Source organism: Paenibacillus sp. FSL R7-277 (assembly GCF_000517965.1).
Taxonomy (GTDB): domain Bacteria; phylum Bacillota; class Bacilli; order Paenibacillales; family Paenibacillaceae; genus Paenibacillus_AQ; species Paenibacillus_AQ silagei.
In genome coordinates this window covers 1-230686 of sequence record NZ_ASPX01000069.1, presented here as the reverse complement: position 1 = coordinate 230686, position 230686 = coordinate 1, and the positions used below count along the sequence as shown (strand labels likewise).

General features: G+C 53.9%; 207 protein-coding genes, 4 tRNA genes and 2 pseudogenes (1 of these 213 cut by a window edge). 53 read left to right on the top strand and 160 right to left on the bottom strand.

Going from position 1 to position 230686, the window contains the following annotated elements; genetic code table 11:
* Positions 1-1345 carry the 5' portion of a glycoside hydrolase family 66 protein gene (locus C173_RS20245; protein WP_051478197.1) on the bottom strand. The gene continues 3764 nt to the left of window position 1, outside the view, so only the first 1345 of its 5109 coding nucleotides appear in the window; the start codon lies at positions 1343-1345; the stop codon falls past the left edge of the window.
* Positions 1346-1756: 411 nt separating this feature from the next.
* Between C173_RS20245 and C173_RS20240 the strand changes: the two genes are divergently transcribed.
* Positions 1757-2761, top strand: a complete 1005-nt coding sequence (locus tag C173_RS20240; RefSeq protein ID WP_036727744.1) for a LacI family DNA-binding transcriptional regulator — start codon at positions 1757-1759, stop codon at positions 2759-2761.
* Between the two features lie 231 nt (positions 2762-2992).
* Complete coding sequence (locus tag C173_RS34285) at positions 2993-3535, top strand: hypothetical protein (RefSeq protein WP_155991588.1); 543 nt, start codon at positions 2993-2995, stop codon at positions 3533-3535.
* Positions 3536-3599: 64 nt separating this feature from the next.
* Here the strand turns inward: C173_RS34285 and C173_RS20235 are convergent, their stop codons facing one another.
* The 11 genes from C173_RS20235 to C173_RS20185 all read right to left on the bottom strand — a co-directional run bounded on the left by C173_RS20235 (position 3600) and on the right by C173_RS20185 (position 14512).
* Positions 3600-4592, bottom strand: coding sequence for a patatin-like phospholipase family protein (locus C173_RS20235; RefSeq protein WP_051478238.1), 993 nt, complete (start codon positions 4590-4592; stop codon positions 3600-3602).
* A gap of 83 nt (positions 4593-4675) precedes the next feature.
* Complete coding sequence (locus tag C173_RS20230) at positions 4676-6016, bottom strand: LLM class flavin-dependent oxidoreductase (RefSeq protein ID WP_036727742.1); 1341 nt, start codon at positions 6014-6016, stop codon at positions 4676-4678.
* Positions 6017-6071: 55 nt separating this feature from the next.
* Positions 6072-6596 (bottom strand): DinB family protein, encoded by a 525-nt coding sequence (locus tag C173_RS20225; protein WP_051478195.1) that lies wholly within the window; start codon positions 6594-6596, stop codon positions 6072-6074.
* A 377-nt stretch (positions 6597-6973) separates the two neighbouring features.
* The gene (solA, locus tag C173_RS20220; protein ID WP_268748460.1) at positions 6974-8107 is read right to left on the bottom strand and encodes an N-methyl-L-tryptophan oxidase; all 1134 of its coding nucleotides are present in this window, start codon (positions 8105-8107) and stop codon (positions 6974-6976) included.
* Between the two features lie 16 nt (positions 8108-8123).
* Positions 8124-9323, bottom strand: a complete 1200-nt coding sequence (locus tag C173_RS20215) for an amidohydrolase (protein ID WP_036727741.1) — start codon at positions 9321-9323, stop codon at positions 8124-8126.
* Positions 9320-10342 carry an LLM class flavin-dependent oxidoreductase gene (locus tag C173_RS20210; RefSeq protein WP_036727739.1) on the bottom strand — a complete coding sequence of 341 codons (1023 nt, stop codon included), beginning with the start codon at positions 10340-10342 and terminating at the stop codon, positions 9320-9322. Before C173_RS20210 ends, C173_RS20215 begins: the two co-directional genes overlap by 4 nt.
* Positions 10343-10353: 11 nt before the next feature.
* Positions 10354-11106 (bottom strand): amino acid ABC transporter ATP-binding protein, encoded by a 753-nt coding sequence (locus tag C173_RS20205; protein ID WP_036727738.1) that lies wholly within the window; start codon positions 11104-11106, stop codon positions 10354-10356.
* A complete protein-coding gene (locus tag C173_RS20200) occupies positions 11103-11813 on the bottom strand; it encodes an amino acid ABC transporter permease (RefSeq protein WP_036727736.1) in 711 nt (236 codons plus the stop codon). Before C173_RS20200 ends, C173_RS20205 begins: the two co-directional genes overlap by 4 nt.
* Complete coding sequence (locus tag C173_RS20195) at positions 11813-12595, bottom strand: amino acid ABC transporter permease (RefSeq protein ID WP_036727734.1); 783 nt, start codon at positions 12593-12595, stop codon at positions 11813-11815. Before C173_RS20195 ends, C173_RS20200 begins: the two co-directional genes overlap by 1 nt.
* Before the next feature lie 34 nt (positions 12596-12629).
* Positions 12630-13502, bottom strand: coding sequence for a transporter substrate-binding domain-containing protein (locus C173_RS20190; protein ID WP_036727732.1), 873 nt, complete (start codon positions 13500-13502; stop codon positions 12630-12632).
* A 122-nt stretch (positions 13503-13624) separates the two neighbouring features.
* Positions 13625-14512: a LysR family transcriptional regulator gene (locus C173_RS20185; RefSeq protein WP_036727730.1), complete on the bottom strand. Its 888-nt coding sequence runs from the start codon at positions 14510-14512 to the stop codon at positions 13625-13627.
* Between the two features lie 275 nt (positions 14513-14787).
* Between C173_RS20185 and C173_RS20180 the strand changes: the two genes are divergently transcribed.
* Complete coding sequence (locus C173_RS20180) at positions 14788-15342, top strand: GNAT family N-acetyltransferase (RefSeq protein ID WP_036727729.1); 555 nt, start codon at positions 14788-14790, stop codon at positions 15340-15342.
* Between the two features lie 539 nt (positions 15343-15881).
* On the opposite strand, the gene C173_RS35045 is transcribed toward C173_RS20180, so the two are convergent.
* On the bottom strand, positions 15882-16547 hold the full coding sequence (locus C173_RS35045; protein WP_036727950.1) for a vWA domain-containing protein: 666 nt from the start codon (positions 16545-16547) through the stop codon (positions 15882-15884).
* 234 nt (positions 16548-16781) lie between these two features.
* A pseudogene (locus C173_RS35040) lies at positions 16782-17255 on the bottom strand (TerD family protein); the annotation flags it as partial.
* Between the two features lie 144 nt (positions 17256-17399).
* Between C173_RS35040 and C173_RS33760 the strand changes: the two are divergent.
* Positions 17400-18773 carry a TerD family protein gene (locus C173_RS33760; RefSeq protein ID WP_081751255.1) on the top strand — a complete coding sequence of 458 codons (1374 nt, stop codon included), beginning with the start codon at positions 17400-17402 and terminating at the stop codon, positions 18771-18773.
* Between the two features lie 83 nt (positions 18774-18856).
* Here C173_RS33760 and C173_RS20165 read toward each other — a convergent pair whose 3' ends face one another.
* Positions 18857-19813, bottom strand: a complete 957-nt coding sequence (locus C173_RS20165; protein WP_036727727.1) for a 3'-5' exoribonuclease YhaM family protein — start codon at positions 19811-19813, stop codon at positions 18857-18859.
* Between the two features lie 192 nt (positions 19814-20005).
* Positions 20006-22327 carry an FMN-binding protein gene (locus tag C173_RS20160; RefSeq protein WP_036727725.1) on the bottom strand — a complete coding sequence of 774 codons (2322 nt, stop codon included), beginning with the start codon at positions 22325-22327 and terminating at the stop codon, positions 20006-20008.
* 485 nt (positions 22328-22812) lie between these two features.
* On the opposite strand from C173_RS20160, the gene hemH reads away from it, so the two are divergent.
* Positions 22813-23838, top strand: a complete 1026-nt coding sequence (gene hemH, locus C173_RS20155) for a ferrochelatase (RefSeq protein WP_036727724.1) — start codon at positions 22813-22815, stop codon at positions 23836-23838.
* A 72-nt stretch (positions 23839-23910) separates the two neighbouring features.
* Here hemH and C173_RS20150 read toward each other — a convergent pair whose 3' ends face one another.
* From C173_RS20150 to C173_RS20070, 16 genes and pseudogenes are all read right to left on the bottom strand, one after another.
* Entirely contained in the window at positions 23911-24366 is a 456-nt protein-coding gene (locus C173_RS20150; protein WP_036727946.1) for an IDEAL domain-containing protein, read from the bottom strand.
* 1015 nt (positions 24367-25381) lie between these two features.
* Positions 25382-27190, bottom strand: coding sequence for an adenine deaminase (locus tag C173_RS20145; RefSeq protein ID WP_036727944.1), 1809 nt, complete (start codon positions 27188-27190; stop codon positions 25382-25384).
* Between the two features lie 95 nt (positions 27191-27285).
* The gene (locus C173_RS20140; protein ID WP_036727722.1) at positions 27286-28518 is read right to left on the bottom strand and encodes a pyridoxal-phosphate-dependent aminotransferase family protein; all 1233 of its coding nucleotides are present in this window, start codon (positions 28516-28518) and stop codon (positions 27286-27288) included.
* Between the two features lie 102 nt (positions 28519-28620).
* Positions 28621-30015, bottom strand: a complete 1395-nt coding sequence (locus tag C173_RS20135) for a Zn-dependent hydrolase (protein ID WP_235191963.1) — start codon at positions 30013-30015, stop codon at positions 28621-28623.
* A complete protein-coding gene (gene allB, locus C173_RS20130) occupies positions 29979-31376 on the bottom strand; it encodes an allantoinase AllB (RefSeq protein ID WP_036727720.1) in 1398 nt (465 codons plus the stop codon). Before allB ends, C173_RS20135 begins: the two co-directional genes overlap by 37 nt.
* A gap of 62 nt (positions 31377-31438) precedes the next feature.
* Positions 31439-31837 (bottom strand): hydroxyisourate hydrolase, encoded by a 399-nt coding sequence (uraH, locus tag C173_RS20125; protein WP_036727718.1) that lies wholly within the window; start codon positions 31835-31837, stop codon positions 31439-31441.
* Positions 31838-31875: 38 nt separating this feature from the next.
* Complete coding sequence (gene uraD, locus C173_RS20120; protein ID WP_036727716.1) at positions 31876-32394, bottom strand: 2-oxo-4-hydroxy-4-carboxy-5-ureidoimidazoline decarboxylase; 519 nt, start codon at positions 32392-32394, stop codon at positions 31876-31878.
* Between the two features lie 52 nt (positions 32395-32446).
* Positions 32447-33376, bottom strand: coding sequence for an ABC transporter permease (locus tag C173_RS20115; protein WP_036727714.1), 930 nt, complete (start codon positions 33374-33376; stop codon positions 32447-32449).
* 30 nt (positions 33377-33406) lie between these two features.
* On the bottom strand, positions 33407-34480 hold the full coding sequence (locus C173_RS20110; RefSeq protein ID WP_051478234.1) for an ABC transporter permease: 1074 nt from the start codon (positions 34478-34480) through the stop codon (positions 33407-33409).
* Positions 34481-34518: 38 nt separating this feature from the next.
* Positions 34519-36051 (bottom strand): ABC transporter ATP-binding protein, encoded by a 1533-nt coding sequence (locus tag C173_RS20105; RefSeq protein WP_036727711.1) that lies wholly within the window; start codon positions 36049-36051, stop codon positions 34519-34521.
* Positions 36052-36161: 110 nt separating this feature from the next.
* Positions 36162-37337 carry a BMP family ABC transporter substrate-binding protein gene (locus C173_RS20100; protein ID WP_036727709.1) on the bottom strand — a complete coding sequence of 392 codons (1176 nt, stop codon included), beginning with the start codon at positions 37335-37337 and terminating at the stop codon, positions 36162-36164.
* Between the two features lie 213 nt (positions 37338-37550).
* The gene (locus C173_RS32955) at positions 37551-38180 is read right to left on the bottom strand and encodes an NTP transferase domain-containing protein (RefSeq protein ID WP_051478194.1); all 630 of its coding nucleotides are present in this window, start codon (positions 38178-38180) and stop codon (positions 37551-37553) included.
* 44 nt (positions 38181-38224) lie between these two features.
* Positions 38225-39799, bottom strand: a complete 1575-nt coding sequence (locus tag C173_RS20090) for a PucR family transcriptional regulator (protein ID WP_036727707.1) — start codon at positions 39797-39799, stop codon at positions 38225-38227.
* A gap of 1758 nt (positions 39800-41557) precedes the next feature.
* Positions 41558-42124: pseudogene (locus C173_RS20080) on the bottom strand (amidase family protein); the annotation flags it as partial.
* Positions 42125-42413: 289 nt separating this feature from the next.
* Positions 42414-43991: a gamma-glutamyltransferase gene (gene ggt, locus C173_RS20075; RefSeq protein ID WP_036727705.1), complete on the bottom strand. Its 1578-nt coding sequence runs from the start codon at positions 43989-43991 to the stop codon at positions 42414-42416.
* Positions 43992-44218: 227 nt separating this feature from the next.
* A complete protein-coding gene (locus tag C173_RS20070; RefSeq protein WP_036696174.1) occupies positions 44219-44596 on the bottom strand; it encodes a PH domain-containing protein in 378 nt (125 codons plus the stop codon).
* 461 nt (positions 44597-45057) lie between these two features.
* On the opposite strand from C173_RS20070, the gene abc-f reads away from it, so the two are divergent.
* Entirely contained in the window at positions 45058-47082 is a 2025-nt protein-coding gene (gene abc-f, locus C173_RS20065; protein ID WP_036727703.1) for a ribosomal protection-like ABC-F family protein, read from the top strand.
* A 45-nt stretch (positions 47083-47127) separates the two neighbouring features.
* A complete protein-coding gene (locus tag C173_RS20060; protein ID WP_036727702.1) occupies positions 47128-47601 on the top strand; it encodes an ASCH domain-containing protein in 474 nt (157 codons plus the stop codon).
* Between the two features lie 100 nt (positions 47602-47701).
* Here the strand turns inward: C173_RS20060 and C173_RS34280 are convergent, their stop codons facing one another.
* From C173_RS34280 to C173_RS20050, 3 genes are all read right to left on the bottom strand, one after another.
* Positions 47702-47857, bottom strand: a complete 156-nt coding sequence (locus C173_RS34280) for a hypothetical protein (RefSeq protein ID WP_155991586.1) — start codon at positions 47855-47857, stop codon at positions 47702-47704.
* 202 nt (positions 47858-48059) lie between these two features.
* Positions 48060-48677, bottom strand: coding sequence for an NUDIX hydrolase (locus tag C173_RS20055; protein ID WP_036727700.1), 618 nt, complete (start codon positions 48675-48677; stop codon positions 48060-48062).
* Between the two features lie 50 nt (positions 48678-48727).
* Positions 48728-49690, bottom strand: coding sequence for a TRM11 family SAM-dependent methyltransferase (locus C173_RS20050; protein ID WP_442792658.1), 963 nt, complete (start codon positions 49688-49690; stop codon positions 48728-48730).
* A 304-nt stretch (positions 49691-49994) separates the two neighbouring features.
* Here C173_RS20050 and C173_RS20045 point away from each other — a divergent pair, with 304 nt between their 5' ends.
* Positions 49995-51350: a dipeptidase gene (locus C173_RS20045; protein ID WP_036727698.1), complete on the top strand. Its 1356-nt coding sequence runs from the start codon at positions 49995-49997 to the stop codon at positions 51348-51350.
* Between the two features lie 165 nt (positions 51351-51515).
* On the opposite strand, the gene C173_RS20040 is transcribed toward C173_RS20045, so the two are convergent.
* The 3 genes from C173_RS20040 to C173_RS20030 all read right to left on the bottom strand — a co-directional run bounded on the left by C173_RS20040 (position 51516) and on the right by C173_RS20030 (position 54946).
* Positions 51516-51589: transfer RNA gene (locus C173_RS20040), tRNA-Gly, on the bottom strand.
* 85 nt (positions 51590-51674) lie between these two features.
* Positions 51675-53798 (bottom strand): putative bifunctional diguanylate cyclase/phosphodiesterase, encoded by a 2124-nt coding sequence (locus C173_RS20035; RefSeq protein ID WP_036727697.1) that lies wholly within the window; start codon positions 53796-53798, stop codon positions 51675-51677.
* A 188-nt stretch (positions 53799-53986) separates the two neighbouring features.
* Positions 53987-54946 carry an aldolase catalytic domain-containing protein gene (locus tag C173_RS20030; RefSeq protein WP_200869575.1) on the bottom strand — a complete coding sequence of 320 codons (960 nt, stop codon included), beginning with the start codon at positions 54944-54946 and terminating at the stop codon, positions 53987-53989.
* Positions 54947-55164: 218 nt separating this feature from the next.
* Between C173_RS20030 and C173_RS20025 the strand changes: the two genes are divergently transcribed.
* The 4 genes from C173_RS20025 (at position 55165) to C173_RS35390 (ending at position 57888) form a co-directional block, all read left to right on the top strand.
* Positions 55165-55407 carry a FeoA family protein gene (locus tag C173_RS20025; protein ID WP_036696155.1) on the top strand — a complete coding sequence of 81 codons (243 nt, stop codon included), beginning with the start codon at positions 55165-55167 and terminating at the stop codon, positions 55405-55407.
* Entirely contained in the window at positions 55404-57416 is a 2013-nt protein-coding gene (gene feoB, locus C173_RS20020; protein WP_036727693.1) for a ferrous iron transport protein B, read from the top strand. Before C173_RS20025 ends, feoB begins: the two co-directional genes overlap by 4 nt.
* 36 nt (positions 57417-57452) lie before the next feature.
* Entirely contained in the window at positions 57453-57644 is a 192-nt protein-coding gene (locus C173_RS20015; RefSeq protein WP_327196469.1) for a FeoB-associated Cys-rich membrane protein, read from the top strand.
* A gap of 112 nt (positions 57645-57756) precedes the next feature.
* Entirely contained in the window at positions 57757-57888 is a 132-nt protein-coding gene (locus C173_RS35390; RefSeq protein WP_256707444.1) for a hypothetical protein, read from the top strand.
* Between the two features lie 108 nt (positions 57889-57996).
* Here C173_RS35390 and C173_RS20010 read toward each other — a convergent pair whose 3' ends face one another.
* The 5 genes from C173_RS20010 to leuB all read right to left on the bottom strand — a co-directional run bounded on the left by C173_RS20010 (position 57997) and on the right by leuB (position 63685).
* Positions 57997-59529, bottom strand: a complete 1533-nt coding sequence (locus C173_RS20010; protein ID WP_036727691.1) for a leucyl aminopeptidase — start codon at positions 59527-59529, stop codon at positions 57997-57999.
* A 129-nt stretch (positions 59530-59658) separates the two neighbouring features.
* A complete protein-coding gene (locus tag C173_RS20005; RefSeq protein WP_036727689.1) occupies positions 59659-60762 on the bottom strand; it encodes an ATP-binding protein in 1104 nt (367 codons plus the stop codon).
* 334 nt (positions 60763-61096) lie between these two features.
* Positions 61097-61504, bottom strand: coding sequence for a hypothetical protein (locus C173_RS20000; protein WP_036727687.1), 408 nt, complete (start codon positions 61502-61504; stop codon positions 61097-61099).
* A 321-nt stretch (positions 61505-61825) separates the two neighbouring features.
* Positions 61826-62365 carry a peroxiredoxin gene (locus C173_RS19995; protein WP_036727686.1) on the bottom strand — a complete coding sequence of 180 codons (540 nt, stop codon included), beginning with the start codon at positions 62363-62365 and terminating at the stop codon, positions 61826-61828.
* Between the two features lie 237 nt (positions 62366-62602).
* Positions 62603-63685, bottom strand: a complete 1083-nt coding sequence (gene leuB / locus C173_RS19990; protein ID WP_036727684.1) for a 3-isopropylmalate dehydrogenase — start codon at positions 63683-63685, stop codon at positions 62603-62605.
* Positions 63686-63912: 227 nt separating this feature from the next.
* Between leuB and C173_RS19985 the strand changes: the two genes are divergently transcribed.
* Positions 63913-64893 carry an aldo/keto reductase gene (locus C173_RS19985; protein ID WP_036696143.1) on the top strand — a complete coding sequence of 327 codons (981 nt, stop codon included), beginning with the start codon at positions 63913-63915 and terminating at the stop codon, positions 64891-64893.
* 117 nt (positions 64894-65010) lie between these two features.
* On the opposite strand, the gene C173_RS19980 is transcribed toward C173_RS19985, so the two are convergent.
* From C173_RS19980 to C173_RS19965, 4 genes are all read right to left on the bottom strand, one after another.
* A complete protein-coding gene (locus C173_RS19980; protein ID WP_081751254.1) occupies positions 65011-66102 on the bottom strand; it encodes a LiaF transmembrane domain-containing protein in 1092 nt (363 codons plus the stop codon).
* A 19-nt stretch (positions 66103-66121) separates the two neighbouring features.
* Positions 66122-66619 (bottom strand): hypothetical protein, encoded by a 498-nt coding sequence (locus tag C173_RS19975; RefSeq protein ID WP_036727680.1) that lies wholly within the window; start codon positions 66617-66619, stop codon positions 66122-66124.
* A 61-nt stretch (positions 66620-66680) separates the two neighbouring features.
* Positions 66681-67151, bottom strand: a complete 471-nt coding sequence (locus C173_RS19970) for a zf-HC2 domain-containing protein (protein ID WP_036727679.1) — start codon at positions 67149-67151, stop codon at positions 66681-66683.
* Complete coding sequence (locus C173_RS19965; protein WP_036727677.1) at positions 67148-67690, bottom strand: RNA polymerase sigma factor; 543 nt, start codon at positions 67688-67690, stop codon at positions 67148-67150. The genes C173_RS19970 and C173_RS19965 overlap by 4 nt, the downstream gene beginning before the upstream one ends.
* A 211-nt stretch (positions 67691-67901) precedes the next feature.
* On the opposite strand from C173_RS19965, the gene C173_RS19960 reads away from it, so the two are divergent.
* Entirely contained in the window at positions 67902-69050 is a 1149-nt protein-coding gene (locus tag C173_RS19960) for a response regulator (RefSeq protein WP_051478193.1), read from the top strand.
* 156 nt (positions 69051-69206) lie between these two features.
* Here C173_RS19960 and C173_RS34275 read toward each other — a convergent pair whose 3' ends face one another.
* The 5 genes from C173_RS34275 to ilvB form a co-directional block, all read right to left on the bottom strand.
* Positions 69207-73214 (bottom strand): collagen binding domain-containing protein, encoded by a 4008-nt coding sequence (locus tag C173_RS34275; RefSeq protein ID WP_036727675.1) that lies wholly within the window; start codon positions 73212-73214, stop codon positions 69207-69209.
* 471 nt (positions 73215-73685) lie between these two features.
* Positions 73686-75227, bottom strand: a complete 1542-nt coding sequence (locus C173_RS19950) for a 2-isopropylmalate synthase (protein WP_036727673.1) — start codon at positions 75225-75227, stop codon at positions 73686-73688.
* Between the two features lie 108 nt (positions 75228-75335).
* Positions 75336-76328, bottom strand: a complete 993-nt coding sequence (gene ilvC / locus C173_RS19945) for a ketol-acid reductoisomerase (protein ID WP_036727672.1) — start codon at positions 76326-76328, stop codon at positions 75336-75338.
* Positions 76329-76533: 205 nt separating this feature from the next.
* Positions 76534-77013 (bottom strand): acetolactate synthase small subunit, encoded by a 480-nt coding sequence (ilvN, locus tag C173_RS19940; protein WP_036727931.1) that lies wholly within the window; start codon positions 77011-77013, stop codon positions 76534-76536.
* A 5-nt stretch (positions 77014-77018) separates the two neighbouring features.
* The gene (gene ilvB, locus C173_RS19935; protein WP_036727670.1) at positions 77019-78770 is read right to left on the bottom strand and encodes a biosynthetic-type acetolactate synthase large subunit; all 1752 of its coding nucleotides are present in this window, start codon (positions 78768-78770) and stop codon (positions 77019-77021) included.
* A 621-nt stretch (positions 78771-79391) separates the two neighbouring features.
* On the opposite strand from ilvB, the gene C173_RS19930 reads away from it, so the two are divergent.
* Complete coding sequence (locus tag C173_RS19930; protein WP_036727669.1) at positions 79392-79838, top strand: GNAT family N-acetyltransferase; 447 nt, start codon at positions 79392-79394, stop codon at positions 79836-79838.
* A 21-nt stretch (positions 79839-79859) separates the two neighbouring features.
* Here the strand turns inward: C173_RS19930 and C173_RS19925 are convergent, their stop codons facing one another.
* The 5 genes from C173_RS19925 to C173_RS19905 all read right to left on the bottom strand — a co-directional run bounded on the left by C173_RS19925 (position 79860) and on the right by C173_RS19905 (position 85309).
* Positions 79860-80210: a hypothetical protein gene (locus C173_RS19925; RefSeq protein WP_036727667.1), complete on the bottom strand. Its 351-nt coding sequence runs from the start codon at positions 80208-80210 to the stop codon at positions 79860-79862.
* A 273-nt stretch (positions 80211-80483) separates the two neighbouring features.
* Positions 80484-81440, bottom strand: a complete 957-nt coding sequence (locus C173_RS19920; RefSeq protein ID WP_036727665.1) for an ABC transporter permease — start codon at positions 81438-81440, stop codon at positions 80484-80486.
* A complete protein-coding gene (locus C173_RS19915) occupies positions 81441-82517 on the bottom strand; it encodes an ABC transporter permease (protein WP_036727664.1) in 1077 nt (358 codons plus the stop codon).
* Positions 82510-84048 carry an ABC transporter ATP-binding protein gene (locus C173_RS19910; RefSeq protein WP_036727662.1) on the bottom strand — a complete coding sequence of 513 codons (1539 nt, stop codon included), beginning with the start codon at positions 84046-84048 and terminating at the stop codon, positions 82510-82512. The genes C173_RS19915 and C173_RS19910 overlap by 8 nt, the downstream gene beginning before the upstream one ends.
* 178 nt (positions 84049-84226) lie before the next feature.
* The gene (locus C173_RS19905; RefSeq protein WP_036727661.1) at positions 84227-85309 is read right to left on the bottom strand and encodes a BMP family lipoprotein; all 1083 of its coding nucleotides are present in this window, start codon (positions 85307-85309) and stop codon (positions 84227-84229) included.
* A 308-nt stretch (positions 85310-85617) separates the two neighbouring features.
* Between C173_RS19905 and C173_RS19900 the strand changes: the two genes are divergently transcribed.
* Positions 85618-86160, top strand: a complete 543-nt coding sequence (locus C173_RS19900) for an acyl-CoA thioesterase (protein WP_036696107.1) — start codon at positions 85618-85620, stop codon at positions 86158-86160.
* A gap of 85 nt (positions 86161-86245) precedes the next feature.
* On the opposite strand, the gene rplT is transcribed toward C173_RS19900, so the two are convergent.
* The 4 genes from rplT to C173_RS19880 form a co-directional block, all read right to left on the bottom strand.
* Positions 86246-86605: a 50S ribosomal protein L20 gene (gene rplT / locus C173_RS19895; RefSeq protein WP_036649386.1), complete on the bottom strand. Its 360-nt coding sequence runs from the start codon at positions 86603-86605 to the stop codon at positions 86246-86248.
* Positions 86606-86636: 31 nt separating this feature from the next.
* Positions 86637-86837 carry a 50S ribosomal protein L35 gene (gene rpmI / locus C173_RS19890; protein WP_036696104.1) on the bottom strand — a complete coding sequence of 67 codons (201 nt, stop codon included), beginning with the start codon at positions 86835-86837 and terminating at the stop codon, positions 86637-86639.
* Between the two features lie 57 nt (positions 86838-86894).
* A complete protein-coding gene (gene infC / locus C173_RS19885; RefSeq protein ID WP_036696103.1) occupies positions 86895-87392 on the bottom strand; it encodes a translation initiation factor IF-3 in 498 nt (165 codons plus the stop codon).
* 284 nt (positions 87393-87676) lie between these two features.
* Positions 87677-88918, bottom strand: a complete 1242-nt coding sequence (locus C173_RS19880) for a glycosyltransferase family 2 protein (RefSeq protein WP_036727659.1) — start codon at positions 88916-88918, stop codon at positions 87677-87679.
* 417 nt (positions 88919-89335) lie between these two features.
* Between C173_RS19880 and C173_RS19875 the strand changes: the two genes are divergently transcribed.
* Positions 89336-89863 carry a phosphatase PAP2 family protein gene (locus C173_RS19875; protein ID WP_036727657.1) on the top strand — a complete coding sequence of 176 codons (528 nt, stop codon included), beginning with the start codon at positions 89336-89338 and terminating at the stop codon, positions 89861-89863.
* 52 nt (positions 89864-89915) lie between these two features.
* Positions 89916-91055, top strand: a complete 1140-nt coding sequence (locus C173_RS19870; protein WP_036727656.1) for a UDP-N-acetylglucosamine--LPS N-acetylglucosamine transferase — start codon at positions 89916-89918, stop codon at positions 91053-91055.
* Positions 91056-91134: 79 nt separating this feature from the next.
* Here the strand turns inward: C173_RS19870 and trmB are convergent, their stop codons facing one another.
* On the bottom strand, positions 91135-91851 hold the full coding sequence (trmB, locus tag C173_RS19865) for a tRNA (guanosine(46)-N7)-methyltransferase TrmB (protein WP_036727654.1): 717 nt from the start codon (positions 91849-91851) through the stop codon (positions 91135-91137).
* Positions 91852-92052: 201 nt separating this feature from the next.
* Positions 92053-92226, bottom strand: a complete 174-nt coding sequence (locus tag C173_RS34710) for a hypothetical protein (protein ID WP_179090500.1) — start codon at positions 92224-92226, stop codon at positions 92053-92055.
* A gap of 245 nt (positions 92227-92471) precedes the next feature.
* Here C173_RS34710 and C173_RS19860 point away from each other — a divergent pair, with 245 nt between their 5' ends.
* From C173_RS19860 to C173_RS19845, 4 genes are all read left to right on the top strand, one after another.
* Positions 92472-93428 carry a TIGR01212 family radical SAM protein gene (locus C173_RS19860; RefSeq protein ID WP_036727652.1) on the top strand — a complete coding sequence of 319 codons (957 nt, stop codon included), beginning with the start codon at positions 92472-92474 and terminating at the stop codon, positions 93426-93428.
* Complete coding sequence (locus C173_RS19855; protein ID WP_036727651.1) at positions 93428-94024, top strand: tRNA (mnm(5)s(2)U34)-methyltransferase; 597 nt, start codon at positions 93428-93430, stop codon at positions 94022-94024. The genes C173_RS19860 and C173_RS19855 overlap by 1 nt, the downstream gene beginning before the upstream one ends.
* A 120-nt stretch (positions 94025-94144) precedes the next feature.
* A complete protein-coding gene (locus C173_RS19850) occupies positions 94145-95113 on the top strand; it encodes a type I phosphomannose isomerase catalytic subunit (RefSeq protein ID WP_036727649.1) in 969 nt (322 codons plus the stop codon).
* Positions 95114-95202: 89 nt separating this feature from the next.
* The gene (locus C173_RS19845; protein WP_036727648.1) at positions 95203-96153 is read left to right on the top strand and encodes an alpha/beta fold hydrolase; all 951 of its coding nucleotides are present in this window, start codon (positions 95203-95205) and stop codon (positions 96151-96153) included.
* 78 nt (positions 96154-96231) lie between these two features.
* On the opposite strand, the gene C173_RS19840 is transcribed toward C173_RS19845, so the two are convergent.
* The 8 genes from C173_RS19840 to recQ form a co-directional block, all read right to left on the bottom strand.
* On the bottom strand, positions 96232-97635 hold the full coding sequence (locus C173_RS19840) for an aldehyde dehydrogenase family protein (protein ID WP_036727929.1): 1404 nt from the start codon (positions 97633-97635) through the stop codon (positions 96232-96234).
* A gap of 36 nt (positions 97636-97671) precedes the next feature.
* A complete protein-coding gene (locus C173_RS19835; protein WP_036727646.1) occupies positions 97672-97920 on the bottom strand; it encodes a hypothetical protein in 249 nt (82 codons plus the stop codon).
* Positions 97921-97998: 78 nt separating this feature from the next.
* Positions 97999-98853 carry a hypothetical protein gene (locus C173_RS19830; RefSeq protein ID WP_036727645.1) on the bottom strand — a complete coding sequence of 285 codons (855 nt, stop codon included), beginning with the start codon at positions 98851-98853 and terminating at the stop codon, positions 97999-98001.
* Positions 98854-98908: 55 nt separating this feature from the next.
* Positions 98909-99271, bottom strand: coding sequence for a histidine phosphatase family protein (locus C173_RS19825; RefSeq protein WP_081751252.1), 363 nt, complete (start codon positions 99269-99271; stop codon positions 98909-98911).
* Between the two features lies 1 nt (position 99272).
* On the bottom strand, positions 99273-99854 hold the full coding sequence (locus C173_RS19820; protein ID WP_036727642.1) for a nucleotidyltransferase family protein: 582 nt from the start codon (positions 99852-99854) through the stop codon (positions 99273-99275).
* Complete coding sequence (locus C173_RS19815) at positions 99847-100356, bottom strand: GNAT family N-acetyltransferase (protein WP_235191962.1); 510 nt, start codon at positions 100354-100356, stop codon at positions 99847-99849. Before C173_RS19815 ends, C173_RS19820 begins: the two co-directional genes overlap by 8 nt.
* Before the next feature lie 203 nt (positions 100357-100559).
* The gene (locus tag C173_RS19810; protein WP_036727640.1) at positions 100560-102497 is read right to left on the bottom strand and encodes a B12-binding domain-containing radical SAM protein; all 1938 of its coding nucleotides are present in this window, start codon (positions 102495-102497) and stop codon (positions 100560-100562) included.
* Between the two features lie 15 nt (positions 102498-102512).
* Positions 102513-104339 (bottom strand): DNA helicase RecQ, encoded by a 1827-nt coding sequence (gene recQ, locus C173_RS19805; RefSeq protein WP_036727639.1) that lies wholly within the window; start codon positions 104337-104339, stop codon positions 102513-102515.
* Between the two features lie 187 nt (positions 104340-104526).
* Between recQ and C173_RS19800 the strand changes: the two genes are divergently transcribed.
* From C173_RS19800 to C173_RS19760, 9 genes are all read left to right on the top strand, one after another.
* On the top strand, positions 104527-106137 hold the full coding sequence (locus C173_RS19800; RefSeq protein ID WP_235191961.1) for a spore germination protein: 1611 nt from the start codon (positions 104527-104529) through the stop codon (positions 106135-106137).
* On the top strand, positions 106130-107227 hold the full coding sequence (locus C173_RS19795) for a GerAB/ArcD/ProY family transporter (protein ID WP_036727638.1): 1098 nt from the start codon (positions 106130-106132) through the stop codon (positions 107225-107227). Before C173_RS19800 ends, C173_RS19795 begins: the two co-directional genes overlap by 8 nt.
* Positions 107224-108447 carry a Ger(x)C family spore germination protein gene (locus C173_RS19790; protein ID WP_036727636.1) on the top strand — a complete coding sequence of 408 codons (1224 nt, stop codon included), beginning with the start codon at positions 107224-107226 and terminating at the stop codon, positions 108445-108447. The genes C173_RS19795 and C173_RS19790 overlap by 4 nt, the downstream gene beginning before the upstream one ends.
* 42 nt (positions 108448-108489) lie before the next feature.
* Positions 108490-108675, top strand: a complete 186-nt coding sequence (locus C173_RS19785; RefSeq protein ID WP_036727634.1) for a CLC_0170 family protein — start codon at positions 108490-108492, stop codon at positions 108673-108675.
* Positions 108676-108756: 81 nt separating this feature from the next.
* Entirely contained in the window at positions 108757-109728 is a 972-nt protein-coding gene (locus C173_RS19780) for an RluA family pseudouridine synthase (RefSeq protein WP_036727632.1), read from the top strand.
* A 67-nt stretch (positions 109729-109795) separates the two neighbouring features.
* A complete protein-coding gene (locus C173_RS19775; protein ID WP_036727630.1) occupies positions 109796-110311 on the top strand; it encodes a hypothetical protein in 516 nt (171 codons plus the stop codon).
* Between the two features lie 24 nt (positions 110312-110335).
* The gene (locus C173_RS19770; protein WP_036727629.1) at positions 110336-110731 is read left to right on the top strand and encodes a hypothetical protein; all 396 of its coding nucleotides are present in this window, start codon (positions 110336-110338) and stop codon (positions 110729-110731) included.
* A gap of 25 nt (positions 110732-110756) precedes the next feature.
* Positions 110757-111326: a TetR/AcrR family transcriptional regulator gene (locus C173_RS19765; protein ID WP_036727627.1), complete on the top strand. Its 570-nt coding sequence runs from the start codon at positions 110757-110759 to the stop codon at positions 111324-111326.
* 162 nt (positions 111327-111488) lie between these two features.
* Positions 111489-113069, top strand: a complete 1581-nt coding sequence (locus C173_RS19760) for an oleate hydratase (protein ID WP_036727626.1) — start codon at positions 111489-111491, stop codon at positions 113067-113069.
* Positions 113070-113415: 346 nt separating this feature from the next.
* Here the strand turns inward: C173_RS19760 and C173_RS19755 are convergent, their stop codons facing one another.
* On the bottom strand, positions 113416-114141 hold the full coding sequence (locus C173_RS19755) for a DsbA family oxidoreductase (protein WP_036727624.1): 726 nt from the start codon (positions 114139-114141) through the stop codon (positions 113416-113418).
* Between the two features lie 259 nt (positions 114142-114400).
* Between C173_RS19755 and C173_RS19750 the strand changes: the two genes are divergently transcribed.
* A complete protein-coding gene (locus C173_RS19750; RefSeq protein ID WP_036727623.1) occupies positions 114401-115333 on the top strand; it encodes a glycosyltransferase family 2 protein in 933 nt (310 codons plus the stop codon).
* 171 nt (positions 115334-115504) lie between these two features.
* Here the strand turns inward: C173_RS19750 and C173_RS19745 are convergent, their stop codons facing one another.
* Together C173_RS19745 and C173_RS19740 are read right to left on the bottom strand one after the other, a co-directional pair.
* Positions 115505-117259: an SGNH/GDSL hydrolase family protein gene (locus tag C173_RS19745; protein WP_051478231.1), complete on the bottom strand. Its 1755-nt coding sequence runs from the start codon at positions 117257-117259 to the stop codon at positions 115505-115507.
* A 201-nt stretch (positions 117260-117460) separates the two neighbouring features.
* On the bottom strand, positions 117461-118033 hold the full coding sequence (locus C173_RS19740) for a TetR/AcrR family transcriptional regulator (protein ID WP_036727621.1): 573 nt from the start codon (positions 118031-118033) through the stop codon (positions 117461-117463).
* A gap of 240 nt (positions 118034-118273) precedes the next feature.
* On the opposite strand from C173_RS19740, the gene C173_RS19735 reads away from it, so the two are divergent.
* Positions 118274-119407: an FAD:protein FMN transferase gene (locus C173_RS19735; RefSeq protein WP_036727620.1), complete on the top strand. Its 1134-nt coding sequence runs from the start codon at positions 118274-118276 to the stop codon at positions 119405-119407.
* Positions 119408-119679: 272 nt separating this feature from the next.
* On the opposite strand, the gene C173_RS34270 is transcribed toward C173_RS19735, so the two are convergent.
* The 9 genes from C173_RS34270 to C173_RS19695 all read right to left on the bottom strand — a co-directional run bounded on the left by C173_RS34270 (position 119680) and on the right by C173_RS19695 (position 127606).
* The gene (locus C173_RS34270) at positions 119680-119817 is read right to left on the bottom strand and encodes a hypothetical protein (RefSeq protein WP_155991583.1); all 138 of its coding nucleotides are present in this window, start codon (positions 119815-119817) and stop codon (positions 119680-119682) included.
* 117 nt (positions 119818-119934) lie between these two features.
* Complete coding sequence (locus tag C173_RS19730; protein WP_235191959.1) at positions 119935-120645, bottom strand: HAD family hydrolase; 711 nt, start codon at positions 120643-120645, stop codon at positions 119935-119937.
* A gap of 25 nt (positions 120646-120670) precedes the next feature.
* Positions 120671-121132, bottom strand: coding sequence for a GNAT family N-acetyltransferase (locus tag C173_RS19725; RefSeq protein ID WP_051478190.1), 462 nt, complete (start codon positions 121130-121132; stop codon positions 120671-120673).
* A 12-nt stretch (positions 121133-121144) separates the two neighbouring features.
* Entirely contained in the window at positions 121145-121651 is a 507-nt protein-coding gene (locus C173_RS19720) for a metallophosphoesterase family protein (protein WP_036727618.1), read from the bottom strand.
* A gap of 307 nt (positions 121652-121958) precedes the next feature.
* Complete coding sequence (locus C173_RS19715) at positions 121959-123170, bottom strand: anti-sigma factor (protein ID WP_036727617.1); 1212 nt, start codon at positions 123168-123170, stop codon at positions 121959-121961.
* Positions 123163-123666: a sigma-70 family RNA polymerase sigma factor gene (locus C173_RS19710; RefSeq protein ID WP_036727615.1), complete on the bottom strand. Its 504-nt coding sequence runs from the start codon at positions 123664-123666 to the stop codon at positions 123163-123165. The genes C173_RS19715 and C173_RS19710 overlap by 8 nt, the downstream gene beginning before the upstream one ends.
* A gap of 588 nt (positions 123667-124254) precedes the next feature.
* Positions 124255-125541 carry an ATP-binding protein gene (locus C173_RS19705; RefSeq protein ID WP_036727614.1) on the bottom strand — a complete coding sequence of 429 codons (1287 nt, stop codon included), beginning with the start codon at positions 125539-125541 and terminating at the stop codon, positions 124255-124257.
* A gap of 2 nt (positions 125542-125543) precedes the next feature.
* Positions 125544-126983 carry an RtcB family protein gene (locus C173_RS19700; RefSeq protein ID WP_036727919.1) on the bottom strand — a complete coding sequence of 480 codons (1440 nt, stop codon included), beginning with the start codon at positions 126981-126983 and terminating at the stop codon, positions 125544-125546.
* A 362-nt stretch (positions 126984-127345) separates the two neighbouring features.
* Positions 127346-127606, bottom strand: a complete 261-nt coding sequence (locus tag C173_RS19695; RefSeq protein ID WP_036727612.1) for a YqkE family protein — start codon at positions 127604-127606, stop codon at positions 127346-127348.
* Between the two features lie 90 nt (positions 127607-127696).
* Between C173_RS19695 and C173_RS19690 the strand changes: the two genes are divergently transcribed.
* A complete protein-coding gene (locus C173_RS19690; RefSeq protein ID WP_036727611.1) occupies positions 127697-128050 on the top strand; it encodes a winged helix-turn-helix transcriptional regulator in 354 nt (117 codons plus the stop codon).
* A gap of 19 nt (positions 128051-128069) precedes the next feature.
* Here the strand turns inward: C173_RS19690 and C173_RS19685 are convergent, their stop codons facing one another.
* From C173_RS19685 to C173_RS19675, 3 genes are all read right to left on the bottom strand, one after another.
* On the bottom strand, positions 128070-128573 hold the full coding sequence (locus C173_RS19685; RefSeq protein WP_036727609.1) for a GNAT family N-acetyltransferase: 504 nt from the start codon (positions 128571-128573) through the stop codon (positions 128070-128072).
* A 119-nt stretch (positions 128574-128692) separates the two neighbouring features.
* The gene (locus tag C173_RS19680; RefSeq protein ID WP_036727917.1) at positions 128693-129535 is read right to left on the bottom strand and encodes an SDR family oxidoreductase; all 843 of its coding nucleotides are present in this window, start codon (positions 129533-129535) and stop codon (positions 128693-128695) included.
* Positions 129536-129670: 135 nt separating this feature from the next.
* The gene (locus C173_RS19675) at positions 129671-130876 is read right to left on the bottom strand and encodes a PQQ-dependent sugar dehydrogenase (protein WP_081751247.1); all 1206 of its coding nucleotides are present in this window, start codon (positions 130874-130876) and stop codon (positions 129671-129673) included.
* A gap of 174 nt (positions 130877-131050) precedes the next feature.
* Between C173_RS19675 and C173_RS19670 the strand changes: the two genes are divergently transcribed.
* A complete protein-coding gene (locus C173_RS19670; RefSeq protein ID WP_036727914.1) occupies positions 131051-132145 on the top strand; it encodes a M24 family metallopeptidase in 1095 nt (364 codons plus the stop codon).
* A 114-nt stretch (positions 132146-132259) separates the two neighbouring features.
* Here C173_RS19670 and C173_RS19665 read toward each other — a convergent pair whose 3' ends face one another.
* The gene (locus tag C173_RS19665; RefSeq protein ID WP_036727608.1) at positions 132260-132967 is read right to left on the bottom strand and encodes a queuosine precursor transporter; all 708 of its coding nucleotides are present in this window, start codon (positions 132965-132967) and stop codon (positions 132260-132262) included.
* Between the two features lie 379 nt (positions 132968-133346).
* On the opposite strand from C173_RS19665, the gene C173_RS19660 reads away from it, so the two are divergent.
* Positions 133347-134957: a methyl-accepting chemotaxis protein gene (locus C173_RS19660; RefSeq protein ID WP_235191958.1), complete on the top strand. Its 1611-nt coding sequence runs from the start codon at positions 133347-133349 to the stop codon at positions 134955-134957.
* A 468-nt stretch (positions 134958-135425) separates the two neighbouring features.
* On the opposite strand, the gene C173_RS19655 is transcribed toward C173_RS19660, so the two are convergent.
* The 5 genes from C173_RS19655 to cobT all read right to left on the bottom strand — a co-directional run bounded on the left by C173_RS19655 (position 135426) and on the right by cobT (position 140572).
* Positions 135426-135752 (bottom strand): YnfA family protein, encoded by a 327-nt coding sequence (locus C173_RS19655; RefSeq protein WP_036727604.1) that lies wholly within the window; start codon positions 135750-135752, stop codon positions 135426-135428.
* 2 nt (positions 135753-135754) lie between these two features.
* Positions 135755-137311, bottom strand: coding sequence for a cobyric acid synthase (locus C173_RS19650; RefSeq protein ID WP_036727912.1), 1557 nt, complete (start codon positions 137309-137311; stop codon positions 135755-135757).
* Positions 137312-138141: 830 nt separating this feature from the next.
* Positions 138142-138954, bottom strand: a complete 813-nt coding sequence (gene cobS, locus C173_RS19645; RefSeq protein WP_036727603.1) for an adenosylcobinamide-GDP ribazoletransferase — start codon at positions 138952-138954, stop codon at positions 138142-138144.
* Positions 138951-139514 (bottom strand): bifunctional adenosylcobinamide kinase/adenosylcobinamide-phosphate guanylyltransferase, encoded by a 564-nt coding sequence (gene cobU / locus C173_RS19640; protein WP_036727601.1) that lies wholly within the window; start codon positions 139512-139514, stop codon positions 138951-138953. The genes cobS and cobU overlap by 4 nt, the downstream gene beginning before the upstream one ends.
* A complete protein-coding gene (gene cobT / locus C173_RS19635) occupies positions 139511-140572 on the bottom strand; it encodes a nicotinate-nucleotide--dimethylbenzimidazole phosphoribosyltransferase (protein ID WP_036727600.1) in 1062 nt (353 codons plus the stop codon). The genes cobU and cobT overlap by 4 nt, the downstream gene beginning before the upstream one ends.
* A gap of 236 nt (positions 140573-140808) precedes the next feature.
* On the opposite strand from cobT, the gene C173_RS35385 reads away from it, so the two are divergent.
* The gene (locus C173_RS35385) at positions 140809-140934 is read left to right on the top strand and encodes a hypothetical protein (RefSeq protein WP_268748459.1); all 126 of its coding nucleotides are present in this window, start codon (positions 140809-140811) and stop codon (positions 140932-140934) included.
* A gap of 493 nt (positions 140935-141427) precedes the next feature.
* Here C173_RS35385 and C173_RS19625 read toward each other — a convergent pair whose 3' ends face one another.
* From C173_RS19625 to cobD, 7 genes are all read right to left on the bottom strand, one after another.
* Complete coding sequence (locus C173_RS19625; protein ID WP_327196468.1) at positions 141428-142645, bottom strand: pyridoxal phosphate-dependent aminotransferase; 1218 nt, start codon at positions 142643-142645, stop codon at positions 141428-141430.
* Positions 142642-143727 (bottom strand): D-alanine--D-alanine ligase, encoded by a 1086-nt coding sequence (locus C173_RS19620; RefSeq protein WP_081751245.1) that lies wholly within the window; start codon positions 143725-143727, stop codon positions 142642-142644. Before C173_RS19620 ends, C173_RS19625 begins: the two co-directional genes overlap by 4 nt.
* A gap of 9 nt (positions 143728-143736) precedes the next feature.
* Positions 143737-145197: an aminotransferase-like domain-containing protein gene (locus C173_RS19615; protein WP_036727596.1), complete on the bottom strand. Its 1461-nt coding sequence runs from the start codon at positions 145195-145197 to the stop codon at positions 143737-143739.
* 683 nt (positions 145198-145880) lie between these two features.
* The gene (locus tag C173_RS19610; RefSeq protein WP_051478188.1) at positions 145881-146654 is read right to left on the bottom strand and encodes a histidine phosphatase family protein; all 774 of its coding nucleotides are present in this window, start codon (positions 146652-146654) and stop codon (positions 145881-145883) included.
* 6 nt (positions 146655-146660) lie between these two features.
* Positions 146661-147626, bottom strand: a complete 966-nt coding sequence (gene cbiB / locus C173_RS19605; protein WP_036727595.1) for an adenosylcobinamide-phosphate synthase CbiB — start codon at positions 147624-147626, stop codon at positions 146661-146663.
* 40 nt (positions 147627-147666) lie between these two features.
* The gene (locus tag C173_RS19600; protein WP_235191957.1) at positions 147667-148788 is read right to left on the bottom strand and encodes an adenosylcobinamide amidohydrolase; all 1122 of its coding nucleotides are present in this window, start codon (positions 148786-148788) and stop codon (positions 147667-147669) included.
* Complete coding sequence (cobD, locus tag C173_RS19595) at positions 148785-149876, bottom strand: threonine-phosphate decarboxylase CobD (RefSeq protein WP_036727593.1); 1092 nt, start codon at positions 149874-149876, stop codon at positions 148785-148787. The genes C173_RS19600 and cobD overlap by 4 nt, the downstream gene beginning before the upstream one ends.
* Positions 149877-150628: 752 nt before the next feature.
* On the opposite strand from cobD, the gene C173_RS19590 reads away from it, so the two are divergent.
* Positions 150629-151633, top strand: a complete 1005-nt coding sequence (locus C173_RS19590) for a lipoate--protein ligase (RefSeq protein ID WP_036727591.1) — start codon at positions 150629-150631, stop codon at positions 151631-151633.
* Positions 151634-151748: 115 nt separating this feature from the next.
* Here C173_RS19590 and C173_RS19585 read toward each other — a convergent pair whose 3' ends face one another.
* Positions 151749-152459, bottom strand: a complete 711-nt coding sequence (locus C173_RS19585; RefSeq protein WP_036727589.1) for a metal-dependent hydrolase — start codon at positions 152457-152459, stop codon at positions 151749-151751.
* 231 nt (positions 152460-152690) lie between these two features.
* Between C173_RS19585 and C173_RS19580 the strand changes: the two genes are divergently transcribed.
* Positions 152691-153602 (top strand): DMT family transporter, encoded by a 912-nt coding sequence (locus C173_RS19580; protein ID WP_036727588.1) that lies wholly within the window; start codon positions 152691-152693, stop codon positions 153600-153602.
* Between the two features lie 141 nt (positions 153603-153743).
* Positions 153744-154550, top strand: coding sequence for a Cof-type HAD-IIB family hydrolase (locus C173_RS19575; RefSeq protein ID WP_036727586.1), 807 nt, complete (start codon positions 153744-153746; stop codon positions 154548-154550).
* 173 nt (positions 154551-154723) lie between these two features.
* Here the strand turns inward: C173_RS19575 and hydF (C173_RS19570) are convergent, their stop codons facing one another.
* The 11 genes from hydF (C173_RS19570) to C173_RS19520 form a co-directional block, all read right to left on the bottom strand.
* The gene (gene hydF / locus C173_RS19570) at positions 154724-155992 is read right to left on the bottom strand and encodes a [FeFe] hydrogenase H-cluster maturation GTPase HydF (protein WP_036727585.1); all 1269 of its coding nucleotides are present in this window, start codon (positions 155990-155992) and stop codon (positions 154724-154726) included.
* Positions 155993-156029: 37 nt separating this feature from the next.
* Positions 156030-157442, bottom strand: coding sequence for an aspartate ammonia-lyase (locus C173_RS19565; protein WP_036727903.1), 1413 nt, complete (start codon positions 157440-157442; stop codon positions 156030-156032).
* 14 nt (positions 157443-157456) lie between these two features.
* Positions 157457-158647 carry a [FeFe] hydrogenase H-cluster maturation GTPase HydF gene (gene hydF / locus C173_RS19560; RefSeq protein WP_036727583.1) on the bottom strand — a complete coding sequence of 397 codons (1191 nt, stop codon included), beginning with the start codon at positions 158645-158647 and terminating at the stop codon, positions 157457-157459.
* Positions 158648-158674: 27 nt separating this feature from the next.
* Complete coding sequence (hydG, locus tag C173_RS19555) at positions 158675-160099, bottom strand: [FeFe] hydrogenase H-cluster radical SAM maturase HydG (protein ID WP_036727581.1); 1425 nt, start codon at positions 160097-160099, stop codon at positions 158675-158677.
* Positions 160100-160146: 47 nt separating this feature from the next.
* Positions 160147-161883, bottom strand: a complete 1737-nt coding sequence (locus C173_RS19550; protein ID WP_036727580.1) for an NADH-dependent [FeFe] hydrogenase, group A6 — start codon at positions 161881-161883, stop codon at positions 160147-160149.
* A 17-nt stretch (positions 161884-161900) separates the two neighbouring features.
* Positions 161901-163778 carry an NADH-quinone oxidoreductase subunit NuoF gene (gene nuoF, locus C173_RS19545; protein ID WP_200869574.1) on the bottom strand — a complete coding sequence of 626 codons (1878 nt, stop codon included), beginning with the start codon at positions 163776-163778 and terminating at the stop codon, positions 161901-161903.
* Between the two features lie 38 nt (positions 163779-163816).
* Complete coding sequence (nuoE, locus tag C173_RS19540) at positions 163817-164314, bottom strand: NADH-quinone oxidoreductase subunit NuoE (RefSeq protein ID WP_036727578.1); 498 nt, start codon at positions 164312-164314, stop codon at positions 163817-163819.
* A 159-nt stretch (positions 164315-164473) separates the two neighbouring features.
* On the bottom strand, positions 164474-166762 hold the full coding sequence (locus C173_RS19535; protein WP_036727577.1) for a thiamine pyrophosphate-dependent enzyme: 2289 nt from the start codon (positions 166760-166762) through the stop codon (positions 164474-164476).
* A gap of 21 nt (positions 166763-166783) precedes the next feature.
* A complete protein-coding gene (locus C173_RS19530) occupies positions 166784-167776 on the bottom strand; it encodes a 2-oxoacid:acceptor oxidoreductase family protein (protein WP_036727575.1) in 993 nt (330 codons plus the stop codon).
* A gap of 103 nt (positions 167777-167879) precedes the next feature.
* Positions 167880-168947: a [FeFe] hydrogenase H-cluster radical SAM maturase HydE gene (hydE, locus tag C173_RS19525; RefSeq protein WP_036727574.1), complete on the bottom strand. Its 1068-nt coding sequence runs from the start codon at positions 168945-168947 to the stop codon at positions 167880-167882.
* Between the two features lie 330 nt (positions 168948-169277).
* A complete protein-coding gene (locus C173_RS19520; protein WP_051478187.1) occupies positions 169278-171065 on the bottom strand; it encodes an ABC transporter ATP-binding protein in 1788 nt (595 codons plus the stop codon).
* Positions 171066-171542: 477 nt separating this feature from the next.
* On the opposite strand from C173_RS19520, the gene C173_RS19515 reads away from it, so the two are divergent.
* Both C173_RS19515 and C173_RS19510 read left to right on the top strand, forming a co-directional pair.
* Positions 171543-172481: an AraC family transcriptional regulator gene (locus C173_RS19515; RefSeq protein ID WP_235191956.1), complete on the top strand. Its 939-nt coding sequence runs from the start codon at positions 171543-171545 to the stop codon at positions 172479-172481.
* 210 nt (positions 172482-172691) lie between these two features.
* Entirely contained in the window at positions 172692-173669 is a 978-nt protein-coding gene (locus C173_RS19510; protein WP_036727572.1) for an SDR family oxidoreductase, read from the top strand.
* A 185-nt stretch (positions 173670-173854) separates the two neighbouring features.
* Here C173_RS19510 and C173_RS19505 read toward each other — a convergent pair whose 3' ends face one another.
* The 5 genes from C173_RS19505 to cysT all read right to left on the bottom strand — a co-directional run bounded on the left by C173_RS19505 (position 173855) and on the right by cysT (position 178617).
* A complete protein-coding gene (locus tag C173_RS19505; RefSeq protein ID WP_036727571.1) occupies positions 173855-174637 on the bottom strand; it encodes an MBL fold metallo-hydrolase in 783 nt (260 codons plus the stop codon).
* 199 nt (positions 174638-174836) lie between these two features.
* A complete protein-coding gene (locus tag C173_RS19500) occupies positions 174837-175910 on the bottom strand; it encodes a sulfate ABC transporter substrate-binding protein (RefSeq protein ID WP_036727569.1) in 1074 nt (357 codons plus the stop codon).
* A 30-nt stretch (positions 175911-175940) separates the two neighbouring features.
* Positions 175941-177005: a sulfate/molybdate ABC transporter ATP-binding protein gene (locus C173_RS19495; protein ID WP_036727567.1), complete on the bottom strand. Its 1065-nt coding sequence runs from the start codon at positions 177003-177005 to the stop codon at positions 175941-175943.
* Positions 177006-177007: 2 nt separating this feature from the next.
* Positions 177008-177805, bottom strand: a complete 798-nt coding sequence (locus C173_RS19490) for a sulfate ABC transporter permease subunit (protein ID WP_036727565.1) — start codon at positions 177803-177805, stop codon at positions 177008-177010.
* Entirely contained in the window at positions 177802-178617 is an 816-nt protein-coding gene (gene cysT / locus C173_RS19485) for a sulfate ABC transporter permease subunit CysT (RefSeq protein WP_036727564.1), read from the bottom strand. Before cysT ends, C173_RS19490 begins: the two co-directional genes overlap by 4 nt.
* A gap of 194 nt (positions 178618-178811) precedes the next feature.
* Here cysT and C173_RS19480 point away from each other — a divergent pair, with 194 nt between their 5' ends.
* Positions 178812-179213, top strand: coding sequence for a secondary thiamine-phosphate synthase enzyme YjbQ (locus C173_RS19480; protein ID WP_036727896.1), 402 nt, complete (start codon positions 178812-178814; stop codon positions 179211-179213).
* 144 nt (positions 179214-179357) lie between these two features.
* On the opposite strand, the gene C173_RS19475 is transcribed toward C173_RS19480, so the two are convergent.
* From C173_RS19475 to C173_RS19465, 3 genes are all read right to left on the bottom strand, one after another.
* Positions 179358-179939: a TetR/AcrR family transcriptional regulator gene (locus tag C173_RS19475; protein ID WP_036727562.1), complete on the bottom strand. Its 582-nt coding sequence runs from the start codon at positions 179937-179939 to the stop codon at positions 179358-179360.
* A 3-nt stretch (positions 179940-179942) separates the two neighbouring features.
* Entirely contained in the window at positions 179943-180575 is a 633-nt protein-coding gene (locus C173_RS19470; protein WP_036727560.1) for a YigZ family protein, read from the bottom strand.
* 126 nt (positions 180576-180701) lie between these two features.
* The gene (locus tag C173_RS19465) at positions 180702-182057 is read right to left on the bottom strand and encodes a glucose-6-phosphate isomerase (RefSeq protein ID WP_036700477.1); all 1356 of its coding nucleotides are present in this window, start codon (positions 182055-182057) and stop codon (positions 180702-180704) included.
* A 260-nt stretch (positions 182058-182317) separates the two neighbouring features.
* On the opposite strand from C173_RS19465, the gene C173_RS19460 reads away from it, so the two are divergent.
* The 5 genes from C173_RS19460 to C173_RS19440 all read left to right on the top strand — a co-directional run bounded on the left by C173_RS19460 (position 182318) and on the right by C173_RS19440 (position 186748).
* Positions 182318-183217, top strand: a complete 900-nt coding sequence (locus tag C173_RS19460; protein WP_327196471.1) for an NAD(P)-dependent oxidoreductase — start codon at positions 182318-182320, stop codon at positions 183215-183217.
* A 74-nt stretch (positions 183218-183291) separates the two neighbouring features.
* Positions 183292-183783 carry a GNAT family N-acetyltransferase gene (locus tag C173_RS19455; RefSeq protein ID WP_036727557.1) on the top strand — a complete coding sequence of 164 codons (492 nt, stop codon included), beginning with the start codon at positions 183292-183294 and terminating at the stop codon, positions 183781-183783.
* A 490-nt stretch (positions 183784-184273) separates the two neighbouring features.
* Complete coding sequence (locus tag C173_RS19450; RefSeq protein ID WP_235191955.1) at positions 184274-185089, top strand: ABC transporter ATP-binding protein; 816 nt, start codon at positions 184274-184276, stop codon at positions 185087-185089.
* Positions 185090-185116: 27 nt separating this feature from the next.
* Positions 185117-185947: an ABC transporter permease gene (locus C173_RS19445; RefSeq protein WP_036727555.1), complete on the top strand. Its 831-nt coding sequence runs from the start codon at positions 185117-185119 to the stop codon at positions 185945-185947.
* Positions 185948-185956: 9 nt separating this feature from the next.
* Positions 185957-186748 carry an ABC transporter permease gene (locus tag C173_RS19440; protein ID WP_036727554.1) on the top strand — a complete coding sequence of 264 codons (792 nt, stop codon included), beginning with the start codon at positions 185957-185959 and terminating at the stop codon, positions 186746-186748.
* Positions 186749-186829: 81 nt separating this feature from the next.
* On the opposite strand, the gene ppnP is transcribed toward C173_RS19440, so the two are convergent.
* Positions 186830-187147: a pyrimidine/purine nucleoside phosphorylase gene (ppnP, locus tag C173_RS19435; RefSeq protein ID WP_036727552.1), complete on the bottom strand. Its 318-nt coding sequence runs from the start codon at positions 187145-187147 to the stop codon at positions 186830-186832.
* A gap of 35 nt (positions 187148-187182) precedes the next feature.
* The gene (gene tkt, locus C173_RS19430; protein WP_036727551.1) at positions 187183-189231 is read right to left on the bottom strand and encodes a transketolase; all 2049 of its coding nucleotides are present in this window, start codon (positions 189229-189231) and stop codon (positions 187183-187185) included.
* 318 nt (positions 189232-189549) lie between these two features.
* Here tkt and C173_RS19425 point away from each other — a divergent pair, with 318 nt between their 5' ends.
* On the top strand, positions 189550-190194 hold the full coding sequence (locus C173_RS19425) for a hypothetical protein (protein WP_200869573.1): 645 nt from the start codon (positions 189550-189552) through the stop codon (positions 190192-190194).
* A 78-nt stretch (positions 190195-190272) separates the two neighbouring features.
* Here C173_RS19425 and C173_RS19420 read toward each other — a convergent pair whose 3' ends face one another.
* The 14 genes from C173_RS19420 to C173_RS19360 form a co-directional block, all read right to left on the bottom strand.
* Positions 190273-194148: a hypothetical protein gene (locus tag C173_RS19420; protein WP_036727549.1), complete on the bottom strand. Its 3876-nt coding sequence runs from the start codon at positions 194146-194148 to the stop codon at positions 190273-190275.
* Positions 194149-194164: 16 nt separating this feature from the next.
* Positions 194165-196447: a hypothetical protein gene (locus tag C173_RS19415; RefSeq protein ID WP_036727547.1), complete on the bottom strand. Its 2283-nt coding sequence runs from the start codon at positions 196445-196447 to the stop codon at positions 194165-194167.
* Positions 196448-196459: 12 nt separating this feature from the next.
* Positions 196460-197071: a hypothetical protein gene (locus C173_RS19410; RefSeq protein WP_036727546.1), complete on the bottom strand. Its 612-nt coding sequence runs from the start codon at positions 197069-197071 to the stop codon at positions 196460-196462.
* 71 nt (positions 197072-197142) lie between these two features.
* Entirely contained in the window at positions 197143-197640 is a 498-nt protein-coding gene (locus C173_RS19405) for a hypothetical protein (RefSeq protein WP_036727544.1), read from the bottom strand.
* 20 nt (positions 197641-197660) lie between these two features.
* Positions 197661-198041 carry a hypothetical protein gene (locus C173_RS19400; RefSeq protein ID WP_036727543.1) on the bottom strand — a complete coding sequence of 127 codons (381 nt, stop codon included), beginning with the start codon at positions 198039-198041 and terminating at the stop codon, positions 197661-197663.
* 15 nt (positions 198042-198056) lie between these two features.
* Positions 198057-198200, bottom strand: coding sequence for a hypothetical protein (locus tag C173_RS34265; protein WP_155991580.1), 144 nt, complete (start codon positions 198198-198200; stop codon positions 198057-198059).
* A gap of 5 nt (positions 198201-198205) precedes the next feature.
* Positions 198206-198415 carry a hypothetical protein gene (locus C173_RS19395; RefSeq protein ID WP_036727541.1) on the bottom strand — a complete coding sequence of 70 codons (210 nt, stop codon included), beginning with the start codon at positions 198413-198415 and terminating at the stop codon, positions 198206-198208.
* Between the two features lie 100 nt (positions 198416-198515).
* Entirely contained in the window at positions 198516-199385 is an 870-nt protein-coding gene (locus C173_RS19390) for a hypothetical protein (RefSeq protein WP_155991577.1), read from the bottom strand.
* Positions 199386-199396: 11 nt separating this feature from the next.
* A complete protein-coding gene (locus C173_RS19385; protein WP_036727537.1) occupies positions 199397-200434 on the bottom strand; it encodes a hypothetical protein in 1038 nt (345 codons plus the stop codon).
* A 15-nt stretch (positions 200435-200449) separates the two neighbouring features.
* Entirely contained in the window at positions 200450-202024 is a 1575-nt protein-coding gene (locus C173_RS19380) for an ATPase, T2SS/T4P/T4SS family (RefSeq protein ID WP_036727535.1), read from the bottom strand.
* The gene (locus C173_RS19375; RefSeq protein WP_036727533.1) at positions 202021-203085 is read right to left on the bottom strand and encodes a hypothetical protein; all 1065 of its coding nucleotides are present in this window, start codon (positions 203083-203085) and stop codon (positions 202021-202023) included. The genes C173_RS19380 and C173_RS19375 overlap by 4 nt, the downstream gene beginning before the upstream one ends.
* Before the next feature lie 30 nt (positions 203086-203115).
* Positions 203116-203898 carry an SAF domain-containing protein gene (locus C173_RS19370; RefSeq protein WP_036727531.1) on the bottom strand — a complete coding sequence of 261 codons (783 nt, stop codon included), beginning with the start codon at positions 203896-203898 and terminating at the stop codon, positions 203116-203118.
* 275 nt (positions 203899-204173) lie between these two features.
* Entirely contained in the window at positions 204174-205070 is an 897-nt protein-coding gene (gene purU / locus C173_RS19365; RefSeq protein WP_036727529.1) for a formyltetrahydrofolate deformylase, read from the bottom strand.
* A 45-nt stretch (positions 205071-205115) separates the two neighbouring features.
* Positions 205116-206243: a deoxyribonuclease IV gene (locus C173_RS19360; protein ID WP_036727528.1), complete on the bottom strand. Its 1128-nt coding sequence runs from the start codon at positions 206241-206243 to the stop codon at positions 205116-205118.
* A gap of 172 nt (positions 206244-206415) precedes the next feature.
* Here C173_RS19360 and C173_RS19355 point away from each other — a divergent pair, with 172 nt between their 5' ends.
* Both C173_RS19355 and C173_RS19350 read left to right on the top strand, forming a co-directional pair.
* Positions 206416-206880 carry a DUF2621 family protein gene (locus C173_RS19355; RefSeq protein ID WP_036727891.1) on the top strand — a complete coding sequence of 155 codons (465 nt, stop codon included), beginning with the start codon at positions 206416-206418 and terminating at the stop codon, positions 206878-206880.
* Between the two features lie 22 nt (positions 206881-206902).
* Entirely contained in the window at positions 206903-207805 is a 903-nt protein-coding gene (locus C173_RS19350) for a TIGR01777 family oxidoreductase (protein WP_036727526.1), read from the top strand.
* 42 nt (positions 207806-207847) lie between these two features.
* Here C173_RS19350 and C173_RS19345 read toward each other — a convergent pair whose 3' ends face one another.
* The 13 genes from C173_RS19345 to C173_RS19285 form a co-directional block, all read right to left on the bottom strand.
* Positions 207848-209560, bottom strand: coding sequence for a DUF6382 domain-containing protein (locus C173_RS19345; protein ID WP_036727525.1), 1713 nt, complete (start codon positions 209558-209560; stop codon positions 207848-207850).
* 39 nt (positions 209561-209599) lie between these two features.
* Complete coding sequence (locus tag C173_RS19340; RefSeq protein ID WP_036727523.1) at positions 209600-210109, bottom strand: A24 family peptidase; 510 nt, start codon at positions 210107-210109, stop codon at positions 209600-209602.
* 25 nt (positions 210110-210134) lie between these two features.
* A complete protein-coding gene (locus C173_RS19335) occupies positions 210135-211127 on the bottom strand; it encodes a TadE/TadG family type IV pilus assembly protein (protein WP_036727521.1) in 993 nt (330 codons plus the stop codon).
* Positions 211128-211140: 13 nt separating this feature from the next.
* The gene (locus tag C173_RS19330; RefSeq protein WP_063830934.1) at positions 211141-213300 is read right to left on the bottom strand and encodes a hypothetical protein; all 2160 of its coding nucleotides are present in this window, start codon (positions 213298-213300) and stop codon (positions 211141-211143) included.
* Between the two features lie 241 nt (positions 213301-213541).
* A complete protein-coding gene (locus tag C173_RS19325) occupies positions 213542-214207 on the bottom strand; it encodes a TadE/TadG family type IV pilus assembly protein (protein ID WP_036727520.1) in 666 nt (221 codons plus the stop codon).
* Positions 214204-214392, bottom strand: a complete 189-nt coding sequence (locus tag C173_RS19320) for a Flp1 family type IVb pilin (protein ID WP_036727518.1) — start codon at positions 214390-214392, stop codon at positions 214204-214206. Before C173_RS19320 ends, C173_RS19325 begins: the two co-directional genes overlap by 4 nt.
* 13 nt (positions 214393-214405) lie before the next feature.
* Entirely contained in the window at positions 214406-215278 is an 873-nt protein-coding gene (locus C173_RS19315) for a type II secretion system F family protein (RefSeq protein ID WP_036727516.1), read from the bottom strand.
* Positions 215279-215296: 18 nt separating this feature from the next.
* A complete protein-coding gene (locus C173_RS19310; RefSeq protein ID WP_155991597.1) occupies positions 215297-216097 on the bottom strand; it encodes a type II secretion system F family protein in 801 nt (266 codons plus the stop codon).
* 53 nt (positions 216098-216150) lie between these two features.
* Positions 216151-217422: a CpaF family protein gene (locus tag C173_RS19305; RefSeq protein WP_036727514.1), complete on the bottom strand. Its 1272-nt coding sequence runs from the start codon at positions 217420-217422 to the stop codon at positions 216151-216153.
* Positions 217419-218579: a hypothetical protein gene (locus tag C173_RS19300; protein WP_051478183.1), complete on the bottom strand. Its 1161-nt coding sequence runs from the start codon at positions 218577-218579 to the stop codon at positions 217419-217421. Before C173_RS19300 ends, C173_RS19305 begins: the two co-directional genes overlap by 4 nt.
* A gap of 195 nt (positions 218580-218774) precedes the next feature.
* Positions 218775-219194 carry a thiol-disulfide oxidoreductase DCC family protein gene (locus C173_RS19295; RefSeq protein ID WP_036727513.1) on the bottom strand — a complete coding sequence of 140 codons (420 nt, stop codon included), beginning with the start codon at positions 219192-219194 and terminating at the stop codon, positions 218775-218777.
* Positions 219195-219301: 107 nt separating this feature from the next.
* Positions 219302-219580 (bottom strand): hypothetical protein, encoded by a 279-nt coding sequence (locus C173_RS19290; protein WP_036727511.1) that lies wholly within the window; start codon positions 219578-219580, stop codon positions 219302-219304.
* Between the two features lie 281 nt (positions 219581-219861).
* Positions 219862-220296 (bottom strand): organic hydroperoxide resistance protein, encoded by a 435-nt coding sequence (locus tag C173_RS19285; RefSeq protein ID WP_036727509.1) that lies wholly within the window; start codon positions 220294-220296, stop codon positions 219862-219864.
* A gap of 171 nt (positions 220297-220467) precedes the next feature.
* Between C173_RS19285 and C173_RS19280 the strand changes: the two genes are divergently transcribed.
* Entirely contained in the window at positions 220468-220947 is a 480-nt protein-coding gene (locus C173_RS19280) for a glutathione peroxidase (protein WP_036727508.1), read from the top strand.
* Positions 220948-221066: 119 nt separating this feature from the next.
* Here the strand turns inward: C173_RS19280 and C173_RS19275 are convergent.
* Both C173_RS19275 and C173_RS19270 read right to left on the bottom strand, forming a co-directional pair.
* Positions 221067-221149: transfer RNA gene (locus C173_RS19275), tRNA-Leu, on the bottom strand.
* A gap of 83 nt (positions 221150-221232) precedes the next feature.
* Positions 221233-221610 carry a helix-turn-helix domain-containing protein gene (locus tag C173_RS19270; RefSeq protein ID WP_036727506.1) on the bottom strand — a complete coding sequence of 126 codons (378 nt, stop codon included), beginning with the start codon at positions 221608-221610 and terminating at the stop codon, positions 221233-221235.
* Between the two features lie 146 nt (positions 221611-221756).
* Between C173_RS19270 and C173_RS35030 the strand changes: the two genes are divergently transcribed.
* A complete protein-coding gene (locus C173_RS35030; RefSeq protein ID WP_036697411.1) occupies positions 221757-221954 on the top strand; it encodes a hypothetical protein in 198 nt (65 codons plus the stop codon).
* 217 nt (positions 221955-222171) lie between these two features.
* On the opposite strand, the gene C173_RS19260 is transcribed toward C173_RS35030, so the two are convergent.
* The 10 genes from C173_RS19260 to C173_RS19220 form a co-directional block, all read right to left on the bottom strand.
* Positions 222172-222984, bottom strand: a complete 813-nt coding sequence (locus C173_RS19260; protein ID WP_036727504.1) for a carbohydrate ABC transporter permease — start codon at positions 222982-222984, stop codon at positions 222172-222174.
* Entirely contained in the window at positions 222981-223910 is a 930-nt protein-coding gene (locus C173_RS19255) for a carbohydrate ABC transporter permease (protein WP_036727502.1), read from the bottom strand. The genes C173_RS19260 and C173_RS19255 overlap by 4 nt, the downstream gene beginning before the upstream one ends.
* Positions 223911-223912: 2 nt before the next feature.
* A complete protein-coding gene (locus C173_RS19250) occupies positions 223913-225259 on the bottom strand; it encodes an ABC transporter substrate-binding protein (RefSeq protein ID WP_036727501.1) in 1347 nt (448 codons plus the stop codon).
* A 143-nt stretch (positions 225260-225402) separates the two neighbouring features.
* On the bottom strand, positions 225403-227136 hold the full coding sequence (locus C173_RS19245) for a cache domain-containing sensor histidine kinase (RefSeq protein WP_036727499.1): 1734 nt from the start codon (positions 227134-227136) through the stop codon (positions 225403-225405).
* A 2-nt stretch (positions 227137-227138) separates the two neighbouring features.
* The gene (locus C173_RS19240; RefSeq protein ID WP_162174705.1) at positions 227139-228683 is read right to left on the bottom strand and encodes a response regulator; all 1545 of its coding nucleotides are present in this window, start codon (positions 228681-228683) and stop codon (positions 227139-227141) included.
* 140 nt (positions 228684-228823) lie between these two features.
* A complete protein-coding gene (locus C173_RS19235) occupies positions 228824-229096 on the bottom strand; it encodes a hypothetical protein (protein ID WP_036727496.1) in 273 nt (90 codons plus the stop codon).
* Positions 229097-229155: 59 nt separating this feature from the next.
* Positions 229156-229698: a GNAT family N-acetyltransferase gene (locus C173_RS19230; protein ID WP_051478182.1), complete on the bottom strand. Its 543-nt coding sequence runs from the start codon at positions 229696-229698 to the stop codon at positions 229156-229158.
* A 209-nt stretch (positions 229699-229907) separates the two neighbouring features.
* Positions 229908-230132 (bottom strand): ChbG/HpnK family deacetylase, encoded by a 225-nt coding sequence (locus C173_RS35675; RefSeq protein ID WP_442792660.1) that lies wholly within the window; start codon positions 230130-230132, stop codon positions 229908-229910.
* 279 nt (positions 230133-230411) lie between these two features.
* Positions 230412-230494, bottom strand: a tRNA-Leu gene (locus C173_RS19225).
* Between the two features lie 117 nt (positions 230495-230611).
* Positions 230612-230686: transfer RNA gene (locus tag C173_RS19220), tRNA-Glu, on the bottom strand.

Below are 230686 nucleotides of genomic sequence, written 5' to 3'. Positions count from 1 at the left end.
TGCCTCGTGTCGGCAGACCTGTAGCCTCTTTGTAGTTTATATAACCGGCGATCACCATCGCCTTACCGCCATCCTTCTCCCGGGTATCTTCCACGACCTTCTGAATATCCCGGTAATTGTTGCGGTCCTGCCAAATCTCACTGTAGTCGAAATCGGTTTTTGTACCCGGATCGGGTACAGCGCTGTATTCGGCATTGCCTCCCACCATATTGAACGTAACCTTGCTCTTTAAGGGGTTATTTGCGAGCAACGAGTCCTTGACGGAATGAATGAACCGGGCATAATCCAGGGAATAATAACGTTTATTGCCGTTATAGTCATACAGGAAATTGTTATCATTGGCTCCCCACTGATCCAGGTGGATGCCGTCAAACCCGAATGTATTAATGGAACGGTCAAACTGTTTAGTGATATAGTCCTGCCAGAACCTGCTTCCCGGGTCCTGCAGGAACAGGGAGGTCGTCTTCCCGTTCACATCGAAGGTATACCCGTTCTGGTCTTTGTGCGGATTGTTCTGATCGAGCTGAGCACTGTTATAGAGTCCCCACTCCGGACTGACGCCGAAGTCCTCATAGTTCTCACGCGCTGCATAATTCATCTGATAGGCCATAGCTGCGGAGCCGTATTTCTGTGCAGCCTCCACCTGCTGCTTAACGCTGAGCGGATACAGTGAACGTCCCAATAGATCCGAATAGTGTGTATCCGCATTAATGTCTTCATCAATGAAATTGCCGTCTGCATCTGTGACCGGCTGTCCATTGCTGTCGGTCTTGGAATACACCGAAACATCATGCCGCCACATCCAATCATAGAACTGGTAGGCATTAATGTAGTAGTCCCGGGACAATTCCCGGAGCTTGGAGTCACTCTCCTCCGCCGTCTCCTGCGGAAAATCAGCGACATATCCGTATCGTGGGAATTTCGTCCAATCGCTGGAGACATCGATCGCTGCGGTCACATACTCTGATGGCGCATCTCCCTCTATCCACGCTTTCGCCGTGTAGCCGCGGAAGTCCTCAGCCGGAGGCGTCCACCCCACGGTTAGCTTGTTGCTCCCTTCCTGAAATACCGTCAGCGCTTTGTCGCCTTCAGCAACAAGGGTATTCAACTGATAAATTTGCAGATGCAGCTGCCCGTTCCAATCCGCAGATTGATCCAGGGTCATAATCAGCTCTGCGGCTTCCCCCGGAGCGAATCGTGCCTTTGAGGGTACCATTTTTAGTATTTTGGGATTCGCCGTCCCCGTTGGCTCTGCCTGGGCCGTTCCTCTGCCGCCATAGGCTGTTGTACAAATTTGAACCAGCAGTAATAAACAGAGACAGATAACAGCTTGTTTCTTAAACATACAGCATCTCCTTTATATCCATATTGTTGAGAATACATGTTGCTGAAAGACTGAATAAGGATGTTAGGTTTTGCGAAGGTATCGAAGGAATAATAGATTTCAAGGAATCCTATTATTTTTCACGTAAACGTTTACTCAAATAGGCAAAGAACATCCCCTTATTAAGGTCTTTCCCTCCTCCTCCAAAAAATTCTTGGTGTAAATTTATACGTTTACTTGAATGTAAGTTATGTATTTTTGTACCTACAATCCTAAATTCCCATGACGTAAACGCTTACCATAAAAGTTATCTCGTTTATTTTTCCTTGTCAATGCTTATTTTACAGAATGTTTAATTTCAGTTGACAAAGAAAAAGCAAGGACTTATATTTTCAGTAAGCGTTTACTGCTAAACGACAGGTAGGAGAGTCCATGAATCCCACAATTAAAGATGTTGCCCAAAAGGCGAACGTATCCATTGCCACCGTCTCACGGGTTCTGCATAACTTAGGCGGATATTCAGATAAAACGAAGCAAAAGGTAGACCAGACCATCAAAGAGCTTAAATATCAGCCGAACGCTATCGCCCGCGGACTGATTAACAAGCGCACCCAAACCATCGGCGTATTATTTCCTGATGTGTCGAGCACCTTCTCCTCCGATCTGCTCCACGGAATCGGCGAATTCGTCCATGACCGCAATTACAGTGTGATAGTCTGTAATACCGATCAGGACGGCAAACGTACGCTGAAGTATTTGCAGCTTCTGCGCGAGAAGCAGGTTGACGGGGTTATTTTTTCCAGTGAAGTGCTCAAGCAAGAGTACTATGACATGCTGGAGAGCATGAACGTTCCAGTGGTGCTGGTCTCTTCCCAAACGGATTATGCCAATGTACCTTATGTGAAGGTTGATGATTATCAGGCGGCCTATGACGCTGTCCATTATCTGATCACCAAAGGCCACCGCAGCATCGGCATGATCAGCGGCACCAAGGGCGATCCCATCGCCGGAACTCCACGGGTCGAAGGATACCGCAAAGCGCTGGAAGCACAAGGCATCGCCTTTGATAGCCGTTACCTCGTGTATGGGGACTTTTCCTACGAAAGCGGCTGCAGAGCCATGGAATCCCTGTTACGGAGAACACCTGAGGTTACTGCTGTCTTCGCGGCCAGTGACGAAATGGCGATTGGTGCCCTTTCGGTCGTTACGAAGCATGGAATGAACGTGCCTGAAGATATCTCCATCATGGGATACGATGATCTCCGGTTAGCCCGGATGGTCAATCCGCCATTGACTACGGTGCGCCAGCCGCTGTATGACATTGGAATGCTCGCTTCCGAGAAGCTGATCGGCATGATTGAAACGGGGGAGCCTGCGGAGAGTCTAATCTGTGCCCACTCCATTGTGGAAAGACAAACCGTTCGGGCAATTACCTGAACAGGGACGCATAACTGTTCTTCCTGAATCCAAAAAGGTTGCTCCTAACGCCATAATGGCAGAAGGAACAACCTTTTTCTGTGCTATTGCTATTTTAAATTGTATCCCTTTCAAGGATGTCCTAAATTGCATCGACCTAGAAAAGATACGTTTTTACCATTATTTGTAACTTATCCTAGGCATTCGCATAGATATATTCTATAACTATTTCAATGCCAAGGAGCGATTCTGTTGGAAAATCAAATGTTGTCCCCGCAAACCTGCAATTCAGAGACTGTTGGCCTGCCGCCGCAGTCTAATCCCAGCCCGCCGTTCATCCCAATTCCCCCAACCCCCGAAACCTTGTGTACAAACACCTGGGTGTATATCTGGACGAATACCAATGTGGGAAATCTCTGGGTTTATGTTCAGCGGGTCATTCAAGGCAAACGAAACACCTTAACCGGCTGCGCCTTGTTCCAGGATTGGAGCGGCAGGCACTATTATCAACAAGTCACCGTGGACTTGGCTTATATTACGATGTATGTATGCCATTCGCCGGCCTCTGACTCCATGGGGCTTTCCCCTGACAGCGCATCTTCAGGAGCATTACCATCCGGTAAACCCTTAGTCAAGCTATGCCTGTACCAACAGTTCCCGGTAGGCAATTTCGTCTATGAACTTACTCCGCTCAATACAACATGTCCAACACGGCCTGGGGATGAACGAATTCTTAAGGGCTCCATTATTATCCCTTACGATCCTGCGATGCCGGTTACGGGCGAGTTCAAATAAATTCACTAATAAGAGGGAGCACGCTCTAAGCCGAATAGGTGCCAAGAGCTTGCTCCCTTTTCCATCAATGGTAGAGTACTGAATCCTCCTGCGCGGACTGCGGTTCATCGCTGTAATAGGCTGGAACCGGTGAGGTGGCGTTCTTGTCCCGAAATTTATGTTTATAAGCTTCAAAATCCCATGTGCTCAGAAACTTCTCTGCTGCTGTGTGGCCCGAGGTCAGTAAGAACTGCTTATCCGCATCCGTCAAATCAAATTTGGTCGTCGTCACCTCCCGGGTTGGGATGAAGACGGTCCGTTCTTCCGCATGCTCATCTACATGACGCTGATCGTGTGCTTGGAGCATCGTTTTGAACATGCCTTTTAATAAAGAGACAGGACCGTTGATATCCAGGGTCTGGGCATACGTGCGTTTCTCCGACAGGCGGAAGCCAAAGGTTGGCCACCGCGGAACCCCCTCTACATCAAACAGCCAGATGGGATAGTTGCTCAGCATTCCTCCATCCAGCATGTAATACGGCTTCGGGATAAGCGGTGTATGCCACTGATAGGGTTTGAAGAAGAGCGGCAAGGTTGTACTCATTCTTACAGCCGCAGCAATCGGGAAGGTGGTTGATGACAGCCCGTAATGCGGGAGATCTCTGGGGAAAATAACCATTTTTCCGTTACTGATGTTCGATGCTATAATGGACAGCTTGCCTTCCGGCAGATCGCCGAATGTCTCTACACCCCTGCGCTTCAGCCAATCACTCATCACCCCCTCAAGAACATGGTTGCTGTAGATCCCCGAATTCAGGAGCAGCGGAAGGGCTTTGTTCAGCAGCGGTACATTGTTCAACCCTGTCTTGCCCAAGAGCTTCACATAATCGAGCGAATGCATCAGCTCCCTGATCTCTGCACTATTGTAGCCTGCCGCCAGCAGCGCCGCCACAATCGCTCCCGCCGAAGTCCCCGCCAGCTTGTTCCAGCTGTACCCCTTACGCTCCATTACCTCAATCGCACCGACAAAAGCAATACCTTTGACACCGCCGCCCTCAAATACAGCGTCTGCCTTCATAACCATCCATCCCCCTCCATCCGAATTATGACCGGGTACAATTGTTGCTGCACCTTATTCTTTGCGAGAGGGAAAGTTCTGATTCACAGCGGCTGCCCAGCCGGTTCAGAAGCCTTTGTATAACGGTTCTCCGGAACCGGAAGTCCGAGATTGCCCCGCAGCGTATCACTTTCGTATTCGGTGCGGAAAAGCCCGCGCTCCTGGAGAATTGGAACGACCTGATCAACAAATTCCTCCAGCCCGTTCGGTACGGCGGCCGCCAGCATGAAGCCGTCGGCGGCTCCGCCCTCGAACCAGGCCTGAAGCTGATCGGCCACCTGCTCTGGTGTACCTATGAAGCTGCTGCGCGGCGTTGCCGATTGCAGGGCAACCTGGCGCAGGGTTAAGCCCTGCTCTCTGGCATCCTTTTTGATTTTGTCCGTGCCGCTCTGGAAGCTGTTTCGGCCCAGATCACCGACATCCGGGAATGGCTCATCCAGCGGATACTGCGAGAAATCATGATGCTCGAAGAAGCGGCCCAGATAGTTCAGCGCATTCTCAATCGTCACCAGCCCGGCAACCTCCTGGTATTTGCGCTCCGCTTCCTCCGGGGTAGCCCCAAGAATAGGTGCTATTCCCGGGAAGATCAGCACTTCATCGGGATTGCGCCCGAAGGAGGCAACACGGCTTTTCACATCCTTATAGAATTCCTGCGCGGACTCCAGCGAGTCATGACCCGTGAAGATGGCATCCGCCACGCTGGAGGCATAATCTTTGCCGACTTCAGAGGAACCTGCCTGGAAAATAACCGGCTGCCCCTGCTTCGAGCGGGCGATATTGAGCGGTCCCTTCACTGAGAAGAATTCACCCTGGTGATCGAGCGTATGCATTTTCTGCGGATCAAAGAAGACGCCCGTGTCCTTATTGCGGACAAACGCGTCGTCCTCCCAGGAATCCCACAGCCCGCGTGCCACCTCCAGATATTCGGCGGCAATACGGTAGCGTTTGCCATGGTCCGGATGCTCCTGCTTGCTGTAATTGAGCGCAGAGCCTTCGAGCGGCGAGGTCACCACATTCCATCCGGCCCGTCCGCCGCTGATGACATCCAGTGAGCCGAATTGCCGGGCTACCGTGAACGGTTCACTGTAGGAGGTAGATAAGGTACCTACCAGACCGATGCGGCTGCTGACTGCCGCCAGCGCACTGAGAATCGTCAGCGGCTCGAAGCGGTTCAGGAAATGAGGGATCGACTTCTCATTGATGAACAGACCGTCTGCAATGAAAATCAGGTCCAGCTTGCCTTCCTCCGCTTTGCGTACCCATTCCTTGTATAGCTCGAAGTTCACACTGGCATCAGGCTGCGCATCGGGATGACGCCACATGGAGGTACTGCCTCCAACGCCGTGCAGCAGGGCCCCCAGCTTCAATTGTCTTGGTTTCGTCATATTCATTCCTCCTCGAATTGGTATTCAGTCCGCTTGGTTCCTCATGAAAATATTCTTACAGGGCCGCTTGCTGCGAAGCTTGAGCGGCTGATGCAGCTGGTGCAGCTTGACTTGCCTGCGCTCCCCGCTTCACTCGTTCAATCTGGGCCAAATGCCGCTCTACATGTGCAGTGAATCCGCGGACAATATCGGTGATACGCACCGTTTCGCCCTTAAAGTTAATTCCGCTTTTCTCCCATTCTGCGGGACTCAGCCTTCCCAGCAGCAGACTGTTGTAATGCAGCAGGCTGCGGAACAGCTCCAGGCTGTCAGCGGCTTGCCCCTGATTACTATGCTGACCACTGACCCATGCGTCCTGCTGGAATGCCGGGAGCTGAACCTTCGTATCCGCCAGAATATCGCGGATGCGGAAGGAGACTACAATGCTGTGATCCGCTAAATGGGCCAGCACCTCGGTCACGCTCCAGCTTGACGGCTCCGCCTTCCACCTCAGCTGCTCATCCGATAAGCCTCTGGTTGCCTGCACTAATTGCTCGTGCGTGTTCAAGTAGCTGGCTAGCTCCACACTCACACTACTCATTGCGATTCCCTCCAATATAGGTTTGAATTATCGTTGTTACCCGCTGATGGGATATGCTTAATTGCACTTTGTACATCTAAAACGTCTGATTTCCAACCCATTATCTGTTTAATTGTAGTTCGTACAATTAAAAATCCATTTGCTTCAGATATTCACCGATTCGGGCAGATTTAGTTGTACAGGCTACACTTATACGATGCACGTAAGTCTTTTCGCTGTTTTTAAGTGTACCTTCTACAACTATCCCTGAATGGAGGTGTGTTACGCCTAGCCAAACGCCCATGAAACGCATAAGAACAACAACTCCGGCCTGGGAAGGGCTCTCCGAAGGGGAATCGCTCCACTTCCTCGGTCCTCCAGGTATCATCGCTCGCCCTCTACGATTTCAAATCAGATCTGCTGCTATTGAAGCGTGACAACGAGAATGGAGCTATATTCTGCCTGGTATGTCCCTGAACAGCCATGTCCGCGAGAATCTCTCCGACCGCGCTGGAGAATTTGAAGCCATGTCCAGAGAAGCCTCCGGCCAGCAGCACATGGCTGTGAGAAGGATGGCGGTCGATGATGAAATCCTCATCCGGCGTATGCTCATATTTACAGACGGAGCCCTTAAGCAGACGCCCGGCTGCTCCAGGCATATACGCTTCGAGAACCCGGCGGAGGTCGCCTTCATCACTCTCCAGGCTGCCGAACGGCTGCAGCGGTTCGCCGGGCTTCCATTCTTCGCCTGTATCATGGCGGCCGATCTTCAGTCCCGCCCCGCTGATACTGGGAAAACCGTAGAACCCGCCTTCCTCTGCACCCAGCGTGAAGCCGGGGAACCTCCCGGTCTCGAAGTCCGGCGTACTCCCAAACCAGCCTACTACCTTTCGTACCGCCTTAATCGGCAAGTTGACGAAGGGCGACAATGAACTGAACCAGGCCCCGGCGCTAAGTATAGCAGCGGCTCCGTGGTAATCCCCCTGCTTCGTCTGGACTGTGACACTTCCTTCGCGGGCCGTCACCTTCAGCACAGGAGTATTCGTCAGCAGCTCCGCACCGTGATCCAGCGCAAGCTGCCGGTAAGCGGTAATGCACCGCTCACTGTAGAGATAACCGGCATCCGGCTCATACATCGCCTCGAAGGATTCGGGGAGGTTCAGGGCTGGCCAGCGGCGGCAGATTTCCTCGGCATCCAGCTGCTCAGCCCGGACCTTCCGCTTCCGCGCCTCTTCCAGACGTCCGGCGAAGGAATACACCTTGCTGTCTGCCAGATTGAGCACGCCGGACGGAGCCAGCAGCTTGAGGCCGCTCTCTGCCTCCGCCTCTTCCCATAGCACCTGGGCACGGAGCGCCAGGTCAATATAGGCCGGATCGCCGCTGTAAGCGTGCCGGATCAGCCGGGTCTCCCCGTGATGGCTTCCTTCCGTATGCGGTGGATCGAAGGCATCGATCAGCAGGATCTTCACCCCGCGCCGGGCCAGATGATAGCCTGCGCTCATGCCCATGGAGCCTGCACCAACAATAATCACATCATATACGGGAGGGTCAGCGATGATCTGCACCCCCTTTAGCCGAGAGATGCTCAAGTACACGTACCGCCAGATCGCTGAAGAATTCTGCACCTACAGGCAGCGCTGCTTCGTCCAGATCGAAGGCGGGATGATGCCATTCCCGGCTTCCGGCGGTGCCGGTGAAGACAAATAAACCGGGAACCGCCCGCTGATAGAAGGCGAAATCCTCCCCGGCCGGTGACGGCACCGGCTGCACAGAGGTATAGCCCAGCTTCGCCGCCGTCTCTTCTCCAAGCCGGGCCAGCAGCGCATCGTTGATGACCGGCGGCGGACCGCCGATCCAGCGCACGCTGGCTTCAGCGCCGAGAGCGGCAGCCACACCTTTCACTATATCTTCGAACCGTTTCAGCACCCTGCCGCGCACCGCTTCATCGAAGGAACGGATCGTCCCCTCCAGCACCGCCGTGTCCGGGATGATGTTCCACGAATTTCCGCTGTGGATCTGCGTGACGCTGATTACGGCGCTATCCAGACTGCCCACATTCCGGCTGATGATGGATTGCAGCGCCGTTACAATATGCGAGGCGGCGACAATAGGATCAATCCCGGCCTCCGGCACGGCTGCATGGGTACCAAAGCCCCGGATACTGACTGCGAAGCCGTCTGCGGCCGCCATCAGCGGACCGGCCTTGATGCCAAGGGTCCCTACCGGCAGATCCGGCTTATTGTGCATACCGATCACTGCGCGCACCTGCTCCAGCCCGCCGGCAGCGATGATCTGCTGTGCCCCCTTCGCTTTCTCCTCGGCAGGCTGGAACAGGAAGCGAACCGTTCCGCTCAAGGCGCTCTCCTGCTCCTTGAGCTGATACACAGCTCCAAGCAGCGCCGCCGTATGGAAGTCATGTCCGCAGGCATGCATTCTGCCCGGATATAGCGAGGCATACGGCAGCCCGGTCTCTTCCTGGATCGGCAAGGCATCTATGTCAGCCCGCAGCGCAATCACCGGACCGCCCTGCTGACCGCCGATTTCGGCAATGACCCCGGTCTTCAGCCCGGAATCTGTAATCTTCACCCCCGCCTGCTTCAGCAGCGATGTGATGTATGAGGTAGTCTCAACCTCTTCCCCTGACAGCTCCGGGTGCTGGTGCAGATGACGCCTGATTTCAACCAGCCGCTCCTTGAACGCCAGTGAATGCACTTCACGGGCAGCGGATTCTGCCGCTGTACTGGTCATAATGAAGCCCCTGCAATAGCCCCGGAGAGCGCCTCACTCAGCAGCTCGAAGGAACGCTGCCGCTTCTCGAAGGGCTGCACGTTAGTAGTGACGATGAACTCCTCTACGCCGGAAGCTTCAGCTAACGCCAGCAGCTGCTCACGTACGGTCTCCTTCGTCCCCTTGGTAATCTCAGGCTCCCGCTCCTCCAGCGTGTACGCTTCCTCACTCTGGCGGGTGAACTCCTCGGCCTGCTCCCGGCTGGCCAGAGTCAGGATCTTGCCGCTGGCGAAGCGGATGCGGATCAGCTTATGCGCTCCAGCCAATTCCTTGGCCTCCTCTTCCGTATCAGCCACGATAACAGCCAGCGCAATAATCACCTGCGGCTCCTGCCCGCCGCTTCGATTGAAGCCGTTGCGGTAAGCCCGCACCGCCTCTAAGGCAACGGCCTGATCGCCGCCGATGAACAGGGAGAACACGTACGGCAAGCCTAGGCTGGCCGCGATCTCGGCGCTGGCGACACTGGCGCCAAGCACATACAGCTCCGGCGGGGTTGCGGGGAGCGGTCCTGCCTTCAGCCCGTGCAGCGGATGCTCCGCCTCCAGCCGGTTATGCACATATTTCTCCAGCTCCGTGATTTTGTCCGTTAATGAAGCGGCTTCCCCGCCTCCCTGCTGCAAGGCCTGTGTGCTGCGCGGCAGGCCGCCGGGAGCGCGTCCTACCCCTAGGTCCACCCGTCCCGGAGCCAGCGAAGCCAGCACGTTGAAATTCTCAGCCACCTTGTAGGGGCTGTAGTGCTGAAGCATAATTCCGCCAGAGCCGATGCGAATACGCTCCGTCCTAGCCAGCAGGTGCGAGATGAGCACTTCAGGAGAAGATCCGGCTACCTGCTCGGAATCATGATGCTCGGATACCCAGAAGCGGCGGAAGCCGAGGCGTTCCGATAGCTGCGCCAGCCTGATCGTATGTGCAAAAGCCTCTTCCGGTGTCTCCCCCGGATAGATCGGGCTTTGGTCGAGTACGCTGATTGTAATTGCCATAGATATGCCTCCTAGATGGAATAGTTCAGCTCCGGCGTAATCCGCTTCAGGAACTGCTTCGTTCGTTCTTCACGCGGGTGGTTGAATACTTCCGTGGGCGTGCCCTCCTCGACAATCACACCGCCGTCCATGAAAACCACATGATTTGCCACATCGCGGGCAAACCCCATTTCATGCGTCACCACAATCATCGTGATGCCTTCCTTGGCGATCTTGCGGATCACCGCAAGCACTTCGCCCACCAGCTCCGGGTCCAGTGCCGAGGTCGGTTCATCGAACAGAATCACTTCCGGCTCCAGCGCCAGCGCCCGGGCAATGCCGACGCGCTGCTGCTGCCCGCCGGAGAGCTGGCTCGGATAGGCATTCAGCTTGCTGCCAAGCCCGACCTTTTCCAGCAGTGCGATGCTCTTCTCTCTCGCCGCCTCCTTTGGCAGCTTCTTGACGATTAGGAGGCCTTCCATCACATTCTCCAGCGCGGTTTTGTGCCGGAACAGATTGTACTGCTGGAAGACCATGGCCGTCTTTTGCCGGAGCTGATGAATCTCCTTCTTGCGGGCATGCCGGAAGTCCAGCTTGAAGTCCCCGATGGAGATTTCGCCGCCGCTGGGCTTCTCCAGAACATTCACACAGCGCAGCAGCGTGGTTTTGCCGGAGCCGCTGGGACCGAGAATGACCACCACCTCGCCCCTCAACACCTCCAGATCAATATGGTTCAGCACCTGATGGCGCCCGAACGACTTCGATAGCTGTGTCAGCTTAATCATGCGACTCCCCCCCGGTTATATAGATTAATCCGTCTTTCAATGACGGCAGTTGCCCGCTCAATGAGGAACGTCAGTCCCCAGAAGATCAGCGCCGCCGCCAGGTACGCCTCGAAGAACTTCCAGTTGGTCGAAGCAACAATCTGCGCCTGGGCATTGATATCCACCACCGATACGGTAAAAGCCAGCGTAGACCCGTGCAGCATCCCGATCACAGAATTCGACAGATTCGGCAGGCTCGCCGCCAGCGCCTGGGGGAACACAATCCGCCGCAGTGCCTGTGAAGTGCTCATTCCAATGGAATGGGCCGCTTCGAGCTGACCGCGATCCACCGCCAGCAGACCGGAGCGCACCACCTCGGACATATAGGCCCCCGCCGTAATGGAGAAAGAAATATAGGCGAAGCCGATCATCGGTATCGATACCGAGCGGAAGCTCCAGCCGAACTGTGCAGCAAGCCCGTCGATAATCATCGGCAGTCCGAAATAGATCAGCAGCAGATGCGTCAGCATCGGGGTGCCGCGTATGAACGTGACATACCCTACGGCCAGCGGATACAGCCCGGGGACTCTATAAATCCGGATCAGGGCCACGACCGTACCGATCACGAAGCCTGCCAACACCGACACAACCGTAATATACAGCGTCGTAGGAATGGCTCCCAGAATTTGCAGAAACGCCGTCCAGATAAAAGATGGATCCAGCTTCATTACGCACCGCCTCCTTTACCCGCTCCCATATCCGCGACAATTGTGCGGTAGGACGCTTTTCGCTGAAGAGTGAACCGCTTCTTGGCCGGACTGTCCTGGGCTTCATGCCTGAGCAGACGTTTCTCCGCAACCAACAGCAGCTTTTCAATCGTAAAACTGATCACAAGATAGATAAGAGCAAGTGCAATATACGTCTCAATGAAATGCTGGGTCGCACTGCCCAGGGTCTGGGCCTTGCCCGTCATCTCCATCACTCCCAGCGTGAACGCCAGCGAAGTATCCTTCAGCAGCGCTATGAGCAGGTTCGAAAAGACAGGAATCGCAATTCCCAGCGCCTGAGGCAGCACAATACGGGTAAAAGCCTGGTACGAGGTCATCCCCGTAGCATAAGCCGCTTCCACTTGGCCCTTATCGACTGCTGTCACTGATGCGCGGATCATCTCCGACATGAAAGCCCCTGTGTGCAGACCGTAGGTCAGAATCACGAACACCAGCACCGGCGTCCGCGTCATATCCAGATTCACCAGCTTCAGCACCTCAGGCAGACCGTAATAGAACAGGAATAACTGAATGAGAATCGGCGTCCCCCGAAAAAAAGAAATGTACACCTCAGCGCAGGTCTTCAGGACCGGCACCTTATACAGGCGGGGAAGCGCAATGATAAATCCGACAATCATTCCTGCCAGCAGCGAGCAGGCTACGATCAGCAGCGTGGTACTCAGCGTAGTCAGCAGCTTGGGCAGGAACGAGAAGACAAAACCTAGATCAAACGGTGCACCCATCCTGCACCTCCTTTCCGCTGTACGGGCCTGCGCATTATTGAACCGATGAGGTGGTAACGTCCGCCCCCAGCCACTGTGTGCTTATTTTGCCAAGTGTGCCGTCTGTCTTCAGCTCCTTGACCACTCCGTCAATGGCCTCCGACAGCTTCTGCGAAGGGGCATCATCCTTGCGCAGCACATATAGAATATCAGCAGAGGACAGCTCGGGACCCACCGCCTGCAGCTTGCTCTGCGGGTCAATGATCGGCAATACGAAGTCCGCAGCAAGGGTAGCATCCACCCGGCCCGAATCAATCTGGTTGACCGTATCATTGGCGGCACCGTTCTGATAGACAATTTTGATCGGATCTGCACTGTGCTCCTTGTTATAGTTCTCAAGAATTTGTGCTTGCGCACTGGTGGCGCCGGTCAGTACCTTCTTCCCCTGCAGATCGTCCAGTGTCTGGATCGAGGTATTGCCTTTCGCTACAACGATGCGGTTTCTCCAGTGGGCATAAGCTTCCTTGTTAAAAGCGTACTTTTGCTCCCGCTCCGGGTTCTTCTCCATAACATGGGCTACCAGGTCAATCTTCTTCGTCTCAAGGCTAAGCAGCAGATTGCTGAAATCCATCGTCTGGAATTCAAACTCATACTCCGGCAGGCGCTTGTCAATCTCCTTCAGCAGCTCTACATCGAACCCGGTAAGCTTCCCGTTCTCATCGATGAAGCAGACATTGGGAAAAGCTGTCCCGGTGCCGACCACGATCTTGGTCACCTTAGCCGGATCGGCGGCAGCAGCCGTGGACTCCGAACTATTCGGAGATGCTGCCTCCGCTACCTTGCCGCTATTAGCGCTGTTATTATTGCCGCAGCCAGCGATCAGCAGTGTTAGTACAAGTGTGGATGCGAACGAAATCGTCTTGTTCATCTCTCAAACCCCTTTTCAATTTAGATAATCCCTATCTGTTTAGTGGTGATTATATGCAATTAACTTTATCACTGCATGCTGCCATGCGCTAATAGAGTTTCTTAATATGGTTATTCAAGAAGTCAATTCAGCTTGCTCAACGTCCCCGTCCCCAGCTCCAGCAGGGTGTCCAGGAACTCCGCGTTCTCCCCGTTCAGCGAGATCAGGTGGGTCCGCAGGGAGATGCCTTCGGTCTCCGTGATATCCACCCTTACCAGCGTTCCCGCCTCTACCTCCTCCTGCACACTCAGGGCTGGAAGGAAGCAGATTCCCGCTTGCTTCAGCACCAGCTTCTTGGCGGTCTCCAGGTTATCCACCTGATAGACAATGCCCGGCGGACGCTCCATGCTCTCGAATACCCGGTGCAGACGCATCCAGTCCAGCGAGCCGCATTCGAAGAATACGAGGGTCTCGTCAGAGATCTCCCGGATTGAAGCGCGGCCCTTGCGGGCCAGCGGATGACCGGCATACACATACAGCGAGATCGGGTCTTCACAGAAGGGGAACGACTGGATGGCCGGATTCACTACCTTGCGGATAAAAGCGAGATCGATCTCCTTCGCCTTCAGCTTCTCAATTAATACTTCCGTAGGAGCAGTTGTCAGCTTCATACGGATGTGGGGATACCGCTGCTTCAAATGCAGCAGCAGACGGGGCATCAGATAATTGGAGACCGATACTGTACTGCCGATTCTCAGCTCGCCGGGGATTTGGCCTTTGGATTGAATCTGATGCCTCCCGTTCTGATAGACCTGCAGAATTTGCTGCGCATAGGGGAGGAATTGGCGGCCTTTATCCGTCAGGTTAATCTGCTTGCCCAGCCGGTCGAATACCTTGCAGTCCAGCTCCCGTTCCAGCGACTGGATACGGGCAGTCACTGTCGGCTGCGAGATATAGAGCACATCTGCCGCTTTGTTGAAGCTGCCGTAGTGGTTGATGTAGACAAAAGCTTCAATATTCTCGATGTTCAAGCGTAGTCCCCCTCCGCATTTTATAATTTTTACTATTCCAATCGTTTAACAATGAATTAGATCCGCACTTTCCTATAGAATTTGTTTATATCTTAGTCACCGGCCCTTTTTTTGTCAACAGACTTATTGTGTAGCATACGGCCATAACCATTACATTGATCACAATTACAGATAGAACTTTTCTATCCATTAATCAAAATCATTAAATCCCTCTTATACTCATCGGATTTATAGATTATAATAACAAAACACCAATACCGGACAGGAGGCACCAGATGAATCACTCAGCAGAAATTGTAATCCGTGAAGCTGCAGCTTCCGATCGTGAAGCCATTGCCAGGGTCTTGCTTGAAGCTTACAGCGAATATGCAGCCGTGCTGCCCGGGCCGTTCTGGGCGGAGTACCGGGATTCCATTCTCGGCTCGGTTCATGGCGATGCACCCGTCTCCCGGATTGTAGCGGAGCTGGACGGACAAATTGTAGGGAGCGTGCTGCTGTTCACCTCCTCAGAGGCTGCTTATGGCAGGCCGGAGCTGGGTATCCATACACCGATCATCCGTCTGCTGGCTGTATCTCCGGCAGTCCGGGGACGCGGGGTGGCCAGACTTCTGATCCGTGAAGCCGCAGGAAGGTCCATTGCACTGGGGGCAGCCAGCCTGAACCTGCATACTTCAGATATGATGGCCTCGGCGATCAGGCTCTATGAGAGACTGGGCTTCAAGCGGGCTTATGAGACGGATCTGAAGAACGGGGATACTCTGGTCAAAGGCTACCGCCTGGAGCTGCAAGCCCCGCCCGGTCTGCAGAGCAAAAAAACCTCCACAGCCTGAGCGGGGAGGTTGGCGTCCTGCGAGCCGTGGAGGCCGTTACGGCGGGCGTTGAACACCTTCCGCGGGCCGTGAGGTCCGTTACTGCGGGCGGTGGGGACTGTTCCGACGAGACGCCCTAAAGCTCCGCCTGGCCGGGAAATTTTGCACAATCCTGCCCAAAGTACAACATTCCCCTCCTCATTCCGGCCAAAGTCCAACATTGTTGCATAAAAAGCAGGATTTCTCCACCTACGGGCGGTTTGGCGGCACAATTCCTGCATTTCGTGCAACAATCCCCCCTAGCACCCAGGTATCTAGGAATCCAAGTTGCAATTAGTACAACATTCCTTGCATCACTGTGCAATCCGTCCGAAGTATGGAGGCAGACACAGCTCAATGTGAAGGCCGCTTAAGAGCGGAGACAGCACGTTTTTCTGCGAATGCTACTATAGAGCGGAGACAGCACGGTTCCCTGCGAATGCTACTATGGAGCAGGGACAGTACGGTTCCCTGTGAATACTGCTACTAAGCCGAGACTTTGCGCTTCCCTGTGAATACTCCTACAGAATACTCTTCGCCTTCGCGGCCTTCAGCCACTGCGGGAATTCATTCAACAACTGGTCATACAGCTCCTCATCGGATACGTCTTCAATCCGGTCCAGATGGATGAAGCTGGCGTTATCCACCAGTCTGCCGCTCATCGTGTCGAGCTGCTTCAGCACCTCGAAGTCAGAGTCGCCGATGCCGACAAACTGCCAGAAGATCGGAAGGGCGGATGCGGCCATAATCACCTTGCGGGTCGGCTTAACTACGCCGCCGTCATTGATGAAGATAATGAACACTGGCGTCGTGTCCGGCTCCTCCTTGGTGTATTTTCCGATGACATCCTGCATTACCGGCGGTTCGTTATTACGCCCGAACTTATGAATTGAATCGTTGTTCATAATATGAGTGAAGACATAGCTGCCAAGCTCCTGCTCGGTAACCGGCGGAAGTCTGCTGAATTCCGTATCATAGACCCACACATCCAGGGAGCCGTTATCATCGAACTTGCTGGCAACCGCAAGGATACGTTCTACCACCTCCTGCACCACACCTCTGGCATAGAGGCTGCGCATGGAGCCGGTGATGTCCAGCACGATACCCACTCTTGCGGTTACACCGGTGAGCTGTTTTTTGACCAGGGTGAGCTCCACGATCTTTTTGCGCAGATTAATCGAAGACAACACATTCACCGGAGTCTCCGCCTCGGGCTGACGGATTACCTCCGGGGTCTTATTCACCACCTCAGGTGTCTGCTCCACTAGCTCAGATGTTTGCTCCACCACTTCAGGTGTTCGCTCCAATACCTCAGCCGCCGCTGCGGCTTCGTTCCCGGACTCCTGTTCCACCTCAAGCCCGTAGCTTCGGCACAAGGCTGCAAGTCCTCCATTATACCCGCTGCCAATTGCACTGAACTTCCACTCTCCCTGATGGCGGTACAGCTCCCCGGCTACGACAGCTGTCTCCTCTGACAGATCCGCCCCATACTCGAAGCGGTACAGCTCTTGCCCAGTCCTGCGGTCTGCCAGCGTTAGCTGTAAGCCGGACAGATCCTTCATCCGCTGGTTGCGCTGCTCTCCCTCATAGATCGTCAAGGTTACCGCAATGCGGGCATAATGCTGAGGTATTCTCGATAACGAAATGGACAGGTCTGCCCCGTTCTCCCCCTCCGCAGAATGAGCTACTCCCCCCTCCCTCGACACCGGATTTCCGTAAAATATAAAATCCTCATCCCGTTCACACCGGTTCTGATCTGACAATAGAAAGGCTGCCGCATCGACGCCCACTCCGCTATGCTGCGTGTTCCAGCGGAGCTGGATGGATATCTCGTGAGCTTCTCTTCCTTTGGTGATATCGACCTTTTGACCTTTTGACAGCTGCAAGTCTTTCATCTCCTCTTCATAGCAGTCTATTCCAGAAGTTCATAGATAAGGTATACCCCATTGAGGCAGCCTTGCACAACCTGAACAGATTGTATTTCCAGCTTTGCTCCTTTAATATGAAAGGTAATAGATGATAGATAGGGGCTTTACCTGATGAATTTCACTGCGATAGATTTTGAGACTGCCAATTCCGGCCGCTCCAGCGCCTGTGCCCTGGGGCTTGTTCAGGTCCGTGATGGTATCGTTACAGCAGAGCACAACTGGCTGATTGACCCGCAGCAACCGTTCGACGGGATGAATATTGCCATTCATGGAATTACACCCTCTATGGTTAGAGGCCAGCCTACTTTCGCTGAGCTGTGGCCCACGGTGGAACCGCTGCTGCAGGGGGAGATTGTGATCGCGCATAATGCCGCCTTCGATATGAGTGTGCTGCGGTACTGCCTGGACGACTACTCTCTCTGCTATCCAGGCTTTCAATATTTATGTACCTACCTGCTCGGCAAAAAAATGCTCCAGGACCTCCCCTCCCATAAGCTCAATGTCATCTCGGCGCATTTCGGCATCCGGCTGAAGCACCATGATGCCCTGGAGGATGCCAGAGCTTCTGCACTGATTCTCCTGAAATTGATGGAGCAGTGGCAGCAGTTCGATCCGCTGCTGTTAGCCGGCAGCCAGGGATACAAGGCCGGGACGATGTATGACGGCGGGTATACGCCGTTCAAGGCAGCGCCCAAGAAGGCCGCGAAGAAGCCGGCCGCCGGGAAGAAGGCTGCTGCCAAGACAACCAGCAAGGAGGCCAGCACAACACCGATGCCCGCAGCATCCGGCCTGCTGGATAGCGTGGCTCCCGTTGTAGCTGCTCAGGATGTCACAGCTTCTGTGACTCACCCGGCTACAGTCAAGGAACCTACTCCTGCAGCTCTGCTGGTCCCTGAGCTGGTTCGCGGCCAGCGAGTCGATATCGGCGACAAGCTTAGCGCCTCCAGACTCCTTGCCGCTGTGGAGTGGGACGCTCCGGCTTCGCACCTGGAAGTCAGCCAGCCGGAGACCGCTGCCTTCCTGCTCCGGGAGAGCGGACGCTGTGAGCAAGAGCGGGAGCTTATCTTCTCTGGGAATATGGAAGACCCTAGCGGCTCCGTCTTCTGCTCTAAGCCCGCTGCGCACATGGGGCATCTGTATCTTCAGCTGACCAGCCTGCCTGCAGCCATCACGCGGATTGCGCTGGCCTTCACGGTTGCGGAGTTCAGCGGTGACCGGAATCCGGGCCCGGTCTGGAACGCTTCCGTATCACTGATTGATTCCCGGACGGGAGTCAGACTGGCCGTATTCCCCTTAAGCCGGAATGTTATGCCAGGTATGTCCGTTGTTATCGGAGAGTTCTACCGTTATAAGGATAAATGGAGATTCGCTGCTATCGGAGAGTTGCTGCCGGGCGGCCTTCCGGCCCTGTGCAGCCACTACGGCCTGGAAGCTGACAGCGTCACGAAGGCACAGGCGGAGTCCGCCGCAGCGGCGGAGGCTTAAGATCCTAAGTAAAGCAATCCCCCCAACCGCAACTACGGGATGGGGGGATTGCTTTATTTTCAGCGATACCAGTGTCTCAATCGTTATATCTTCAGCCGGTAGACGGCCTTATTCTCCAGTCCACGGATGAACGGCGTCCATTCCTCCGTCTCCGGAGTGGTATCAAGGGCGTCCTCCACCATTTGCAGCTTGGCATCCATCGCGTCGATATGATGCAGGGCAACTGCTTCAGCCGTCTGGGGCTGGACCGGGCTTCCCCACTCGCCCAGATTATGATGGGATAAGACCAGATGCTGAAGCGCCATGACCTTCTCAGATTCCAGATCAATGCCGGTGCGGATGGCCGCTTCTGTAATCCAGCTTGAAGCCATCGAGATATGTCCAATCAGCTTTCCGTGCACACTGTAATCCGACACAATGCCGTACTGCGAGATCATCTCTTCCGGCTTGGCGATATCATGGAGGATAATGCCCGCTCTCATCAGATCAGGATTCAGGAACGGACGCTGCTTGCACAGGAAATCCCCAATCTCCAGCATGCGGACCATGTGATAAGCAAGCCCGGCGAAATAGGCATGATGGTGGGTCTTGGCTGCCGGATAATGCATGAGCTTCTCCTCAACCTTCCCTACACAGAAGTTCACAATCGCTGCAATCTCCGGATCGGCAATACTCTCCATCTCGTTCTTAATCGTATGGACCAGGTCCACAGGACGCACCGGGGCCGAGCGGATGAAGTCGGTCAGCGATACGCCGTCGGATTCATTGACCAGTCTTAGCTTGGTGATTTTGACCTGAAGCTTCTCGCGATACGTATGAGCCATCCCCCGGACCTTCACCAGCGCCATCGGGAAAAAAGTCTCCTTATCCGTCACGCTGACGTCCCAGTATTTCGCCGAAATCTGGCCGCTGGCATCACCTAGTACAATATCGAAGTAATCCTTGGGAGGAGTTCCGTTCGTCTGTTTCAGCACCAGTTCTCTAAGCAGATAGAAGCCGGTGAATTCATCCTGCGGGGCTAGCTGTTTGATTAATGTCATTGTGAAGCCTCCTATGACTTACAGGCCTGAGCCTGCTGGGTATATTAGTGTGTATATTAGAGGTTTGACACTCCCTTCCCAAATCCCTTTAAATTACTATACGATTGGCATTCCTATTTATGTCCACACCTGCAAAAAGGGCTGTCCCGGCCATTTGCATGACCCAGGACAACCCTTAGTGAATGGATTCTGTTATTTGCCGGCAGATTCGAGCGCTGCTTTGATCGCTTCTACCGCTTTGGCAGAGATGGCTTTCTGGGCATCATTCGCTCCGAAGGCTGCTGCACGGTACCCGTACTTATGCAGTCCTTTGCCGTTCGAGGTATTCTCGATCTCGTATTTCACCAGCAGCTCATCATCCGTCAGATTATATCTTACCTTACCTTTATCATCCAGGTAGTACACAGCCATAGTTACAGGCACATTATACTTAGTAGTAACCATGACATTTACAGTCTTATCCACACTGGCACCGATGAAAATGCCATCGAAATACGCGGCCTTATCCGTTTCCGTAACTTCCGCTTTACCATAAGCTCTGTCAACGGCTGCCTTCAGCGCATTGCTGCTGCTGGTAGCGCCGGATACGGCATCCACATCCTGAGCGCCTTCTCTTGTGCCTGCAGCCAGGAAGCTGGCGGTTAGCACCGGAATAGCTTTTTGCACCTCAGCATAAGCGGATTTACCCAGATCCACCATGTTCATGCCTACACGGGAAAGGGCCACATTTACGATCTTGCCGTTACGCAGTGTAACATCTGCTTTGTTCGTGCCTTTGTCATAAGCATCACCATAAGCGGTGAAAGTGCCGTCTTTATAAGTGCCTTGTACCTTGGACGCATTGGTCAAAGCATCCGTCAGTGCTGCCTTCGCTGCAGCCGACAGAGCTTCCTGTCCGGCGATATCTGGAGCCTGCACGCCGCTTGCGAGCAGTCCTGCGGTCAGCTTGTCGACCAGTGATTTCTGTTCTTCGCTCCGCTTGTCGTCTGCAATCAGCTTACCGTCTGCGCCGAACAGGCTCAGCTTGATGCCCGTTACCTGATCCGCATCGATATCAACCAGCAGCATAACCTTGGACTGATTATCCACACCGGCAAATTTACCATCGAAGGTTTGACCTTCACCCGGAGTCTTCAAGGCTTTCTCAAAAGCGCGCTCTACGGCCTGGTTCCAGCCATGGCTGCTCTCCGTAGCGCCGGAGATTCCATCTACCTTCTCATTATAGTTAGCGATATAAGATCCGTTAGCCAGCAGTTTGGCGGTCATCGGAGCATTCGCCTTCACAACTTCCGCATAAGCGGTTGCCCCTCTGTCGATCAGGTTACTGCCCAGTCTGAACAACTTCACATCTACCAGCTTGCCGTTACGGATCACAACATCCGCTCTCTCCACGCCCACACTTCTTGCTGTACCGTAGGAAGAGTAGAATCCGTCAACATAAGCAGCCTTGTTGTTGATGCTGGCATTCTGTTCGGCATCCCAGAAGGCGTTCACTGCGGCTTTGGTCTCTGCCTCGAAGCCGGCTACCGGCTGCGCACTAGCACCTTTGGCAAGCAGTGCAGGAGTGATTGCTGCAATCGCTGCGGTCTGTTCAGCCGTATATGTCTTCTCATCCACGAAATCTCCGGTAGCGCTCAGCGGATACATTTTCACCGCAGTCAGCTTGTTTGCTTCATAGGTAGCAAACACTGCATATTTGGCCTCAGGGTCTACGCCCATATGGACTCCGTTAAAATAAGTGGCATCAGCCGCTTGGTGCGCAAGCGATCGCTCAAAAGCTCTGTCTACAGACAGCTTCCAGCCATTGCTCGTACGGGTTGCACCGGATACAGCGTCAACCGCAGCCGCGCCGTCTCTGGTTTTACCCATCAGTCTGTCTTTCATCAGGCCATAGGCTGCCCACACGCCGCTGTAATTCTCACGGGCATTGCGGTCGATGATCTTCGGGCTGGTTCTGAGCAGCTCGATATCGGCGATCTTGCCGTCTTTGATCGTTACCTTTGCACCCTCTGTGCCTTTGGAATACGCATCTCCATAGGCAACATATACTCCATCCTGATATACATCCTCGTGTACAGTAACTGGAGCTGCTGTTGCTGCCGGCTTAGCAGTTACCGCTGGCTTCGCTGAAGCCTTGGCAGATGCTTCCGGTGCAGTGGTTGCTGCCGGCTTAGCGGTTGCTTTAGCCGTTGCTGCCGGTGCAGCTGTCGCCTTAGGAGTGGCTGCCGGTTTGGCTGTTGCCTTCGGGGTTGCCGCCGGTTTGGCTGTTGCCTTCGGAGTTGCCGCCGGTTTGGCTGTTGCCTTCGGAGTTGCCGCCGGTTTGGCTGTTGCCTTCGGAGTGGCTGCCGGTTTGGCTGTTGCCTTCGGAGCTGGTTTAGCAGTCGCTGCCGGCGCTTCTTCCGATGCTGCTGAAACCGCATCCACCTTCAGGTTCAAGGCCGGTGCGTTAATCGTGTAGGCTAATGGCGCGAGCAGCAAGGCTGCGCTTACAGTCAAAGAAATTATTTTTTTCAAATGCGTATTCTCCTTTATTATTCCCCAGTAGTATGTAGCGTTTTCAAACCGTCTTGTTCCGTATCATTTCCTTCTGATTACGAAGAGCAGCCAACTCTTCCTGAACGTCACCCACTCCTTCCTTCATTCCTGCTCGGCCCAGCCCGTGTAAGAAAAGATTCATCTATATATACAATCTTTCAAAAGGTGAAACAATTCACATAATGGAGTGAATTAATTCACATAAGTGGACTTCAAGCTGCTGGTGAATATTTCTGGCTTGATGGTAACAAAATTGAAACTCTTTTCTCTGTGTAGAAAATCACATACCCTATAAGAAACATCACTTTTTTGCAATAGCACAAAATATATACTCCTCCGAACTCTCATAATATCCCATATCCTCCTTCATATGATAACGGTGAGATATATTATATTGTGTGATTGGGCTTGAATATGATATTTTAAAACGATGTCATGTTCATGGAAGGGAGTAACAGCTGCTGATGAATCAGTCGTGTATAGGCGTTATTCTTGCTCAGATCGGAACCCCTGACGCCCCGAGCGCCAAGGCGGTCCGTCCTTATCTGAAGCGGTTTCTGTCTGACCGCAGAATCATTGATTATCATCCGCTGCTCTGGCAGCCGCTGCTGCGCGGCATTATTCTGCGTACCCGTCCGCGCCGGTCCGCGAAGCTCTATCAGGAGATCTGGATGGAAGAGGGATCACCGCTGCTCGTCCATTCCAGAGCTCAGCAGGCAGCGCTCCAGGCACTGCTGGGCAGCAGTTATCAAGTCGAGCTGGGGCTTGCTTACAGCACACCCGGCATGGCCGAAGCCTTCCGCAAGCTGGAAGCTTCGGGAGTGACCCGTATCATAGTTCTTCCGTTATTTCCCCAGTATTCCTCAACAACAACAGCTTCCGTCTATGAAGCTGCAAGCTTCGCCGCTCTGGGACGGCATAGCCGCTACGGGCAGGTATCCAAGCGTTTCGTACCGGCGCTGCGGTTCGTAGAAGCCTACCATGATGCCCCCGGCTACATAGCAGCAATGCAATCCTTATTGCAGCGGCAGATCCGCGCGATGAGTGAAGAGCCGGATTATTATGTCCTGTCCTTCCATGGCATTCCCCGCCGTTATGCCGAGACCGGAGACCCCTACCCGCAGCAGTGCCAGGAGACAGGCCGTCTGCTCGCAGAAGCGATGGGCTGGACCCCGGAACGGTGGCAGCTCTCCTTCCAGTCCCGTTTCGGGCCGGAGACCTGGGTAGGGCCGTCGACTGCGGACACGCTGAAGGAGCTTCACGGACGCGGAATCCGGCGGCCGCTGATTTTCTCACCCGGACTTGTCACAGACTGCCTCGAAACACTGCATGAACTGGCCGTAGAAGGCCGGGAGCTTTTCGCCATGGGCGGCGGGAATGCTGAGATGCTGGAGGTGGCCCCTTGCCTGAACGATACGGAAGAATGGATCAGCTTCCTTGCGGAACGGGTAGACTGCTCGGCCCAGGGCTGGCTGTCTTCCGCCGAATGAAGATAACAAGAACGCCCGGTCTCACGGATGCCATCATCCTGTGAGCCGGGCGTTTTATTTTAAATAGTACGATTACTGAACCGTGAGCTGTTTATATTTGGCAGTCAGTTCCTCGAACCACTGCTTATCCTGCAAAGTCAGGGCAAAATCGATCAATTCGGCAATTTCATCAGGCTGCAGATCCGGGGAATCCTTGAAGCTGATCTCGGCCGAAGCCGCCGCATTCCCCTCCGAGCCCTCCGCAAAATCATAGGAGAACATCAGCTTGATGTCACTTTCCAGAAACTCATTACGCAGGAAGTAGAGCACCTCACACATCAGAACAGGTCTGACATGGTTCTCGAACACACAATCCATAACCTTAGCCCAATAATGCTGGTTGCTGAGATGCAGCTTATCGTTGGTCAGCAGATACTGCTCACCCTGATAATCATTGACAAATTTCAGTTCAACCGGCTCCATTTTAAAAATACCGGCAATTTGCTTCCTGGTGATATTCAAGATGTCCTGTGTTTCTAATCTCAACATTCTCATGCACCCCGTTCCTCAGGTTTGGACGATCTGTATATGCTGAATTTTCATAATTCGACAATAATTTTAACTAATTTAAAAGTATTATCGTCTTTTCCGCCCCTATTGTTAATGCTTTTTCATTAAAAACTTAAAATTTTCTGTTTCACGCTGCGAAAAATCGGTTAATTATTATCTTTTTTATGCCCACAAACGAAGGACAAAGCGGTGCAGGATATGGAGTATGAATTACGGCGGCGCTTAGGAGCACGCTCCGCAAACGGAATGTTGTTCCAATCGCTCTTGTATCCAGATTTTTCTCATTCCCCTAATCGGTGAAAATCCGGATACAAAGGCGACCGCTCCACTTTTCCACAATCATTCCGCCCGCTCCGCTGTTTAAGAGTGGGAGTATCAAACCCTAATACAAGTGCACTTCTGCTCTTTACTTACGTTCGCCCACCTCCGGCGAGTTTAGGTGAACTATACGTGGATCCAATGTTGTCTCTTCCTTTCCTGGCGGTGCTCCGCCTATCTCTTGCCAATTCTAAGCGTTTTCTCTCACGGACCGATTGTATGGATAGCATTGTTGCACATCTTGCAGGAATTCTCTACAAATGTTACTGGCTGCGGTAGCAATGTTGCATTATTTGCACAAATTTCGGTGTTTAGAGCAAGATAGCGCTGAATTTGTTGCATTTCTTGCAGGATTTCAGCATTAGCCGCTTCTATGGGGCAGTATTGTTGCACTTCTTGCAGGATTTCTCTATAAATGTTATTGGCTGTGGAGCATGGAGCCATACGTCATCGCAGCAGCACCGATTGTATTCGGTTTAATACGAAAATAAAAGTCGGGATGCGACTGATGCACCTGACTTATTTTCATTCCTGGGGGTGACAAGGCCTCTGTCTTGTCATGCCTGTTTTTCGCATAATTTCCTAAACAACAAAAAAAGCCACCCAGTCTGTGAAAGACTGAATGGCTCAAGATTAGAATACCAGTATATCCTCCCCGGCAGGATGTCCCGCTGCCTTAGCTGACGAACAACGGTACCAGCTGAATTCCCTCTTCGGGGGAGATCCGCACCAGGCCTTTATCGGAAATCCGCAGTGCGGGAATAACCGCCAGGGCCAGCAGAGACAGGGTCATAAAAGCATAGTTCAGCGTACATCCCGCATCATATAACGCTTTGCTGATGGCAGCGGATTGCGCGGCGGCAATCTCAAATGGCTCTGCGGACATTAGTCCGGCAATCGCCAGCGGGAACAAGGTGGTCCCGGCAGCGGTAATCACCGCAACACCGCCTTGAGCATCCGCCACGGCAGCCGCCGCCTGCGCCATCAGGCCATCATCATTGCCGATGACCAGCACATTATGGCTGTCATGAGCTACAGTCATCGCTATAGCCGCAGGCTCGCGGAAGCCAATGCCCTGCACAACCCCTACGGATTTGTTACCGGTTCCCTTGTGCCGCTCCAGAACAGCGATTTTGCACAGACCGCCCTGCACAACCAGCTCCGATCCAGCCACAGGCAGGCTCATGATCAGCTCGCCGGTCTCCACGTGGTTCTCAATGACCTGGATAACCCGCGTGGCCAGAACACCTTCCTCAATGGGCGCGTGGATCACGAAGTCTGCGGGAACCGGAGGCTGCTGCAGATGCACAGAGGCCAGTACTTCATCCGGGTAGGTGTAAGGACTCAGCTCAGCTGTCATGCTTCCGTTCTCAGCCACAACAACGCCAGCCGCAATTGTCATGACCACATGAACATCGGCCAGATTACCGTCCAGCAGAATGATATCTGCGCAGGAGCCCGGCGTGATGGAGCCGATATCGCGGGCTACGCCGAAGCGCTCGGCTGTATTGATCGTTGCCATCTGAAAAGCCGTGACCGGCTTCACCCCCTGGGAGATCGCATGGCGCACGACAAAATCCATATGCCCCTCATCGCGCAGCGATTCGGAGCTACGGTCATCTGTCACCAGCATCATCCGGCGCGGGTCCAGCCCGTGCTCGGTATGCGCCGTGATGGTTTTGGCGACATCATGCCAGGCAGAGCCGCGGCGCATTTTGGCATACATCCCCAGACGTACGCGTTCGATCACATCCTCCGCTGTCACACACTCATGATCCCCAGTCACCCCTGCTGCGGCATAGACCGGAAGTCTCCAGTCACTCGCCGGCCAGGTGAAATGCCCGTCAACATACCGTCCCGCACGCAGCGTGGCCTGGATCTCTCCGATCATCTTCTCATCGCCGTAAACCACACCCGGGAAGTTCATGACTTCGCCGAGCGCGATCACATCCTCGCCCCAGGTGTAGGCTTCCGCTACTTCCTCCGGTCCGATGGACGCGCCGGTTGTCTCAAATTCTGCGCCCGCAGAAGGGACACAGGAAGCCACCTGCATATAGGCAGCCAGCGGTGTTCCCCGCATCTCGTCCAGCATCAGCTTAATTCCCTTAAGCCCGAATACGTTGGCAATCTCATGGGCGTCGAAGAAGCCTCCGGTCGTCCCCAGCGGCAATACAGCGCGGGCGAATTCAGTCACCGTCAATTGAGTGCTCTCGATATGGCAGTGTCCGTCAATCAAGCCGGGAGCAATGTATCTGCCGGCCGCATCAATAACCTGCGTTCCCTCCCCGATCGTATGAGAGACATCCTTGCCGACATAAGCAATGCGCCCGCCCTGTACAGCGACGGACATGCCGTCCAGAATCTCCCCGGAGCATACATTGACCAGCTTGCCGCCTGTAATTACCAGTGTAGCCTTCTGATCTCCCCGGGCTGTAGCTACCAGCTCAGGCACGCAGTCGGCCAATGGTTGTCGTGTATAAGTCATCATGTGTACTCCCTTCCGGTTATCTATTTAGCAAAAACGGCCCTGACGCCCCTCAAGGGGCGCAAGCCGTCACTTAAACAAATCGCATTGTATGATTATCTTACTTTTGAATCATATACGTCAAGTGCCGCCTGAACGCCCTGTCCGGCAGGTACCGCGTACCCGTGGCGGATAAGCACCGCCTCCAGCGCACCAAGCAGACGCAGCACATTATTCTCACGGCAGCTGAAGCCCATGGTACCGATCCGCCAGATCTGGCCTTGTAACGGTCCAAAGGAGCTGGCGATCTCAATACCGAAACGCTGCAGCAGCATGGAACGGACGGCTTCCCCGTCTATCCCCGCCGGAATGAGCACACAGGTGACTACCGTCAGCTTGCTCTCCGCCTCCCCGTACAGCGCAAGCCCCATAGCTGACAGTCCGGCAGTAAGGGCTTGCTCATTGAATCTGTGCCGGGCATGCCGCGCTTCCAGCCCTTCCTCCAGGACCAGCCGCAGGCCTTCACGCAGAGCATAGAGCATAGAGGTCATCTCCGTATGGTGATTGAGCCGCCGGGGACTCCAGTAATCCTGCAGCATACTCAGGTCGAGGTAATTACTGCGCACTACGGGCAGCTCGCTGACAGCAGCAGTGTCAGTTCTAAGTCCACGCTCAACCTGCTTGCGCCTGAGCAGCTTGGCCTCGGCCCGGTCATTATACGTCACCGGGGCCATGCCCGAAGGGATGGACAGGCATTTCTGCGTTCCGCCGACCACGGCATCCAGCATCCAGGCATCTGTCTCTACCGGCACCCCGCCGATCGTCGCCACCGCGTCTACAATCAGCAGCGCATCCTGCTCCCGGCAGGCCTGCCCGATCCCGTCCAGCGGCTGCACACGGCCTGTAGAGGTCTCACCATGAACCATTGCCACCACATCCGGCTTGAAGCGCCGTATAGCCTCAATTACCTCCTCCGGCGGAAAGACGCGGCCCCATGTCTGTTCTATCGTGAGGACCTCAGCCCCGCAGCGTTCAGCAATCTCATGGAGCAAATGGCCAAAACGGCCAAAGACCGGAACCAGCACCCGGTCCCCCGGCACAATCAGGCTGACCATCACCGCTTCAATACCGGAACGCGAAGTCCCGTCTACCGGATAAGCCCACTGATTCTTGGTGGCGAACAGCTCACGCAGCATCTCCATCGTCTCATTCATGATCTCTGTGAATTCAGGATCGAATTGTCCCAGCACCGGATAAGACATCGCCCGCAGCACACGCGGATCAACCTCCACGGGGCCGGGGGTCATAATGCACCGCAAGGACGGCGACAAATCTTCGTACCGCTTCATGATTCTCTCCCCTCCAGACTTCCAATGATCAGATCTCGCGATTTATAGCGAAATTAAAATTACAACTCGAAGCTTGGTCGTCGCTGCGGTGAACAGTGTCTCTTATTCGTAAGCTAATCTATATAATATGGCTGTCAGCACTTCCAGTCCAGCAGCGAGTTCCTCCGGGGAGGTATACTCCCCGGGGGAATGGCTGATTCCGCCCCGGCTCGGCACGAAGATCATCGCAGCCGGGCAGCGCGGAGCGAACAGCTGGGCGTCATGCCCCGCACCGCTGACCATGCTCAGATAAGGCTTCTCCTGCTGGAGACAGATCTCTTCAAGAGCCGCGCGCAGCTCCTGGTCCATAGGAGCAGGGGCTGTCTCCAGCAGCATCTGCACCTCAAGCGTGAGGCCGCGCCTGCGGCCAAGCTCTGCGAACTCCGCCAGGACCGCTGCGCAGAAGCGCTCCAGCACCCCGGCTTCGCTATGCCGGATATCCAGCGTGAACTGCACTTCGCCGGGAATCACATTGGATGTCCCCGGGTAGACCTCTAGCCGCCCCGTTGTGGCTACCAGCGGATCACCCTCCGCCAGAGCGGAGCGCTCCAGCGCCAGCAGCATCTCCGCACTCCCGGCGAGTGCATCCTGTCTTAACCCCATCGGCGTAGTCCCTGCATGATTGGCCGTCCCGCCGACCTTGACAAGATACCGCCGCTGTCCGGCGATGGCTTGCACGACCCCGATTCTCCGGGACGTCCGTTCCAGAATAATCCCCTGTTCAATATGCAGCTCGACATATGCGGCAATATCACTGCGCACAGGACTATTATTTCGCCAGAAGCTTCCCTCCAGACCTGCCATAGATTCAACTTCTGACCCCTCACTCCCACATCCGGCACTCCTACTTCCGCCACTCTGCTCCAGACCCGCCGCAGCTTCAGCAGCCAACCCTTCATCCCCTGCCAGGCCACAGGCCGCCATCGCTGCCCCCAGCGTGATCCCATCCGCATCTGTGCAGTCTATACATTCCTTCCCGCTATACAGCCCGGTCACATTCCCCGAGCCCCAGAACGTCAGCGGAAAGCGGCTGCCCTCTTCCTCGCAGAAGGATACCACCGCAAGCGTCCGCAGCGGCGGACCGAAGGTCTCCAGAAGATAGTGCAGCGCAGTTACAGCTGCCGCTACACCATAAGCACCGTCATACCGCCCGCCGTTCACCACCGTGTCAATATGCGAGCCGGTCAGGATAACCTTGTCGCTTACCTGAGAACCGGCCAGTGTGCCATAGACATTCCCTACCTGATCCATCCTGACCTCAAGCCCGAGCCCGGCCATTCTCTCCTGCAAAAAATGCTGAACCCCTTGCCACTCCGGCGTATACAGCAGCCGGGTAACTCCAGGACCCGGAGCGCTGTAGGCTGCGAGTTCATCCAGCAGCTTCAGCATCTCCCCGGCGGGGACATGCGGGACCGGCGGCTTCATATCCCCGGCTGGCTGTGCCGGATACGCAGCCATTCTCCTCCGCCGCCAGCAATAACGCCTTCCGCGGCAGTATAGACAACATTGCCCCGGCAGATCGTTGCCGTTACCTTGCAGGATAAGGTCATTCCGACATAAGGGCTATGCCGGTGGCGGTACAGCAGATCCTCTGCATGCAGGGTATAGGCCGCATCTGGATCAAGCAGCACCAGATCGGCATCCAGCCCCGGCGTGATGGAGCCCTTGCGCCCCTCCAGCCCGAACCGCCGGGCAGGAAGGCCGGAGATCAGCGCTGAGATCTGCGTAACCGGCAGGCCGCGCACATGAACGCCTTCATGGAACATCAATTCCAAACTGCTCTGTGCTCCCGATATCCCGCCCCAGGCTTCCATGAACGACAGCCCGGGCGCCAGCTTCAATTCAGGCGGACAGGGGGAGTGATCGGAGGCGACCAGATCCACCCGGCCCGCAGCCAGCGCCGCCCACAGCCGGTCCCGTTCACTGCTGCTGCGCAGGGGCGGAGCGCATTTCGCCAGCGCCCCGAGAGTCTCCATGCTGTCTTCATCCAGGATGAGATAATGAGGACAGGTCTCTGCGGTCACATCCAGACCGCGCAGCTTGGCCTCATGAATCAGCTCAAGGGCTGCCGCTGTGCTGATATGGACGAAATGCAGCTTACAGCCGGTCCGCTCACTGTACAGCAGCGCCCTGGCTACAGCCTCCAGCTCGGCTTGCGGAGGACGCGAAGCCGCAAAATCCCTCGCGCTGCTGCGCCCGGCACGGAGTGCCGCCGCCCCCAGCGCCGAGGTTATCGCTTCGCTCTCCGCATGCAGGGCGAGAATCCCGCCGGTTGCGGCGATCCGAAGCATCCCCTGATACAGGGTATCATCGTCCACCTCACGGAACCGGCCCTCGCCTTCACCGCCGGGATTCGAGATGAACGCCTTGAACCCGGTAACACCCGCTGCAGCCAGTCCCTCCAGCTCCTCCAGATTCCCGGGCATAAGGCCGCCCCACAGCACATAATCCACCGCCGAGTTCCCGGCTGCGGCCTCCGCCTTCAGCCGGAGCGCCTCCAGATTCACTGTCGGCGGATTCCCGTTCAGCGGCATATCCGCATAACAGGTGCAGCCGCCGGCCGCAAGAGCAGCCGACCCGCTGCGGAAGCCCTCCCAGTGACCGAACGCAGGCTCATTGAAGTGAACATGCATGTCGATCATGCCGGGCAGCACATATTGTCCTTCCGCATCCAGAATTCTGGTCCCGGGCGATGCCTGTAAGGCTTCGCCCAGTGCAGCGATTTTGCCATCCTTCACCCCGATCTCAAGCCTGCGGACTTCTTCGGGCAGGACCACCTGTCCGTTCCTGATGATAAGCTCATAATCTTCTTCCTTCATGATAGGCCCACCTCCGGTCTATTGGCTTAAGATTAGATGCAGCGGTACACTGAATTGCCGCGTTAACTCCCGCGATAAGTGCTGTATCCTCCAGGTGCAACCAGCAGCGGTACATGGTAATGGGCGGAAGGGTTCGGCATATTGAAGCGGATCGGAATCTGGTCCAGGAACGGGACTACAGCGCCTGCTCCCTCCTCCTCAGCCTCCGGTTCCCCGGCACCAGCCTGAGCGCCCCGGAAATAATCCCCTGCCATGAACAGCAGCTCATAGCTTCCGGCCTGCATTTCTTCTCCCGCCAGCAGCGGAGCGTCCAGCCTGCCATCCTCATTCGTCACCGCCTCACGCAGCAGTACAGGCCCTCCGGTACTCAGCCGCCAGAGCTGAAGCGACAGGCCCGCAGCAGGCTTGCCCTGTGACAGATCCAGCACATGAGTTGTCAGCCGTCCGTTCCTTCCAGACATTTGCGTCACCCTCCTCCTATAATATGCAGTGCCCTGCTCTATTCCGCCCCCAGCAGATCCTCCAGCCGAAAACGAGTAATCGCACCAATCTCCAGCAGCGCCTGTTCCTGCTCCTCTTCAAGCGAACGATCCACACGCTCACCGATGGCGCTAAGGATCTCTTCTTTAGTTTTGCCCCGTACGGCGAAGATGAACGGAAAGCGGAATTTCGCTGTATAGGCGGCGTTCAGCCCGGTGAGCTCCGCGAATTCCTCCGGTGTCAGCCGGTCCAGTCCGGCCCCCTGCTGCTCGGCCGCCGACAGCGGACTGACCGCAAGCCTTGTCGCCAGATCCGGGTGAGCTCTCAGCAGTGCCAGCACCTGGTCCGGCTCCGCCTGCCGTGCTATCTCCATCATGGCAGCATGCAGCTCCTGCACGGAATCGAACGGACGCCTGCTGTACACCTCCTCTGCAACCCAAGGGGAGTGCTCGAAGATGCCGCCGAGCTGCTCCACGAAGTCTTTTTTTACCATCGAGTTCATCTGCTCCAGAGTCAACCGGTCCGCCGGTATAGTCATAGGCCAGCCCCCATCCCTCTAATTTGTATATTTCCGCCTGCGCCCTTCCGGCCTAGAACCGCTGTTCGCGGATATATGGTGTTCCCAGTGATTCCGGCGTACCGGAGGGCTTGTTGCGGTTGCGGTATCCCAGATACATCAATACGAGAATCGTTACGACGTAAGGAATCATTTTCAGAAAATAAGACGGCACCGCACTCCCCAACAGCTGAATACGGAAGCCCAGCGAGTCGAGTGCTCCGAAGAAGTAGGCGCAGAAGAGAGCGCGCAGCGGATTCCATCTGGCGAAAATCACCAGACCCACGGCGATCCAGCCCCGTCCGGCGGTCAGCCCTTCATTCCAGGTCGGCGCATACGCCAGCACCATATCCGCACCGGCCAGACCAATCAGCGCCGCCCCGGCAGTAACATAGCAGTAACGGATCAGCTGCACACGAATCCCCATGACGTCCGCAGTAGCCGGATTGTCGCCGACCGCCCGCAGATGCAGCCCCCACGAGGTATGGTGAATCAGCAGATGCAGCACAAGGACGAGCAGAAGACTGAACCAGGTCAGCAGATCCAGCCTTCCAAAAAGCTCCCCGAGCACCGGCACCGGCTTCAGTATATCCAGATCCAGCTTGGGCAGACTGCCGGGAAGCGGAATGCCGCTGATCGACTTGCCCACATAAGCGCTAAGGCCGCTGCCGAACAGCGTCATAGCCAGGCCCGACATCGTCTGATTCGCCCTCAGCGTGACACACAAGAACGAATGAACCATACCCAGAAGAGCGGTAATGGCTACCGCCGAGAGCAGCGCAAGGATCAGATTCCCGCTGCGGATGTAGACGATGCAAGTCGTCACTGCCCCCATCAGCATCAGCCCCTCCGCGCCGAGCTGGATAATGCCGGCCCGTTCGGTCAGAATGCCTCCCAGCGTAGCCAGCAGCAGCGGTGTTCCGGCGGAGATAGCGGCGATTAATAACTGTGTAGTGAAATCCATGAGTGAACTCCCTCCTGTACGAGAATGCTGTTATGCGCTCCGGCGGATGCGGAACCGGTGAATCATGTCGCCGGCAATCAGGAAGAACAGGATCGCGCCCTGCAGCATTTCCGATATGGACGAAGGCAGTCCGATAGTCTGAACACTATAGCCGCCCACAATCAGGCCGCCGAACAGAATCGAAGTCACAATCAGGCCCAGCGGGTTCAGCTTGGCAAGCCAGGCTACGATGATCGCCGTATAGCCATAGCCCGGAGAGATCCCCTGCATCAGCTTATGCGTAACCCCCGACACTTCAGCCATGCCGGCAATCCCGGAAAGACCGCCGCTGATCAGCATGACGATGATAATATGCTTCTTGATATGGATGCCCGCATAACGGGCTGCTGTGGGATTGGCGCCGATCAGACGCAGCTCATAGCCCCAGCGGGTGAACCGGATCATCAGATAATAGATCAGCACAGCCACAAGGCCGAAGACCAGCCCGATATGCAGCCGGGTGCTGCCAAGCACCGGCAGGGACTGGGCGGCCGTGAACATCGGCGAACCCGGGAAGTTGAAGCCCTTCGGGTCCTTCCAGGGGCCGAACACTACATAATCCAGAGCCAGCAGGGCCACGTAGTTCAGCATCAGCGACGTAATCAGCTCATTGACACCGAAATGGGTTCGCGGCACTGCCGTCATCAGACCCCACAAAGCTCCGGCTGCTGTACCGAAAACCAGCATCAGCATGATGGACCAGAAGGAAGACAGGTCCGGGAAATAGATCGTTACCGCAGTAGCCGCCATAGCGCCTACTGTCAACTGACCCTCTGCCCCAATATTCCACACAGAGATCCGGTAAGCTACAGCAATACCTAGCCCGCAGAGCAGCAGCGGAATAGCCTTGACCATGGTTTCAGTGAAGCCGTAGGAGGTGCCGAAGGCTCCCCGGAACATTTTCTCGTAGACGACCAGCGGACTCATTCCATTAGCGGCGATGAACACCGCACAGAGCAAGAGTGCCAGAACAACGGACAGGATGGGCGTCCACCACGGTGAACGGGTACGGCTTGAATCATATTCCAGCCTGAGGGAGTACCACCTCCCGCTGCGGCCCGCCATCGGCGTAAACGTTGCAGATTGATTTCCAGGCTTCGGACTCATACGGCACTTCCCTCCCTGCTCCGGATACCGGCCATCATCAGGCCGATTTGTTCCCGGTCCGCCTGCTCATGATCGCTCTCGCCTATAATTGAACCGCCGTAGATCACCAGAATACGGTCGGATAACTGCAGCAGCTCATCCAGATCCTCGGAGATCAATAGCACTCCGCTACCGGAGCTGCGCAGCTCCATCAGCAGCTCATGCACCCCTGCCGCTGCGCCGACATCCAGCCCTTGCGTCGGATGCACGGCCACCATCAGCTTCGGACGGTGGCTGACCTCGCGGGCGAACAGCAGCTTCTGCTGGTTCCCGCCGGACAATTGCTGCACGGGGGTATCCAGCTCAGGCGTCTTCACATTGAAGCGGCGGACCAGCTCCTGCGACCAGGAGCGGTTCCTCGCCGCCTTCAGGAAGCCGAACCGGGAATGCTCCCCGCTGCGGTAAGACTTGAACAGCAGGTTGTCAACGGACCCCAGCCGTCCGGCCAGACCGCTCTTCATCCGGTTCTCCGGCACATGCGAGATGCCCGAATCGATCGCTCCTCTTACCGAAGCTGTTTTTACCGGACTGCCGTCAAACCGGATCTCGCCCGTCCTCCATGCTCTTAGCCCTGTCAATACCTCCGCCAGCTCCTTCTGCCCGTTGCCCGCGACACCGGCCACGCCCACAATTTCGCCTTCATGAACCGTAAGCGACAGGGCATCCAGCGCCTTGCGGCCATGATCCGCAGCCACCTCCAGATCGCGGACGATCAGCAGCGGCTCTCCGGCCGTCGCCGCGCGCTCCTGACGGCTAATCGTAACCTCCCGGCCCACCATCAGCCGGGCCAGCTCCAGCTCATCCGTCTCGCCCGTCATCAGCGAAGCAATCATTTTCCCCTTGCGCATCACGGAGATCCGGTCCGAGGAGGCCATGACCTCCTTCATTTTATGCGTGGTCATGATCACTGTCTTGCCCGCCTGCTTCATCACCTGAAGGGTCTCGAACAGCTGCTCCGCCTCCCCCGGCGTCAGCACCGAGGTCGGCTCATCCAGAATGATGATATCTGCCCCCCGGTACAGCGTCTTGACAATCTCAACGCGCTGCTGCTCTCCGACAGACAGCTGCCAGATCGGCCGGTCGACGGGAAATTTCAAGCCAAACCGTTCTCCAAGCGCCTCTATCTCTTCATGCTTATGTCTAATCCATCTGCTGCCGCGCCAGAAAGACGACTTTTCGCCAAGCACGATATTCTCCGCCGCTGTAAGGCTCTGCACCAGTCTGAAGTTCTGAAAGACCATGCCTACACCGAGCAGTGCCGCATCCTTCGGGGAACGGATTCTGGCCGGTTTGCCATGAATGAGAATCTCCCCGGCGTCCGCCCGGTACACTCCTGACAGCATGCTCATGACTGTGCTTTTCCCTGCCCCGTTCTCCCCGAGCAGCGCGTGAATCTCCCCCGCATTTGCCGAAAAATCAACTTGATCGCTGGCCGTCACAGCACCGAATGTCTTCACTATCCCGCGCATTTCAACCGAAGGGTCCTGCATAATACTACGCTCCTTTCCGGGTAGTTATAGTACAGGTGGGGAAGGCTCCGGTATCCGGAACCCGCCCCACCCGTAAGGCCGTGCTGTATTAAGATGTGTAGTAGCAGCTGTTACTGCGGAATCGTACCCTCAACACCCTTGACCAGCCAGTTCATGCCAAGCACCTCTTCAAGGGTCAGCTTCTGGCCGTCCTTAACGGTTACATTGCCCTTGTTGTCCGAGATGGGTCCGGTGAAGACCTCCAGCCCGCCGCTGATGATTTTGGCCTTGGCGTCCTCCACCAGCTTCTTCACATCCTCGGGAACCTTGTTGCCGAATGGCGCCAGCTCCACCATGCCGTCCGCCATATCGCCGGAATACTGCTCACTTTTCCAGGTTCCGTCCATCACAGACTGTACAGCTTTTACATAATAAGGACCCCAGTTCCATACAGGGTTGGTTAAGTAGTTGTCCGGTGCATACTTGCTCATATCCGAGTCATTCCCCCCGGCAAAAGCTCCCCGTTCCGCCGCAGCCTGAAGGGTAGCCGGTGAATCCTGATACGCCAGCAGGACATCCGCCCCTTTGTCGAGCAGGCTGATGGCCGCCTGACGTTCAGTGGCAGGGTCATACCAGGTATTCGTCCACACCACATCCACCTTAACCGCCGGGTTGACGCTCTGCGCGCCCAGCGTGAAGGCGTTCAGATTATAGATCACCTCGCTGATCGGGAAGGCTCCCACATAGCCGAGATGGTTTTTCTTTGTCATTTTGCCTGCCGCGATCCCCGACAGATAGCTTGCCTGATAGTTTTTGCCGAAGTAGGTTCCCATGTTCTCAGCGGTCTTGTAGCCGGAGGCATGCAGGAACTTCACGTTAGGAAATTTGCCGGCCACATTCAAGGTGAAATCCATATAGCCGAAGCTTGTGGTGAACACGATGTCATGGTTTTGCGCAAGCTCTGTGATGATCCGCTCGGCATCGGCGCTTTCCGGTACATTTTCTACGAAATCCGCCTTAATCCCGAGCTCCTTCTCCATATACAGACGGCCCTGGTCATGCTGATACGTATACCCGCCGTCACCCGGAGGCCCGATATAGACAAAAGCAACCGTCGGCTTCTTTGCTGCCGGCTCTGTCGTTGCCGCCGCCTCGCTGCCTGCCGGTGTACTGGCCGCCGAAGGCTCTGCCGTTGCTGCCGCACCCGTATTAGACGCCGTATTATTCTTCGCGCACCCCGTCAGAACCACCGCCAGCAGGAACATCGTGATGATGCTGAATTTGAATGCCTGACCCCTTTGTTTCATAATTCTCCTCCTCCAGGATATCTCTTCTAATGGCTACAGCCATTAATGTATCTCTACTATACTGAGGCGCAGCACTTACGTAAATTTATATAACATAGCTTTGTGTGGTTGGATAAGAAGAGGGGGCCGATTTTGTGCTTCATGCACGAAGTCATCTCAAATTAAACTTAAATACTGTGATATTACCTTACATAGCTTTAAAAAATTGCGAATTCACTGTCTATTCCCGCTCCGCACGCTCCATTCTCTGCTGTACTCTCCGAAGCTCTCCGGCAGCCCGGTCTCTGTGAAGGCCTGAACAGACTCTTGCGGCAGGATGAGCCCCTTATACTCCTTGGTCCGCATAATGGCAGCTATCCCCTCTTCATCGTCCAACTCCTGAAGTCCGCCGAACAGCGTGCTTGAGAAAAGGGTAGGCGGCATCAGCAGCCCTTCCTGTGCACTCGTGACATAATCAAGCTCCGGGTGCTGCTCATACGCCTGGATGAACCGGCGGATCTGAGCCGCTGTCACAAACGGCTGATCTGCCGCCGCAATGACCACCGCATCCGGCTGAAGCGAAGCTACAGCATTCAAGCCGCAGCGCAGGGAGAAGGACAGGCCCAAATGGGCCGTCAGGCAAGTCTCAATCCGCCGCATATTCTCCGCCTTCCCGGCCGGCGGCAGCCAGCCTAAAGGATCATCCGCACGCACCACTACAACCAGCGGCGCGAGCCCGCAGGTCTCCAGCTCACTGAGCATCGCCGCACCGGCTGAACCCGCGCCCGCCCTGTTCTGAGAACCTTCAGAGGCCCCTGCTCCATTACTGCGGCCTGCCGCCAAAAAGATTCCGGCCACCTTCATTGTTCTCCACTCCTTTTTTTGGGCAATCTGCTGATGGACGGCTGTTATTCGCGCTCCAGCATTCTGCGGAACAGGAATACCAGCTTCAGCTTCATGAGATCATTGATTTTTTTGAAATCGACATCCAGCAGCTCACTGAGCTTCTCAATCCGGTAAGTGGCCGTATTGCGGTGAATGAACAGCTTCTTGGCCGTCTCGTTCACATGGCCGTCATTCTCCAGGTAGACCTCCAGCGTGTGGAGCATCTCCTTAACATATTCCGGTTCCCGGCTAAGCAGCCCCCGCAGGCTGCCGTTATAGTAACGCTCCATGGTCTCCGCCGGAATCTTGCTCAGCAGCAGATCAAGCTCCAGCTGGCGGTAATGCACCACATTTCCGTGTGCGCCCCATTGCCGGGCCATGCCCATACATTCCTTAATCTCGGCAAAAGCTTCCTTCAGCCCCTCCGGCTTCAGCTTCACGCTGCTGACAGCCGCCTGCGGATAATACCCTTTATCGAACTTCAGGCTGTCGAAGCATTCCTGAATCAGCGCCCGGAACTCCTCCGGCTGATGCGGCCCGGCCGGATACAGCGACACCAGTCCCTCCTCCACCAGGAAGTGAACCGCCTGCAGGCCATGCAGCACCGGATGCTCCGAATACTCCTCCTTCAGCCGCAGCAGCTCTCCCTGCCGGGCTTCTCCCACAACAGCCACATCGGTAAGCAGCAATTGAAACGGGGACTGGAGCAGCGTAATCTCCAGCCGGAGCGCTGCCTGCGCCAGCTCAGCGTATTTCAGCCCGTCATTCAGGAAGCGCCGCAGCAGCCCGCTGAATTCCCGGTGTCCGGCCTGCTCGAAATAATCCTCCAGCCCGGTATGCATATGATAAGAAATCAGCTCTGCCCCCTGGACGAACAGACTTTCCTCCACCGGCAGCAGCAAGGGATCAATATCGCAATAATGAAGATAACCCAGACATTTCCCGGCCTGTAGCAGCGGGAGACGGTAGCCGGTGCCTCCGCTGAGACGGAAGCGCTGATTGCGGGGCGGCCAGGGCCACCCTTCCAGCTGCTCACTCTCGGTATATCCCGAGTTGTTGAATACTACCGCCCCCCGGTTGCTGATTACAGCCAGCGGATAACCGATGATCTCAGAGACGGTGTCCAGCAGCGGACGGCTGCGACCGGAACGCAAGGCAAGACGCATCAGCAGCCGCTGCTTCTCCATCATGCTCTGCAGGGTGCCCACGCTGCGCGACAGCTCCGCGCGGAACAAGCCGTTCATCTGGTCGGAGAAGGTGAACTGGAACGGCAGCTCGATCAGCGGGAAATTCAGCTGCTCCGCTTCCGCAATCAAGAGTGGCGGCACAGCCTCCCAGAACCGGCCCAGCTTAATGCCCAGCCCTGCTGACCCGCGCCGGTTCAGCATCTGCAGCAGTGCCGAGGCATCCTCCGGGCTGTCCTTGATCAGATAGGCTGTGGTCAACAGCATTTCCCCTTCCTTGATCCAATCCGAGATATCGGGAGCATCCATGACATTAATCGATTTCACGATCCTGTGCTTCCCCTTAGACCCGGCAATCAGCTTCGCTTCGGATAAAGGATAAATGGACAACGCTTCTTCCACCGTAAGATGCATAGCCACCCCTCCTTCTCTACCTTCATAATAGGTTTATTCGAGTCATATGTTACTTTATGTAACATTATAGATAAAATGACCGCTGTTGGAAAGAGAAAAGTTAGAATTAGGCTCAACTATGTTAGATAATATTACACATTGGGCGGCAGTGACTCTCATTTGGTCCCTTGAAGCTGCATAATTGCCCACGTATCTTTGCAGCTGCCGGATGTATGCTGTTTTTTGCATACATTTGGCCCGCTCACCTCGCATCCGCCCATTGTATGCTGTTTTCCACATACATCCGGACCACTCACCCCGCACCGGCCAAATGTATGCTGTTTTTCGCATACATCCGGACCACTCACCCCGCACCGGCCAAATGTATGCTGTTTTTCGCATACATCCGGAACACTCACCCCCGCACCGGCCAAATGTATGCTGTTTTCCACATACATCCGGACCACTCACCCCCGCACTGGCCAAATTTATGCTGTTTTTCGCATACATCCGGACCACTCACCCCCGCACCGGCCGGATGTATGCTGTTTTTCACATACATTTGGCCCGCTCACCTCGCTGCTGGGTATTGTATTCGGTTTTCCGCATACATTTGGCCCACGCACCTCGCGCAACTAGCGGATCTCCTAGCGATCAGCAAAAAGCCCTGGTTCTCTACGTTCAGAGAACCAGGGCTATGACTTCCTACTTCCATACCTCCTGTATCCAGGACAGGAGTCTCAGATCTTGTCCGTGTCCGCCGATGACGGACAATCCCAGCGGCAGTCCGCCGGGGCCGGGCACCGGCAGCGTAACCTGCGGCAGCCCGGCCAGTCCGGCCAGGCAGCTGAGCATCATGGCGCTGCTGCGGCTCCGCTCCAGCTGCCCGGGTCCGGCGCCGCGCAGCGGGGCTGGACCCGGCACGGTCGGAAGGACGAGACAGCCGTCCTTCCCGAGCAGCGCCCGCAGCCGCTTAGTGATCCGGCTGCGCAGCATAGCGGCCGGGCTGTGATCCGCCCCGGCCAGCCCCGCCGCCCAAGCGAACCGGGCGGCAATATCCGGCCCGAAGACCGGCTGCTCCCGCCCGATCCACTCCCCATGGGTTGCCCAGATCTCGGCACCCTGCAGCTCGCGGAAGGCGTCCATCCAGGTCTTCAAGCCTTCAGGGGCAACCACGGCTTCAGCAGCCTGTAGCGAAGCGCCTGCCTGAAGCTTGTCCAGCCCCCGCCTCAGGTAGTCTACACAGTCCTGCTCCACAAGCGCCCAGCCTTCCGGGAGAATGAACATCCGGGACATTCGAAGATCACCAGCAGACTCGTCAACCGCCTCACCGCCGCTCTGCTCCATACTATTCTCCATGCTCTGGGCACCTACGCCGCTGTCCGCAGACCCGAGCAAATCGCCCGCCTTCTTCCTATTTTCCCCGTCACAGGCAATATCGTCTCTGTCCACAGACCCGATTAGAACCCCCGCCTTCTCCCTACTCTCTCCGCCTTGGGCATCACCACCACTGTCCACAGACCCGAGCTGATCGCCCTCCTTCTCCCTACTCTCTCCGCCTTGGGCATCACCACCGCTGTTCGCAGACCTGAGCAGAACGCCCGCCTTCTTCCTATCCTCCCCGCTACAGGCATCACCGCTTCTGTCCGCAGACCCGAGCAGATCGCCCGACTTCTTCCTGTTCTCCCCGCTACAGGCATCACCGCTTCTGTCCGCAGACCCGAGCTGATCGTACGCCTTCTTCCTATCCTCGCACCGGGCATCTCCGCCGCTGTCCACAGCCCCAAGCAGAACGCGCCCCGTCTTCAGCAGCAGCTCCGTGCTTCCAGCGATCCAGCCCACCGTATCAAAAGCCGGGGCCAGCGGAATAACCCCCTCCAGGGATACCGCACCGTGAGTCGGCCGATAACCGAACACACCGCAATAAGCCGATGGAACCCGGATGGAGCCGCCGGTATCCGTTCCGAGGGCAAAATCCACGCTCCCCGAGGCCACAGCTACCGCCGACCCGCTGGACGAGCCGCCGGGAATCCGATTCTCCCCGTGCGGATTCACCGGCGTACCGTAATGATAGTTCTCTCCGCCAAGGCTGTACATCAGCTCATCCGTATGGGCTGCCCCCCGCAGCGTAGCTCCGGCTTCCAGCAGCCTGCGTACCGCAGCTGCATGGGAGTCCGAAGGTCCATGGCTGCGCAGCCAGTCCGGGTTACCGGCGGAAGAACGGTGCCCGGCCACTGCGAAGACATCTTTTACCGTGAAGGTCAGGCCGTGCAATCCCCCGTGTCCGCTCCCGGGAATCTCAAGCTCCGGAACCCGGAATGCGCCGTGCCGATTATCAAGAACCATGCTGCTCCACCCTCTCCCTCCCGGACAAACCGGGTTACTCTCACCCTGCCTCTTACCTCCTTAGCTCCCTATCTCCTTGTCTCCCTATCTCCCACTCTCCCATCCCCCTTATCTCCCTATCTCCTTGTCTCCTTGTCTCCTTATCTCCCTATTTCCCTATTTCCCTATCTCCTTGTCTTCCTATCTCCTTATCCCCTTATCCCCTTACCTCCCTATCTCCCACTCTCCCATTCCCCTTATCTCACTATCTCCTTATCTCCTTGACCTTCCCGCCAAGAATCCAAATCGCTTACCAACCGATAGCCGCTCCATCAGAGCGAGGGTCCGTCCCCCCGCTGCGGTAGCCGTTACCGTCAATCGAGATAGCGTGGGCGTGCCCCATCCCCCCGTCATAGCTCTCTGCCTCACGGACCAGATGCCCCGCCTCCGCCAGTTCCGCCCGCACGGCTTCCGCTACCCGGTTCTCGATCCGCAGCTCCTGAGTCGGCTCTCCCCAGGTTCTGCCCCAGACAAAGCGCGGTTCACTCACCGCAGTCTGCGGGTCCATCCCATAGTGAAGCATGCGCGTGAGCAGCAGGGTCTGCGTCTGCGGCTGTCCTTCGCCGCCCTGTGTGCCATAGAGATAAGCAGGCTTCCCGTCCCGGCAGGCCATCGCAGGCATCAGCGTGTGGAAGGTGTGCTTGTGCGGCTCCAGCGTATTGATATGGGCGGGATCAAGCGAGAAGAAGGACCCGCGGTTCTGGAGCAGAATTCCCGTATTCCCGGCCACAACCCCCGACCCGAATTCGAAATACAGACTCTGGATGAACGACACCGCGTTACCCTCTTCATCTACTACCGCCGCATAAGCTGTATCCCTTCCAACCGGTTCGCTGCTGAGAGCAAGCGCCTTACGGGGAGAAATTGCCGCCGCGAGTTGAGCCGCATAAGGCTTACTCAGCAGACGTTCCAGCGGAATGCTGCTGAAGGACGGGTCAGTGAGCACCTGATCACGGTCACGGAAGCTCAGCTTCAGCGCCTCCACCAGCAGATGATAATATTCATAGGAGCCATGCCTGATCTCCGCGAAGTTAGAATGCTCCAGGATATTAAGCGCCATGAGCGCCGTGAAGCCCTGCGAATTCGGCGGAACCTGATAGACGGTATGCCCATGGTATCCGGTCTGAAGCGGCTCTTCCCAGCTCCCCTGGTGGTCCGCGAAATCATCGCGGGTCAGATACCCGCCGGAAGCCTGCATATAATTACTGATCTCTTCCGCAATGCTCCCTTTATAAAAAGCATCCCGGCCTCCCGCCGCAAGCGCCCGCAACGTCCCGGCCAGCTGCCGCTGCACAAACCGCTCTCCCGCCGCCGGTATCCGGCCGCCGGGAAGATACACCGCCGCCGCTTCAGGCGACAGCGCGGCTCCGGCCAGAACACTGCCGCCATGCTGGTCCGGCGACAGCGGAAAGCCCCCGGCGCTGTAGCCGATAGCCGGCTCCAGCACCTCGGCCAGGGTCAGCCGTCCATACTCCCGCTGGACGGCTGACCAGCTATCCGCCATTCCGGGCACCGTAATGGCGCTGCGCACACCCCGCCGGGGAATGGCCTCTTCCCCGGCATAGCAGTCCCGGCGGACGGCGTAGCCCGAGCGTCCGCTGCCGTTGTAGGCCCGCACGCACCCTTCGCTGGCGCTGTACCCCAGCCAAAAGGCGTCGCCGCCGAGCCCGGTCATATGCGGATAGACCACAGCCAGCGCCGCGCTGACTGCAACGGCCGCATCATAGGCGTTGCCGCCTTTGGCCAAAACTTGCGCGCCCGCCGCCGAGGCCAGATAATGCGGGCTGACCACCATCGTTTTCGTTCCGGTCACCGGTCCTCTCCTCATGCTCCGCCTCCGCCTCCCATCCATGCCGCTTAAGTTAGTGTCATTTAACAGCAGGACCTGAACCCCTGTCAACGGCTTCCGCAGGACCGTACATTTGCTGCCGCTTATTTTGTGAGCCATGCACAAATTTCAGGACGGAAGCAGGCCCAGGCCCGGCATCCCTTCTATCCGTCTGTTATATGGAGCTGCAGCAGGCTACAGCCTTAGTACGCCCTCTGTGCAACCCCTCACTTCAGGATATATTGCGACAGCACAGCCTGCACTTCGTAGATATCGACCGATTTGTTGAAGGTTTTCTTCAGTGGCAGCCCCGCGCCCGAGATATACAGGCACAGCTCCGCATCCAGATCGAAATGCCCCGCCGTCTCCACGGAGTAATGAGTGATGCTTTTGTAAGGAACAGAGTGGTATTCGGTTTTCTTGCCGGTCATCCCCTGCTTGTCTACAAGAATCAGCCGCTTGTCTGTAAAAATAAACATGTCCCGGACCAGCTTATAGGCGCGCTCAATCTTTTCATTCGGAGCCAGAATCCGTCCGTATTCCCGCTGCACCTCCCCCAGCTCCACCTGAGTTGCATTGCCGAGCAATCCGTTAAAAATCGCCATAACTCTCCTCTTTTCCCGCAGCCGTTATAAGGTCAACGCCCCTTCGCCACACTCCATACTACTTGCAGTGCCATGCATTTATGTCTCTGCGGGAACAATTCTCCCTTGCTTATTTCGGGATTTTTGGTTACACTAGCTTTAAATTTATCAAAAAGGAGGTGTAGGAGAATGGATCACAATCGGACCAACAGTGTTAGCAGCCGGCTGATTAATATTATGGCTGGCGTTATTCATGCAAATCTGGACAACGGGAGAAGTCTGTCCATTTACATGAATTTAATAACACTACAACATTGTGAAATGCCTTTCTCGCCTACACTTCAACGGATATCCTAACCCGAAGAATACTCAGGCCGCAGGGAAATTTCCCTGCGGCCTTTTTATGCTGTTTTGACCGGAATCCGCAGAAGCCAAAGGACGGCGAAGGAGAGTGCATTCCTAATTAAAGGAGAAGAATAACGATGATTATCTCATGTCAAAATATCCAAAAATACCACGGTGCCCAGCTCGTTCTGAGCGATGTCACCTTCGATATCCGCCAAGGCGAAAAAATCGGCCTGATCGGCCGCAACGGCTGCGGCAAAACCACCCTCTTCCACCTGCTGAGCGGAGAAGAACGTCCGGACCAAGGGCAGCTCTCCATCCGCCGGGGCAGCGTCATCGGCCTGCTTGCCCAGATTCAGGAGGTGAACGAGAGCGACACGGTCTATGCCGTCCTGCAGCGCAGCTTCGCCGAGCAGCTCGGCTGGCAGCGCCGCCTGCGGGAGCTGGAGCAGGAGATGTCTTCCTCCGGCGCGGGCGAAGACGGGCAGGCCTGGAACCGGCTGCTTAAGGAATACGGCACCCTGCAGGAGAAGTTCGAGGCCGCAGGCGGCTATGAGCTGGAAGCCTCGATCCAGCGTGTAGCCTCAGGGCTGGGGATTGGAACGGAGCAGTACGACCGCCGCTTCTCCTCCCTCTCCGGCGGAGAGAAGACCAAGGTAGGGCTGGCCGAGCTGCTGCTGCGCCGTCCCGACATCCTGCTGCTCGATGAGCCGACCAACCATCTGGACATGGAGGCTATCGAGTGGCTGGAGCAGTTCCTCCAGAGCTATGACGGCACGGTGCTGGCTATCTCCCATGACCGTTACTTCCTGGATGCCGTGGTGAAGAAGGTCATCGAGATTGAAGACGGGGAGGCTTTCACCTTCCATACGAACTACAGCGGTTATCAGGTGGAGAAGGAAGCCCGGCTCCTTCAGCAATTCGCTGACTATCAGGAGCAGCAGAAGAAGATCAAGCAGATGCAGGAGAGTATCAAACGGCTGATTGAATGGGGCAACCGCTCCAATCCGCCGAACCCTTCCTTCCACCGCCGTGCTGCGTCCATGCAGAAGGCGCTGGACCGGATGGTCAAGGTCAAACGCCCGATCCTGGAGCGAAAGTCCATGGATCTGCAGCTCCAGCAGGAGGACCGGACCGGCAACCAGGTGGTCATCCTGGACCGGATCAGCAAGTCTTACGGGGAGCGCAGGCTTTTCTCGGCCGCCAGCGATATTCTGAGATACGGCGAGACCACCGCACTGATTGGCGGCAACGGAGCAGGCAAAAGTACCCTGCTGAAGATCATCCTTGGCCAGGAGACACCGGACAGCGGGAGCTGTACGCTTGCTTCCCGAGCTGTCGTCGGTTATCTTGCCCAGGAAGCTGTGCCGGAGGAGGGCGGCCACTCCGTGCTGCGGTATTTCCGCGAGGAGGCCGGACTTGAAGAAGGCGAAGCCCGCGGCCAGCTGGCCCGCTTCCTCTTTTACGGCAGCGATGTCTTCAAGAGCATCACCAACCTGTCAGGAGGAGAATGGACCCGGCTGCGCTTCGCGATCCTGATGCACAAGAGGCCGAATCTGCTCATTCTGGATGAGCCGACCAACCATCTGGATATCGATTCCCGCGAAGCGCTGGAGGAAGCACTGGAGGAATTCCCCGGCACCGTGCTGGCGGTATCCCATGACCGTTATTTCATCAACCGCTGCTTCGGCAAGCTCTGGCATATTGACGGCGGACACTTCTCCTCCTTCCCGGGCAACTACGAATACTATAAGGAAAAGCAGGCCGAAGCCGCCCAGCGGAAAGAGGCCACGCAGCCGGAATCTTCCGGGAACGGCACCGGCAAGCCCCGCTCATTAAGCGGGCAGGTAGACCGCTCCCCTTCTGCCTCTTCCTCTGCCTCAGCTGGTTCGGGTACGGAATCCGCTTCCTCCCGCCGCAAGAATACAGGGGGATCACCATCCGGCCCTGCCAGTCCGAACCGCAAGCCGCGTCCGGCGGCTTCGTGGGAGCAGGACATTGCCGCAGCGGAAGCGCAGCTTGCTCTTATCGATGCCGAGATGCTGGACCCGCAGCTGTCGAGCAATGCAGAGAAGCTGGCCGAGCTGCAAGGAATGAGAGATGCTGCGCAGCAGAAGCTCGATGAACTGTATAGCGGCTGGTTAAGCGAAGCGGAGATGTGAATTGTAGACAGACTAAATACTAAATCTAAGGTAGAGGTGACCGTAATGACATTAACTCCGGAAATTGCGAAATATTGGGAGAGTTATCTGGTGAAGCATCCGGAAGCGGCAGACAAATTCGACAGCGCCTGGGCGTTCGGCGACAATCCCCGGCTGGCAGATGAGCTGCTGGATCTGGTTCTTAGAGGAATCAAGACCGGGACCGCGCAGAATTATGAGTTGATTGAAGCGCAGGGGCTGACCATGCCTTTTACAGGCGGACTATCCGTCCTGCTGGACAGCACAGGGCAGCCGCGCGCGATCATCGAAACAACGAAGGTGGAGGTCGTTCCATTCGCTGAGGTAACCGCTGAATTCGCCTACTCCGAAGGGGAGGATGACCGCAGCCTTGAATCCTGGCGCTACGAGCATGAGGTGTTCTTCACCAGGGAGATGGGGCGTGAGGGCAAGCCCTTCGACCCGGATATGCGGGTGGTCTGCGAGACCTTCCAGCTGGTGCATATCAACAACGACTTGTAATTTCAGCATAAAAAGGCTGCTTCTTCACTTCGAAGAGGCAGCCTTCATTGTATATGTGCAGTTAGTAGTAGTGAGACTTAGCTATTGCTGCGGACGGGTCCTAGAAATTCCAGATGCCCATCATCCAGCCGATCAACGAGATCCATAAGGGAATACTGATCAGGACACCCCATACCAGGCCCGTGGCGATATTGCCCTCTGTAGGCCGGGTCATCCCCTCCTGCGCAAGCGGAAGTCTTAGCTCTTCTTGTTCCATGCGATCCCCTCCTAAAATTCTTATCGTCAAAGCAGAGGAAAAAATGTAGACCGCCAGGCCCAAAAAGAGATGTTTTCGATAAATTTTTTAGATATAAAGGCTCAGCGGATCATCACTGTAAAGGCTTACATAAATAATATTAACCAAAAAATGTATTCATAAAACTTATATACACTCTTGGTTATCTATTATATGCAGTGCTTTAGTCCAATATTACTTCTTTTTCGGGATGATGTAAATATTGGAATAGGGTATGCAGCTGCTCCGCCGTATTGCGCTCTTCAGACAATTCGGGCAATGCATCCTCGGCAAAAAATCCAACACCGCTCGTTTCCACACCACCCGCCGCCTCCCCGCCGGTAATTCTGCACAGGATGAACATTTTATAGGTATGGTATGGCTCCGGCGGATGCTGATGGAACTTCTTATCCAGTACAGCAAGCAGACGAATCGCTTCCGCCTGGTAGCCGGATTCCTCGGCAATCTCCTTGACAGCCACCTCACTCGGTGACAGGCCGATATCCGCCCACCCTCCGGGCAGCGCCCATTTTCCGTCGAGCTTCTCGTGTACGAGCAGAATTTTATCCTCCTGAAAAATCACTCCCCGGATATCCACCTTAGGTGTGCTATACCCCCCTTCGCCCGCGAAAGAGAGCCGGATACGCTCCTTGCTCTCAGACGTATAATTCGCCAGAATATCCACGCTCAGCTCGCGCAGTGCCTGATAACGCTCAATATCATATACATCCTTGGCATACGTCAGTCCGGTCTGGGCAATCGCTTGAATTTCTTTGGCCCAGGTTAACCATTTCGGTTCCATAAGCACACCGCCTTTATTCGGATTTAGTTACACTACTTCTTCCAGACGCTCTACTCGCACAGCATCAGATGACGGGAGAACGCACCTTTTCGCGCCACACAACGGTCTATAATTGTAAAACCGGCGGCAGCAATCATCTCATCCACAGCCTCAATCGCTACAATGACCACTCTGTCCGCAATCCGCCGCGTATGGCTCAGAATCGCAAACTGCTCTTCGGGGGTAATCCGTGAATACAGATTATAAGGCATATCCACGATGGCCGCATCGTAATGCTCCTCTATGTCTGCGATATCTCCGAGCGTAACAACACTCTCGAAGCCGAAATGAGCAATGTTCGTCCGCGCACCGGCTGCAATGAGCGGGTTAATATCACGGCCGACGACATCGATTCCCATCGACAAAGCTTCCACCATTACTGTGCCAATTCCGCAGCAGGGATCGATCAGCTTCACACCGGGTATGCGCGGAACCGCCATATTGACCGCCGCCCGGGCTACCCGTGTGCTGAGCGCTATGGAGTAGCTGCGGGGCTTGTGCATCTGCCGGAACCAGGTTGCATTGTTCTTATGATAAGAGCCGAAGTACCAGCGTCCGCCGAGCGTTACAATCCCGTACACCAGCTCCGGATGGTTCACATCCGCCTCTCCCTCAATCCGCAGGCCAATTTCCCGCTCAATCACTCTGCGCTCACCGTATTCGATTTTGTGTTCAGGAGCCAGATCATTAGTCTTCACAAAAATAACCTTGAAGCTCCGCCCCCCCAGCTCTACCTGCTCTGTCTGCTTGTAGATCTCCGGGAGCGTGTCCCCTTCGTACATCACATCTATCCGCTCTTTGATAAAAGGACTGCGGCTGACATCCGCCTCTACCCCGCTTGCAAATATAGCCGGAGGGATCTCCCGGCCGAACAGGCAGCGCAGCTCCATCCCGCACAATGAGGTCTCATCCGGCGAATGGGCATACGTATAAATATATATCGGTTCAACACTTGCAGGTATGTTCGTTGACACTACAATTTCGCTCCTGTCGCTTCCGCCGCGCTCGGCGGTTCCTTTGCTTAAACTAAGTAAGTCTATCACGGTTACTGCCAGTAATCAACAGCCTGCAAGGAAGTGTTACCTAAGCTACGCAGCTCCAGTCACCCTATGTTGAAGGGCCGGACAATCCTTTTTTGATCCATCGGGATATCTCCAGTATAATGAATGCATTACACTGCCGAACCTGAGCCGCAGAGACCCTCCGTTATGCATGTTGCCGCATAATACGGGTAGCTGTGGTATTAAGCAGCGAATTCCAAGGAGGTACATACCCACTATGTCTTACGAAACTTACTTTCAGGCTGAGCGTGAAGCCCAGCTGACCGAGCTTAAGCAATGGCTGGCGATTCCCAGCATCTCAGCCCTCTCCACCCACAAGGAAGATATCAATGCTGCTGCCGCATGGCTGACTGAGACACTAAAGCGCGCAGGACTTGAGAATATTGAGCTGCATCCCACTGCCGGCCATCCGGTGATCTATGCAGACTATCTTCATGCGCCCGGCAAGCCGACTATTCTGGTATACGGGCATTATGATGTACAGCCGGTGGATCCGCTGAACCTGTGGACTACCCCTCCGTTTGAACCGGAGATCCGTGACGGCAAGCTGTATGCGCGCGGCGCTACAGACGACAAGGGCCAGGTATTCATGCATATCAAAGCCATCGAGGCTATCCTGAAGCAAGAGGGCACGCTGCCAGTCAACATCAAGCTCTGCATCGAAGGGGAAGAAGAGATTGGCAGCATCAACCTGCCGCCATTCCTGGAAGCTAACCAGGACAAGCTTGCGGCAGATGCCGTTCTCGTCTCGGATACCTCCCTGCTGGAACGCGGACGCCCCGCCATCTGCACCGGGCTCCGTGGTCTCTGCTCCATGGAGGTCACAGTGAACACCGCCTTGACTGATTTGCACTCCGGCTCCTACGGCGGCGGCGTTCCCAATGCGCTGCATGCGCTGGTCTCGCTGCTCAGCACCCTTCACGATGACAAGGGCCGCGTATCTGTAGAAGGCTTCTACGAAGGTGTGCCTGCCCTGTCCCCGCTGCTGCGCGAAGAATTCGCCAAGCAAGGTGTGGATGAAGACAAAATCCGGACCGCCCTCGGCCTGGAGCAATTGTACGGCGAAGAAGGCTACACCTTCGTGGAACGGGTCGGCGCGCGTCCAACGCTGGAGCTGAACGGCGTATACGGAGGCTTCCAAGGCGAAGGCAGCAAGACAGTAATCCCGAAGGAAGCCCATGCCAAGATTACCTGCCGCCTGGTCGGCGACCAGGACCCGCAGCACATCCTGGATGCCGTTGAAGCCCATCTGAAGGCTAATATCCAGAGCGGCGCCAAGGTTCAGGTGAAGCAGATGGAGAAGGCACGCGCCTTCAACATCGATCCGTCACACCCGATCCTCCAGACCGCTGCCGATGCTTATGGCAAGGTCTACGGCACACGTGCCCTCTTCACCAAAGACGGCGGCTCCATCCCAATCATGGAGAGCTTCGCCCGCATCCTGAAGGCGCCGGTCGTCCTGATGGGCTTCGGACTCGATGACGAGAACCTGCATGCGCCGGACGAGCATTTCAATCTGGAGAACTTCGACAAAGGACTGCTGACCCTTGTTGAGTTCCTGAAGACCGTCTAACGTCCAAGGCAGACGGCTTACCTGTCACATCATATAAGTAAGCCAGGCCCCCGAAGGATCGGAGGCCTGGCTTCTTTTTGTTTTATTTTCGCCTACATTTGGTCCAATCGCCCTCATTTTCACAACAAAAAAACCCTTGCGGACAAGGATTTCGGAAGTTAAATATGGAGCGGGTGATGGGAATCGAACCCACGCTATCAGCTTGGAAGGCTGAAGTTCTACCATTGAACTACACCCGCAACTCGAATTGAGTACAAGAAACATTGTAGCACCACTACGAATAAATTGCAACCCTATTAAATTCAGATAACGGAGGTCCAGAGGTTACGACGGCATTTCCAGCAGAGGCCTGAGGAAGGACTGCTCGAATTCGGCCGCCTTCACCGGCTTGCTGAACAGAAACCCCTGGGCTTCATGGCAATGCTGCTGACGCAGAAAGTGGAGCTGCTCCTTGTTCTCCACACCTTCGGCGGTGACCTTAAGCTTCAAATGGTGGGCCATCGAGGTAATTGTAGAGACAATCGCGGCATTGTTGCTATCCTCCATGACATCGGATACGAAGGAACGGTCGATCTTCAAGCGGTCAATCGGCATATTTTTCAGATAATGCAGAGAGCTGTAGCCTGTGCCGAAATCATCGATGCTGATGCATACGCCAAGTCTTTTGAGGCGGTTCAATTGGTCGAAGGCGGTCTCCTTGTCCAGGGTCATACTCTCGGTAATCTCCAAATCCACGTAGCAGGGATCTAGACCGATATCCTTCAGGATGGCATCAATTTTGCCGGCCAGATTGGGCTGCAGGAACTGGCGCATCGAGAGGTTAATGGACACGCAAATCGGATGATAGCCGGCATCCTGCCACATTTTATTCTGCAGACAGGCTGTCTTAAGCACCCATTCCCCAATGGGAACAATTAGCCCGCTCTCTTCAGCGATAGGAATGAAATCCACCGGAGAGACCAAGCCGCGTTTGGGATGGTTCCAGCGCAGCAGCGCCTCCATGCCGACAATCTCTTCTGTCTCAAGCAGTACCTGGGGCTGATAGACCAGATAGAACTCCCCCCGTTCCAGCGCCCGGCGCAGATCGTTCTCCAGCTTGAGCCGTTCCTTCGCCTTCATCTGCATAGCCGGAATATAGCGGCGGATCTCCACCCCCTGATCCTTGGCATTGTGCACCGCTGTGTCTGCATTCTGTATCAACTGCTCTGCCGTATCTCCATCCCCGGGGTAGATGCTTACCCCCAGACTCAGCGAGATATGGTATTCGCCCGACTCCAGGCCTACCGGTGTCTCGAACAGGCGCAGCAGCTCACCCGCCCGGACCAGACAATTCTCCAGACCCGTCCGCTCCGTCATCAGAAAAGCAAACTCGTCCGCTCCCATACTAAAGAGCTCTTCATTGACTCTAACCTCATCCCCGATCCGCCGGGCGACCAGCTGCAACAGCAGATCTCCTGCATAATGGCCAAGAGAGTCATTGATATTCTTGAAATGGTTGATGTTCATAATGACCAGCCCGGCGAAGCCGCGGCTTTTGTCCTGCTCACTCTGGAGCACCACCTCTTCCATGCGCTGCATCAGGCGGCGTCTGTTCGGAAGACCTGTCAGCTCATCGTGATACGCCAGATAATTAATCCGCGCTTCCGCCTGCTGATTCTCCTGAAATGGCTCCTCAATCGTCAATCTGTAGACCCCGGTCAGCAGAAGATAATAGGCCGCTGCGCTGCTGAGCATCCCGAAGAGATAATCCAATTCTCCGACACTGAACAGATTCATGAAGAAGACCTGAGCCAGTGAGAAGAATACAAGGGAACGGATAATAATCAGCAGAGAGGCTGACTTTTCGCTTTTGCCAGGATAGATAATAATCGCAGCACCAAGTAAATAGACGAACAGTATCGCCATGTTCATCAGGTCTCTTGCCGTTTCTGCCCATGGTTCGTCCGCCAGCCCGGAGACAATCAGGTTGCCGAGACCAAACACAGCCAAAGACAGCAGAATCACCACAAAAGCATTCCGAAACACCTTCCCCTTGACGCCGTTTCCTACAAGCTGGTCTTCTCTGCTGAAAATAAGCATAATCCCCAGTGCACTAGCCAGCCGGGAGAACGTCAGGAGCCATAAGGACTGCTCCGGGCTGATATACGAGGTGATTCCAGGAATACCTACAAACCCGAGTACATGCAGGAAATCAAAAATGCTCACCCCCAGGAACAATGCAGAGGTGTACAGCCTAGCCTTAGATAGACTATTGGCGAACAGCAGCCAGCCCTGGGCAAAAATCGCAAAACCGAACGCGACAGTACAGCAGCCCAAAATAAGGTAAAAGGCTATCAGTAAATCCTTGTCCTCGATTCGGCCCAGCGGTGTACGAAAAATCTGGATCAGAAGGAATAGCACAGCCCCCAGAATAGCCGCATGAATCGTCTTTCTCTCTTCTTGTCTCATAAGTCCCTCGCGTCTAAAAATAATATCTATAAAGTCAGATGGATGTGTATGATGTCCTATGTATAAATATCGGCTAGATAGCTCTGTAAAGTTACATTGATCACCTACTAATATTGTAAGGAAGCAGATTCGGCAGAAAAAAAGCACCTGCCTACAAACAGAGGCCAGTGCTTTCTCCTTCCAGACGGTTATTTGTCCCCGAAATTGACCTCGGGTGTTGTCAGTGTGTCATAGAAGTCAACCGCCTTATCTTTATCGGCCGAAGATCGCAGCGCCATTGCCGAGCGGGGATGCTCGTCCAGCGTTCCTGTAATCATATACGGAATGATATAGCCCCACTCTTCCTTCTCCCGCAGAGGGATCATCAGGTTCTCAATGATATCCAGAACAGGCCGGAGCGTATAATTCGTATTCTTCAGATGGGTAACCAGCAGCTCTGTAGGACAGTTACCTGCGGCGCGGCCCATTCCATAACAGGAAGCATCCAGCAGCTCTACCCCCTTCTCGGCTGCAATCAGCGTATTGGAGAAGGCCAGCTGAAGATTGTTGTGGGTATGCACACCGAGCCGCTTCTCCGGAAGATGTGTCTTGAACTTCTCTACCAGGTAATGAAAGTCATTATGATCCAGGCTGCCGTAAGAATCCACGATATAGACTACATCAACTACGCTCTCACGGATCTGCTCGAAGGCTTCCAACAGCTCATTCTCCATCACATTGGACAGGGCCATAATATTAATGGTCGTCTCATAGCCCAGGTCATGGAAGGTCTGCACCAGCTGAAGGGCCTTGTCCACATCCTTGCTGTAACAAGCCACACGGATCAGATCGAGCATGCTCTCGCTGCGTGGCAGAATATCATTCTCGTCCACCCGGCCGATATCGACCAGAGCCGACAGCTTCGTATGCCCCTTTTGCGGAATGACCTTGCGCAGGAAGTCATCATTTAAAAAGCGCCAAGGGCCTGCACCCTCTGCCCCTTTGAGCAGCTTCGGCGAGTTCTTATATCCGATTTCCATATAATCAACACCGGCTTCATTCAGTCCGGCATATAATTTCTGAACAAATTCAATACTGAAATCCCAGTTATTTACCAATCCCCCATCACGGATGGTACAATCGACAATTTTACTATGATTAGTCTTCACAATCTGTTCTCCCTTCGGGGTATCTCTTTAGTACTATGCTTATATTATCGTTCAATCATACTTTAACGAAGAAGATATTGTAAAGAAAATTTCAGTAATCTTCATATCGATTTTCGCTAACAGAAACAATGACATTAATCACAGAATAAATGGCAGTAAAATGCTACATTACAAGAAATCATTGAGATTGATTATCAGTCTCTTTCGGAGGGATAACAATGGCTCTAACATCCTGCTCCTTGCTGCGTTTGCAACCAGGCACTACCGGCTCCATTCAAAGAATTGAAGGCATGAATCCAATTTTGCGCCGCCGTCTGGCCGATCTGGGAGTATCTGAGGGTGTAATGATCCGTCTCAAGGGCAAAGGGCCGTTCATGGGTCCGATTACGCTTGAATGTAACGGTCAGCTATTTGCTATCCGGCGGAAGGAAGCATCTATGATAGAGGTGAAAGTATCATGAGCTCCATCGCACTTGTGGGGAACCCCAACACCGGGAAAACCTCGCTGTTCAATACCCTGACTTCCTCCTACGAATACGTAGGGAACTGGGCAGGCGTTACGGTTGAGAAAAAAATCGGCAGTCTAAAGAACGGAGCCGGGAAGCTCATCGATCTGCCTGGAATCTACTCCCTTCACCCCCTCTCCCGTGATGAGGGCGTAGCCGCACAATACTTAATCGAAGAAACCCCTGAAGCACTTATCAATATTGTCGATGCCTCGCAGTTGGAACGGAACCTGCTGCTTACCCTGCAACTGCTGGAGTATGGCAAGCCGACGATCCTCGGACTGAATATGACCGATGTCGCCAAGGCGCGCGGCATTCAGGTGAACCCCGACATTCTTTCGGAACAGCTTGGTATTCCCGTGCTGCCGCTGATTGCCCGGACAGGCAAAGGAACCAGTCAGGTGCTTAGCGTGCTGGAGCAGCCTTCCCATATCCCGCCTGTTACCTTCCAGTTGAATTATGGGGAACTCGCTGAAGAAGCCATAGCCTCCATTGTTACACATTTGCAAAAGATCTCTGGTCTGCCTAATCTCCGCTGGGTTGCTCTCCAGCTGCTGGAGCAGAACCCGGTAATCCTGGAGCTGCTTAAGAAGCGGACGGATATTTCCGGCTTGCTGCTGATTGCAGATACCGCTCAGACCCGGCTGCAGCGGGATAAGCTTGCACTCACTCTTCCCCAGTTGATTCGCTCGGTCCGCATGGACTACATCCGCAAGGTGTGCGCTGAAGCGATAGACTCCACCCTGCAAAAACCGCATAATTTGACCGAACGTCTGGATTCCATCCTTACCCACCGTTTTCTCGGACTGCCCCTGTTCATCCTGTTTATGTATGCCATGTTCAAAACTACCTTTGACTGGATTGGCGGGCCGTTGTCAGATCTCTTGGATGGCTTCATCGGCGGTCAGCTCAGCGATTGGACGAATTCGCTGCTGGGGGCCATCGGAGCTTCGGAATTCACGCACGCACTGATCGTTGATGGTCTCATCGGCGGTGTGGGCGGCGTACTCGTATTTGTTCCACAGATATTCATCCTGTTCCTGATGATCTCCTTCCTGGAGGATTCCGGGTATATGGCCCGTGTCTGCCTGCTGATGGACAGCACGATGGAACGGATGGGACTGAATGGCAAGGCCTTCATTCCGTTCATTATCGGCTTCGGCTGCAACGTACCGGCGATTATGGCGGCCCGAAGTATTGAACAGCCCAAGGACCGGATGCTGACGACACTGCTTATGCCGCTGATGTCCTGTTCTGCCCGGCTTCCGGTCTATCTGCTGTTCGCAGCGGTCTTCTTTCCTGCCCAGCAAGCTACAGCTGTACTCTCTATGTATGTCATGGGTGTTGTATTTGCCCTGGTTCTGTGTAAGTTCTTCTCCAAGTACCTGTTCAAGAATGAGGCGTCTATCTTCATTATCGAGCTGCCTCCTTACCGGATGCCGCAGCTCAAGACACTGAGCCGCAGCACCTGGGAGAAGGGCAAGGGCTTCCTGCGCAAAGCAGGGACCATTATCCTGGCCGGCTCGGTCCTGATCTGGCTGATGTCCTATGCTGGTCCTGGCGGCCTCAATGTGGACATGGATCACTCCTTCCTGGCCAAATTCGGCGGCTTCATTGCCCCGCTGCTGCAGCCGCTCGGCTTCGGAACATGGCAGGCGGGATCAACTCTGGTGCCCGGCTTCCTCGCGAAAGAGGTTGTGGTCTCTACCATGAACATCATCTACCATGCTCCGGATACAGCGGGACTGGAAGGCCAGATTGCTTCAGTCTTTACACCGCTTAGCTCGATCAGCTTCATGGCCTTTATCCTGCTCTACATTCCTTGCCTGGCCACTGTCGGCGTTATCAAGAAAGAGACTGCGTCCTGGAAATGGACATTCTTCTCCATGGGTTACTCTCTGGTATTGGCCTATGCGGTGTCACTGGTGATCTATCAAGGAGGACGTTTGCTCGGATGGTCGTAGCCCCGCAGCAAGTCCAAGTTATTAAGAGAGGAAGCGATGACGGCAATGATCGTTAATATTGTGATTGTGGCGCTAATATTCGGGTATTCCGGCTGGATAATCTACCGCCATGTGCAGAAAGGCAAGCAGGGGGCCTGTGCGGGCTGTGACAAGGGCAAGACCTGTCCCGCAGCAGCGATGGATTCACCTCTGTCCTGCGGCAGTGCTTCACTGGGCAACAAGCGCTAGGATGCAGTTCTAGCGGATACAGACTTAGTATTCTTTCGTTTAGAAACCTTGGCATGCGGGTATGTTAGTTATAAGCTTTTAACAACCAGACTATTGCCAAGGAGGAATAACCATGAACACCAAGAAGACTTTGTTTACAACGGTAGCCTTGGGAGCCGCCTACTTGCTGAAGAATAAGAATACACGGGATAAGATTATGAATGGCGTCCAATCCCTGACTGCCCAGATGAAGGCCCGTAAATAGGCTGCTATTCCCGCAGTTATGAGAAGCAGGATTCCAAATGAACAAAGAGCCGCAGGTCTCAGGAAACTGAGAATCTGCGGCTCTTTGTGTCTGTTTGGACGATTCGGTCTAGGCCTCAGGGGAGCGGTGATCTGGTTCAGCCGCAGCGCTCAGCAGATATTCCAGCAAGGTGCGGACCATGATACCTGTGGCACCCTTAGGATTCACACCCCGTTCCGCAGACAGAAAGGCAGTCCCTGCAATATCCAGATGCACCCACGGCAATCCCTCGGCGAATTCTCCGATGAACAGCCCCGCCGTGCTGACAGCTCCATATCGTCCGGCAGCATTGCGGAGATCCGCAACCTCGCTTGTCAGCATCTCCCGGAATTCAGGATAGGCAGGCAACGGCCAGATGTGCTCCCCTGACAGCCTTGAGGCTGCCAGAAGCTCTTCCAGGAATGCTTGATCATTCGTTACTGCCCCTGTAGCCACATCTCCCAGAATCGACACCACAGCTCCTGTCAGCGTGGCTACGTCAATGATCCGCTGTGCTCCCCATTCCCGGGCATAGGTGAGCGCATCTCCCAGAATGATCCGTCCCTCCGCATCAGTATTGATGATTTCGACCGTTCTTCCACTGAGGGTAGTAATGATATCGCCCGGTTTATAAGCATTCGCTGCCGGCATATTCTCTGCCGCCGGAATCAGCATGACCACATTGACCTTGGGACGCAAATGCCCCAACGCATCCATAACCGCAAGAACGGCTGCGGCCCCGGCCATGTCACTGAACATGCTCTCCATGCCCGGTGCCCGCTTCAGGGAGATGCCCCCGGTATCGAAAGTGATTCCTTTGCCGACCAAGCCCACTGCGTTCTCCCATTGATTCGTCCCCTGATAGCGGATAACAATCATGCGGGGAGGATTCACACTGCCGCTGCCGACCGCAAGCAAGCCGCCCATTCCCTTAAGCGCAAGCTCCCGTTCATCCAGTACTTCAGCCGGAAGCCCGTGCCGCTGTGCAATTTCGATGGCAGCCACTGCAAGACCCGAAGGAGTCAGCAGATTCCCCGGACGGTTGGTCAGATCACGGGCAAGGTTAGCAGCCTCCCCGAAAGCCTTCCCCCGCTTGATGCCTTGTCTCCAGGCTTCCTCGTCTGCTGCTTCGCTCTTGCCTTCCGTACGCAGATGTACCGTATCTATACCCGTATAGGCTGCCTGGTCCAGCTTATAGTGTCTTCTGCGGTAAGACCCCAGGACCAGCCCTTCCGCGATGGCCTGGCCGGCCTGCTCCGCCTTCAGCGCCCCAGTCAGCCCGCCCGGTACCGCCAATATCTGCACAACCAGCGTAGCGGCCTTCAGCCTATAAGCTGCCCTGGCGGTCTGCGCCATCAGCTGCCGCAGCTCGTGCATACCCATCTGGCCCTTTCCGCTTCCGGCCAGAATGACCACAGGCTGCTCAGGCTGCTCCATTACGGGCAGTATATACACTTGCCCTTGTTTGCCACTGAACAGGCCCGCAGCGGACAATAGGCGGACTCTCGCGGCCCAATCTGCCGGAAGTCCTTCTCCCTGTGCCTGTGCCTCTGAGATGATTAGACATACAGCATCTCCTTGCGGCGAAGCTTTACCGGCATCACTGCTCCATTCAAAGATCAAACTTCATCCCTCCGACTAACGCAGATAAGGCTGATCTCCCGCACTTGTTCGTGCATCGCAGGAATCAGCCCTTACATATTAATTATAACCCGTATGCACTCCACCGAGAACAAAGGGCTTAAGATAGCATTAGTGAGTAAGCGGAAGCGAAATGACGAACCGGGTTCCTTCATTCAGCCGGCTGCTGACCGAGATGCAGCCGCCATGATTCTTGATGATCCGGTCACTGACGGAGAGTCCGAGTCCCGTCCCATTCTCCTTCGTAGTGAAGAACGGATTGAATAGTCTGTCAAGTGTGCAGATATCCATTCCCTTGCCGTTGTCAGAGATGAAGATGCGCACCTCTGTTCCTTCTTTACGTGCGCCTACCTCAATCCGGCCTACAGAATCATCCACCCGCTCCGAGATCGCTTCCATCGCATTTCTGATCATATTCAGCACAACCTGCTTCATTTGCTTAATATCCCCTGAGATGACCAGGTCCTCCTGGAGCACCTGCAAGTTGATCTGGCAGCCCTTCATCAGCGCCTCGCTCTCTGTCAGCAAGACCACTTCCTTCAGCAAGGCAGAGACAGGAATCATGCTGATCTGCGGCACAGAAGGCTTGGAGGAAGTCAGAAATTCATGAATAATGTCATTGGCACGGTCAATCTCCGCTAATATAATCTTCGCATATTCTTCTTTGCCGAGCAGATGCAGATGGGGATGAAGCAATTGTATGAACCCCCGGATAGCCGTCAGAGGATTGCGGATCTCGTGGGCGATGGAGGCCGATAACCGGCCCAGCATGGCCAGGCTGTCGTTCTGGTAGGCCGTCTGTTCAATCAGCTTGTAGTCGGAGATCTCTTTGAATGTGAACAGGTAGCTGCCCTTCATTTCCTCTCCGCTGGACAGGGTTGCGCGCCAGTACCGTCCATATTCATCCACAAATTCATAGCTTGGCTTACCTTTGAGCACCATTTCACGATAACTCCTCAGCACCTGTTTCTTCTTGAAGCGGCTGAGCTGAATATGGGATAACAGATGATGCAAGGTGCAGCCCAGAAGAGAGTGACGGTTAAGCTCCAGAATGCCGTACATCTGCTTGTTGACGAAAGTCAGCACACCCTCATCATCAAAAAGCAGAATCCCGCTGTCGATGTGCTCCAGCACATCCTCAAATGTGGTATCCATCGGACCAGATTGAAACGTTCTTGCCGATAATAGCAAGCTTTCCTGATATTGGCTTATCACGATACGAAGTTCCCCCTTTTACTGCAATTGACGAAGACGCTTAAGCGACATCAAATTACTATGTATCTGAGTATATGACGAAGCCGCCAGAACATTCGAAAATCGTATTGTATTATCCAACCGTTTCAACTATATTCCAATCATATCCAAGAGAAGAAGACAACGCAATCAGAGAATCTGTCGAATGGCAAAAATATTCCTAAAATGATTCTTAAGACACATTTAAGTGGGAGGGGAATGATTTGTTTCCTGCAAATACATTGAAAAGAGCCCCCGTCAGGCGGCGGGAGCTCACTGATTTATAACATGATGGTGGCAGGATCAAGACAGATATTCAAGCCTTCTGCTGGAGCCGGTGACGCCGCTGGCTCATGACAGCCAGACGCTTCTTCAGCTCACGTTCCCATTTGGAGTCGCCGATCTGTTTGGCAACCGCCAGCAGGTCCAGCGACATATCGATCTGGCTGCGTATGATCGCGAGCGGGTCCTCGCTCTCCATATTGATGACGTTCTCGAAGATCGCTTCCTCTTCCTCCATCACATAATCCTGGAAATCCACATCCGTGACGCCGTCGCCATGGGCATATTCCGCCAGAATTTCATATTCATTCTCGACTTTGTAATGTACCTCTACCCGGTGGCATACCGGACAAAAAAGCAGGGGAACATTATGGACTTGCGTGCGATAATGCTTTAGGGTTCCCTTCGTTCCAACCATACTCGCTCCACAGCAAAAGCTCATTTTTGTTCACCCTCCTTGAGTGTTGTCGTTGATTTGATTTCCTATTAGTATATTACAAAACAGCGGGAGAGATTCCTCTCCTTACAAGCTATATATTAACCTTTATGCCCATTTTCAAACGTCTGTCCATATCTCAAGTGGAAACGGCTTTGCCGTCCTTTTAAAGGACGGTACCGTTTCAGCGAGAAAGATAAGAATAATTATAGCGCGAAGCATATACATTCTTATCTTTTTGCAAAAAACCTCCTTGAAGGGAATAATGCTTCCCGCAAGGAGGTCCTCTTAGTATATCAAAGATCGCGGTTCATGAGGCCCGGAAGCTTACAGGTTCTTGTCGCCTGGCTTCCAGTTCATAGCGCACAGCCCGCCGGATTGGAGAGCCTGCAGCACACGCAATGTCTCTTCAACGCTGCGGCCCACATCGTTATGGTTAACAACCTGATACTTCAGTTCACCTTCAGGATCGATGATGAACAGTCCGCGCAGCGCAATGCCTTCTTCTTCAATCAGGACGCCATAATCGCTGGCAACCTTCTTCGTGATATCAGAAGCCAGCGGGAAGTTGATCTGGCCAAGACCGTTCATATCCTTAGGTGTAGACAACCAAGCCTTGTGGCTATGGATGGAGTCGATGCTCACACCTAGAATTTCTGTATCAAGCTCTGCGAAATCAGCAGCAGCATCACTCAGGGCTGTGATTTCAGTTGGACATACGAAGGTGAAATCAAGCGGATAGAAGAAGAATACAAGCCATTTGCCGCGATAGTCGGACAAGCTTACCTTACCGAAATCCTTACCGTCGCCTGTTACTGTCTCCATGAAGAAGTCAGGAGCGGGTTTACCTACCAAACGTTCTGCCATTGCTTAAATCCTCCTTTTGATTATGTAAGAAAAACAGCTACCGGACCGTTGCCGGATGCAATATGCTTTTCTTGATTTTATTGGATGGTTACATTCTTACGGGTACAGACCAAATGTTATCATCGTACAAAATCAAAGTCAATATTACATTGATTACTTTTTTATAATAATTATAAATAAGCAACATTTTGTGAAGTTTTTCTTCATTCTGCGTCAAAAGGGATACATGTGGTAGAACTAGGCTTTGCGGATAGCGGCTACAATCAGGTCGCCCATCTCTGTGGTGCTGATCGCCTTGCTCTTATCAACTGCGATATCGCTCGTGCGGTGACCGGCATCCAGTACCTCCGCAACTGCGGCTTCAATGGCTGCGGCTGCATTCTCGTAGCCGAAGGTCATACGGAACATCAGTGCAAGCGACAGGATCGTAGCGATCGGGTTCGCCAGCCCCTGTCCGGCAATGTCAGGCGCGGAGCCGTGAACCGGCTCATAGAGGCCGTAGCTGCCTTCTCCCAGTGAAGCGGAGGCCAGCATACCAATGGAGCCTGTCAGCATCGCTGCTTCATCGCTCAGGATATCACCGAACATATTCTCAGTCACTATGACATCGAAGCTCGAAGGACGGCGCAGCAGCTGCATCGCACAGTTATCCACCAGCACATGCTCAACTTCAACCTGCGGATATTCCGGCGCCAGTCTGTTCACCACTTCACGCCACAGACGGGAGGTCTCCAGAACGTTGGCTTTGTCGACACTCGCCAGCTTGCCCCGGCGCTTCCCGGCAATCTCGAACGCCTGGCGTACGATTCGTTCCACTTCAGTGACGTTGTAGACACAAGTATCTACCGCTTCTTCCCCATGCTCACCTTGACGGCGCAGCTTGTCCCCGAAGTAGATCCCGCCTGTCAGTTCACGCACGACCATCAGGTCTGTGCCTTCCAGGACCTCCGGCTTCAGCGTCGAAGCATCCTTCAGACAATCGAAGACCACCGCCGGACGCAGATTGGAGAATAGGCCAAGCGCCTTGCGGATACCTAGCAGTCCGGTCTCCGGACGCAGCTCCTTAGGATTGTTATCCCATTTCGGTCCGCCTACGGCTCCAAGCAATACAGCATCGGCGCTGCGGCAGATCGCAAGCGTATCCTCAGGCAGCGGAGTTCCGCGTTCATCGATGGCGATTCCGCCGAACAGGGCGTGCTCTGTTTCAAATGTATACCCGAACAGCTCTTCCGTTCTTTTCAATACCTTTTCCGCTTCCGCCACAACTTCAGGTCCGATACCGTCCCCGGCAATTACGGCGATTTTTTTGACCTCGCTCATTCCTGTCACTCCTTAGGTAGTCCTGCTGGTCGCAGACATAGTTCTTCTGTATATTGTTGTATCATAACGAAGGACAAAGGACAAAGATATAGATTCTATCACGTTCATAGATATAGCCTATAAGTGAGACAAATCCCTAATTTGCCCTTGTCCCGCCAATTGATTACAATTAATGGGTAGGTGAAATTATCGGATCTCTAATCATATGGAAGAGGAGTGATCTCAAGATGCAATACGCGAAGCTTGGCAAGTCTGGTATGAAGGTAAGCCGCCTCTGTCTGGGAACGATGAACTTCGGTCCCATCACCGACGAGAAGGAAGCCTTCCGGATTATGGATGCAGCGCTGGACGCGGGAGTCCAGTTTTTTGATACCGCCAATGTGTATGGATGGGGTGAGAACTCGGGTCTGACCGAGACTATTATCGGCCGCTGGTTCAAGCAGGGCGGCGGACGCCGTGAGAAGGTTGTCCTGGCGACCAAGGTCTACGGGGCGATGAGTGACAAGCTGGATGGACCCAATGATGAAGGCGGCCTCTCCTCCTACATTATCCGCCGCCATCTGGAGGGCTCCCTGCAGCGTCTGCAGACCGATCACATCGAACTCTACCAGATGCACCATATCGACCGTAACGTGTCCTGGGACGAGCTGTGGGGCGCCTTTGAGCTTGCGGTCAGCCAAGGCAAGATCGGCTACACTGGCTCCAGCAACTTCGCCGGCTGGGATATTGCCGTTGCCCAGCAGGAAGCGAAGGCCCGCGGGTTCCTTGGACTGGTATCCGAGCAGCATAAATACAGCCTGACCTGCCGTCTGCCGGAGCTTGAGGTTCTGCCTGCGGCGCAGCATCTGGGCCTCGGCATTATTCCGTGGAGTCCGCTTGACGGAGGGCTGCTGGGACGCAATGCGCTGAAGAAGATCGAGGGCAGCCGCAGCGGCGGCAACGCGGAGCGTGTGGAGCAGCACAAGAAGCAGCTTGAGGCCTTTGCGGAGCTGAGTCTGGAGCTGGGCGAGCCGCAGGATAATATCGCTCTGGCCTGGCTGCTGGCCAACCCTGCCGTAACAGCGCCAATCATCGGACCACGTACGCTGGAGCAATTCGAGAGTGCGCTACGCAGCCTGGAGGTCGTTCTGGACGAGTCCGTGCTGAAGCGTCTGGACGAGATTTTCCCCGGACCCGGCGGTGCGGCTCCGAAGGCTTATGCATGGTAATCAGGACTAACTGGCTGCAGCCCGCATAACCTCCCGATATCATTTCTTCTCTTACAATAAAGAGCTGTTCACCGGCATAACGTATCCGGTGAACAGCTCTTTATGCTTCTATGTCTTTTATTGCGCCGTATCCACTGTTATAGAACCATTGCTGGTGGACAAGGTGACCTCATGGGTGCCTTTTCCAAGTACAGCCGTTCCATGGTCCTCATCGTCGCCGCCCCAGTCCACGTTGCCTTTAAGTGATCCGTTACTGGTATCTGCCGTAATCTTGGCATCCGTTACCGCCGGAAGACCCAAGACAATCTTGCCGTTGCTGGATTTCAGTTCCCATGCACCTGTGATTGCCGAATTGACTGTAATCTTGCCGTTGCTGCTTCTGGCCGACACAGCGCCGTCAATATTCCCCAGCGTAATCGCACCGTTCGAGCTAACCAGGTCTGCTCCGCCCTGTACATTCTTTACCGTCAGCGTGCCGTTGCTGCTATGAGCCTTCACCCCTCCTGAGACATCATGGATATCCATCGTTCCGTTGCTCGTATCCACATTAATGCCTGCGGCCAGCCCCCCGGCTTCGATGGAACCGTCACTGGTCTCTACCTGAGCGGCCAGATTCTGCGGAATGCCGACATTCAGATATGGCGCATTGTTATTAAAGCCGATCTGGATATTGGAGAGCCAGCCTGAATCTCCTTCCAGCTCCATCACAAGCGTGTCGCCCTCGGTCGTCACTTTCCATTTACGCTCCAGAGCACTTGCCGCTTCATTGTCTGTATTGCCCGGCAGCTCCAGCTTTCCTTCATACGTCAGCGTGCTCCCATCCACACCCTGGAGCTTAACCTTGCCTTGGGGCAGATCAATCCGCACATTCTTAATATCCTGCTTCACTTCTACCTTCCCGTTCACCGGCACCAGCTTGGTATTGCCGAAGATACTGCTCAGCGAGCCTCCGGCCAGCACCGTCTGTGCCCCGCTTGCCGCGATAAGCACAATGATCAGCAGAATGGCCCAGCCGCTTACGCGGCTTTTGACATCTGATTTAATGAAGAGCCTAAGCAGCATCTCCAGGCCGAACAGGATAAGCAGGGCCGGCCAGATATAACCCAGCACATCGTACGTGATTACACCATATTGAGCCATGACTACAATAACGCCTACTATTATGCACCCTATTGCGGCGGTAAAGCTGCCGATTTTCCATCTCCCCATCTTTTAATTCCCCATTTCACTATACTTTTGAATTATTCTTCAGCATTCTGAATCCATACCCGATCAAGGCAAGCGACAACAGAATCGCTCCGATATTCATATCGCTCAGTATTTCCCACAGAGCGGGAAATGCAGTGATGAGCAGCAGCAGGATGCCTGCGATAACACACCCAATACCGACCCACACCGGGTTCACATCATCATGCGGATACATCGGGGGCGCAGACATTCCCATCGTCCAGGGCGCTCCAAAGCTATCCGGATGGAACATCATCCGCTCATGCTCGGCAGCCGACACCTTCATCCAAGCCGCCTTTTGCAGCGCATCGAATAATTGATAGAACCAGAGCGCAGCAAGTGCGAACGGAAACACGGCGGGCATAGACGGAATGAATATAATACAGAGCGATGCTCCAATCATATACTCCAGACCCATTTTTTTAAAGCCCAGATACATGTGGCCCAGTCCTGGAACCATAGCCAGGAGAAACGTGAGCCAGCGTCTTTTCTTAATCATATGTTACCCTCCCAAAAGTTTTGTTGAAATAAAATAGATAACCGGCGAAGCCGCTATGGATTTATTTATTGTTACCTTGCGGGCCGAACCAGGAGCTGACCGATGTGGACATATGCCCGTTGATTTCAGTGATGCCATATGCCAAATTCTCAAATACGCCAAGCTGCAGCAGGAGAAACGTCAGACCGACCGCCACGCCGTAATGCATCCAGGAGGTTCCCCGGGTCGTACGCCGTCTGGTCATGGTGGATTTCACGATCCGTTCTCTGCGTCCGTTCTCCAGCTGGCCGATCCTTGCCATAACATCCCCAGTCAAATCAGGGAAGTCATGCGTCAACACGGGCTCCTGCCCGCTAAGATCCAGCCCGGCTTCCATCTCACTCCACATCGCCGCAAGCTCCCGCGCCTCCTCCAGCCATTCCGCGCAGCCGGGACAGGTCTGGGTATGCAGATAGATCGCCTGCTGGGCCTCAGGTGACAACTGTCCATCTATATAATGCGGCATCCACTCTTTTACTGTTGAACAATTCATCGCCATTCCTCCCCGCTTTTGCGCATCATCTGTCTGGCCCGATAGAGCTGCGATTCAACCGTTTTAACCGAAATTCCTTTTTGCTCCGCGATCTCCTGATAGGAGTGGCGCTGAAAATAGTACAGCTGCACAACCGACCGGTACGGTTCCGCCAGACTATTCAGGTTCTCACCCAGCTCCCGGGAAGCCTCCTTGCGAAGCACTGCCTGTTCAGGTGTCTGTGAAGTCACCCAGTCATTCTCAGTGTAATCTGCTGCACTCCGGTGCCGCCATTCCCGGTCATTGGCCCGTTTCCAGTCCAGACAGGTGCGGTAAGCAATCCGGTACAGCCAGGTGGAGAAGGAAGATTGTCCTCTGAAGGTGGGAAGGGCTTTATAGGCTTTGATGAAGACTTCCTGAGCCATATCCTTGGCAGACTCGGCTTCTCCTGTAATTTTGATGCATACGCTATATACCATGCCTTGATAACGGGTCACCAGATTCCCGAAGGCCTGATGCTCCCCGCTTAGCACAGCACTGATCCACTCCGTCTCTTCCAAGTCTTTCTTCCCTCCTTCAGCTACATAACGTTAGACGTCTGGCTTTAAGGTTCCCCTGCATAGTTTTTTAAATTATTTTAGAATAGCAGCATTTCTATTCAAAATCAGCCTCAAGTGCAAGCTCAGAGGGAGGATAACCCACATCCTTGTCGAATTATCCTTAAACAGCCTATGACAAGACAACATTCCTTAATGAAGTGGTGGGATAGACATGATTCAGGCCTTGCTGGTAGATGATGAACGGCTTGCTCTTATGAAGCTGAAAATGATGCTGGAGGAACTGACAACTATAAATATAATCGCTGCTTATACTGATCCTTCCGAGGCGGTCAAAGCAGTGCCGCTGCTACGCCCTGATGTGATTTTCCTCGACATTGATATGCCTGAGATGAATGGCGTCCAGGCTGCGGAAGCCATGCAAAGGCTGTGCCCTCAGGCAAGCATCGTATTTGTGACTGCACATAACAGCTACGCCATCGAGGCGTTCGAGCTTTATGCGCTTGATTATGTTCTTAAGCCTGTACAGCGGGGCCGTCTGCTGAAGACCATCGAGCGGCTGGAGGAGCGTCTCAGCCAGGCCCAGGAGGATTCGCGCAAGCCTGCACAGACGGTCATGATCCGCAGCTTCCAGTCCTTAAGATTCGAACGGGGCGGCCAGCCGCTGCCCAATATCCGCTGGCGCACCTCCAAGGCACAGGAATTATTCGCTTATTTATTTCATAACCGCAACCGGTTTGTAAGCAAAGATACCCTAACCGATCTGCTGTGGCCTGATTTCAATCTCAAGAAGGCCTCCACTCATCTTTATACAACGATTTATCAGGTTCGGCAATGCCTGAAGCAGGCGGAGATCGATCTGCAGATCAGCAATGCCAGCGGAGGAGAAGGCTACACCCTGGAGACCGGCAGCCTGCTGATAGACAGCTACGAATGGGAGAAGGGCATTCTTACCCTGGATACCATCAATAAAGACAACTATGAGGAACATCAGCGGTTGTTCGAATTCTATTCCGGCGATTATCTGAACGATTACGATTACCTCTGGGCGGAAGGGGAACGGCAGCGTCTGCGGACCATCTGGCTGCATCATGCAATGAATATCGCCGAATTCTATGTCAGCAGCGGCCGGATACCGGAAGCGGTGACCGTGTACCAGAGAGTGGTGCAGCTCCAGCCTTATTTTGAACAGGGGCATCTCGGGCTGATGAAGGTCTACGACAGCATTGGAGAGCGTTCAGCGGTAGAGGAACAATATCATATTCTGACGGATTTACTGAAGCGGGAGCTCGGCGTGAAGCCGCCCGCGAGTATTAAGCGCTGGTATGAGGAATGGAAGCATCTTAACCTCAGAAGCATGTGATTCTCCGTAAATAGAAACGGCAATGCTGACCTTTCAGGGGACGGTATGATTTCAGCGACTTTATATTTATAAGAGCAAAGACACCCGCAGCAGGCTGCGGGTGTCTTTGTGTATGCTGCCATATTAGCTGGTTAATACCTGCTAAGGTGCATTCTCCTACATTTTCTTGCGGGCATTAAATCTTCTGGCCAGTACAGCTCCCAGAATAATCAATCCGCCGCCAGTCAGATACAGCGGGAGAGGACTTTCTTCTCCGGTCTGCGGAAGCTTGCTGGGAAGTCCGCTGTTGTTGCCTTTGTCAGTTGGTTCTGTAACCGTGCCCTTAGGCACTTCATCGACTCCAACTTCAATTGTAATCTCTTCCTCATTGCCGTCTTCATCTGTTACGACAATCGTGAATTTATCCTTGCCGGTGTAGCCTGGATCAGGAGTATACGTCCATTTGCCATCCGGTGTAATAGTTACCGTACCATGCGCCGGCTCTTCGCCGATGCTAGGAATACCTCCCAGCGGGATCTCGCCGTCGATAGGCACTTCCTCAATCGTAGTGACCTGTGTGGCTTGCGGCGTTGGAGTGCTAACCGTTCCAGGCTGGGCCGGTGTTGCTGCTGGCGTCACCTGTGGTGTTGCCGTTACTCCTGGCGTACTGGAAGCAGCCGGAGTCCCCGTTGGTGCTGGCGTTACCGATGGTATCGGTGTTGGTGTACCGATAACTCCAGGAATGCTTGATGGTTCAGGTGTCGGTGTATAGTACACCGGCGGTGATGTTGGTGCTGTAGTTGGTTCTGTTGTTGGCGCCGTAGTCGGTTCTGTTGTTGGTGCCGTAGTTGGTTCTGTTGTTGGTGCCGTAGTTGGTTCTGTTGTTGGCGCCGTAGTTGGTGCTATCGTTGGCGCCGTAGTCGGTGCTGTCGTTGGCGCTGTAGTTGGTGCTGTTGTTGGCGCCGTAGTTGGTGTTGCTGTTGGCGCTGTAGTTGGTGCTGTTGTTGGCGCCGTAGTTGGTGTTGCTGTTGGCGCCGTAGTTGGTGTTGCTGTCGGTGCTGTTGTTGGTGTTGCTGTCGGTGCTGTTGTTGGTGTTGCTGTCGGCGACGGTGTTGGTGTTGCCGTTGGTGACGGTGTTGCTGTCGGCGCTGGTGTTGGCGTTGCTGTTGGTACCGGTGTTGCTGTCGGCGCCGGTGTTGCTATTACTGTCTTCTGGTTTTTCACAGTCACAGTCGTTTCCAGTGTAGAATTAAAGGTTACTGGATAACGAGTCGAATTAAGGATATAACCGTCTGGTGCATTAAGTTCCTGCAATGTATAGGTCCCCGGCCATAGATTATTAAAGTTAATTTCACCCTTAGAATCTGTGGTGAGTGTGTTAAAGACAGCCTCCGTTCCTCCAGCCTTACGATAAAGTGCAAATGTAGCACCACTTAGCTTAAGTGAAGGATTAGCCGAATCCTCTTTAACAACCTTCAGATTTTTTCTACTGCCTGTTCCTACGCCGTCTGCGTCTGACAGTGCAACTGTAACGTCCTTGCTCGTTTGCTTGGTGATCGTTGTAGAATTTTCTCCGCTAATTTTCACACTGTTGGATACTTTATCCTTATTGTTGGCTACAATAAGCGACTCATACTCCAAAATATATGGTTTCTCTATTGGAGCCTTGAAACTGAGTACAAACTGTTGTTTACCAAGATCAGGGTCTGTAGTGATGACCAAATCATAATCTGTCCCCTTAGTTAGCGGTGTAGATACCTTACTAACAGTACCTCCTGAATTAACTGTAGTACCATACAGTTTGAACGATTCTGGAATAAGGATTTGATTATCACTTGGATCATCAACTATTTTGGCTGACTCAATGTATGACTGATTGTAGTTAATATTCACAGTCCATTTAATGTTCAAATTGTTCTGTGTACCCGACTTTGTAACATATTCGCCAGCTTTGGGAATCGTCACTGAAGCCTTGAGGTCTTTGGACTCCGGTTTTGTACCACTATACAGGTTAGCAGTGTTGTTCAACGTTGATGTGTTAGTCAATTGGCCTTTAAGGCTTGTTTTAAAAGTAATAACATAACCCGTTGTGATCGTTTTTGTAAAATCTATTTGTAGCTCTTTGCTCGTTTCGTTATAGGTAACATTATAATCTGCACCCAGAGCAAGCTTAATTGATCCTTTGGAGTAACCACCATCTCCATTGACATTCATAGAGTAAATTTCTACAGAAGAAGGAACGAATTTTTGATTATCCTGCAATGTATCTGTTACTTTAGCATTTGCAAGTGAATGCCGGTTATAGTTCACCCCAACCGTCCAAGTAATTTCCTTTTCTTGTGCATTGTAGCTTCCACTCTTATAACCATTGGCTTTCTCTGCGGAGACAGGATTAAAGTTTGCAGTTACAGTTTTTGTTTTAAGAACCGTGGAGCCGGGATCATTCCATTCCACCGTCGCTTTATTCTCAAAATTAGCATCCTTTGTAAGCCAATCATAGTTCAGCCACTTATTATCAAAATAAGTATCATAACTTATCGTATAGGGTCCACTGATAGGTGAAGTGAACACAATATCAAAACCTGTAGTATTATTTAAATTCTCGATAGTATAGCCTGTAGTGATCTTAGATGTACCTTGCTTAACGACAATAGTTCCAGGAATAATCTCCAGACCTTTATTGGTGAAAACATCCTTAACCACTACATTCTCCATCGGATAACTATCACCATTGATAGCCACTGTCCAAGTAACTTTCTTGCTATTGTAGTTTACTTGTGCAGACTTATTAATAATGACCTGACCAATATTTCTTTCTTTTTCTATAGTTGTAGCCCCAGAAGTGACCGAATTCTTAATCGTCTGAGATCCCTCAACTCGGTTAATCGCTTTTGTTTGATATTTAATTTGATAGGCACTGTTGATGTTTTCATTGAATTTCAGTTCAAATCCGTTCTTCCCAGGCTGGGTTGCAGGAGTAACCGTATAATTACTAACCTCAGTGCTTCCAACAGTTCCAGCTGCATCTGTCAGGAAATTCACAGGGAATACTTTTACAGAACCCACTACCAGTTCCTGCGAGTCATCAAAATAATCCTTTAACACGGCATCATCTTTAAGAACCGATGACTCGTTATAGTTATAATTGATCTCCCAGTAGGTTACTTGAGTTGCAGACTTATAATCAGATGATTTCTTGTCCAAATAAGCTCCTCTAGTAACATTGACTGTTGCTGATGCAGGGACAGCCTGTATGTTTGTTCCACTAAAAGAAGCATTATTTGTAAAGCTTGTTTTGGTTGCATCAGTAATATCGGTAGTGAATTGAACACGATAAGCTCCAGTAATTGGAGATTCATTAAATGCGACATTCAGATTACCCGAAGGAGTTGTAACCGAATATCTGGAGTTTGAAATTTCAGACCCTTGTGTAACTGATCCATTTAACTTCACATTCAGATCATATACCTTAACATCCAGCGGATTGGTCAAAGTCAGACCTGCAGGAATCGTATCAAGGACATTAGCTCCATAGACACTGTCCAATACTTTATTTACATCGACACTCCAAACAATTTGTTTAGCATTTACGTTACCTGAGTTAGTTCCTTTAGGAACACCGCTTTTGGAGATTGTCGAGTCTACCTTAGGCTCGAAAGTAATAGTAACTGTCTGATTGCCCCCGTCTACAGGGAAGACAATCGTCTGTACTGTTGTTTCGGTGAATTTGCTCATATCAAAGGAGGTTTTAATTGTAAAGGAACCATGCACTCCGAAGAATTTATCAACATCATTGCCCAAGGTCATTACAACCTTATTCGGGCTGCCTTTAAGTACATCAAAGGACCCCAAATTCATTCCATCCGCTACAAGTGCTACATTTTTAATATCAGAAGCGAGCACAAATTTGTCAGGCAACTCAAAGGAGTAAGTATCTCCTCCTTTATAATTATGGTTATCGGGAAGCTCCCAATTATACGTCAGCTTGACTTCAGCCCCCTGCTTGTAGACAACGTCCGTTACAGGAACACCATTATCGTAGACTGACATAGTCACACTTGTAATTAGTGGATCTGTTATCTCCGTCCCATCCGCCTTAACCTTCGTCATGAACCCGAAACCGTTGGCAAACTGTGTAATCAGCATTACAACAACCAACCAGGCGCCTATCGTCTTTCTTTTCATATCACTATAACCTCTCTCTCTTTCTGCAAAATGATTATTCCAGCTTCGCCATTACTCATATCCGCCTGCTTCTTCCCGATCGTCCCCCTGTCACTAGTATGTATGTGGGCCTTCGATTTCGCTTTTACTGTACTTTCGTAACTTTACTTGCCGCCTCTGAACAATTTCTGAACAGATTATGAGATAAATCATAGATAACTTAAAAATAAAATATTTTTTTCGACAAAAAAGTGGTTTCAAACGCTGATAATGTGGAATCCACCCTGGATTATGAACTATTTTTCATTTTTCCGACTCATCTTGTTCATTCTTTTCAATTAAAACTTGTTTCAAATCCCCTTCAGCTGGATTCTACCCCGGAATGCTCAGCGTCAAAAAAATTTCAGCAGATTATTGAACAAAAAAAGAAGCCTCCCCGGACAGAATGAACTGTTCCGGTGAAGCTTCTTTTAAACCTTTTAAATAGTTGAATTATAGATTGGCATGCTCCCGCTTGGTGTAGGTCTTGCGCTTCTCAATCAGCTTGTTCAATGCATCCAGGTAGGCTCTGGCACTCGCTTCCAGAATATCGGTGCTAAGTCCGCGGCCCTGCGCAGCCACCTCGCCCTGCGAGAGCACGACATGCACCTCACCCTGAGCATCCTTCCCTCTGCTGACGGCTTTGATCGAATAATCACCAAGTGTGACTTCTTCCCCTGTAGCCTGGTCAATGGCATTGTAGATCGCATCTACCGATCCGTTGCCTTCGGCAACCGCCACAATCGGCTGCGGGTCCTGGCCGTGAATAATCACCTTGGCGGTTGGAGTAGCCTCATTGCCATACGTAACATAGATCGTCTGCAGGCTGAAGGTCTCCGGTGTATCGATCAGCTTCTCTTCCAGAAGCGCAAGGATATCCTCGTCTGAGACTTCTTTTTTCTTATCTGCGAGATCCTTGAACTTGGCAAAAGCGGCATTGACCTCTTCCTCAGAGATGTCATAGCCCAGATCACTCAGCTTATCGCGGAAAGCGTGACGGCCCGAATGCTTGCCGAGTACCAGCTTGCTTTCTTTGAGGCCGATAGTTTCCGGTGTCATAATCTCGTAGGTCGTCTTCTCCTTCAGCATGCCATCCTGATGAATCCCGGATTCATGGGCGAAGGCATTCGCGCCGACAATCGCCTTGTTCCCCGGCACAACCATCCCTGTCAGCTTACTGACGAGACGGCTGGTACGGGAGATTTCGGATAGGACCAGAGAGGTCTTGGCGCCGAAATACTCACTGCGGGTCTCAAGCGCCAGAGCCACCTCTTCAATCGCTGTATTGCCGGCACGTTCCCCGATCCCGTTGATCGTACCCTCAATCTGGTCTGCGCCATTCTGAATGGCAGCCAGCGTATTGGCAGTAGCCATCCCCAGATCATTATGACAATGGGCGCTAAGCTGTACCCGCTCGATATCCGGCACCGTATCCTTCAGGAATTTGAAGATGGCACCGTATTCCGCCGGATTCAGGTAACCGACCGTATCCGGAATATTCACCACATTCGCACCCTCGCGGATCGCCATGGATACCATTTCAGCCATGAAATCACGCTCGGTACGGCCGGCGTCCTCCAGGGAGAATTCCAGCTTGGGAAAATACTTCTTGGCATAGCGGATCGCCGATTGTGCCGTTTCCAGCACTTGTGACTTCTCCATGCGCAGCTTATGCTGCCGGTGTATCGGCGATGTAGCCAGGAAAATATGAATGCATGGGTCCTGTGCCCCCTGCAGCGCTTCCTTGACCGCATCAATATCGCTCTCTCTGGAACGGGACAGACCGATTACGGTGACGTTCTTGACCGCTCTGGCCACTGCGTTCACCGCAGCCAGATCTCCTGGCGAAGCGGCTGGAAAGCCTGCCTCCATCCGGTCAATCCCCAGCTTCTCCAGCTGGTAAGCGATTTCTACCTTCTCACGTGTATTGAGGTTCACACCCGGCGACTGCTCCCCGTCACGCAGCGTCGTGTCGAACACATGAATTTTCCGCATGCTGAGCACCTCCTGAAGATTGTCCATAAACCCTCAAATGCGGCCCGCAAAATTACGGCCGCATCTGAGAATCACACTATGGTTACTTGTATTCTGAAGTATATGATTTTATTTCTTAATCCAGTGCATCATTTCACGCAGCTGGCTGCCAACCACTTCTACCGGATGAGCGGCTTCATTGCGGCGGGTAGCGGTCAGGAAGGCACGGCCGGATTGGTTCTCAAGGATAAAGTCGCGGGCGAATTTACCCTGTTGAATATCAGACAGTACTTCTTTCATAGCTTTCTTAGTCTCAGCAGTGATGATGCGTGGTCCAGTTACATAGTCACCGTATTCCGCTGTGTTACTGATGGAATCGCGCATGCTGGACAATCCGCCTTCATATACCATGTCAACAATCAGCTTCAGCTCATGCAAGCACTCGAAGTAAGCCATCTCAGGCGCATATCCGGCTTCAGTCAATGTCTCGAAACCAGCCTTGATCAGTTCGGACACACCGCCGCAGAGAACAGCCTGTTCACCGAACAGATCCGTTTCTGTCTCTTCACGGAAGGAGGTTTCGATGACTCCGGCACGGGTACAGCCGATGCCTTTGGCATACGCCAGACCAATAGCCTTGGCATTGCCGGTTGCATCCTGTTCAATAGCGATCAGGCCGGGAACGCCGAAGCCTTCAACATAAGTGCGGCGAACCATGTGTCCAGGAGATTTAGGAGCTACCAACAGCACATCCGCATCCTTAGGAGCTACGATTTGTCCAAAATGCACGTTGAAACCGTGGGAGAACATCAGAGCCGCGCCATTCTTGAGGTTCGGTTCGATATCATTCTTATATACAGATGCCTGAGTTTCGTCCGGCATGAGGATTTGCACCACATCTGCACGGGATACTGCTTCTGCTACAGACAATACTTCAAAGCCGTCATTCTTGGCAGTTTCAAAAGATTTACCTTCACGCAGACCGATAACCACCTGAAGACCACTGTCACGCAGGTTCTGTGCCTGGGCATGTCCTTGGCTACCGTACCCGATTACTGCAATTGTCTTTCCCTTCAATACGCTAAGCTCTGCATCCTGTTCATAGTACGTTGTAACTGCCATTGTCAAAATCCTCCTTTAATTTGGGACCCATCGTAAAGAGCGGGTGCTTCAAGAGCACACTCCTGTTAGGCTTACTCTATTATAGCGTGCTCCTCAAGCCCCCGCTCTTTAGCGGGCAAAGTCTGTCCTAATCTTAATTAAATGAATGTCTTAATTAAATTAATGCACGCAAGCAGCAATTCGTTAAAGCTGTAAAATGTGACGATTAGGCATTCCCGCGGATCATCGCCGTTACTCCTGTCCGGGACAGCTCCTTAATACCATAAGGCTTAAGCAGCTCAATCATTGCATCAATTTTGGTGGTTTCTCCGACTACCTGCACCAGCAGGCTTGCCGTACCGATATCTACTACCGAGGCACGGAAGGTCTCGACTACGCCCATAATCTCAGGCCGCTCAGAGGGCTCAGCCTTGACCTTAATGAGCGCCAGCTCACGGGCAACCATAGGCTTTGAACCCAGATCAACTACCTTAATTACATCAATCAGCTTGTAGAGCTGCTTCTCAATCTGCTCCAGAGTATGCTGATCACCTAACGTTACAATGACCATCCGGGACAATCCGACCTCTTCGGATTGCCCAACAGTAATACTCTCAATATTGAACCCCCGGCGGCCGAATAATCCGGATACCCGCTGCAGCACGCCAGGCTGGTCATTCACAAGCACAGCAATCGTATGTCTCATCACTGTTATTCATCCCCCATCAGCATTTGATCAATGGTAGACCCTTGGGTTACCATCGGGTAGACATTCTCGTCTTTGGGGACAACGAATTCTACCAGGACAGGTCCAGGTGTTTCCATGGCTTCTTTCCAGGCGGCGCTGGCTTCTTCCTTGTTCGTTGCCCGCAGGCCCTTCACACCGTAAGCCTCAGCCAGCTTCACAAAGTCCGGGCTGCCGGCCAGATCGGTATAGCTGTAACGCTTCTCATAGATCAGGTTCTGCCACTGACGGACCATTCCGAGTACCTGATTGTTAATCACAACGATCTTGACCGGAATCTTATTGATCGCACAGATCGCAAGCTCCTGGGAGCACATCTGCATGCCGCCATCACCATTAATGGAGACTACGAGCCGCTGCGGATGGGCCATTTGCGCCCCGATCGCTGACGGGAATCCGAAGCCCATTGTTCCAAGGCCCCCCGAAGTAATCCATGAACGCGGATGGTTGAACTTGTAATATTGAGCAGCCCACATCTGATGCTGGCCTACGTCAGTCGTCACAATAGCTTCACCTTTGGTGGTGTCATTGATCATCTGGATGACCCACTGCGGCTTCAGCTCCGTCTCCGAATCCTTGTACCGGTACGGCTGGTCCAGCTTCCACTGGGCAATCTGTGTTCTCCAGGCATCAGCCTTCGAGGCACGCTTCACATCCGGGATCAGCATTTCCAGAACCGTCTTAACATCGCCCACAATAGGAATATCAGTTGCTACATTCTTGCCGATCTCGGCCGGATCAATATCGATATGCACGATCTTCGCTTTAGGAGCGAAGCCGTCCAGCTTGCCGGTTACGCGGTCATCGAACCGGGCACCGATGTTAATCAGCAGATCGCATTGCTGAATGGCATTATTCGCTGTGTATGTGCCGTGCATTCCCGGCATTCCCATCCACAACTCTTCGCCGCTCGGGTAACACCCCAGTCCCAGCAATGTAGTAGTAATTGGAATCTCCGTGCGCTTCACGAATTCATACATGGACTCATGCGCTCCAGAGTAGATGACTCCGCCGCCTGCAATAATAATCGGACGCTCCGCCGCCTCAATAGCCTTCACAAGCTTATCGAGCTGCAGCTTATTGGGAACCGTGCGCGGATTGTAGCCGCGAAGGTTAACTCCCTGGTGTTCTGCCGGAGTGAACAATGTCATCGCCGCCGATACATCCTTCGGAATATCGATCAGTACCGGACCTTTACGTCCCGTATTCGCAATATGGAAGGCTTCATGAATAATACGCGGCAGATCCTCAACATCCCGCACCAGATAGCTGTGCTTCGTAATCGGCATCGTTATCCCGGTAATATCCGCTTCCTGAAAAGCATCTGTGCCAATCAGGCTGGAGAATACGTTACCGGTAATGACCACCAGCGGAACCGAATCCATAAAAGCTGTAGCAATTCCGGTTACCAGATTGGTTGCCCCGGGGCCTGAAGTGGCAATACATACACCCACTTTACCGCTCGCTCTTGCGTACCCGTCAGCCGCATGGATCGCTCCCTGCTCATGGCGTGTCAGAATATGATTGAAATCGTCGAATCCATAAAGAGCATCATAGATATAGAGTACAGCCCCGCCGGGATATCCAAATACAGTATCTACACCTTCCAGTACAAGACTGCGCAGGAGGACTTCGGAACCCGAAACCACCTCTGGATTTTTCCATTTCTCACGTAACTGCTCTATCGACCGCACTTCTTCCGGTAATTGCGCGCTCATCAGTATTCCTCCCTTCGATCGTTCACATGCATTATTCAAATGACAGGACGTCAGTATCCAACCTTTAATATTAGCGAACAGGCTTAAATCTTTCCTGTTTCAACAAAAAAACCTTTCGCCTCCCACGCGCAGAAGAAGCGCGTGAGGGACGAAAGGTTTAGCTTCCGTGGTACCACCCATGTTTGCATAACATCTCACGATGATATGCCTTATCAGGTATACAAAAATCCATCGATGTAGGCAGGGCCCAAATCTTCGTAACCTGAAGTCCCTAACGCGGACCAAACGATTCCCCCTAATAATTCCACCGCTCCTGCTGGTGGACCTTTCAGGGAAACAGCTCCGAGGTGAGCTCGTATATAAGGGATTCTGGTGGAGGTTGCAGCAATTCCTCTCACTCTCTGAACAAAAGAGCCCTTAAAACTTCGTCCTCATCATTGCCGATACATGTATGCTCGTTAAATGTTTAGACACATTATATGATTCCTCACACGGTTAGTCAATACCCCTCTGCAGGTTATACATTAAATTGTTCATAAAATCTTGTTCTATTCTTGCCGGAACGCCCACACCGCCCGGGGCATATGATGTACGACAATGCGTGGAAAGGGGGCAATATTTATGATTCGTTACCGCAGACCCAGGCAGGATGACACGATTATTTATGACTTAATTGAAAAGCAGCTTGTCCCGTTATCCCATCTTCCGCAGACAATCATTAATCAGGTCAGGAAGGATTTGCCCCGCCGCCTGGGACAGGGAGTCACACTTGTTGCTTGTCCCGACTACGACAGTGATCCGCTGGGGTTCGTGCATTTTCTGCTGCATGGCGATTTATTATACATTGATATGCTCGCCATTGCCCCGGATGCAAGGCGTAAGCGATACGGAAATATGCTTATGGACAGGGCGGAGCGGTTTGCACTATCCCGTGCATGCCACAGAGCAAAGGTCTCTGTAGATACCGGAAATACTGCCGGTTTGAACTTTTATGAAAAACTGGGCTACAGTGTAGCCCGTTATCAACCGCAAAACTACTGCTATGAGCTTGAGAAACAGTTCCGCTGATAAAGCAGCAAGTTATATGGCTTAAAAGAATCCGATCGGCGGAATTCCATAACCAGGACCTGGGCCGTAGCCGCCATAAGGGCCGGGAACTGGACCATGGCCATAACCATAACCGCCCCCGTAAGGAGCACCGCCATACCCGTAGCCTCCGCCATAACCGTAAGGAGCCGTACCAATGGCCAGCAAATCAAACAATACGAGCGGAATCAGTGCCTTGGTTTGTACTTTTTTACCACTGATACGCTGCAAAATCAACCGGTTGCCTGAGATGCGGATCAGTTTGCCCGTCACTTTGGACCCGTCTTTTTTTACCGCCACGATATGTTTGCCTATCAGCTTGATCACTTGTTGCTTCGTAACCGGGTGTGCCATAATATCCCTCCTGTAGTTGTTTCTTAACACTCTATTCGCCTCACCCGGTATTTGCCTGTACATCTGCCCGCCTCCGGGCTGAAAGTATTCGCAGCTGCTGCCTGCAATGATTACAAAATCCCCCGCAAAGTGGGACTTTAGCTTCGACGATGACTCAGGTGCTTTGCGGGGACCCCAAAACATATAAATTCTTATCTACCAAAAAAGCGCATCCCCGGAAATCCGGAAATGCGCTCTGTTCTGTTAAGCTCTGGAATTGGTATACCGATAGCCTTAGCGTTTGCTCGGATCGTAAGGTTCACCAAGCGCCTTAGGTGCCGAGGAACGGCCCACAGCACTCACCAGAACGATAATAGTTAACACATAAGGAATCATGAAGATGAATTCCTGCGGAATGCTCTTGGACCATTCAAACAGCTGGACATAGTTGCGGATCGCCTGGGAGAAGCCGAAGAATACCGCAGCACCGAAGGCACCAAGCGGATTCCACTTCCCGAAGATCATCGCAGCAATGGCAATAAAGCCTTGTCCCGAGATCGTATTGTGCGCAAACGTACCTGTAGTAGTCAAGGTAATGGTGGCTCCGCCGATACCCGCCAGCAGTCCGCTCAGCATGACACCGATATATCTCATCTTGTTGACATTGACACCCAGGGTATCAGCCGCACTCGGATGTTCACCGACTGCGCGCAGACGGAGTCCAAACGGAGTTTTGAACAGGATGAAATAAATGACAATGACTAAGATAATCGCCAGATAAGTGGTTGGATAGGAGTTAAATATCCCCTCGCCGATAACCGGAATCTTAGAGAGCCCGGGAATCGCCACTTTGCTGAATCCGTCGATCAACGGAGTTTCGCCTGATCCTTCGAAGAACAGCTTAACCATGTACAATGTGCTGCCTGCGGCCAGGAAGTTAATAACCGTACCGCTTATCGTCTGGTCAGCCTTGAAGGTAATCGCAGCCACAGCATGGATCAGTGAACCGATTACTCCGACAGCCATGGCACAAAGCACCCCGACCCAAGGGGCCCATTCGCCCATGCCTGCATCTTGAGCATAGTAGCCACCTACTGCAGCTGCAAAGGCGCCAAACATCATTAAGCCTTCAAGTCCGATGTTCACGACACCGGATCGTTCAGAGAAGATGCCGCCGAGGGAGGCAAATATTAGCGCTGTGGAAAAAACAAGCGTCGTATTGAGCAGTTGGCCTAAGACTACGAAGTCCATCTATAACACCTTCTCTTTCTTGCGCTTGAAGTAAAACGGTTTGAGCACCCAGCGTACAATGCCTTGCGCAGCAATGAAGAATATGATCGAACCGATTACAATACGGATCAGCTCCGGAGGCACATCCGCACCGAAGCTCATGCCTGCCGAACCGTACGTCAGCGTGCCGTATAGAATAGCAGCGAGAATGACACCCAGCGGATGGGTCAGTCCAAGCAGGGCAACAGCGATACCGTCAAATCCATAACCAGGTGAAGCTGCAAATACGGATTGATAATGGAATACACCCAGCACTTCACCAGCGCCTGCGAGACCTGCGAACACGCCGCTGATGAACATTGCCTTCACCACGTTACGTCCGACATTCATTCCTGCATATTCGGCAGCATGCGGGTTCAAGCCTACTGCACGCATTTCGTAGCCCTGCTTGGTCTTCCAGAGATAGACATAGAAGAAAGTTGCTGCCGCCAAAGCAATTACAGTTCCCCAGTGCAGGCGGGCGTTATCAAAGGTGGAGAAGAGGAAGGTCATCGATAGAGAAGCCGGATTATCCTCCGACCGGTTCTGCCCTTGCAGAAGCAGGAACGTCCGGACAATATAATTCGACAGGAAGAGCGCAATCCAGTTCAACATGATCGTTGTGATAACTTCATTAATTCCGCGCTTGGCCTTCAGATATCCGGCAATACCGGCCCATAGTCCGCCGCATACAGCAGCTGCAATGACCGCAAGCGGCACTAACAGGAAAGCCGGCAATACCCCGCCAAGCTTAATGCCGACAACAGATGCAGCCGTCATCCCGATCATGACCTGCCCGTCCGCACCAATGTTGAACATCCCTGAGCGGAAGGCAAATGCTACAGCCAGACCCGTCAGCATAAGCGGAGTCATCTCGCGGATCGCCTCACCGAAATCATACGGGCTGCCGAACACACGCTTGAACAGCGCAGAGTAAGCCGCAATAGGATCATAACCGCCAATCAGCATGACGATAGCACCTACAAGGAAACCCATCAGAATTGCTACAAGAGGAATTATGTAGCTGTCTGTTGCGAATATTTTCCGGAGCCTAGACATCCGCATGACCTCCCCGCTTCAAACTGCCCGCCATCATCAGACCCAGCTCCTGGTCATTCGTATCCTGCGGGAATACCTCTCCGACAATCTGCCCTTCATAAATAACGGCAATCCGGTCGGACACATTCATAATTTCATCCAACTCAAATGAAATCAGCAGTACAGCCTTGCCTTGGTCACGCTGCGCAATCAGCTGCTTCTGCACAAATTCAATGGCTCCGACATCCAAACCGCGCGTTGGCTGAGCGGCAATCAGAAGAGTCGGATTCTTGTCTATTTCCCGCGCAATAATCGCTTTTTGTTGATTACCGCCGGATAAGGAGCGGGCTTTATTCTCTATAGAAGGTGTGCGCACATCGAATTGTCTTACCAGATCTTCGGCATGCTTGTTAATCACATCTGTGTTCAAGAACCCGTTCTGGTTATATGGACTCTTATAATACGTCTCCAGAACCATGTTCTCGCTCACGGTGAAGTCCAGCACCAGACCATGCTTGTGACGGTCCTCCGGAATATGGGAGACATTCATTTCAGATACCTTGCGCGGTGACAGATTGCCAATCTCCTTACCGGAGACCTGGATCGAACCTGAGTCAATCTTGCGCAGCCCGGTAATGGCCTGAATCAGCTCACTCTGGCCGTTACCGTCCACTCCGGCGATTCCGAGAATCTCCCCCGCCTTAACTTCGAAGCTCAGGCCATTCAGCACAGGCACGCCATCCTTGCTTTTGCTGCTGACATTAGACAGCTTCAGGATGCTCTCGCCAATATGCGGCGGCTGCTTGTCCACTTTGAAGGTTACTCCGCGTCCGACCATCTTCTCAGCAAGCTCGTTAGGATTGGTCTCGGTGGTCTTCACCGTATCAATCACCTTACCGCGCCGGATAATGGTGACACGGTCGGAAATCTGCATGATTTCTTTCAGCTTATGTGTGATCAGAATAATGGATTTACCTTCTGCAACAAGCCGCTTCATAATCGCCATCAGTTCCGTAATTTCCTGCGGCGTTAGTACAGCGGTAGGCTCATCGAATATAAGTATATCCGCTCCGCGGTACAGGGTTTTCATAATTTCTACCCGTTGCTGCATGCCTACCGAAATGTCATGAATTTTGGCATTTGGATTGACTTGGAGCCCGTACTGCTCAGATAGCTTACGAACCTGCTCCGCAGCGGATTTATAGTCAATTTTAAGACCTTTCTTCGGCTCCATGCCCAGAACAATGTTCTCGGTGACCGTAAAAGGATCAACAAGCTTGAAATGCTGGTGAACCATACCAATGCCAAGCTCAATAGCTTTATTGGGGTTATCAATAATAACCGGTTTCCCGTCGATTTCGATGCTGCCTTCATCGGGCTGGTACAGTCCGAATACGATATTCATCAAGGTTGATTTGCCTGCCCCGTTCTCACCAAGCAGCGCATGGATCTCCCCTTTTTCCAGCGTCAGACTAATGGAGTCGTTCGCAACGATACCGGGAAAGCGTTTTGTGATTTGCTTCAACTCTACGACAGGAGCCGCAGCACTCATGGAATCACCCTCATCACAGAATATATATAATATTGCCTTTTAGACACGGCTGTACCGCCCCACACAAGGACGGTACAGTTGTGATTGTCTATAACAGATGCTGACAGAGAACAAGGCCAGTGTTTGAACCGGCCCTGCTTCGTCGTTATGTTAAATCGGGTTAAGCTGAAGCAATGAATTACTCGGAAGGAACAACGATTGTTCCATCAATGATTTGTTTGCTGTATTCGTCAACCTTAGCCAGAATATCGGCAGTAACGTTAGCTTTGGATGTTTCAGGAAGGCCTACACCGTTGTCTTTCAGACTAAGAACAGTTGTAGTACCGCCTTTGAAGGTACCGTCAACAACCTGCTGGGAAACCTTCTTAACCGCTTCGTCAACACGTTTGATCATGGAAGTCAGCGTTACATCATCGCCAAATTCCAGGGACTGGTCTTTGTCAACGCCGATAACCCATACTTTGCTGCCGCCGGCTTTGTTGCGGGATTTCGCTTCGTTAAATACGCCGTTGCCTGTTGCGCCTGCAGCAGGGAAAATAATGTCGTTGCCGGCATCATACAGCGTTGCAGCCAAAGATTTACCGGTATCAGGCTTGTCATAAGCACCTGCATAAGTGATAGTTACTTTTGCATTAGGGTTAACCGCTTCTACGCCGGCTTTGAAGCCCACTTCGAAACGTTTGATAACCGGGCTTTCCATACCGCCGATGAAACCTACTTTGTTGGTTTTGGTTGTCATACCAGCAACAACACCCACCAGGAAGGAGCCTTCATTCTCGGCAAAGGTTACAGATTCAACGTTAGGAGCGTCCACTACACTGTCGATGATCGCAAGATTAGCATTCGGGTTCTCTTTGGCAACCTTCAGTACGGCATCGCCAAGGTCGAAGCCGATTCCCCAAGTGAGGTCATAGCCGCCTTTAACGAACTGGTTAAGGTTAGGCTCATAGTCTGCATTGGATTTACTCTGCAGGTATTTGATCTCAGCGCCGAATTCCTTCTCCATAGCCTCCAGTGCTTCCCAGGAAGACTGGTTAAAGGACTTATCGTTTACTCCGCCTACGTCAGTTACTAGACCCAGTTTGACAGCCTTAGGAGCGTCAGTTGCTGCTGGTGCTTCTGTTGCAGCTGCGTCTGTTGGTGCAGTAGTTGCTGTTCCAGCATTGGATCCGGAATTAGCGCTGTTATTGTTACCGCAACCTGCCAGAATGACAGTGAAGGCCATAACCATAACCAAAGATAGTTGGTAAAACTTCTTCATCGAAAGTGATCCCCCTTAGTAAATTGGATGTCTTCTGTGTTCTGCTTTGGACATACCATTAGTACAAATTATACCTGCAAAAAAAGCTAAAATCCAGTCTATTAATGACCTCAGGTCAATAATAATTTGCATTTTTCAACAAGAAATCGCTTACCTTGACACGGGCTGTTATTTCTGTGTCCGTTATATGTTAGAAAACCTCAAAATGTAGCTTATGGCTCCAAGTGCATTAACATTATTATTGCACAGGGAAGGCTTTTCTATTATCATGTATGATTACATCTTGTACGCAAAGGGAGTTACTGAAAATGGAACAAGAACACACACCACAAGCTGCACCCGACTTCAAATACTGTCATGAATCCCGCGTATTCAAAACCGGCCGCGTCTTCCCGAATGATGTGAACAATCACAAGACACTGTTCGGCGGCAAGCTCATGAGCACCATCGATGAAGTGGCCTCCATCTCGGCCATGCGCCACTGCCGGGTCAACGTAGTAACGGCATCCGCTGACTCTGTCGACTTCCTCCTGCCGATCCGGCCGACGGACTCCGTCTGCTTCGAATCCTTTGTCTCCTGGACGGGCCGCACCAGCATTGAGGTATTCGTCAAGATTATCTCCGAGAATCTCTACACAGGCGAACGCGCCGTTGCCGCAACTTCCTTCCTGACCTTCGTAGCTATGAATGAAGACGGCACTACAGCCCCTGTTCCGGCCATCGTGGCCCAGACCGACGAAGAGAAGCTGATCTGCCAGTCTGCTGACGAGCGGTCTGCGCTGCGCAAGCTGAGACGCTCCAGCAGCAAGAAACTCGCTTCGCTGCTTAGCACAACGAAATACTGGGAATAGCTGTCCATCCGGCGGTTCCCACCGCGCAAAAAAAGCACCGTCACACGGGAGAACCCGCAGGCGGTGCTTTTCGGTTTATAGCGTCTTACGCGTTGATCTTCTCTTTGGCAACAACAGCCAGGGAGTTGAAGGCGTTCAGATCATTCACTGCCAGATCAGCCAGCATCTTACGGTTCACTTCTACACCAGCCAATTTCAGGCCGTATACAAGCTTGCTGTAAGACAGACCGTTCAAACGGGCTGCAGCATTGATACGAACGATCCACAGTCTGCGGAAGTTACGTTTCGTCTGACGACGGTCACGGTATGCGTAAACCATCGATTTCATTACTTGCTCTTTAGCTGTTTTGAAAATGCGGTGCTTGGAACCGAAGTAACCCTTTGCCAGCTTCAATACTTTTTTATGTCTACGACGAACTACAAATCCGCCTTTAACTCTTGCCATATTAATAAACCTCCCAAAAATGTGTGATTAACTATTTCAAGTTAGCGAGTCCTTGTTTCAAACGTCTTACATCCCCAGGGGCCATTACCGGATTGCCGTTCAATACGCGTTTTGCACGTTTCGATTTGTGGGACAGCAAGTGGTTCTTGTGAGCTTTGTAACGCAATACTTTACCAGTTCCAGTGATCTTGAAGCGGCCTTTCAGGCTGCTATGTGTTTTCATTTTAGGCATGGTGTTTCCTCCTTGAATATTATGCGGCGCCAAATTGCTATGCAAGTGACTCCAGGATTATTGGGGCTTCGGAGCCAGAATCATAATCATGCTGCGGCCTTCCAGCTTAGGCTGGCGCTCTACAACAGCAATTTCTTCTACTTCGCTCTTCACGCGCTCCAGGATCTTCTGGCCGATACTAGCGTGGGTAATCTCACGGCCGCGGAAACGGACGGAGCACTTCACTTTATCGCCTTCGCCCAGGAACTTGATTACATTGCGGAACTTGGTCTGATAATCATGTTCCTCAATGTTTGCTCGGAACCAGACTTCCTTGAGATCCACGATCTTCTGGTTCTTGCGGGCTTCCTTCTCTTTCTTCTGCGTTTCATAACGGAACTTGCCGTAATCCATGATGCGGCATACCGGCGGCTTCGCCTGCGGTGCTACGTTGACTAAATCCAGATTAAGATCGATCGCCATTTGTAACGCCTCGCGGATCGGCTTGATCCCGATTTGTTCACCCTCTGCTCCGACCAGCCGAACCTCTTTGGCACGAATTTCATCATTGATCATATGTTCCTTACTGATAATCCTCCACCTCCGAATAATTTTCAGATAATATATTACGGTTCTCCATAAAAAAGGGATGCCGGTAATTCCCCGACACCCCGTTTGATCAACGTTCATGAATTGTAACCATTCATAAAGCATTGAGATCAAAACCAGCAGGCTGTTAGCCTGTCAGGTGAGAAGCCGGTGCTTCTGCTTGCAATCCCTATGTTTTGCACACTTGAATACTATACATCATCAGACTGAAGATGTCAACATCCTCTGAAATTATTAATTTACAGGGCGGATTATGATACCTGCTTGCTCTGCACTTCCTCCAGCCGGACTACGCGCGTATGCTTGGTATGACTCCACTGCTTGTTGTTCTGCGTGAAGAACGCATAGAACGTGATGGGATACCACGAGAGCAGATAGACCGGGAACACCAGCAGGTACAGATAGACCTTCTTGAACTTCACCCGCTCCAGCGCCATGGCCAGCAGGAAGGTCAGAATGTTCGCCCCTACGGCAAAGTACCCGAGCCACAGCGGCAGATGTCCGTAAATATTCGCAATATGCGGACCGCCAAACACAGCATTATCCACAAACATTACGGCAGTCATCAGGAACGTAAGCAACACAATGTATACGTTCGCTCCATACAGTGCCAGGTCGAACTTCGTCAGGCTGCGTTCCTTGATCCCCTGCCACAGCAGCGGGAAGAAGTAACGGCGGGCTACGGTGAAATGACCCTGCATCCAGCGCAGACGCTGTCTGGAGGAAGCCTTGAAGGTAAGCGGCTTCTCATCGAATACTTTGGCATCATAATTAAATCTTGGATATACGCCCTTGGAGGCGCTGCGCATGGTGAATTCCAAATCCTCAACCAGACTGGTTGCCCCCCAGCCCATTTCCTTCAGCAGGTTAGTCTCGAAGCACATGCCTGTACCGCCGAGGAAGTTGGCCATCTTCAGATTATGGCGCGACAGCTGCCACAGCCGGTTGATGTACCAGTAGGATACGCCGTAAGCAGCCGTGATCCAGGAATCCTCCGGGTTCTTCGTATCAATGTAGCCTTGAATGACCCGTCCGCCTGAACACAGATCGTTGTTCATCTCTGTCAGGAACTCTGTATGTGCGAGGTTGTCGGCATCGAACATGACTACAGCGTCGTACTGGCGGGGCAGCGCCCACAGCTCCTTCAGCATCCACTCGATGGCATAGCCTTTACCGCGCAGGTTGCTGTTGGTACGTACACAGGCATTCATGCCGTGCTCCCGCACGATCGCAGCGGTATTATCCGTACAGTTGTCACAGATGACAAATACATCGTAAAGTTCCTGGGGATAATTAAGCTGCTTCAGGTTCTCCATCAGAGCGCCAACCACTTCTTCCTCGTTGTGTGCGGCGACCAGTACGGCAAATGACTTTTGCGGCGCATGCCTAACCTTGTTCTTCTTCTTGCGCAGTCCAAACAGCGAAAATGCAAACTGATAAACTGCGATTGCCGCCAAGATCACTTGGAGCGTAACAAACAATGCGTCTGTCATGATCTTTAGATGCCCCCTTTTTCCAAATCTTGATGTTTTTTCTCTTTCTCTCTCTCTAACTTGCTAACGTTCTATCTGACCCTTTTGTTGCATCCCTTACTGTAGACAAGAATTTCCCCTTAGTTCCGGGCAGGATTCCGAATTGTGTTATGTCCCGTTTCACAAGATATGAATATGGATTCCAGTGTACTGGCTGGCTCCTTATTTCTCTGTTACCTTATAAACGCGATCTTCCTGCTTGAATCATTGTAGTCGCTTTGGGGCTCACAAGTCAAAAGAGACATTTTTCGAGCGGACCCGAGCTTTTTCTTGAACGGGCTACCTTAAAAAAGTATGATAAAGACAGCTTCAGGCCGTGAAATCTGCTGCTTAAGCTGCGCCAGAACTCTTTTAGCCGGACTATCGGAGGGACATGATATGAGACCTTTATTCAAGAAACTGCATCTCCTGGAGCAGCGGGTGTTTCAATGGATTAACGGACGGATGCACAATCCGTTTCTGAACTTCTGGCTCTTCTACCTCACTCATCTCGGAGGTGCAACAAGCGCGATCGGCATCAATCTCCTGGTCTGGGCAGTGTGCCCGCAGCCATGGAGAACTACAGGACTTCAGGCACTGGCCGCGCTGGCGATAAGCCATGTGCCCGTCGCTATCGCCAAAAAGCTCTACCCGCGCCTGCGGCCCTATCTGGCCCTGCCGGACACCAATACGTTCCGCAATCCGCTTAAGGATCATTCTTTTCCTTCAGGCCATACGACCGCTATCTTCGCCTCAACGGTTCCTTATATGATAGCCTTTCCTGTCCTGACTGCGGTCCTGCTTCCTCTGGCCTGCACAGTCGGCTTCTCCCGGATCTACCTCGGGCTGCATTATCCATCTGATGTCCTCGCAGGAGCGGTCATTGGGTCTGGAGTCGCAGCCGGTACGCTTGCCCTCTGGATATGATGCCTAAGGGCGCCGGCCGGTCAATACATCTAGGGAACAGGTGAACTATACATTGCGCAAAAAAAGAATATTATTGCTGTCAGAGGGCTTCGGTGCCGGGCATACCCAGGCTGCATATGCGCTGTCGAGCAACCTGCGGAAGCTGTCTCCGGAGGTGCAGACCAAGGTGCTGGAGCTGGGGAGCTTCCTGAATCCCAAGGTGGCCCCGCTCATTGTCTCGGCATACCGCAAGACGGTTACCTCCCAGCCCCGGCTGATGGGCTATGTGTACCGTCACCAGAAATCATTCAATCGTCTTACCACACTTGCCCTGCACCGCTTGTTTTATACGCATGCCCAAAATATTGTGAAGCAGCTGAAGCCGGACATTATCGTCTGTACCCACTTCATTCCCGGTGCTGTTATCTCACGCCTGAAGCGGCTTCACCCGTCGCTGAAGGCTCCGCTGATTACAGTCATTACAGATTATGACGCCCATGCCAGCTGGATCAGCCCGCAGGTGGACCGCTATCTGGTATCCACCCCTGAGGTCAAGGCGAAGCTGCGCCGCCGGGGCGTTGCCGCCTTCAAGATCCGGGTAACCGGCATTCCTGTCCACCCGAGCTTCTGGGAGCAGCACGGCCGGGAAGACATTCAAGAGCAGTTCAAGCTGCTTGGTGTTCCGACGGTCATGGTCATGGGCGGTGGATGGGGCATGATGAATGACGAAGTAGTGAATGCGGCTCTGGCCGGATGGCGGGACAAGGTGCAGATTGTGTTCTGCCTCGGCCAGAATGACAAGCTGCTGCAGGAGATGATGCAAGACCCGCGGTTCAGGCATCCCAACATCCGGCTGCTGGGCTTCACCCGGGAGATTGACAAGCTGATGGAGGTGTCCGACCTGCTGGTCACCAAGCCGGGCGGCATGACCTGCAGCGAAGGCTTGGCCAAGGGCATTCCGATGCTCTTCCACTCTCCGCTGCCGGGCCAGGAAGAAGAGAACTGCCGGTACTTCACTGCCGCCGGACTGGGAGAGCCGATCAGCTCCCTCGATGTAGTTGACCGGTGGATGGAGCGGCTGCTGAATGATTACGGAAATGTCCGTGCGGCGCGCAAGGCCCATCTGGAGGCCATCTCCAGGTACAACCCGCTGCAAAGCGCCCAAAGCATTATTGATATGCTGGATAAACCGCGCGCAGAACATGGGGAGTAGAGAATCAGGTTAGAACGCAAAAGGCAGTCCGGTATGAATGAACCGGGCTGCCTTTTGCTGTAATTGCAGGTAATGCAGCCTAGAGGCGGTACTTGTCCAGACGGGTGGCCTGATATTGCTTCAGCGCCTCGTCTCCGACAATTGCCTCGCAGCGGTGAATGTTCACGCCCCGTCCATAGAACTTGGTCTCGTATTCGGTCATAACATGCTCTTCGTTGATCACGCCGCCCTCATGCAGGTCAAGCGAAATATTCTTCATCTGCAGGCCATAGTCCGCAAAGGCATTAAGCGAGAATTCAAACAGGCTGCGGGAATCCGTCTTCAAATGGATCTCGCCGAGCGGACTGAGCAGTCCGCGGTATTTATCCAGAAAACGCGGATGCGTCAGACGGCGGCGGGCATGCTTGCTTTTCGGCCAGGGATCACTGAAGTTTAGAAAAATCCGTTCCAGCTCCCCTGGAGCGAACACTTCCTCCGCGTAATCGATATTGGCCAGGGCCACTCTCACGTTGGGCGGTGTCTCTTCTCCTGCCGGCTCCCATACATTCCGGGCCTTCTCGGCTGCGCGCCGCACCAGCTCGTCATACATATCCACGCCGATGAAATTAATCTCCGGGTATTTGAAGCTCATTTGACTGATAAACTGTCCCTTGCCCATTCCGAACTCCACATGAATCGGATGATCATTGCCGAACAATTCGGACCAGCGCCCCTTCAGGCTGCGTGGTTCCAGGATGACCAGATCGGTCTGCTCCTCAAGACTTTCACGTATTCCTTTTCTTCCTCGTAAACGCATAGGTACTCCTCCGCTTATCTCTTTATTGCCTTATCTGTGAATAGGATAAATGCCACTTGCAATATTGTGCCGAACTTACCGGCAAAAGTAAAGGGATTTCAGCAAAAGAAAAGGAACCTCCATCCTGCCCCTGTTGGACTGGTCGAAAGTTCCGTGCGTGTTGTATCTGTAATACCGGCCCGCCGTTCAGCGGACTGCCATTTATTTATCGAACTCGAAGGTCTTCTCGAACGCATTGCGGATCTTCCGCTGCGCTTCTGTCTTGATCTTGTGGTTGCCGTTGAATTCTACGCCTGTCAGGGCGAGAGCTTCATCGGGAGTCAGCTGCACATCAATCGAACCTTTGTTATCAGCAAATACCGTTGGAGAATTCATCGTTATCACCTCTAAGGTTTAGTATGGACCGGACGACACGAAATTATGAATTCAAGCATAAGATTGTGGTTGCTGCAGCGGCTTTTTTAACACTTTAAATATAACATAATGTGTAAGCATTTTCAAGCCGAATGGCGGTAATTCACAGCCTATTTTTAGTTTTTTTTCGGCGGATTTCCGGGAGGGATTGTTACGTTCATCACGGATTTTTGATACAATGGGAAGGTTAATGAAAGGAGCTGCACATGTCTAATCTTTTACAGGCCTCCTCTCCGCTTCTGTGGGGGGATAAACGGTTCCATACCTGGAACTACGAAATGCGCGGGCAGATGGATACCAAGGTGTTCAAGGTCATGCTCGATGCGGGCTTCACCTGTCCGAACCGTGACGGTTCCATCGCCAAAGGAGGCTGTACGTTCTGCAGTGCCAGAGGGTCAGGCGATTTCGCCGGAAGCCGCCGGGATGATCTCGTCACCCAGTTCAACCATATCCGCGACCGCCAGCATCAGAAATGGCCGAATGCCAAATATATCGGCTATTTCCAGGCCTATACCAATACGTATGCTCCCGTCGAGGAGCTAAGGGAATATTATGAAGTCATTTTGCAGCAGCCCGGGGTTGTCGGCCTCGCCATTGCCACCCGCCCCGACTGCCTGCCGGATGATGTAGTGGAGTATCTCGCGGAGCTGAACCAGCGCACCTATCTATGGGTGGAAATGGGGCTTCAGACCATTCATCAGTCCACTTCGGATCTGATTAACCGCGCGCATGATACCGCCTGCTATACTGAAGCTGTTGCGAAGCTCCGCCGTCACGGCATCCGGGTGTGTACCCATATCATTCACGGTCTTCCGCAGGAAACGCATGAGATGATGCTGGAGACTGTAGCTGCTGTAGCGAATATGGGGGTTCAGGGGATCAAAATCCACCTGCTTCACCTCATGCGCAAAACGCCGATGGTGAAGCAGTATGAAGCCGGACTGCTGCGGTTCCTGGAGCAGGATGAATATGTGAAGCTCATTGCCGACTCGCTGGAAATTCTGTCGCCGGACATGATCGTCCACCGCTTGACCGGCGATGCCCCGCGCGATGCTCTGATCGGCCCGATGTGGAGCCTCAAGAAGTGGGAAGTGCTGAATGCCATTGACCAGGAGCTGGTTGCCAGGGACACCTGGCAGGGTAAGTACTGGAGGAAGGGCTGATGGGCTTCCTGTCTGTCCTTAGCTTCGCCCATAAGCTGACCGCTGAGCGGCTCCCGCCCGGCGGACGGGCTATCGACGCCACCGTGGGAACCGGCGCCGACACCCTGTTCCTCGCCAAAGCGGCCGGGCCGCGCGGCGGGGTGTACGGGTTCGACATCCAGCCGCAGGCGCTGGCTCTTGCCGGCGAGCGCCTGCGGCTGGCCCGGGAGGAAGCGCCTGCTGCGCTGGCTCCCGTGACGCTGCTGCTGCAGAGCCATGCAGCCATGGCTGCAGCCGTTCCGCCCGCTTGGCGCGGAACGGTCTCGGCGGTGATGTTCAACCTCGGCTATCTGCCTGCAGGCGATGCCGATAAGACTATCATCACCGAGCCGGGAAGCACGCTGGCCGCGCTGGAGGCGTCGCTTGCGCTGCTCCGCCCGGGCGGGATCATCACGGCCGTGCTGTATCCCGGCCACGAAGGCGGCGGCCGCGAAGCCGCCGCTGTCGAAGCCTGGGCCGCCGGACTGGCCCAACAGGACGCGCAGACCATCGTGTACCGCCAGCTTCAGCGCGAGTCTGCACCGTACGTAGTAGCTGTAGAGAAGAAAAGAAGCTGATCAGAGATTGCAATCGCCCAGTTTTCGCAGCGATTGTATTTTCCCGGGACACCATCATCGGGTTGACAGACCGGGACAAGACAAATCGCCAATTCTATTATCAGGAAGGAAGATGTTGTAATGACGAAACCATATCCTCTGAAATTTCAGCCGGAATTCAAAGAACGTGTCTGGGGAGGCCGAGCGCTGGAGAAATTCGGCCTGGATCTGCCGGAAGGCCATATCGGCGAAGGCTGGATGATTGCCGATCATCCGAACGGCACCTCCTCAGTAGTCAACGGCGAGCTGGCCGGACAAGGCCTGGATGCCATCCGTGAGCAGTTCGGGCACGAGTGGTTCGGCAGCAAGGGCATCACGGAAGAAGGCGGAAGATTCCCGCTGCTGATCAAGCTGCTGGATTGCAACGATAACCTTTCTGTACAGGTGCACCCTACGGATGATTATGCCGGACTCCCCAAGGGCGAGCTGGGCAAAACCGAAATGTGGTACGTGCTGGACGCCAAGCCAGGCGCCAAAATCATCTACGGCCTGAAGGAAGGCGTCACCCGCGAGATGCTGAAGGACGCGCTGGAGAACGGAACGGTTATGGACAGCCTGCAGGAAGTGACTGTAGCTGCTGGTGACTCCTTCTATATTCCTGCCGGGACTGTACACGCCTTGTGTGCAGGTGTCGTTGTAGCGGAGATCCAGCAGAACTCTGACACTACATACCGGATTTACGATTACGACCGTCCGGGTCTGGACGGGAAGCCGCGCGAGCTGCATATCGAGGATTCCCTGAATGTTACCGCCTATGAAGGCGCAGGCGCGACTTCGATGAAGACCGATGGTGCAGTGGCCGGTGAATGGCTGCAGATTGCCTCCTCCCCTTATTTTATCGTGGAAAAAGGTCTGGTGTCCGGCGAATGGCAGCTCGCCACCACCGATGACAGCTTCACCATCCTGGTGATCTGCGAAGGCAGCGGCCACCTGATCTGGGACGGCGGCTCCCAGCCATACGCAGCGGGCGAATGCTATCTGCTTCCGTCCAGCCTTGGCGCTTACAGCATTGAAGGACAATCTACGGTGCTGCGCTCCTATCTGCCGTAAGAAGCCAGACTGCATTTCACTTGGATCAGTGTAGCACCAGGTACTCTTTACGCTAGGAATGCTGAATTTCACTTTCAGGAGGACAGGCGATGACTGAGAACACTTTTACCATGACTGATCCCTTAGATGTCAAAATCCATGTCTATGAATGGCTGCCGGACACGGGAACGGAGATCCGGGGGATTGTGCAGATTGCACACGGGATGTGCGAGACGGCTGCGCGGTATGCCCGGTTCGCTTCGGCGCTTACCGCAGCCGGTTATGCCGTGTATGCCAATGACCACCGGGGGCATGGACTTACCGCCGGCAGAGTCAACCTGCTCGGTGACAGCGGGGAGAACGGCTTCTACTGGATGCGGCGCAACCTGCTGCAGCTTGCGGGAGTTGCCTGCTCCCGGCATGAGCATGCCCCGATCTACCTGTTCGCGCACAGCATGGGTTCGTTTCTGGCTCAGAAGCTCATGTGCGAAGAGGGGCATGAGATTTACAGCGGCTTCATCCTCAGCGGCACCAATGGTCCCCGGAGCATGCTACGGCTGGCAGAATCCTTGTCGGCTATGCAGTTAAGGCTGCAGGGCGACCATCACCGCAGTGTACTGCTGAATGGCATTGTTTTCGGCGCTTATAACCGGTCCTTCTCTCCGGTCCGCACAGCTTTTGACTGGCTCAGCAGTGATCCGGAGGAGGTAGATAAGTTCATTGCAGACCCGTACTGCGGGGCGATCTGCACCACCCGCTTCTTCCGGGACTTCTTCCATTTGCTGCGTGAGCTTCATACCAGGTCCACTCTTCAGCACGTATGCAGCGACAAGCCGGTCTACCTGTTTGCGGGCGAGAAGGACCCTGTGGGGATGAACGGTCAAGGGGTGATGCGTCTGGCTGAGTTATACCGGAAGCAGGGGCTTCAGGATGTAGAATGCAAGCTGTATCCGGGAGGAAGGCATGAGATGCTGAATGAGGTCAACCGGGACGAGGTCACGGCCGATGTGCTGGACTGGCTCGCCCGCCATCTCCCTGCCGGGTCCATGATTAGTTATTAACAAAAACAACAAGGCAGCGATTCCCCTCTTATTGGGAGGATCGCTGCCTTGTGTTTATTGGAATTGCGTAACCGGTCTCTACACATTAAAAGATATCAGCTTCAGCTGTGTCATCTCCTGTACGGCGTAAGCAACGCCTTCGGTTCCCTTACCGCTGTCTTTCACACCGCCATACGGCATATGATCCACTCTGAACGTCGGAATATCATTAACGACTACACCGCCGGCCTCAAGTTCACGGGCAGCCTGAAAAGCGCGCTTGATGTCAGAGGTATACACCCCCGCCATCAAACCGTAGCGTGAAGAATTCACCTCGCGGATTGCCTCCTCCCAGTGGTCAAAGGGCAGAAGCACCGCAACGGGTCCGAATATCTCCTCTGTCCATACCTTGGCGCTGCGGGGCACCTGAGTCAACAGGGTAGGGGCAATAATATTTCTGGCTGAGCGCAGGCCGCCTGTTTCGATCACAGCGCCGCCTGCCACGGCTTCCCCGATCCAATTCATAATACGGTCTGCCGCCTTCTCCGAAATCAGTGAGGTCACATCCGTAGCTTCTTCCAGCGGGGACCCGGTTATAAGCTTTGCTGCTGCTGTGACAAAATGTTGTTTGAATTCTTCATAGAGCGATTGATGGACTAGAATCCGCTGCAAGGAAATACAGACTTGCCCGTTATAGGCAAAAGCACCACTGACACACCGGGCGGCAACCGCCGCAATGTCTGTGTTCTCATCAATAATCAAAGCAGCGTTGGACCCAAGCTCCAGAGTGGTGCGGCGCAAACCCGCCTGCCGCTGAATCAGCTGGCCCACGGCATAGCTCCCGGTAAAGCTGATCTTGCGGACCAGCGGATGGGTCGTCAGTACTTCCCCCAGCTCCGCTCCCTCACCGGTCACAATATTCAGCACTCCGGCCGGCAGCCCCGCCTCTTGAAACAGCCCGGCAAGCAGCAACCCGCATAGCGGTGTCTGCTCCGCCGGTTTCAACACAATGGTGTTGCCGGCCGCAAGGGCCGGTCCCACCTTATGGGCTACCAGATTAAACGGAAAATTAAACGGAGTAATAGCTGTTACAACCCCGATGGGGACCCGGATTGTAAAGCCGAAATGCTGGTGTCCGCCTTCAGCCGCATCCATCGCAACCTGCTCACCGGTCACCTGTTTTGCAGCTTCGGCTGCAAAACGGTAGGTCTCCACGGTCCGGGCAATTTCGCCTCTGGCTGCCTTGAGGGGCTTGGCCGCTTCCATTGCTATCACCCGGGCCAGTTCTTCCCTGCGCTCGTCAATCAGCCCGGCCACCCGGTATAGAATCTCGCTGCGCTGATAGGCCGTCATCCGCCCGAAGACAGCAAAGGCTTCGTGAGCCGCCTCGATTGCCCGCACTCCCTCAGAGGCATCTGCCTGGGCAATCCGTGCCAATACTTCCCCACTGTATGGATTATATAAGTCCTTGTATTTCCCGGCCTTGTGCCACTGGCCGGACATCCATAAGCCGTAACATTCCTGCAGCTTCAAATTTTCTCACTCCCTATTTGCAAGTTGCAGCCATGCTGTATGAATATCGGCTGCCCGAATCTCGCCCTGATGACCGGCGAGATGACGGTGGACCCCCTGCTTCCGGTGCCAGCGCAAGGCTGGCGGCAGTTCCAGCAGCAGCACCGCTAGCGCATCGCTGGCTTCAGGAGTAAACCGCTGTTCATAGCTTTCACGGGCAGCTCCAAACTGCCATAGCGGCTGTACTATACCCGAGATTTGCCAGCGGCCCGGCATATCCGAAGAGCTTCATTCCGTCCAGAGCCTGAACCAGGATTTCAGCATCTCGTTGGCCTAACTGCGGCCGGTTGCCGGCTAAAAATATTCTGCTAAAACCTCCGCTAAAGCCTGTTTGCAGGCATTTAAATCATACGAAGAGTTATTTACTTTTTTCTTGGCGATAGTTAGGCCGTTATATATCTTCTCTTCCAGTTCCCGTCTTGCCTCAAGAACCTGAAGCGTTCCTTCTAAGCCCTCGTGTCCCTGTCTCAAGCCATATCCCTGTGCGGTGTAATACTGGATGAACCCTTCCGACCACTCCAGGGGTCTCTCGCGGACAGCTTTGCGGAAAGAATGCTCCAGATCGTCCTGTTCAATAACAATCAGCAGCGGATTCAATGGCTTAATGATGGCCTCCAGCTCCAGAATGTAACTTATCATGTACTCGTCCGCTGCTTCATTCTTGATCATACCCATGGTTACAGGGTTCTGAATGAAAGAGCAATCAAACACATACGTATCCGATCCCTGTAGCGCCTTCTCTGTAAACTGCCGCCATTTTGCTGTGATCAGTTCTCTGTGCTGAGCCAGCGGCAATTCATAGATATCCTTCCGGGCCAGAGCCTCGGTCCATTCCTTGAGAAAACCGGGTCCAGGTTCGTTCATTAGTTTACGGTATTCGATGAGATAATAGCTGTCATGACTGGTAGTATACTCGCTTAATACTTTCCCTGGATTTCCGCCGCAGGTTCTCCACAGCTCATCATATTCTGCTTGTGTAAGACAGGCTACTCCCTCGTAATCAGCGGGATGCTCCAGATTCCCTTCCAGAAAAAGCTGGCTTCCCATTCCCTTCTCTGTAAGAATCTCGTATGCCAGCTGTGCCGTTGTCGATTTACCGAAGCCGGGCAAGCCTTCGATTAAGACTAATTTGGGTTGTAGTTGTTGCATATGTCGTTCCCCCGTTCACTGTGCAGGAGGATAGGCAGATAAGGAGCCAATACAATTAGGTGTTCACTTTAGTGTACTCGCTGATTGAGGCATGTGGAATTTCAGCTAATTCTCCTAACAAGGTACGAAAAGCCATACCGTGTCCGGTAATAATCACCTTTTGGAAGCCCAAATATTGGTTAATCACCTTCTCCACACGCTTCCTCATCAGTTCCTTGGATTCCCACAGCTTAGCTTCCCCGGGAGGGTACACTCCATGATGAGCATCGTAATCACTCCCCAGTTCTGCCAGCCGCTCCAATGAATCATATTCAAAAGTTAAGTCGGGCTGCCATTCTCTGAGACCGAATTCAATCCTTATGTCCAAACCCAATTCCTTGGATAAAATTGCAGCGGTCTGAAGAGCACGTACATATATTCTACCAAGGAACCGCCGTAAGCTCCGGCCACTTCGACTTCCATTTCTGCGTCTTCGCTTCGTAGATCTTCTCGCTGATCAGCGCTTTGTTGGGGCGTAGAATTAATTGAAATAAATCCTCCAGACCAAATGGGGCATAAATCTTCCATTCACCGTTCAGCTCAAGCCTTGCTCCCAGCGAGGTCACTGTAGTCGGCCAGCTGTCGATTGCTGCTTCCAGGGAGAGGTAGGGGTTGATCTCCACACCGAACTTCTGGGGGTACCACAGATGAACTCGGGCCTGATTCTTGAGATCGACCGGGATAGCAATTCCCGCAAAAAGCTTCTTGCCCTTCGCAACCACCTTATCCTCAGCAGCATAACTCAGATCAGCCGCATCATAGTAGATAATATCGATGTCACTAATTCCGTACCCCGGCGCACGCCCGGTAAGCTCATTCCACACCGTTTGCACCAAGCATCCTGCACCTATGTAGTAAGGGAACGGGGTCAAGCCTTGGGCACGCTTGAAAATATCCATTAGCAGTGTATCGCGGGTGAATAGCTCCGTAAGACGATTATACATTTCATAGCAACTATCCATCGCCCAGATCCCCCACACTCCCGCTAGACAGCCCGTACTGCAAAATCAGCTGCGTTCCCTTGCTCCCGCTGCGCCGCAGACCGTGATCCTGAAATCCGGCGCGGAGATATAGCTGACTGGCGGCGGTATTGCGTTCATTCACAGCCAGCACCATCTGTCGGGCTTCAGGGTAATGGCGGCGGACGAAGTCCGGCAGCAGTGCCATCGCTGCTTTGGCGAACCCGCGGCCCTGGCTGGCGCAGTCCATCAGGAAGGCCCGGAGAAGAACTGCTCCTTCGTAGTCCTGGTAGAAATTCGAGATACCTTCACCAGTATGTAGGATGAAGAAGCCCACCGCCCGTTCTCCATGAGCAATAACCACCCCGGCCTTACCGGCATCCTCCCTGAGGTCCTGAAGCGTCTCCTCCGGCAGCCCGGTGAACTGCAACTGCTCCGCCGGAAGCTTAAAGCCAAGTAACTGGTCCTTGAATTGCTCCCCGTGCTCGTCACCGTATCTAAACAATGATATGTGCTGCTCCTGACTCAACTGTATGCCCCCCCATAGGTAACCGACTCCCGCTCATGCTCCCTTGCGGCCGCAACGCCGAATGTGGTCGGTTTTTCGATTACATTTGGCTCACGCGCCCACGGAACGCCGGATGTGTCCGGTTTTTCGCATACATCCGCATCGGCAGGCAGGTGTCCAGTGTAGTCAGGGGCATTCCCCTACAAAGGCAGCGTATAATACTGTGCCCGCTGGCTCTCGTCCTGCTGATACAGGACGACCAGCAGCGTGCGGCCATCGCTTGCCCCGGGGTGCGGACCAGGCAGGGCCACCCCGCTCCCGGCGGCGACCGCCGTTGCAGCCGCCCGGCCTTCACTCCCGCCGCCCCCGGCAACCGCCGGAGGCGATACTTCTGCCTTGATTGCGGCAACTGCTTCACCTTCGCCAGAAGCTCCAACCCCCGCCTCAGCGCCAAGCTCCCCGTCATAGCGCAGCCCGCTGATCGATTCCAGCACCGGATCGAGCCGGAACGGCAGCTCGTCGAGCACGATGAACTTCTGGAGCTCCCGCTCGCTAAGTCCGGCCTCCGCCAGCTTGGCCGAGATCAGCTCCGGCTGACTGGCGATCTGCTTCAGGTGCTTCGCCCACTCCGCTTTATCAAGCACATCGTCCCACCAGATCTTGCGGGGCTTGTACTTGTGGGCGAGGAAGTAGTCCAGCTTCATCAGGCCGGTGACTATGTCCATGGAGGCCGTGCCCCGGTCCGTCAGGAAGTCATGCAGCCGGGTGAACAGATCCTCCAGCTGATGCCCGATCTTCTGCCAGCCCCGCTCTTCCCAGTAGTCACCGAACTCCTGGAAGAAGTCGAACGGAGACGGGAAGACATGGCGGATCAGGTACTTGACCGAATGAGCCAGCCGCTGGCTGTTCCAGTACTTCTCCAGCACATCCTCCAGCCGCTTGAGCCGGATAATATCGGCGAACGGCATCACATGGCTGCTGAGAATTTCGTATGGCGCATGCTCCATATACGTATAGTCATATTTGGCGGCCTGGGCGCGCAGCCCGGTGCCGCGCAGCATTTTGAGAAACCCTAATTGCAGCTCCTCCGGCTCCATGGCAAAGACGTCATTGAAGGTCTTGCGGAAGGTGTCGTAATCCTCCATTGGCAATCCGGCGATCAGATCGAGATGCTGGTCGATGTTGCCGCTGGCCTTGATCTTCATCACAGTGCGCGACAGCTTGGTGAAGTTCTGGCGGCGCTTGACCAGCTCATTGGTCTCGTCATTCGTCGACTGGACGCCGATCTCGAAACGGAAAACGCCCGGAGGGGCGTTCTGCGCCAGGAAATCCAGCACCTCGGGACGCATAATATCAGCGGTAATCTCGAACTGGAACACGCAGCCCTGATGATTATCGATCAGGAACTGGAACATCTCCATCGCATAATTGCGGTTGATATTGAACGTACGGTCCAGGAACTTGATCACCTTGGCCCCGCCCTCAATCAGATAGAGCAGATCGGACTTCACCCGTTCGATATCATAATAACGCACGCCCACCTCAATGCTGGACAGGCAGAATTGGCAGTTGAAGGGACAGCCCCGGCTCGTCTCAAAATACACGATACGCTTGCTAAGCTCCGGCAGATCCTCCGCGAAGCGGTGCGGGGTTGGCAGGGTGTTAAGATCACTTTTGGGACGGGGAGGATTAACGATTAGCTCTTCGCCCTTGCGGTAAGCCGCACCGTATACGAAATGGTACTTGTGTTCATCCCGGATCTCCTGCAGCAGATGGTGGAAGGTCTCTTCCCCGTCACCGTTCACGACAAAGTCCACTCCGGCCTCCCGCTTCATCCAGTAGAGCGGCTCATAGGATACCTCCGGCCCGCCCAGCACAATCTTGACCTCCGGCATGACCTGCTTGAGAATTCCAATCAGCTTGATGGTCTCCTCGATGTTCCAGATGTAACAGGAGAAGCCAATCACATCCGGCTGCTTCTGAAAAAGGTCAGACACGATGTTCATCGCGGGATCTTTGATGGTATATTCCGCCAAAAGGATATCCTCGAACTCATGCTCGCTATACGCCTTCAGCAGCCGGATCGCAAGCGAGGTATGAATATATTTGGCATTTAATGTGGCCAGGATGATTCTCATGCCTTATAACCTTCTTTACATGTCATTTTGAAAAAACTCCAGGAAGGCCTTGCCATACTTCCGGTACTTCACTTCACCGACACCCTTCACCCTCAGCATCTCCGCTTCTGTCTGCGGACAAACCACGCTCATCTCACGCAGCGTCGCATCATTGAAAATGATGTACGACGGCACATGCTCACGCCCCGCCAGCTCGCGGCGGATCAGACGCAGCTGCTCGAACACCGTCTCGTTGACCGCAGACGGTGAAGTATCGCGCGAGCGGCTGCGGTCCCGCGTGCCGGAGGTGACCAGCGTGCGGGCCACGCGCTGGTGCACCTGGCGCTGGCCGCGCAGCACCTCGGCTGCCAGCGGCTGCAGCCGGACCACCGGATACTGGCCTTCGGACAAGGCCAGATATCCTTCCGAGATCAACATATTGATGATCTCGGTAATCTCCTTCTCGCTGCGGCTGGACATAGCGCCGTGAGTCGGCAGCTTCTCGAAGCCGTATTGCAGCACCTTCTGGTTACGTGAGCCCTTCAGCACGGATGAGACCAGCGCCACGCCGTAACGCTCCCGCATCCGGTGGATGCAGGAGAAGATCTTCTGCGCTTCAACGGTGATATCGACCAGCTCACGCTCGTCGGTACAGGAGCTGCAAATCCCGCAGTGATCATCGTCATGACTCTCGCCGAAATAGTCGAGTTGCGCACTGCGCAGGCAGCGGGTGGTATAGCAGTATTCAATCATTTGCTGGAGCTTGCGGTATTCGTTGGCTTTACGTTCCGGGTCCTGCGGGTTCTGCTCAATCAGGAATTTCTGGGTCATGATATCCTGCGCACTGAACAGCAGGATACAATCGCTCGGCTCCCCGTCACGCCCGGCACGTCCCGCCTCTTGAACATAAGCTTCCATGTTCTTCGGCATATTGTAATGGATGACATAACGCACGTTAGACTTGTCGATCCCCATCCCGAAGGCATTCGTGGCGACCATGACGCGGATATCGTCATAGAGGAAGCCTTCCTGGCTGTCCGCCCGCTCCTGGTCGTTCATTCCGGCATGATAGCGCCCGGCGGTGATTCCTGCAGCCTGGAGGCGCTGATAGAGATCATCCACCTCCTTGCGGGTGGCGGCATACACGATGCCCGGCTGATGGGCATGCTGAGCCGCGTAATCCAGCACGAACTCGCGCTTGTTCTCTCCGCGCAGCACGGACATCGCCAGGTTGTCGCGGCCAAGTCCGGTCATGAAGACGCCCGGCTCGCGCAGGCGCAGCAGCCGGACCATATCCTCCATGACCTCCGGGGTAGCCGTAGCGGTGAAGGCCGCCAGAATCGGACGCTGCGGCAGCTGCTCCACGAACGGGGACACTGCCAGATAGCTGGTGCGGAAGTCATGGCCCCACTGCGAGACGCAGTGCGCCTCATCCACAGCTACGCAGGAGATGTTCAGTCCCGCCATCTCCAGGCGGAACCAGTCCAGCTCCAGACGCTCGGGAGCTACATAGAGCAGCTTCAAGTCGCCGCGGCGGGCCGCACGGATGCGCTCATTCACTTCCTTGCCGCTCAGGGTGCTGTTGATATAAGCAGCCGGAATCCCTGCCGTCGTAAGAGCATCCACCTGATCCTTCATCAGGGAGATCAGCGGTGAGACGACCAGGGTAAGCCCCGGCTGCAGCAGCGCCGGAACCTGATAGCAGATGGACTTACCGCCTCCGGTAGGCAGAATGCCCAGCGTATCGCGGCCTTCTAGCAGATTGTTCACAATTTTTTTCTGGCCGTCCCGGAAATCGGGATAACCGTAATATTTTTGCAGCTCGGCCTGGGCCTGCTCCATTAATGATCCTTGCATCTCCATATCTCTTCAAACTCCTTAAGGCTTTCTACCTTTTAGTTTACCGGGCAACCGGCTGCCAAGCAACCGCCTGAAGCAGATATCATAGCACTCCTTCCGGGCCTTACACATAGAAATTACATAAAAACCGTACGATCAAGCAACACTTTATATAGATTCATCCATCTGCCCTATGAAGGAGGTCGCCCGTTTGCAAGACTGGAAAGATAAATATGCCTCCTACATAGATAAGCAACAGTCTTCTTCTACAGAGCAGAAGCCTGCCAGCGGCAGCAGGCTGACAGGAGAGCTGAAGACCGATCTGCCGGAGCTTCAGGCGAGGCTCGGAGAGAACGGCGACCTGGTCGTACGCGACTTCCTGCTCTTCGGGGCTTATCCTGCTGCAATGCTCTTCTTCTCCTCACTCGTGAATATGGAGCAGGTGCGCGAGCATGTACTGAAACCGTTAATGGCCCCGCCTCCAGGGCAGTCTGAGGTCCCGGAGGATACGGGCGGAATGATTCATTATATCTGGAGTACAGCTGTCCAGGTCACTCAAGGCACCACGACTGCCGATCTGTCCGCACTCCCCCAAGCCGCCGTGAAGGGCGACCTGATTCTGCTGATTGATGGAATTCCAGAGGCGCTCCGCATGGAGATGCGCCAGATTGAGATGCGCGGGGTCGAGCAGCCGCAGACGGAGCAGGTCATCCGCGGGCCGCGTGAAGGCTATGTGGAGAAGCTGGAGAACAACCTCTCCCTGCTGCGTTACCGGCTGCAGAGCACGGACTTCCGCATTGAGATCAGCCCGCTCGGAGAGCGCACCCAGTCAAGGGTGGCTCTATGTTACATTGACAGTGTCACTGACAGCAGTCTGGTCGCTGAAGTCATGCGCCGAGTCTCGCTGATTCATACGGACGGCATCCTCGATGCCGGATACATCGAGCAGTTCATCGAAGACCAGCCGCTCTCCCCCTTCCCCCAGGTTCAGAGCACCGAGCGGCCCGACAAGACTGTGGCCGCCCTGCTGGAGGGCCGGGTCGCCATTCTCGTTGATGGATCACCGTTTGCCCTGATTGTTCCCGCCCTCTTCAACCAGTTCTTCCAGACGGTGGATGACTATACGGAACGCTTCATTATGGGCAGCCTGATCCGGATCATCCGGCTGATTGCTTTGGCCTGCTCGCTGTTTTTCCCGGCGTTATATGTGTCTGTCATCTCGTACAACCCCGAACTGCTGCCTACAGATTTCGCTGTGGCGATCTCGGGCGGCCGGGCGGGTGTGCCGTTTCCGGCTGTGCTGGAGGTGCTGATTATGGAGGTATCCATGGAGGTGCTGCGGGAAGCGACGATCCGGCTGCCGCAGATGATCGGCGGGGCATTATCTATTGTAGGCGTCCTCGTCATCGGACAGGCTGCAGTGGGCGCAGGACTCGCCAGCCCGATCACGGTTGTCATTGTGGCTCTGACGACCATCGGCTCGTTCGCCACCCCCGCCTACAATGCAGCGATCGCCCTGCGTATGCTGCGGTTTCCGCTGATCCTTCTGGCCGGTATGTTCGGCCTCTACGGGGTTATGATTGGTACGATTCTGATTCTGAATCATCTGCTCTACCTGGAGTCCTTTGGGGTTCCTTATATGTCCCCTTACATTCCCGGCAAATGGCGTGATCTGAAGGATACGCTGGTGCGGGTGCCGCTCTGGTGGATGCGCCGCCGCCCCAGCTTCCTGCATGTCCGGGATACCGACAGACTGCCCCGCAGTGTACCCACCGCAGAAATTGACCAGATTCTCAGGCAGGGAGATGAGACCGATGAATAATCCGCGCCAGATTACGAGTCTGCGCGCAGCAGCCGTGATCAGCAGCACGATTATCGGAGTGGGCATCCTCAGCTTCCCGCGCTATATGACCGAAGCAGGCAACAGCAGCGCTCCCCTTGTTGCATTCTGCGGCGTACTGTTCTCCTTCATCAGCTACTGGCTGCTGGCCTCTCTCTGCCAGCGGTTTCCGCAGGAGACCCTGTTCGTGTTCAGCCGCCGCCTTATCGGACGCCCGCTTGCTGCTATTTTCACTGTGGTGATTATGCTGCTGTTCATTGTACTCACCGGCCTCACTGTACGCCAGTTCGGGGATGTCGCTACAACTGTGCTGTACAAAAAAACACCGATCGAAGCAACCATCTTCCTGATGCTGCTCATCAGTCTCCTGTCCTCCAGGCGCAACGTTGTGAAGTTCTCCTATATCCACTTCTTCTATCTGCCGCTGATTGTAGGCTCTATTCTGGTCACCATTCTGCTCTCGCTCAAAAATGTGGATATGCTCAATCTGCAACCTGTCCTGATGGCTCCCAGCCTCCAGTTCTGGAAAGGAGCGCAGGAGGCCACCTATCTGTTCCAAAGCTCCTTCGTCATCGTGCTGCTGATTCCATTCATGGAGAAGCCTGGGCATGCCGTCCGTGCGGGGGCTTGGGCCATCTTCCTGTCGGGTGCAATCTACGTGCTGATCGTCATTGCTTCTGTAGGGATATTCGGTTCCGAGGAGACCAAGCTGCTGATCTACCCTACTCTGGAGATGGCCCGTTCGGCGGCCTTTGGCGAGGGATTCCTGGAGCGGCTGGATGCTATCTTCATTATTATCTGGGTCATCTCTGTCTACACGACGATCTACACTACTTATTACATATCTGCCTATCTGCTGCACAAGCTGCTGCGATTCCGCGACCAGCGGATGGCCTCCACGGTCCTGCTGCCGGTGATGTTCATCCTGGCCATGCTGCCCTCAAATGTGTTCGAATCTTACCGGTGGGCCCTTCATCTGGGCAATGCCGGCATGATGCTGATGTTCGGCTACCCGCTGCTGTTATGGACAGTCTATCTGCTCAGACGCCACAAGAAGAAGGTGACCTCATGAAAATACAGCTTCCGCGCACGCTCGCCCTGCTCCTCCTGCTCTCTATAGCCGCCCCGCTGCTCAGCGGATGCTGGGATCAGGTGGAGATTGAGGACCGCGCGCTGGTTCTCGGCCTATCCATTGACAAGATCCCTGCAGACGATGTGCAAAAAGAAGACCGGGTCACTCACATCCATGATAACTCTCTGCCTACGGAGATGATCAGTGTCACCGCTCAGATTGCCGTCCCGGGCAGAGTCCCGCTGGGCCCCGGCACCGGCGGCAGCGCAGGGGAAGGCAAGACTAGTCCTGTCTGGGTAGTCAGCGTGCGCGGCATCTCGCTCGACGATGCCATGAATAATCTGCAGCAGCAGATAGCCGACCCGCGTTATCTGGTTCACCTGCGGATCATCATCATCAGCGAGGAGATTGCCCGGAGCAGTCTCGCCGAGCTGAATGATTATCTGCGGCGCAACCCGGAAATCCGGCGCAGAACCTGGCTGCTCGTCTCCGAGGGCCGCGCGTCCGCCTTCATGGATGTGAACCCGCCGCTGCAGCGTGTGCCTACTCTTTATATTTTGTCCATGATGGAGAAGTCCGTCTCCTCCGGCAAATTCCCCCGGGATTATATCGGCACCTTCTGGTCAGCCGACTCCAGGTGGGGACAAAGCGCCTATCTGCCTTATGTGGCACTTCGCAACAAGGATAATATTCTGATCAAAGGGCTGGCTTATTTCAGCGGCGGCAAGATGGTCAGCAAGACTGCCCCTATAGAGATCGGCGGGTTCATGGCGATGCAGGGGATGGACCCCGGCGGCTATTCCACTCTGCTCCGTACGCAGGAGCTAGGGATTGTCATGACCAAGATCAATGAACGCTTCACCCGCACCCGGAGCTATATCAAGGACGGCAAACCCTATTTGTCCTATGAGATCTTCCTGGAGGGGGATTTGGACGAGCATTACAGTAGTGACATTCCTGTCAATTCCCCGCGAAAGCTGCATGAGATCGAGCGGGATTTCGAGCAGCAGATCCAGACGGTGCTGACCGGACTGGTGAAGCAGACCCAGCAGGACCACTCCGATATTTTTGGCATGGGCGAACAGATCCGAAGCCATCATCCCGCCTACTGGAGGAAGCATATCCACGGCAAAAACGACTGGGAGAGCCTGTACAGCAGTGTTGGTGTAGATATCAGACTAACCCTGCATATCCGCAGAGTGGGCCTCAAGCATGATTAAGCGCCAGCCCGTGCAGGTAACCGCCTATGGAGGAGGAAGCGTATGATCCGATTGCTGGGAAGCCTTGCCGGGATGCTGCTGTTCTCGGCCATGCTCCTGCTGGTTGTAGATATCCGAATTTACAGTAACCGGGGCTGGCTCCGGGAGAAAAAGTACGCAAAGATCATAGCCTGGAGCTATATCCTGCTCTCCCTGATAATCTGTATCGGCCTGCTCCTCTATATCTAGTGCCCCACGTCCCTTCGTAGTATTTCTTCACGGCCCATGGTATATTGAGGAGTAACCTATTAAAGGACGGAGAATGCGGTCATGAATACAAGAAGAACCAGAAATCAGGGGAACAGAACCTCTAACCATAAACAGGGAGCAAGATCCGGAGCCCCGGCCAAGCCGGCAGCTGCACCCAAATCCTATACGGTAGCCGAGCCTGCGGAGCTGCTTGCTTTTCTGCTGAAGACGATTACGAACAAGGGGCGCAACTCGATCAAATCCATGCTCTCCCGCGGACAGGTTGCGGTGAACGGCAAGCCGGTGACGAAGCATAACCATCCGCTCCATCACGGCCAGACCGTGACGATTGACCATGAGAAGCCTGCCGAAACCAAGGAGATGCTCGGGCTGACCATTGTCCATGAGGATGACGATATTATTGTGATCCAGAAGGATGCGGGGCTCCTGTCCATCGCTACCGGTGAAGATAATGAATTGACGGCTTACCGCCAGCTGATGGAGCATGTCCGCCTGAGCAACCCGAAGAACCGCGTCTATGTGGTGCACCGGCTGGACCGTGATACCTCGGGTGTCATGATGTTTGCCCGCAGCGAGGCGATTCAGCAGCAGCTCCAGAACAGCTGGAAGGAGACCGTCAAGGAACGCTCCTACGTGGCTCTGGTGGAAGGCGCCGTTAAGAGATCCGAAGGCACGATCAGCTCCTGGCTGAAGGAGACCTCCACACTGAAGATGTACTCCAGTCCGCATGAGGGAGACGGGCTGCACGCCGTAACCCGCTATAAGCTGATCCAGGCGAACCGCCACTTCTCCCTGCTGGAGGTGCACTTAGAGACCGGACGGAAGAATCAGATCCGTGTCCACATGTCCGACATGGGACATCCGATTGCCGGGGACAAGAAGTACGGCGCTGAGACCAAGGCGGTCGGCCGCCTCGGCCTGCATGCCCGCGTGCTCTCGTTCGTCCATCCGACTACAGGTGAAATTCTAACGTTTGAGAGCGCGATTCCGAAGAGTTTTCTGAAATACACGGCACCGGCACCTACGAACTAATTCCTAAGCTGTGAGTGCCAACAGCAGATCATAATATATTATAGAGAAACGATAGAAGGTGCCGCTCTTGTTCCACCCTACTGTTTTTGACAATATCAAAATCGCCCTGGAGAACCAGATCTACGACTACGATAATCTGGATGGGGTTCTAGTTGTAACTGACCGGTCCGATCTGCTCAATCTCGCGCTGATGTCGCGTGAATTCAGCCTCGCGTTCAAGCTGACCGGAGGCCTGAATGTGACGTCCGAGATTCTGCTCCAGTCCACAGTGAAGGACCTCAGCGATGAGATTCTGGAAACGCCGGGCAGCGATCCGGGATGCAGTCTTTTCTTACGCTTTTATATGGAGATAGAAGATGTGAATGTGCAGTGCCCGGCCATTGAAGAGATTCTGACCCGAATCTGGGGACCCGAATTCCAGCCTGTGCAATCGCTCAGCTTCCGCTATGGACAGACAGACAATACGTACAATAACTGTGTTGAACTGCAATTCAAACGGCAAATTACCGAAGAGCAAATGGAAGACCTTCCGAACCTCCTGAAGTTCATGCTGCAGAGCGCAGAGGAACTGGAAGAGGTATAACGCTATACATGGGGTGAGCTGATAATGAATTTCCTGCCTCCTGCCCGGACGGGCCGCTGGCTGGCATGGTCTGCCGGTTACGCGCTGCTGCTGTGGCTATCGCTGATTCTGCACCGGTATATGTGGTTAGGTGAGCCTTTCAACCTTATTCTTGCCCTACGCTGGGCCATTCTTGCCCTTATCATCTCCGGTATAGTCAACGGGTTCGGCTGGTTGGGTGCGCAGCTTGTGTGGATTTTCTCAACCGCTGGAACTGTGGCGGGGCTCTTCCTGATGTACCTGTACACTTACCGTGAGATGTCGGGCTTCGAGGATCTTGCGGGCTTTCTTTCCTTCGGCCTGTTTACAGCAGGCGGCTTCGCTCTGGGTCTGATCGCCGAGGGCGGCCGGCTGCTGATACACTATTGGCGCACACGCTGATTCCTGTTAGGAGCTGATGACCCTTATGTCCAATTCCCTGCTGACCAAAAATGCGCTCGCCCGCTCGCTCAAAGACCTGATGGAGGAGCTTCCGCTGAACAAAATCTCCGTCCGGCATCTGGTCGAGGATTGCGGCGTGAACCGGCAGACCTTTTATTATCATTTTCAGGATATCTATGATCTGCTGGGCTGGATCTACAGGACGGAGGCTGTCGAGAGCATTGTCCAGTACCGCAGCTACAGCACCTGGACAGACGGTTTCTACCGGATATTCTGCTATATCGGGAACAATAAGGCGTTCTGCAGCAATACCTTGGACTCCCTCGGACGGAGGCATCTGGACGCGTATCTGTATGAGGTGACGAATGATCTCGTTATGGGCGTCATCAACGAGCTGGCCGCGGGGCTGGATGTCGGGACGCCGGATAAGCAGTTCATCGCCAACTTTTACACGCTGGCCTTCACCGGACTGGTCATTCAGTGGATGCAGGACGGGATGAAGGAGCCGCCGGAGCAGATGATCGGGAAGCTGAGCGTCCTGATAGAAGGGAACTTTCTGAAGGCGCTGCATAAATATGAGAACATTGTGTCGTAACCTTAGAGGCTGCGGCTTTTTTTCTGCTCAAAAATGTTACACTTTGTTCCATATGTCCAAATTTTATACAGATCAAGCGCTTTGATGATACCCTCCAGGGCGGGACTGGATTACACTCGGTTCAGGTCCAGTATTCAAGCAAACCTATGGAGGCGGTAATCAGTGAAAAAAGAGTATGGTAACGAGCAGGTATATTTCGTAGGCGGTGGCATTGCATCCCTTGCGGGTGCGGCCTATCTGGTCAGAGACTGCGGTTTTCCCGGACAGAACATTCACATTATTGAAGAAATGAAGATCCTTGGCGGCAGCAATGACGGTGCCGGCGATGCAGAGCATGGATATGTCATTCGCGGCGGCCGGATGCTGAACGATGAGACCTATGAGAACCTGTGGGAGCTATTAAGTACCATTCCGTCCATTGATCAGCCAGGGCTGACGCTACGGCAAGAAATCATTCAATTCGATGAGTCCAATCCAACCCGCGGCCAGGCACGGCTGATCAACAGCAAGGGTGAGGTTCAGGATGTCACCTCCATGGGCTTCGATATGGCAGACCGCCTGGCCCTGGGCAAGCTGATCATGACGCCGGAGCCAGCCATGGGCACCTTGCGGATTAACGACTGGTTCGGACCGCATTTCTTCACGACGAACTTCTGGTACATGTGGGCAACCACCTTTGCTTTCCAGCCTTGGCATAGTGCGGTTGAGTTCAAGCGTTATATGCTCCGCTTCATGCACGAGTTCCCTAGAATTCAAACGCTTGAAGGCGTAACCCGCACTCCATACAACCAATATGATTCCATTATTCTGCCGCTGCATCAATATTTGGAGCCGCTGGGCGTAGATTTTAACTTGAAATGTACGGTAACTGATCTGGAATTCAAAGAAGGCGACGGCATTACTGTGACAGCGATGAAGGTCGTCCGCGATGGCGTGGAGGACACGATCCAGGTTCATGAAGGCGACCGGGTCATTGTGACGAACGGCTCGATGACCGAAGGCGCAAGCCTCGGATCGATGACCTCCGCTCCCGGGCTGAACGGTAAGGGCAGCTCATGGAAGCTGTGGGAGACAATCGCCGCGAAGAAGCCGGGTCTCGGCAATCCTTCTTCCTTCGACGATCATGTGGACGAATCCAAATGGGAATCCTTCACGGTGACCTTCCAGGACTCGAAGTTCTTCGACCTGATGGAGAAGTTCACCCGCAACCGGGCCGGTACCGGCGCACTTGTAACGTTCAAGGATTCCAGTTGGTTCATGTCGGTCGTGCTGGCGTTCCAGCCGCATTTCCGCAATCAGCCGGAGCATGTCAGGGTGTTCTGGGGATATGGCCTGTACCCGGACAAGGTCGGCGATTATGTACACAAAAAAATGTGCGACTGTACCGGCGAGGAGATTATGGAGGAGCTGATCGGACATCTGCACTTCGAGGCGCATAAGGAAGAGATCATGGCTACCGCCAACTGTATTCCTTGCATGATGCCTTATATCACCTCCCAGTTCATGCCGCGCCTGAACAGCGACCGGCCGCAGGTGGTGCCTGAAGGCTCAACCAACCTGGCCTTTATCGGCCAATACTGCGAGATCCCGGACGATATCGTTTTCACGGAAGAATATTCAGTCCGTGCCGCCCGCATCGCCGTCTACACCCTGTTCGGCCTGAACCGTCCGGTAGAGCCGATCAATGCGTACCAGAACAATGTCCGCACACTGTTCTCCAGTCTGGTGACCTCGTTCCGGTAACGGAATGATTCGGTTTCCCGCTCCAGGCCGGTGGTCTTTGTAAGCAAGTGGAAACGGCTTTGCCGTCCTTTTAAAGGACGGTACCGTTTCAGCGAGAAATAGAAGGATAATTTATCGTGTGCAACATATAAATTCTTATATTTGAACAAAAAACCCCCGCTGCATGAATTTCATGCGGCGGGGGTTTGGTGCGTCCATTTGATGCAAACTTGCCAGTCCGGCGCGCCGCTCCAAATGGCCTTTTGGCGCAAATAGCGGAACTGTAGTCCGTAACCAGAATGAATCGTACGTCCCGTCCAGACACAGCTTGCTGCAACGCTTATCTCAAACCTGCCACTGATCGTAATCAGATGCTGCAGGAACCGTCATCGCAGCCGTCAGCAGACGGTGCAGCCCCGGACTTCGGCTGGCCGACCACCTGAAGCTCTGGACCCTTCTGTTCCTCCGCCCATACCGTGTCCAGCACCTCAGTAAAGACCGGACCCGGCTGTGCGCCAGATACGGCGTACTTATTATTGAAGACGAAGAAGGGAACGCCAGTGATGTTCAGCTGCCGGGCAGCTTCAATGTCAGCCTCAACCTGGTCGCCGTAAGCCTCACTGTCGAGCACCGCAGCCACTTCAGCCTGATCCAATCCGGCCTCCGCAGCCAGCTCAGCCAGCACTTTACGGTCACCTACATTCAGTGTATCGGTGAAATAAGCACGCAGCAGCCGTTCGGTCATCTGCGGAGCCTTGCCCTGAGTAGCGGCATAGTGGCTCAAGCGGTGAGCGTCAAAGGTATTCGTGGACTGAATCGTATCGAAATTGAACTCCAGACCCACACCCTGCGCCTGCTCGGCCAGCTGTGCGTTCATCTCCTTGGCCTTGTCACGGGTCATACCGTATTTGCCGGCCAGCAGCTCATGGATATCTCTCGTCTCATCGGTGCGTGCATTCGGGTCCAGCTGGAAGCTGCGGAATACGACCTCCACCTGGTCACGGCCCGGGAATTGGCTCAGCGCGTGCTCCAGCCGTCTTTTGCCGATATAGCAGAACGGGCAGGCATAATCAGACCATATATCTATTCTCATGGGAATTCCTCCTGAATGGTAATGGTATTGGTATTGCATTTCACTTACTATTATATAGTTAAAAACCGAAAATTACAAACAAACTTTCTGAACGGCCACTTCCCATTGAATGTCCCATACATTCTCTTCCCTGCCGGCTTCCGGGAGAAAAGTAAACGAAAGAGGTATATACGTACGCCCGGCCGGGCAGGTAAAATTAGAGCAACATCTCTCTAATTCAAAGCGGACGGTCTATGGCGTCCCGAAAGGAGTCAGCGGCATGCATGACCTGTCTATAGTCATTCCCACGCGTAACCGGATCAGCGATCTGACCCTCTGCATTGAGTCCATCGGCGCGCAAAGCGGGCTGGAGAATGTCTCCATCGAACTGCTGATCGTGGACGACGGTGAGATCGAAGAGCGGGTGCTGGAATATTTCCGTGAGGTGCTCGGGCGTCTTCCGGATGCCAGCCTACGTTATTACCGCAAAACCAAGCCCGGCGTCTGGCTCTCCCGCTATGAGGCCCTCGGGCTCATCGACGGGGAGATTCTGCTCAGCTTCGATGACGATGCGGAGCTGGACGATCCGCTCTATATCCGCCGGTTGCTCGACACCTACGCCTCAGATCCGTCCATTGCCGGAGTCGGCGGAATCGCCAAGGGTCTCTCCAGCAGTAAATCAGGCAAGCTGCTCGGCAGGCTCACCTGTCAAATGTCGGCTTCGCCAGGCAGACTGTCGGCCAGCACACTGGCCGGGTCTCTTCTCTTATGGGGGGAGACCGAGAATATTTTTGAGACGGATTTCTTCCACGGCTGCAATATGTCCTTCCGCAGCTCGGCATTGCGGGATATGAAGCCGTACCCCTGGATGACCAGCTATGCAGTAGCGGACGATATCTATATGTGCCATCTGGCGAGCAGATACGGCAAGCTCGTGATTAACCCGGAGCTGAAAATCATGCATCATGAATCGCCCAGCTCTCGCGACAAGGCAGGCCGGGTCGCCCGGGCGACCGCAGTCAACCATTATTATCTGCTGAATCTGCGCAAAGCACCCGTGAAGAATTATGCAGCTCTGCTCTGGACCTTGTCTTACCTCGCCGTCAAGTCTACGCTCAAGCGGAACTTCAATGCCGTCTCCGGCTACGCCAGTGGTATCCTCTTCATCCTCAACCCCCGCAAGAACAAGTACAGGGAATTCATGCTGGATTAGGTACAGCATTCCGCGAAGAACCGCTAGTGCGCACAGAACCAAACAGTTTAAGGATGCTGGGGGCCCTGTGCCCCATACATCCGGTTCATACACCCTCTGGTCAGTACATTAGACAAAAGGTGCCACAGGCGGCTGCTTCAATGCGGCCTCTGTGGCACCCTTATATTATTCTTAAGCCGTATAGCCAAAGCCCAGGATCGTGAAGCTCTTGTCCTGATCCTCCGGCGCCATCTGGATCTCCACCATATGCTCCCCGCTCTGCTCATTGTTGTATAGAATCACAGCGTTGCAGTGCGTCCAGCTATTCACATGCGGATCTGCCGTCAGAACCAGCTTGCCGTCCACATAGACCTCCGCCTTGCCTACATCCGGGCTGCCCGAATCCTTGAAGACCAGGATCAGATTCTTGCTGGTGATTGTCAGCCTGAAGCGATCCTCACCGGACGCAGCCGTGTGCATCCAGTTATGCGGGAATTGCGGAGTGCCGAACGGATTGGCATCCATCTCCACCTGCTGCAGCTCCTCATCCGTACCGTGGAAGCCGCCTGCTTCAATAGCAATCGCAGTACCTGCGCTGCCCAGATCACTTATACGGTCCAGCAGCCGGACATGGGCAAAATCATTGCCGAGCTCAGGCGGTCCCGCCAGTATACCCTGCTCCTTTTCATCCAATCCCATCCGGTCGGTCTCGGCGAAAAGGTAGCCCAGGGAGTCCGCCATTACGCGGTGCCCGTCATTCGTGGGGTGATAGATATCGTAGAAAAATTGCCGTTTGGAGATGATATTCCCTTCGGACTTGCTCAGCCGGAACTGCTCTGTTACTGCATCCTTGACACTAACCATAGGGAGATTATAGCGTCTGCCTACCGGGGAGAGGCGGTCCTGCAGGTTCCAGTCATTCACGAAGACACTGAACAGCAGAATAACGGCAGGCTGGTTCGGCGCAGACAGGATTTTGAGACAAAGACTCTCGAAGCAGTTGCCCTTCGTCTCGTCCCCTTCATCATTCACGGCAAATTCCACCACTACGATGTCGGGAGCGGCTGCACCATCCCTCAGCACATCCCGCTCATAGCGGATCATCCCAAGCTCAGAGGGCGTCCCGCCAACCCCGGCCTTGATGAAATGAATATTCTCTCCACCCTCCTTGCCGAATAGCTCCTTAAATCTCAAGTACGACTGATAGGCATAGCATTCCGTATGAATGGGCTTAGCTCCGGCCCCCTGTGTGATGGACCCGCCAATATAAGCAATCGTCACATCCTCTCCGCTTGCAGCCTTGTCCATAGCCCGCTTCAGCCGCCGGTTATTGCCCGCATACAGCAGAGACTTCGCAATCATCGCGCGGTAAGCAGACGACTCGAAGTCTACAGAAGGTTCCGCTGTCAGCTCAGGCGCCGTGTACCCGTCATTCAGGTAGAGAACGATGCTCGCTGTCGCCAGTTTACCCTCGTTGTTGAATTCAAAGGCATATTTGCCGGGAGCCACATCCTCCTCAGACCACTCGTGCTCCTCCAGCTTCACTAGGATTTCCGTTCCATCGCCCGGGCAGGGGACCCGCAGCTGCGTGCCGGTCTCATACTTGCTGGTTCTGCCCCAATTCTGCATAAGAAAAGTGACTGCTCCCCCTTCTTCCGCCGTCTTCACGGACACTCCAATGCTGTGCACCAGCTTGCGGAAGCCAGTCCAGTCTCTAAGCATCGCCAGCATCTGCTCATCCGTAACCCCGCCTATGTATTTGGCCTTATCGATCAGATAATTGCCTTCCAGATAGACCTCCTGTGAGGGCTTGCCCTCCGCCCGGGCGGTTGCCTCAATCGCCGTTTCGAACATGACGAAGAAGCCGTTACGGCGCTCCACTGGATCTTGGGGTGCCGCCGGACCCTCCTGCCCGCCAAGCCCGATACCGCTGTTATACTCTTCCATAACCATCAGCCTCACTTTGTCTGAAGGCGCTCTCATCCATCTGGAACAGGACAGCAGTACCCCGCCGCCTTGCTCTGTCTTGACTTCAGCTGCGCCATAATCGTCTTCATTAACGCTTTCATTATAGCCCGGGGTGCCGGAACAGCTCAACGTACAATCTGAAGCTCTGTTTAGTTATTACAACAATTCGCTAGTTTGCCTCTATTGCAGTATTCCGGTGGAGATGAACAGAATCATATGCTCTTTGATCTTGTCCTGATCCAGCGGCTCATGGGATTTGTTCCATTCCGTGGTCAGAGCCAGATACATCCGCAGAATCATAAACGCCGCCACACTGGCATCGCAAGGCTTCACTTCCCCGCTCTCGATGGCCTCCTCAATCTGCTGCTGCAGGAAGTCCAGCGCGTAGCCCTCCATCCGCTTCACGCCTTCGAACGCCTGGGCCGTACCGATATCCCGTACCTCCTGGGCCAGCTTGACGAACAGCTCATGGTCCAGGCGGAATTCCAGAATGGAGTCCAGCAGATTAAGCAGCTTATGTACGAAGGAAGTTTGCTGCGCAGCCACACGGCTCATCACCGATGTTAATTCAGAGGTCGCCTTGTCCAGAATTTCCTCGAACAGTTCTTCCTTGGTTTTGAAAAAGGTATAGATCGTGCCTTTGCCCACATTGGCAATTCTGGATACCTGATCCATAGTCGTAGCTTTATAACCAAATTGAACAAAGGACAGGGTTGCTGCCTGCAGGATTAATGCTTTACGGTCAATGGACATGGGTAACACTCCATTCTCTAGAATACAAATTGACTAGAATTTATTTCCGGTCATTAATTACCACCCAATTTACCACGCCACCGGGAAGAAGACAATATTTTCATCAAAATATCACCGGATTCGGCACTCCGCAAGCCGCTCTTCTGCACAAAATGTCACCAAATGAGTATCCATTGCCGTTCTTTCTGGGGTATGATAGTAAAGATGCAACCACGAAACTAATTGTATGGATGGTGGAATATGTCTGAAATCAAAAAAACATCTAAGAACAAAAAAACCGTTGTAATTCTGGCCGCTCTAGTCGTTATTATCACTGCGGCTGTGGTAATCTGGCTTACAATGGGTAACAAGAGTGAAGACAGCCCTGCTGCTACCGGAACCCCTGGCGCTACTGCCTCCAAAGACGGCGATACGAAGTCCCTGGAGCAGACGTTTTATATTTATGATACGGTTGTGAATATCAAGGTGTTCGGCAATACGGTAGAGCAGAAGAACATGGATGATATTCAGGCTATGCTGGAACGGATGGATATCGAGTTCAGCCGCACCAAGACGAACGGGGAATTGTACGCGGTGAATCAAGCCGCCGGCAAAGAAGCCGTTGCTGTGTCTGATGAAACACTGGATATCGTGAAGCTCTCCCTCAAATATGCTGAGGAAATGGACGGGCTGTATGATCCGACGGTTGGCCCGCTTGTGGATCTATGGGCGATCGGCGAAGGCGGGGAGCATGTGCCTGACCAGGCGGCGATCGACAAGGCCCGGAGTCTGGTCAATTACAAGGATGTGATTGTTGATGAGGCTGCGAAGACGGTCAAGCTGGCCAAAGAAGGCATGGTGCTGGACATGGGCGGAATCGGCAAAGGCTATGCGGCTGACCGGATCGCCGACTATCTCAAGGCTCAGGGCCTGAACAGCGCAATGATCAATCTCGGCGGCAGCAGCATTATCGCCCTTGGCAACAAGCCGAACGGCTCCCAGTGGAATATCGGCCTGCAGGACCCCGATCAGAGCCGGGGCACCCAGCTGGGCACGATTAAGATTACCGATGAGGTCATTGATGCTTCCGGGGTATATGAGCGCTTCTTCATGCAGGACGGGGTGCGTTACCACCATATCCTCGATCCGCGTACAGGCTTCCCTTCCCAGAACGGGCTGAAGAGTATCACAATCATGAGCCCCAACGCGACAGACGCGGACGCTCTTTCCACCGGTGTGTTCCTCATGGGCCTGGAAGAAGGCATGAAATATCTCGAAGCGCTGCCGGAGAAGGTGGAGGCCTTCTTCATTACAGACGACAACAAGATCTATGCCACCTCTGAGCTGAAGAAACGGCTGAATCTGACCGATTCGACTTATAGCTTCGCTAATTAATAGTCTGTGGTGCGGGAGATTCGGAAACGTAGCGGATGAGGAGCTGAAGATAACCAGGCTCAACTTAGCCATGGATCTGGTAGCTTAACTATTATAGCTGATCCGATGAACAACAACAGTAAAAGGTGCCTTCCTTTGGCGGAGGGCACCTTTATTTGTGTTACTGACTACCATCTACTGAAGGCCGCATTCACCAGCAGCCCCTCATTCCATTGTGTTCGGGTTATCGCATACATTTGGCCCGGTCGGTGTGATTCAAGCAGATTTTACTTTCAATTATCCGTTTCGCCAACTTCTGGATGACTCAATGGGATTTTTCCCTTTAAATTATCCACTTCGCCTACTTCCGGGCGATTCAATGGGATTTTTCCCTTTAAATTATCCACTTCGCCTGCTTCCGGGCGATTCAATGGGATTTTTCCCTTTAAATTGTCCGTTTCACCTACTTCAGGGCGATTTAATGGGAGATATCCCTTTCAGCGCTCCAAAGAGAATGGGCCGCTGAAGCACCGGCCGGAAGCAAGGCTTCACACCAGCGGCAGCTCGCTGAACTCCTTATAATTCTTGAAAATATAGCTCGGCGCATGGTCCGTGCCCGGCTGCCGCCCGCGCGGATTGTACCAGCATACCTTCCAGCCTGCCGCCAGCGCGCCTACTACATCGTTGGCCCAGGTATCGCCCACATAAAGGCTGTTCTCCGGTGTAGTTCCCGTCACCCTGTTGACATGAGCGAAGATGGCCGGGTCCGGCTTCGCCAGACCGACCGCATCCGAGATGAAGATCATCTCCGGGGGAATGATCCGGTCGATGCCCAGCCCGCGCAGCTTGCCCATCTGGTGCTCCTGCGGGCCGTTGGTGATAATGCCTACCGGATGGCCCAGGCTAATGAACCGCTGAAGCTGCTCTGCTACGCCGTCAATCATCTCAATCGTGTACTGGCGGGCAATATAGGAGGCCTGTATCTGCACCGCCTGCTCCCGGTTGAGCGGCAACCCATATTCGGCAAAAGCCAGCTCCAGCCGCAGCACCCGTGTCTCCTCCAGCTCCATCTCCCCGCGCAGATACTTCGGCCACAGCAAGTCGCTGTGATGCCTTACCGTGTAGAACAGCTCCGCATAATCCAGCTTGTCCTCCTCAGGGGCCAGCACCTCACGTACAGCTTCCCTGAAGGGGACCAGGTGGTCATATAGTGTATCATCCAGATCAAAAAATACAGCCAGCTTACTGCTTGTCTCCACCACTATAACTCTCCTAACTATATCTTCAGAAATATAAATGATAAGTGAAAAAGCTCTCGTCCCGCTCATAACCCTGAGCTTCGTATAGACGCTGTGCACCGGTATTGGTTGTCATGGTGGATAGCGTCAAACCCTTGGCGCCTGTCCCCTGCGCGAATCCCTTCACGCCTTCAAGCAGCAGTGAGCCCAGTCCCTGTCCCCGCTGCTCCTGCGTCACAAACAGATCATTCAGTATCCACACCGGCTGAACCGTAATGGAAGAGAATGAGGGATACAGCTGCGCTATCCCATAGATCCGCCTGTCTTCACCTTCACCGGCAACAGCCATGAAGACAACAGACTCTCCGTTCTCCAGTCTTGTCTGCAGGAATTCCCTGGCGGCTTCCCTGTCCGGCTGCTGGCCGTAGAAGCTGCGGTATTCATCGAACAGCGGTACAAGCTCCTCCACATCCTCAAGACCTGCCCGTTCAAAACGATAATTCAACAAAGGTAATCCCCCTTATTCCCTGGAATCATAAAAGACATGACGGGCGGTAATCTTACCATCCTCAATATCCATCAGGCCGAAGGAATATTGCTTCTCCCTGCGTTTGTCCGTGGGCGATCCGGGGTTGAACAGCAGAATCCCGTTCTCCCGGCGCATCAGCGGCTGATGGGAATGCCCGAAGAGAATGCAATCTACGTCCTGGCCTTCAAAAGCGAGCAGCGCATTACCGTCCGTCCCTTTGCGGGAATACGGAGCGTGTCCGTGAATCATTCCGATGCGCATGCCTTCAAGCGTAAGGATCTTGCTCTCGCCGAAGCGCTCAATAATCTCATAGCCATCGTTGTTCCCGGCAATCCCCTCTACCGGAGCAAGCTCGGCGAGCATATCGTAAATCTCCGGCGACACCCAGTCGCCCAAATGCAGAATGATATCCACCTGGCGAAATTCCTTCATAAGCACGGACGGCAGCCCCTTGGCCCGGCTTGAGAGATGTGTATCCGATACCACTCCAATCTTCATCTGCATTCTCCTCCTTATTCAAAATGGCTAAGAAGCGCGGTAAACTGCGATTCCCAGCCATTTTTATGTTCAAATCCAAGTTTACGTTCTATCATTGTACGATGCCCTGAAGAGGGAATGCAAGCGGGAGGCCCGGCGTCTGCCACCGCTTCGACTTGCCCGGAAGGACACTTTTCTTCTACATATTAGAGCCTTACGGACGGTCGGAATACGGGCTCAAGGCGGTCACCGCCATCTGATGCTGACTTGTATCTGCCGGGGAGCGCAGTTAGCTGCGGTTCTTAGCCATTTTCATATACTGAAATCCTCACTCCGTCCAGTTCCACAGCCGCACTTCACCCACCTGGAGGTGACTCACCCATGAAGCCTCGCGCAGCTTCAGCAGCTCCTTGACCGGTCCAGTGACAACGGCTCCGTAGAGCTTCACCCCGTTCTGCTCCAGATAGGCCACGGAGGTGTCTAACTGTTCGATATACACCGCTCTGCCCGCGAGTGTCTGATGCTGCTGCAGCAGCTTAAGGGTCTTGATGAAATTGGCATCTCGTAGTTCTCCGCTCCCGTATGCCTCAACGGAAGGCGACACGCTGCTGTAGGAGGATACGGAGCTGAACCAGCCTGTTTTTTCCTTGGTGACCTCTGATCTCTTCATATCATCCTTATGCCAGATAGGATAATAGGGGAAGCCAAGCGGGTGTACGATCGCATCGTTCTCCCTCGTTGAAGGTCCGGCATCCGCCCCGAACCAGACAGGCTGAAGGTTCAGCGGCTCCAGCTGCTTCAGGAGTTCATCTGTGGTATATAAATGGCCGAGTGACAGATACGCCTCAGCAACCGTACCTTCAGAAAGCTTCGCAAGCCTCTTCCACTGGTCATTATCATCCCCTCCAACGGCGCCGCCCTTCGCAGACGGATAATAGAACACTTTTCCAGACCCGTTCCGCTCATCCATCCAATTATATATACCATTATTGGCCAGTCCCAGAAGGAAATTCTGTGAATAATTACCGACCTGAATGCTCTCGCTGCCCACCTGCTTCAGCATATTCCCGGATAACTCCATCCGGAAAAAATAATGTGCATCCGATGACAGCCGCACCGTGGTGTTGGGGCGGGTAACGGCAATCGCTGATTCTACCACATCACGGTAAGTGTCACCCCGGTCTCCGGTGTTGTAGAAGACTACTGTGATAATACTGCTAATGACCGTAAAGATCAGGAACGCCGAAAATACAGTAAGTGTATTGTTAATCCGCGCCTTCCATTTGCCCCGGCGAATAATGGACTTCTCTCTTCGCTTCTTTTTCGCCTTCTTGAACCCTGGTGCTGCGCTTCCTTGCGGGTCCGTCTTGGTCCAACTCCCGGTGACCTGCCCGTCCTGCTCCTCCTGCTCCATCTGTTCCTCCAGATACAACTGATACGCTTCAAGCTTCGCCAGCTCACTCTCCAGCTCCTCACGCTCTTCCTCCGGGAGGGTACCCTCGCTGTATTGGCGCAGCTTCTCTTTGAATTCCTCACTCATGCTCATTCCTCCTCCGATCCGCCTCACGCAGCTTCTGCCTGGCGCGGAATATGAGTATCTTGTATTGGGACAAGCCCACCTCCATAATGCCAGCAGCTTCCTTATAGCTCAGCCCGTGCACATCGTGCAGCAGCAGGGCATGGCGCTGCCCCTCCGGCAACAGGCTAAGCGCCCGCGCCGCTTCCTCCCACCGTTCCTGCCTGAGCAAGGTGCCCTCCGTAGTCTCCGGGTGGGGCAGGCTGCTGAAATAAGCGCCTTCCTTCGCCACGCTCCGCTTCTCCTTGCGCGTATAATCCACGAATGCATTATATGCGACCCGGAACAGCCACGGCTTAACCCTTTCCTCCCGGCAATCCTCCAGATACAGATACGCCCGGTAAAAGGTATCCTGCATCAAATCTTCAGCCGCATGATGGTCCTGGCAGAGGGAGCGCAGATAGCGGTAGATGTCGTCAACATAATGTTCATATAGTTCATCCAGCGAATTTGGCTCCATCTCCTCCCCCCTTACTCCATCCACGTATGAGAATGCGAAAAGTTACACCTCTGTACGAAATTTCCTGAAATCATCCATTTTGTTCGCAAGCAAAGTCCATCTTCCCCGGAGGGCGGTGGTGCGGGATCCGCTAGGGTGCAATGGGCCGAGATGCGATGGTGCAGGGAGCGACGTGCAGGGGGCGCGATGTGCGGGGGGCGTGTGCGGGGGGCGAACCCCGCCACTCCCGTTGCGGACTGGAGATCCCTTATTTGGCCGGAACACAGCATTTCGCATGCCTGGCGGACTCAGATGCCGTTAAGCCCCCTCTCCGGCCTCCGTTTACGCTCCACAATACAATATAGGGGCTCCTGAGTCCGATACGAGCAGAAAAGCCGTCTTTTTCGCCAAATAACGTCCTCTGTGTCCGCATAACTCCCCAGATGACCCCAAAACCTCTAATTTGTAAACACCGAAGGCTAGCAGCCAGCAACGGCGGAGGAGCTCAAATTCAGCACAAAGGGAGCCTCCCGGCCCCCTGTATGCTAACTCTGGCGATTCATTCCCCAGCCTCATTCGCGCTGGCAGCCTGCTCTCCACGTATTTTACTCAATAAAAGCCGATGCTGGACGATGCATCCTTCATCCATTCCCGTTTGCGGCCCTTGTCCAGCTCGCCGCGCATGCCGCGCACAAGAAGCTCCACATCTGCCGTGCCGTTCTCATGCCACTCCAGTGCGGCACTGACATACAGCTCGCCGAGCTGGGTCAGGGAGAAATCCCCGGTCAGACGCGCAGCAGTGGCCGTGCCTTCCTCACCTGCGAAGGCGGAGAAGCCGCGCAGCTGCAGATATTCAAGGCGTAACGCCTCGCTTGGCATCTTGATCTCATAGGCCCGGTCGAAGCGCCCGGCGCGGTTCATGAGACCCGGGTCGATTTTGTCAGGGTAATTGGTCGTGCCGATCAGGAAGATCCCCTCCTTGGAGGTGGCCCCGTCCAGCGTGTTGAGGAAGAAGGAGCGCACCTCCTGCGGCATGGAATCAATATCCTCGATCACCAGCACCATCGGCGCCAGCCGGGCCGCAGCCTCGAACACCTCATTCACCGATTCGCTGCTCGTATACTCCGTAATCTGCCAATAGAGCACCGGTCCCGGCACGCTTCCGGCAATGGATTTGACCAGGGTGGTCTTGCCGTTGCCCGGATGCCCGTAGAGCAGAATCCCCCGCTTGTACGGGATATCATAGGTCACATAGAAGCTGCGGTCGCTGTCGAAGAACTGATCGAGCGAGCGGTAGATCTCTTTTTTGATACCGGCGTCCAAAATCACCTCTTCACGCCTAACCGCACGCGTAATCGGCTCATCCTCACGGGAGATCCCGTTGCGCCGGTCGGTGAACACCGTCACCTTGTTGATATTCTGCTCCCGCTGACGCTTGCGCACATTACCAAGGAAGAACTGCAGCTGCTGATCCGATGCGGCAAATACATAATCCTGAAAGTTAATGCCGTTCTCCTGAAACACCGGAACCCGCGCCAGCGCAATGCCCATCGCCGGATAAGCGAGCACATTATTGCGCACCGACAGATGGATATGGTACTCCGGCTGCTCCTTCTCATCATCGAACACGAAGGTCCGGTCCTCCAGACGGTCAAAAATCCGCGCCACATGCTCCACACCGGCATTCCCGCTCTGCACATCGTTCTCTAGCAGCTTCCAGTATTCGCTGTTGGGGTCATCGCTGGCATACAGCTCGTAACGGACACCGTACCGGGTGTAGAGGGCTTCAAGGATACCGTCCACCAGGCGGGCATACACATCGTAGCCTTTGATAATGCCGGCTCTCTCTTCATCATATTCATAGATTACAGCCGGTTTCTTGTTCTCCTGCTCCATCCTTATTTCGTCCCCTTTATCGCTGCGAGCGGCTTGCATTTGGCCACAACGGCAGCCAGGCCGGCCCCCGTAACGCTTTCTATGATCTCATCTACATTCTTATAGGCTTGGGGGGATTCGTCAATGATAGATTCCAGGGAATGCTGGTTCACGACAATCTCGTCTTCCGTTCCCACCTTCATCGACCGGGAGAATTCCTGGACACTCACCAGCCGCTTCGTGGCCGAGCGGGAGCGGATACGTCCTGCACCATGGCAGATGGAATAATAATTCTCTTCCCCTCCGGGCTGGCCGACCATGATATAAGAGGCCGTACCCATCGAGCCGGGAATCAGCGCCGGATGTCCGGTCCCCGCATAAGGGCGCGGATTATCCGCATGCTCCGCAGGCAGAGCGCGGGTGGCCCCTTTGCGGTGGACGAACTTGCTGCCTGCGGAAGTCTTCTCTTCCCAGGCATAATTGTGCATCAGATCGTAAAGGGTTCGCAGCTCGCACTTCGGGCCGAAGACGTCTCGGAAGCCCTCACGGACTCCATAAGCAATCAGGTGACGGTTCACTACCGCATAGTTCAGCGCCGAGTACATCAGATTAACATAGCGCTGCGCCTGCGGATGCGCCAGAGGCGCATAGATCAAGCGCGGGTCGGCGCTGCCCAGCCCCAGCTGGCCCATGACCTTGGCGAAGGCCGGGGTACAGAATTGATTGACCATGCCGCCCCAGGCCCGTGATCCGGAGAGGATCATGACGACAATCTGCCCGTCCTGAAGCCCCCAGGCTTCCGCCACTTCCCGCTGCTCCTCCGCGATCTCAATCGCCTGAATCTCGACGAAATGGTTGCCGCCGCCAAGAGTTCCGAGCTGGCGGTGGCCCCGGTGCCAGGCCATGTCCGGCAGCTCATTCAGAATCTCTTCGTCGAAGCCCAGCTTGCTGATCTCCACGTGGGAAAGCGCACTTGATTTCTTCGGCGTATAACTGTCCGGGATATATTTGTTCGGCAGGCCGTGCAGTCCCTTGCGTACGATATTCTCCAGCCGGATATCGCTGTAGTGGCCGCGCTGCTGGGCCTCCATCGGCAGATACCGCTCAATGGCCCGGACCAGCTTGCGGCGCAGCTTCACTTCTCGCAGATCATCCACGTGCAGGTTGGTCAGATGCACGCGCATCCCGCAGCCGATGTCGCTGCCCACAATGGACGGCGACACATAGCCTGATTCGGCATCCCATACAGCCGTAGTGCCGATACAGGTTCCGACGCCTACATGCACATCCGGGGTATAGCTCATATATTCGATATTTGGTATCTGCAGATTGTTATTAGCCATCTCCAGGACCTTGTAATCCAGCGTGCCGAACAATTGCTCACTGGCGTAGATTTTGAGGTCGCCGCCCGGAAGGGCCACCTCATGTTTATAGCGGGACATCTCTTCCGCTTGTTGCTTCATGCTATTCATATCTATTTTCATTTCCTCTCAGGTTGGGTTTCCAGGTACACAAAAAAGAGCCGCAGACCAGTTCTGATCATGCGGCTCCCGGCGCGCTAAGTGCAGCTTCCCGTTGAAGCTTGCACCCGTTCAAAGCACACCCGTATTCAGTTCAGACATCAGCAGCAATACCCTGCGCATTATGTCTTCCGGACGAAGGCGATGAGATCAGATCGTACATATGCGGTTGTCAGGTGATCCTGCTGTCTGTTCCGTTCATTTGTTCCAATCATGATCCATCAGCCTCCCTTCTCTAAATGATAAACCCAATAATATATGGCCTTGCAGCACATTGTCAACCCTTATTCTGGTAAAAAATTATTTTACTTAAATTTGGACCAGTCCTGATTGCTGTTCTCCAGCAGATGGCCGAAATCATTCTCCAGCCGCTTCTGCTCCGCCTTGCGCTTATCCTCGGCTGCCTTTAGGACAGCCTCCTTCTTGTCCCGTTCTTCTGCCTTGAGCGCATCGGACTGCGCCTTTAGCTTCTCCAGAACCTCGCCGCTCAGCATATCCTTCAGGGTTGCCGGAGCATCCGTTGCCGCAGGGCGCGGGGCCGGTGTGTTTTTTTTCTTTTTTGCCATGGGAATCATCCTTTCATGCGGCTATAATCCTTCAAATTTGTTTTAGGCACGGGGCTTTTCGTTTATAATGTACAATAAGAGGTGAGCCTAATGAAATCCACAGAGTTATGTCCAAGATTACAAAAAAGCATGGATATTATCGGCAGACGCTGGACGGGCTTAATCATCTATCAGCTTTTGCAGGGTCCCCAGCGCTTCGGGGAAATTGAGTCCTCGCTGCCTGTCAGCGGCCGGCTGCTGTCCGAACGGCTGAAGGAGCTGGAGCAGGAAGGCATCGTGCTGCGCGAGGTGTTCCCTGAGACCCCCGTCCGCATCCAGTATTCGCTTACAGGCAAAGGCCGGGCGCTGGAATCCGTCATCCGCGATCTCCAGGTCTGGTCGGAATCCTGGATTACGGAAGAGGAATGCCGTTCCGCCTTCAGCGCTCCTCCGCAACCTCAATAAGGCCTGTCGATTTATATATTTACAGCTTGCGGCCGATGATGACCAGATCGCGCGGGATGCCGTCAAGCACCGCGACTCCCGGCAAAAGCCCCCACTCCTTGAATTCGAACTTCCGCAGCAGAGCAAGACTGGGCTCGTTATGGCCGAATACGAACCCGACCAGATTCTGCAGCCCAAGGCGCGGACATTCCTCCACCGCCTTGGCCAGCAGAATACTTCCCGCACCGCTGCCGCGGAATTTCTCATTTACATAGACACTAATCTCTGCTGTTCCATTGTAAGCCGGACGTCCGTAGAACGACTGGAAGCTGAACCAGGCGGCGATCTCGCCCCCCTGTCTCAGTACCCACAGCGGCCGGTGATGGCTGTTATGCTCATGGAACCATCCCACCCGCTCCTCTACGCTTATCGGTTCAAGATCCGCAGTTACCACTCTTCCGGCAACCGTTGAATTATAGATCTCCACAATTGCTTCCAAATCCTCTATTACTGCATCCTCTATACTGTAAGCCTGCCAATCCATGCTGTACGTCCTCCTAATTGTGGTATGAACATCCGTAGAGTAATTATACTCCAAGCCGGTCTTATTACGCAGCAGTTCTACAGTTTCAGTAAAGCTGAAGCAACCTCACTGAAACAGCATTATTCAAGCCCGGTCTGTTCCAGACTCCATTTCCATAATCGTGCGGCCGCTTCTGTATCCTCCGCCCGTGGCGTCAGTTCCTTGATCTTGCGGCGGTAATAATATTGCCCGCTTACCCCGTCCAGCTCCGGTGCAGTCGCCAGATAGATGGCCGTATCCGCCCCCTGCTCTGGAGTGAGGAAGAAGTAGGACACCAGCTTCAGAACCCGGCGTCCGAAGCCCGTCTCCCGGTTCACGCCGATGCTCGTTCCCACTGCACCCGGATGCAGGCTGTTCACCGTCACCTGCGTTCCCTTCAGGCACGCAGCCAGCTCACGGGTGAAGAGAATATTCGCCAGCTTGGAGCGGCCGTACGCTTTGGCCGGATTGAAGCCGCGCGACAGCGTATGATCCTCCAGATAGAGCTTGCCGATTTTATACGCTCCCGATGCCACGACAACAATCCGCCCCTGTTCAGCAGCCTTGAGGTTATCCAGCAGCAGGTGGGTCAGCAGAAAGTGCCCCAGATGATTCACGCCCAGATCCAGCTCGTAGCCATCTGCTGTCAGCTCACGCTTCAGCGCTACCACCCCTGCGTTATTGATCAGAACATCCAGCACAGGATATTCGGCAGTGAACGCCCCGGCAAAAGCGCGAATGCTATCGAAGGAAGCGAGATCGCACAGCATCAGCCGGATCTGGCTGGAGCCGCTCTGCCGCACCGCTTCGGCAAGAGCCTCTTCCCCCCGCTTAAGGCTGCGGCAGGCCATAATGACAGTTGCTCCCCTGCGGGCCATTTCCACGGTTGTAGCCAGCCCCATCCCGGAGTTTGCACCGGTGACCAGCACCGTTTTTCCTTGCATGGACATCTTCCCCTCTCCTGCATATAGGTCCTATAGGCAATTGTAGCGGCCTGGCCTAATCCGAGTAAGTATATGCTAGTTAAGGTTATGTTACATCATTTCAGAGGGTTAACATAGTCAAAAAACGACCATTCTTCACTTCCAGTCCGGACGCAGCGCAATCAGCCGGTCATCCTGCGCCTGCGGGTCTCCTCTGCCGTCGCGGTTGTTGGTCATAAGGTACAGAGTACCATCCGGCCCTTCCGCCACATTACGGATTCGCCCGTACTTTTCCTTGAACAGGCTGGTAATGGAAGGCGTTCCGCCCGCAGGCGGCAGCGATACCCTTAGGAGCTGCTGTCCGGCCAGATTGGCAACCAGCAGCTCACCGGCCCAGGGTCCCTGCGTAATGAAGGTCATTCCTGACGGAGCCCAGGTCTCCTCTCCGCTGTGGACCAGCGGAGTCACCAGCTTCGGCTGGCCGTCTCCGGTCTCATCGCCTTCGATCAGCGGCCAGCCATAATTGGCTCCGGCCTTGATGAGATTCAGCTCATCGTGATTGGACTGCCCATGCTCGGAGCTGTAGAGCGCCCCGCTCTCCGGCTGCCAGGCCAGCCCCTGGGCATTGCGGTGACCCATGCTGTAGACCGGCGATCCGGGCCACGGGTTGTCTTCGGGGATGGAGCCGCTGGCCGTAATCCGCAGGATTTTGCCGCCCAGATTATCCTTGTCCTGCGCCAGCTCCGGATCATAGCGGTCACCTGTGGTGATGTACAAGTTCCCTTCCGGGCCAATCTTGATCCGCCCGCCGTTGTGGTTGGTGTCGCCCGGGATATGATCCAGCAGAACCCGGCTGATCTCTGCTGAGCTGCTTCCAATCTGAAGCTGCAGCACCCGGTTCGCCGGTTCGCCCTTTTCGGTACGGTATGTGTGATAGACATAAGCCCGTCCATTCTGCTCAAAATCAGAATCCAGCGCAAGCCCCAAGAGCCCGCCTTCTCCCTTGCTGACAAAAGGATCCGAGAGCTTCAGCAGCGGAGCATCGCGCAGCTTGCCGTTCTCCATGACACGCAGGCTGCCGGAACGCTCTGTAATGAAAATTCGTCCATCCGCTGCAAACGCCATCTCCCAGGGAACCTCCAGTCCGCTGGCTAAAGTCTCAGCAGTATAGGGGAAATCCGGGGATACACCCGGAGCTTCATCAGGCTGGGCGTTGACCGGCGGACTGCCTTCTGCCCCATTCTCCTGCAGACTATCCTCCTGTGCAGCGGAAGTGCAGCCTGACAGCAACGTTATCAGCAAGACCAGTGTTACACGCAGCAGACAGGTCCGGGAGAGTAACCTTATTTTTGATCCATTCATATTCCTAACCTCCTTCAAGTATTATCAGATCCTGATTGTGGCAACTATTACCCTGTGCTTCTCTTCCTCAAACGACTGAGGCTGCAGTGATAACGGGAGGTGCAGCATCCATTTTTATGAATTATAATGGGAACATTGCTGTTCAAGCGTGTAGATGAAAGGGGAACTAATGAAATGAATGCAGCTCTGCAACAACTGGAGCAGGACATGGCAGCCGCAAGCCTGGATGCCCTGCTCGTAACCGATCCCAAGCATGTGTACTATTTGACGGGCTTTGCCAGCAACCCGCATGAACGTTTTCTGGGCCTGCTGCTGATCCGGGGCGAGAACCCGGTGCTGATCGTTCCGGCGCTGGACGCCGAAGCGGCGCATGCCGCCTCCTCGGTGAAGACGATTCTGACACACAGTGACACGGACAACCCGTACGCTCTGCTGAAGTCACGTTTCGGCAATGTTAGTCCGGGCAGCATCGGCATCGAGAAGGAACACTTCTCCGTCAGCCGGTATGAACTCCTCGCAGAAGCGGTCGCCGCCGGTTCCTACCAGGATATCGGCCATCTGCTACGGGCGATGCGCGCGGTCAAGACCCCGGAGGAAGTGCGCGTCATGAAGCATGCCGCTGAGCTGGTCGAGGAGGTTCTCCGTCAGGGCCTGAAGCATGTCAAAGCCGGAGTCAGCGAGATTGAACTGGTAGCGGAGCTGGAGTATCTGATGAAAAAAACCGGTGCCTCCGGCCCCTCCTTCGACACGATGGTGCTGTCCGGTCCGAAAACGGCCCTCCCACACGGCGTACCGGGCGAACGCCTTATTCAGCCGGGCGATCTGCTTATGTTCGACCTCGGTGTGTATGCCGGAGGCTACGCTTCCGATATTACCCGCACCTTCGCTGTAGGTGAAGTGGACAGCAGACTGCGTGATATATATAGTGCTGTGCTTGCTGCCAATGAAGCGGGCATTGCCGCCTCCGTGGCCGGAGCGTCCTTCGGTTCTGTCGACAAGGCGGCACGTGATGTCATTGACGCCGCAGGTTACGGGGAGTACTTCATGCACCGTGTCGGACACGGGCTGGGCATGGACACCCATGAATATCCTTCGCTGCACGGGCTGAATACGGATATTATCCAGAACGGCAACGTCTTCACCGTAGAGCCGGGGATTTATGTGCCGGGCCTCGGCGGTGTGCGCATTGAGGATGATGTGCTGGTCACCGCCGAAGGTCCGCAGACGTTGACCCGCTTCCCCAAAGAATGGACAGTGCTTAACCTGTAATTCTGCTGAGCGTTCAGGAAGCCTCAAACTTAGCGCGCGAGCCCACTATAAATCACGGCACACAAAAGCCCCAGTCTCCCGATCTTCGGGGCTGGGGCTTTATAATGGGGAGACTTACTCCCGGATAACAGGCTTCTGCTCTTCTTCGGCAAATTTGAAGGAACGGCCCAGATACAGCACCGGCGTGCCGGCGGCCGTGAGGATGAACTTGGACAGGTAGGTGGTCAGCAGAATCTCGGTCCACACCTTCATGTCATAGGTTCCGGCAAAAGCAATCGTACAGAAGATCAGCGTATCGACAAAGGAGCTGATCATCGTGCTGCCGTTCGAGCGAATCCATAGCTGCTTAGAGCTGCCGTAATATTTTCGTATCCAGGCGTAGAGCCGTACATCCAGGAACTGGCTGATACAATAAGCGGTCAGACTGCCCAGCGCCAGTCTCGGCATCAGGCCGAATATCGTCTGCAGCGCGGATTGGGCAATGTCCGTCTCCTGCGGCTTGAACACCAGCACCATCTGCATAATGACGGTCGTCATCAGCAGTGTGAAGAAGCCGAACCACACAGCGCTCCGCGCTTCAGCCCGGCCGTACCGCTCATTGAGCAGGTCACTGGTCATATAGAGCGTAACATACATCGTATTGCCCAGCGTCATCACGATATCGAACGGCATCGCAATGGTCTTGGCGACCTGGATATTAGCGACTACGGTCGCCATGCCGACCCAGGCGTAGAGCCCTTTTTTACCGAATAAGCGGTAGCACAGCAGAAAAAACACAAAATTAACGACAACAAAACAAACGCCCCACAACAAATTAAACATAATGCCTGGTATTCCTCCTAGTTTTGGTTACGCGGGATGGTTACGAACCGCGGATCGCAGTAGTCAAGAAACAAAACATTATTACTCTATCACATACAAAGCTAACATGCTATGAAATTTTAAATTTTCAGAAAAACGGCATTTCGTTGCTTCTTTTTGCCGAAATAGTGATAGAGTCATTAAATATTCAGTTATTTCTGAAAATAATGCAGTATATTGCAAATTTTCACTATTCAACCGGAGGTTAATTCTATAGAATATGGAGATTAAGATGCATTTCACGTAAAAAGGAGCGAATGCCATGTTTGGCTTCAAAAAATCAATTAGTCGCAAATTTACGCTGTTGCTGTTTGTCGTTTTGCTACTCACTTCTCTTACGTTGAGTATCAGCTTCTACATTATATCTATCGGCACCATTAACAGCTATGTCATTCCGCAGATCGACAAGTCTCTGAGTGCCGCCGCCCAGGATGCCTATAAGAACCTGAATGCAACCAGTGCGCAGCAGACCCTGAACAAGAATGAGCAGGCCAGGACCAATGTCGAATTCTATTTGGAAGACAAGCGTAAAAAGCTGGATGTGGATACTCTCTTCCTCATCAATCTGAAGGATGGCCAGGCCACTGTCCTGACCGCAGATCATGGCGCCAAGCTCCAGCCGGATGAAGCCTTAGAAGTATCGCCTGCCATGGAGCAAGCCTCCAAAGGAAAGACAGGGCTTAGTGAAATCTATAGTGATAGCCACGGTATACATAAAAGTGCCTATGTCGGTGTTCCCGGAACAACCATGATTGTAGCTGCAAGCGCCGATATGAACTTCGTCCAAGACAAAATGAGCAGCATCCTGTGGACAAGCGCAGGAATTACCCTGCTGGCGCTGGTGGTAGGCGTCACTGCCGCTGGCTTCATGAGCCGCAGAATCACCCGTCCGATCTCTAAGCTTGCGGCCTACAGCAACAAGCTGGCGGGCGGCGACTTCACTGAAGCACTCACGCTTAAGGGTACCGATGAAGTCGGACAGCTCTCCGAGAGCTTCCGCATCATGAGTGAGCGCTTGAAGGAGATGATCGGACATGTGCTGGATACCTCCGGGACAGTAGTGGCCGATTCCAATGATCTGAAGACGCGTGTCCAGATCCTTAATGAGATGGCTGAACATTCAGCGGCCTCTGTGGAAGAGATCGGCAAGGGCAGTACCATGATTGCCAGCAGCGCGATGGATAACTCCCGCGCCATGGATGAGATCAATATGGGCATCCAGCATATTGCCTCCGCTGCCGGTGAGGTCACCGAGCAGATCAGCGAGGCTTCCACCGAAGCCCAGAGCGGCAATGATATTGCCCAGAGTGCAGTGGAGCAGATGCGCCAGGTAGAGCAGGCCTCCGAACAGTCACTGGAGCAGTTCCGCTTGATGAACGAACGCTCGCTGATGATCGGTGAAGTCGTGCAGGGGATTACGGAGATTACCAAGCAGATTCAGATGCTGTCGCTCAATGCTTCCATTGAGGCTGCCCGTGCCGGGGAGCATGGCCGCGGATTCGCTGTGGTGGCCGGAGAAGTGCGCAAGCTCTCCGAGCAGTCCAAGGAGTCCAATGAGCAGATCCGTGAATTCCTGCTGAGTCTGCAGGAGGATATGAACCAGTCCGTATCCGAAATGAATCATGTCAACGCTGAAGTGGCTTCCGGAGTGAATAAGGTGGTCGAAGCAGGCAACGCCTTCAACCACCTGCTGATCCTCATTCAGAGCATCAATCACAGCATCCAGTCCGTCTCTGCCGCAACCCAGCAGATCTCAGCAGGTACCGAGGAAGTCAGTGCCTCTGTAGAAGAAACGGCGCAGATTACCGCCAAGTCGCAGCAGAACGCAGACACGCTTGCCGACAACTCGGCACGCCAGCATGAAGAGCTGGAGGGCCATGCCCTAACTGTCGAGCACCTCTACCAGCAGGCCGTGAAGCTGCAGAAGGCCGCTCAGCAGTTTAAGATTTGAGGGTGCTAAGAGCGGTCATGTGGAGATAGCGGGAGCGCTTATAGTTGTGAATTGATTTTCAAACGGTATCTTGTTTAGTGGAAGGGCGTGCTGGGACTATTGGGAGTCCTGCGACCTCTGTGAATGCTGCCGCCGTTAGCTTGATGCAGGATTTAGTTGGATAATTGTATCTTAATTCGGAAATTTTGGATCGTTAGAGGATTTTAGTTGGAAAAGTGTAACTTATTTTCGGATGAATTCTCTTTTTTCGGTAATTCCAGCTTTTTTAAGTGCCTTTTTTCCAACTATTGCTTGGTAAGGTGCCGGTGGTGCATGAACAAGTGCCGAAAATCCAACTATTTTTGACGCTGATACTGATGCTGATACAGAGCTTGAAATCCGCCGGACCAGCTAATACAATAGAAAAGCAGTTCCCGAGGCGATGTGGCCTTTGGAACTGCTTTTTTTTGGAAAAGTGAAGGTTGTTGCTCAGTGCCTTGGCGCCCATAAAATGACGGATACCCCGATGACACAGATGCCGGCCCCGATCCAGTCGTAGAGATCCGGCGTCTTGCGGTCCACCAGCCAGCCCCACAGTACAGCCAGTACGATGAATACTCCGCCATAAGCGGCGTATACCCGGCCAAACGAAGGAAACTTCTGCAGGGTCGGGATTATACCATAGGCGATCAGGATAACCGAGCCTGCTAATCCATACCATAACGGGCGCGATTCCCGCAGCCAGAGCCAGACGAGGTATCCGCCGCCGATCTCAGCGAGACCAGCTACAACAAACAGCAGCACTGCAAGCAGCATGGCTATTCTCCCCCTCCAGGCAGACCCATGGTTGCATATACCGCAGCCATATTCAAATGGGACTCCACAGCATCTGCCAGCCGGTCAAATTCCTGTTCACGGAGTTCGGCAGCCGAGAAGGTCGCCGTTAGCGGTGTCAGCCCCTTGGAGCTGCGCAGTCCGTTCAGCCAGCTCCGGCGCAGGGCATCGTTATGGAACAGCCCGTGCAGATAGCTGCCCCAGACTCTACCGTCCCAGGTTCCCCAACCCTCCGGCACAGCCTGTCCTTCCGGTCCGGCCAGCGTAAACAGGCTGAGTACAGAAGACGGATCGTGGTTCGTGGTTGTTCCCATATGTATCTCATAACCAGCGACAGGCAAAACTTCCGGTGTTACACCATTGGCTGTGGTGCTTAACCGCAGGGGATGATCCGCAGCCAGCCCGCCGCTCACCCGCACCGTAGTCTTGTGCTGGAGAAAAGCTGTCGAGAGCGGCAGATATCCCAGCCCCTCGCTCTCTCCCGGCTCCGCACTCTCTACGGCATGGGGATCCAGCAGCTTCAAGCCCAGCATCTGATACCCGCCGCAGATTCCGGCAAGCTGCTCTGTTCCCCGCTCCAGCGCACGCTCGATTGCAGCAGGGAAACCCTGCTCGCGCAGATATTGCAGGTCAGCAGCGGTGTTCTTCGTGCCCGGCAGGATAATTACATCGGGCGTTCCCAGCTCATCTGCCGACTGCACGTAGCGTAAGACGGTATCCGGCTCCTCCTCCAGCGGATCGAAATCGGTGAAGTTGGAGATCCGCGGATAACGGATGACCGCGATATCAAGCTCCTTCGCGGAATCCTCCCGCTGACGGCCGGACGTTCCATCCAGTACTACGGAATCCTCCGCCTCAATTCGCAGCTGCGGCAGGAACGGCAGCACCCCGAGTACCGGGATGCCTGTGCGCTCCTCCAGCCAGTCCAGTCCAGGCTGTAACAGGGAGACATCCCCGCGGAATTTATTGATGATGAAGCCCTTGACCCGGGCGCGTTCATGCGGCTCCAGCAGCTCCAGGGTGCCGACGATGAAGGCGAAGACCCCGCCGCGGTCAATGTCGGCGACCAGCAGCACAGGCGCATCCGCCCATCCGGCCAGATTCATATTGACGATATCCCGGCTTTTAAGATTGATTTCCGCCGGACTGCCCGCACCCTCCATCAGCACAATATCATAAGCCTCCCGCAGCCTCCCGAGCGCATCCATTACGGTGTACTTAGCTTCGGGAAGGAACTTCTCGCGGTATTCCCTCGCGCTGAGGGCGGCATGCGGCACCCCATGCACGACAATCTGCGCACTCATCTCCCCGGAGGGCTTCAGCAGAATCGGATTCATATCGCTGGTAGCCGTAATGCCGAAGGCTTCCGCCTGCATCCCCTGGGCACGGCCGATTTCCTTGCCGTCCGCTGTGACATAGGAATTCAGCGCCATATTCTGCGACTTGAACGGGGCCGTCCGGTAGCCGTCCCGGGTCATAATCCGCCCGATGGCGGCAGTGACCAGGCTTTTGCCGACATCGGAGGCTGTCCCCTGGATCATCAGCACGGCGCCGGGCCGCCGAGGCCCGGCTTCCGCTGACCGGGCTGAGCCTAGTGCGCCTATTGCGCCTATATATGAGGCTGTATCTTCCATCTTCATCTTCCTCGCTTTCTTGCTGCTGCCGGCGCTTAGTGGCGGCGCAGGTGTTGGTCGCTGGGCGATGCGGCGTATAGGTGTAGGGCCGGCGCGGCGCACAAGGACAGGGCGAAGCAGCGATTAGTTACACGAAACCACCTAGTATGTCTTCGGTTTTCCGCATACATTTGGCCGGATTACCTTCGCGCTACCGATTGTGTTCGGTTTTCCGCATACATTTGGCTGGAATACCTCCGCGCTACCGATTGTGTTCGGTTTTCCGCATACATTTGGCCGGAATACCTTCGCGCTACCGATTGTGTTCGGTTTTCCGCATGCATTTGGCCAGATTACCTTCGCGCCACCGATTGTGTTCGGTTTTCCGCATACATTTGGCCCATCGAATTTACTTTTTCAGTCCTTAAGGATTCGCCGTGCCCCGGTTAGGGTGCAAGGGGTGGCCTAATTGCAGTTTGTACAACTAAATCGCCTGGTCTGCCGCCGAATTTCCGTTTAGCTGTATTTCGTGCAATTCAACAGCCTCTAGATCTGGATTTTCGCCCATTCAGGTAAATTTAGTTGTACAGACTACAGTTACAAGAAGAAAGCCTGCCGTTTCACTGTTTTTAGTTGCACAGAATACATTTATCACTGATTGTTCGCTACGTGCGCAGCGCGAAGCGGCGCTTAAATGCTGCGTAGGAACGGCTCATAATTCAGACGGACGCGGATACGGGCGGTTGCCGCGCAGCCCGCTAAGGCAGGTTGTGCTGGGCCAGTACCAGCACAAGCAGGACCACCGTCTCCAGCAGCTCGCCCAGCGCGCCGTAGACGTCGCCGGTGAGCCCGCCGAGCCGGCTGCCCATCCGCCGCGCAGCGAGCCGGCCGCAGGCCGCCGCAGCCAGCGGCGCCAGAATGGCCGCAGCCGCCAGCAGCGGCCAGGCCCCGCTGCCCGCGCCCAGCGCCAGAGGCGCAGCGGCAGCGGCCAGCGTCAGCAGTGCGGCGCTCAGGCCCGCGCGCCGCTCCTGCCGGGCAGGCAGCCCGCCGAAGGTGGCGGCCAGCCCTTCATTGCCGCGGGCCAGGGGATAGCGGGCCATCGCCCGCACCATGTACCAGCGGCCCCAGACCGGCGGCAGCAGGAGCAGCGGCAGCAGGCTGAAGCTGCCACCTTCGAGCCATGCCGCCAGCAGCGAGGCCTTCAGCAGCAGGAGCAGCACGCAGGCCAGCACGCCCATAGCGCCGACACGGCTGTCCTTCATGATCTCCAGCATCCGCTCCCTGGAGCGGTAGCTGAGCAGGGCATCGGCGCTGTCCATCCAGCCGTCCAAATGCAGCCCGCCGGTCAGCCCCACCCACAGGATGAGGGTGACGACAGCGGCAGGCCAAGCCGGCAGCAGCCAGCCAGCCGCTGCGGCACCGAGCGCCGTGCTAAGGCCGATGGTTGCCCCGACGAGCGGGTAATAGACCACGCTCGCGCGCAGCAGCTCCGGCGAGAACTCCCCGCTGCTTCTGACCGGAAACCGCGTCAGGAACTGAAACGCGGCTGCGGCATTTCCCCGCGCACTCACAGAAGATACTCCCGGCTTCTCAGCTCAACCGGGATTCCGGCGGTAACAAGAAATACCTGCCCGCACCGGGCAGCAAGCCGGGCGTTCATCCTTCCGGCCAAATCACGGTACAGCCGGCCCAGCGGATACTCCGGCACAATGCCGCCGCCGACCTCATTGGTAACGAGGATCAGCGTTCCCTCGAAGCCGGAGACCGCCTGCTCCAGACCGGCAATTTCATCCTCCACGAATTTTTGCCTGTCGCTCCTCTCCTCCACAGCCAGCAGCTGATTCGACAGCCAGAGCGTCAGGCAGTCCACCAGCACAGTCTGGCCGCTGCCGGAGAGCTGCTCCAGCAGTGCTGCGAGCTTAAGCGGCTCCTCCAGTGTCTCCCACTGGAAGCCGTCCGCGTCCGCCTGCCGCTGCTGCCGGTGCAACGCAATCCGCGCTTCCATCTCCGCATCAAAAGCCTGTCCGGTTGCCACATAGACCGCCTGCCGTGAGTCAGCCAGCTTGCGGGTCAGACGCTCGGCGAAGCCGCTTTTGCCGCTGCGTGCCCCACCTGTGACCAGAATGCTCATACGCTCTCCGATCCGGAGACGCCCGCACTCTCGAAGGTTGCCATCTCACGCATAATCCGGCAGACCGCTTCGATGAAATGCAAACACAGCGCGCCCCCAGTGCCTTCTCCCAGCCGCAGGCCCATATCAATCAGCGCTTCCAGGCCGAGGCGGTCCAGCATCAGCTTATGCCCCTGCTCACCAGAGACATGGGAAGCGATCATATACGCTGTGGATTCCGGCGCCAGTGCCCGGGCGATCAAGGCTGCCGCCCCGGAGATGAAGCCGTCCAGAATAACCGGAATCCGCAGGGACGCCGCTCCGAGAATCAGCCCGGCCAGCCCGGCAATCTCAAGCCCCCCGACCTTGGCGAGCACATCAACCGGATCTGCGGGGTCAGGGTTATTCACCTCGAGGGCACGTTCAATTACCGAGATTTTGTGCTGGAGCCGCTCATCGTTAATGCCTGTCCCCCGCCCAGCCGCCGTCTCTGCCGGAATGCCTTCGAGTGCGCACAAGACCGCCGCACTGGCTGTCGTATTCCCGATGCCCATCTCCCCGGTAATGAAAATCTCCGTTCCATTCTTCACCGCCTCCTGCGCCACATGAACTCCGGCCAGAATCGCGCGCAGTGCATCCTCCCGGCTCATCGCCGGGCCTGCTGCCATATTGTCTGTGCCCCGGCGGACCTTACGGTTAATCAGCTGCGGGTGCTCGATATCGCCGTTGATCCCGATGTCCACGAACTGTACCTCAGCACCGCCCTGACGGGCCAGCACATTCACCGCCGCCCCGCCGCTGAGGAAGTTATAGGCCATCTGCATGGTGACCTCCTGCGGAAAAGCACTGACGCCTTCACAGCAGACCCCATGGTCTGCGGCCATAACCACTACCGTTCGTTTGCTGTAGCAGGGCTGCTCTACTTTGGAGATTCCGGCCAACCGGACAGCCAGCGCCTCCAGCCGCCCGAGGCTTCCGGGCGGCTTGGTCAGACTGTTCAGGCGGAGCACCGCGCGCAGTGTAGCTTTTTCGTCAGGCGGGGCGATCCGTCCGGTTACTTCTTGAATGGCTGTGATCATTAATAATGCCTCCTATTAGATAGTGCGGAAGCGGGCTCCCGCTGCAAGAATACATCTGTGTCTGCTGATCAGGTTACGTTGAAGTTGTGTAACAGTCATTAAGTTTAAATTCGCAAGTATTGCAGGCCATGCCGCTCGTTAGTGAACAGAAGAGTCTAAGCCTGTATGAGAAGGAGAAATTTAGTCAAAATGCTTCTTTGGAGGTGATGCAACTGTATGAGCATACAGTGTAAAAGTTGCAGGATGCGGGTGCGGGTGCGGGTACGGGTGCGGGTGCGGGTGCGGGTGCGGGTGCGGGTGCGGGTGCGGGTACAGGTGTGCGGGGGTGGCGGAATGGTGTAGCGTGTGGTAGGTCAAGTTAGCTGAAATCAAGTGCACTAATACCCCTCATTTGACCGCCTGGCCCCATTTCGCTGAAATCAGGTGCACTAATACCCCTCATTCGATCGCCTGGCCCCATTTCGCTGAAATCAGGTGCACTATTGCTCCTCATTTGACCGACTAGCCCCATTTCGCTGAAATCAAGTGCACTAATACCCCTCATTTGACCGCCTAGCCCCATTTCGCCGAAATCAGGTGCACTTGTGCACCTCAGCACTGTAGGATCAAGGAATTTCTCCCTCTCATCTCCCCCACCAGCCTACATCCCGCCACAATTACCTAGTTACCTGCCAACCGTCTACCCGCCCGCCAACTTTCAGCACCATCAAGCTCCTGCCGGCTCCCCAGCCTTCCCCCATTACAAGCCCAAAAGCCCCCTCCAAATGAAGAAAGGGGCTTCCTGATCCGGCGGCGGGCCGGAATGCTGTTACAATATCCCTATTTCTTCCTTTAAGGATTATAGGTGATATGAAATCATCTTACAATTACATTTTTACCTGCAACACTATGCAGCATTGACATCTTCATGAAGTCGTCCAGCCGCTCCAGCGCTTCGGTCAGCTTCGCCGTAGAAGCGGCGTAAGAGCAGCGGATATAGCCTTCCCCTCCGGCTCCGAACACATGGCCCGGCACCACGGCAACTCCTGCCTCCTGAAGCAGGCGCATGGCGAACTCTTCTGATCCCAACCCGGTGCGGCTAATCGAAGCGAAAGCATAGAAGGCCCCCTGCGGCATATGACAGGACAATCCGGCGGCCCGCAGACCCTCCACAATCAGCGAGCGGCGTTCTTTGAAGCACGCCTTCATCCGCTCCATATCCGGAAGCGCACTTCGCAGCGCTTCGACAGCGGCAATCTGTCCCGGCAGAGGTGCACACATGGCGGTGTATTGATGAATCTTCAGCATGGCCGAGAGCAGCTCACGGTTCCCGCAGGTATAGCCCACCCGCCAGCCCGTCATGGCAAAAGCCTTCGAGAACCCGCTGATCACCACCGTCCGCTCCTGCATCCCGGGCAGGGAAGCGATGCTTACATGCTTGCTGTCGTAGGTCAGCTCGGCATAGATCTCATCGGAAATAACGATCAGGCCATGCTCCTTCACCACCTCAGCCACCGGCAGCCAGTCCTCGTAAGTCATAACCGCCCCCGTAGGATTACTCGGAAAATTCACAATCAGCAGCTTGGAGAGTGGGGTAATCGCTCTGCGCAAGGCTTCTGCCGTAAGCTTGAAGCCTTCCTCCACCTTCGTCTCCACCGGTGCCAGCGTCCCGCCGTTCAGGTAGGCGATAGGCGCGTAAGCAACATATCCCGGAGAAGGAATCAGAATCTCATCCCCGGAAGCCATGAAGGCCCGCAGCGCCAGATCCACCGCTTCACTGCTGCCCACCGTAACCAAGATTTCATCCGCAGGATCGTAACGCAATCCGAAGCCGGTCTGCATATAGCCCGCAATCTCCTCCCTCAGCTCCGGCAGTCCGCTGTTAGAGGTGTACCCCGTCTCCCCCCGATCCAGCGCACGGATGCAGGCTGCTCTTACCTGCTCGGGTGTAGCGAAGTCCGGCTCGCCTACACCGAGCGAAATAATATCGTTGTTACCCGCAGCCAGATCAAAAAAAGCCCGGATGCCCGAAGGCGGAATCTCTTGTAATCGCGGATTAATGATGACGGCATTATCCCTTCTCATCGTGCTCATAGCCTGACACCTCCAGATTCTACAGGCTGCGCTTGAGGAGATTGAGGGACATGATGGGTATGATTGGCATAATCATGATCGGCTTGCTGCGCTTCCTTGACTTGCCCCTGCGGCTTAACTCCTGTATCCGCAACCGTCCGCGCTCCCTCTCCAGATACACTTTGCAGCCCCCCGCGCTCCCGCAGTGATCTGGTAATAATCTCATCCAACAGGCTGCTGAAGTTCATCCCGGCTGCCTCTGCACTCTGGGGCAACAGGCTGGTTGCCGTCATTCCGGGCAGGGTATTCACCTCCAGCACATAAGGGATGCCATCCTTCAACAGCATATCCACCCGTGCATACACTGCGCATTTGAGCGCCCGATAGCTGGTTAATGCCGCCGTCCACACCTGTTCCTGCAACGCATCCGGCAGCCGTATAATCCGCTCCTCCGCGCCGCCCTGCTCGTATTTGGCCTCATAATCGAACCAGTCCGCACCCAGCGATTGAATGCCGATGACCGGCAGCATTTCTCCCCCCAGGATAGAGCAGGTAATCTCCTGTCCCGGGATATAGTGTTCAATGAGCACAGAGCCTCCATCCGCACTGGCAAAAGCTTTTTCCACCGCCGCCCGCAGCTCCTCTGGCCCTCTTACCTTGGTCATGCCGATGCTGGACCCGCCGGAATTCGGCTTCACCATCACCGGATAACCGAGCCGCTGCACGGCTTCCGGGGCATATTCGTCCATGCTGTCCCAGCACAGCCAATCGGGTGTGGGGATGCTTTTGCTGCGGATGACCGTCTTGGCCAGCCCTTTATCCATACATAAGCTGCTTGCGAGCACCCCGCTACCGGAATACGGGATTCCGAGCGTCTCCAGGGCTCCCTGCACCGTACCATCTTCCCCGTAGGCCCCATGCAGGGCGAGCAGAGCGAAGTCCAGTCCCGCTGCCCCTTCCAACAGCTCTTTGCGCGAGGTAATGTGTACCGGAACCGCTGTGTATTTTGCCGGATCAAGCGCCTTCAGCATCTCCCTGCCGGTCTTCAGCGACACCTCATATTCGGACGACACCCCGCCCATAATCACACCTACTCTTAGCATATCCGCACCTCATTCTCCCATGATTTGCCGTGCTGTCTTCCCGATGATTGCAATACCCCTCACGATATCCTCATCCGCCACTCTGGAGAATCCCAACCGCAACGTATTCTGTCCTGCACCGTCTGTGAAGAAGATGTCTCCCGCCGTAAAAATAACCCCCCGCGCATGACAAGCCGCCAGCAATTCCCTTGTATTGAAGCCTTCCGCGAACGTTACGAACAGATGCAGCCCGCCATCACCCGACAAGGAGGCATACGGAATATGCTCTTTACAGCAGGCTAAGGTCAGTTCGTATTTGCGTTTATACTCCAGCCGGGCTTTTTTGAGATACTTCTCCAGGTTGCCGCCCAGCAGGTATTGATACAGAATGGACTGGTCGAGCGTCGAGGTATGAATGGTCCGCGCCCGCTTAACACTCTCCAGATAATAGATCAGCTCCTCATCCGCCAGCACCCAGCCCACCCGCAGCCCGGGGAACAGGACTTTGGAAAAGCTCCCCAGATACACCACGCCATTCCCGCCACCCGCCGCCGCAATTAACGGAGCCACATGGGCGCCAGAATAGCGCAGCTCCTCGTTGAATCCGTCCTCAATCACTGGCACGTTATAGTCCTGCATCAGCATCATTAGCCTTTGTCTTTTCTCGGGGGACATGACGATGCCGGTAGGATTATGGTAGGAGGGAACCAGATAAGCACAGTCGTATGGCCGCGCCTCCAGCGCCTGCTTCAGCTCCCCGAGGTGGATGCCGTCCCGCTCCATCTTGACCCCGTGAATTCCGAAGCCGTGCAGCTTCAGATTCTTGATCGCCGTATGATGCGTCGGATTCTCGCAGACCACTGTGCCATGACGCTTGCCGAGAGCCGACAGCACCAGGTCGAAGCCCTCCGTGAACCCGTTCGTAATCAGCAGATCCTTCCCGCGCAGATCCACGCCTTTATGCTCCATATATTGTTTGAGATAGTCTATTAATGGCTTATAGCCTTTGGCATATCCATAATTCAGCAGAACGTTGCCCTCTACGGACATACGCTCCAGGAACGCTCTGCGCACATGATCCAGATCGAAGAGACGCTCATCCGGGGCGATGCTGGTAAAAGAAATCGTGCCCTTCTCCGCGCGTATCCCCCGCTTCATAATGTCCAGCTCCTCCGCGAGCAGCGCCTGGCTGCTGAGCCGCTCTGTCCAGTCCAGCGTCCATGGGGAAGCTTCCGCACTGTTCTGCGCTGCCGCGCCTTGTGCGACATAACTGCCCTGGCCCTGCACGGTGTAGGCGAAGCCATCGTCTTCCAGACCCTCATAAGCCGAGATCACCGAGTTCCGGCTGACCTTCAGCAAGGTGCTCAGCTCACGTGTGGAGGGCAGCTTCTGCCCGCCTTGGAGCGCGCTTTTGATGATGAGATGCTTCATGTAATCCTTCACCTGGATCGATACCGGACGCCCGGCCATGAGCTTGAAATCCTTAAACATCCTGTGATCGCCTCCATAGCTATCATGGCACAGACTTTGCCGTAAAAAAAGAACCACCGCCCCGGGATTTTCTTCCGGGCGTGGTTCTGTGGGGGATGAGGGGCGGGAATGTGCCGCCTGCGGTGCTGGTAGGCGTCCCCGCCTGTTGAGAACGAAATGTCTGATGAGAGGCTGCCAATGCTCCCGGGACCAGACGTTCCAGATATAATACTGCGAGTGCCCGCATGGGACCGGAATGCTGATGTGCTGCTACGAGTACCCACATGGGACCTAAACGACGGGTGCGGCGGGACACGGACATGATGTGATTATACCAGTTGGCTCTAGACACCATTCGGACGCTCTCCTGAGGGTTCTATTGTATTTCGTACAGTCAGATTAGCGTATATTGACACTTTTTCGTGTTCTGCTGCATTATGTACATTAGAAATTTGGATTTTGCCCGTTATGGGGGCAATTGCTGATATTCTGTTGCAGGAAATACAGTAGAACGTGTTTTGGCACGGTTATTAGACCAATCTGATGTACATAGTGCAATCACCCGTTAGCAGTTGCACGGAATCATCAGCGGTTGCGTTATCGTCAGGGAAATCGTCAGTATCTCGTTAGCGATAGCGTATTTGTTAGCGGAATCTTCAGTATCTGCGTTTGCGGAATCGTCAGCGTTAGTAGTTACGCCTCATTCACCCGTTAGCATTCTCCGCTGCCATCCGCCAGCTTCCTCCAACCTTCCGCAGATGCAGGACCGTAACCTCACCTGGAGCCGGTGCTGCTGCGGTATAGAATGTCACGCCTTCGATGATCCGCGCCAGCAGCTGCCGGATGACACCGCCGTGGGTCACCAGCATGACACGGAATACCGCTGGAACCTGGCCCTGATCTGGCTTCAGCAGAGTGGTCTCTGGATCACACGATTCCGTGGGAGGGTCTGCCGGATGAATCGATTCCGCTCCAGCTGATGCCCTTGCCGTTCCAACTCTTACGGGTACCGCTGCCGCCACCTCCTGCAGAAGCTGCGCCCAGAAATGATCAACCCGGACGGCGAATTGCTCCCACGTCTCCCCTTCTGGGGGCGTTACCGACCCGGGGTTGTCAATCCAGCTCCGGTACAGCGGATTATCCTTGAGCTGATCATACCTGCACCCTTCCCACGCCCCGAAGTCCATCTCCCTTAGCCGGGAATCATAGATTGCCTGCGGCATCAGGTGCGGAATCAGGGCCTCAAGGGTCTCCCGGCATCTGCGCAGGTCACTGCAATAGACGCGGCGGAATTCCCCGCCAAGCGGCGGCTGTGCCCTCAGCCCCTTCAACCGCTCCGCCTCTCCCGGCATAAGCGTTACATCAGTTCTCCCCAGATAACGCCGTTCCTGATTCCACTGTGTATAGCCATGTCGGACTAATACCAGCTCCAGCTGTGCAGGGTTGGTCTGAGGTGACTGTGTGCCAACTTTCTCCATTCCGCTTTAGCCCCCGATCCCGTGCCATAGCAGGGCAACGGCTGCACAGATGCAGACAAATATTGCGGATGACCACATCATCATCCGCGAAGTCACAATAATATCCTCCGGCTCCAGCGTCCGCAGCGGATCACCCATGTAAGCGCGGAAGGAGACGATGCCATGGTATACATTCTCGCCGCCCAACCGGATGCCGAGGGCCCCGGCAACTGCCGATTCCGGGTAGCCGCTGTTCGGACTGGGATGAAGGCGGGCATCCCGGCGCACGGTGCGCCAGCATCTCCGCCAGTCCAGCCGCAGGAGCGCAGCACATAAGGTTAAGAGCAGTGCGGTCAACCGCGCCGGTATGTAGTTGGCGACATCGTCCAAGCGGGCCGATGCCCAGCCGAGGTCGCGGTATTTATCGTTCTTGTAGCCGACCATGGAATCCAGCGTGTTCACCGCACGGTAAGCCATAGCCAGCGGCGCCCCGCCCAGCAGGGCGAAGAACAACGGCGAGATGATTGCATCGACGATATTCTCTGCGACCGTCTCCACCGTACCGCGCACAATCTCCGGGCTGTCCAGATGAGCCGTATCCCGGCCCACGATCATCCCCAGCGTCCGGCGCGCGGCAGGAATATCTCCTGAACGCAGCTCGGCGTATACTGCCACGCCTGCATCCTTCAATCCCTTGGAAGCGATGGTGGTCGAGATCAGCCAGACTTCGGCAAGCCCGGCAAGCCAGGGAGACAGGCGGGCGAGCAGCATAACAAGCAGCGCGGTCAGCGCCCAAGCGCCGCCCGCCACCAGCAGCGGAAGAAGAATACCGGCACGCTTCAGAGCACTTGGAGCTGAGGCGAAGCGGCGAATCCCCCGCTCCAGAGCACTAATGACCTTCCCTATGTAAATAACCGGATGGGGCAGGCTGCGCGGATCACCAACCACCCGGTCCACAATATAAGCAGAGAGCAGGATGATAGCAAACTTCACCTTGGCTCACCCCGCCGCTCTGTATAGCAGTCCATGTTCGTCATTCCCGGCCGCCGCTCTGAGCGGCATGAGGCTGAGCAGACCGTGCATCCTGTGAAGCTTCCGCGTGTACTCCGTATGCTTCCTGTAACACATCCGCTTGTACTCCGTATGCTTCCTGTAACACATCCGCTTGTACTCCGTGCCCAACCTGCGATACCTCAGCGTGCCCCCCATGTGCAGCTTGTAACGCTCCCGCGTGTACTCCTTGCTTTGCCTGCGATGCTTCCGAGTTTACTCCGTGTACAGCCTGCAATGCTTCCGCCTCTGCTCTGCTCTCGGATTGCGCTGCCTTCACTGAGCGCAGGCTCTCCGTCACCGCGCTGTACACCAGTCTGCCAATGGCTCCGCCGAGGTCAGTCGCCGTTCCGGCATACACATGCTCCGCAGCATAGCGGCGGCTTCCGCTCACCGCAATCACAATGGCATCCGTAGTGGTTCCGGTTGCGCCAAGCCCATTCTCGGCATCTCTGATGCCAAGGTCTGCCAGCGCCGCAGCCTTCGCTTCCGTGGCCGTCATGATAGCATTGACCATGGCCGACTGGGACAGCCAGCCGTCGATGCCGAGCATAATATTGATTGTGCCCGGACGGTAGGCCGCAAGCACACTACGCTCCGACCCCGCCCGGGCCGCGTTGCCCGCCGCCGCTGTTACGCAGCAGAATATGCCCGCTGATCCTGTATCCTCCTCGGCAACAGCGGCGTGCTCCAGCGGAACTGCTGTCATCAGACCCGCACAGCCTTCCAGCGGGTAGCCCCATTCCTGAAGCTTGTTTTCCAGATCCTGCACCGGATTGCTGCATTCGTAGTCCCGGCTGACGTATTGGTTCACCGCACGTTTCAGACGCCCCGCGCCTCCGCCATATACTGCACTCGATATACTATCCGCTTCAGCCGGAAACTCCACCAGCAGATGGCCCTCCCGCCATTCCAGCGTCAGCCCGGGCCACACCTTACTGCGGTACGTCTTCTCCCCGTCTTCGGCCTTAAAGGGCAGCTTTACCTTCGCTTCCTTCGCTTCCTGCACTTCCTTTGCTTCCTTCATATCCTTCGCTCCTCTCCGTTCGCTCCGATTAGCCCTCTTCGCGCGCTCGCAGCCTGCACTGCCGCCGTTCTTGCTCACAATCCCGCCCGCAGCAGCTCCCCCATCTGCCGCAGCAGACGGTCGTTGTCTACGCGGCCCTTGACCGCGACGCGGATATGCCCGGCTTCAAGGCCGGGGTACATCGCGCAGCTGCGGACTAGAATGCCGCCCGCGCCCAGCCGCCGCTGCATCTCCTGCGCGCTCCACGGAGCGGGCAGCCGCAGCAGCAGGAAGTTCGCTTCGCCCGGCGGCACGCCGCAGCCGAGCTCAAGCAAGCCCTCCCGCAGCCGCTGCCGCTCGGCTGCGATCAGCGCGCGCGTCTCCTGCCCGTAGCCGTCGCCGCAGCGCAGGCAAGCTTCCCCGGCCAGCAGCGCCAGGCCGTTCACGCTCCAGGTCACCTGCTTGCCGCTCATGGCCGCGGCAAGAGCCGGATGCGCGGCAGTGAAGCCCAGCCGCAGCCCCGGAATAGCAAAAAACTTCGTCATCGAGCGCACCAGCACCGTATGACGGTAAGCCCCCAGCTCCGGCAGCAGAGATTGCCGGTCCGCCTCCGGGATGAAGTCGATGAACGCTTCATCCACCGCCAGCACCGTCCCGCAGGTCTCCGCCTGCTGCGCGAGCTGCCGCAGCGCGTCCAGCGGATACTGGACGCCGTTCGGATTATTGGGCTGGCCGAGGAACAGCAGATCGACCTGTTCCAGCAGGCCGGAGATGCTGTCCACGGCAGCCCGGTAATCCGTCCGGCTGGTCCCCTGAACGGACAAGACCTCCGCACCGAACTGCTCCGCGAGCTGGCGGTACTCGGAGAAGCACGGCTCCACGATGCCCACCCGGCGCGGAGCCACCGCCAGCAGCAGCAGCGCCATCGACTCTGCTGCCCCGTTCGCCACGGTAATCCACTCCGTGCCGAGACCCAGTTCCTCCGCCAGCAGCGCCTTCAGCCTGCGGTGACCCGGATCGGGGTATGCGGTGATCGCGGAGACCGCATCCCGCAGCAGTTCCAGCACACCAGGCGGCGGACCCAGCGGGTTAATATTGGCGCTGAAATCCAGGAAGCCGCTGCCGCTGTCCCCGTATAACTCGGCGGCGGTCAGCAGATCACCGCCGTGGCCGTATTTTTCAAGCATATGTATAGCCTCCATGTCCATATTTCCCCATTGTATATATCCGCCGCGTCCATCTTTCCAGTCCTATATATCTTCCGTGTCCATATTTTCCCATCATACATCCTCCCTGTCCACACTATTCATAGTCCATTCAAGCTCTATCAGTTCATTCAATTCTATGTAAGGCCCGCTATACTAAACCATAGCTCCAACGCCGTTCTCCCAATTATTGGCCAATTCCCGGAAATCCGTCAATGCTATATCGCCTATGCACCCTGCCTTGAACCCGTAAACTTTCTACATAGCCCCGTAACCCCGACTTGATCTCAAGGCTGATGCTATTTGTGACGGCCGCTGCGAACTGCGAATACTCTAACTGCACTTTGTACAACTAAAGGGACCGATATTCACGCGGAGTGCGTTTTAATTGCAGTTTGTACATCTAAAACTAACCCTATCTCAAATAATAGCAGCATCTCCTATTTTTAATTGTACAAAGTGCATTTAAACGGATAAACCCGCTGATTTCCCATCCTTTAGTTGCACGAAATACATTTAACTGCTATATACATGCCGCATCTGTTCATGCTGCTCAGACACTCATCCGTCAACCGTTTCAATCCGCCACCCACGCCAATTCATCTTATTCCCCCATCCTACCCGCCAATAGCCCCCGCCCCTCCACCCGCCATTCCCGTTCCGTTTTGTAGAAATCTCTCTTTTAGTTTAGAATAAGTACAGCAGTTTACTATGGTCACGCGGAGGAATCACGAATGCTTTTTATCGATAATACTGGAATTACAGACGCATCGATCAATCTGGCCATTGAGGAGTTTGCGCTCAAAAACCTGCCGATGGACGAGAGCTACCTGCTCTTCTATATCAACAGCCCGTCGATCATCATCGGCAAGCATCAGAATACGATCGAGGAGATCAACCAGGAGTATGTGAAGGAGCATAATATCCAGGTCGTACGGCGGTTATCCGGCGGCGGCGCGGTGTATCACGATCTCGGCAACCTCAACTTCAGCTTCATTACCAAGGATGACGGCCAGTCCTTCCACAACTTCCTGAAATTCACCCAGCCGGTCATCGACTATCTGAAGTCTATGGGCGTGAATGCCGAGCTGAGCGGACGCAATGATCTTCAGGTCGGGGAGCAGAAAATCTCCGGCAACGCCCAATTCTCCACACGCGGACGCATGTTCAGTCACGGAACCCTGATGTTCGATCTGAATCTGGATGATGTGCAAGCTTCCCTGAACGTGAATCCCGAGAAGTTCAAGTCGAAGAGCACCAAGTCGGTCCGCAGCCGGGTCGCCAATATCAAGGAGCTGCTGGGCAATCCTGACATGACGATTGAACAATTCCGCGAAGGGCTGCTGCGTTCCATCTTCGGGATGGAGGCCGCTGACGTTCCGCAGTACAAGCTGACCATGGACGATTGGGTGCGGATCAATGAAATCTCCAAGGAGCATTACCAGAATTGGGACTGGAATTACGGTCTTTCGCCTAAGAGCAACGTGAAGCACACCCGCAAATTCCCGGCAGGGCTCGTGGATATCCGTATGGATATTGAAGATTCGGTCATCCGGGAGATTAAAATCTACGGCGACTTCTTCGGCGTCGGCGATGTGGCAGATGTGGAGAACGCGCTGCGCGGCAAGCGTTATGAGGAAGCAGAGGTCCGCCAGGCGCTGGCTGATCTCGATCTGAAGCATTACTTCGGCCGTATTGAGCCGGAGGACTTCATCGGACTTGTGTTTCTTGAGGAATAGCTTCATAGCAAGCCGAATTTTATATTTTAAAAGAACCCCGCTAACCTGCCGCATCCTGCGCAGTGCTAGTGGGGTTCTTTGTCTTGGTGTGCTTGAGGGTTGTTGGGTGTTGTTGCTATACAAGCACGAACACATACAACACCAGCGCCAGCGTAAGCATCACGCATACTTTCTCCACCGCGTTGCCCTTCTTCGTGCCGGTGCTCATCAGCTTCAGCCGCAGCTTAAATGGAATCGGAGGCAGCGGGGTGATCCCGCGCTGGGTCAGGGAGTCGGCGAGAAGATGCAGCCCGTAGGACAGGCTCCCGGCAATCCACAGACTGCCGCCGTCATTCATGTCAAGGGAGACGAAGTACAGCAGCGCGCCCCATCCGGCAACGGCATACAACGTATGCGTGATTCCCCGGTGAGGAACTATGGAAGCTACGACCAGCACACAGGCGGCGATATAGTTCCACGGATCATAGGCATCGGCAAAAGCAAACAAGGCCAGCGCAATCAGCAGCATCACCAGATGCCGCAGCCTGCGGCTGGGCAGGAAGGATACGCTGCCCACCAGCAGCGCCAGTGCGATATTCCAGGGCGGCTCCGCTATCCCGGCAAAATAAAGATAAATGCCCGCTCCGATCAGCGACACCTGCAGAATACGCAGCAAAAACTCCGGCACGGCCTTGCGTACCAGCATGGAATTCGGCTCGTCGATATCAGGCAGCAGCGAGCTGACGACGGCGACAGCAACAGCCGGAAGGGTAATAGCATGCCCTAGCAGGCTCATGGCGGACAGGGTAACCCCGGTGCTGATAACTAAATGGGATTTGCCCATCATGGTGAATCCGCTCCTTAGATGAAAGTATAAAAGCTTCTGGATGTCTTGAAATAAGAACAGGTGTGCGGTTACCGAAGTATACCAAGGCTTTCCTTTTTTGTCCAGCTTATATGTAGTTTCCAGGCTCTTCACGCCCACGGGGCCAAGGATGCCGCACAGTTTCGGCTTGTCCTGCCCCCTGTTTTAGGATACAATTTGGACAACTCAACTGGCCCTGAAAGGATGAACCCTGTGAATCGCTCCCGAATCGCCGATCTAAGTCTGCTACTGGTGGCGATGATGTGGGGATGCACGTTTCTGATCGTGCAGTCTGCCGTGCGGGTGCTGCCGCCGCTTGCTTTTAACAGCATCCGGTTTACAGGTGCCGCCGTGCTGCTGGCCTTGATTACCGCTGTCTTCTACCGCCAGGAATGGCGTAAGCTGAGCTTACGCATGGTGATGCACGCCCTGCTGCTGGGCCTATTCCTGTTCCTCGGCTACGGCTTCCAGACCGTCGGGCTGCTGTACACCACCACCTCCAACACGGGATTTATCACCGGGCTGTCGGTGGTGCTGGTCCCGTTCCTGTCTCTGGCACTGCTGAAGACGGCCATCTCCAGATATACCTGGCTGAGCGCCGGGCTTGCAGCGGGGGGCTTGTATCTGCTGACCTTTACCGGCTCTGCCTTCTCCCTGAATAAGGGCGATGGCCTGATTCTGCTCTGCGCCGTGGCTTTTGCGCTGCAGATCGCGTATACCGGCAGATACGCACCGCGTTATCCGGCCCTGCCGCTGGCGGCGCTTCAGCTTGGCTTCGTAGGCCTGCTCAGCATCGCCGCCTCCCTGCTCGTGGACGGAAGCGGCCCGCTGCTGCATAGCGGAGAGCTGCTCCGCCAGCCGGAGGTGCTCTCTGCGATGCTGATCTCCATCGGCCCGACCAGCGCCTTCGCCTTCTGGATTCAGACGGCCTGCCAGAAGTACACCACCCCGTCCCGGGTGGCGATCATCTATGCCATGGAGCCGGTGTTCGCTGCCGTCACCGGCCTGCTCTTCGGCGGAGAGACGCTGGGCGGATCCGCGCTGCTCGGCTGCGGCTGCATTCTGGCCGCCATGCTGCTGGCGGAGCTCAGCCCCGCGCCGTCAGGAACGCAGGCGGAGGGCTGAGCCGGAATCTGCGGACCCTTTTACCAGATTAACGTTAATAAGTTCCATTACTACAGACAAAGAGCCGTTCTTCCGTTACCCTTCCTATAGAAGCTTCAGCGGATAATCGGACTACAACTTACCACTTAGGAGAGAACCCAAATGTACAAATTGATTGCCATTGATATTGACGATACCCTGATTAATGACGACAAGGAAGTGACCCCGGCCACCCAAACCGCGCTGGAGCAGGCTGTAGCCGCTGGCGTAGTAGTTACTCTGGCTACCGGACGCGCTTATGCTTCCGCCCAGGCGATTGCCCGCCAGACCGGTCTGAACGTGCCCATCATCACCTATCAGGGGGCGCTGGTAAAGAACCTGCTCGATGAAGAGGTCCTGTATGAGCGTTATGTGCCGCAGGACGCGGTGCGCAAGCTGTTCCAGTATTGTGTGGAGCATGATCTGCACCTGCAGACTTACATTGACGACAAGCTGTATGCCCGCGAAGAGAATCAGAAGCTGATCGATTATTCCACCCTGAACGGGACACAGTACTATATCGAACCGGATTGGGAAGCGAAGCTGGTTCCGCAAAAAACACCGAAAATGCTCATCATCGACGATCCGGATTTCCTGGATGAACTGTCCCCGATTCTGCGCAGCCTGCTCGGCGATTCGGTGCATATTACGAAGTCCAAGCCGCATTTCCTGGAGATCATGCACCATGAAGGCACCAAGGGCCTGGCGCTTGAATTCCTGGCTAAGCATTTCGGCTGCGACCTGTCCGAGACCATCGCTGTAGGCGATTCCTGGAACGATCATGAGATGCTTGAAGCTGCCGGCCTCGGTGTCGCGATGGCGAACGCCATTCCAGCCTTGAAGGAAATTGCCGATTTCGTTACCCTCAGCAACAATGAGGACGGCGTGAAATACGCCATTGATAAATTCATCCTGAAGACTGCTGAATAAGTAGCGTGTATAAGCTGAACTTAAGATACTAACTTAAAGCTTAGTGATCTCTGCGGTAAATATTTGGACTCCGGCCGCTTCCTTCCCGCAGCAGCACAAAGGGTGCCCTCCTTCCGGTTCACTGAACCGGCGGCAAGGCACCCTTATTCTATTTTCCTGCTGCAATACCACAATCATTCCTGCGGCATACTCTCCTCCCAGGCCATCCGGGCCAGCGGAAAAGGTGAGACCGCCCGCTCCAGAATCCCCTGCACATAAGCGATCGCAACCCCGTAATTGACGATGGGAACCCCGGCATCCAGGGCCTGCTCCATCCGCCAGAGCATCTCCCTGCGGCTGAGCATACATCCGCCGCAATGAACGATAAGGGCATAGTCCTCCAAATCATCCGGGAAGCTCATACCGCTGGCGAACCCGAATTCCAGCTGCTTGCCGGTGGCCTGGCGGAGCCAGCGCGGAAGCTTCACCGTGCCGATATCATCGGCCTGGCTGTGATGGGTGCAGCCCTCGGCAATCAGCACCCGGTCCCCATCCTGCAGCCTGTCGATGGCGCGCGCACCTCTCGCCAGCTCTTCGAGATTGCCCTTCTGCCGGGCAAACAGGATCGAGAATGAAGTCAGCGGAATATCCCGGGGTGTATCAGCGGCCGCCTTCAGGAATACCTGTGAATCGGTCACCACCAGGCGCGGCTTCTTGCCGAGACTCTCCAGCGTTTCCTTCAGCTCGAATTCCTTGGTGACCACGGCAATGGCATCGCTCTCCAGCAGATCACGGATAGTCTGCTGCTGCGGGAGAATCAGCCTGCCTTTGGGCGCCGCCTGATCAACCGGAACCACAAGTACAACCAGATCGCCCGGGGAGACCAGATCCCCGATGATGCGGAACTTATCCCCCGCTTCAGGTACAGAAGCGCCGATCGCCTTCATCAGCTCAGGTATCCCGTCCCGCTTCAGCGCAGACACCGGAATCACCTTCATGCCCAGCTCCTGCTCTGTCCGGGTGACCAGAGCGGCAAGCTCCTCCTCCTGCGACGGCCCGCCTGTTGCTAATACATCTGTTTTATTCAGTACCCCTATTGCCGGAATCCCCCTGCTGCGGACGGACCCGGCAAGCTCCCGGTCCAGCGGGAGCACACCGCAGGCAGCATCTATGGCGATCAGGGCGATATCGGTTTTATGAAGAACCTGCGCCGTCTTTTGCTTCCGCAGCTCGCCCAGCTCTCCTGTCTCATCCAGGCCTGCGGTATCTATGAATACAACCGGTCCGAGCGGAAGCAGCTCCATCGCTTTATACACCGGATCGGTTGTTGTTCCTTTAACAGGTGACACCACCGCAGCATCCTGCCCTGTGATCGCGTTGATCAGGCTTGATTTCCCGGCGTTGCTCCTGCCGAATATGGCGATATGCAGCCGGTTCGAACGGGGCGTATGATTCAGACTCATACGGCTCTCTCCTTCCCCTATCAGCTCGGGGCCGATTTCAATGGCCGGGTACACCCGGCCTGGTCACTTGGCAGGGATTCAGGATCCTGGCAATCTCTTCCTCCGGAAGCAGCTGCGCCTCAACCAGCACCTGCTGCACCGTCCGGCCTTCCCGGCTGGCCTGCTTGGCAAGCTCCGCGCTCTTCTCGTACCCGAGGTGATGGATCAGCGCCGCAGCCAGCACAGAGGAGTTCATCACCTGCTCCTGACAACGCTGCTCACAGATACGGATCCCCCGCACACAGCGCTCTTCGAACAGGTTCACGGCATTTGCCAGAATCTCCAGCGACTCCAGGAGTGAATCCGCAATCAGCGGCATGAATGCATTCAGCTCCAGCTGGCCGCCCGCAGCCGCCAGCGTCACAGCGGTATCATTGGCAATAACCCGCATCGCCACAAGCCCTGCCAGCTCAGCCATGACCGGATTGACTTTCCCCGGCATAATCGAGGAGCCTGCCTGCACCGCCGGAAGCTCAAGCTCCCCCAGGCCTCCCGCCGGTCCGCTGGCCAGCAGCCGCAGGTCCCCCGATATTTTCATAAGATTAATAGAAGCCGCCTTCAGCAGTCCGGAGACTTCAGCGAAGACATCCATATTCTGCGTAGGGTCCATCGGGAATTCACTGCGGGCCAGGCCGTAGCCGGTCAACTCCTGCAGAATATCGGTCATCAGGAACGTATATTTCACCGGGGCATTGAGCCCTGTTCCGATCGCCGTGCCCCCAATGTTAATCTCCCGGAGCCGCTCCTCGACTTTATACAGCCGCCAGCGGTCCCTGGCCACCGCTTTGGCATAAGCCCCGAAGCCCTGCCCGGCCATCATCGGCAAGGCATCCATCAGCTCGGTCCGGCCCAGCTTGAGCACATCTGCGAAGGCCGTTTCCTTCTCCTGCAGAGCTTCCTGCAGGACTGCAAAGGCTTGACTAAGGGCCCGGACCCGCCCGATTGCAGCAATTCTCAGGGCGGTGGGATAGACATCGTTGGTGGACTGGCAGCAGTTGACATGATCCAGGGGATGCACCTGTGAATAGTCGCCCCGCTCCCCGCCCAGCAGCTCAATGGCACGATTGGCGATGACCTCGTTCACATTCATATTCGTAGATGTTCCGGCACCGCCCTGCAGGGCGTCTACCGTGAATTGTTCACTGTAAGCACCCGCCAGGAGTTCATCGCAGGCCTGCACAATCGCCAGGGCTATCGCTGCCGGATAGGTATTCAGCTTCAGATGGGCCAGCGCCGCAGCCTTCTTCACCATGACCATGGCATGCAGCAGATGGGCATTGACCGTTCTGCCGCTGACCGCAAAGTTATCCATGGCCCGCAAGGTATGAATACCATAGTACGCTGACTCAGGTACAGCTCTGGTTCCCAGTGCATCCTGCTCCATACGAGAAGAGTTCCGCAGATTCTCCATCGGGGCAACCTGTCTCAAGCCTTAATCTCCAGAATTTCCAGCACACGTGGCAGAATGCCGCGGAAGTACGCAAAAGCGATGCCATAGTTGGTAATCGGCACGTTCTGCACTCCCGAGCTGCGCAGCCGCATCATCAGCTGCTTGCGGTTGAAGATACAGCCTCCACAGTGCACGATCAGCTTATACCCGGAGATATCATCAGGGAAGTCGGGTCCCACACTGGTTGTAATCTCCAGTCTGCCGCCGGCGCTCTCCTCCAGTCTGGTCTTCACCAGCATACGGTCAATTTCCCCGTTATGCGGGTGATGGATACAGGCCTCCGACAGCAGAACCTTGTCACCGGGCTTCAGGGTGGAGATCATCCCCGCTCCGGCCACAAAGGTGTCCAAATCCCCCTTAAAACGCGCCATCAGGATCGCAAACGTGGTTAATGGAACGCTCGCTGGTATAATCTCGTTCACTCTGTCAAACACCTGAGAATCGGTAATGACCAGATTGGGCAGACGGTTTAAGCCCGCAAGCAGCTCCGGCAGCTCTTCTTCAGTAACAGACAAGGCTATCGCATGATGATCGAGCAGGTCGCGGAGGATCTGCTGCTGTGAGGCTACCAGCCGGTATTTCGGCGCAGGGATCAATTCAGGCATCACCATTACGACCAAATCGCCCAGGTTCACGAGGTCCCCTACGATACTGTTCCGCTCAAACTCGGCAGGAGCAAGGTCGCTCATGGCAAAGCGCAGGCTGCCAAGGTTGGTATTCCGCTTCACGCTGAGCTTCACGAAGGGGATCGTCAATGCTGCTTTTAAGGAATCAATGTCTGTATAGTGGTCGTCGGTCTTGGCGATGACCCCGATGACCGGGATATTCCGTTTCTCCATTTCCCGGACCCATTCCTTCTCCAGCTTATAGTCACCGGCCTCATCCGAGAAAATCATGATTCCAAGATCGGTCAGATCCATAACCTCCCGTGTCTTCTGCACCCGGAAGAGGTCAGCGTCATCAATTCCGGCGGTATCCACGATGATCGAGGTGCCCAGATTCTTCATCGTCAGATACTGAAAGATCGGCTCTGTTGTCGTTCCCGGCTCATCGCTGACCAGCAGGGCTGATTTTCCCGTGAGCGCGTTGACCAGACTGGATTTCCCTGAATTTCTTCTTCCAAAAACAGCGATATGCATTTTGTTGGATTGTGGTGTAAACTGCATAACAATTCTCTCCTCAACATGCGATTTTTAGAAGTGTAAATCCCGTTCACCCTTCTCTATGCGCTGGAGCCGGTCGACCGTAGCCTTTCTCGCCGCTTCCTTCGGAATATCCTCAAGCCCCTTGCGGATGATCTCTTCCCCCAGATGACGGGTCGTATCGTCTGCATAATCCAGCAGATATTCTTTGAAGGTCAGCAGGGAATTGGGCTGGCATATATTATGGATCTGCCCGGATTTGGCCAGCCGCATGAAGCGGTCGCCGGTCCGGCCTTCCCGGTAGCAGGCGGTACAATAGCTGGGTACGTATCCGTCCTGGCATAGTCCGCGGATAATCTCCTCCGGTGAACGGTGATCACTGACCTCGAACTGAGGCTTCTCGCCCGGCTGCCCTTCGGCCCTCTGCTTATTCTCCATGTAGCCCCCGACCCCGGTACAGGAGCCCGCACTCACCTGGGAAATTCCCAGCTTGATGACCTCGTCACGGAAGGAAGGCTCTTCCCGGGTGGAGAGAATCATTCCGGCGTAAGGAACGGCCAGGCGCAGGACGGCCACCAGCTTCTTGAAATCCTCGTCCTTCACCAGATGCGGATAGATATCCAAATTTACATTCTCCGCCTCACGCAGCCGGGGAACAGACACCGTGTGCGGACCCACACCAAACCGCTCCTCCAGATGCTCGGCATGCATCAGCATGGCGACAGTATCGTATTTATGGTCATACAGGCCATAGAGCACGCCTATGCCCACATCGTCAATCCCCCCTGTCTGCGCGCGGTCCATAGCCGTAGTGTGCCAGTCATAATCGCTTTTGGGACCCTGGGGATGCATGGCTGCATAGGTGGGCCGGTGATAGGTCTCCTGGAATAAAATATACGTTCCGATCTCGGCATCCCTGAGCTTCGTGTAATCCTCTACGGTGGTCGCAGCAATATTAATGTTCACCCGGCGGATGCTGCCGTTGCCGACCTTGACGGAATAGATCGTCCGGATGGCTTCCACCACATAGTCAATGTCACAGTTCACCGGATCTTCTCCGGCCTCCACCACAAGACGCTTGTGCCCCAGCTCCTGAAGCACACGGACCTCAGCCGCCAGGTCCTCCTGGCTCAGCTTCCGCCGCAGGAAATCCTTGTTAGTGTGCTTGTATCCGCAGTAGTCGCAATTATTGACGCAGTAGTTGCTTATATATAAGGGAGCGAATAATACAATGCGGTTACCGTAAATTTTCTCTTTAATCACCTTGGCAGCGCGGTTAATGCTGCTTAGTACCTCCGGATCTGTAACCTCCAGAAGCACAGCTGCCTCCCGGTGGGTAAGCCCCTTGCAGGCTTCCGCTTTTTTCAGAATCGACTGGACATAAGCCTCATCGCCGGCCTTAATCTTCGCTTCTGCCAGACTTACAAGAATTTCTTCATCATTGATAAAATCCGCCGCTTCCCAGCCCTTCCGCAACCTCGTCACCTCCTCTTGAATATGTGGCTGAATATAGGGACAACTGCTTATACCCTGGAACGGGCCTTATAATGGGTGTGCAGCAGCTCATGTGCCAGATGGCTGTTAGGCTCTCCCAGGAATTCTTCATACAGCGCTTTAATAAAAGGATTGTTATGCGATTTACGAACCGTCTGCGCCTCGTCTTCCGAATAGATTGCTTTGGCACGCTCTGCCTTAATGTCAATCCGTGCGGCTGTGCCCGCGTCCAGAATCGGCTGGCCTCCGCCCGCAATACAGCCGCCGGGACAGGCCATGACCTCTACGAACTCATAGCTTTTCTCCCCGGCTTCCATCGCTTCCATCAGCCTGCGGGCATTGCCCAGACCATGAACAACAGCTGTGCGGATCTTCTGCCCGTCAGGCAGCTCGATCACATTCTCCTTGATCCCGTCCATTCCCCGAACCGCTGTGTATTCAATCGTAGCCAGCTCCTTGCCCGAGGTCATTTCGAACACCGTGCGGAGTGCCGCTTCTGCAACACCGCCGCTTGCCCCGAAGATCACCGCTGCCCCCGAACCCTTGCCGATCGGATTATCGAAGGCCTCATCCTTCAGGTTCACAAAGTCTATACCGGCCTCCTTGATCATGGATGCCAGCTCGCGCGTGGTGAGGACCCAATCGACATCCTGCAGCCCTTCACTCGACAGCTCTTCGCGCGCGCCTTCGAACTTCTTGGCCGTACAAGGCATAATGGAGACGACGACCATATTCTTGGGGTCTATGCCGGCTTTCTTGGCGAAGAAGGACTTCACCATCGCACCTTCCATTTCATGCGGGGATTTGCAGGTAGACAGGTTACTCAGCTTGTCAGGGAAGTTATGCTCCATAAATTTCACCCAGCCGGGGCAGCAGGACGTCATCAGCGGCAGGTTCTCTCCGCTGCGGAGGCGGGAGAGCAGCTCTGTCCCTTCTTCCATGATGGTGAGATCGGCGCCAAAGTTCGCATCGAACACTTTATCAAATCCAAGCCTGCGCAGCGCTGCGACCATTTTGCCCGTCACCCGGGTTCCCACCGGCAGGCCGAATTCTTCTCCCAGGGCGACACGTACCGCAGGCGCTGTCTGGACAACGACAACTTTGCTTTGGTCTGCGAGATCATGCCACACATCATCAATGTTCTCATGCTCCGTAAGGGCCCCTACCGGACAAGCCATAATGCACTGGCCGCAGTTGACGCAGGTAGATTCGGCCAGCGGACGGCCGAACGCGGTTGAGATTACCGTATCGAAGCCGCGCTTTGCGAAGCCGATCGCCCCCACCGTCTGCATGGTTCCGCAAGCCCCGACACAGCGGCCGCACAGGATGCATTTCGAGGCATCGCGCACGATGGACGGGGAGGTATAATCCTTCTCCTGGCTCGATTTCTCGCCGGTGTAAGTCACTCTGCGGATATTCAGCATACTGGAGACATCCTGCAGCTCACAGCCGCCGCTGCGGGAGCAGCTGAGACATTCCTGATTATGGTCGGACAGCAGCAGCTCCACTGAAGCCTTGCGGGCATCGCGCACCTTGCGGGTGTTCGTCCGGATCTTCATGCCTTCCTCCGCAATCAGCGTACAGGAGGCAATGAGCCGCGGACCCACCTCAACCACACATACCCGGCAGCTGGACGAATGGTTGAGCCCTTTTAAATAACACAGGGTCGGAATATCAATGCCCTGACTGCGCGCGGCTTCAAGCACGGTCGTCCCTTTGTCGACTTCTGTCTCCAACCCGTCAATCATAATTTTAACCGTATCCAAAGTGATCCCTCCCCTCGTCAGACTATCGCTACGGCCTTGAACTTGCATACATCGAAGCAGACACCGCACTTGATGCAGACAGCCGTGTCAATGACAAACGGCTCCTTCATTTCGCCGGAAATCGCATCTGCCGGACATTTTTTGGCGCAGAGGCTGCAGCCCCGGCACAGCTCCGGATCAATCTCATAAGCGATCAGCGATTTACAGACACCGGCCGGACATTTGTGGCCTTCAATATGGGCCAGGTACTCTTCGCGGAAATACTTGATGGTGGACAATACCGGATTCGGAGCGGTCTGTCCTAACGCACACAGGGAGGCATTCTTGATCTGCGCCGAGAGATTCTCCAGCTTCTCCAGATCCTCCAGGCTGCCTTTGCCTTCCGTAATCTTATCCAGCAGCTCCAGCAGGCGTTTGGTGCCGATGCGGCAGGGCGTACATTTCCCGCACGACTCATCGCGCGTGAAATCCAGGTAGAATCTGGCTACGTCAACCATGCAGGTGTCTTCATCCATGATGATCATGCCCCCGGAGCCCATCATCGAGCCCAGGCTGGTCAGCGTATCAAAATCAATGGTGCAGTCCAGATGCTCCTCGGTCAGACAGCCGCCGGAAGGTCCGCCGGTCTGTACAGCCTTGAATTTCTTGCCCCCCGGAATCCCGCCGCCAATCTCAAAAATAACCTCGCGCAGGGTAATTCCCATAGGAACCTCAACGAGACCGGTATTCACCACTTTCCCGCCCAGCGCGAAGACTTTGGTGCCTTTTGACTTCTCGGTCCCGATGCTTGCATACCACGGGGCGCCTCTTAGCATAATCTGGGCAACATTCGCCAGGGTCTCCACATTATTAATGATCGTAGGCTGTCCCCATAACCCCTGAACAGCCGGAAAAGGCGGTTTGGGTGTCGGCATCCCCCGGTGTCCTTCAATGGAATGGATCAATGCCGTTTCTTCTCCGCAGACAAAGGCTCCGGCGCCAAGCCGCACCTCAATGCTGAAGCCGAAGCCAGTGCCAAGGATATTGTCGCCGAGCAGACCATATTCGCGGGCCTGATCAAGCGCTCTCATAAACCGCTGAACCGCGATGGGATATTCTGCGCGGACATAGATGAAGCCCTGATTAGAGCCAATGGCATAGCCGGCAATCGCCATCGCCTCAATGACAGAATGCGGATTGCCTTCGAGGATCGAGCGGTCCATGAACGCTCCCGGGTCTCCTTCATCCGCATTGCAGATGACATACTTCTGCTCTGCCTCCTGCTTCGCGGCAAATTCCCACTTCAGGCCTGTATTGAATCCGCCGCCCCCGCGTCCCCGCAGACCGGACTGCTTCATCGTCTCAATAACCTCCTGGCGGCTCATCGTCTTCAGTACCTTGCCGAGCGCCTGGTAGCCGTCACTGCCGATGTATTCATCAATATTCTCCGGGTCAATGACTCCACAGTTGTGCAAGGCGATCCGCACCTGCTTCTTGTAGAACTCGGTTTCCTCGAAGTTCAGGATTTCGCCGTTCTGCCTGGTCTTCTCATAGATTTTCTTCTCATACGGTTTGCCGTTGAGCAGATGCGCCTCCACCAGCTTCGGAATATCCTGAACCTCCACCCGGCTGTAGAATATCCCTTCCGGATAGACAATGACGACCGGCCCGAGCTCGCATAAGCCGAAGCAGCCGGTGCGAACGACCTCCACCTGCTCCTGAATACCGTGGCCCGCTATTTCCTGATTCAGCCTGGCGATGATCTGGTTGGAATCTGATGAGGTGCACCCCGTCCCGCCGCATACCATTACCGATCGATACTTGATGGAATCCGGTGATTCCCCGGTAATTCTCCGGTTGTCCAGACGGCCTTGCGTAAGTGTTCTGATCGCTTCAAGATCCGTTAGAAGCTTCATGCCCTTCCCTCCTGTCGCTGCGCCACAGGCGCAGGATGTCAATTGTATTCCTTCAGAATTTTCGGAATATTGTTAGGTGCGAGCCGTCCATGAACCTTCTCGCCGATCGTCATGACCGGTGCAAGTCCGCAGGCCCCCAGGCAGCGCGTGGCTTCAAGTGTGAACTTGTTGTCCTCTGTCGTTCCTTGTACAGGCACTTTAAGCTCTGTGCTGAGACGGTCAAGAACGCCCTGTGCCCCCTTGATATAGCACGCCGTCCCGAGACACACATGAACCACATGCTCCCCCTTGGGGGTGAGCGAAAAGAAATGATAGAACGAGGCCACACCATAGATTTCACTCATCGGCAGGTTAAGCTCGGCAGACACTATCTGTAGCACGTGCTCCGGCAGATACCCGTAGATATCCTGAATTTCATGGAGCACAGGAATGAGAGCCCCTTTGATCATTTTGAACTGTGCAATCGCGGTCTGGACCTTCATCAGCTTCTCATCTGCTTCGGCTGCGTTCCCGCAGCTGCTAACTTGTTGTTCCATATTATCGCCCCCTCCGCTTACTTAGCTAAAAAGTGTTGCAAGGTGATCAGGAATCGAACATTTTTTGCTGCAATCTGTATATACTGTATTGAGAATGATTTTCAATTGAACAGGATGAGGCCAACATCTGTATTTCAGCCGGCCTCATCTCACTCCTTACTAGAGCAGAGTGCTTTCGTGCTTGAGCTTCAGCCGGCTCCAGCGGCGCTCAATTTCGGTCTCGAAGCTGTGGAGCAGCTCTTCATCCTTGAGCAGATGCTTGGTTTTGCCCATTCCCTTCAGCCAATCCACTGCCGGAATACGCTTGCCCTTCAGCTCCGGATTGTAGGTGATGCTGGTGAGGCCCTGCTCAATTTCATACAGCGGGAAGAAGCAGGAATCCACAGCCGCCTTCACCAGGTCATGGCCGCTATGGTCAGGAGTCTTCCAGTTCAGCGGGCAGGCACAGAGCAGCTTCCCGTAGGCAGTGCCGACGTTATTCGCATACCACTGGGCCTTGGCTGCCTTCTGCAGCAGATCCTGGGGATTGGATTCGGCACCGGTGAATACATAAGGGATGTTGCAGGCCGCGAGTATTTGAGCTGTATCCTTGTGATGCCCTTTTTTCCCCTTCTGCGTTTTGCCCACTCCGGAGGTGCTGGTCATATGGCCTACAGGCGTGGAATAGGACAGCTGTGAACCGGTGTTCATATAGCCCTCGTTATCGTATTCAAGAATGATCATTTTATGGTTGCGGAGCGCCGCCCCTACGGTAGCCCCCATCCCGATATCCATGCCGCCGTCACCGGATACCATTACGAAGGTGACATCATCACTGATCTGAATCTCGCCGCGCCGTTTCAATTCATAGAAGGCATCCACCATACCAGCGAGAGTAGCTGCACCGTTCTGGAACAGGTTGTGTACGAAGGTCTGGTTATGGGAGGAGTAAGGATAGCTGGCTGTCACAACATAGGCACAGCCCGTCTGGAACAGAACCACCATATCGCCTTCGATTCCCTTGAAGAACAGCTCCAGTGCGGATAGTGCCCCGCAGCCGGGACAGGCGCCATGTCCGGGGGCCAGCCGGTGCGGCTTGGCGGTCAGCTGCCGGAGCGGAGGCAGCTTCACCTTCAGCCGGCCGTCTTCGCCTGGCGTCACTTCAATAAGGCCGCTCTTGTAAGCCTCCCCATACAGCGGCTCACTGACCGGAGCAAGGGCGTTCTTGGGGTCGCCGGGGTAATAACCATGATAGTCAAAGGGGATCTCGGCATAACCTTTAGCTGCTGCATCCATAGCCAGCTGGAAGAAGGCTTCCGCATCATCCGCATAGAAGTCCTTGCCCCCCAGGCCAAAAATACGGGAGAGGATGATCGTCTGGTTATCAGGGTCCACCTGCAGCGCTGAGCGGATCTCATGGGTCAGGTTCCCGCCCTTGGCACCGTACGAATCCGCGCGTTCACCGACCAGCAGCGCCTTGACGTTCTTAAGCGCCTGGCGGAGCTGCTCCGCCGGGAACGGACGAATGATATTGGGGCGGACCAGACCCGCCTTGATACCCTTGGCCCGCAGCGCGTCAACGGTATCCTTGGCGGATTCCCCGGCGGAGTTCAGCAGGAACACCGCCACTTCAGCATCGTCCATCCGGTACAGGTCCAGTACTTGATGTTCACGCCCCGACAAGGCGGCATATTCCCGCGCAACCTCCGCATAGACCTCGCCCGCTTTATCCAGTGCCAGCGACAGCTGATAGTGGTTATTCAGCAGGTCATCGCCGCCCATATGCGCACCTATGGTCACCGGATGGGCGGGATCGGACACATTCGGATAATTATGATTCGGGTTCTGGCCCACGAAATTCTGTACCGCTTCGTTCTCCTTGAAGTATTGGACCTTGCGTTTCTGGTGGGAGGTGAAGAAGCCGTCATAGGCGACGATAACAGGCAGGCGTACCTCCGCATGTTCGGCAATTCTGAGAGCCATGATGTTCATGTCATATACAGCCTGGGGGGTGCTGGCTGTCAGGATCACCCAGCCTGTATTCAGGCCATAATACAAATCGGAGTGGTCCCCGCGGATATCCAGCGGTCCGCTCACTGCACGGGTAACCAGGTTCAGTACCATCGGGAACCTCGTCCCGGACTGGGTGGGCAGCTGCTCCAGCATATACAGGAAGCCTTGCGAGCTGGTAGCATTGATTACGCGTGCACCGGCCATAGCCGCACCGTAGCATATCCCGGCAGAGCCATGCTCCCCGTCTGCAGCGATCAGCTGAATATCATGCTGGCCGCGGGCTTTCATCTGGTCCAGATACTGTGCCACCTCGGTGGAAGGCGTAATCGGAAAATAACCCATGATATGATAGTTGATCTGAGCCGCTGCCGTAGCCGCCATTTCATTCCCTGATTCGAAGCAGGTCACCTGCTCGGCAGGTACGGCCTGTGCCTCTGTATTCTCACTAACCGCCATTGTTGTATCCTCCCTGTCCATTTACTTGAATACCTGCGGAACGCGGTGCTCTTCGGCAAACCCGACCTCTTCACGGATACTGGTCAGCGCCTCCGTCGGGCAGACATCGATGCATTTCAGGCAGCCTTTGCAGTAGTGATAGTCGATGCCAAGCAGGGTCTGCTGCGGCCGTCCGCGCTTATCCTCGCCTTCCTCCCAGACAAAACAGTTGTCCGGGCACACACTGTCGCAGGCCGCGCAGCTGATACATGAATCGATGTCCAGTACCGGCAGGACACCGGAACGCGAGCCGCTCAGATCCTTCTGGGTGCTGTTGCCCTGAGCCAGAATGACGCCGCCCGGCACCTGTGTCTCATAGCCGAGCAGAGATTGTGTGCGCTTGAAGGGAGCGGCCACGGTCCCTGCGGGCACCTCGTAGGTCTTAAATCTCACTTCGTTATAGCCGCGGTCGAAGGTGCGGATGTTGGGCTCCACCAGGTGCGGATATTTCTTCTCAAAGGTACGGCGGATGACCTTACGCATTGCCTCCGGATCAAGGAAATCACAGATCCGGAACATCGCACCGAGCATCGAGGTGTTTACTTTGGTCTCTTCCTCAACGGCAATTCCCATGGCATCCACCAGAGCAACCGTACCGTATTCAAGCTTCAGGTCTGTCCGGACCTCATCGAAGTCCCGTGTAGTGTTAACCAGCACCACACCCTCCGGCTGCAGGCCGCTGACCACGTTAACGGTTCTGTACAGGGCTTCGTGAAAAACCGCGATCAGATGGGGCTCCTCAATGGGACTATGATCCCTGATCTCCACCTCCGGGTCGCAGAAGCGGACAAAGGTTTTGATCGGGGTTCCTTTTTTCTCCGAACCGTAAGACGAGAAGTTCGCTGCATTGAAGCCCAGCTCCAGCGCGCCGGTCTCGGCAAGCATCTTGCCTGCCAGGTTGGCGCCCAGTCCGCCAATAGATTCCAGACGGATTTCATAAAAGCCAAGCGCATTCTTTTGTGGCAACGTTGACATTGGATTTCCTCCTTGAAGTTTGGTGAGCCTTACGGAAGATCGTGCTTTTAAACTCTAGTTCATGAATCGTGAATTTATTCACTTACTAGATTGAAATAATCCCTTACCTTCTTGGTTCTCCCCCTGCTCTGCCGGTGAAGCTGCAGTGATCCCCTCTGCTGAGGTCAATCCGATAGCCAGCGGCTGCGATTCTCATCTCAAGACAGCTCCTGCACAGAGATGCCTCGTCACCCATACAGATTTTGTTCTCATACAGGGCGTATTTCCTGCGGACACCGAGCGGGGACAGAATGGGCATCACTACATTGCAGCCTGCCCCAAGTGCTTTCTCCCTGCCGACTGGATCAAGCGTCCCCATGGCCGTGGTAGCAGGTATCAGCGCCTCCGGGACAAGCAGTCTGGCCATAGCAATCATTACAAGCGTGTCCTCTACCGTTCCACCCTGCGCATCCTTAAGCGGCGTTGCGCTATGCGGGATGAACGGGCCAATGCCGATCATCTCCGGATGGAGCTCCTTCAGAAACAGGAGATCCTCTGCCAGGTGCTCACAGGTCTGCCCGGGAAGACCCACCATGAAGCCCGCTCCAACCTGGTAGCCAATGTCCTTGAGCGTATGCAGGCAGCTCACACGGTGATCATAGGACATTCCCGGATGCAATGACTGGTACAGGGAGCGTGAGGCTGTCTCATGCCGGAGCAGGTACCGGTCAGCCCCTGCATCAAACAGTGCACGGTAAAAGGCTTCGCTACGCTCACCGATAGACAACGTAATTGCCGCCTCTGGAAAACGGAGCTTCATGCTCGTGATTATGCGGATCAGCCGGGCTTCCGTGAAGTAGTAATCCTCTCCGCTCTGCAGGACAAATGAACGATACCCGAGGCGGTAGCCCTCTTCCGCACACTCCAGAATTTCCTCCTCCGTCAGCCGGTAACGCTGTGCCGAAGGATTCGACCGGCGCAGACCGCAGTACAGGCAATCCTGCTTGCAGAAGCTGGAGAATTCAATTAAGCCTCTTAAAAAAACGCTTTCACCATAATGCAGCTTCCGCGTCTGTACCGCCAGATGGAATAACCTGTCCTTGCGCTCAGCGGTGAGATGCTGCAGTAAGCAGATAATCTCCTCCTTATCCAGCTCATGGCGCTCAACTAATTTGTCCAGCAATCTCTCCATCTGATATTTCCTCCATCCCGCAGGCCCCGCCCAACGATAAAGCTGGTTGTTTCCGCCTTTTCTCAGGCTAAACAAGCTCTTGCTTAACGAATTACTCTAGACTATGCAGGGGGTGATAGTTACATGACGGTGTTAATCGGCTTTATTTCTGCTTTTTGTGTATATTCTGCGAATTGTATCCCAGGTGCTGTAATCCCGTTTTCATCCTTATGGCACCCAGCTCAGAAACCTGGAACATTTAAGGATTGGCATACACAAATAACGGGTCTCCGATGGCCGGAAACCCGTTGTTTATGCTTCGGGAGGACCTTAAGCCTCCCCTTCAAATCATTAAAGTGTTACTTGCTGGTATTCGTCCTTCCAGACCTCCAGCCCCTCCGGCACCTCTTCTTCCTCCAGCTGGGAGTGATACAGATCCGAGTACCGTCCCTCCGCCGCAAGCAGCACCTCATGTCCGCCCCGCTCCACAATCTCCCCGTTCTCCATCACCAGGATGACATCGGCATTCTGGATCGTTGAGAGCCGGTGGGCGATCACAAGCGTTGTCTTATCCTTCATCAGCTTACGGATCGCCTGCTGGACCATTCGCTCCGACTCATTGTCGAGGGCAGCCGTAGCTTCATCCAGCAGCAGAATCGGCGCATTTTTGAGCATCGCTCTGGCAATGGACAGCCGCTGCCTCTGACCGCCGGACAACCGGGAGCCATGCTCGCCAATATCCGTGTGTATGCCTTCCGGCAGCTCCGTCACGAACTCATACGCATTCGCCTGCCGCAGCGCCTCGATAATCTCTTCGTCTGACGCACCAGGCTTGCCGCTCTCGATATTGTCCCGGATGCTCCCGGAATACAGGCCCGACTCCTGAGGCACATAGGCGAAGTAGCTGCGCAGCTCTGCCAGCGGTATTCCGCTGATCGGACGGCCGTTGATCGCAACCTCACCTGCATCCGTCTGGTAGAAGCCCAGCAGCAGCTTGAACAGGGTGGATTTCCCGCCGCCGCTCGGACCTACTACGGCCATTTGCTGGCCGCGTGCCAGCTCCAGACTAACCTTGTTAAGGCTCTGCTTCTCACTGCCCGGATAGCTAAATGACACCTCTGCGAGCTGAAGCTCCCCGAACCCCGGCAGCTCCGCCTGGACCTCAGGCAGCACCTCAACCTCAGCAGGCGCATCCATCACCTCGAAGATCCGCTCCGCCGCACCCAGCGACTGCTGCATGGAAGCAACCAGGCCCGGCAGGGACGAGAACGGCCCAACCAGATAATTCATCAGCTGAATGAAGGCAATCATCGCCCCGACCTCAAGTCTTCCATTCGCCACGAACCACCCGGCAATCACCAGAGCCAGCAGGAAGGTCAGATTCCCCAGCAAGGAGGAAATCGCTCCGGTGGCTCCTTCGATTCTCGCTTTCTTTTTCTCTCCTGAGGCAATATCCTCACTGTAGCCAACATATTGCTTCTGCAGCCTGCGTTCCATGGAGAATGCCTTGAACACCATACTGCTGCCCAGAATATCGTTCAGAAAAGCCGTAGTCCGGCTCATACTTTCCTGCACCCGCACACTGTTGATGCGCATCGCGTTGCCGAAGATTTTACCGGTCAGGAACAGCAGCGGACCGATGGACAGGCAGATCAGCGCCAGCAGCCAGTTAATATAGAGCAGATAGCCGAAGGAGGCTACCGCCAGCAGCGGGTTGCGCAGCAGATCCAGCATCACCTGCCCGCAGGCTTCCCCCACCGACTGATTGTCATTCGTGAAACGGGACAACAAATCACCGGAATGATTGCGGTCGAAATAAGACTGCGGCAAGGCCAGCGTATGCCCCATCATGTCCTGACGCAGCTCATTTCTGATTTTGGCCGATACATTGGTCTTGAGATACGCACTGACGAAGGTATTCAATCCCGTAACCAGCAAGAATAGAATCCCGAACCAGGTAAGTCCCTTGAACGCCTCCACATCCAGCCGGACAGCAGCATCCGTAATCCGGGCCAGGAACCAGGCCATCGTAAGATCGAGCACAATACTGAATAACGTCACCAACAGCAATACAGCATAGATCAGCTTATGCCTAAGCATGTATGTACCTAATCTGGCAAAAGCGCCTTTCTTTCTCACAACATCAGCTCCCCTTTAGAATTCTGCACCCCGCACCTTGGCATATACCTTGCTGTCATGGAGTTCCCCGTCCGGCTCACGGGTGCTTTTGCGCAAAATACCATCCCCACTGGCACATCGTTTTAGTATAGTACCTCCTTCTCTTTTTGAAAATAAAGAAATATACGCATCATATTCATAAAACTGGAAGTCGACCCCGTCGTGGGCTCACTCTCTGCGGCTCCGATGCCACTAGTGTACTAGACCCCTGGCAAGGACCCCAGCGGCGGGGGGCGGATTCCCGTATCGGTCTTAGGGCTGAAATACATTGGAAGAGTCCTGAAGAAATTGAACGCTGTAGCTTCAAAAGACACTGCGGAGTTATGCGGGGGTTATGCGGAAATCATTGCGGATGCTTGGTGATCACTTGGGGGAAATATGGGGGAGAGTATTGTATACTTGCACAAAGTATGGATCGTTAAGAGAGGATGAATGGTCATGGCCAAAACACATATGGAGGTAGTAGCAGAAGAGCAAACACGGCAGGAAACGCTCCGGCTGGCCCGGCTGATCGAGGCTCATGTTACACGTGACGGGACTGCCGAGACAGCGATACAAGGATTGTATTTCAACCGCTACTCCAGAACAGAGCCGTCCGATTACATGTACACGATGCAGTGGCCGACGGTGGGCATTGCCGCCCAGGGCACCAAAATGATCAAGATCGGCGAAGCCACTTCCGAATACAGCGGCTCGCGCATTCTGGTTGCTCCCGTAGCGGTGCCCATCCGCATGCAGACGATTCAGGCAAGCGCTTCGGAACCGTTCCTCGGCGTGGGCGTCTATCTCGATCCGCGCAGAATCGCTGCGCTTATCCCTCAGGTCTTCCCGAACGGCCTGCCGAAGATCGGCAAGCGCAGCGCAAGCTATGTGCTGGAAGGTGAACCGGCCTTGATCGGCGCGGTAGCCAGGCTGGTCGCATGCCTGGACGAATCCGGCGACAACGGCCTGCTGGCCTCGCTTGCGGCGGATGAGATTTTCATCCGGCTGCTGCGCAGTCCCATCGGGGTCTATGTGGCCGAGACCATGCTGGCCGGCTCGGATGTCCAGCGCGTCGCCAAAGCGATCGACTGGCTGCGGACCCACTTCGCCGAATCGCTGAGAATTGCCGAGCTGGCAGACATGGTCCATCTCAGCGAGTCCTCCTTCCGCGAATATTTCAAGTCGGTGACCTCCATGAGCCCGCTCCAGTACCAGAAAGCGCTAAGGCTGCAGGAAGCGCGGCGGCTGATGCTGTCCGGCGGGCGGGATATTACCACGGCGAGCCAACTGGTCGGATATATCAGCGATTCCCAGTTCAGCCGGGATTACAGCCGCTTCTTCGGCAATCCGCCGAGCCGGGATATCGCCAAGTGGAAATCGGGCCTCATCTCCTGAATGCTACCCAGCAAGCCCTCCGATCTTGTCAACGGGGGGCTTTTCCGTTGAATCGGGCAAGAAATCAAGCAGAACAGTCAAATGAAAGGGTATCGGGCCGTCTATACTGATCTTATCCGGATAAGCCAAGCGGCGAAGCGGAAATCATCGTTGGAACAAGCTGCTTTGTACAGGGATTTAGAGGCTTGATTCTACAAGGAGGATACCGGAATGCGGATTTTTGTAACGGGAGCAAGCGGCTTTATCGGGTCGGCAGTGGTCCGGGAACTGCTTGAGGGCGGACATGAAGTGGCCGGGCTGGTACGCTCCAAGGAAGCGGCCGAGCGGCTGGAGGCGGCTGGAACGAGAGCTGTTCGCGGCTCTATTGAGAACACAGAGCTTTTGCGCCGGGAAGCAGCTCAGGCCGATGCAGTTGTGCATACGGCATTCTATCATAAGTTCTCCCATGCCGGCCTGCCGGCAAAAATGCGGATTATGCTGGGCGGAAGTCCGGGGCGGGCGGCGGCACGTTTCATGGCAGCAGCAGTCGGCACGGATTGCCGCGCCATTCAGGCATTGGGAGCCGGGCAGTCCGGGCGGTCTGGAGCGCTTGTAATTGCGATCCCCACTATGACGCTCACTCCCGGAAGGCTGGCGACCGAGGAGGATGCAGGAGATGCCTCATCTATCGGAGGAGGACGGGTGGCGTCGGAGAAGGCTGTGCTCGCACTTGCCGGATCCGGCGTCAGGGCATCGCTGGTACGTCTGCCGCCGATCGTATACGGCAACGGCGACCAAGGCGGCCTGCTGCCCTCCCTGATCCGGGCCGCAAGATCCAAGGGCGCTGCCGCCTATATCGGGCAAGGGACCAATCATTGGCCCGCCGTACACCGGCTTGATGCGGCGCGTCTATTCAGGCTGGCCGTAGAGCAGGCTCCGGCGGGCACGCGGCTCCATGCTGCCGGGGAAGAAGGCTTGCCCTTCAGGCAGATTGCGGAAGCGATTGCGCGGCAGGCGAGTGTGCCATCCAAGCAGATACAAATGGAAGAAGCCGCTTCGTATTTCGGCTGGCTGGGCCCGTTTGTCTCGACCGACAATCCCGTGTCTTCAGCATTGACCCGCGAGCGTTTCGGCTGGAACCCGCAGGAGCGCGGCCTGCTGGCCGAAATCGCACAGGGTGATTATTTTACAGGCCAATCGCTGCGTTAAGCAAACCCCATAAATGATCGTACAAAGAACAAAGTTACTGGCTATGGAGCATGGAGCCCATCCCCACAAAAGAAAATCATAATTCCTAAACAACGAGCAAGAGCCTTCCAAAAAGTCAGTACAAACTAACTTTCTGGAAAGCTCCTTTTTGGGTTATCCGTGAACCTGTTGCTTCCCTTCAATACTCAGATCTGCTCCCGGCACAGCGGAAGCCTCATCCCTGTAACGGCCAGCGTAACCTTCTCCGGCAGAATATAATCCTTCTCCAGATTGATATCATGCGACATATGCGTGTAGACCGCGCGGCGCGGCTGAACGGTCTCCAGCAGGTCGGCGGCTTCGGTCATATCATACACAGAGCGGGTGGATAACTCAGCTGCCTCGTAATAAAAGCTGGTTCCCAGCACCAGCAGATCCGCTCCATGCATACGCCTGGTTTCCTCCGTGGTCAGAGAGATCGAGTCCGGGCAGTACACCCAGATATATTCCTCCTTCTCCAGCCTGTAGGCATAGGAGTAACCATTCTTGCCATGGTTCACCCGCCATGTGCTAATCTGCCAGCCATCCAGCGTAATGCCGTCATCGCAAGGGATCATGTCGATATGCCCGCTGAGCCACGGGTATTGGCGCTGGATGACGGGAATGACCTCCGCCGGAGCGTACAGCTCTCCCCGGAAGCCCATCCAGCGGCAGCTGTCTGCCCATTCCGGCAGCCCGCCGATATGATCGAAATGCGCATGTGTCACGAGCAGACGCTTCATGGTGCGGTGCCCCTGCAGCTCCATCTGTCTCCGCCAGTCCGGTCCGCAGTCAATCGCCAGGAAGCCGCTGCCGTTATCTATAAGCACAGAAGAACGCAGGCGGTTATTGCGCCCGGTGGTTCTTGCTTCCGTACAGGTCTCACAATCACAGTAGACCCGGGGTACGCCCATGGCATCCCCTGTTCCGAGGAACACTAATGTATCCATATGCCTGCCCACCTCATCATCTTTTTTCTCGAATATCCGTCAGTTCATTATAGAACAGGAGCCGGTCCTTTGCACCCCGGCCTGTAAGACAGTAAAGAGCTGCCCTTCAGCCTGATCCGGCCGGAGAACAGCTCTCTTAATCCTTCGCACTCCACACTAAGCAGGTGTCTTCTAATCCTCTTCCGTCTCAACTACCCGCCTAGATCCCGGCCAGCACCTGATACCATATGCCCCGCTTGGAGTACAGCGTGGTGCGGACTTCCTCCCAGCCGCCAAGATAGCTGATGTCGAACAGTCCGGCAGGAACCGGATACTGGCTCTCATGTGCCGCATAGACCTGCCGGTTCACGGGACGGAAGCCGAACTTGGCGAATATCTCCTGCGCCTCAGGCGTCGTCAGATAATCGACCAGCGCTTCTGCGGCCGCACGGGTACCATGCTTATCCGCGTATTTATCCACCACGGCCGCAGGATTCTCGATCAGAATCGTATTCTTCGGGATGACCACCTCATACTTCACACCTTCTGCAATCCGCGCCAGCAGCTCATTCTCATAAGTGACGATCACATCGCCTACGCCGTACTCGAAGGCAGCCATGGAGGCCCGCCCGCTTTTATCCAGAGATTCGACGTTCCTGTGTATGCTCTCCAGGAAGGCCTTGGCAGCCGCAGGGTCTTTCGCCCCCTCCTGCTCCTCAGAACGCTTCAGGCCGGCCCCGTAGATCGCGTTGATGTCCCACTGGGCACCGCCGGAGGTCTTCGGATTAGGGTAGAGCACCTTGACCCCCGGCTTCGCCAGATCGGCAAAATCATGAATTCCCTTCGGATTGCCCTCCCGCGTCCCCAGGGCCACAACCGACCGCGTCACCATTCCCGCCTCGCCGCCTCGCTGCTTCCAGTCCTTCTCCACAAGGCCCGCCTTGACCAGCTTCCCGATATCGCCTTCCATGGCAAGCAGCGTGACATCCGCCTCGAAGCCGCCGGCAATTGCCCTCGCCTGGGTGCCTGAAGCTTCATAAGACTGCTGGAATACGATAGTTTGACCGGTATCCGCCTTCCACTTCTCCGCGAACCCGGGGAGAATCTCGCCCATGGCATCCTTCACCACGCTGTAGGCGCCCACCACAAGCGTTAGATCTCCCTGCGGCGGCGCACCTCCCTCTCCTGCAGCCGGCTGCTCATTACCGCAGCCGGCAGCGGTCAGGGCGAACACCGCCAGCAGTAAGACCGTCAGCCATCCGTGCAGTTGTCTGCTCCTTCTGATAAGCCTCATACCGGCGACACATCCCACATCATTTATTTTTTAGATAAATACAGGCATCGGATCTTTCTTAAGGCCATTCTCCTGAATCCAGCTCCGCTCCTCATTGAACAGGTAGGCGCGGTGTACCAGCACAGATATTTCCTGGCCCGGAGTCAGCGTTTCTTTCTCCAGAGAGCGGTAGGTGACCAGCTTATGTCCATTGATCTCAACCTCCACCAGCCATTCACTGCCGCGGAAATGCAGATGCTTCACAACGCCCTGCTCCGTGGCCGAAGCTATTTTGAATTCATGCAGATGGCCCACCTCAATATATTCCGGACGGATCAGCGCCTTGGTCGGCTTACCGCCGCCTGCGCCTTCGAAGCCCTTCAGCTCGGAAGCACTCCCGATCAGCGTCGATTCCCCGATGAAGGTTGCCACGAACGGTGTCTTCGGCTCTTTATAGATATCCCAAGGCGTACCCTTCTGCTCCAGCCGCCCCTGGTTAATGATCATAATCTCATCCGCAACTTCAATCGCCTCATCCTGGTCGTGGGTGACGAAGATTGAGGTGATCCCGACACGTTCGATCAGCTCCCGCAGCCAGGAACGCAACTCCTGGCGGATCTTCGCATCAATCGCCGCGAACGGCTCATCCAGCAGCAGCAGCTGCGGCTCAGGGGCCAGCGCCCGGGCAAAAGCCACCCGCTGGCGCTGCCCCCCGGACAGCTGATGCGGATACCGGCTCTCGAAGCCCTTCAGTCCGGTCAGCTCCACCAGCTCGGTGACACGGTCACGGATGACTGACTTACTAGCTTTCTTGACTTTCAGGCCGAAGGCGATATTCTCGAACACCGTCATATGCTTGAACAGCGCATAGTTCTGGAAGACAAAGCCGATCTCACGCTCCTGCGGCGGAAGATGGTTCACCGCCCGGCCGTGGAAAATAATCTCGCCGCTGTCCGGCGTCTCAAGGCCCGCCAGCATCCGCAGGATCGAGGTTTTGCCGCCGCCGCTTGGGCCAAGCAGCCCAATCAGATGGCCTTTGGTAATGCCGAAATGGACATCCTTCACCGCATGAAAATCGCCAAAATGCTTATCGAGTCCCCGGACCTCTACATGCATAATTAGTGCCCTCCCTTTCTTCTCTTGCTCCATTCCATAAGCAGCAGCAGTCCTGCGGAGAATGCGGCCAGCACCAGTGCTATCCCGCCCGCAGCCGTAACATTGAAATTCTCGACATCCTGATAGACCAGTGTGGTGGCCGTCTGGGTCCGGTTCATAATATTGCCTGAGACGACGAGCACCGCACCGAACTCACCCAGTGAGCGGGCCACCGTCAGAATCACTCCATAGATGACCGCCCAGCGGATTGAAGGCCAGGTCACCTTCCAGAAGGTCGTCCAGCCATATGCGCCAAGTGTGGACGCGGCCTCTTCCTGCTGGGACCCGATCTCTTGCAGTACCGGCATCACCTCACGCACCATTAGCGGGAACGTGACGAACAGCGTAGCAATCACCATTCCCGGAAAAGCATACACAATCTTCACTCCAATTTGCTCAAACAACGCACCCAGCGCACTGTCCGGCCCGAGCAGCAGAACGATCATCAGCCCTCCGATAACCGGCGATACCGCATAAGGCAGATCCACGATGCTGTTCAGCAGGCTTTTGAGGCGCCGGCCCAGCCAGTTCGCCCGTACCAGATACAGGGCCGTCATGATCCCAAACAGCGTATTCAGCAGCGTCACAACCACTACAACATATCCGGTCATCAGCAGCGCATGCAGCGCCTCGGGCCGGGTCAGGGCGTTCCAGAAGCCGCTCCAGCCTTCGCTGAAGGCCCCCATTGTCATCCTGCCAAGCGGAGCTGCAATCAGGACGAAGAACACGAGGTAGGTCAGTGCAATCCACAATCTTCTCATGATCTTCTCCCCCGCATCTGCATGAGGCTGATCAGCCAGAGAATCAGGAAGGATAAGGTCAACAGAATGATCGACACCGCGGCAGCTCCCGCCGGATTATCACTTTCGACCTCACCGAAAATATAAACAGAAGACACCAGCGTTCGCCCCGGAATATTGCCTGCCACGAGAACTACCGCACCGAATTCAGCGAGCGCCCGCGAGAAGGCCAGCATCCCGCCGCCGATCATGCCAGGTGCCATAGACGGCAAGATCACCTGTAGGAAGACCCTGCTGGGCTTCGCTCCCATCGTATAGGCTGCCTCTTCTTCCGAAGCGTCCAGCTCCTCCAGCAGCGGCTGCACCGCCCGGATGACGAAGGGGAATGTGACGAAGACCATGGCAATCACAATGGCAGGCTGGTGAAAAACAATCGTGAAGCCCAGCGATTCCGCAAGGCCCCCAATCAGGCTTCCCGGGCCCAGCAGCAGCAGAATCATCAGTCCGCCAACCGCAGTTGGCAGGGCAAACGGGAGATCAACAAGGCTGTTCAGCAGCGCCCTGCCCCGGAACTTATAACGGATAAGGACCCAGGCGATCATCGTGCCCAGCAGCACATTCGTAAGAGCCGCAATGACCGCCAGTTTGAGTGTTAACAGGACCGACTTCCAGGCAATCGGATCGCTCACACTTTCAGTGAAGCTTCCGAGCCCGGATGAGAATGAATTGTAATAGACCCCAAGGATCGGAAGCACAATCAGAATGACGAAATACAGTACAACCGTTGATCTAAATCCCCAGGTCCAGCCCTTGTGCCTGATCAGCGAATTCAATGGTCAACCTCCCACCTCCGGATAACCGGTCGGTATACTCGACTTTAAGGTTTGATTATTCCTATTAATATACTTGGTTTAAAGTTATTCCTACTTTACCAAATACCGCTTGCTGCCGTCAATTACTTTGTTAGTTTTTGGGTTAAAGTATAAGTAGCACTTGTTATATCCAAACCAGAGAGGGGCTGTTCATGATGCTGCATACTATGGAGATCACCACCAGCAAACGGGATGAAATGCGGGATATTACCCGCGAGGTTCAGGCTTATGTGAAGAATAGCGGAGTTCTTAACGGACTGCTGATTGTCTATTGCCCGCACACCACCGCAGGGATTGCGATTAACGAGAACGCCGATCCTGATGTGAAGCGCGATGTGTTGATGCGTCTGGATGAGGTCTATCCCTGGGAGCATCCCAAATACCGCCATGCCGAGGGCAATACGGCTTCCCACTTGAAATCCATTACGGCCGGTCCTTCGCAGACCCTGATTATTCATGAAGGGGCTGTGCTGCTGGGCCGCTGGCAGGGCATCTATTTTTGCGAGTTCGATGGTCCAAGGCAACGCCAGTGCCACCTCAAAATTATGGAAGGCTAGCACTGCCTGTCCTTGTAGAAGAGCAGCTACGCATGAACCGCGAAGCTGCTCTCTATACAATTTATAGTTCCTGTAACACTTTCACCATGCAAAGTTATACCAATGCAACGCTCTAAAGTACGAGCTGTTAAAAAAAACAGCTTATTATAAACTGCGGCTTAATACCTTGACATGTGTCAGGGCGGCTTGCTTCACATCTTCAAACAACACTTTATCCTGAATATAATACGAAATGAATCCGTGAGCCGATAAGAATAAGGTCAACGGCACGTTCTGCCAGTCCTCCGATACATATCCCTCTTCCTTCATATGACGGCGGACTATGCTTGCGAATAACTCGAAACATCGGCCCTGTTCTGCCCGGCAATACGCCAGCAGCTCTTCGTCGCGGATCATGAACATGATCTCATACTGATACGGATGGTTCAGCCCGAACCGGATGAACTCCATAATCAGCTGCTCCACCCGGGTCATTCCCTCTTCAGGCGGAGAGGTCATCGCTTGATTCAGCAGCGAAGCCACATGATTGAAATCCTCAACAACAATAGCGTAGAAGAGTTCGGCCTTCTCTTTGAAATGGTAATACAGGGAGCCGTGGCTGTAACCCAGGTGCTGACCAATGCTGCGCATCGAAATGGCACGGTACCCTTTGGTGATGAAAAGATGCCTCGCCGCCTCCAGAATTCTTTCTCTCGACAACTCCTGTTCCACTGCTCTTCTTGCCATAATCTATTCCCCTTCGCTGTAGTAAAGCCGCCGCCCTTCCGTAACGAGGGATTGCCCCTCCGTAAGATCGGTTATCCATGCGATAAATGCGTCACCTTCATCATTGCGCGGAAGACACAGCAGTGTAACTTTATCCGTAAACAAAGTCTCTCCGGTCTGAATATTCCGGCTTCGCAGTGCATTCTCCACCTTGCCCAGCCAAGTGTACTCGATTTCCACGAATACCTCCCGTCTCAGCACACGTGTAATGACCTCTCCGGCTTCCAGCGCCAGTACAGCGCCATCGGTATAGGCCCGAATCAGCCCGCCTGCACCCAGCATAATGCCTCCGAAATAACGGGTAACTACAATAGCGACATTCTTCACCTGTTGGCTGCGGATTACTTCCAAAATCGGTTTCCCGGCCGTTCCACTCGGTTCCCCGTCATCCGACTGTCTCTGGATCTCATCCCTCTCCCCGATCATATAAGCAGAGCAGTTATGCGTAGCATTCCAGTGCTGCTTCTTGATCGAATCGATAAATTGCACAGCTTCTTCCTCGTTCTCCACCGGCATAACATGCCCGATGAAGCGTGATTTACGGATTACGACCTCCCGCGAGCCGGGGGTACGTACCGTCCTGTATTGTTCCAGCATTGTTGTCCATTCCTTACTTTGCATGTGATGACTTGATATATATTAGGAGCAGCCCTGGTAGTGGTTACCTATGGACTGCTCCCTGATGACTTACTTTACTATGAATGATCTGCGGTTAGAGTGGGACTATTCGGTAAGTCTTGCTTCCAGTTCTGCCTTTTCTTTCTCGTAGCCTGGTTTGCCCAGCAGTGCGAACATGTTCTTCTTATAGGCTTCAACACCCGGCTGGTCGAACGGATTCACACCCAGCAGGTATCCGCTGATCCCGCAAGCCTTCTCGAAGAAGTACACCAGATAGCCGAAAGTATACGGCGTTTGGTCAGGAATGGTAACGATCAGGTTCGGCACCTGTCCATCGGTATGCGCCAGCATAGTTCCCTGGAATGCCTTCTTATTAACGAAGTCCATCGTCTGGCCGGTCAGGAAGTTGAGGCCGTCCAGATCATCCGGATCATTCTCGATCGTTACATGATGCTGTACCTTCTCCACTTGAATAACCGTCTCGAAAATGTTGCGGTTACCCTCCTGAATGAATTGGCCCATGGAGTGCAGATCTGTCGAGAAGTCCACCGAGGACGGATAGATTCCCTTGAAGTCCTTGCCTTCGCTTTCGCCGTACAGCTGCTTCCACCATTCAGAGACAAAGTGCAGGGACGGCTCGTAGTTCACGAGGATTTCTGTCGTCTTGCCTTTGCGGTAGAGCGCGTTACGTACTGCAGCATATTGATAGCTCTGGTTCGTAGCCACATCGGGATTGTTGAACTCATCGGCTGCGGCTGCGGCCCCTTGCATCATTTCTTCAATGTTAATTCCCGCTACGGCGATAGGCAGAAGGCCTACCGGTGTCAGTACGGAATAACGTCCGCCTACATCATCAGGGATGATGAACGACTCATAGCCTTCTTCGTTAGCCAGCTTCTTGAGTGCGCCCTTCTCCTTGTCTGTTGTAGCGTAGATCCGTTTGCGTGCTTCTTCCTTACCGTATTTCTTCTCCAGTGCTGCACGGAAGATACGGAAAGCAATAGCAGGCTCGGTAGTTGTACCGGATTTGGAGATTACGTTCACGGAGAAGTCTTTGCCTTCTACCAGGTCAAGCAGATGCGTGATGTAGGTAGAGCTGATGTTATTACCGGCAAAATAAACCTCCGGTGTCTTGCGCTTGTCCTTGGACAGGTTATTGTAGAAGGAATGCGAAAGCGCCTCGATAGCTGCGCGTGCCCCCAGATAAGAGCCGCCGATACCAATCACGATCAGCACTTCGGAATCACTCTGAATCTTCTTGGCGGCCTGCTGAATACGGGCGAACTCTTCCTTGTCATAAGCTGTAGGAAGATCAATCCAGCCCAGGTAATCGGAGCCTGCTCCGCTCTTGTTATGCAATTGTTCGTGGGCCAGCTTCACCGGAGCGGCGAAGTAGTCGATCTCGGTCTGGCTGAAGAAGGAAAGGGCTTTGGTGTAGTCAAAATTAATCTTCTTGGACATCGGTAATGGTAGCCTCCTGTTTATCTCTTTAGATTTGACACCGTGTGTTGCAACATTATAATCTAGAATACTTTAATTTGCCTTGACTGGCAAGGTCTTAAGGCATATCCCCGGCTTTCCGAACCCTGTTTATGAAAAAATAGCTGAAAGCGGTTACTAAGCAGATAAGCAGACCTGTTCTGTGGAACAGGCTGTAACCTTCTGATAGAATGAAGGCAAACTTAGTTTCTATAATATGATCTCAGGAAAGCAAAGGTGGAATTGAAATGAAGCACATCGGCTTTATCGGACTCGGAACAATGGGAGCACCTATGGCGTCGAACCTGCTGCGAAGCGGCTTTGAGGTTACGGTGTATAACCGTACAGCAGAGAAATGCAAACCATTGGAACAGGAAGGTGCGAAGACAGCCGCCACACCGCAGGCAGCAGCGGAAGGCAAGGATGTTATTATTACCATGATCAGCAACGATGATTCGATCCGTGAAGTCTTCCACGGTGACCATGGCATTCTCGCCACCCTTCAGCCGGGAACAACCGTAATCGATTCCAGCACCATCTCCCCCGGCCTTGCAAAGGAGATCGCTGCTGAAGTTGAAGCACGGGGCGGCAGCTTCCTTGATGCCCCTGTAACCGGCAGCAAGCCGGCAGCTATCGACGGCACACTGGTCTTCATGGTCGGCGGACATGCCGAAGTGATTGAGAAGCACCGGGATCTCTTCGACTCCATGGGCCGTCTGCTGCTGCATATGGGCGCTAACGGCAGCGGCGCTGTAGCCAAGCTGGCTCACAATGCCATGGTCGGCATTCACAATGTCGCGCTCGCCGAGGGCTTCTCCATTGCGGTGAAGTCCGGGGTACCCGCAGATAAGTTCCTGGAGCTGGTGAAGAACGGATCAGCAGGCAGCAAGCAGGCCGAGCTGAAGGGCCAGAAGATCATTGATAACGACTTCAGCAACCAGTTCTCCCTTGCCCTGATGCTCAAGGATCTCAAGCTGGCGTCCTCGCTCAGTGATTCCACTGGCGTCCCTTCCCCTATGCTCGGCGTAGCCAAGAGCATGTTCCAGGCAGGCTTCAACCACGGCTACGGCGACGAGGACCTGTCTGCTGTGGTCAAATCCTACGAAGACTGGATCGGCCGGAAGATCGGCGAAGGTAACTAATGTAACGGCGGATTTTCCAGAATCTGTTTATGATGGTGTTTCACACACTATTGTAAACAGGGGAGGAAGTTTCAATGCTGACCTTTGAACTCGCCCGGCCACAAGATGCGGCCATGTTGGCGAATGTACAAAAAAGAACCTTCGATGATGATGCCCGCCGATATCAGGATAAAGAGGAGGATGGCCCTCCCGGTTATGATTCGGTGCCCTGGCAGGCGGAACAAATGCAGCAGGGCCATTACTACAAGCTTCTAAAAGACGGTGGAATTGTCGGCGGGATGATAATTTTCCCGTCGCCCACAGAAGAGGAATGTCATCTGGGCCGGATTTTTATCGATCCCTTATATCAGAACCAAGGGTTCGGGCATGAAGCTTTGCATTTCTTATTTGTACAGTATCCTGCTGCCAAGCGCTGGACGCTGGATACTCCCTCGTGGGCCGTCCGGAACCATCACTTCTATGAGAAGCACGGCTTCATCCGTACCGGAGAGATCTATGATGCGGGGAGCAGCGAGAGCATATGGGAATATGAGCGTACAGGTCCGCTGGCAGAGGCAGGCCGCTAAGAGCAGAATCACTTTACCGAGCGTACCATGATAATGGACCATGTGCCGATGCGCAGCCTATTGTGTTCGGTTTTCCGCATACATTCTGCCCGCATCCCATAGAAAAGGTGCCCTGGAATTCCAGGGCACCTTTTCTGCATATGTAACTCGTAATCAGGGCGCAGCCAGGCAGTATCGGCTGCGCCCTTTTACTATGCGAGCATGGCCTTCTTGTCAGGAGTGAGAACGCAAAAATACCGGTGATTTAATCACCGGTACGGGAAGTTTATTTTACAGTATATGTACAAAAAAACATACGTTTTCCTTGCGTTAACTATAAAATTAATATAGCACAGAAATGTCAACATAACAAGCATTTTTATGGAAAATGAAGAAAATAAATGATTCTCCCCCTGTCAGCCTGGCAGCAAGGATCCAGAAGGCGCCCGACGCGGCTGTCCCCCTCTCCTCCCCTGATGATATGATCTTCTGCGCGAAGGAGGCGACTGATATGCAAATTAGACTGAGAGATATCCGTAAAAGCTTCAAGGTGTACAAACGGCCCGAAGGAAAATGGGGACTGCTGAGAGGAGCGTTTATGCGGAATGTTACCCAGGTGGACGCACTCGGCGGCATAAGCTTTGATATTGAAGAGGGTGAACTGGTAGGTTACATTGGCCCGAACGGCGCCGGCAAATCCACCTCCGTCAAGGTAATGAGCGGCATCCTGACACCCGACAGCGGAGAATGCACTATCTTGGGCAAGATTCCATGGAAGCACCGCGTAGAGCATGTATCCCGGATCGGCGTCGTGTTTGGCCAGCGCTCACAGTTATGGTGGGATGTTCCGGTGGCAGACTCTTTTGACGTGCTGAAGGATATTTATGCCATTCCTCCAGGCGACTACCGCTTAAGATTATCCGAGTTATCGGCAACACTTGGTGTGGAAGCGCTCTTAAGGACCCCGGTGAGACAGCTTTCGCTCGGACAGCGGATGCGCTGTGAGCTGGTAGCAGCGCTGCTGCACCGGCCGAAGCTTCTCTTTCTGGATGAGCCAACCATTGGACTTGATGCGGTATCCAAGCTCGCGCTGCGCAATTTTCTGAAGGAAGAGAACCGTAAGTACGGGATTACGATGCTGCTGACCACACACGATATGGACGATATTGAGGCATTATGCGAGCGGGTCATGGTGATCGGGCACGGCCAACTGCTCTATGACGGGCAGCTCTCAGGTCTGCAGCAGAAATATGCGCCGGAGGTCGTCATGAAAGTGAACACGGATGCGATGATTGCTGCTATGTACAATGACTTGGCTTTGGGTTAAGCCCATCCACCCATCAGGAGGTGCACAATGAACTTTAGAAATACATGGCGGGCCTGCAGCTCCCTCTTCCGAATCCGCATGGCAGAAGGGCTCCAGTACCGGGTGTCCGCCATATCTGGCACGATGGTCGGTGTGTTTTGGGCGCTTATAGAATGTGTGCTGTTCACCGTGTTCTATACATACAGCGAGAATGGCTCCTGGAACAATAACGGACTCAGCCTCCCTCAGACCATATCCTATGTTTGGCTGGCTCAGGGGCTGTTTGTACTCCAGAGTATGAACATCGACAGCGAAATTATGGGCAAAATCAACAACGGCGACGTCGGTATCGAGCTGTGCCGGCCCATGAACCTGTACACCCACTGGTTTGTTAAAAGCTCGGCCGGCAAGCTCGGCACCAGTTGGATCAGGGGGCTGGCCACCGTACTCGCCGGGCTCCTGATGCCTGCCGGGTATGCCCTAGGGGGCCCTGCCTCATTGCCTGCACTATTCTATTTCCTTCTGTCGGCGGTTATGGCGTTTGTGCTGTGCTCAGCCTTCGCTATGCTTGTGACTGCGATCCGGCTGAATATCACTTGGGGGGACGGACCGACCTATATGCTTCTACTGCTAAGCGGCATATTGTCCGGCACCTACCTCCCCCTGCGGCTCTGGCCTGATTTCATGCAGACCTTCCTGTACCTGCAGCCGTTTGGCGGATTCGCCGACATCCCTCTGCAGCTATATATAGGCAGCGTGGCTCCTGCCGCCGCATTGCCCGGCATCGGCTTACAGCTCCTCTGGAGCCTTATCTTTATCGCGGCGGGCCGGATGATCATGAAACGCAGATTACACAGCATTATCGTCCAGGGAGGGTGAGAGTAACGTATGCTTGCTGAAGGTAAAATTTATTGCAAATACTTGCGGATGCATCTGCTGTCCGGCATGGAATATAAGGGCTGGTGGCTGATGCTGATTCAGGTGCTTACTGTGGTGATCTCCGATCCCATAGCCACTGTCCTGCTGTTCTCCCGCTTTGGCAATATCGGCGAATGGACCGTCGCCCATATCATTCTGGTGTACTCGCTGGCGGTGGCTTCCTTCGGACTTGCCGAGAGCGTATGCCGCGGCTTTGATTATTTCCCGTGGCATCTGCTGCGCTCCGGCGATTTCGACCGGCTGCTGCTCCGCCCGCGGTCCCTGTTCGTGCAGGTCGCCGCTTCCAGATTCCATCTGCACCGGCTGGTCCGGCCGTTTACAGGGATCTGTGCTGCGGGCTGGGCGCTGGGACAGCTCGGCGTTCCCTTGACGCCCGGCAGACTCGGCATTCTGGCGATGGCGCTGGCCGGAGGCTGTCTGATGTACTGCGGAGTGTTCGTGCTAACCTCAGGTCTTGCTTTTTTCACTATCAAAGGGCTGGACTGGATCTTTCTGCTGACTAACGCCAGCTACCAGATTACCCGCTGCCCAGAGCCCTATTTGCCGCGAATGCTAAAATCCGTGTTCAGCTTTGTGCTCCCAATGCTGTTCATCAGCTTCTATCCGGCGGCCACCGTCTGCGGCTGGGATTATCCCCGCTGGCTGGGCTTCCTCTCGCTTCCCTCTGGAGCTGCCTTCCTCGGAGTGTCTCTGCTGGTATGGCGCATAGGCGTGAGGCATTACAAAAGCACGGGGAGCTGAGCTCCGCTGAAGCTGACAACACAAAAAAAGCACCCCGGGACCATGAATCTTCCAGGGGTGCTTTTTTTCTACCACTTTCTTTTACACAATCGGGTAAGAACAGCAATAATCAGTTAATGCGAATACTTCCAGGGCAAACTTGGAGTTGCCGGGAACATGGAAGGTTTCCGCTCCGTCAATGTCCTTCCACACTTCAGTGCCGGGAAGCAGCACCTTGAGCTTGCCGGAGAGAATCTCCATCGTCTCGGGGCCGTCGGTGCCGAATTCGTATACGCCAGGCAGCATAATGCCGAGTGTCACCTTAGTGCCGTCTTCCAGTGTAACTGTACGGCTGGTCACTTTTCCGTCGTAATAAATATTGGCTGCTTTTTGAATTGTCGCGTTGGTGAACTGGCTCATGTGCTTATTCTCCCCTTTGTCGTTAGATCCGTCTATTATAGCAGCGCTTTTACGCGGCTGACTACATTTTCTACAGTGAAGCCATATTCTCTGATTACGGTGTCGCCAGGAGCGGAAGCGCCAAAGGTAGTGATTCCCAGAATGTCGCCCTGGTCGCCTGTATAACGTTCCCAGCCGAAGGTTTGCGCCATTTCGATAGCCAGACGGGCTTTCACTTCAGGCAGGATAACGGAATCGCGGTATGCTTTATCCTGCTTCTCGAACAGATCCCAGCTCGGCAAGCTGATGACACGAACATCAATGCCTTCTTCGGCAAGCGCAGCCTGAGCCTTAACCGCCAGCTGTACTTCAGAGCCTGTAGCAATGATCTGTGCCTGTGGAGTGCCGTTCTTGGAATCAGAGACCACATACCCGCCACGTTTGATGTTATCGCGTACACCGTCTACGGTTCCAGCCAGGATCGGCAGGTTCTGACGGGTCAGGACCAGTGCTACCGGATTGGCGGTATTCTCCATAGCGTATGCCCAAGCTGCAGAGGTTTCGTTGGCATCAGCCGGACGAATGACCGTAAGACCCGGAATGATACGCAGGGAAGCAAGCTGTTCAATCGGCTCATGGGTAGGACCGTCTTCACCGACAGCGATACTGTCATGGGTAAGCACATAGGTTACCGGCAGCTTCATGATGGAAGCCAGACGGACAGCCGGACGCAGGTAATCTGTGAAGACGAAGAACGTACCGCCGAATACCTTAAGACCGGTGTGCAGTGCAATCCCGTTCATAGCTGCAGCCATTCCGAATTCACGTACGCCGAAGTAGATATTACGGCCGTCATAGGATTCGGAGGTGAATTGGGACAGGCCGTTCAAGTGCGTCATGGTCGAGCTCTCCAGATCGGCTGAACCTCCAACCAGCTGCGGGATACCGCCAGTCAAGCCGTTCAGTGCATTACCGGAAGCCACACGGGTAGATACAGCTTTGTCTTCTGCTTTGTAGAATGGCAGATTAGCATCCCAGCCTGCAGGAAGCTCACCGCTTAGTGCAGTTTCGAGCTGTGCAGCAAGCTCTGGGTATGCTTTTTTGTAGGCTGCAAATTTCTCATCCCATGCTTTGTTAGCGGCGATTCCTTTGGCCTTCACTTCAGCGAAGCTGGCACGGACTTCATCCGGTACATAGAAATCTTCTTCATATACCCATTTGTAGTATTCCTTCGTCAGCTTCGTTTCATCAGCACCCAGCGGGGAGCCGTGGGTACCGCCGTGGCCGCCTTTACCTTGCTTGTTCGGGCTGCCGTAGCCGATGACTGTCTTCACTTCGATCAGCGTCGGTTTGCTGCTGTCTGCTTGAGCCTCTTCAAGAGCCTTAGCCAGTGCAGGAAGATCGTTACCGTCTTCTACACGCAGAACCTGCCAGCCGTAAGCTTCAAAACGCTTAGCAACATTCTCGGAGAATGCAAGGTTGAGCTTGCCGTCTAGGGAGATATCATTCGAATCGTACATTACAATCAGCTTGCCCAGCTTCAGGTGTCCGGCAAGTGAAGCAGACTCGGAAGAGATCCCTTCCATCAAATCACCGTCGCCGCAGATGGCGTACGTATAATGGTCAATCACGTTATGTTCATCTTTATTGTAAGTCGCACCCAGCTGCGCTTCAGCCATTGCCATACCTACAGCCATACCGATACCTTGTCCAAGCGGACCGGTTGTCGCATCTACACCGGCAGTGTGGCCGACTTCCGGATGTCCCGGAGTTAAGCTGCCCCATTGGCGGAACTGCTTCAATTCTTCCATAGGCAGATCATAGCCGCTGAGGTGCAGCAGGCTATAGAGGAGCATGGAGCCATGTCCGGCAGACAACACAAAACGGTCACGGTTGACCCAAGTCGGGTGGTCCGGGTTATGATTCATTGTCTTGGCGAACAATTGGTATCCCATAGGAGCGGAGCCCATCGGCATACCCGGATGTCCGGAGTTTGCCTTTTCAATGGCATCAATGGCAAGTGTACGGATTGTAGTGATGGCCAGGTTGTCCACCGTTGAGTTTTCTTCTTTATGAATGGCTTGATCTTTTGCTTGTTCAGTCATTACAATAATCCTCCTCGAATCAAGAATGTCATTTTGACTATTATTGTATCACGGAAGTGGAAGCATTTCCAATTGTTTTTGCTGCAGCTTATATTTAGCGGCTTCTGCCGGGTCTATGCACGCCTGTGCCAGATTCACGGTGCTTCAGGAGGTTCTTTTTGGAGATACGGATGGGAATCCGGAAACTTAGCCTTAAGTCTAGTTTCTAATTAAGACTAAAGTTTGTTTTACAAAGCGGATTTATACAGTAAGATGGAAGTACCACAGCGGAATTTTAGCCGGATTATCCATAATTTCCAGCAGAAAGGAATTCAGAAGATGACTGCAAACAGAGACATTTATATTGTGCTGACCGGAACAGGCACGGCCTTCAGCGGAATTATTAAATGGTTCACCAAAGCGGAGCTGAATCATGCCTCGATTGCTTTTGACAGTGAGCTGCGTGAGGTCTACAGCTTCGGCCGAAAAAAAGTGTACAACCCGTTTATTGCCGGACTTATCCATGAGAACTTCATCCATCCGTTCTACAACAGTGCAGACTGTGCCATCTACCAGCTCAGAGTCAGTGAGGAAGAGTACAATACTATGTATAACCATGTCCAGGGTATGATGCAGAATCAGGAGCGTTATAAATATCACCTGCTTGGTCTGGTCGGTGTGCTGTTGAACATCCGGATTGACCGGGAGAATGCTTTTTTCTGCTCCCAGTTCGTAGCCTCTGTATTGGAGGAAACTACTGTTCATCCGGTAGCCAAGCCCTCCTGCTTCGTCACTCCGGAGGATTTCGCTTCATCCCTGTGTGCCCACAAAATATTCAGCGGCAAACTCTCCTGCTATATGGACCGGAGTCATTCTGCCGACCTCAGAGGTTCCAGTCTACATAACCCCCAAACTACTAATCCGGCAGATTTTGCGGCTCCTAGACTGCGGCTGCATGAAGAACGGACCGAGGGAATCGTCTGAACGATCACCCTCCGCCCGCTTGATGCCAAGTAAAACAAAATCATAGTAGCACATAAGGCATAAGGATTGCGTCCCGCGTTATTTTACACGATGGCTCTGATAATATTCTGTCCAATCTCCGAGAATCGTTACCGCCACTGTATCCACCTTGGTCTGATACTCATTGGTTGCGGTAAAGGTAAAAGTAACCGGACCATCCGGCAGCTGTTCGAACGATGGGTCGGCCAGCTCACCCGTCCATACGGTCTTATCACTCCCGGTCGGACTCAGCGCCGCCGTGTATCCTCCAGTCATTGTGACTTGCACGGTATCCGGTAGTCCGGTAGCTGTCCCCTGCAGCACAAATTTCTCGCCAGCCCAATAGACACTATACCCCCGCGGACTTTCAGGCGAGCCGCTCTGCTTCAGATTGTACGCCTGACGATTGCCATTCCACTCCTCTGTATGACGGACAGCCCCCTTGATGCTAAGCAGGTTAACCATAAAGTACTTTCTTGCGGATACAACACTCCAATCAAATCCATCGAAGACCTCAACTTCTACAGCATATTTTTCGTACTCTGCTAAGGCTCCATCCGGTACCTTCCATTGTTTTGAACTGGATACCTGGTCACCGGACTGCACCCTAATCGCACCTGTGGCCAGATTAATTATCCGCACCCGGAAGCGCTGCTGCTGATCCCCGTCCTCATCCTGGTAATCCCACTTGATGATCGGCGTCAGTGTGCTGGCAATCGTTGGCTTGTTGGGGCTATCACTTGTCGGATAGGTAATTGAGACCTTGGGTAACCGGTTCAACACGGTAATGCTATGGGACAGCTCTCTGAACAGTCCCAGGGAGTCCGTAACGAGCTGCCGATACGTAAAAACACCGTTTGAAGTAAACTTTTTGTTAAAATCGCCTTCTGTGCTCACAAGCCCCTCTACACCAGCCGCCGGTTTCAAGAAATATTGATGACTTATGGTGTCTCCTTTCGGAATATCCTCATCTGTTGCCGTGCTCTTGATATTAAGCACATCCGTCCGGTAGATCGCTACTTTGGTGGCATCCTTTCCGGTATCCGTAATGAGGGTGAACCCCGGCTGGGGCGGATTGTCGATGATGAAGGCTTTTTCGTTTGATACCTCGGACCAGGAGCCCTTGGAATACGCCCGCCCCAATACCGTGAAGTACTCGAAGCGATTGAATGTTGGGTTTGGAACTTGATACTGACGAATCGATCCGCTGCCATCTGTATTCTCTACCGTTTTCTCCAATAGCCCTTCTTTGGTGAAAAATTCAAGCCTGTACTTTTCCTGAGGATCATTCTCCGGATCGGAGTAGGTCCACTGAATCAACGGGTCCCCCTGCTTCTCTGCATCCAGGACCGTTGGGCTCGCGGTTGTACCCGGAGGAGAAGTGATTGTCATGGACGGGGCTTCGTTTTTGATTACATTCACTTTGAGTGACTCAATATTTGACTTCGCCCCAATCTGGTCCACTGCCCAATGTTCAAGGGTGTATATCCCCGGTTCCGGGAAGCTGATTTCGATGCTCGGCGTCTTATATAATTTGGTGGTGCTGTCGCTATCTGTCACCTTCCAAAAATATTGAAGACTGGCGATATCCGATGGATCATCATCATGATCTGACGATGTATACAGCTTCGTATCGAACTGATACGCCGTTGCAGGACCATTAATGGCGGCCGTAGGGACATGGTTGAGGACCTTGAACATCCGTGTCGCATTCGAGGAAAGCGATCCGTCAGAGGCGGTCAGGCGCATTTCCCAGCCATCTGAAATGGCTTGTTGCTGTGATATGCCGCTACGTGCGATCAGGTCCCGCATGGTCATCACCTGGTTTCGGTTACCCCCAGCGTAATAATATGGGCTGTTATTGATGCGAGTGTTCCAGGCATAACTTAGCCCATCTCCATCCTCATCCGGGTCCGGTGTCAGATTCTCCATGGTAATGACCGTATCCCGGTACACTTCCACCGGCATATTGAAGGCAGCTGCTGGGGGATGGTTTATAACTTGTACCGTTTGGCTGTAGGGCTGTGACCATAGGCCGCGGTTATCATGGACCTGAAGCGTCAATTGATATGTCCCCACGCCGTAGGCAGCGATATTCGGCGGCACCGCCGCTCCGGCCCAATGGCTCCAGACCTGTTGCCAGCCATCCTTAATCACTGTCCAGCTGTACAGATCCAGTTGATCATTGTCCGGGTCGAAAGACTTGTCTGTGATGGTGGTCGCCTTACGATACGATACGATGTTGGGCTCTACGGTGAACAGCGCTACCGGCGGCAGGTTGCCGGCCGCCCCTACCGTTTGCTGCGACCAATCACTCCAGACGCCAACCCCGTTCTCGCCATCGATGTCCCGCACTCTTAGCCGGATATCATATTGGTCATTGGTCGGTAGCTGTGCCGGCGGATATCCATCGGTCCAGACTTGCCCTTCCGTCTTCTTGTATTGCCATTGCCAATCCATGATCCCTTTATTGGAGGCGGTGACATGATCCAAATCGTAGGAGCTGTCCGTGATCTGCAGCCATCCGCCTGACAGCCGGGCACTGAATAGCGCAATTGGCTTGCGGTGCACATGGAACGTCATCGAAGACAGGTTATTTCGGCTCCATTTCCGGTACACGTCGAACCGGTCGTCATCCTTGGGATTGTCACGCCCCTGGAACGTGGCCACGTAGGACCCGCTATACGGGAAAGTCGTATAGGGTGAACTTCGCCATAATCCAGAATCCCAAATGATCCCCATCGAATTGTCAAAGAAATACGGATCATGATCGAACCGGTACCGTTCTTCCCGTTTAGGGTCCCATTCCGAGTCAAAGAATTTCGTTCTGGTTTCTACAGGGGTATTGATCAAGACAAAGGACTTGTTCCGCATCTGCTGTTTTACATTAATCGTAAGCGTCGCCTTCGCGGTCATTCCTGACGGGTCGGAGGCTGTGATGTTCACGGTGTAGGTCCCCGGCGGGATCGAGTCTTCCAGCACGTCCAGTGGGATATTGAATAGTTTGGACAGCTTGGCTTGAGGCACCACCGTCTTCTTGTAGAAGACACCAGGGATCTCGGCGGTGACGGTAACGTCCTCGTTATCTGGATCGCTGACATACCCCTCGATATTGATTCCGCTTAAGCCTGCGGCATTAACCAGGGTAATTCCATTTGCTGTTCCTACGGACAGGCTAGGGGCATAATTGGGTATCAATTGAGCTACTCTAGTCATGTACGGCGACCACCAATAGGTTTTCGTCCAAGCCAACACTCGAATGCGGAACATTTCTGGATCTTTATCTAGTCCTGGCGTGTAATCACTTGGCTGATAATAGTTATATCCTTGTGCATACTCATTCGGATAGGTGTTCGCCATCAAGTTCCGTATGTTGGACATATCTACATCAATAACAGCAGGCATATAATATCCTTGAGATGCTACTGCATTGGTGTGTAACTTTCCCCAATCTGCTGACCAGTTATAATACTGACCATAAAAGTCAGGTGTTCTAGGATCATTACAGCTCCAGTTATTATCATCACCATAAGCATTTCTGTTTAATTCATACTGGTACGCCTCTTTGGTATAAATGGAACTACACATTTCGATTTCCATGGGCTCCGTATATCCGCCCCAATCAGGTCTTCCCGTTGTATAGGTGACATGCAAGTTAGAGCCTGGAACAATATCATAGGTCATTCTTTTGGTCGTTTTATTAAATTTAAGATTGGTTACCTTCAGAGCAGGGAAATCAATGACAACCTTATCATCCTGATTGGCATGTCCCCCTCGCCCAGCTTCAAAGACAATATCCCGGTAATAAATGAAATTGTCCTCTGCCGCCTGCACCGTACTGGCCAGTCTCGTCATTTCGACAACTGGCTGCGGCAGTGCGGGAATGAGCAGCAAGTAGGCCATAAGCAAAATGATACTTCTCTTGAATCTCTTCAATGTCTGCCTTCCTCCCCTACAAGTCCCAATCGACTTCTGGCGCGCGGTTATCTATTTCTACCGTCCGCTCCACCAGCGCTTGTTTGATCGGATCGGTATACGAATCTGCAGAACGCCGGTCCGCCTCCGTCACGTAATCCTCAATGGTCGGTTGACCAAACTCTTCAAAGACCGTCAACCGGATCTCGTATCTCCCCACCTGAGTCAATTCCAGCTTAGGATTAATCTCATTTCCATTATTGAAGATCTCCCAATTCTCATCGGTAAACCGACCGTCATTATTGGAGTCGTACCGATACTCCCAGATCCGCCGGTTCAGGGTATCCTTGTCTGTGGAAAAGGATCTGTCCGTAATTTGGATGATCGCTCTATTCCCCTTCTCCGGGTCCCGATACATTTTTTGGGCAACGTCAAAATAAACACTTGGGACTTCGTCCGGTGCAATATCGAACGTGATTTCCCCATCTGCACCATAGCCGGCTGTATTCTCAACATGAATATTTGCTTTGTATTTCCCTGGCTTCCGGAAGAGAACGTCCTTGCTCTCCAGCTCGGCCAGACTGCCGCTGTATTTGATATCTGCATTAGTCCCGCCGCTGACTGCGCTGATCGTGACCTGAGTTTTAGACTTAATGATCGGGAATCGTGTCGGGCTTGTGCTGCTGTTGGTGAGCGTGGTTTTCCGGTTCTGCTTCAGCGATCCGGTGATCTCCAATGTTGCGGATGGAATCGGTTCAATGACCGTTACCTCGGTACTGGTGCTCCCGATCAGCCCGTCATTATCGACCACAGTAAGACTGATGGGGAATGTCTGACCGACCTTATCCCGTGTGTACCAGACATAACCTCTGGCCGTATTTTCAATCCCGCCTTCTGCTCCAGGAGTTCCCCAGGCATAATCGGTGATATACCCGTCCGGGTCGGAGGAATTTCCTCCATATACCATCATGTCAGACCCGGCTTTGACATACTTGGGTGCGCTGATCCGGGCAATCGGTGGCTTGCCCTCGGGCTTGGTCGGCTTGTTCGGTACGGATGGATAGCTGACCGGATTGTCCTTCTTGTACACCCCGGCCGAGACTTCCATTTTCTGCTCCAGGGACGTTATCGTCCCCGTCTTCGTAATGACCGGATTCTTGAACCGAATGATTACCGTCAGCGCGTAATCCTGCTTGAAGCTGTCACTGGTCACCCGGCTGGCCGGGATCTGAAAGTCAAAGCTTTTCGATGTGGTGAGTGTTTTTCCGTAATCTTTCTTCATGTCAGCCTTGGCTGAACCGTCTTTTTCCTTGGCATAGAATACCCATTCTTCGATGTTAGAGGAATTTGTGTAACCCAGCAGCTCGCCTTTAACGTCGATCTTCACATCGACCTTGCTGCCTTCCAGCTTGATTGGGTTTGGACTCGGCTTCTCCAGCGTGGCCGTTCCGTTTAGCGTAGCTTGGTCGGGTGGGGAATAATCAAAGGTGACCGAACCGGCGTAGCTGTAGGATGTGACTTTGGCTTCAGCATCGAAGTAGTATGGGAGGGTCACATAATAGAGCCGCCCCTCTACCCACTGTCCTTTAGGAAAGCTACCTGATACTTGCTCAGGCTCAAAGAGTTTAGAAGGAACTGTATATGTAATCACGAATTTACCGTTCTTAACACTGACGTTTCCAGTATCGCCTATAAGATCACCCTGATTAAGCTTAATGCTAGATTGAATCACACTACTAGATGGAACCGGAGTTTGATCCAGCTTATACCAGGTTGCTGCACTAGGATTCACGGGGTCCGACTTCGTTGAAACCGTTGTTTTAGGTGGTATTGCAGATGGCGTTCCGTAATCGTCTGCGTTTTTGTTGTAGCTTACATTGTAGCCCTTGTCCTCTTTGTAATCGTTGATTTGCCAGCGCCGCCCATCAGCATAGCGCCAGATGGAGTTTCCGGGGGTGCTCAAAAAGGGCTTTGTAAACAGTCCATCTTTTCCCACCACAGGAAAGGTCTCATCCTTCACATTTCCCTTCAGCGTGACCTTGATCTTCCCGTTCTCAATGGTAATCGCTCCTACAGTACTGTTATTTCCTAAATATTTCAATGTCCCTGATTTAATCGCAGGGCCGGTGACCCCGCTGGGCAGATCCAGATAAAACGTCTTGGCACTATTTCCTGAGCCGGTTAACCCGGTTGTCACCGGTATGCTGACGCTGCCTTGCTTAGCCCCTGTACTCTCTGCAGAATAGGTGAGAGTTGGCACAAGTAACCCAAAAGCTAACAGGATAACCATTGCGGCAATCCAAAGTTGTTTAGTTCTCATTTTCTTTATCCTCTACTTCTTCTCATTCACAATGTACTTTGTGGCCGATGCCCCTTTGTTATCTAACCAAATCTCAAAATAGTTGAACTTGCCACTGTATAAATACCCCTGGTACGAACTCAACTTTTCCCCTGGTTTCAATACCCATGACCAAAGAGCTTGTTTGTTGTTAGGCTTATAGTTTTGAACTAGTACAGTTTTCAACGGCATACTGACATAAGCTTCCCCTTTAGAAAGATCTCCAAAGTTCAAACGCCATTTTTCACTCAAATCCTTTGAGTTCTTTTGTATAATTTTATCTCCCTTATTTTCTATATTGATCTTTGTCCAAATAAAATACTGAGCACCGTCCAGGTCATAACCATATTGCTTAGCCAACGCCTGAGCATCCTTCGACTTGGAATCAAAGATCATAATCTTTTCCAGCGTATAGCTCAGCCCGCCGGCCGTAACCGTAACTGGCAGCTCCACGTCCTTAACCAATCCGAACTTAGTCAGGTTGTCCCTCATAATAGGTGCTGCCGTCGGTTTTGCAGCTGTCGCATGTGCAGATCCTACTTGGCCTGAAATCGAACCTGCTAACAGTGCAGTTGCTAACATTGCTTTCATCATTATCTTTTTCATCTGAATCTCTCCTTTAATAGTTTATACGGCCTGCTAAGGTCCGCTTCAGGGCAGGCCGCACTCATCCTGGTTTACATATTAAATTTATACTCCTGAACCGCCGGCACTGTAATGGCCTCTTGAACCTTGCTTCTGGAGATCAGAACCGGGTGCTGCGTTTGAATAACGGCGATGACCGAAGGACCTTGTATGTATTTGGTGATACCGTAAGTACTGTCCTCATAGAGCAGCGGAAAAGTATCGCCCGTAGATTCATCCACGATGTCGAACTTAACGATCTTCACTTGAGCCTGAAGCCGGCTCCCCGCCAAGGGGGATAAGCCGTCATCCAGTCCCAGATTACTCTGCAGGGTGTGGCGGAAGGTGGCATAGGCCTCAGCGGGGTCAATGACCAGACGGCCTTGGGCCCTCGCTGCTTCGTTCAACTCCTGTGATGCATCATGGACGGCCATATTATTGGCATCCTTAAGCATGCTGCGCACCTGGTCCCATTCCTGATTCTGAATCTGAAAAAACCAGGAATAAATAAAGATCAACAGGACAAAGGCGAGCTTGACAATATAATCCATAGGTTAGCTTCATCCCTTAATTAATCGAGATATTCACTCATGATCGAGCCATGTCCATAGTACTGTGCCGGCTGGGATACACCGGAGAAATTGTAGGGGAACAGGTTCACCCGCGGTGCGGTTACGTACACATCAATCCGCTGTTTGCGTTCAAGGATCACTTCTGTTCCGCTGGTGATCTTAATCGAGCCTTCGGGAAATCCTACAGCCTTCAGGTTAGAGATGACCTCAGCCTTCATGGAGGCAGTGACCATCCCTTCTGTCGCTGCCTTTTGCGTGATATACGAGGTGTTGGCTTTGACCTGCAGGTCGAGCAAATAATCGATGTACGTAAAGATCGGCTGCAGGATAATGAACAGCACCAGCCACATGAACAAGGCCCGGAGGACGGTTGCCTTCAAGCGCAGCGCCTCCTTTTAATACTTCTCGACAGCTTTGACATGGGTAATAATATCATCCTGGCTGCCGCCGATAATGCTTGTAGCCCCAGCGATAAAAATTCCGGCAATCACAAAGCCAATAGCCAGAAACAGCGCGACGGAAATCGAGTCCTTCTTCATTTCTGTTAAACCAAAGGGCCAGCGATTGTGTACGTTACTGCTGCTTCCACAGAATCTGCAGGCTGAACCAGACTAACCTTCGGGATTTCAGGTCTGTTGTCATCCGCTTTATCGATTACGTCCCGTACTACAGGAATCAATACAGCAATTACAATAGCCACACACAGGAACCCGATTGCGATAAACAAACCAGTAGAAATAGCGTCTTTTTTCATTGTTAATATCTCCCTTTTGATTGTATATTTTAAAATGATTCTTGAATATAACAAAAATTTAATTTGGTTCTTTTTCTTGCTATCAGCCTGCCTGAACTCGTCATTGGAACATCCCTACGCCGTTAAAATTCCCTTTGATCAGCATAATGTACTGCATCGCCAGCGACACAATCATCAGAAAGGTGGCGATCGACGGAATGACATTGATGATCGTGGAAATGTCCCCGATAAAGGACCACTTTTTCAGATATTGGTCACTTGAAATTTTGGTAATAATTTTGCCCTGCTCCTGCAGATACTTCGCTGCTTCATGGTCATCATCCATCCCTTCTGTCGCAAGCAGAATCGAACGGATATCGTTGATAAACATGTGGTTCTCCGGGAATTTGCTGCAAAACCATTCAATGGCCCGCTCCGTCCCCTCATCCACCGCCCGCTCCGACAGCTCATACAGATCCTGGCGGATGTAACTGAAATGGTTGGCCGTCCCGGCGCAGAAGGCGCCAAATTCCACATACCCCCGCTTGCGCAGACGGTTGTTCTCATAGAGACGGATGAAGGAGATCAGCTCCCCGTCTTTTTGAATCAGTGTCTTCTGATGCAGCCAGCTCAGCACCCAACCGAACGGCAGCACCCGCTGCGGGCTGGTAATTACGATAATCAGCAGAGCAACCAGAGGATCGTATATTGACAGTGGCTCTGATCGTATGAAGTCTCCCGTTACCTGGGCCAGCAGATAGAGGAAAGCCGCCGCATATCGGAACAGGGTGATTTTGGCTGCTGATATAGAGAGCCCGCTCTGATTGAGCAATTGCTGCAGCCGCTCATTGTGCACACGTTCCCCGAAAGCCTTCCACTGCTGGCCCAGACGGAGCACATACCGCTGCTGACGGCTGCTGCTGCTGACAAAGACCAGTAAGGCAAGATACACAATACCTGTTACAGCTATTAAAAGTAGTAATCTATCCATCATTCATCACCTTAATGGTAGTCCAGTCTGGGTCTGGCGAGGATGGTACTGATCATGAACGAGATAAATAGGCCCGTAAGAATCACCATCATAAATGTAAGTCCAATCGTTGTCTCGAACTGCAATTTGAAATACACATCCGGCTTCAGCATGTACATGAACGTTCCCACAGAAGACACCAGCACAATCAGATTACCGTACAGTCCCAGGCTGATTGCATCTCTGCTGCTGGCCTTCACCGTCAGAATAGTCTCCCGTTGCAGCTCCATTGAGCGGTTAAGCGTCATGAGCGAGCTTTTGAGATAACGGGTGCCTTCCTTCTCGCAATAGAGCAGGTCCGATACGAATTCTACGGCAAACGTCGTGCCAATCGCTCCGGCAAAACGCCCGGCTTCCTCATTCAGCTCCCGTTCATTACTATAGCCAGCGAACGCTGCACCCAGTAGCCTCAAGGGCGTCTTCAGCACATTCTCCACCGGCAGCAAGTCACTGGTCTTGGACAAAATGGAATCCGCAGACAAATGCGTGAATTTGGTAGCTATTTTGATCACATCGAGCAGATCGTAGCTCCCCCGCACCTTGCGCTGGGCATAGGTATATCTCATCCGCAGATAAGGAATACAGGCCGAGAGAACCGCCAGAAACAGCGGAAGCCGCCAGGCATTCGCCACAGGTGCGCCGTCATTCAACACCATGCCTTCCAGAAAAGGATTACTGAAGCTCATCTGCCCCGGCAGCTCATTAAGAGTCAGCAGACTCGATAGGAATACCCCGAGGAACAGCACCCCTGAACGGGTGACGAAGCGCAACACACTGATGCCCGGCTCGTATCGCTTATGGGCAAAATACAGCAGATCATCCAGATGGCGGTACAGCCACATTTTCCTTTTCGCGCTGCTGACCTTGTGGCCGAACAAGCTCATCCGCAGATCCAGCTTCTGCCCCCACTGCCATAGATGCCGCTCAATCAGCGGCTTGACCAGCAGCCAGAGTCCGGCTGCAACGAGCAGGTGAAGCACAAACTGGATGATATAGAACAGCAGCTCCACAGGCACTCCCTCCTCTCATTCATTCAAAACGATTTTGGACTTCAGACTTTCCTTCAGCGGGTCAATCATCGGCTTCTGCGCAGCGAGATGTCCAAGCTCCTGCAGCAGCATCCGTGCCGCTCTGGCATTCTTCTTCTTCATCTTTAAGATCAGCGCTTGGGTTAGCTTGTCATTATAGGTCCAGCCCGCCTGCTCCGGTTCCCAGCGCATCAGATCATTGGCGAAGACTGAATTACTGGCCTCTTCATAAAAGACCTCGGAGATCCGTGCCAGCCGTTTCTTCCCATCCGGGACACTCTCCAGAATGAACACCAGCTCACAGGATTTCAGCGCTGAGATTAAATGCCCCTTCAGGCTGCCGCCGATCCGTGTAGATACAGCAAACGCCCCCTGATAAGGAATATCCTCTGAATCTACGGTATGAAAGGTGCCCGTAATGCCGTCATAGCCCTTCTCACCGCTCCACAGATAGAATTCCCACTCGTTATATCTCATTTCTGTCATGTACAAAATGTTCGGGTCATGCCGCAGCGACTCCACTCCTACCTCCATCAATTCCTCATTGGAAGCCTGAATGGGAATGATCCGGTGGCCTTTGATCTGATACGGTAAAATCGACTCCGGATGCTTCTCGATCATCACAACGCCCATACAGGAAGAGGAACCGAGCAGCTGCTCGCCGACAATCGTGTTGGCAAAAGTGGTTTTACCCGACCCTACCGCGCCCGCGATAATCGTGTTGCGAAACGTACCGGTAAGCGCCCGAATCAGATCAATCGCTTCCGCAGGAATACATTCCGTGCCGGCCTGATCATCCAGATCCAGAAATTCAACGACCTGCCGCCGCAGCGAGATGGTAGTGAAGCCCTCCCAGACCCGCGGGGAGACCCAGATAGCCAGACGGATGAACCGGCCGGGCCAGAGAGGATCATCCATTTTGAATTCAACGGAAGGATTATCCTTGTTCAGCTTCTTGCCGGGATCACTCTTGAGGAGAGAACGCTTAAGCTGCTCCACCCGGTCCAGCGAAGGCATCTCATAGGGATACGCCACAAACCTCCCCTGATGGTTATAAAAAATTTGCCGCCCGATCATCTGCAGTCCCGTTGATTCGCTATAGGCACGGTCTGTGAACCAGCGGTAGGCGGGGCCGAAGCCCTTCCATTCATGAAACAGCGCTTCAGCGGCTGTGCGGTAAGCCTCCGGCACTTTCCCGGTAAACGGGGTCCGGCGCAGATATTTCTCAATCTCGTTCATGAAAAAGCTGACCGCCTGCGGATCACCAACCAGCGCCTTCGCATTCAGTTCGAAATAGCCGTCATCCTCACGCTCCAGCCCAGCGTTCATTTCACTTTTCATGGTGTGCAGGAAGCTGTAGAAGTCCACTTTGCCGGGTTTGCTGGTACGCAGTACGCTCTGCTTCAGTGAGAATAGCCGTCTGCTCTGCGTTCCGTCCGCGAGTCCAGGCACTGCCTGTAAGCTCTCGCCCCGCTGCTCCTGTCTCCTGCCCTGTTCAGGGTCCAGCGGAGCCCATCCGGACAGCACCCGCTTCTGCTGCAACGGCAAGCTGTCATCCTTATTGTTCATCATTGAAATATCCCCTTCTTGCGGGTTTCCTGGGCGAGGCCCAGTGATACAAGCAATGCGTGGACCTTATCGTCCACTTGCTGAAGCTCTTTTTTGCCCAGCGGCAGGCTCTCTGGAAAAGATGGATAATACGGAAGCTCCAGCAGAAGCTCGCTGCCAAAACGCAGGGCCAGGCTTTTCGGTGATGTTAGCTCCTCCACATTGCTGCGGTTGATAATCCACTGGAAGTCTTGCGGATGCAGGTCCATATGTCCGGCCAGCTCCATCAGGGGCTGCAGCCTGTGTTCATGCCGCGGGTGTGTAACGATCATGCGCAGCACCGACTTCTGCATCCCCACATACCACGCGGCGCTCTCAGGAATCGACCCGAAATCCGCAATCACCACATCGGCACTTTCACTTGCTCTGGCTAGCAGATATTCGATCTCCTCCTCCTGATAATCCTGGGCGCTTAGATAATCGAAGTTCCCGGGCAGATAGGCATAGCCTTCCTGCTTCACCAGCGCGCTGAAGTCTTCATCATGCAGCATTTTACCGGTAATCCGCGGCCGCAGCCTGTCCAGACTAACCGCCGTCTTCCGGTCATAGCCCGGATCGTACAGGTCGAGACCCAGCATAATCACCCGCAGCCCTGAAGCGGCAATCCTCCTGGCGAACAGCTTGGCAATACTCGTGCAGCCAATACCTGGCCCCGAGCCGAAAAAGCCTACCACATTACCGCTCTCCTTATGCTCATCTTCGAGCATATAGCGCAGCTTATCGATAATTGCTGCTGAGGTTGAACGCGGGGGCATGAAAAATATGCCCAGACTCTCACACTGCATATGTATAGCCTGGTAACCCCGCACCCCTTTTTGCAGATAGATATACAAAATCGAAGAGTCCGGATACCTCCCTCTCAGCTCTCTTAATTCCGCTACCAGCACCTGCTCGCTCGTTACCATTAACAGATGCCCTCCGGCATGTTCTGGCTCCGGCAGCACACTTTGGGCAATAACGGTGAAACCTGCCAGCTTAATCTCATTGATCGTCAGCTGATCTATGCCCAGACTGAATATTCTCAAGTCTCATTCCCCCTTCCCTTCTGTCCACGCCTACTCTACCCGAACAATCCACAGCTTTTTGCCCTGTTCGAGATAAGTACCGAGCAGCTCACCGTCACTCTTCTTCAGCTTCAATTCCGGGGCTGCCACCTTCCCGGTGGAAGTAAAGCGGTTATTGTTGTTGCCTTTCTCCGAGTCGAGTACGTCGTTGTTATCTTCCGTACGCACGTAGTTTACTGTCACTCCGCTTAAGAATACTTTGCGTGCAGGTACCTCGGGCGGAACCTCTCCTTCCAACAGGGAGGAAGCGTCTGTGGCCTTTTCCCCTCCGGGAGTAGTTACAGATGCAGCAGCAGCCGGACTGTATCCTCTCCGTTCTTTTGCGGGTGAGTCTCCTTCGACCAGATAGATATCAACCTTATCCCTGCTGCGGAGAGAACCGTTGATGGCATAGATGGCGTCTTTGGGAATCGGGAAAATACCTTCATCCTGCTGCGGCTCCAGTTCGCTTACATCCACCAGCGACTCGGTCAGAATGCTGCCATCCGTCAGATTAACATTCGTAATCTTCTGTTCCACCTGCTCCAGACTACGGACGACCCCTGCCGGGATGTCTTTGGTCTGTACGGAATCCAGATAGAGATTCTCCGCTGTCAGCTCATGATTCTTCGGCAGGAAGCCCCCGCCGTCCACCTTGATTTTGACGACGGTCTGTGACAGTACATAAGGCTTGAAGTAGAGATCATAGCCGAGCAGTCCGCCGAAGCCGATGAGCAGGATGAACCCGGCGAAGAAATAATTGCGTTTTAATAGACGGCCGCGCTTTGTTGACAAGCTCTTTACCCCCTTTGAATGTGATTTTTGCACATAACAAAATACATCTTGGCGCCTATGTCCAAAATGCCGGCAAAATGCTTTTTCACCTTAGTAGTTGAGAAGTGTATTAGATTATCTTTGTGAGGTTGTAAAGCCTGAGGCTGCGGGAAGCTCCCGCTGAAGATAAATGCCGGTAAAAGCCAGGCCAGAACGATGTTCTATATCCCCCTGCGTTAAGCTGGGTTGCTGACTTTTACCGGAGTGGTTGTAATGGTTATGGCAAGATTAGCTTATTAATTAAATACTACTGTTTTGTTGTGATGCACGAGGATTCTGTCCTCAATATGCCATTTGACGGCACGGGCCAGAACGACCCGCTCAATCGTACGTCCAATGCGCTTTAGCTCATTCACATCATCGCTGTGGCTGACCCGCTGAACGTCCTGCTCGATAATCGGCCCGCCGTCCAGCTCCTCGGTCACGTAATGGGCGGTTGCCCCGATGATCTTGACTCCGCGCTGATAGGCCTGGGCGTATGGCTTACCGCCGACGAAGGCGGGCAGGAACGAATGATGGATATTGATGATCCGGTGCCGGTAATGCTCGATGAATGAAGGGGAGATAATCTGCATGTACCGGGCCAGTATGATTACATCGATATCCTCTCCGATAACCTCCAGTTGACGCACTTCAGCTTCAGCCTTCGTCTCTGCGGTGACCGGAATATGATGGAACGGAATGCCGAAGGATTCGACATAAGCCTGCATATCGGTGTGGTTGCTGACCACAAGCGCGATATCTGCATCCAGGTCACCCGCCTGCCACTGCCAGAGCAGCTCCACCAGACAATGGTCCTCCTTGGAGACGAAGATCGCCAGCCGTTTCTTGTGGCTTACCTTGAATATCTGCCAGTTCATCTTGAAGCGCTCGGCAACACCGCCGAAGATGTTACGTACCTCGTCCAGCCGCTCATCCAGCTTAGGCAGGTCAAACTCTACTCGCATGAAGAACATTCCGCCGTCCGGGTCCATCGTATATTGGTCCGACTGCACGATGTTCGCGCCATGCTGATACAAAAAATGCGATACCGCTGCTACAATCCCCGGTCCGTCAGGACAAGATATGAGCATACGCGCCCGGTCCGGATAAGGTCTGCCTGTTGAATGCTCTCTCTTCACATGTAATTCCATAGTTCTCGGTTCATCCTCTCATCTGCTTGCGTTATCTATGTGGATTTATGCCTTCACGAGCAGCTGTTTGCCTGCAAGCCAGGCGATCAGCCGGTGATTAACGGCTTCCTCACTAAGCTGAGGGAATAATCCGGCAGCTATGACTTGATCATAGAGACGTTCCAGCGGTTCACGGGGATCTGCTTTTTTGGCCTTGGCGTCATTCTTCAGCAGCTCCCATACATCCAGCACATAACGGCGGGAATCCAGCTCCTGCTTGGCAAAAAAGGCATGCAGCTCTTCCAGCTCCTGCAGGAATTCCGCACCGAAGCGTTCAGCGACATTGCCGCGCAGCAGGGCGATTTCTACTTCATACATGGGACGGAGCTTCTTGGCGTCTTTGCCGATCCAAGGCGTCTCCAGAATAAACGGCAGACCTGCGAGTGCTTCATGCTGGACTACATTGTTGATCGTCTCGAATCCTAGGTAGCCAGAGCCAATCGGTGTATGACGGTCTTTGCCAGCTCCGCGCGGGTTCTTGCTGTCATTAAGATGGATCACGCCGAGCCGCTCCAGGCCGATCGTATCATCGAACTTCTTCAGCACCCCATCCAGATCGTTCACGATATCGTATCCGGCATCATGAATGTGGCAGGTGTCAAGACAGATCGATAGCCGCTGATTAAATTCAACCTTATCTATAATGGAGGCAAGCTCCTCGAAGGTGCGGCCAATCTCTGTGCCTTTACCAGCCATCGTCTCCAGTGCGATATGCACATCGGTCTCATTCGTACCGCCCAGCACCTCATTCAGGCCGTCTGCAATGCGCTGGATGCCGTAATCAGCATCCTTATCAGTGAATGCACCCGGATGCAGGACAATATGCTTGACCTCAAGCGCATGGGTCCGGCGGATCTCCTCCTGCAGGAAATCTACTGCCAGCTGATAGGTATTTTCCTTGTAGGAGCCCAGGTTAATAATGTAAGGGGCGTGAACCACAATCTCGCCGACGCCATTCTCCCGCATCTTCTGCTTGCCTTCCTCGGGGAACATCGATTCAATCGGCTTCCGGCGCGTATTTTGCGGCGCTCCCGTATATATCATAAACGAGGTAGATCCGTACTCATTTGCTTCATTGGCCGCGCTCAGGAGACCCTTGTCCGCGCAGGACACATGTGAACCTATTTTCAGCATGCTTAATTTCCCTCTTTCCTTCACGAATTAACCCTTATTCTACCGTGATCGGGAGAATAAATCTAGGCAAGCCCCGAAAGGCCGCTTCCGCTTCGCAAACCTAAGGAAATACGCTATACTCAAGAGGAGCAAAAGGAAAGTGACAATCATCATTGTCAAAGGCGGTGTATTCATGCATTTCCATTTACCCTCAAGCTTATTATCCACATCTCCAAGCAACTGGTTTATGAACTCCATCGCATTTTGGACCTTTTTACTGCTGGGCTGCATGTGCATCGGCGGCTATTTTATGTTCCGCAAATTCCTGAAGGTGCTGCCCAAGGCTGACGGAAAATCCAAGCTGGACTGGCAGAACTACTGGGTGGAACGCAGCCGTCCGCTGTGGAGTGACGAGATGAAGTCTTTTCTGGACCAGCTTGTACAGCCGGTGCCTAGCCCGTTCCGCGATATTGCCAAGCACTCTATCGCCGCTGAGATCGGCAAGCTGGCTGTAGAGAGCCATGCAACTGAGGTTACCCGTGAGCACTGTATCCAAGGGTACATTATTGCTACGCCCCGGCGTGACAACAGGTTCCTGATCACCTTCCTGGAGAAGAACGGCATTGACTACGCGCCTTACAAGCATCTGGTCAAATAAAGCATATTAAGGAGCAACCCCTATGAAATATATCATTTGCGGAGGCAGCGGATTCATCGGCAGCGAGCTTACCGGATATTGGCTGCAGAGCGGACATCAGATCATCAGTGTCGGGCGCAAGAACCCCGAGAACAAGCTGGATCATCCGGGGCTTAGCTATCTAACCTGGGACAGCCTGGCAGCCAATCCTGAAGCGGCAGAAGGCGCAGATGCGCTGATTAATCTTGCCGGAGCTTCGCTTAGCCAGCGCTGGACCCCTAAGGGGAAGCAGGCGATTATGGAATCGCGTCTTGAAACCGTTGCCGCTGCCGGTAAGCTGCTGAATTCACTCCAGCATAAGCCAAGCGTGATCGTCCAGTCCTCAGCAGTCGCCATTTATGGTACGTCGGTGCAGGATACCTATACCGAAGCTTCCGAGACCCGGGTTGTCGATTTCCCTTCCGAGGTGGTCAAGACCTGGGAGGAGGCTGCGGATGAAGCCTATGCTGGTATCCGTCTGGTCAAGCTGCGCACCGGGGTCGTGCTTGGCAATGAGAGCGGTGCTTTTCCCAAAATGAAGCTGCCTTACTCGCTTGGCTTCGGCGGCAAAATCGGCACCGGTAAGCAGTGGATGTCCTGGATTCACCTTACAGACATTGTGCGCCTGATCGAATTCTGCATTCTCCAGCCTGAGATCGAGGGTCCCGTTAATGCCACAGCTCCACAGCCGGTCACTAATGAACAGTTCGGACGGATGATCGGCAATGTCTACCATCGCCCGCATTGGTTCCCCCTTCCGGCGTTTCTGCTAAAAACTGCTGTAGGCGAGCTGTCCGAGATTCTGCTGGAAGGCCAGCGTGTGCTTCCTTCCAAAGCAATCAATCACGGCTTCACCTTCAACTATCCCACGCTACAGCCTGCACTGGAGCAACTGAAAAATCAGTAGGCTGCTGCAAACGCACCATTCCATTCATCACATCTACCTCTGCTAAGCTGTGCGAAAGGTGTAGGTACCCTTAACAATGGTGAACACGCTGCCTTCGGTCAGCGGGTATTCTTTGTAGGGAACCATAGCTTCACCTGCAAGCAGCGTCCCGTTCCTGGAATCCAGATCCTTCAGAATGTATCCTCCTGAGGCTCTGGAGATTTCAGCATGGACCCGTGAAGCCCCCTCCGATTTCTCAATGTACTGAGCCACTTCAGAGGAGCGTCCAATAATGAAGCTTGGCCGGTTCAGCTCAATTCGTTCGGGAGCTCCCCCGTCATCCGGGTCGCTTCTTTCCAGATAAGGCACTGTCCTTCCGGCCTGGGGAAGACTGCTGCCTGTAGCCTGAACGGGTTCCCGGGTCAGCAGCGCTGTAGCCATCGCCGCTTCCTTCTTCTGCGGACTACTGGCGGCCATCCCCGGCGGAGCCTGTTGTCTGCCAGCCGGTGTAGCTGTGAATCCGTGCCCCCTCACAGTTGCTTCTTGTTGCTGAGGAGTGTAGACCGGTGCAGGAGAACGATGCTGATTTACCGGATTCCTGCTGAAATCCCATTCCATGTCGCTCCTCAGCTTACGGTTCCGGGCTGTACTGTTATAATCCTCTGGCCCCTCCCCCAGATCATCCAACTCTTCCTCTGCTTCGCCCCAAGCCAGCCTTCCACTCCATACCAGCCAGCATACAGCTGCAAGTATCAGAGTTACCGCAGCACAAACTGCCAGCCAGAGTGTCCGGGGGTCATTAAGATAGAGAAACTTCCATAGTAACGCATCACCTAATAACGCTCCCAGTAATGTATATGTCCTGTAAGGACTCTGCTTGTCCTCAGCCTGAACAGGTCCAAGTGTTGCATCCATTGTTGTCTGAACCCCTGATAATCCATCCTTTCGCTTCAACGGTGGTGAACCACCCATCCAAGGCGTGGGATTAAGAATCGAACCGGAAGGCTGCGCTTCCTTATCTCCATGTATTCGGGAGAACGCTGCGGCCGCGGACCTCTCCCTTCCCGGTTCTTCCAGTCTGCGAGCCTGAGGCTGCGCCCAGTCTATCCTCGTTCCTGGTACGGCGGCAGAGGTACCTGCGCCAGCCATAGGACTTAGATGTGCAGGCTCATTTCGTTCAACATGCTCCTTATGGGGTGTAACCTCCGTCAGCATTTCTGCGAGCAGTTCCTTCAGCCCCGCTGGACTAAAGGCTTCTTCCCCGCAATATTGCAGCAACCGCTGTATCCCGTCACCCGATAGCTCCTGGATGGCTCCCATGAAGACCATGATCAGCGATTTCAAGGCTTCTCCCGGCTTCTGTGTAGGCTCTGTGAGTTCCAACGGAATATAAGTCAGGAAGACCTTGCCGCTGCTGAGCGCACCTTCGATAAAGATAAAATCCTCATGAAGCGCATACTGCTCTGTACGCAGCATATAGAGCTGCCCCTCCTCCATCCCGGCAGCGATCTGCAGCATCAGCCCGAAGAATTCCGTCATGCTCAGCTTCCCGCTCTTAAGCAGAGCTCCAAGCATTTTACGTCTTGCCACCGTGTATTCCAGTGTGACCTGCAGATCTATTTCTCTGAGCAGCAGCCGTAAATGATGCGGTATCCCGCTGGTCATCAGCATCCGGGCCTGCACCATATTCAGCTCTCCTGCGCTCAGCCCCCCGGATCTGCCCAACAGCATCGTTATTCCATCCTGCTGGATGAAATCACGTTCTAGTCCAAACAAGTCTCTTCACCTCCTAAGCTGTCAACAATAAGCTCCAAGTCAGAAATAAATATAAGCACAGATGAAGCCAGGGAACACGGCCAGCATAAAAGGAAACCGAAGCAACTCTCCCTCCCGGCCCTTGACGAGACTCATATTACGAAGCAGCAGGAACCCCGCTGTTCTGCTTATCATTCTGCGCAGCCTGCGTCCTGTCTCCCTCCTGTAGAGAATGATGATCCAGCCTACGACTGCCCCCAAGAGCACCGAATAGACAATAACCTGAAGCGAGAAAAGCACTCCTGTCCAAGCGCCGATAGCCGCAAAGAGCTTCACATCGCCAGCCCCCACCGCCCCGATAAAATACATAATCAGCAGGAGCAGGAAGCCTGCTACGCTGCCGCAAAGTGAAAACAGCAGCCCCTGCCAGCCATTGATAATCAACTGCAGTAGCAGTCCGCCAATCAGCGCAGGCAGTGTAATCCAGTTAGGAATTCTCATCCAGCGTATATCTGTGAATAATGCTGCTGTCAGGAACGGCAGGCAACCCCATAACGCCCATTCCGTCATCCGTGCTCCTCTTTTCTCTACTCTTTTATTTTTTGACCACTGTAAAAGTCGCCTGAAGCGTAGCTCCATCAGCCAGACTAACCACGAAGGGCCAGGTACCCGGCGTAGTATTCACGCCGATCTTCCATTCCCATTCGATGTACCCTTGCTCATCCGCTTGCTTCCAGCCCAGATACTTGGCAGTACTCTGGCCGCTCTTATAGAAGATCGACAGATTGGCCGATGCCCCGGGAGGCACCTTCACCTTGATAATGCCCTGGTGATTCGCTACTCCCGGATTCGGCTTCTCCAGGATCATAATGGTTCCGGTCTCCTCAGCAGGTTCAGCCGGATTTCCTTCCCCGGTTGAATCGGTGTTGCCGACCCATAAGCGTTCAACTGCGCTGGCCTCCAGCACGATTTTTTCATTCAGGAACGGGACTCGCATTGGCAGCTCATAGCTGACTACCATACCGAAATACGGATGTGTCCCTTTTCTCAGATCAGGTACAGTAACATTAGATACATGAATTCTGCTATATTCTAGCCAGTCCGATGACAGATACGGCCGCAGCATCGGTTTAAGCACCAGATCCAGCGCGGCCTCGGATGCTCCCGCCTGCACCTTCTGCAGCGGCCCTTCTCCCTCCCGGACCACAGCCTTGACCCAGGATTCCATCGGCTGCGGAAGCTTCTCCACGTAATCCTCACTCCATTCCGTTATCGACAGGCGCGGTATGCTCCAGATGGTGGAGGAGTCCGCATTATCTGAGTGCTCAGCCTCACCTGCTTCTCCGGCTTCCTCCCCACCTCCGCCCTCCTGCTGCTGCATGGCCAGAGCTGCCGGATACATATGGGTTGAGATTATTTTGACAGTGTCAGAAGCCGTACTCTGCAGCGCTGTTGAATACAAGGTCATTTGGATAATGAAGATGAGGAACAGGACAAATAGCAGGAACACAGGCAGAATCAGTGCCGCCTCCACAACCATGCTGCCTTCATCCTTAGGGTCCGGCGATTTCCTCAGCCACCGCTTCATTCTACCCTCCCCCTTAGTAAGAAAAGTCAGCCGCTGCTTGTCTGAAATAAACTTTGCCCCGTACATCTCCTGGCAGACCGGCACTGTAATTCACCAGCTTCACTACACCCGGCAGAAACCAAAGCTGCATCCCCATCGTGATCCCGGCAGAGGCATATGTATATTTCTCTGCCGGATTGATACCGGTATTCAGGCGGATCAGCGCAAGAATCCGGGATAACTGTTCTTCCCCTCCCCCATGCAGCAGGAGGAACAGCCGAAGATAGTCACGATAGCTGAGCTGTGCGGTCATGTATTTGGATAAGGGAATCTCCCCCTTGGTGCAGAGCTGTATCATATCCTGGATAGCCTGCTCAATGCCGTACAGCAGTGCGGCGGCCAGAACGACAAGCGGATTCCCCATACCTGCTTTCTCAATCAGGCCTTCCATTGTCCGCACAGCCAGCCGCAGAGCAAAGATCTCACCATAAGCGGCTGCCACATTGCCTGCAGGATTATAGAATCCGTACAAAATATATTCCAGCTCTTGCGCCTGCGGCTTCAGCTGTTCTCCCAGCTGCTCACCGAATCCTTCAGCAGACCCGGAAGCCAGGGAGGTTAGCGCAGACAGATCGAAATGCCGGAAATACATCGCAGAGTACTCCGTCTGGTACAGCCGGTCTCTGGCTCCTGCCAGCACACTGCCCATAGCAGCATATATCCCATCCATATCTTTCATGGACGATTTGCCCGCAGCGTATTGATCACCAGTATTCACAGTAGCCCCCGGCTCCTGCTCCAGACCTTCGTTAAAGGCCACATTCTGCTGGTAGTATTGACGCAGACTACCATACTGCTCCATCGCTTCATGTGCGCTGCTTCCCAGCGCCCGGATCTGATCCAGCAGCTTCATCGCATCGCCAAGCTTCTTCTTCGCCTTCCCTTCTATCTGCTTACGCTGGCTGTCAGCAGTGCGGCGGTTCTCAATCTGTTCCGCTTCCTGCTTTATAACAGTACCGTCTTGCCCGTAGCTGCTTATATAGCCGTGCACTGCCCGGGAAGCATTAAGAACCCCTGCGCTCATAAGAGAATAGTCGGCATACAGCCCGGATGCTGTACTTAATATAGACGGCAAGCCGGAGACCAGCGGCTCCAAGGGAAGCGCGGCACTTCGCTGTACCCCAATGTTATTCCCCAGCTCGCTAAGCTCAGCTGGAGGAAGGATAAGTCCCTCCACCTGTGCTCTCAGCTTCTTAAGAGGCTCTGAGCTAAGCTCTCCGGCCGTGTCCGGAATGTCCCAACTATGGGCAGGATCATCCCCCGCAGTACTGGCATCCGCATCCGCCTGATTAATGACACTCTTCATTTGAAGGTTCAGCGCGTTCACCTGCTCAAGTGCAGCCTCTGCTTCATCCAGCAGACGGCTATTTTTCTCCTGGAAGTCCGCCAGCACTGCCGGTATCTTGCCTGTTACTTCACCAATCTGAACCTGATACTGCGATAGCACTGCCGTGTACTTCGGCCATGTCTTGGGGGGACGGTAATAATCGTCATAATATTTGTTGACATAATCCCCATACATCGCCGGGATATCGGAGCTTGCGGCCAAGGATGCAAGCGAACGCGCCGGAATACTGTCACCCGGAGGATTCATCAGCAGCTTCTGCAGGTTCTGCGCACTGTCAGCAGCTTCCTTGCGCTTCTTCAGCATAAGATCCAGCGCTTCCTCACGCTGATCATATATGGGCTGCAAGTCACCCAGTATCTCTGTTGTCCGTGAAGCCTCCGTCATCGCCGCCGATAACGGCTTAAGCTTGCCTGCCAGCTCCAGGGCGAAATCAACCGGCGCTTTGTACTTCATCTCTTCTATAATCTGCCGCCGGAAGACCTCATAGGTACCCAGCGGACGGCTCCAGTCCAGCGAAGAGGAATCGACCATCACGGGCAGCAGGTTAAACGCATCCCCCCGTCCGCTCTCGTACAGATTGTCATTAAGCACCTTCGATAGCAGTTGATTGCCGTCCCCGCCGCCGAAGGCGAATAAGCCATAGTTCTCGCGCAGCTCAATGTCATAAGCGGACATTACAGAGCGTATAGCAGCTCTCGCCAGACGTTCCTCCTGCACATTCACCGCCGCAATCCGCGCGTAATCGATCAGCACAGCATTAAAAAGAAACACAAACGCCAGTACCATAATAAGAAAGATAGATACCGAACCTTCCGCTGAGCGAAGATATCTGACAATATATCCCGGTGACCATTTGCCTATGCCTTGGGATGTACTACTGCTAATAGGATCACCGCCGTAATCCGAGCAGCGGCTCCGGCCAGACGATTTGCTTAAGCACCTGCTGTGACTGAAAATACGCATCCGAACTTCCCCTTAACCTTATTCTTGAACACCCCAGTCCAAGCTGCTCCATCACCAGTCATCCTTAATGCAGCTTATCAAGCATGAGGGCTGCATGCTTTTTCTCCATGCCGGTGCCCTCCTTACCGGCGGAAGAATGCTGTTTGAACTTCGACCCGTAGTAACGCATAAGATCCACTGTTCTTATGAATTCAACAGGCTCCGTAACATAGGAGCGGGCATATACCTCAGGTGCGGCTCTATCGGCCAGCAGGTTGTCCAGAACAGGCAGATGTAGCACTTTCTTCAGCTCCGTACTGATTCTGCGGCCAGTCAATCCGTAGACATAGCTCATTTCTCCCTGTAATCCGGCAGGCACCATCTGTGATGCCCGGCGCAGCTTCACTACCGGCAGGGGCCCTCCTTCTTCAGCATTACCAGGCAGTGTAATGGCCGTACTGCCATTCTCTGCTCCTGAACCGAATAGCGAAGCCAATAGTCCATCCTCACCGATTCTCCAGTACAGCGGATCAACATTTCCGGTCTGGAATTCTCCGCTTACCGCCCGGTTACTATTCTCCCAGTTATATGCAGCCCGCTCCGCAGTAGCTGAGGCAATCTGCAGCAGCATCGACTTCTGATAGCTGTATAAGGAGAAGAACAGCAGCACCATCGTAATCCCCATAAGCATCGGCAGCAGAAGTGAAGCCTCGATAGTGAAGCTCCCCTCATCCTCCCGCAGCGGAATCACTCAAAAACTTCCTGGCTCTTATCTCCGGCCGTGCCGATCAGATCCTTAACCACCTTCACAATCTCCTCACGGAATACCAGAACGACCGCAATCAGGACAGCAATGATCAGAATCATCTCCAGTGTTCCCAGCCCCTCTTCATCTCTCCAAAAACTTCTTACTCCTTCTGCCATCTGCGTTAACATACGCCTCTACCTCCTACATTTTTAACATCATAATCGCCGGTGTTCCCACCAGCACAATCACAATCAAAAAGATAACCACCATCGGAAAAACCAGCTTCGACGATGCCTGTTCGCCGCGTGTGCGGCTGATCGCCTTCCGCTTCTCCCAGAGCATCCGTGACAGATCCCGCAGCGACAGAACAAAGTCGGCCCCGCCTCTGCGGTAATTAAGCAGCACTGTAGTAGTGAAGATGGAGACCTCCTGTACAGCACAGCGCTTACTGAAGTTCTCGAACGCCTGCTGGAAGGAGTAACCGCCGTCCCATTCAGCTGTCATCTTCATTAATTCAGCGTAGAGCGGATGGGCGCTATCTCCATGACGGCTGTTCACACAGCGGACAATCGCCCGCTGAACCGTCTCACCTGCGCCGACCAGCAGAACAATACTGTTCAGCAGCTCAGGAAGCTCCAGCATAATATTCTGCTCCCGTACACGTACCTTTTTGTGCAGATCGCTAACCATCGCCACCGGGAGTGCAACTGCCAAGAGCCCACCGAGGATTATTCCCGCCTGCTCTCCCGTAAAGCTTGTCAGCGCACTTCCTCCTGCGGCAAGCAGCCAGCTGTAGCTAAGCATCTCCCCCATGAACAGTAAGGTCCGTTCTGCACTGTAGCGCATACCATAGATCCGCTGTAGCGAACGTTGTATCCGAAACATCACAGAGGGGAGATAACTGGCGACTCTGCCCTGTTCTACTAGTAACAATAGAGGCTCACCCAGCCGCCGCAGCCGCAGGCCTTCCATAGGCAGCTCCCGCAGAGCAGCATAACGGCTGCCGCATCTCATCCTCAGAATGAGCCAGCCTGCTGCGAGCAGAAGCAGAATCGCACCACAGATCAATGACATCCCTTCACTCACCCTCCTTCACAGCGGAATATCCATGATCTTATGGGTCCAGAGGTAACAGAGGAACAATGCAATCAGCGCCAGTGTAGATACCGCTATTCCTGCCCCAGTATACATAGGTTCCATATAGTCTCCGGCGCTCAGACTCATGAACATCACCATCATCAGCGGAGAGACCAGCAGCGCCTTCGCCTCGAATTTCTTCTGGGCTATACTTACTGCGATGTCCTGCTGGATATCCAGCTTCTCGCCGATGATGGAGGATGTGCGGCGTACAATCTCAACCAGATCCCCGCCGGTACGCTTGCAGACCATGAACACATCTGCGAAGCGCTCCACATCCTCCATTCCTGCTCTTTTGCTGAACTCATACAGCGCATCTTCAATCGGCTCCCCGTTCTCCATCCGGGCACAGATGATATTCAGCTCGGAGATCATGTCACTTGCGCCCTCCGGGTCAAGCATCCGCAGGTCCTGCACGGCCTCGCGGAAGGCATTCTCCACCGAACGTCCGGCAGAGAGCGACGAAGAGAGTGAGAACAGCATCTGCTTGAATTGCAGATTCAGCGCAGCCCGGCGGCGCCGCAGCAGATATTCGCGCAGCAGCCGCGGCCCGTAGGCGCTTCCGGGGACAAGCAGTGCCGCCAGGAGCAGCCGGTGATAGAACAGGTAACCAATGCCGAACAACAGGGCGCCGGCACCCAGAATGACCAGCAATCTTTGCAGGGAGTTCAACTCATATACGGTATAATCCGGCAGCAGCACCTGCTCTCCCCCTTGAGATGCGTTAACCGGCAGCATGGGCGGTGTCGTCTTCATGAATCCTTTGCGTCGCCTTGCTAGGGGATGCCGGTCGCTCTTCTTCATGACGTTCAAGGTACACTCGCCTCCTTCGCAGAGCTTCTGCTCTCATACTGCTTGAGCGGATAATCAAGGATTCCGGCCATCCGCAGCTTGTCTGTATGCAGAAGCGGATGGCCGCAGACCTCAAGTCTCCCCTTCACCCGGCCATCTTGTTCGCCCGACTCCCGAAATTCATATAGTGGATTCAGTATGACTTCGCCGCTGCGGATACCCGCAACCTCACTGATCTCCATCACCCGGCGTGAGCGGTCACGCAGCCGCGACAGATGCACGAATATATCGATCGCTGAGCTGAGCTGCTGACGTACGACGGTTACCGGCAGATCAGCAGCGCTGAGCACCATGGTCTCCAGGCGGCTGAGCATGTCCAGTGCACTGTTCGAATGCCCCGTTGACAACGAACCGTCATGGCCGGTGTTCATCGCCTGCAGCATATCCAGACATTCAGCGCCCCGCACCTCGCCGACGACAATACGGTTAGGCCGCATCCGCAGCGAAGTGCGGATCAGATCACGGATCGTGATCTCGCCCCGCCCCTCTGTGTTAGCATTCCGGGTCTCCAGGGAGACCAGATTGGGAACCGTAACGATCTGCAGCTCTGCCGAATCCTCCACCGTAATGACACGCTCCTGCGGCGGGATGAACTGCGACAGGGCATTTAGAAAGGTTGTTTTGCCCGAGCCTGTACCCCCGCTGATGAAAATATTGTATTTGGCAGCAACCAGAATCCGCAGCAGCTCAGCCGCTTCCTCCGAGAGCGCTTCACGCCTCACCAGCTCCTCCATCGTCATCGGTGTCTCCGGAAATTTGCGGATGGTCATTGCCGGACCCTTCAGCGCGGCAGGCGGCAGTACGATATTGACACGCGAGCCGTCCTGCAGCCGCGCATCCACAATCGGCGAGGATTCATTGACCACACGGTTGACGCCGGAGACGATAATCTGAATGATATCCTCCAGCCTGCTCCCCGATTCAAAAGCCAGCGGCAGCCTGCGGATCATCCCCTCTTCCTCGATAAAGATCTCCTCGTGGCTGTTGATCATAATCTCGGTGATCGCCGGATTATCCACCAGCGGCTGGAGAATATCCAGCCCCCGGAAGGAATCGAACAGCTTCTTCACCAGCTCGTGCTTTTCCTGGGCAGTCAGGAGGCGTAATTGTTCCCGCTCCAGAATGATCCGTTCGATATAAGCAGCCAGCTCATCATTCCCGATGACCGAGGTCACATCCAGCCCTGCACGGATGTCGCTGCGCAGGGCGCGGAACATCTCTTCATTCATACAGGAATCCCTGTGAACACCCCAGGCAATTCAGGCTCTACTATAGCTCTGGAGAGCTGCTGAATGCCGTCAATGTATAGGGGAGAGCTTAGGCAGAGTTCTCCATAATGCTGTAACCCCCAGGATGGAATATACGGAAGTACAGTATCCAGCCGGAGTACTGCGGATAATGGCCTATCATTCTCTGCTCCGGTACAGCCGTTCATTACGAATCGGCTCCTGTTCACCAGCTCGGGCTGCATGCCGGAGTGCGGACTTGCGATATAATCCAGCCAGCGTTCGGTTTTGCGGATACTGGCCTGGTCATTCTTCAGCACCCACAGCAGGACACCGCATCTGTTCAGAACAGCCTGGGCCCGCTCCTCCTCAATAGCGCCGGTGTCTACAATAACTACATCATAGCTTCCGGCTCCAGCCAGCCCCTCCAGTAGATCCAGCGTGTCCTGCCGGGACATTTGGAGCATCTCCTTGAAATTCTCTACAGGCCTGAAGGCATCACACCGCAGACTGTCATGTCTGAACGCATAATCGGTCCATTTCGGCTCCCCTCTTCCTCCCTTATTCTCTGGTCCTCCGGCCTTTAGCTCATATAAGAGCCGCTCCAGACCGGGAACATGGCTGCCCGGCATCCGCAGAATGAATCCGCTGCTGTCCACACTCTCCAGATTCAGATAGAACACGGACAGGCCAACCGCTCCAAGCTGCTTCGCCATGTTCAACGCTACCGTAGTTTTGCCGCTGCCGCCGCTAGCCGAGACAATCCCGAGCAGCAGCGTTGCTTCCTTAGGCAGAGCAGTCGTCCGGACCCGCTTCAGATCACTCAACTGGAGAATCGCTTCCAGCAGCGACGGCAGTGCCTGATACTTGGCAATATGCCTTCCCCCTGCCAGATCCCGCCCATTCGGCAATTCTCCGCCTTCGCTTAAGACTGCCCAGGGAACTGTACTTCTCCCTTCCACCAGCCAGGCTTCAATGAAGGACGGGTCCCCGGCTACCGCATCCGGCAGCTCATCGCCTGTCATAAATTCCATAAAAGCGTCCAGTCTGCTGAAAGCCGTAATCCGAAGCATCTCCGCGTATTCGCTATGGTGCAGATAATGCAGTAGCGGTTCAATATATTGGCTCTCCCGGACTGCAAGCACGATTCTTGCCGTCATGAACTCCTCTTCCTCTCTTGAATACATAAGAAAAAGAACAGCAAAAAAGCACCGCCAATAACCGTGAATACGGTCATTGAACGGTGCTTCCGTTACTGTTCCTGTAATTTACTGCTATAGTAGCATAGATATAAGAAGTCAGCAATAACTTTTTCACCACTATTTGAGAGAATCCCTCAGAATCCCCCTTACCGGCTACAGAAATCTGCGCTTCATATCCGGTGTCGGCAGCAGACACTGCTCATCCCTGCCGAACCAGCGGTAGCGGTTCCTGGCCACAATCCTGTACATAGCGTTACGCAGCGGTCCCGGAATTAGGATGAACACATATGCGGCAGGCCACGGGAACCGGAGTCTGCGGGCAATCCGCAGCACTGCTGCCGATTTCGTATAATACTTGCCGTTCTCTATCAGCACCACAGTGTCTAATTGCTGCTCGGGTAGACCGCCTGCCTTAAGCAGTTCCCGGGCCGCATCACTCTGCAAGGAAGCGAATTTGAAGTGCGCCTTGGGATCACGCGGAATAATGAACCGGACAATTCCCTGGCACAGATGACAGACCCCATCGATCAGCACAATAGATTCGCCCTGCACTTCCTTCCGCTCTTCAGTCACATCGCCGCCCCCTTCCTCTTAAGCATAGTGTAACATTCATATCCCCTTTTGAAAAAAAAGCAAAAAACGCGGGATAGCTCCCGCGCCTACAACGTCCGTTCGTCTAATTATTCAGCAATTGCCTTGTTAATCCATTCGTCCCCGGTCATTTGCTCTTCGAAATCAGCAGTGAAGGATTCCATGCATTTGCAGATGAAATCTTTGCGGCATACCGGACAAGGAGTCTTGAGCAGGCGGCTGATGTTCGTCATTTTCCATTCCGGAAACCGGTTGTAGAACGCGCGGCACTCCGTTCCGTCAGCAAGCTTGATAATGAACTCGTACAATCCTTCCTTATCATTGCTGCTGGCTTTGGTCACATTCGTAATACTCGGTTTGTAAGACATCTTCATCACCCATTATTTAAATTTTTGGTAGTTAATAGCACGCGCGACATTAACAGATACTTAGACATATTAAAGAATTTCCGGGGTGATGTCAACCAAAGTACAGGCTCCTGCAAGCTATTTACCACACTTCCGGCCTTCTCAGACTCTATTTAGCCATTATTCCCAGCTTTGTCCATTCCTACCCGTGGTTCTGCGGCTCTACATAACGTAAGACCAGACATTAACTTGTCTGGTCTTACGAATACGCATGCTATTCAATTGAACATTGCTATCTATCTCTACAGAACGTTCAGTTCAACCTCGATATTTCCGCGGGTCGCCTTGGAGTACGGGCAGAAATCATGGGCTTTCTTAGCCAGATCCTCTGCCACAGAGCGTTCAATGCCCGGCAGCTTCACATCCAGTTTCACGGCCAGCTTGAAGCCTCCGTCGCTCTCGTCCTTGCCGATCAGCACATTCGAGGTAATCTCGACATCCTGCAGCTTTACGCCTTCTTTACGGGCAATATTAGCAAGGGCACTCTCATAGCACGCACCATAACCTGCCGCGAACAGCTGCTCCGGATTTGTCCCTGCACCACCAGGACCTCCAAGCTCCTTCGGAATTTTGAGATCATGCTTCAGCGCTCCGTCGGACGATTCCACCGAACCTTCACGGCCTCCGCGAACCTTGGCTGTAGCAGTATATAGGGGTTTTAGTTTCAATGTACTCATCTTTAAAATCTCTCCTTTTTAACACAAATTTTGTAAGAACACTTACACTTAACTTAAACAACCTCACATTTTTGAAACGACCCGGCAGATTGTTACCTTTTAAAACTTGCTTCCGGCGGTGAATAGTGTACAATTAAATTGTGATAAATCAATGTTCGGGAGGAATCATTCATGAATGTCCATGATTTTGAAGCCAACACCCTGCGGGGCCAGGAAGAATCACTTTCCAAGTACAAAGGCAAGGTTCTGCTCGTCGTGAATACAGCCAGCAAGTGCGGACTCACCCCGCAATATAAGGGTCTCCAGGAAGTGTACGATAAATTCAAAGACCGCGGTTTTGAGATTCTGGGCTTCCCCAGCAACCAGTTTGCCGGACAGGAGCCAGGTGAGAGCGAGGATATTGCCGAGTTCTGCGAGATCAATTACGGTGTATCCTTTCCGATGTACGAGAAAATCAACGTCAAAGGCGCCGACGCCCATCCCCTGTTCAAGTATCTGTCCAAAGAGGCACCAGGAGTACTCGGCTCGAAGAGTATCAAATGGAACTTCACCAAGTTCCTGGTGGACCAGGAAGGCCGTGTGCTGAAGCGGTTCGCCCCGCAGACAACACCGGATCAGATCGAAGAGGATATCGAGAAGCTGCTGCGCTAGAGCGGATTCAACAAAAACACCCTTCATACCCGGATTAGTTCCGTGCGAAGGGTGTTTTTGAGTTCAAAAAAAAGCCGAAACCCTTGAATGATCAAGGATCTCGGCTTTTATGAAAAATATGCGGTAGAGAGGACTCGAACCTCCACGGGTATACACCCACTACCCCCTCAAGATAGCGTGTCTGCCATTCCACCACTACCGCGCGGTGTATCTAACGTTGAAGCATTGTTTGAGGCCAACATTCAATATTATAAATCGGTTGCGCTCAAAAGTAAAGGTACCAGCTTAAGAATTTTCGCCTTTCGTATCCTGATCCTTGTCCTTATCCTTACGATACTTGGTAAAGGCCAGATATTCCTTAATAAAGTTCTTTTCCTCCGGCAGCAGCTCCTCCGTTTGGCAATTCAATTGCCGCATTTGGCCAAAAAAATAATCCTCGCCGCTTTCCTGAATCGTCTGGGGCTGTTTGCCCAGGATCAGCCAATCTAAGCTTACATGAAAAAATGCAGCAATCTCAATCAGCTTATGTGTGCCAGGCGTAGATTTGCCACGCTTCCAGTCTCCCATATTGCCGGTGCTGATTCCGAGCTGTGCACAGAAGGATTTCTTCGTAATTCCTTGCCGCTTAATCAATAATTCAATACGTTCATAGATGGATTGCATCAGTCAACTGCCTCCCCAAAAAATATAATACGTAAAAACGTTATTTTTTATTGAAAAATGACGTAAAAAAGTATATAATTAACTATTATTATATCTTTACCTATTTTATATCATACCGGCTGGATAGTCGATACGAGGTGAGCAATCTGAACAGCAAACGCCCTATTACTGCCTACGGCTGGGCCATTAAGCAACGTCTGGCAGAACTGCACTTGGATCAGAAGAAATTCTGTGAATTACATGACATCCCACCCTATCGGCTGTCCAACCTGATTCACGGTACGCGCAAGGCAGACAGATACCGCCGTCAAGTAGCTGAATTATTGAATCTGCCGCCATCTTAGTTCCAGTTGGAGCAGCAGTTCTCCATGTGTGGGCCGACCGGCATTATTCTTCTTGTAGCTACTGTTATTCTACCTTATCCTGGCAAAATCCTTCTTTTCCCGCGCACTCTGTTAATACACAAAAAAACCTCTCCGGTGAAATGGCTGAGCGTACTCCATTTCACCACAAGAGAGGTTTCTTTCCTGTTTTTTCCGGTTTCTTACCTAATTTAGTGAGTTAGCCTTTGACCGCCCCGCCGGTGAGTCCTCTGACCAAGGTCTTCGAGCCGAACAGGAAGAGAATAATCAGCGGCAGTGTACCCAGCGTAAGCCCCAGAATACTAGCTGAATAATCCGTGCGGAAGACGGTGGACAGATTGGCAATGCCCAGCGGCAGCGTGTACAGCTCCGGCTTGTTGATCGTGACCAGCGGCAGCAGATAGCCGTTCCAGGACCCGAGGAAGGAGATCAGCCCCAGTGTGCTGATGGCCGGCATGAGGAACGGAACAACGATTCTTGTAAGAATACCCGGCTCCGAGCAACCGTCAATCCGCGCGCTTTCAATGACCTCCGTCGGAACGGAGGAGCGGATGAACTGGGTCATGAAGAATACGCCGAAGGCATTATTCAGTCCGGCCAGAATCAGCGGCGCATGGGTGTTGTTCAGGTGGAACCACTTCATCTCCATAACATAAGCAATCAGGCCCAGGTGCCCCGGAATCATCATCGTCAGCAGAATGAAGCCATACAGCGCATTTTTACCCTTGAATTCATATTTGGCAAAAGCAAACCCTGTAATCGAGGCCACCCCAACCGTCACCAGGGTGAACAACACGGCAACATAGAAGCTGTTCCAATAATTCCGCAGGAAGCTGGCAGACATAATCGTCTTCAGATTCTCCAGCAGATAACCGCTGGGCAGAATCGGCAGTTGCTTGAACAGGTCCTCGGAATAGTAGGTTCCCATCACAATCATCATATAGAACGGGAACAGGAACGCGATAGCGATCAGGCTAAGCAGCAATACGGTAAAGAATTTCTTTGCTCTCATTTGTCGTCACCGCCCCTGTTGATCCATTTCATGCCAACCACCGAGAACAAGGCGATGAACAGGAAGGTGCCGTAAGCGATCGCTGCCCCTTTGCCGTACTTGAATGCACTGCCGTTGAAGGAAGCATCGAACATGTACCAGATCGGTGTGAAGGTGGACCCATCTGGCCCCCCTACCATACTGGAGCCGGAAGCCCAGCCGCTGAACAGCAGCATCGGTTCTTCCACCAGCTGGAGGCCGCTGATAATGGAGGTAATAATCAGGAACAGGTTGATCGGCTTCAGCAGCGGAATCGTAATGCGCGTGAACACATCTTTGGAAGAGGCTCCGTCAATGACTGCGGCCTCATAGATGGAAGTATCAATACTGGCCATCCCCGCCGTGTAGAACATGACGAAATACCCAAGATTTTTCCAGAAGACCATCAGAATGACTACCCAGCGGGAGGAACTGGCCGAGCCCAGCCAATTAATCTTCTCCTGAATAATGCCCAGCTCCATCAACATATTATTGAAGAACCCGCCCTGCCAGTCGAACAACAGGGAGAAGATAATCCCGACAGCGACCGGGGTCGTCATATAGGCACTGAATACGCTGAGCCGGAACAAGGTTTTGCGGCGGATCAGCTTGCTCTCGATAAGGCTGGCTACCAGCATTCCCATAAGAACAAGGGCCGGAAGGTATACCGCCATGAAGATCATGACATTGAGCAGGGATTTCCAGAAGAAGGCATCATGGAAAAATAACTGCGTGTAATTGCTGAATCCGATGAAATTCCGGTTGCCGTACAAATCCCAGTCGGTAAGACTGATATATAGAGTGAAGAGAATTGGGAACAAGCTCAGTACGGCGTAGGATAAGAAATAAGGCGTGATGAACAGGTACGGCCATTTATTTTTGCTGCTAATTCCTTTAGATTTCTGCATCGTTATTCAAAAGTCAGCTCAGGATGATTCTTCTTCAGCTGTTCTTCCCACTTATCCAGGGCCTGCTTGGCATCGAAGCTGTTATCCTGCGCCATGACCTGCAGCACCAGCTCAGAGGAGCTGTAGATATCCTGGTCGTATTTGGTCACCGCTTTGGACTTCATGTTCGGGAACACCTTCTCTACCCAGAACTTGCCGAGATCCTGCCCGCCGAAATATTCATCTGCCCCGGAAGATAGCTTGGAGGTATCCTTGAAGAAGGATTTCAGCGGCAAAATGTAATCGGAGACGGCGAAGTTGGCTTCAGCGCCTTCGTCCGTGCCTAACAGCCAGTTGAGATACGCCCAGGCCGCATCTTTATTTTTGCTGTCCTTCCAAATACCGATAGTAGTACCGCCGTATGGATATCCGCCTTCCGGAGGCACCATCAGACCCCAGCGGCCATTACTGGCCTTGTCGTTAGGCTTGATTACGAATTCTGGCGACCAGTTCGCCGACGGATAAAAGATTACGTTGTCCTGCGAATACGAAGCATTCCAGGTGGGTGACCACATTGCCAGCTTACCCTCTGCGTTATTGTCGCGGATGGACTGCAGCTGAGTGAAGATCCTAAGCAGCTCTTGAGTATTCACCTTGGTTCCGTCTACAACTGCAGTTGTACCCTGGTTGGAGAGGATGGTATACGCATCCATCAGGCTTCCCAGCATGAAGGTCTTGCCGCCGCTTTTCTCATAGACTTCCTTGCCTTTGGCAATAAAGGTATCCCAATCGGTGAACATGGCGGTCAATGCATCAGGATCATCTGTCCCGAAGTATTCTTTAGCCAGATCACGCTTGTAAGCCAGTGCTCCAGGCGAGCCGGATTGCTCCAGACCGACAAGCTCTCCCTTGCTGTTCGTCAGCAGCGGAAGCTCGAAGTCGAGCAGATTGGAGGTATCGAATTTGTAGGGCTCTTCGGACAAGCTTTGCAGTACGTTAAGCTCATAGAGAGCGCCGCGGAAGGCCGCTTCTCCCCAGATAATATCCGGCAGACCGGAGCCTGCAGCGATAGAGGTCTGAATTTTTTTCAGATAATCCCCCGCCGATACTTCAACGAACTCCAGCTTGACATTCGGGAACTTCTCGTTGAACTTGGCTCCGGTGCCCTCGAACCAGGCTTTGTCCCAGCCCCACACGGTTAATTTACCGGAAGCGTTTGCAGGATCGCTTGAGGTGTTCGCAGGGCTTGCGCCGCTGGAGTCCCCGGAAGCGTTGTTGTTTCCATTACCGCAGCCGGCCAGCACCAAGGTGAAGCATAACGTTAAGACAAGCGCTATAACCGATGCTTTTTTACTGAATAGATTGTGCAAATTAAGATCCCCCTTGCATCTGTTGTGACAGCGGGCGGTTCCTGTAATGTCTTCCGTCCGTCTGTATAGTAGTACTATAAGCTTGAAGGCATCGCCCAACAATTAGACGATCCGATGATTTTGTATAAATAATGATAGTATTCTCACTCCGCCGATGGCGGCCGTGAGGGCAGAAGAACCGATACCCTGGTGCCTCCCTGCTCACTTGAACGGATGACCAGGCGGCCTTCCTGCCCGTACAAATACTCGATTCGTTCCCGGATATTCCACAGTCCAATCTGTTTCATCGCCCCTGAACGAAGTCGCGCCGGCGGCAGGGTTCCATTCGTAATGGCCTGCGCCTTCTCCTGGCTCATCCCGCAGCCGTCATCTCTGACCGAAATCAGCAGCCTTCCGCTGCGCTTACGGATAATGATCTCAATACGGCCTACAGACTCCTTCTCCGCAAATCCATGGAAAATAGCATTTTCCACCAGCGGCTGGATCAGGCTCTTTGGAATATAGTCCCCTTTCGCCTGTTCTTCCACGCTCCAGACTACCTCGAACCGGTCGGCATACCGGTACTTCTGAATGGTAACGAAGTGATTGATAATGTTCATCTCCTGCTCCACCGTGATATACAGACCAGCATCGCCGATATTGACAGCATCATGCAGAATGCCAATGAAGGATTCAACCATCTCTTCGATCGCGGCGTAATTCTTTTTGCGGGCCAGATATACCACGGTGTTCAGGGTATTGTAGATGAAGTGGGGGTTGATCTGGGCGAACAGCAGCTCGGCCGTCATTTTACGCTTCCAGCGCTCCTGCTCCACCTTCTCACTCATCTGCCGCTCAATATCGCCAAGCATCGTCTCAAAACCATTCTTCAGCACAGACAGCTCATCATTGCTGCGGAACGAGAGCTGAACATTATAGTTGCCCATAGACACCTGCTTCATCGCTTTGGTCATCTGCAGAATCGGACGGATAATATTGGAGATAATCGGAAGAAACAGCAGAAAGCACAGCACCAGACACAAGGCGAGGAAGACGGCCCAGTAGCGGACAATATAACCCACCCATTCATAGAAACGTTCATTGGAGGTAAACGTGGAGACAGACCAGTCCGATTTTTCAAAAGCACTGGCCAGGTAATACCCTTTGTCATGTTTAATGACTTGAACGTCCGGTCCCTCAGCGCTCAGCATCGGCACAGCCGGAGAGTCTGCTGTAATGCCTTGCTGATAGAGCAGCGAATGACCCGGGCCGATCCAGGCTACCTGGTCGAAGGACTGGCCCAAGTACTGGAACAGACTCTCAAAAGCTGCGTAATCAATATTCAAAAGCAACACTCCGCCATACTGGGGATCAAAACGGATAAAGAAGCTGACAATTTTTTTGCTCTCGGGGTCCTGGATCAGATGGGGGGCTGTGAACCCGCTTTTGGCATTGTTCTTCAAGGCATCCTGATACCAGTCCTCTTGCAGCAGCCGTTCAAAATACGGATCAATATACAGCGAGGACCAGAAAATCTTCCCATCAGAGCGGACGATGGCCGAGCTCTCAAGGTAGTCCCGCAGCACATTGAATTTGGTCAGCTGAGTGACCACATCGCGGTATGCACTAAGCTCGTCATACGTAGAGGAATACTTCAACCTTGCAGCAAACTGCTGAAGTAGCTCATCGTTGACCATATTGGCGGCATATTTCTGCACATCATCAATCAGGTGGTTCATCTGATTCGTGGTCTGCTCCAGATGGATGGTATCCTCACGCAGGGCCTGCGCTTCGAGAATCGAAGAGAACTGCTCATACGCCAGGGCACTGATGGCCGTTACCGACAGCGTAACGATCAGAATCACGCTGCCAAGAATTTTATTTTTAATTTTTCGCATCGCTATTCCCTGCCCCTCTGTTGCAGGAAATCTTTGGGCTGTATACCCGTGGTTTTTTTGAAGACCTGGCTGAAGTATTGGCTGGTTTTGTACCCTACCTTCTCCGATACCTCGTAGATCTTGTACTCACCGGTCTGCAGGAGCTGCTTCGCCAGCCCGATCCGATATTCCGTCGTATAGTCGAGCAGGGACTGGCCCGTCTCCCGCTTGAAGGTTGTCCTCAGATGGATGCTGCTGATCTGCAGATGGCCTGCGACCGTCTCCAGGGACAGATCGGGATCGGCGTAATTCCCGGCAACATACTCCATCGCTTTGTTCACCCAGCGGGAATACTGCTTCGGACTCTGCGGCTGCTGCAAGCAGTCTTCGAGAATCCGGTACAAGCTGTTAACTACTTGCCGCGCGTCTGTGCCCAGCTCTTGGTCTATGGCGAAGCTTCCGTCCTTGCGGCATGCACCTCTGATCTCACCCATGACGGCGCGCAAATCTCCCAAGTAGGCCTGGGTGGCGATGTGGTCCAGACCGGTCTTCAGCCGTTCCAGCAGGCTGCGTTCCGGGGATAGCAGGTATTGCCTGACCTCTTGGGCAATACAGGTAGCTTCCCGAGTAGAAGCAGCTTGCTCCAGCAGAAATACAGCACCTGGCGGCAAAAACACAGAATAATCATAAGCCTGCCTCATCGCCGCATATCTGAGGTCCGGCAGTTCTGCGCCATTACCTGCGGATAGGATCACTCTGGGAAGGTTCCCCCGATAGAAAGACTCCAGGCAGAGCAGAACTTGGGCCGCGAGCTGCCGCAAGTTATAGTGCTGGAGCAGCAGACTGCTGGAAGAGGATAACTTCAGCAGCAGGATGTATCCGCCTTCATCCATCTCCAGAAGTTGAAGCTCCTCCAAGTCCGTTGACTGAAGGCGGATCTCTTCTTCGATATTCTTCCATACCAGGGCAGTGGTACTGCGTGCATTACTCCGGCTGCCGTCCAGCTTCAATGCAGCCTCCAGCTCGAAATACAGCAGTCCGGGCTGACCCTGCTGATAATCTGCGACGAGGCGGTGCAGACGGGATTCCTGATTTCCTACAGGAGCCTGATACTTGCCTGCTAACATATCCTTAAGCAGGATATGGAGCGCATGTCCGTGCCCTTCTTCCTCGGCGGCCTCCGCTGCCAGACCTTCCTTCAGCAGCTTCAGCTGTTCCAGCAGGCGGTTACGGCTAATCTCATGCTTCAGCAGATAATGGGCCGCGCGCAGCTCCAGCGCCTGGCGGGCATAGTCGAAATCCCGGTAAGCAGTCAGAAAGATCAGCCGTGTTCTAGGGGCAAGCTGGACGACATGCCGCCCCAGCTCCAAGCCGTCCATCGGCGACATGGAGATGTCGGTGATGACAATCTGCGGCTGTAATTCCTCGAACATCCGCAGCGCCATTCGCCCGCTGGTCGCCTGGGCGACCACCTGGAAGCCGTTCTCCTCCCACGGAACCGATTGGTATACATGTTCAAGTGCAAGCGGCTCATCATCTACGAGCATGACTGAAATTAATGAATCCACTGTAGAAATCCTCCCGTCCCTGTCGAATCCTGATATATATGCAGGTATAACGGAACATGGAAGGGCTGTCAATGGAAATGGATTCCTAAATGAATTGCAGATAGCCCTAGTCTTCCACACAAAAAACTCACCGGCCGGCATTATCCAAGACTGCCGTCCGGTGAGTCGTTAACATCGTAATTTTTATGAAAATATGCTTCTGAACACCACCGGATCAAGTCCTCCCGCTCTTTCTCATGCAGCTTGACCAATTGGTTCAGAACGAAGATCCTCTGCACCATATCCTCAGCAAAACGCAGTTGATTCGTGTAGTAATCGATTTCCCTTTGATAGGCCGTGTACTCTCTGTTGTTATGAGCAGAATAAGCTTTTAACAATTGAAGGTGAAGATCATAGATCTCAGAGTAATTCATTACCGTAGACTACCTCCCAGGTAAGGCGTTTACTAGTATTGTCTCCAAGATTGATAGGATTATACGATAGAACTCCACTCTTCATTTAGAATTGCATACTGGTACGCATCATGCCATACAGGCTGCCCGTCATCTGTTCTTTTGAAAAAGGCTTTTTTCTTGAAATGCCCTTCACGGCGCATATTCAATCGCTCCAGCAATCTCCAGGAAGACACATTCTCAGGATTACACATAGCCACCACCCGATGAATTCCTAATTCTTCAAACCCGTATTTTAAAATTCTTTGGCAAGCCTCAGTGGCATAGCCTTTTCCATAATAATTAGGGTTGAAGATGTAACCTATCATCCATGTTTTAAATTCAGCAGGCTCTTGTTGCCCAAAATAAACATGACCGATCATTTTATTGGTCTCCTTCAAGCTAACTGCCCAGAAACAATCTCCTTCCGCACGTTCCCTGGCCATATTCTTGCATTCCTCTTCACCGCTTACACCGCCAGGCTCGTATTTCAGCACCTGCTCCAATGACAAATACTCGTGTAAATCGCTCCAGTCGTTTTCTGAAAATCCACGAACAATTAACCTTTCCGTTTCCAGTAACATAGGATCTCCCTTTCATTCATCTTCGTTTCTCCATTCTAAAGGTTTCAGGTAATTGTCACCAGCTATAGCTTGATCAAGTTAGAATTCTTTGTAAATCACGTATTTCTTTCCATGAGATTAAATTAATATTCTCTTTTTTAAGCACTTTCTTAATATCTGGGTCTATTAGTAATAGATACTCAATCCCACGTTTTCTTCCTGAATTAATTCTAATGCGAAAAGTCAACTCCTAACATAGTTGCACTTTGTATTTGAGCCTCTAATTCAATTCTAACTTCTTCATCATCAGCATTTTCCTCTATATACGAAATGTCATTATGGAATTTACCATCCTTATTGATTAGACTTTTCAATGGCCTTTCTTGAAATACTGGACTATATGAATGATGCTGATGCCTTCCCTCACCGGCCGCTTGTATAGAGAATTGTTGCACTTCTTGCAAGATTCATCTATATCGATTACTCAATGAAGTACAATGTTGCATGATTTGCACAAATTTCGGTGGTTAGATCAAGTTAGCGCTGGATTTGTTGTATTTTGTGCAGGACTTCAGCATAGACCGCCTTCTATGGAGCAGTATTGTTGCATTTCTTGCATCATTCCTCAATCAATGTTACTGGCTGTGGGGCATGAACCCCTTCCCCCGGCGCAGCAGCTAACACAAAAAAGCAAAGACCCTTGGATAACCAAAGGTCTCTGCTCATTCCTATTATGCGGTAGAGAGGACTCGAACCTCCACGGGTATACACCCACTACCCCCTCAAGATAGCGTGTCTGCCATTCCACCACTACCGCATATTGGTGACTCGTATGGGATACTCTCCACTCCGTTACGAGATTGCGAAGTATTCCTAACGATGCCTATGCTCCAACGAACCCAAGGATTCTCATCCCATACATTCGAAGAAGAAATGGTGACTCGTATGGGATTCGAACCCATGTTACCTCCGTGAAAGGGAGGTGTCTTAACCCCTTGACCAACGAGCC

Coding starts and splice junctions, on each gene's coding strand:
- C173_RS20240 (WP_036727744.1), top strand. CDS start 1,757: ATGAATCCCACAATTAAAGATGTTGCCCAAAAGGCGAACGTATCCATT.
- C173_RS20235 (WP_051478238.1), bottom strand. CDS start 4,592: ATGAAGGCAGACGCTGTATTTGAGGGCGGCGGTGTCAAAGGTATTGCT.
- C173_RS20230 (WP_036727742.1), bottom strand. CDS start 6,016: ATGACGAAACCAAGACAATTGAAGCTGGGGGCCCTGCTGCACGGCGTT.
- C173_RS20225 (WP_051478195.1), bottom strand. CDS start 6,596: ATGAGTAGTGTGAGTGTGGAGCTAGCCAGCTACTTGAACACGCACGAG.
- C173_RS20215 (WP_036727741.1), bottom strand. CDS start 9,323: ATGACCAGTACAGCGGCAGAATCCGCTGCCCGTGAAGTGCATTCACTG.
- C173_RS20210 (WP_036727739.1), bottom strand. CDS start 10,342: ATGGCAATTACAATCAGCGTACTCGACCAAAGCCCGATCTATCCGGGG.
- C173_RS20205 (WP_036727738.1), bottom strand. CDS start 11,106: ATGATTAAGCTGACACAGCTATCGAAGTCGTTCGGGCGCCATCAGGTG.
- C173_RS20200 (WP_036727736.1), bottom strand. CDS start 11,813: ATGAAGCTGGATCCATCTTTTATCTGGACGGCGTTTCTGCAAATTCTG.
- C173_RS20195 (WP_036727734.1), bottom strand. CDS start 12,595: ATGGGTGCACCGTTTGATCTAGGTTTTGTCTTCTCGTTCCTGCCCAAG.
- C173_RS20190 (WP_036727732.1), bottom strand. CDS start 13,502: ATGAACAAGACGATTTCGTTCGCATCCACACTTGTACTAACACTGCTG.
- C173_RS20180 (WP_036727729.1), top strand. CDS start 14,788: ATGAATCACTCAGCAGAAATTGTAATCCGTGAAGCTGCAGCTTCCGAT.
- C173_RS33760 (WP_081751255.1), top strand. CDS start 17,400: ATGAATTTCACTGCGATAGATTTTGAGACTGCCAATTCCGGCCGCTCC.
- C173_RS20165 (WP_036727727.1), bottom strand. CDS start 19,813: ATGACATTAATCAAACAGCTAGCCCCGCAGGATGAATTCACCGGCTTC.
- hemH (WP_036727724.1), top strand. CDS start 22,813: ATGAATCAGTCGTGTATAGGCGTTATTCTTGCTCAGATCGGAACCCCT.
- C173_RS20150 (WP_036727946.1), bottom strand. CDS start 24,366: ATGTTGAGATTAGAAACACAGGACATCTTGAATATCACCAGGAAGCAA.
- C173_RS20145 (WP_036727944.1), bottom strand. CDS start 27,190: ATGACTTATACACGACAACCATTGGCCGACTGCGTGCCTGAGCTGGTA.
- C173_RS20140 (WP_036727722.1), bottom strand. CDS start 28,518: ATGAAGCGGTACGAAGATTTGTCGCCGTCCTTGCGGTGCATTATGACC.
- C173_RS20135 (WP_235191963.1), bottom strand. CDS start 30,015: ATGGCTGCGTATCCGGCACAGCCAGCCGGGGATATGAAGCCGCCGGTC.
- allB (WP_036727720.1), bottom strand. CDS start 31,376: ATGAAGGAAGAAGATTATGAGCTTATCATCAGGAACGGACAGGTGGTC.
- uraH (WP_036727718.1), bottom strand. CDS start 31,837: ATGTCTGGAAGGAACGGACGGCTGACAACTCATGTGCTGGATCTGTCA.
- uraD (WP_036727716.1), bottom strand. CDS start 32,394: ATGACTATACCGGCGGACCGGTTGACTCTGGAGCAGATGAACTCGATG.
- C173_RS20115 (WP_036727714.1), bottom strand. CDS start 33,376: ATGGATTTCACTACACAGTTATTAATCGCCGCTATCTCCGCCGGAACA.
- C173_RS20110 (WP_051478234.1), bottom strand. CDS start 34,480: ATGGCGGGCCGCAGCGGGAGGTGGTACTCCCTCAGGCTGGAATATGAT.
- C173_RS20105 (WP_036727711.1), bottom strand. CDS start 36,051: ATGCAGGACCCTTCGGTTGAAATGCGCGGGATAGTGAAGACATTCGGT.
- C173_RS20100 (WP_036727709.1), bottom strand. CDS start 37,337: ATGAAACAAAGGGGTCAGGCATTCAAATTCAGCATCATCACGATGTTC.
- C173_RS32955 (WP_051478194.1), bottom strand. CDS start 38,180: ATGAAGGTGGCCGGAATCTTTTTGGCGGCAGGCCGCAGTAATGGAGCA.
- C173_RS20090 (WP_036727707.1), bottom strand. CDS start 39,799: ATGCATCTTACGGTGGAAGAAGCGTTGTCCATTTATCCTTTATCCGAA.
- ggt (WP_036727705.1), bottom strand. CDS start 43,991: ATGAGGAGAGGACCGGTGACCGGAACGAAAACGATGGTGGTCAGCCCG.
- C173_RS20070 (WP_036696174.1), bottom strand. CDS start 44,596: ATGGCGATTTTTAACGGATTGCTCGGCAATGCAACTCAGGTGGAGCTG.
- abc-f (WP_036727703.1), top strand. CDS start 45,058: ATGATTATCTCATGTCAAAATATCCAAAAATACCACGGTGCCCAGCTC.
- C173_RS20060 (WP_036727702.1), top strand. CDS start 47,128: ATGACATTAACTCCGGAAATTGCGAAATATTGGGAGAGTTATCTGGTG.
- C173_RS34280 (WP_155991586.1), bottom strand. CDS start 47,857: ATGGAACAAGAAGAGCTAAGACTTCCGCTTGCGCAGGAGGGGATGACC.
- C173_RS20055 (WP_036727700.1), bottom strand. CDS start 48,677: ATGGAACCGAAATGGTTAACCTGGGCCAAAGAAATTCAAGCGATTGCC.
- C173_RS20045 (WP_036727698.1), top strand. CDS start 49,995: ATGTCTTACGAAACTTACTTTCAGGCTGAGCGTGAAGCCCAGCTGACC.
- C173_RS20035 (WP_036727697.1), bottom strand. CDS start 53,798: ATGAGACAAGAAGAGAGAAAGACGATTCATGCGGCTATTCTGGGGGCT.
- C173_RS20025 (WP_036696155.1), top strand. CDS start 55,165: ATGGCTCTAACATCCTGCTCCTTGCTGCGTTTGCAACCAGGCACTACC.
- feoB (WP_036727693.1), top strand. CDS start 55,404: ATGAGCTCCATCGCACTTGTGGGGAACCCCAACACCGGGAAAACCTCG.
- C173_RS20015 (WP_327196469.1), top strand. CDS start 57,453: ATGACGGCAATGATCGTTAATATTGTGATTGTGGCGCTAATATTCGGG.
- C173_RS35390 (WP_256707444.1), top strand. CDS start 57,757: ATGAACACCAAGAAGACTTTGTTTACAACGGTAGCCTTGGGAGCCGCC.
- C173_RS20000 (WP_036727687.1), bottom strand. CDS start 61,504: ATGAGCTTTTGCTGTGGAGCGAGTATGGTTGGAACGAAGGGAACCCTA.
- C173_RS19995 (WP_036727686.1), bottom strand. CDS start 62,365: ATGGCAGAACGTTTGGTAGGTAAACCCGCTCCTGACTTCTTCATGGAG.
- leuB (WP_036727684.1), bottom strand. CDS start 63,685: ATGAGCGAGGTCAAAAAAATCGCCGTAATTGCCGGGGACGGTATCGGA.
- C173_RS19985 (WP_036696143.1), top strand. CDS start 63,913: ATGCAATACGCGAAGCTTGGCAAGTCTGGTATGAAGGTAAGCCGCCTC.
- C173_RS19980 (WP_081751254.1), bottom strand. CDS start 66,102: ATGGGGAGATGGAAAATCGGCAGCTTTACCGCCGCAATAGGGTGCATA.
- C173_RS19975 (WP_036727680.1), bottom strand. CDS start 66,619: ATGATTAAGAAAAGACGCTGGCTCACGTTTCTCCTGGCTATGGTTCCA.
- C173_RS19970 (WP_036727679.1), bottom strand. CDS start 67,151: ATGAATTGTTCAACAGTAAAAGAGTGGATGCCGCATTATATAGATGGA.
- C173_RS19960 (WP_051478193.1), top strand. CDS start 67,902: ATGATTCAGGCCTTGCTGGTAGATGATGAACGGCTTGCTCTTATGAAG.
- C173_RS34275 (WP_036727675.1), bottom strand. CDS start 73,214: ATGAAAAGAAAGACGATAGGCGCCTGGTTGGTTGTTGTAATGCTGATT.
- C173_RS19950 (WP_036727673.1), bottom strand. CDS start 75,227: ATGCGGAAAATTCATGTGTTCGACACGACGCTGCGTGACGGGGAGCAG.
- ilvC (WP_036727672.1), bottom strand. CDS start 76,328: ATGGCAGTTACAACGTACTATGAACAGGATGCAGAGCTTAGCGTATTG.
- ilvN (WP_036727931.1), bottom strand. CDS start 77,013: ATGAGACATACGATTGCTGTGCTTGTGAATGACCAGCCTGGCGTGCTG.
- ilvB (WP_036727670.1), bottom strand. CDS start 78,770: ATGAGCGCGCAATTACCGGAAGAAGTGCGGTCGATAGAGCAGTTACGT.
- C173_RS19930 (WP_036727669.1), top strand. CDS start 79,392: ATGATTCGTTACCGCAGACCCAGGCAGGATGACACGATTATTTATGAC.
- C173_RS19925 (WP_036727667.1), bottom strand. CDS start 80,210: ATGGCACACCCGGTTACGAAGCAACAAGTGATCAAGCTGATAGGCAAA.
- C173_RS19920 (WP_036727665.1), bottom strand. CDS start 81,440: ATGGACTTCGTAGTCTTAGGCCAACTGCTCAATACGACGCTTGTTTTT.
- C173_RS19915 (WP_036727664.1), bottom strand. CDS start 82,517: ATGTCTAGGCTCCGGAAAATATTCGCAACAGACAGCTACATAATTCCT.
- C173_RS19910 (WP_036727662.1), bottom strand. CDS start 84,048: ATGAGTGCTGCGGCTCCTGTCGTAGAGTTGAAGCAAATCACAAAACGC.
- C173_RS19905 (WP_036727661.1), bottom strand. CDS start 85,309: ATGAAGAAGTTTTACCAACTATCTTTGGTTATGGTTATGGCCTTCACT.
- C173_RS19900 (WP_036696107.1), top strand. CDS start 85,618: ATGGAACAAGAACACACACCACAAGCTGCACCCGACTTCAAATACTGT.
- rplT (WP_036649386.1), bottom strand. CDS start 86,605: ATGGCAAGAGTTAAAGGCGGATTTGTAGTTCGTCGTAGACATAAAAAA.
- rpmI (WP_036696104.1), bottom strand. CDS start 86,837: ATGCCTAAAATGAAAACACATAGCAGCCTGAAAGGCCGCTTCAAGATC.
- infC (WP_036696103.1), bottom strand. CDS start 87,392: ATGATCAATGATGAAATTCGTGCCAAAGAGGTTCGGCTGGTCGGAGCA.
- C173_RS19880 (WP_036727659.1), bottom strand. CDS start 88,918: ATGACAGACGCATTGTTTGTTACGCTCCAAGTGATCTTGGCGGCAATC.
- C173_RS19875 (WP_036727657.1), top strand. CDS start 89,336: ATGAGACCTTTATTCAAGAAACTGCATCTCCTGGAGCAGCGGGTGTTT.
- trmB (WP_036727654.1), bottom strand. CDS start 91,851: ATGCGTTTACGAGGAAGAAAAGGAATACGTGAAAGTCTTGAGGAGCAG.
- C173_RS34710 (WP_179090500.1), bottom strand. CDS start 92,226: ATGAATTCTCCAACGGTATTTGCTGATAACAAAGGTTCGATTGATGTG.
- C173_RS19860 (WP_036727652.1), top strand. CDS start 92,472: ATGTCTAATCTTTTACAGGCCTCCTCTCCGCTTCTGTGGGGGGATAAA.
- C173_RS19855 (WP_036727651.1), top strand. CDS start 93,428: ATGGGCTTCCTGTCTGTCCTTAGCTTCGCCCATAAGCTGACCGCTGAG.
- C173_RS19850 (WP_036727649.1), top strand. CDS start 94,145: ATGACGAAACCATATCCTCTGAAATTTCAGCCGGAATTCAAAGAACGT.
- C173_RS19845 (WP_036727648.1), top strand. CDS start 95,203: ATGACTGAGAACACTTTTACCATGACTGATCCCTTAGATGTCAAAATC.
- C173_RS19840 (WP_036727929.1), bottom strand. CDS start 97,635: ATGTCCGGCCAGTGGCACAAGGCCGGGAAATACAAGGACTTATATAAT.
- C173_RS19835 (WP_036727646.1), bottom strand. CDS start 97,920: ATGCCGGGCCGCTGGCAAATCTCGGGTATAGTACAGCCGCTATGGCAG.
- C173_RS19830 (WP_036727645.1), bottom strand. CDS start 98,853: ATGCAACAACTACAACCCAAATTAGTCTTAATCGAAGGCTTGCCCGGC.
- C173_RS19820 (WP_036727642.1), bottom strand. CDS start 99,854: ATGGATAGTTGCTATGAAATGTATAATCGTCTTACGGAGCTATTCACC.
- C173_RS19810 (WP_036727640.1), bottom strand. CDS start 102,497: ATGAGAATCATCCTGGCCACATTAAATGCCAAATATATTCATACCTCG.
- recQ (WP_036727639.1), bottom strand. CDS start 104,339: ATGGAGATGCAAGGATCATTAATGGAGCAGGCCCAGGCCGAGCTGCAA.
- C173_RS19795 (WP_036727638.1), top strand. CDS start 106,130: ATGAATAATCCGCGCCAGATTACGAGTCTGCGCGCAGCAGCCGTGATC.
- C173_RS19790 (WP_036727636.1), top strand. CDS start 107,224: ATGAAAATACAGCTTCCGCGCACGCTCGCCCTGCTCCTCCTGCTCTCT.
- C173_RS19785 (WP_036727634.1), top strand. CDS start 108,490: ATGATCCGATTGCTGGGAAGCCTTGCCGGGATGCTGCTGTTCTCGGCC.
- C173_RS19780 (WP_036727632.1), top strand. CDS start 108,757: ATGAATACAAGAAGAACCAGAAATCAGGGGAACAGAACCTCTAACCAT.
- C173_RS19770 (WP_036727629.1), top strand. CDS start 110,336: ATGAATTTCCTGCCTCCTGCCCGGACGGGCCGCTGGCTGGCATGGTCT.
- C173_RS19765 (WP_036727627.1), top strand. CDS start 110,757: ATGTCCAATTCCCTGCTGACCAAAAATGCGCTCGCCCGCTCGCTCAAA.
- C173_RS19755 (WP_036727624.1), bottom strand. CDS start 114,141: ATGAGAATAGATATATGGTCTGATTATGCCTGCCCGTTCTGCTATATC.
- C173_RS19750 (WP_036727623.1), top strand. CDS start 114,401: ATGCATGACCTGTCTATAGTCATTCCCACGCGTAACCGGATCAGCGAT.
- C173_RS19745 (WP_051478231.1), bottom strand. CDS start 117,259: ATGGAAGAGTATAACAGCGGTATCGGGCTTGGCGGGCAGGAGGGTCCG.
- C173_RS19740 (WP_036727621.1), bottom strand. CDS start 118,033: ATGTCCATTGACCGTAAAGCATTAATCCTGCAGGCAGCAACCCTGTCC.
- C173_RS19735 (WP_036727620.1), top strand. CDS start 118,274: ATGTCTGAAATCAAAAAAACATCTAAGAACAAAAAAACCGTTGTAATT.
- C173_RS19720 (WP_036727618.1), bottom strand. CDS start 121,651: ATGAAGATTGGAGTGGTATCGGATACACATCTCTCAAGCCGGGCCAAG.
- C173_RS19715 (WP_036727617.1), bottom strand. CDS start 123,170: ATGAGTGAGGAATTCAAAGAGAAGCTGCGCCAATACAGCGAGGGTACC.
- C173_RS19710 (WP_036727615.1), bottom strand. CDS start 123,666: ATGGAGCCAAATTCGCTGGATGAACTATATGAACATTATGTTGACGAC.
- C173_RS19705 (WP_036727614.1), bottom strand. CDS start 125,541: ATGGAGCAGGAGAACAAGAAACCGGCTGTAATCTATGAATATGATGAA.
- C173_RS19700 (WP_036727919.1), bottom strand. CDS start 126,983: ATGAAGCAACAAGCGGAAGAGATGTCCCGCTATAAACATGAGGTGGCC.
- C173_RS19695 (WP_036727612.1), bottom strand. CDS start 127,606: ATGGCAAAAAAGAAAAAAAACACACCGGCCCCGCGCCCTGCGGCAACG.
- C173_RS19690 (WP_036727611.1), top strand. CDS start 127,697: ATGAAATCCACAGAGTTATGTCCAAGATTACAAAAAAGCATGGATATT.
- C173_RS19685 (WP_036727609.1), bottom strand. CDS start 128,573: ATGGATTGGCAGGCTTACAGTATAGAGGATGCAGTAATAGAGGATTTG.
- C173_RS19680 (WP_036727917.1), bottom strand. CDS start 129,535: ATGCAAGGAAAAACGGTGCTGGTCACCGGTGCAAACTCCGGGATGGGG.
- C173_RS19675 (WP_081751247.1), bottom strand. CDS start 130,876: ATGAATGGATCAAAAATAAGGTTACTCTCCCGGACCTGTCTGCTGCGT.
- C173_RS19670 (WP_036727914.1), top strand. CDS start 131,051: ATGAATGCAGCTCTGCAACAACTGGAGCAGGACATGGCAGCCGCAAGC.
- C173_RS19665 (WP_036727608.1), bottom strand. CDS start 132,967: ATGTTTAATTTGTTGTGGGGCGTTTGTTTTGTTGTCGTTAATTTTGTG.
- C173_RS19655 (WP_036727604.1), bottom strand. CDS start 135,752: ATGCTGCTTGCAGTGCTGCTGTTTGTTGTAGCTGGTCTCGCTGAGATC.
- C173_RS19650 (WP_036727912.1), bottom strand. CDS start 137,311: ATGATCCAGGGGACAGCCTCCGATGTCGGCAAAAGCCTGGTCACTGCC.
- cobU (WP_036727601.1), bottom strand. CDS start 139,514: ATGAGCATTCTGGTCACAGGTGGGGCACGCAGCGGCAAAAGCGGCTTC.
- cobT (WP_036727600.1), bottom strand. CDS start 140,572: ATGATCACAGCCATTCAAGAAGTAACCGGACGGATCGCCCCGCCTGAC.
- C173_RS19625 (WP_327196468.1), bottom strand. CDS start 142,645: ATGAGCACGATGAGAAGGGATAATGCCGTCATCATTAATCCGCGATTA.
- C173_RS19620 (WP_081751245.1), bottom strand. CDS start 143,727: ATGCTAAGAGTAGGTGTGATTATGGGCGGGGTGTCGTCCGAATATGAG.
- C173_RS19615 (WP_036727596.1), bottom strand. CDS start 145,197: ATGTTTAAGGATTTCAAGCTCATGGCCGGGCGTCCGGTATCGATCCAG.
- C173_RS19610 (WP_051478188.1), bottom strand. CDS start 146,654: ATGGAGAAAGTTGGCACACAGTCACCTCAGACCAACCCTGCACAGCTG.
- cobD (WP_036727593.1), bottom strand. CDS start 149,876: ATGCTTGAAAAATACGGCCACGGCGGTGATCTGCTGACCGCCGCCGAG.
- C173_RS19590 (WP_036727591.1), top strand. CDS start 150,629: ATGCTTTTTATCGATAATACTGGAATTACAGACGCATCGATCAATCTG.
- C173_RS19585 (WP_036727589.1), bottom strand. CDS start 152,459: ATGATGGGCAAATCCCATTTAGTTATCAGCACCGGGGTTACCCTGTCC.
- C173_RS19575 (WP_036727586.1), top strand. CDS start 153,744: ATGTACAAATTGATTGCCATTGATATTGACGATACCCTGATTAATGAC.
- hydF (WP_036727585.1), bottom strand. CDS start 155,992: ATGAGTCTGAATCATACGCCCCGTTCGAACCGGCTGCATATCGCCATA.
- C173_RS19565 (WP_036727903.1), bottom strand. CDS start 157,442: ATGGAGAATCTGCGGAACTCTTCTCGTATGGAGCAGGATGCACTGGGA.
- hydF (WP_036727583.1), bottom strand. CDS start 158,647: ATGCAGTTTACACCACAATCCAACAAAATGCATATCGCTGTTTTTGGA.
- nuoF (WP_200869574.1), bottom strand. CDS start 163,778: ATGAAGCTTCTAACGGATCTTGAAGCGATCAGAACACTTACGCAAGGC.
- nuoE (WP_036727578.1), bottom strand. CDS start 164,314: ATGGAACAACAAGTTAGCAGCTGCGGGAACGCAGCCGAAGCAGATGAG.
- C173_RS19535 (WP_036727577.1), bottom strand. CDS start 166,762: ATGGCGGTTAGTGAGAATACAGAGGCACAGGCCGTACCTGCCGAGCAG.
- C173_RS19530 (WP_036727575.1), bottom strand. CDS start 167,776: ATGTCAACGTTGCCACAAAAGAATGCGCTTGGCTTTTATGAAATCCGT.
- hydE (WP_036727574.1), bottom strand. CDS start 168,947: ATGGAGAGATTGCTGGACAAATTAGTTGAGCGCCATGAGCTGGATAAG.
- C173_RS19515 (WP_235191956.1), top strand. CDS start 171,543: ATGGCCAAAACACATATGGAGGTAGTAGCAGAAGAGCAAACACGGCAG.
- C173_RS19510 (WP_036727572.1), top strand. CDS start 172,692: ATGCGGATTTTTGTAACGGGAGCAAGCGGCTTTATCGGGTCGGCAGTG.
- C173_RS19505 (WP_036727571.1), bottom strand. CDS start 174,637: ATGGATACATTAGTGTTCCTCGGAACAGGGGATGCCATGGGCGTACCC.
- C173_RS19500 (WP_036727569.1), bottom strand. CDS start 175,910: ATGAGGCTTATCAGAAGGAGCAGACAACTGCACGGATGGCTGACGGTC.
- C173_RS19495 (WP_036727567.1), bottom strand. CDS start 177,005: ATGCATGTAGAGGTCCGGGGACTCGATAAGCATTTTGGCGATTTTCAT.
- C173_RS19490 (WP_036727565.1), bottom strand. CDS start 177,805: ATGAGAAGATTGTGGATTGCACTGACCTACCTCGTGTTCTTCGTCCTG.
- C173_RS19480 (WP_036727896.1), top strand. CDS start 178,812: ATGCTGCATACTATGGAGATCACCACCAGCAAACGGGATGAAATGCGG.
- C173_RS19475 (WP_036727562.1), bottom strand. CDS start 179,939: ATGGCAAGAAGAGCAGTGGAACAGGAGTTGTCGAGAGAAAGAATTCTG.
- C173_RS19470 (WP_036727560.1), bottom strand. CDS start 180,575: ATGCTGGAACAATACAGGACGGTACGTACCCCCGGCTCGCGGGAGGTC.
- C173_RS19465 (WP_036700477.1), bottom strand. CDS start 182,057: ATGTCCAAGAAGATTAATTTTGACTACACCAAAGCCCTTTCCTTCTTC.
- C173_RS19455 (WP_036727557.1), top strand. CDS start 183,292: ATGCTGACCTTTGAACTCGCCCGGCCACAAGATGCGGCCATGTTGGCG.
- C173_RS19450 (WP_235191955.1), top strand. CDS start 184,274: ATGCAAATTAGACTGAGAGATATCCGTAAAAGCTTCAAGGTGTACAAA.
- C173_RS19445 (WP_036727555.1), top strand. CDS start 185,117: ATGAACTTTAGAAATACATGGCGGGCCTGCAGCTCCCTCTTCCGAATC.
- C173_RS19440 (WP_036727554.1), top strand. CDS start 185,957: ATGCTTGCTGAAGGTAAAATTTATTGCAAATACTTGCGGATGCATCTG.
- ppnP (WP_036727552.1), bottom strand. CDS start 187,147: ATGAGCCAGTTCACCAACGCGACAATTCAAAAAGCAGCCAATATTTAT.
- tkt (WP_036727551.1), bottom strand. CDS start 189,231: ATGACTGAACAAGCAAAAGATCAAGCCATTCATAAAGAAGAAAACTCA.
- C173_RS19425 (WP_200869573.1), top strand. CDS start 189,550: ATGACTGCAAACAGAGACATTTATATTGTGCTGACCGGAACAGGCACG.
- C173_RS19415 (WP_036727547.1), bottom strand. CDS start 196,447: ATGAGAACTAAACAACTTTGGATTGCCGCAATGGTTATCCTGTTAGCT.
- C173_RS19410 (WP_036727546.1), bottom strand. CDS start 197,071: ATGAAAAAGATAATGATGAAAGCAATGTTAGCAACTGCACTGTTAGCA.
- C173_RS19405 (WP_036727544.1), bottom strand. CDS start 197,640: ATGGATTATATTGTCAAGCTCGCCTTTGTCCTGTTGATCTTTATTTAT.
- C173_RS34265 (WP_155991580.1), bottom strand. CDS start 198,200: ATGAAGAAGGACTCGATTTCCGTCGCGCTGTTTCTGGCTATTGGCTTT.
- C173_RS19395 (WP_036727541.1), bottom strand. CDS start 198,415: ATGAAAAAAGACGCTATTTCTACTGGTTTGTTTATCGCAATCGGGTTC.
- C173_RS19390 (WP_155991577.1), bottom strand. CDS start 199,385: ATGGATAGATTACTACTTTTAATAGCTGTAACAGGTATTGTGTATCTT.
- C173_RS19380 (WP_036727535.1), bottom strand. CDS start 202,024: ATGATGAACAATAAGGATGACAGCTTGCCGTTGCAGCAGAAGCGGGTG.
- purU (WP_036727529.1), bottom strand. CDS start 205,070: ATGGAATTACATGTGAAGAGAGAGCATTCAACAGGCAGACCTTATCCG.
- C173_RS19360 (WP_036727528.1), bottom strand. CDS start 206,243: ATGCTGAAAATAGGTTCACATGTGTCCTGCGCGGACAAGGGTCTCCTG.
- C173_RS19355 (WP_036727891.1), top strand. CDS start 206,416: ATGCATTTCCATTTACCCTCAAGCTTATTATCCACATCTCCAAGCAAC.
- C173_RS19350 (WP_036727526.1), top strand. CDS start 206,903: ATGAAATATATCATTTGCGGAGGCAGCGGATTCATCGGCAGCGAGCTT.
- C173_RS19340 (WP_036727523.1), bottom strand. CDS start 210,109: ATGACGGAATGGGCGTTATGGGGTTGCCTGCCGTTCCTGACAGCAGCA.
- C173_RS19335 (WP_036727521.1), bottom strand. CDS start 211,127: ATGAAGCGGTGGCTGAGGAAATCGCCGGACCCTAAGGATGAAGGCAGC.
- C173_RS19330 (WP_063830934.1), bottom strand. CDS start 213,300: ATGGTACTGGCGTTTGTGTTTCTTTTTAATGCTGTGCTGATCGATTAC.
- C173_RS19320 (WP_036727518.1), bottom strand. CDS start 214,392: ATGTTAACGCAGATGGCAGAAGGAGTAAGAAGTTTTTGGAGAGATGAA.
- C173_RS19315 (WP_036727516.1), bottom strand. CDS start 215,278: ATGTCATTGATCTGTGGTGCGATTCTGCTTCTGCTCGCAGCAGGCTGG.
- C173_RS19310 (WP_155991597.1), bottom strand. CDS start 216,097: ATGAAGACGACACCGCCCATGCTGCCGGTTAACGCATCTCAAGGGGGA.
- C173_RS19305 (WP_036727514.1), bottom strand. CDS start 217,422: ATGAATGAAGAGATGTTCCGCGCCCTGCGCAGCGACATCCGTGCAGGG.
- C173_RS19300 (WP_051478183.1), bottom strand. CDS start 218,579: ATGACGGCAAGAATCGTGCTTGCAGTCCGGGAGAGCCAATATATTGAA.
- C173_RS19290 (WP_036727511.1), bottom strand. CDS start 219,580: ATGTCTTACAAACCGAGTATTACGAATGTGACCAAAGCCAGCAGCAAT.
- C173_RS19285 (WP_036727509.1), bottom strand. CDS start 220,296: ATGAGTACATTGAAACTAAAACCCCTATATACTGCTACAGCCAAGGTT.
- C173_RS19280 (WP_036727508.1), top strand. CDS start 220,468: ATGAATGTCCATGATTTTGAAGCCAACACCCTGCGGGGCCAGGAAGAA.
- C173_RS19270 (WP_036727506.1), bottom strand. CDS start 221,610: ATGCAATCCATCTATGAACGTATTGAATTATTGATTAAGCGGCAAGGA.
- C173_RS19260 (WP_036727504.1), bottom strand. CDS start 222,984: ATGAGAGCAAAGAAATTCTTTACCGTATTGCTGCTTAGCCTGATCGCT.
- C173_RS19255 (WP_036727502.1), bottom strand. CDS start 223,910: ATGCAGAAATCTAAAGGAATTAGCAGCAAAAATAAATGGCCGTACCTG.
- C173_RS19245 (WP_036727499.1), bottom strand. CDS start 227,136: ATGCGAAAAATTAAAAATAAAATTCTTGGCAGCGTGATTCTGATCGTT.
- C173_RS19235 (WP_036727496.1), bottom strand. CDS start 229,096: ATGAATTACTCTGAGATCTATGATCTTCACCTTCAATTGTTAAAAGCT.
- C173_RS19230 (WP_051478182.1), bottom strand. CDS start 229,698: ATGTTACTGGAAACGGAAAGGTTAATTGTTCGTGGATTTTCAGAAAAC.